This window comes from Chitinophaga sp. ARDCPP14, from assembly GCF_051362515.1.
Classification (GTDB): Bacteria; Bacteroidota; Bacteroidia; order Chitinophagales; family Chitinophagaceae; genus Chitinophaga.
In genome coordinates, this window is the sequence record NZ_JBKIXB010000011.1 from 115,344 (window position 1) to 288,237 (window position 172,894).

Here is a 172,894-nt window from a genome sequence, read left to right on the forward strand (position 1 = left end):
TGTCGGTGCGGTAGTTTTCTTCAATGGTAAACCGCACCGGTTGTTCAGGTGTCCCCATGGAATACAGGTTTCCTTTTACAATTACTTCGGGTTTCACGAGGGTATCCATAATTACCAGCACGCCTTCTTCAATCACCAGCGTTTTGCCTTCAGGAACGGTGATATCGCCGGAAACACGTTGAATACTGCCTTTGGGCCAGATGCCCCATACATCGCCGTGAACAGTGCCGGAGCCAATGATGCCTTCGCTGAGGTCTACATCGCTGTTTGCTTTTTTACAGCCGGCGACAATAGTCAGTATCAATGCAGCGTAAAAGAGAATATTTTTATATTTCATGAGATGAATATTTTAGAATGAGTTTATAACTTGTAACGTACGCCGAGCAGGTAGGTTTGTTTATAATATTCTTTCCTGATCAGGGTTTCATTGGCCTTTCCCTGTCCGGGCATACTGGTATTGGCAGGATCTGTTCCTTTGATAAATATTTCTGTTGGAGTGTTCAGCAGGTTACCTGCTTTAACGAAGATGCTGAAGTTGTTTCTGAACCTTTTTTCTACAGAAAGATCCATTTGTATAAATCCTTTCTGCCACAGATCATTATCGATGTACTGGGAAACAGTGTTGATACGCGGACCGGTGTAAGCGCCGGCCAGCTGTGCATCCCATCCATGCTGAATGTCTTTGTACAGCACGGAAAGGTTACCGATGTGTTCCGACTGTCCGTATAAAGGGCGGGTCTGATCCACAGCGATGGTCTCAACATCGCCTTTGTCATCCCGGATCCTCAGGCTTTTAGAAGTGGTGATAGAAGAATGTGTATAAGTGTAGTTCGCTTTGAATCCTATCTTACTGAAAAATTTGATATAATCTATTTCCAGGCCGTAGTTACGGGCGGTACCAAAATTACCGGCAGAATAATACTGATCCTGCGGGCGGGTGGCATCTGCGCGGATGGTATTTTCAATCGGGTCCTGGATCCTTTTGTAGAATACACCTACCAGCAATTGGTCGGAGCGTTTCGGGAACAGTTCATAACGCAGGTCGAAGTTGTCCGCGATAGCGCGCTTCAGGTCCGGATTACCGCGTTCCTGGTAGTCTTCCAGTATAATTTTGGAAGGAACAATTTCAAAGAAGCCGGGACGGTTCAGTGAGCGGAAGTAGGAACCGCGTAAGTTCTGGTGTTTAGATAACTCGTACTTCAGGTTCAGGCTCGGCAATACATCGGTATATACCTGGCTGCCCGTGGGGCGGTCTTCTCCCTGTGGAAAGAACATATGATAACCCTGGTCGGTATGTTCTATGCGTGCGCCACCGGTTATTTCCAGTTCAGCTACTTCGAATTTAAACATGCCATATCCGGACGTCGTTTTTTCGGATGCGTCGTAAGTAAGCGGGTTGCCTACTGCGCCTCCGGGATTCTGGATCTCCCATACAATGTCTGTATAGCTGGTAAAATCTTTGCCATATACTGCATTGATATTCGCAGGTCGGAAGGTATAGTTGTTAAAGAAACTGCTGCGTTGTTTGTCGCGGTACAGGCCACCTGCGGAGAAATCTACTTTGGTCCCGGCTATCCTGGCAGTGTACGTAAGATCGAGGTAGCCCGCGAGATCATTGTCTGTATTACGTTCCCAGCGACGGGAGGTACCGTTGTTTTCAATAGTGGTGCGTGTGTCCTGGAAGTTGTTCCTTACCCCGTTTAATGCGATGGTAGTATTGTCCGGCACTTCATTTTTGGCAGAAGAAAACACGGCAGACCACTGCAGCTTTAATTTACCCGGAATAATATGGTGATCGCCATGCAGGGTGGAATTGTAGATCTGCTGCGTGGTTTTCCTGGAACGGTTTTCAAACGTCAGCTGTGCATTTCCGGCTGCAGGATCAAACACGCCATCAGAAAAGTTGGTGGTAATACCTTCCCTTGTCTGGAAACTTTGCAGGTTCATGTAGGCGTTGTAAAGCGACAGCTTATTATTTTCATTAAACACATAGTCGATTTTCCCGTGAACACCACTGCGCTGCTGTTGTTCGCTGTACTGCCTGTTTTGCATACTGGTAAGTACAGAGTAATGCCCCGTATCCATATCATTCTTATAGAATGTGCTGGTAGTACCGCGATAGGTGTTCTGGAAACTGCCGGCGAGGATCACACCCAGTTTATTGTGCAGGAAACGCTGGCCAACAGATAATCCTGCTACCAGGTTGGGAGCGAAGCTTTTGTTTTTATAATCAAGTGTACCAGTGGCAAAATCTGCGGGAGTGGCATTATAGCTTTTACCGTGCGCTTCGTAAGGTGATTTGGATTGTATGTTGCCGGCGTCAAAGGAAGTAAAGCCTTTATCCAGCACCATCTGGCTGTAGCCGGTGGCTACGTTGGCGTTGAGCGACAGTTTCCCGGGGGCGTCTTTCATTACCATGTTCACTACGCCGCCTACGGCGTCAGCCTCCATGTTGGGGGTTAAGGATTTATATACCTCGAGGCGGTCCAGCAATTCCGACGGGAAGATGTCCAGCGGCACGTAGCGGTATTTATTATCCGGGCTGGGTATTTTCACCCCGTTGATAAGTGTGTAGTTATATCTTTTGTCCATACCACGGAGAATGGCGTATTGCCCGTCGCCATTGCTGCTGCGTTCTATGGAGATACCGGAAACGCGCTGGATCACGTTGGCCACAGTGAGGTCGGGCGATACTTCTATTGCCTGACCGGATACAACGTTCATCACCTGGACGGATTTCTGTTCCAGTTTGCGGGCGGTGTTTTCAGAGGAGGCTTTGGTGCCGCCGGCAATTACTACTTCACTCAGGTTTTTGCTGCTGCGTTCACTGAGGTAGATGTTGAGCGCGGGGTTGTCACTTTCCTGTACGGTAACTTCTTTTGTTAATGTTTTGTAGGTAAGATGGGAAATGTGCAGGGTGAATGTTCCTGCGGTGATTTTTTTAAATTCAAAGGAACCATCAAGACCCGTGAGGGCTACCAGTTTGGTTTGGTCCATTACAACGGTGACGCCTACCAGCGGTTCGCCCGTTTTCTGATCGTACACATGTCCTTTCAGACTGCCGGCGCTGGCAAATGTGACGCTCAGCAGCAGACATAAAAGCGTTGTTAAAAGTGTCTTCATCTTTTGGTGAATTTGATGCCGTTCGTGTTAGTGGCGAATGGCATCGCAAATGTGGGCTGCTCCAAAAAAAAATGCAAGAAAGCAGCGTAAGCAAAACGTAAACAGCGTTAACAACACCGTAAACAAAGCGTGATCAGCGTATACAAACAGGATGTAAGTTGTTGGTAGTTAGGTGTTTATTTGTAACAGGAATCGCCATTACCATTATGTTACCGCAACGTTACCGGAAGGTTATGCATCACAGGCTTTGCACAAAAGTGTTGAGCGTATCGCCTTCCGGAATGTTTAATTTTTTCCGGAGACGGTATCTTGCCACCCGTAAACTGTCGGGTGAAATACCAAGAATGGTAGCCATATCTTTTGAGTCCATATTCATTTTATGGAGCGCCAGTAATTTGATATCGTTGTTGGTAAGATCGCTGTGCAACGCATTGAGTTTATCAAAAAATACCTGGTGTACCTGTTCAAAGATGCCGGTGAATTCTTTCCATTGTTTCTCGTGATTGACGGTCTGGTTAATTTTCAGCACCAGTTGCTGCAGTTGTTTTTTCTGGTCGCGTTTATCTTCCTGTACCATCTCTGAGAGGGTATTCCGCAGTTCATCCAGGAACTGGTTCCGTTGGATCACGTCCAGCGTATGAGTGGCCAGCTGCCTGCTTTTCAGTTCCAGCTGGTCTTTCTGCACGCGGTTTATTTCGGCATTCCGTTCAGATACGGTCTGGGCCTGGCTGATCTTCAGCTTCTGGCGGGAAATGGTGAGCAGGCAAAGGAGGATGAGTAACACTACTACAATGACTACCGCCGTGTAAATGATGCGGTTTATTTTATGGCTGTTTTCCAGCTGGAGGATTTCGTCATTCTTTTTATTGGTATCGTACAGGATCTGGAGGAAATTCATCTGCTGGTTGTTTTGGGCAGAGTAAATGTCGAGCAGGCATTTGCGGCTGTACTCCATATAATAAAAGGCGCTGTCGTTCCGTCCGAGGAGATTAAACGCTTTGGCAATGTCTTTACAGGCCGCGGCTTCCTGGTACTTGTTATTGGTTTGCTGTGCCAGAGCGAGTGCTGCCTTGGAATAGGGCAGGCTGTTTTTTACATCGCCGGTTTTCCGGAGCACATCACCTATATTATTTAATACTTCTATGCCGGCTATCCGTTCGTGGCTTGCCTCAAAGAGTTGCAGGGCCATGCGGAAGGAGGAGAGGGCGGTATCGTATTTTTCGAGGTCTTCATAAATGGTGCCCAGGTTTTCGTAGATGCCGGCCATGCCGAACGTGTCGCGTGCGCGCTGGTATTGTGTCAGCGCCAGTTCCTGGAAATACCGGGCGCTGTCGTATTGTTGCTGTTTTTCGTAGTAGTGACCAATGTGGCCATAGGTGGCGGCAATGCCGGCGGGATCATTTACCTGCCGGTATAGCTGAAGGGCTTTATCGTACTGCATTTTGGCGCCCGGCTTATTAATATTGCGATAATAGAGCTGGCCCATATCATTGAGTACAGCCGCTTCGGCGGCTTTATGGCCGGTGGCGGTAAAAAGAGTGGCCGCCTGCTGGTAGTATTCCAGTGATTTGGCGTAGTGCCCCAGGGTAAAGCAGATTTTTCCCATCTGGCGGAGGCATTTGCCGGCAGTGGCTTCATCTTTGTTACTGATAGCTGCATCGTGCATTTTGCGCAGGGCAAGAAAGGCGGCATCCGGTGATTCCTGGCTCAGCTTTCCTGCGGCTGCCAGCTGCATTTGCAGGGTGTCCTGTGCAGCGGTGGCAGTTACCGGGAAGACAGATAAGCATACTACGATAAACTGAAGAAAACGTTTCATTTGTAATGACAGCACGTATTAATTAAGTGTAATCAATCCGCAAAGAATGTTTTTTAGTGTTAACTGTATGTTACCAAACGGGCTGCCGCTGACATAAAAATGCTTGCTTACCGATACTATTTTATATATTATTGTGCCGCCGGTTACATTTTTTGACCCATAAATTAGTTCCAGTTAAATATTGATTATGAAAAAGAGAATCTTAGTTACCATGCTGCTGGCGGGAGGAATTGGCGCCGCCAATGCCCAGGAGAAAGCAAAACCTGAAGATACAGAAGTATATACCCCGGTGCCGCCGGAGGTAAAACCCGGAAAAAAATGTGGTGAAGCGCCTTCGGATGCGATCATCCTGTTCGATGGCAGCAACCTGGATCAGTGGGTAATGACCGACGACCGGGAGAAACCTGCAGAATGGCTGGTGAACAAAGGCATTCTGACGGTGAACAAAAAGTCAGGAAATATTGAAACAAAGAAGTCCTTTAAGAACTACCAGTTACATATCGAGTGGCGCGTTCCCGCCAATATCACCGGTACTGGTCAGGGCAGGGGCAACAGCGGCGTTTTCCTCGCCTCCATTGGTAAAGGGGATGCCGGTTATGAATTGCAGGTGCTGGACTCCTATAACAATAAAACGTATACCAATGGCCAGGCCGGCAGCATTTACAAGCAGTCCGTGCCACTGGCTAACCCTACCCTGAAGCCAGGGGAGTGGAATACGTATGATGTAATCTGGACAGCGCCCGTATTTGGTGCAGATGGCGCGTTGGTATCTCCCGCAAAAGTAACCGTAACTTTTAACGGCGTAGTGGTACAGAATGGCTATGAGCTGAAAGGCCCTACCCAATACATTGGTCAGGCATCTTACCGCCAGGCGCATGGCGCCAGCCCAATCAAGCTGCAGGCCCATGGCGATAAGAGTGAGCCGCTCAGCTTCCGGAATATCTGGGTAAGAGAATTACAGTAACAAAAACGAATTTACAGGAGAGGGCTGCCGGAAACGACAGCCCTTTTTTATTTTTTTCTCCCCGTTCCATCATTTTCTTTACTTTTAATACAACGACGTTATGTAAAACTATTCCACTTTATCCGGTTCCATGGAGCACGTAAACATTGAAAAGAAATTGTTGCAAAGGGCTGCCGAAGGCCATGAGGAGGCGTTTACCCAACTCTTTTTCCTGTACAGGCATAAGTTGTACAGCTTCCTGCTGCGCTTAACGGAATCTCCCGAAATGACGGAAGACGTAATACAGGACGTATTCCTGAAATTGTGGAAGGACCGTGAAAACCTGGTGAACATTGAACAGTTTGGCGGGTATGTTTACCGGATGGCCCAACACCAGGCACTGAATGCGTTCCGCCGGATGGCGAAAGAAACACTGATCCTGGCTGAACTCACCAGGACGATCAACGATGCCGCCCCCGCCGATGCCGCGGATAACCTGAGTGTCCGCGAGGTGAGGGAAAAGTTACAATACGCGCTGGATCATCTTCCCCCAAAACAAAAACTGGTGTATACCCTCAGCCGGGAACAGGGACTGAAACATGAAGAAATTGCCCGTCAGCTTAATATTTCCCCGTCTACCGTTAATAATCATATGATTGCCGCCCTGCGCACCATCCGCCAGCAGCTGGGCCCGCACCTGCATTCCATTACCGGCGCTTCCTGCCTCCTGATGATCATCGATGGCTTCTGCTGAAAAAATATTTTCAGGGACACTAGTTATATCCTTCCGCCCGGGTGTCTATAATACGACAGATTCCGCATTAATGTAAAAACACCGCATGACTTCAGCAAGGATCAGCTACCTGGCAGCACGCTATTTTGATAATACCTGTACACCGGCAGAAAAGCTGGAGCTGGCGGCATGGATCGACCGGCAAACGGATGATACCGTGCTGGAAGCCGTATTGGGAGAAGCCTGGGCATCGCATGTGCCGCTGATCATGATGCCGGATGAAATGTCGGACCGCATTGTGTCAGCCATGTTTGGCCGTGCGCCGGAGGTACCCGTGATGCAGGCGCGTACCCGCTATTATAAAATATGGTGGGCAGCTGCCAGTATCCTTGTACTGGGTGGCATAGGCGTATGGGCATGGCAGCATCAGCGGTCGCCATCGCCGGTAGCAGAAAGCAAACAACAACGATATAAAAATGAAGTGATGCCGGGCAGCAACCGCGCCATGCTCACCCTGGCCGATGGGAGCGTGATTGCGCTGGACAGCGCCGGCAACGGACTATTGGGCCGGCAGGGCGCCGTAAAGATCATCAAACAGGCCAACGGTGAACTGGCTTATGTGGGCAACGGCAACGGCGAGGCCATGTATAATACCATGACCACCCCGCGGGGCGGTCAGTACCACCTTACCTTGCCGGATGGCACACAGGTTTGGTTGAACGCCGCTTCTGCGATTACTTATCCCGCCGCATTTACCGGTAAGGAAAGAAAAGTAACAGTAAAAGGGGAAGCCTATTTCGAGGTAACCGCCAATGCCAATATGCCTTTCCGGGTAGCCGCCGGCAACACCGCTATAACGGTACTGGGCACACGATTTAACGTAAATGCCTATACGGAGGAACCGGCTGTCCGCACCACGCTGGTAGATGGTGCCGTAAGCGTAACAGCCGGCAGCAACAGCACCGTACTCCGCCCGCGCATGCAGGCGAGGGTAGGCAAAGATGAAGTATTACACGTTACTGAAAATATAGATACCGATGAAATCATCGCCTGGAAAAACGGGTTCTTCCAGTTTACCGACGCAGATATGCCTGCCGTAATGCGGCAAATAGAGAAGTGGTACGATGTTAAAGTAACTTATGAAGGAGCTGTTCCTGAAAAGAGCTTTGGCGGTGGTATGCAACGCTCTTTGCCCTTAACGGAAGTGTTGGGAATACTGGAAGAAAATGGGGTGAAATTTAAGATAGAGGGGAAAAATATTATTGTATTGAAATAAAAAACCACGTTACTGATTCACTATTAAACTTAGAAACACAAATTCCACTGCATAAGCTCCTGTAGTTTATGTATCCTCACCTGTTATGCATAATAAAGCCGGAAACGCTGATAACATTTCCGGCGGCGTCTGGATAACAGAAACAAAAAAGTCGGCGAAGACTCCTTATTCATTCAACCAAACAATGCAAATGTATGCAAATTAATTGTATCGCTCTTTGCAGCCGGACAGCTGTTGCTATTACCCGGAGCGTTATTTCCCGGACAGGCAGCAGGGTTTCCCGGCATCGCACGCTATGCTCAACCAAAATGCTGTTAGCTATGAAGTTAACGATTGTGTTCACATTACTGCTCCTGAACGTAAGTGCCACGGGCCTTTCGCAAACGGTCAGTTTTTCCGGTAAGTCGGTATCACTCAAAGCAGTTTTTGCCGCCATCAAAAAACAAACGGGATACGTGGTGTTCTACGACAACCAGCTGCTGCAAAACAGCAAGCCGGTGACCCTCTCCGTGGAAGACGCGCCGCTGGCGGTATTGCTGAATGCTGCCCTGAAAGACCAGGGGATGACTTTTACCATCCTGGACAGAACTATTTCAGTAAGGAAGCAGCGGCCGCCGCTCACACTTCCGCCCCTCCTGAAATTGATGATCCCGCAAATGACCATCACCGGCCGGGTTACCGACGATTCCAATACACCGCTGCCCGGCGTTACGGTATTGCAGAAAGGAACCAGCAACGCCGTTGTGACCAGCGAAACGGGCGAATACCGGCTTTCCAATATCAGCGATGGCGCCGTGATCGTTTTTTCCTACATCGGGTTTAATAAAGAAGAGATCACCGTGAATGGACAGTATAAGCTGGACGTTCGCCTTACCAAAGCCGCCAACACCGCACTCGACGAACTGGTGGTAATCGGCTATGGCACCATGAAGAAAAGTGACCTCACCGGCGCTGTGTCTACCGTGAAAGGCGATGCCATCGCTTCCCGCAAAACCACGCAGGTATCGCAGGCACTCCAGGGCGCTGTGCCGGGCGTAATGGTTACCCGCACCAACAACGCACCAGGCGCCGTGGCGCAGATCCGCGTAAGAGGGATCACCACCATTTCTGATGCCGGCGCCACACCGCTCATCATCCTCGATGGCGTACCCATAGATGATATCAACTCCATCAACCCAAATGATATCGATAATATTTCGGTATTGAAAGACGCCGCCTCTGCTTCTATTTATGGCTCCAGGGCCGCCGCCGGCGTGATCCTGGTCACCACCAAACGCGCAAAGAGCGGGCAGCTGGACCTGAACTACAGCTATGAATACGGGGTGGAAAAGCCTACCAAATTGCCGGATTATGCCAATGCCGTACGCTATATGCAACTTACCAATGAGCTGCGGTGGAACGATAATGGTAATAACGCCAACGAATATCCTACCTATACCAAAGATATTGTAGATAACTACGCCACATTGCATGCACAAAATCCGGATCAATACCCGGATACTGATTTTAGAGGCATGATCCTCAACAACAGCGCACCCCGCGAAACCCATGCACTCAGCATTGCCGGCGCCGGGAAGGCACTGCGCTCCAGGGTTTCACTGGTATATGATAAAATCGGCGCACTGTACGACGACCGCTCGTACGACCGCCTCACCACACGTATCAATAACGACATCGTCATCAATAAATACCTCACCGCCAGCGTGGATGTGAATTACAAACGCACCATCGTTAAACAGCCCATCGTTGACCCGATGTACAAGATGGGTATCATGCCGCCTATTTACGCGGCCATGTGGTCCGACGGCCGCATTGGCGCTGGAAAAGACGGCGCGAACATATACGTGCAAACAAAATACGGCGGCTTTAACAACAACTGGTTTAATCAACTTGGCGGAAAGGTAGGTATCGATTTTACGCCCATAGAAGGATTGAAAATTTCCGGTGTCGTATCTCCTTTTATTAACTTCGATAAAGGAAAGAAATTTACCCGGAAAGTGCCGTATACGTCTTTCAACAATCCCAACATCATTTCGGGATATATTGAAGGCGCTACGGAAACCAAACTGGAAGAAGTCCGCAACGATAACTACCGCTATACCACCCAGTTTATTGCCAATTATAGTAAACAGATCAAAGACCACAGCTTCAGCCTGATGGGCGGATATGAATTTTATAAGGCATTCAATGAAGATCTGGGCGCTTCCCGCGGCCAATATATCCTCAGCAACTATCCCTACCTCAACCTGGGACCACTGGAGTTCCGCGACAACAGCGGCGGCGCATATGAAAATGCTTACCGCTCCTGGTTTGGAAGGGTTACTTATAGCTATAAAGACAAATACCTGTTCCAGGGAAATATCCGCTATGATGCGTCTTCCCGTTTTGCTGCAGGCTACCGCTGGGGTTCTTTCCCCTCTTTTTCTGCCGGCTGGGTAATATCAGAAGAGAAATTTATGAAATCCACCGCGCCCTGGTTATCCTTTGCAAAGCTCCGTGCTTCCTGGGGTTCGCTGGGTAACGAACGTATCGGTAACTACCCTTACCAGGCATTGCTGCGCTTTGAAAATAACTCCCTGTTCTATAAAGGCAACAACGCCGTATCCGCGCAATCTGCCGCACAGTGGCAATATGCGATCCGTGATATTTCCTGGGAAACCACCCACTCATGGGATCTCGGCGCTGATGTAAATTTCCTCAATAACAGGTTACGTTTCACCGGTGATTATTTTAAGAAGACAACAGACGATATCCTGCTGGAGCTGGAAATCCCTGATTACATTGGCTTCGACAATCCTTACCAGAATACCGGTAAAATGTTTACAACCGGCTGGGAAGCGCAACTGGGCTGGAGCGATCGCATCGGTGATTTCACTTATAGTGTATCCGTGAACGTAGCAGACTTTGTATCAAAAATGGGCGACCTGGGTGGTACACAGTTCGTGGGAGATTCTATCAAAAAACAAGGCAGTGAATTTAACGAATGGTATGGCTATTTATCTGATGGGATTTACCAGACACAAGACGAAGTGGATAAATCGGCGAAGCTCAACGCCAATGTGAGGCCCGGCGATATCCGCTACCGCGATGTGAGCGGTCCGAATGGCGTACCCGATGGCAAAATATCCCCTGAATACGACCGCGTATTACTGGGTGGTTCGTTGCCCCGCTACCAATATGGCATCAATTTGCAAGGTGGGTTCCGCAACTGGGATCTGGGTATCGTATTCCAGGGCGTAGGCAAACAAAACTCCAGGCTTACTGTGGATATGGTACGGCCCCTCATGGAAAATTTCGGCAATTTCCCGGCTATCCTCGATGGCAATTCCTGGAGCAAATACAATACGCCGGAACAGAACAAAGCAGTCCGGTATCCGCGTTACAGCAATACTTCCGCAGGCAATAACTACGCCATGTCCGATTTCTGGCTGATCAACGGCGCCTATTTCCGCCTGAAAAATATCAGTGTGGGGTATTCCATGCCTAACGACTGGGTAAAGAAGATCCGCATACAAGGTGTTCGTATATACGGCAGCGTTAGCGATCTTTTATCGGTGCATAATTTCCCGAAAGGCTGGGATCCTGAACAACCTTCGCTGGGCTATCCTATTACCACCAGTTATGTTATTGGCGCATCTGTTAAATTCTAAATTCCACGAACATGAAGCAACTTATTCTCATAGCCGGCATCACTTGTTTTTTCTTCAGCGCCTGCGGCAGCCTGGATCTGAACCCGCTGTCCGACGGCTCCAGTGAAACCTGGAATTCCAATGCGGAAGAAATTGAAATGTCGCTCAACGGATTGTATAAAATCAATTTCTGGATGAAGGACGACGATGAGTGGACCGACGACTGGATCTACCGCGACGTTACTACCGCTATTACCGGCGCTACCATCAATGGGCAAACTGATTTTGTAAAGAAGTGGTGGACAGATACCTACAAAGCCGTTGCCCGCGCCAACAACATCCTGCAAAGCATTTCCCGCGCCGATAAGGTGTTGTCGGCCGACCAGATCAACAACTACACCGCAGAGGCCCGCTTTGTAAGAGCGTGTATGTATTCCCGTTTGTTATCGCATTACGGCAATATTATTTACACCGATTCCATGCTCGATATCGACCAGGCATTGCAGCTGAAGCAAACGGACAAAGCCACGGTGCTGAAAAAGATCTATGAAGATTTTGATGCCGCTGCCGCTACCTTGAAAACCACTTACGGTACATCGGAATTGAAACGTGCCACCAAAGGCGCTGCCCTGGCCATGAAAGCGCGTATTGCCCTGTATATGGGCGACTGGGCGGTTGCACGTGACGCCGCTAAAGCATGTATCGATCTCGATGTATATAAATTGCACGATAATTTTGGTAACTTGTTCCTGTCGAAGACAAAAAACTCCACCGAAACAGTTTTTGGCCTGCCAAGATCCGTGACCTTAAAAGTTACTTTCGACGATTGCCAGAATTATGTATCGCGTAACGCCGGTGGCTGGGCTGCCAAAGATCCGTCATGGGATCTCTTTTGCAGTTTTTTATGTAAAGATGGATTACCGGTAGATGAATCCCCTTTATTTAATCCCCGCCGCCCGTTTGATAATCGTGATCCGCGCTGTGCCGCCACCATCGTGGAGTTTCAGACACCGCACCTGGGATATATTTTTCAGCCGCACCCGGACTCCGTGAAAGTAAGATCCGTATCAGACAATAAATACGTAGAAAATAAAGACACCCGCACCATTGCACAGTACGCATCGTTCAACGGGTTGTTATGGAAAAAGGGAATTGACGGCGACTGGCTCCTCAACTCCTGGAAATCAGAACCGGATAATATCGTGATCCGTTTTGCAGATGTATTGCTGATATATGCAGAAGCCAAAACAGAGCTGGGAGAAACAGATCAGCTGGTGCGCGATGCTATTAACAAAGTAAGGGCGCGCGCCTATGGTACCGTGTACACCAATACCAGCGAGTATCCTGCGGTGACTACGGCAGATCAGTCTGCCCTGCGTAAAATTATCCGTACGGAAAGAAGAATGGAGTTTGCGCTGGAAGGCATCCGCTATATGGATATCATCCGCTGGAAGCTGGCAGAAAAAGTGCTGAACAAAGCAAACTATGGTTTGCTGGAACCCGCGGACCTGCGCACAAAAATAGTGCAGCCTGGATTATGGTTCTTCCCGCAAACGCCGGCTATCGATGAAGATGGTATAGCAGATTTTACCGCGATGTATAATGCCGGTCTGGTAAAACAGATCACCGTGCGAAAGTTTGATGCCACGCGCCAGTACCTGTGGCCTATTCCATCTACAGAAGTATTGACCAGTCACCTCACCCAGAACCCAAATTATTAAGCCAGCACATGACACAAAGAAATAGATTGGCAGCAGTATTAATGACCATCGGTATATTGGGAGCTGCCTGTAAAAGTGAAAAAGCCGCGGCGCCGCGATCGTTCAGCGGTATTTACCCGCAACTGGCGATGTATAACAAGGAAGGAGAATGCGGTACCGGTGCAGTAGTGCCCTGGGCGGGGAAACTGTGGGTAATTACTTACGGCCCGCACCTGCCTTTTGGTTCATCTGATAAACTGTATGAAATAACCCCCGACCTGAAACAGGTGGTACGCAGCGAAAGCATTGGCGGCACACCAGCCAACCGCATGATCCACCCGGAAAGCCACCAGTTGTTCATAGGGCCATATGCGATTGGAGAAAACGGCCAGGTGCGCGTCATCCCTTACACGGCAATGCCCGGGCGGCATACCGGTAACGCCAGGCATCTTACAGATCCCGCCGGCAAAATTTACTATGGCACTATGGAAGAAGGTTTTTATGAAGTAGATGTAAAAACCCTTCAGCCTACTTTATTATATGAAGATGGAAATGTAAAAAACGAAAAAGGCGCAGACACTACCGCCAACTCACCTTCCGCCTTGTTGCCGGGAGCGCATGGTAAAGGCCTGTATTCGGGGCAGGGCGTAATGATCTATTCCAACAACGGGGAACCCGGACCCAAAGCATTGACCCAGTTTGATATTGAAGCCGGGTCGTTATCGGAATGGAACGGGAAGGACTGGAAAGTGGTGCGCCGGAACCAGTTCACGGAAATCACCGGCCCGGGCGGTATCTCCGGAAATAAAAATCCGGCCACAGATCCCATATGGGCAACGGGCTGGGATCATAAATCGGTGTTACTCGGATTGCGCGACCAGGGCAAATGGAGCTTTTTCCGGTTGCCAAAGGCCAGTCACAGCTACGACGGCGCACATGGCTGGAACACCGAATGGCCGCGTATCCGCGATATCGGCGCCAACAATAAACCGGATTACCTCATGACCATGCACGGCCTGTTCTGGCATTTCCCCGGACAGTTTTCTACCGGGCATACTGCGGGTATCCGTCCCCGTAGTGCCTACCTGAAAGTGATCGGCGACTTCACCCGCTGGCAGGATCAACTGGTGTTTGGTTGTGACGACGCCGCACAAAAAGAATTTCTCAACAAGCGTACCGCCAAAGGAAGTATTGAAGGACCCGGACAATCAAATTCCAATCTCTGGTTTACCTCCCTGCAACAACCCGATGCGCTGGGACCTAATACCGCCGAAGGCGCCGTATGGCTGAATGAAGCCGTAACACCCTCTCAGCCTTCCGAGCCTTTCCTTTTTGCCGGCTGGCCTCACCGCAGCGCGCGCATCACCCACAACAGCAAACGTGCCGTGGAGTTCACGCTGGAAACAGATAAAGGCGACGGCAACTGGAGCGTTGCGCAAAAAGTAACCGTAGCACCCGGGCAAACCGGTGACATTATTTTCCCGGAAAATATGCCGGGAGAATGGATCCGCATCACTGCCGCACAACCGGTAGTTGCCACCGCGCATTTCTTTTATGCTGCCAATGATGCCCGCAAAACAGCCCCGGCGGCTATTTTCAGCGGACTAAGCAAAGTAACCGATGCCGTTTCCAACGGCGGATTATTATATGGTTTAGGTAACGATCGCCGCGCACTTGGCATACTGGCACAGTCGTATAAAAATGGCGACGCTACAGTGGAAGGCTATTACGAGCTGGATGCTAATATGGACCTGGTAAAAAAAGACGATCCTAAAACGGCGGACTTTATCCGGCAGAAATTCGCCATCCCGCAACAGGCGGTGACGGTGGAAGCCGGCGCTGTATTGATTGTAGACGACAAAGGCCGCAGATGGCGGTTGCCATTAGGCAACGAAGCCTTCGCCGGGCTTACCGGGAAAGCCGCCCTGCGCATTTGCCGCGAGGTGTCAACAGAAAGGGACCTGTTTAATTGTATGGGCACCTTCTATGAATTGCCTGCGGAAAACGCCGACGGCTACGCGAAAATACGACCGGTAGCATCGCATCCTTTCCGGATCAACGACTACGCCGCTTACCGTGGTATGCTGGTAATGACAGGCATTGCTCCCGGTACCAAAGCCGGCGAACATATCGTTGTATCGGAAGATAAAAAAGCGATGGTATGGGCAGGCGCTATCGATGATCTCTGGCAGCTGGGCCGGCCGGTGGGCCGCGGCGGTCCGTGGAAAGATGAGGCGGTGGAAGCAGGCAAGGCATCAGATCCTTACCTGATTGGTTTTTATTCACAGCGGCAGCTGCAGTTATCGCATGATGCTGCCGCGCCGGTTGAATTTACCCTGGACATCGACCCGGTGGGCAATGGCGCCTGGATGAAGTATAAAACCGTTACCGTTGCCCCGGGAGAAACGCTGAACTGGCAGTTCCCCGATGGCTTCGAAGCAAGATGGATCCGTTTTACCAGCAATAAAAACTGCCACGCTACTGCATGGCTGGAATATAAATAAGGAGCGGCATGAAATATACAGTGGTCTGTTTACTGATGTGGTGTTGCCAGGTAGCCAACGGGAAAAATCCCGTAGATACCGGCGCCGTGAAAGACGTGCTGGGTAACCGCTCGCTGTTACCGGTGGCGGCTTTCTATAAAACATATCGTATCAGTGACACTGCAGCTTATGAGCTGCAGCTGGCGCTGGACCGGGATAACAGGCCACTGTACTATTATCGGCATATTTTTACGCCGGTTTGTTATACGGGAGAATGTAAACCGGTATACATCAACCTTTACTGGGACCTGCTGGGCAATTATATCCGTTATGATCTGCCCGGAAAGGAAGTATTAACAAAGCTGGATCACAAAGAATTTAAACGCGACGATTATGAAAAGCTGCAGGACATACTGGCCCGGCCCAATTCGTTGCTGGCTGATCTGGCTATCACCGACCTCATTGTACCGGGAACGGAAAGTCTCAGCGATTCGGTGGATGCCCGCACCGGCGCTACGCTGAAAACCATTAAAAATGAAGTGATTTCCGGCGCCGTGTACACCTGTTATACCTTGTGGCATATCGCACACGGTACCGTGACAGATGAAATCGCCCGTATTACAGATACCTATATCAATCCCGCACTGCTGCATCGTTTTCTGTCTTCCTCCAATCACGCTTATCAGTATAAAGCACTTGAAAAGGTGATGGATAAAAACGGGAGGATAATGCCGGGTTTTGAAAATGATATCCGTACTTTGATTAATGGCAAAAATATTTTTATTGCCAGGTATACTTTGCAACAGGTACATCCCGGTTTTATCAGCGGCGTCAAGGCACAGTCGTGGTTGTGGGATACTTACACTAAAAGCGTGTACCCGTTACAGTTAACCATGCTGCGTAAACTGGCCACCGTGCCGCTGAGCGATGCAATGGCAAAGCAACTCGCGAATGCGGGCAGCAGCGCCAATGAGGAACAGTTCCATTTAATACTGGCCGCATTACAGGCCACGCCCCATTTGCCGGATGCAGCGATACAGCTGCTGGCAAACCAGTTAAAAAACACCGATGCCACACGGGCAGCCGCTATCCATGCGTTGCTGCTACAACAGCAGCCGGTGAATCATTCCGTAAAAATTAAGATGCATGAATATGAACAAACGCTTCATCCAACTGAAAAATAGCTGGCTCACCATCCTGTTGTTGTGTATATGTACACCCTGGCTGCAGGCGCAACAGCGGGTATTTGTAGAAACAGAATCCTTTACAGAAAAAGGCGGCTGGGTAATCGACCAGCAGTCGTTTCCCGTAATGGGCTCCTCCTACCTGATGGCGCACGGCATGGGCCGCCCGGTAAAAGATGCGGTGACTACCGTTAATTTCCCGGAGAAAGGTACTTATCATTTATGGGTGCGCACAAAAGACTGGGCGCCCTTCCCGAAGGGACCAGGAAAATTCCAGGTGGTAGTGAATGATGCACCGGTGAAAACGGTGTTTGGGGAAAGCGGCAACGACAAATGGAAATGGTACGACGGCGGCGAGATCACCGTGGCTGCCGGCGCCACAAAAATAGCCTTGCGCGACCTCACCGGTTTTAATGGCCGTTGTGATGCCCTGATGTTTACCACCGGGAAATTTACCCCGCCGGATGACGCGGCCGCACTGAGTGCATTACGGCGTAACCTTTTGCATTTAACAGCGGCGCCAAAAGAAGCAGGCCCGTTTGATCTCGTGGTAGTAGGTGGCGGCATTGCCGGCACCTGTGCCGCTATATCCGCTTCCCGCATGGGTTTGAAAGTAGCGTTGATACAAGACAGACCCGTACTTGGCGGTAACAACAGCTCGGAAATACGGGTGCACCTGATGGGCGATATCGACAAAAATTACTATCCCAAGCTGGGTCGCATTGTAAGGGAAATGGATAACGGCGATCCCGGTAACGGTAACCCCGATGCAAAAGAATATGGCGATGCCCGTAAAATAGCCATCGTTAAAGCAGAAAAAAATCTTACCCTGTTCCTCAATACCTATGTATTCAAAGTAGAAAAAGAGAAAGATCATATTGTAGCGGTTACCGGCCGTGATATTGCGAGCAACCAGGAAACACGTTTTACCGGCACTTATTTCTCTGATTGTACCGGCGATGGCACGATAGGTTATCTTGCCGGCGCCGCCTTCAGGATGGGCCGGGAAAGCAAAGAAGAAACAGGCGAATCGCTCGCCGCAGAGAAGCCAGATAGCTTTACACTTGGCACTTCTAACTTGTGGGCCTCCCTGCCAACAGACAGCGTTACTGCTTTCCCTGCCACCCCCTGGGCATTGCAGTTTTCAGACGAATATCATATTGATGCGTCTAAGGCGGACTGGGAATGGGAAACCGGTTTTGGTAATTTCAATACCATCACGGAAGCCGAACAAATCCGCGATCATAACCTGCGCGCAATTTATGGTAACTGGTCCTATCTTAAAAACAGCAAGCCCGAAAAATATGGCAAACAGCAACTGGCCTGGGTAGCCTATATCGGCGGTAAGCGTGAATCCCGGAGGATCATCGGCGATCATGTGCTCACCCAGATGGATATCCAGGAAGGCAAAATGTACCCGGATGGCGCTGTCACCGCCACCTGGACCATCGACCTGCATTTCCCGGATCCTGTCAACAAAAAATATTTTGAAGGACAGGAATTTTTTGCCGGCACCAAACATATCAGGGTGGCCCCGTATACCATTCCGTACCGTTGTTTATATTCTAAAAATATCAGCAACCTGTTTATGGCAGGACGGAATATCAGCACCACGCATGTAGCCTTTGGCAGTACCCGCGTAATGCGCACCTGTGGTATGATGGGAGAAGTAGTAGGCTTTGCCGCCTATGTGGCCAATAAATACCACGGCAGCCCGAGAAGTGTATACACCGATCATCTCCCCGAACTGATGGACCTGCTTAAAAATTAAACATGTACGCCGTTTATATCCTGCTGCTGTTGCATACCGCCGTTGCCCCTTCCATGATACACCTGGAAGGCAGCGCGCAGGGCACTACCTGGCATATTCAATATGCGGATGCGCAGCAGCGGGATTTCACGCCGCAGATAACACAAATCTTAGCAGACATCGACCAGTGCCTGTCTGTTTACCGGAAAGACTCCGAGATCTCTTTATTTAACCGCGCTACCTCCCTTGAATTCCAGCTGCCTTATTTTTACCCGGTATTAAAAAAATCCGCCGAGATATACGCCGCTACCGGCGGCGCTTTCGACCCTACTGTCATGCCGCTCACAGCCGCTTACCGGCAGGGCAAAAGAACACATACCCCGTGGTGGGAAAAGGCCGATTCCCTGTTGCAATATGTAGGCTTTTCCAATATCCGTTTTGATGAAACCGGCGTGCGCAAATTAAAGGAAGGCGTAAGCCTCGATTTCGACGGCATTGCGCAAGGCTATAGTGTGGATGTTTTAGCCGCATTACTGGATCGCAACAGCATCAGCGACTACATGGTAGAGATAGGCGGGGAAGTGCGCTGTAAAGGGCTTAAAAACGGCAATTCGTGGACCGTTGGCATCGATAACCCATTGCATCCCGATCAGCAACTGGCTACCATACGGCTGCATAACAGGTCCGCTACCACGGCAGGCAATTACCGCGATCACTATGAGCAAAACGGTACTGTATCCGGGCATATCATTCATCCCAAAACCGGCTACTCCACACCCGATTCGCTGTTGAGCGTTACGGTGTTTTCTGAAGATGCTATTACCGCAGACGGATATGATACCGCTTTTATGGTAATGGGAGTAGAGGCAACGAAACAGTTCCTGGCGCAACGGAAAGATCTGGATGCATACCTGGTGTATGTGGATGCGCAGGGCGGGGTAAAGGTGTGGATGACGGAAGGGGTGGGGAGAATGGTGGAGTGAGAGAGAGACTGTTCCGAAGATTAACCCAAAAAGCTGTCGTTATTGATGGCTTTTTGTTTTGAATTTAATTAATTGCATAGTACTGATTTGCGATATCTGTGTATATTTAATTAAACTAAATATTCAGCTGTTTTATACTTTGTATAACCCCCGGGGAATTTCCTCTTATCAGTTAATTAACTACGCATATTGCTTCCCATTTTGTAATAATTAATGATGCTTCAGCCGCAATACAGTTGCTTTTAAGTCGGGTCATTTATTCTTTTAATTGATGATTTTTATCAATTAATTGACAAATAAAATAAATTTACATAACTTTATGAGAGTTCTACATACTGCATCGGGCAAATATAAAGAGGCTCGTATAACTTTACTACGAAAAGTGGAGTTAACAGGCGCCACAAAGAAGAGATTTGATTTTGATTGGGAAAGGGAAGTAGAATTTGAAACCTATAAAATCACATTTATCAATGATGATTATATTCTTGGACTGATGTCTGTTTAAATTAATTCTTCAGAGCGTAGATGTGAAATAAGATTTGTTGGAATTGTCACGGGAGAATAGAGGTGATTTTAAGGTGTATGATAGGCTGGCAGGTTGTTTGATTGCTTTTGCATGCAAACTGTCATTTAAAGAAGGGTTTAATGGTTTTGTTTCTTTGATACCTAAGACGGTATTAATTTCTCATTATATGAGGAAATATTTTTTTTCTCCAATGGGAGCACAGCTCTATGTAGACGGTGAAATTTCTATTACTCTCATTACAGATTATTTGGAAAACGATTAATTATGAAGAAGAATAAGAAAATAGGTGAAGAACTATCTGTGGATAACATTTATCCTCACGGCCTTTCCAAAGAAGAAAAAACTGCTGCAGATAGAGAAATGGCAGCGTTTCGTATGCAGCAGTGGAATAAAATGACCCCAGCCGATCACCTCAGAGCAGACTTATTGCAAGTTAAGTACCAGATGGAAAGCGTAATTGAATCACTGGAATACCAGGGCTCATTGCACTTCGGCTATTTCCTTTCTGCCTATATCCGGGCCGTGCAAAAGAAGCAAAAGGAATTCGCCGCGGAGATCAGTATCGATGAAACCCGTTTAAGCCGTATTATTCATAATAAAGAATTTCCTAATGATGAGTTGTTTATCAGGCTGGAGCTGCACTCAAACAATACAATACCCGCACTCAGCTGGTTTTTGCTGGCGGAGAAAGGCAAGGCGTATAATATCAGTACAAATAAAGAATTAAGGAAAAAAGAGAAGAAAAATGTGCATAAGACGATTGCAAAAATATAAGTTACAAATACTTCCTAATTACCTCATTCTTACACACCAGCCATATAAAATAAAAAAGTTGCAGGACCTGCCTGCAACTTTTTTTAATAGATATCTCTTAATATCCTGGGTTCTGCACAATCTTCGGGTTACGGTCTATCACATCCTGCGGTACCGGGTTCAGGTACATTTTTGAGGTAAACACATGCGGGTGGTTCAACGGCACAATTTCGTATTTCCATACCCCTGAGTTGTTATTGGGCACCGTATTCGTGATCTTCATGGCGTGTTTATCCACATTCATCACCGTGCTCACGGTTTTCCAGCGAATGATGTCATAAAAGCGTTTGTTCTCAAAACAGAGCTCCACGCGTCTTTCATGATAAATAGCAGCTCGCATCTCTGCCTGAGATAATCCTGGCGCCAGGTTGGGCAACCCAGCTCTTTTGCGGATCTGGTTAATGGCATTGTATACAGTGGCATCGGGGCCTGCGGATTCATTTTGCGCTTCGGCATATCCCAGTAATACTTCTGCATAGCGGTAGTAGATAAAGTTGGCGCCGCTTACTGCGCCACCGCCGGGCCGCACCAGTGGATTGAGCCGCTTTTTAAAATAATAGCCGGTATTGCTTACGTCATCGGTACCAAAATCAATCTGGTTTTTGGAAGGACGTACTTTATCAATGCGGGTGTATATGGTGTCGCCTTTATCCATCCAGTTCATTTTATAGGGCGCGCCGTCATATACGATCCAGTCGTAAAAACGCTTCTCGCGGCCTATGTAAGGGTGTTGCGGATCATAGCCGGAAGTGGGATCAGTAATGGGTTTGCCATTGGCCATATTGAACTGGTCTACCAGTTCCTGGGTAGGGTTGTAGTTGCCCCAGGTATAATAAGCGCCATTGATCCACACCGGGCCGCCATATTGTTCAAAGGAAGATCCCATAGTGTTGGCTACTACCTGGCGATCCCACACTACTTCCGAATGATACTCATTGGCTTCGTACCAGATAGCGGAAGGTTCGGGAAACAGTTCGTATGATTTACCGTTGCCATAAAGGTCGATGAACTGTTTGAAAGTAGCGGCGGCCTTACTCCAGCGCTGCGCATCGAAGTTATTGTAACCGGCTACTTTGTGCGGGTCGTTGCCTGCGGCAGGTTGTGCGGCGTTGAAAGCAGGACTGGCGGCATATAATTCCACCCATCCTTTTAAGGCCAGCGCAGCGCCCAGTGTAGCACGGCCAGCATCTGCGTCGCCCTTGTTGTATTTAGCCGGCAGGTAACCATCTTTGGCAATGGAATCCAGTTGCGTGGTGATGAAGTCCGTTGTTTCCGCAAAAGTACTCCTGGGCGTGTAAATGGCGGCGCTGTCCATGGTGCGCCTGTCGGCGGGCACGGTAATAATAGGCAATCCGCCGATGTGCATCCACAATTCGCTATAAAAAAAGGCGCGGATAAAACGGGCTTCATCGAGCCGTTTGTTCAGCCACTCGGGCGAGAAGTTAGCAGCGTTATTACGCACCTCCGTAATGAAGGTGTTGCATTTGCGGATATTAGTGAAGATGGTTGTCCAGTTGGTGAGATCGCCGGAACCCGTGATGCCTCCCCAAATAGTATAGTCGTTGGAGGAAGGTTCCACAATGCCCTGTTTCCAGTTGTAGGAAGTGTAATAAAAGCCGGCGTCGTTGTCGTCGGTGAAGTTATCCAGGTTTTCCGGCTGGTTCCAGTAGTTCGGTAATGCGCTGTAAATATCGTTCAGGAAAAGATCGGCATTCCCTTCTGTACTCCATTGGGTTTCATCGGTGAGCTTCGACTTGTCGGTATTTTCCAGGAATTCTTTTTTGCACGACAGGATACTGAGCAGCAGTATAACGGCGGGCAACAGATGTATGAAGCGGATCATAATATTTTTATTTAACAGGATGAATCTAAAAGGTGACATTGAGTCCAAACACAAATACCTTCTGGTTAGGATACGCTGTTTCCAGGTCGGTGTAGCCTACTTCCGGATCCATGAATTTCATTTTGCTGAAGGTGAGCAGGTTCTGCCCGGAGAAATAACAACGGACACTCTGCATCTTCATAGCTTTTGAAATATTGAGAGGAAGGGTGTATCCCAGCACGGCAGTTTTTAAGCGGAGATAACCCGTTTTCATCATCCAGAAATCGGAGTTCTGTGTATTATTAGCGTAGGGCGACTGGTTCGCACGCGGATACTTTGCATTGGGCGTGGCCGGTGTCCAGTGGTCGTTGTAGTATTCATAAGCTGAATTACTGTTGTTGTTGTTAAACGGCACCGTCTGGAAACCACGGATGTTAAGGCTGGCCAGCGCAGATCCCTGGAAAAACAGGCTGAGGTCAAATCCTTTCCAGGAAGCGCTGGGCGTGAAACCGTAGGTGATGAAAGGATACACGGGGTTGCCGATTACTGTTTCATCATAGGAATCTATTTTACCATCGGGTTTACCACCGGGACCGCCTATATCTGCATAGCGGATGTCGCCGGGATGTAGCACGCCAAACTGGGTAACGTTGTAGCCATCGTCACTGTTGATGATACCATCGCTGTTTTTATCATCTCCCTGGGAGAACAATCCCAGCGCATGATAGCCGAACTGCGTGCCGGTGGGCCGGCCTGTTCTGCTGCGATTGGGATTATCATGTGTGGCAGCAGTTTCAAACACCTGGATCATTTTATTCTTCGCATAGCTGAAATTGCCGTTCAGGTTTACTTGCAGGCCATTGTTGAAACGGTGGCTGGTACCCGCGGAAATATCGATACCACGGTTTTCCATAATACCCTGGTTTTCGTCGGAGAGGCCCAGGCCATATTCAACCGGCACCGTTACTGCCGGCGGCAGCAGCATACCCGTTCTTCTTTCATGAAAATAATCTACTTCCAGTGTAAGTAAACCTTTCCATAAAGTAGCGTCTATACCGATATCTGTTTTAGTAGATATTTCCCAGGTGATATTGGGATTGGCTTCCCTGCTGATGTTGGAACCCTGTACCATATTGCCGTTGCCATAAGCATAGGCGTTACCGTATAAATTATAACCGTTCAGGTACTGGAACGCAGATCCGGCCAGGTTACCCGATTTTCCCCAGGAGCCCCTGAGTTTAAGATAGTTCAGCACAGAGGGACGATCCTTCATAAATTTTTCTTCGGAGATAATCCATCCTGCGGAGAAAGCAGGGAAATAACCCCAGCGTTTGCCAGGCGCAAAATAATAGTGACCATCGTACCGGCCGGCTGCTTCAAAAAGATATTTTTGATCGTAGATGTAACCTACGCGGTATACAAAACCAAGTTGACTACCGGTAATAGTAGAGCCATTGTTATCAAAATCATTTTTGTTGGAACTGCCCATTCCCAGCTCGTCGATGTTTACCGCAAAATTATTCCGCCGGGCAGAGAAGCCGGTAGAGTCATTCTTGCGGGCTTCGGCTACCAGCAGTCCTGTGAAGTCGTGCTTGCCAAAGCTGTTATGATAGTTCAGGAATCCCTGGTAAGTATAGAACTGGTTCTTTGAATACTCCTGGTTCAGCCAGGTGTAAGGTGCAGCGCTACCTTCCGAAGTGGATATCTGTTTCGTATATGAGTAGGGGTTAGTGGAGGTATTCTGCGAATAAAAGTAAAACGGCGTATGCCATCCTTTCACGGTGAAGTCGTTAGGATCATAGCTGAAAGTACCTTTAATACTAAGCCCTTTAATGAAAGGCAGTTGCTGTTCCACGGCGAGGGTGGTCAGCAGGGAAGTAGCATTGCGGTGGGAATAACCTGCTTTCAGGATACCTACCGGCGTATTGCCTGCAAACTCGCCCCACAGGCCATTACTGTAATACATGTTGGTGATGGGGATCAGTTTATATGCACTACGGAACAGTTGCCCGGGTGTAGTGGCAGCATCTACACTGTTGGTATTTTCAATGGCGCCAATAAGCGACAGTGATACCGTGGTGGTGGACGTGGCGCTCACTTCCATGTTTACATTATAATCGTAACGTTTGTAGTTGATCGGGTCAAACATACCATCCTGTTTAAGGAAACCAATACCGGCATAGTACCGCACCACTTTGGTGCCGCCACTGAGTTGCAGGTTATAGTTTTGAATCGGCGCACGCATGCGCACGAGGTCTTTGGTATTGCTGATGGGATATTTGTCGGGATCTTTGGCGTTCAGGTCTGCATACGTGTTGATCAGCTCTTCGGAGAATGGCTGCTGTGCGCCACCCGGGTTTTCATTCATATAGGCTTCATTACGCAGGCGCATATAGTCCTGCGCATTCAGCATTTTAGGATAATAAGTGGGCGTTTGCCAACCGTAATAAGCGTTGAGCGATAACGACGGCATACCTGTTTGTCCGCGTTTGGTGGTGATGAGGATTACTCCATTAGCGCCACCCAATCCGTAAGGGGCTACTGCGGCGGCATCTTTCAATACCGTCACGGAGGCGATGGAGCTGGGCGCAATCTCGTTGATGTTGTTGCGGATGATACCATCCACTACTATCAACGGTGAGTTGTTACCAGTGGTGGCAATACCCCTGATGTGAATATCAGGATTATCCCTGCCAGGCTGGCCGCCATTGGGACGCATGCTGATACCGGAAACATTTCCCGCCAGCGAATTGGAGATATTGGTTACCGGCGATTTTGCCAGCTCCTTACCCTGTACTGCTGCCACGGCGGCGGTGGAGGAAGTTTTCTTCTGTGTGCCGTAACCCACCACCACTACTTCATTTAATCCGCTGGCACTTTCTTTCAGGATGATGTTGATAGGATCGGCGGTGCTTACCACTTCGGTTTGTTCATAACCTACGTAGCTGAATACCAGCGTAACGCCGGCGGCAGCCTGCAGTTCAAAACGACCGTGTTCATTGGTCATGGTACCAATATTGGTACCTTTTACTTTTACGGAAACACCAATCAGCGGATCGCCGTGTTCATTTTTTACAATGCCGCTTAATTTGGCGGCGATGATATTTCCGGATGCAATTACAATAGCGTTGTCGTTCAGTACAGTGTAACGAAGCGTAGTACCGGAAAGGGTTTCAGTGAGCAGCTGCTCTACGGTGGCATTTTCTGCGTGAATGGATACCGGCGGTTTCTCCGGTAAAATATCGTCGTTGTAGATCAGCCGGTAGCGGCTTTTTTGTTGAATAGCTTTCAGCACTGTTTTAATGCTGACTTTCTCCAGGGAGATACTGATCTTTTCCTGGGTGGCGGAGGTGGCGTATACCGGCGTGATACCGGTTAGCAGCAAGGCCAGGATGAGTATACCAGGCAGCCTGCCATGCAGACTTTTAATAAAAGTCCATAGGAACATTATCTTCATAACATGGAATGTAAAGAGGGTGAACGAAAGTTAAAAGAACGGGTTTGTAATGTTTTTATGTCATAGCATTTATTTTTGAAGATGATAAATACGGTATCAATTACTGATGCGGACGTCCTTCCCGTTGATCCGGAAATTAAAGGGCCGCGATAGCTGCAGCATTTTCAGTGTCTCGTCTATTGATTCTGTATCGATGATGCCGGAAAACCGGAGTTGTTGCAGTTGGGCAGATTCAAAGTGTATAGTAACCCCGTACCACTGGTGCATTTTCACCGCCAGTTCACCAAAGGTTTCGTTGTCAAATACCAGTTTATTATTCAGCCAGGATATTTCGCGGAGCTGTCCGCTGCTATCTTTCTCCAGGTGTTTTTGCTGCAAGACAGGCGCCAGCCGGGTTGCAGGGACCATTAGTTTTTCTTCAGGTTGCATCACCACAGTTTTTCCGCCAAACGATACCGCAATTTTTCCGCGGACCAGCGTAGTGGACACGGCGCTGTCGCCCGTATAGGCTTTCACGTTAAACGCGGTGCCGAGTACACGGATGTTTACTTTCCCCGCATGAATAATAAAAGGAACGCCTTCGCTTTTGGCGATATCAAAAAAGGCTTCACCGGTAAGTGTAATTTCCCGCTGTTGCTGGCCAAAGCTGTTTTTTTCGTAAGAAAGCTGCGTGTTGCTGTTGAGCCATACGATGGAGCCATCGGGAAGTATCACCTTCGATTTTCCGCCGGGAGCGGAGCTGAGTTGTTGCACCGCAGGGGCCGTGGTGCGCGTAAAATGCCACAGCGTCCAGGCTGCTGTCAGCACTGCTGCTGCCGCTGCCATCGCTACCAGTTTGCGTATATTGTTGCGGGGAAGTTGCGGGTTCACGGTTTCCCATATACGTTCTTTACTGTGCTGCATATCAGTCACTTCCTGCATGGGCGACTGCCAGATGGTGGCAGCAAGTTCCTGCGAAGCGGCAGCCTCCGGATCATCTTTCAGCAATGTTTCCAGTTCTGACAGTTCTTCACGTGAAATATCGCCGCTGAACTGTTTACCGAGTAATATCCATATACGGTCGTTGCTCATAGTACTATTGAAAATGGTTGACGAAGGGCACTTCGGGGTATAAGACAACCGGAAGGAGATAATACCCCCAAGAGGGCAGGAATTTTTTTTGAGAAAGATTACTGGTCGCCCGGAAGCGGCGTAGTGAGGAAGGACTTTATTTTAGTGAGTTTTTTCAGCGCGATGCCTACCTGGTTTTCTACCGTTTTTATGGAGATGTTGAGCAGCATGGCTACTTCCCTGTATTTGAGCTCATCTTCTTTTACTAGTTTAAAGATGAGGCGGCACTGCGGGGGAAGTTCGCTGATGGCCGTATTAATATGCCGCATCATTTCATTGCTGATCAGTTGCGCTTCGGGATTTATTTCATATTCCAGTAAATAGGCTTCATCGAGATGCAGCGTTTTTTTATGGGCATATTTACGGAGATAGTTAAGCGCGATGTTACGGGTGGCTGCATAGAGATACCACTTCAGGTTGCTTACCTGGTGAAGGCTTTTCCTTTTTTTCCATACGGCAATAAACACATCTGCAACTATTTCTTCCGCCATTTCCCTGGAATGAACAATCGCCAGGGCTAATTGAAGTAATGGCGCGCAAAAGTCATCGTACAATTCTTTAAATGCCTGTGTATCACCGGTGTATATTTTGTTTTGCAATTCGGGGATATCTTCGCGCATGATAGTAAAAATACCCAAATTATGTAAAAATGCAAGTGTATAATATTAAGTGTCCGGATGACATATAGCTTACCCTTGAAGGGTTTTTCACCGGGAATAATCAATATATATAACAGACAGGATAATATACTATAAGAAATATCTTCTTTAATCCTGTTTCTTTGAATATCATGCTGTTATCCACCGGTGAAAATAAAACGTCCGGGTACGGATTTTTTTTTCTAAATTAATTATGGTGAAAACACTCATTTGTACTACTCCCGGTAATTTTGAATATGGTTTGCAGGCAATGCCCCAGGTGCAGGCTGGGCATGCTATTATCCGCATCCGCAAAATAGGGATCTGCGGCACCGATCTGCACGCTTTTGAAGGTACCCAGCCTTATTTTAATTATCCCCGCATCCTCGGGCATGAGCTGGCTGGTGAAATTGTAGACCTGGACGGCATAACATCTACCAGCTTTCACATAGGGGAACTGGTAACCGTTATTCCATATGAAAACTGCGGCGTTTGTATTGCCTGCCGCAACGGCAAACCCAATTGCTGCGAAAATATCGCGGTATTAGGGGTGCATAAAGACGGCGGCATGGCAGAGTACCTGTCGGTGCCGGAACGCCTGCTGGTACATGGCAATGGCCTCACCGCCGAACAGCTGGCACTGGTGGAACCGTTGTCGGTAAGCGCACATGGCATCCGCCGCGCAGCCGTCCAACCCGGTGAGTTCGTACTGGTAATGGGTGCAGGTCCCATCGGCCTGGCCGCCATGGAATTTGCCCGCATTGCCGGCGCACAGGTAATTGCCACCGACATCCAGGATAAACGGCTGCAGTTTGCACAGCAAGCGCTGGGCATTCCTTTTACGATTAATGCCGCTGCAGACGTAGCCACGCAGCTGCGCAATATTACCGGCGGCGATATGCCGGTAGTAGTAATAGACGCCACCGGTAACCAGAAAGCCATTAACAACGGCATTTATTACCTGGCACATGGCGGCCGGTATGTACTCATCGGGTTGCAGAAAGACCTGCTCCAGTTTTCCCATCCGGAATTTCATAAAAGGGAAACCACCCTGATGAGCAGCCGCAACGCTACCCGCGAAGATTTTGAACAGGTGATCCGCTGTATCAGAGAAGGACAGGTGCATCCGGATAAATACATTACCCACCGGGTGAAATTCGGCGACGTAAAAACCGCCTTTCCCACCTGGCTGGATCCCCGTAACGGAGTGATAAAGGCGATCATAGATATCTGATCCCTTAACCGATATCAAAAACAGTTGACGATGATGAAATCATGGCTCTTGTTGCTGCTCCTGGGTACTACCCATACCATTGTTGCGCAATCTGTTTCATTGCAACACCTGCTATGTGAATACCAGGATAATCCCATGGGCATAGATGCCCCGCACCCCGCGCTCAGCTGGCAACTGCGAAGTAAAGGCACCAACATCCGGCAAACCGCCTACCGCGTACTGGTAGCGGATAATCCCGCTGCACTGGATAAAAACCGCGGACGCATCTGGGATTCAAAAAAGGTGCCGTCGGATCAGTCGGTGCAGGTACTTTACAACGGCAAACCACTGCTGCCCGCTACTACCTACTACTGGAAAGTAATGGTATGGGATCAGCAGGGAAAGCCGTCGGCATGGAGTGAAACGGCGCAGTGGCATACGGGCCTGTTTTCGCCGCACGACTGGCAGCAGGCGCAATGGATCGGTTATGAGAAAATGCCGGATACTGCACGCATCGTTCCCGCTATTACCAACGACAACGCCCCAAAATACCGGTACCGGAAAGACATACTACCCCTGCTGAGAAAGGAATTCAATATCGCCAAACCACTGCAAAAGGCCACTGTTTATATCAGCGGACTGGGTCAGTTTGATCTTCATCTCAACGGAAAAAAAACAGGCGATCATTTCCTCGATCCCGGCTGGACAAAATATGATCAACATGCCCTCTATGTTACCTTTGATGTAACGGAACAACTACACACCGGTACCAATGCACTCGGTGTAATGCTTGGCAACGGCTTCTTTTATGTGCCCGGTGAAAGATACCGTAAACTCACCGGCGCGTTCGGCTACCCGCAACTCATTTGCAGGCTGCATCTGCAATACAATGATGGCACCACGGAAAATATTATCAGCGATACTACCTGGAAAGCAACACCCGGCCCTGTAACTTTTTCCAGCATCTACGGCGGAGAAGATTATAACGCCACATTGGAACAACCAGGATGGGACACCCCTTCCTTCGACGATGCGTCCTGGCGGCCTGCCGTAACGGTAACCGGCCCGCCGCAGCTGGAAGCGCAAACCGCCGCTCCCCTGAAAATATTCGACCGCTTTACGCCGCTTAAAATAACACAAACCGGTACTAACACCTGGGTGTACGATATGGGGCAAAATGCGTCTGCTATTCCTGCCATCTCCCTGAAAGGGAAAAAAGGAATGGTGGTACGTATCACGCCGGCAGAACTGATCACGGAAAAGGGCCTGGCAGATCAATCTGCCGTAGGCAGCCCGGTATTTTTTAATTATACTTTAAAGGGAACGGGTGCAGAATCCTGGCAGCCGCAGTTTATGTACTATGGTTTCCGCTATATCCAAATCGACGGCGCCGTGCCTGCCGGCAAAAGCAATCCTGCAGGATTGCCGGAAATACAAACACTGTATAGCCTGCATACCCGCAACGCAGCGCCCACCATCGGGCAATTCAGCTGCTCCAATGAATTGTTTAATAAAACCTTTAAGCTGATCGACTGGGCCATCCGCAGTAACACAGCAAGCGTGTTTACCGATTGCCCGCACCGCGAAAAACTGGGATGGCTGGAAGAAGCACACCTGGTAGGCAGTTCTATCCGTTATAATTACGACATTGCCACACTTTGCCGCAAAGTAGTGCGCGATATGATCCATGCACAAACCGCAGATGGCCTGATCCCCGACATCGCACCGGAGTATGTGCAATTTGATGACGGCTTCCGCGACTCACCGGAATGGGGCAGCAACGGCATCATCCTGCCCTGGTACATGTATCAATGGTACGGCGATAAATCGGTACTGGAAGAAAGTTACCCGATGATGACCCGCTACGTAAACTATCTCTCGCAAAAATCAAATCATCATATTCTGTCACACGGCCTGGGCGACTGGTACGACATCGGCCCGAAATTCCCCGGCGAATCCCAGCTCACGCCAAAGGGTATAACGGCTACGGCTATATACTATTATGATCTCAGCATCCTGTCGAAAGTAGCCACCGTACTAGGAAAAACGGCAGACGCACAAAAGTACGAAGCGCAAAGCGAAGCCGTAAAGCAGGCTTATAACCGCGCCTTCTTCAACGACAGCACCAAACAATATGCTACGGGCAGTCAAACCGCCAACGCTATGTCGGTATACATGCAGCTAACAGATCCCCGTTATAAAGCCGGCGTAGTGGAAAACATCGTGGCGGATATCCGTCAGCATAACAACAGTATCACTGCCGGCGATATCGGTTACCGCTACCTGCTCCGCGTGCTCGACGACGAAGGCCGCTCAGATGTAATCTTTGATATGAACAGTCGCAGCGATGTTCCCGGTTACGGGCTGCAACTCGCCAAAGGCGCCACTGCGCTCACCGAATCGTGGCAGGCCTACCGCGATGCTTCCAACAATCATTTTATGCTGGGCCACCTGATGGAATGGTTTTACAGCGGCCTTGCCGGTATCCGCCCGGTGCCCGGCAGTGTTGCCTTCCACGATATTGTGATCCGCCCGGAACCTGTGGGGGATGTTACCTTCGCCAAAGCCAGCTACCTTTCTCCCTATGGGGAAATTGTGAGCGACTGGAAGAAGGAAGACAACACGTTTACCCTGCGGGTGCGGATACCTGCCAATTGCCGCGCTACTATTTATGCACCCGCAGAATCCACTTCAGATGTTACCGTAAACGGAGTAGCCGTAGCGATAGAGAAGGGGTATAAAGAAGGGCGATACATCATGGAAACCGGTTCCGGGGAGTATTTGCTGCATGTGGTGAACCGGCGGCCGGTGACGTCGTCGGCGGGGAGTTATGCGGGGAGGTAATTTATGTGATGGTACCTTCTGCCTGATGGGAGTGTATTATTATTTGCACGTGTGGCACGCGGCAAGGATACTAACCCCAATCGTTATGAATGAAGCATCACTCCAGGTAATCCTCAGGAATTTACCGGCATTTCTGCAGCGGCTGAATAAAAAGCATAAGGCTCCCCGGCCAGCGGGCATACTGGGAAAAACGGATATTGCCTACCTTGAAGCCGTGCAGGGAAACCAGCGGCAACAGCAGGAACAAATTTCCTTTTACCTGATACTGGCATACAGCCATTATGCGCTGGGCGAACCACAGATGGCTGTTCATTATTTTGAGCGGGCTTTTATCTTATCTGATGACTATTTCCCCCAGGGCGATATATTGGCAAAAGTTTACCTGGATGCATTGCACGCCGTGGCAGCGCAAACGGGCGATCTTTCTTTGTTGAATAATGGTTTGGAGTGGGCGGGAAAATTTGAGTTCATTACGTTTAATGTGCATAAGGAGCTGGCAGCAATTTACTACCAGGCAAAAGACTATCACACTGCCGCCGCTCTCTGGAGCCAACACCTGCAAAATGTCCCCGACTGTGTAACTACCTGTCACCACCTGGTCAAAGTGTTATCGGACCAGCGTCGCTATGAAGCGGCGATAGCGGTGTTTAAGCATGCACCGGCGTCTGTGCAGCAGGTATCTTTCTTACAGCTCCTGGTGGGGCATTGTTATAAAGAAACCGGGGAATACGCCGAGGCGGAAAAGCTGTATAAAGCCGCCATGTCCACTCCCGGCAGCGACCAATGCCAGCCTATGTGCGCACTGGCGGAGTTGTATGCGGAAAGTCTTACGGATTACCAGCTGGCGCATACCTGGTACCAGCAGGCAGTAGATCAGAAGGGGAGCAGCTATGATTTGTTGCATGCAAAAATTTCTTACCTGCGTTTCCTGGTAGACCAGGGAGAAACGTCCATTGCGGTTTCCCTGTTGTTGTTTATGGAGCAACAGCTCAATTACAATTATCTCCGCCTGCCGGCCCGCGATTTGAACCGGGTAGCCTGGTGCCTGTATATACTGAATACCCGGATGGATCTGGCTGCGAAGTTCGCCCGCCGGGCTGTTGACCTGGATCCGCATGTAATGGATCATGTACACAGCCTGGTAGCTATATTAATCCGTTTAAGGGAGTGGGAAAAAGTGACGCCGCATGTGCGTCACTGGCTGAAGTTCTCCGATGATGAAGCCGTGAAAGCCTCCTGGAGGGATTACAGCCTGGTGTTCCAGGATACCATTATGCAGGATCAACAGGCCACTATGGAAGCGCTGTTATATGATAAAACATCTCATTGCTGGCGTGCTATCCGGTGCGCATTGTATAAAACGTCGGAGTATGGGGAAACGGTGGCTATTCCCGATGATATTTATCCTGTTGCAGATCAGTTATACAAACAATTTATTTTCAGGGATATGCCGCGCATATTCCCGGAGTAGGGAGGGGGAAAAGCCCGGTAAAATTGTTTTACCGGGCCATTTTTTTTAAGACAGGAACAAATCCCGCTGCAGCTTGCCGCCCGGCACTACCGCATATTTATCGAAGTTGGTGATCCCCATCGCTTTCAGCACATCTTCATCAATCAATGTATTTCCTGTGTACGACGAGGGCTGTTGCAATATATATTCTACGGCGTCGGCAATAATTTCCGGGGTACGGCTTTTGTTGATCAGCGAGTCGCCTCCCAGCAGGTTTTTTACTGCCGCGGTAGCAATGGTGGTGGCAGGCCATAGTGCGTTGGAGGCAATGTTGTATTTCTCCAGTTCATTGGCCCAGCCTAAGGCCAGCATGCTCATATTGTATTTGCTGATGGTATAGGCTACGTGTGGTCCAAACCATCTTGGGTCGAGGTTCACCGGTGGCGACAGCGTAAGGATATGCGGGTTATTTCCTTTTTTCAGGTAGGGGAGGCAGTGTTGTGTTACGAGGAAGGTGCCGCGTACGTTGATATTGTACATAAGGTCGAAACGTTTGGCGGGTGTTTCTTCTGTATTGGTGAGCTGGATGGCCGATGCGTTGTTGATCACTACATCAATTCCACCGAATTTTTCTACACCCTGTTGCACGGCGGCGGCTATCTGTGCTTCTTCCCTAATATCTACCTGTACGGCGAGTGCTTTACCGCCGGCAGCTTCTACTTCAGCAGCTGCGGAGTAGATGGTTCCTCCCAGTCTTGGATCTTCTTCCACGCTTTTAGCTGCAATGATAATATTGGCTCCCCGGCTGGCGAGGCGCAGCGCAATGGCTTTGCCTATGCCGCGGCTTGCGCCGGTAATAAAGATGGTACGTTGCTGAAATGACATAACCCTTGCTTTTAGCGGTGAGAAAGAAAAAGGAATTTAAGGAATCTTTCTCTGACGGCAAAAAGCAAGGGTTATTTTGAGGGACAAGTGATTGCCGGATCAGGATTGATCCGGCATACTAATGGGGATATTCAATCTCTTCATTGACTACTTCGAATGATAGCGATGGAACAGTTAAAATAGGATTCAAACAGGGTAGTGAATTCGTCTGCATTGTTCATTGCTATGGAAGTACAAATTTTTTCAGGGGGATCGGGAGACGTGATGACAGTGCCATATGCCTGGATCATCTGGCGTTGGAAGTGGAAGTGTTCCGGCGTCATAAAAAAGCTATTAACGAAGGCTTCTCTCAATTCCTGTGTGCCGAGGTCCAGCAGTACTGCCATTTTAGCCATGGAAAACTTTTCGTTGGTGACATTCACCAGGTATTTAATGGATGCCTCTAATTTTTCAGATACATATAACGGGAACACCCGCATGGGCTCATCCTCCAGTTTATCCTGCGCCGCAAAATTGAAATACAGCTCCAGGCAGCACCGGTGCATGAATATTTCCGCCTGTTTGCCTACAAACTTACAGTTGCAGATGGCATCAATAAGGTCTGTACATGCCAGGTTGATATGATACGGCTCTGCGTTGATAGGCGCACTGCCTTTTTTGGATGTTTTCTTAACTATTGCCGCCAGTTCCGGGTATTCCAGTGCCAGCTCCTTCAAATCTTCTGGTGTGATATTAATATGGAAGCTGAACATATTATCCCAAGGATTCATGGGTGCTTTATGCGCGCTGGGTTCCAGCTTGAATAAGGTCATTTCCCTTTTGGCCATCATATACGGCCCCTGGTCGGTGAGCTCTGCTACTATTTCGCCACCAGCCATAAAGTGCAGGGCCAGCAGCTCAATTTTTGTATAAGGAACCAGCATAATGGGATGTTCCTTATTGAATACTTCATGCGTACGGAGTGTGAACCGGCCAAACTTTATCGTTTGGCTGATGATATCCACATAGTCATCACTTCTGAAATAGATTTTAGCAGCCGGCATGGCCAGGTGCTGATATTCCGGGGGTAAACTTTCAATAGAGATGAAATCCTGGTCATCTTCATCGATTCTTAAAGGTATACGCGGGAGATTACTGGGCGCTTTCATAACATTATTTTTTTTGTGAAAGTGGTGTAAAAATGTCTGTTATTGTTTTGCCTGCTGACCGGGCTGATTGAAGTGTTTTATAGGATAGCAACAAACTATTTCAATCTGGCCTATTCAGTTTTGTATCTTAATATTTTTCTTTCGTCTTTTTTAAGGTTAATCATATATAGTACACATGCGAGGTTCCCTACGTACTATGAATATGAAAAAATAATTTATTTGACATTTTGAGTGTGATTTTGAGAAAAAATGGGTCACTAATAAGAATATTAGCGACCGACACATGAGTGCGTAAGGGGTGTAAACCATCCACCCACTTACACCGCGTAGAGTTTAATTACTTTGTGGCCAGGTAGGGAGACCGGCTTTCATTTTTTGAAGGGTTTCGGCGTAGACTTTTTCGTCTGGCGTACCTTTCTTTAATTTTAGTGCTTTTTCTTCCCACGGTATAGCTTCATTGGATCTATTTGTTTTATGAAGAAGATGAGCATATGTATCGAATGCCTCAGGTGATTGGTCCCATTTTTCAATTGCATATTTCATGACATCAATTGCAAAATCCAAAGTCTTTGGGTCGTTGCAATGTTCGAAAATGAGCCATGAAAAGTTATTAATATCATATTCTGGTCGTTCCAATGCTAACTTAAAATATAGCGTGTAGTATTTTGCATAAATATTCCAATCTTTATGGCTTGACTCCACGCCGTAGTATAACATTCGTTTGCCAAGTACTAATTCTTCACCAACTTTACCATATCTACTTGTCACTCGTTGCTCTATGGTCTCCCAATCAGGGTTTGTTTTATAAGGAGCTATTTCCTCTGCGTCGATTATTGATTTTACTTTACTTATTGCCGCAGTTTCCCAGAGGAACGAATCTACTTTCCTGGGTTGCTCTATGAAAAGTTGAAAACCTCTATCTTTACTGGTCTTTGTTATTCTTCTAATAAAAGTTAAGTTATCCTTGGAAAAAGGATTCGTCAAAATGCTGATATAATTGTTCCCTATTATGGTAGTTGTTGATTGATCTTTTTTGCGTATGGATATTAGTATAAGTCTTCTTAGAAAAGCAGAATCTCTTCCCCCTTTTTTATAATCATCAATTAGTGACTCATAGCGACTATCATTGTCGTTTATATTCATATTCGTTGCAATAACGAAACTTGGATCTATTGCAAATCCTTTGGTTTGTTTTACCAGTTCTTGGTTGATGGCTCTCAATTCTGTAACAGGAATCTTAATTATCTCTCTGTCATAGGTAAGTAGGCCATTCTCCTCTCCCTCAACATCAAAAGGTTGGGTATAAATGGAAGCGCTTAGACCAGCGACCTCCAATTTCTTAAGCTCACTTGTCATATGGATATACTTAGTTTTTAGTTCTTCCGGAGTGACTTGTATATAGCCCCAGCCCTGCATATCGTCCCATTCATGACCAGGAACAGGTACACCCACACCACCAAATTCACCAATTACACGAGCCTTATTGGGCAAGGGAGGAGCATTTATTGGATCTGGATATGAATGCACATCCGTCATATCACTACCAATCCACGGATCATCAGCAGGTGCACGAAGTTGATTGTTTACATAAAGCAATTCGCCAGAATGTCCGTTGATTATCCTGCTTGGATCATATTTTTTTACCCATTCTGTTAGCCTTTTTTGATCATATGCCCCCCATCGCTCATTAAATAGAACCCATGTAATAATGCTGGGATGGTCATGTAATTGATCTATTGTTTCCTGTGTTTCTTTTTCAAAAATAGAATCATAGCCTTTGGGGTATCCATGAGGTGGATTTACAAAGTCTTGCCAAACTAGCATACCAATTTTATCTGCGTGGTAGTACCATCTCTCTGGTTCAACTTTTATATGTTTTCGTATGGTGTTAAAACCTAACGATTTTATGGTTTTAATATCAAATGCTAATGCCTCATCCGTTGGGGCGGTATATAATCCTTCAGGCCAGAATCCTTGGTCGAGAATCCCAAGGTTATACGTATACTTATTATTTAAAAAAATACGATCTGCACCTTTTTCATCCTTTTGAATGTTTATTTTTCTCATTCCGAAATAGCTCTCTACCTCATCAATTATTTTATTTTTCTTTATGAGTTTTACAGTAAGATCATACAGGAATGGATCGTCGGGAGACCATAATTTAGCCTTAGGTATTGTAAGTGTATAATTTCCCTGATTATTGGTTATTGGAAATTTTTGGATGCTTACTACTTTGTCATTTGCTGATGTAGTAATTTCAAGCCCTGTATTTTCTATTTTCCCTTTTGTTGTGATGCTTAGAGCTAAAGTACTTTTGTCTATATCTGGAGTAGTTTTTATATTTGCTATATACATAGCTGGAACAGTTTCCAACCATACCGTTTGCCAGATACCACTTGATGAAGTATAATATATATTCGTCGGATTAAGAACTTGTTTTCCATGAGGATTGGGCCCCTTGTCACTGGGATCGAATACTTTTACTAAAATTTCGTTGTTGTCTGGTTTTAGTAAATCGGTAATGTCAAACGAGAAACTTTGATAGCCTCCTGTATGCGTTCCGATTTGTTTTTTGTTTATAAAGATTGTTGCTTGCCAGTCTACGGCGCCAAAATTTAATATAATACGGTCGTTACCTTTTATGGCCGGTTTTTGGATTATTTTCCTGTACCATAAACGCATCTCAGGAAATAGTTTTTTTTGTACACCTGAAAGGGCAGATTCGACAGGATAGGGTACCAATATTCTTCCTTCAAAATTGGCAGGCAAAGTTGTTGTTGAGTCTGTAATGGAGTATTCCCAAAGTCCATTTAAGTTCTGCCATTTTCGACGTTTAAGTAAAGGCCTAGGATATTCTTTCAATACATTATTCGGGTTCACTTCTTTTGCCCACCTAGTTTGCATGTGGATAGGAGACATTTGATAGCTAGTAGATATGGGTGTTTTATCCTGAGTATAGCAGGGTGAAGAGATTAAAATCAGGAGTCCGGCTATAAAATTTTTTTTTCTCATCAGTCAATAATTTATCCAGAAATTGTAAGTATGTGAATACAATCTATTTTTAAATTTTAAGTATACTACACGGGTGGCATATTAATATCCTGTATTTTGAGATAGATTTCCATTTGTAAGTATATCGTTTGATGGAATAGGGAACAATTCCCAGTTTAGATTCCATGATCCTCCTTTCAATGGAGTCACATTCCTCATTACGGTATCCACAATATGAATCCTCTTCATATCTAGCCACCTATGTCCCCATTCTGTAAATAGCTCTACCTGCCTCTCATGATAAATGCTGGAGAGTAATGCAGATTTTTGATTTAATTTTGATTCATCTAGCCAAGCTCTTATACGAATGATATTTAAGTCAGCACGTGAACCGGCGATCTTGTTTTGTTGTGCTCGTGCTTCTGCTCTTATAAGATATTGTTCTCCTAGACGGAATATTGTATTGTACTCTGTTAACGGAGCATTAAGAGCGCCAGATTTGTACTTGAATACAAAGTGATAGGGTATGCCAGTAATTAATACAGAATCAATCCATAACGTTTTTCTTCGGTCATTGGCTTCAAAGCTATTTAATAGTTGTGGGCTGAGATATACTGGCCTAGATGAAGATGGTCCACTACGTGGAAGTATATAAACTTTAGCATCCTCCGTGTTTGAAGCAAAATTGACTGGTTGTAATTGCCAAATTGCTTCGCGACTATTCATTAGGAATGTATTGTTCAAAGAGTCTAAATTGTATAATGTTGTATTGTTTATGATTTCAGTGGATTCTATTTCCGCATTTACCCAGTCGTTTGTATATAAATAACTTCTCGCTAATAGTGCGGTAGCGGCCCATTTATTTGGTCTAATACGTTCAATACTTTTTTTTAGTAGAGTACCATCGACATAATCATTAGAAAGCAAAATTTTGGCATCTTTAAGATCTGATATAATTTGCATCCATACTTGCGATATTGGGGCACGCGGTAAGGTACTATTTACAGCATAATTGGAAGTTGTCACTAATGGAATATCGCCGTATAGATTTACTAAATAAAAATTGCAAAATGCTCTTATGAATTTTGCTTCTCCTAATAGTTGCTGTCTAACCCCAGGTGTTAGCGAAAAGGAGTTATTTAGCCTCTCAATTGATAAATTTGCAATATATATTTCGTTATAGATATTGGCCCAAAAATCTATTCGTGAGGTAATGGTAGCCAGATTGTTTTGATAGTATGCTCTCAATCGTACATCTTTGGCACCAGCATATAGAGTTAGCTCATCTCCAGCTAGTCCTGTTATTAATCCAATTGCTGATAGATCATTTCCCGTTATGCTATTCATACTAATTCTAGAATAAATGCCTGTTAAAACGGCTGACGCTGTGAGATTATTAGTGTATACGTTATCTGCAGTTATGCTGGTGGTTGGCGCATTGACTTCGATCAATTTTTGACAACTCGTTTGAGTTATAATGATCATTATATGGGCTGAAAGGAGAAATAAAAATGTCGTTTTGTTAATGGGATTTAGCATTGAATACATCTTCTTGTATTTTATGGTGAGGATAGATTAGAGTGTTATTTGTGCTCCTATAGTAACTGTTCTTAATGGTGGGAGCGATAATCCGCTTTCAGGATTGAATCCTTTATAGTTTGTGACCGTAAGGATATTTTGAGCATTTAGAAACACTTTTGCATTAATAATATGTAGAATTCTGTTCAAATGGTCAGGGAATTGCCATGAAATAGAGATGTTTCTGAGGCTAATAAAGGATGCGTCTGTTAGAATAGCACTGCTATACTTTATGTAATCTAAGTTCTCGTAATGCTCCGCGCTATAAGGCTGTATTTGGGCTTTGTCACCAGTCTTTTGCCAACGATTTAGAACGGTAGTTGATTGGTTACCGGCGCCTCCATTGAATGTACCTGGATAAGCGATGTTTCTTAAACCATAAGTAACATCGTCTATAGTTGTTCTTTTCGCAAACATTAAGAAGATATCCATGGTAAATCCTTTATAATTAAAGCTATTTTGCAAGCCACCATATAATTTTGGATCCGTATTTAGTGCAACAGTTTTATCAATTGGATCTGAAGGGCTTATCGTTATATTTCCCTTTGTATCTATGAATTGATAGACGCCTGTGGTGTCATTTAATCCTGCATAATTATAATATGCGATAGTCGATAGGGGCTTTCCAATATATATCGAATTGTTTTTGTCTCTTCCGTAGTATGAACGCAACTGATTCTTTGGAATCGTTATGTTAAAATTTGAAGTCCAATAGAAATGATCCTTTTTTATATTGGTTGTGGTGAGTGATAATTCCCAACCGGTGTTTTGTATTACAGCTGGAAAATTGCGGGTTATTCCGGTAAAGCCAGTAATGCTTGGTAGACGTGCTTGTGTTAACTGATTATTGGAGCGATTTTGATTGTAATTTACAGTAAGTAGAATCCTATCTTTTGAAAGACCAAGTTCCATCCCAATTTGAAGTTTCCTAGTTTTCTCCCATTGCAGGTATGGATTCGTTATTCTGCTAGGAGAAAGTCCAATTATATTTTGATACGCATTTCCTGTCACATAAAGTGGCTGATATATGTCCATGAATCTATAATCACCTATTTGATCATTTCCAGTGCTACCAAAGCTACCTCTTAGTTTTCCAAAGCTTAAAAATGGGATTTTAGATTGTATGAAAGGTTCTTGGGAGAAGATCCAGGCTGCACCCACAGCCCCGAAATTATGAAATTGATTTTCTGGTCCAAATCGAGAACTACCGTCACGTCTTGATGTAAGATTAAGTATGTATTTATCGAGCCAATTATAAGTGACTCTACTATATATGGCGTTATATTTGTATACGGCGTTGATGCTACTTCCTGTTAAGCTTGTGGCGGAACTTAAATCCTCCATTACAAGTTCATTGCTGAACCCAAGTGCTAAGACATTTTGTTGGTCGCTATTTTGTTGTGTTAGTGAGCTGCCAATTAGAATGTTTAAGATGCCTTTATTTATCTTCGTTTTGTATTCTATTTGTGGCTCTACGATCCAGGAACTAATTTTATTCTTTATAAAAACTGATGCATTTGAAATATCTGGTTGATACTCCGGCTGGTAAATTGAATTCGGGCTTTTGGTTATTTCATCAGTTAATAGATTGTTAAAACCAAAACTACTTTTAATTATCAAACCAGGAAGCAATTCATAACTAAGAACAGCGTTCCCAATTAGATTTGATGTTTTGTTGGTACTGTTTAGTGCTGTCGAAGCAAATGGATTTGCTGAAAAAGAACTGGCTCCAGTCGCAGTTGGCATCCAGTTGATAGTTCCGTCTGAATTATATGGCTTAGGGGCATTGGGAGCTAATGTGATCGCGCTTGTAGTCAAGTCATTTAAAGGCAATTTATTGTCATCGAAAATAAAGGAACCAGTGAACTGAATTTTGAATTTTTGATTGAGAGAATTACCGCTTAAATTTAAGTGAAGCGACGCTTTTGTGTCAGAGAAAGAGCCTGGATAGACAGTTGTCTCTCTATGGTATCCTCCTCCCAATAGAAATTGAGTTAAAGCATTACCTCCGGATATATTTAATTGCGCGTCAGTATATTGCGCGGATTTTCCAATGAGTTCTTTTTGCCAATTTACATTGCGCATTGTATCCCAAGTCCCATTTAGATCGTAGTCAAATGGAGAAATGGTGTTACCGTCATTTTTTATTGCTTCTCGTCTCATCGCAAGATAATCTTCAGTATCTAAGAGGTCTATTCTTTTTGACACTTTTGCCCATCCACTTTGAAACATAATATTTATTCTTGTAGGACCAGATTTTCCTTTTTTGGTTGTTATCAACACTGCTCCGTTTGCAGCTCTGGATCCATATATTGCTGTGGCGTCTGCGTCTTTTAGTATTTCAATACTTTCAATATCGGCGGAGTTTAAGTAACTTAAAGGATTGCCCGAAACACCGTTTACACCTGATCCACCAGTTATAGTATTATAAATAGGAAGCAATTGGGATACATATGGCACCCCATCAACAACATAGAAAGGATCATTGCCGCTTGAGATGCTATTTACTCCCTGGATACGAACAGTTACTCCTGATCCAGGTAATCCATTTGATTGTTGTATATAAATGCCGGGGACACGTCCTTGGAGGGCATTTAATGGGTTGCCAACTGGTTGTCTTTCTATGTCAGTTGCTTTCAAACTACTTATGTTTCCTGTATTTAATCTCTTAGTTGTACTCCCATAAGCAATGACAACCTTTTCATCAAGTAGATTTGTGTATGTATTGAGTTGAACTAAGATATTATTCTTAATAATTACGATTTCTTTTGATTCAAATCCAATAGAAGTTATTACAATAACACTTCCTTTGTCAACTTTAGGTAGCCGGAATGTTCCATCAGAGTTTGAAATCGTACCTTGATTATTACTCTTTAGCTTTATCGACACCCCAGGTATTGGATTACCATCCTTGTCTAGTATTTTACCAATCAATTGAAATGTGTTTGGTATTGTATCAAATTTATTTATCGATAAATTTGATCTTTCTCTAAGAATATGAATTTCGTTATTGTTTAGAGTGAAGAAGAGATTTTCTTTATCAATTAACAAAAAGGTCATTACTTCTCTTATGTCCGCCTGCTTGAAGTTAACTGTAACTTTTTTTTGTTCATTTAGGAATGTCTCGTGAACATTATTATATATCTTAATTCCAGTTTGTTTTTGAATTTTCTTAAATGCCTTTTCAAGAGGGATATTATTGGCTGATAACGTCACTTTAGATATTTGACGTTCTCCTTCGCCCATTGTCGAGGTTGAATAACAAATACCGGTTAGTATTGCGATTATCAAGGGAAGTTTTGATGTCAACACTCCTAAATGCATTTTAGTCATACAGTATAGTTTGATACCAGGTTTGGAATTTGCTCTTGTATTAAATATTACACGCAAATTGTTATAGTCGTACTATTCAGGCCAGTCATATTTGTATTGAAAGTATATTTTTTAATATAATATATTCTAAAGGCAGATAGTACTTTAGATATTAACTCGTGTATAGAGTATGCTATATTGTTTGGAGTTCACTTTAGACAAACAGGTCATTTTAATCCAATATCATATATGCCGTATGCGGGCTGCAATTATATCACATTGTCAAGTGCTAATTTAACTAGGTTTATTCCATTAATTCATTTAGTGTGAAACCCGCTTATTATATATTATTAATCAGTAAATAGAAAAATGTTTATATGAGAGGAATTTTCTTAGCTATAGTTTTTGTTTTTTCTTCACTAATTAATTATGGACAGACTGTTCCGTTAGAAAAGAAGGATCATCCTTCCTCTAATGATAAACTTGTCATAGATTCTATGGCCTATAATAAGTGGACTTTTGTCGATGGCGCAAAGATCACTGATGATGGTAAGTTTATGTCCTATTTTATTAGAAACGATATCAAGTTTAACGACATTACAATTTTGAAAGAATGCAAAGGTAGTTGGGAAATTAGAATTCAAGGTATTAGAAGCATTCAATTTACAGGAGATAGTAGGATGGCTTTCTTTGTTTTTAATGACACCTTATGCATGATAAAATTGGGGCATTCTTACTTTGAGAAGATACCTTTTGTCAAATCTGTTAAGGTACCTTCCGTAAAGAATGGGGAATGGATCGCGTACGGAAATGCTTCACAGAAATCGGTAGTGCTGCGTAATCTTAAAAGTGGCGATACAAGACCTTTTGATTCGGTAAGGAACTATTTCTTTAGTGAGGACGGGAAAGTATTGATCCTAGAGAGTATTGAAAGGGATAGTAGTGGTTTTTCAGAAGCATTGCGGGTGGTACAGGTAATGGATGGTGGTATTATGAGGATATGGAAAGGAAAAGGGCTATCTAAGTTAGTATTAAATTCATCTGCTACTCAATTAGCGTTTATGCTCTCAGATGAAAATGGGAAAGGTAAGTCTATAATGTATTATAAGAAGGGCGCCTTGTCACCAACGTTCGTGGTTGATGTCGACTCGATTGGAGGTGACAGGTCGTTTGTTATAAATAGTTTGTCAGGTTTAAGTAAGGATGGTAAATACGTTTTCTTTACGGTAAAAAAAATCGAGAATATAGATGTAAGTAGAATGACAAACTCGACAGTGCATGTTTGGAGTTATTTGGATGAGAAGCTACAGTCGGCTCAAATTGTGGATGGCAAAGAAACTGCTGAATTTTTGTTTGCAGTGAGCTTGGTGGATAAGAGTATTATTCAGATCGGTCATGAGAATGAATGGATTTTAAACAAGAGTTTAGATGATAATACGTTTTTAGTGCAGCATATGTCAGGAGATGCTGATAGTTACGAATGGAAATGGAATACCGCTGCTCAGATTTCTTATTACGTGAGGTCTATTCAGAGAAATACTAACACTCTTCTGAGGCCTAAAGGCGTGGTAACTATTAATTTGTCGGATGAGGGCCGATTTGTGGTTTACTATGATAGTGATTCGGCAAGCTATTTTAGTTATGAAATGTCGACTGGAATATATCGTAATATAACTGCAGGTTTGGATGTCTCCTGGATTAATTCGTTCAAGGAAGATTTAATTAAGACTCCGAGAGGTATTTTAGGTTGGTTGGAGAGAGATTCTGCGATATTAATTTATGATAAGTATGATATTTGGATGATTGATCCACTGGGAAAGAATCCTTCTGTAAATCTAACTAACGGTTATGGGTTGAAGCATGGTATTATTTATTATATGGGACTCTCTACCTTTCCAGGAGCTGCTTATACAGCCAAGGATACATTAATTCTGAATGCACTGGATATATATAGTAAGAAGAACGGGTTTTTCAAAAAAATAATAGGCAGTAAGGGGGATCCGGAAAAATTAACAATGGGGGACTGTATTTACCAATTAATTGATAATCCCTATGTTGAGAATAATGGTGTTGCTCCTATTAAAGCAAGAAATGCAAATAAATACATTGTCATGCGAATGAGGGCTGCGGAGTCCCCCAATTATTTCTTCACTTCAGATTTTAGATCCTTTATTTCTCAAAGTGCAATTCGTCCTGAGAAGTCGTATAATTGGTACACGACAGAATTACATAGTTGGAAAAAAGCGGATGGTTCTTCAATTCAAGGGGTATTATATAAACCTGATAATTTTAACCCCAGTTTGAAATATCCAGTTATATTTTATTACTATGAAAAAAAATCTTTTGGACTAAATGCGTATTTAATTCCTGAGAATATATCCGGTTGCTGTAATATGAATATACCCACTTTCGTTAGTAATGGCTATTTGGTTTTCACTCCAGATATTGACTATACTATTGGCGATCCGATGCAAGGCACATATGATGCAGTTGTTTCCGCGGCGAACTATTTGTCAACTTTGCCTTTTGTTGACGCCCAGAAAATGGGAATTGGAGGTTGTAGTTTTGGTGGTATACAAACTAATTATTTAGTTACACATACTAGTCTGTTTGCAGCGGCCTATTCTTCCTCCTCGATGTCGGATATGATTAGTGCCTATGGGGATGTTCCAGGTAGATATATTAGTTTACAGAATTATTTTGAGGCTGGCCAGGGTAGAATGGGGGGGACTCTATGGCAAAAACCTGAGCAGTATATTAAAAACTCTTCAATTTTCAACGCTGATAAGGTAACTACTCCATTATTACTGATGCACACTAGTGATGACGGCATTAGCTCATTTTCTCAGGCGATTGAATTGTTTACTGCCTTACGTCGTCTAGGAAAGAAGGTGTGGCTACTAGAGTATACCGATGCTAATCACGGGATACTGGGAGAGGCTGCTCAGGACTTTAGTATACGCTTATCCCAATTTTTCGATCACTATTTAAAGGGCAAAGCTGCCCCGAAATGGATGACAAAGGGTGTGCCTGCAAAAAACAGGGAGAAAGAAGATCCATATAAATTGGATCTAAATATAAAGACTCCTGGAAATGGGTTGTTAATTGATTTGCATAGATAAAATTTGAAACTATAATCAAGATGTATCGACATAAACTTTTCAACTTTCGGCCGATGATATTAGGCTTTGAGATCTTGATTGTGAAGCTTTAAAAGGAGTAGACGCCAATTTTTTTGAATGTTGTGCGTTTATATGAGGGGGCCCTAATAGTGATGTTATTAAGTTGGCTTGCTAAAAAAAAAGTTTGTGAGGACTTAGAAGTCAGTATTGAAGACGAAGTATGAATTGATTTTAATTTTAATTATTGGAACGAAGTCTATTTATTTGTGAATACTAGGACTACGGTTGACAGAGCAAATAAACATTTTGAACTGGATTTTAAATCTGTTTTAAGGGGAAGGCGCTGCTGCCGCGCCATTCCCCTTACCCCATCCCGGCACGGGTTTCAAACAATGGCTACGTTTTAGATTGTAGTCGTTCTCTAAGTATTTCGTAGGGTGTTTTGCCCTTCAGTGCAGCATTAGGTCTATGGCAGTTATAGAAATTCTCCCACTCCTGTAATTTCTTATTGATGTCGATGTCATCTGTGTAGTCAAGCAGTTGGTAAAACTCTTGTTGATCGGTCAAATGGGACCGTTCTACTTTTCCGTTTAAATGTGGACTAGCTTTCCTTATATACACATGTTGAATGCCTAAATCTTCGCAATGCCAATGAAATTGCGCCTGAAATTCATGCCCGTTATCGGTTTGAATAGTATGAATCCGGAATGGAAATTTGTTCCGTATGTAGTCTACAAATTGAATTGCGCAACTCTGATTATGTTTACTATATATTTTCAGAGCCCGAGCTCTTGTTGCGTCATCAATCGCCGTATATTGGAAGCGCTTAACTTCCTTCCCAGAGGACTTATCAGTAAAAGATAAAAATTTAACATCGACCTGGATTCTATGTCCCGGCACCTGTTTTTCGTATCTTTTAAATTGTTCCATGGATCTTTTCCGCTGATTTTGCGGCAATTTATTAAGCCCATTTCTTTTAAGAACATTATATACTCCTGCAGGAGAAACAGCAATATCATGGTAACGTTTCATATACCATGATATTCGTAATTGTCCCAAATGATAGGTGGTTCTTAAGTGTATAATCTGAGCTTCAATATCAGCTGCAATACCTAGCTTCGGATTTTCAGGACAGGGTTTACTATTAACTAAGGCGCTTTCTCCTTCACTTTCATAGTCTTTCTTCCATTTATAGTAGGTTTCCCTGGATATACCAAAGTATCGACAGGTTTTTGATACATTCCCTGACGCTTGGCCATGTTGAATTATTCTAAGCTTTCTACGAATATCTGATAGTTCTTTTGGACTCATATATAGACATTTGATTGACAAGATAAAAACTGTCAAACAAAGTCATGATTTCCATTATTTATTTATTCTTGCCTAAGAAATAGGAAAATCCAATAGTGAAGAAGCGCTCCAATACATTAGTGCTAATATCTTCAATATAGTTGTCTTGAATGATGCGATTATAACTTATATTTTGTTTTAGTACATCAAACCCTTGGATTTTTATAAGTCCTTGTCTGTTATTAAATATTGATTTGCTAATCGAGGCATTTAACATTAGTGGACTCCCATTGTACCCCTCCATTCGTCCAGTTGTCCATGCAACTATAAGATTAGAGTTCAAATTTATTCCGTATGGGAGATTTAGACGGTTCGCAAATGATAGGCCACCACTAACATAATTTTCCTTAAGCTCCTTATTGTTATTATAGCTTAGATTGTTATAGTTTATGCTTCCTGTTATTGCGCATTCGTAAGTTTTCCGAGTATAGCGGAAACTTATCACTTGAGTTAGGGATGTTTGATTACTTATAGATTCCTTTCCATTTACAACACTTAGAGATCTTTTTAGGCTGCCTTTTGTGTTTAGATTAACGCCAAAGTGTTGCTTCTTGAATGGTAGGTAGTTATTAATGTTTAGTTCAAGAAGATAGTTGCCATTTAAATTGACTGGTTTAGTAGCTTGACGGCCAATGGAATCAAAGAATGAGAGATTGACTATCTGATTGATTATGAATTTTCCACTTGTAGCAATGGTGAGTGTTCTCAATGTGGAAATGTTAATAGAGTTATAGTTGAATTGCAAATCGTGGAAAGTGATGGGTTTTAACATTGGATTTCCACGTTTTATATTTAAAGGGTCGCTATAATCTGGAGTTTGCTGTAACTGAGATGCTTGCGGGAATTCGATACTTTTTCTATATAAAAACTTTAATTTTCGATTATTCCTCGGTATGAAGTTGATGGTTGCTTCTGGTAGTAAGGCAAGAACATTAGTCGAATAAATGTTACTTACACTATTGTCTTTATTCTCCATACTGAAGTATAGTGCAGCTAGGGATACAGAGTAGTCAAATTTTTCTTTTTTAACCAGCCAATTTAACTTGGCGTAATGGTGAATTGGAACAGTGACGAATATATTGCTTAGACTGTCATTTGCTTTATCATATAGTTTTGTCATATTATTGTAGTCTAATATTGTTTTATTTAATGAACCTTTTACCCGATCTTCACCAATCATAAAACTTATGGCTCCATAGTTGTGTATGGGTTCAGTATAAGTAGCCATGACAAATAGTTGTTCGTTTTGGGTGTTGATAATAGAACGTTGATCAAGTGTGTCTGATATAGTTTCTCGGCTATTTGGATAGTAGAGGGTGTTTGATATGTTGTATCCAATCTGCTTTGATACGCTTTTACTATAACTTATACTAATATTAAGGAGACGTCTGTTTTTATTAAATTTCTTTTCATAGTTTAGACCTGTAAACGCTGTTATGGTATTATTTTCGTCCATAGTCTTAAAAGTTCCGTTGCCTAGTACTTGAGCATAATTCCCTAGTGAATTAAATCTATTAGCGAAGTTATTATCTGTTTTAAAAAGTGTGAGTTGATTTGAGATAGTTATATTTTGTAGACTGTCAATTTGGTATTCTATTTGTGTTGTTAGTGCTTGATTTCTATCTTTATTATTGCTGCTTGATTTCTGTTGAATTAGCAAACTTGTATCGCTTATTATATTTTTTCTTGCACTGTTCCGTTGAGTTTCGCTTATATTGTTATTCGCTATATAGTTTGCACTTATAGTCGTATTCTTGTTGATTCTGTTACTATAGTTCCCAGCCCCATTCCAATTCTCTTGAATGCCCCCAACACTAGTCGTTTTGGTCTCTATAGCACCGTTAGTGTTGTCGCCGTTACCTAGCAATAGAAGCTGCTCTTCACCTTTGAATCGACTAAGACTTAGCTTGGTGGAGAATCGGTTGGCCGTTCCGTAAGCGCCTGAAATCTCTCCAGAGATTAAATTTTGTTTGCTTTTCTTAATTGTAAGATTAATTACTTTATCTGGTTGATTGGAACTCGAACCATTAAAATCTTGTCTGTTTGTTTTCCTATCTATTAGTTGGACCCTATCGATTAAGTCTGCTTGCAAATTCTTACTAATAATTCTATTGTCACCACCACTGAAAATGGGTCGGCCGTTTATCATAATGCTTTTCACAGGCTCTCCATTCACACTAATTGTACCGTCTTTGTCGATCTGTACACCAGGTAATAATCTAAATAGATCCTCGACCAATGCATTGTCTCGGGTTTCAAAATAATTTGCATTATATTCCATTGTATCCCTTGCAATTCGTAGAGGTATTCTAGTTTCTACAATCTTAACTTCTGTTAATGTTAGCCCTGTTCGTTTTATTCCAATTGTCCCTATGTTTATAAGAGTGTCAGTGGATGAGGCATGCAATGGATATAATAATTTTTCGTATCCAATAAATGATACGAGCAGTATAAAGTTCGTAGGTGTAAGGCTGTCAATTATAAAAAATCCCTCTTTATTAGTGAATGATAGGCCTGCTTTGGAGGAATCCTTAGCGTACAGAAATGTTATTGTTGCAGACGACAGGTTGTCTTGTGTCTCCTTGTCAGTTATGCGACCTTTAATTACTAATTGATGAGATTTTTGCGCCGAAGAATGTGAGGTTGACACAACTATTAATAATAGCATTATTAACTGCTTCATAATGGGGATTTCCAATATCATGTAAGATGAATATTTTGAACGCATCTGTATTGCAGTATTTATATGGATCTTTGTTTGTCGTTTAGAGGAGACGAATTTTTTAAGAAAAATGTTTCGCTGTATGGAGATGGCAGTGGTTGGATTTAATTTTGATTTGACTAATGATAGGTAGGTAGCTCTATCGTAATTCAATTTAGTTGCACTATTGTTAGTTATGAGTAATTGAATTGAACCCTCAAATAAATCATACCATGTCAGTAATAACTTCTTTTTTTACAATCCGGATGGAGAAAATGAAATGCCAATTCCCTGCTAGAATTTATCTTGAATTGTAGTGCTTTGCCCTGTTGTCTAGCCCTCTTTTTTTTTCTATGAACTCCGTTGTATTATATGTATACAGGTGAATACGGAATTAGCTCAAACTATATTTGTGCCGGCACTCTATTAATTATCTTTTTAATCATTGTACCTCCGTTTGCCTTTTAGGTCTACTTAAATTGAAAATTGATGTTGGTTTTGCAATAAGGTCTAGTTTCTATGTAACTAAAGTGGTTATCTTTCACTTATATTTAAGTGAAAGAACTGCGAATTATAAGTGAAGATTTACAATACATTTATGTGTCCTCCGCATTAAAATGGTTTAGGACATGATTTAGAAATTATGTGGAGGTAACATTCTAGCCGATGTTAAATGTTTTTGTATCGCCTGATGATATTTGTAGGGAATTGTTGTAATAAATTATATCGAAAATGTTAGTTAATAGTGTAAGCACAAGGGAAAGACAAATGAATGGCAATGTCGATGCTAGGTTTCAACTTAGTTTGTTTGAGTATATTTTCAAACATCCCACAAATAGGTGGTTTGCTAGAATTGCTATCCCTATTGTTATTGTCCAGTTCATTGTTTTCAAGTTCTTTTATCCATTTGCGGGATTTATAAATGGAGACTCTTATATATATATTGAGACAGCATACCATAATTTTACTGTAAATACTTACCCCATTGGGTATTCTAAATTTCTTAGGTTAATAAGCGTTTTTACTCATTCAGATTTAGCGGTTGTTGGGCTGCAATATCTACTTTTGCAATGTGCGAGCCTCGGACTTGTATTTACCATGTTTTATTTTTATGAACCATCTAGATTTGCAAAGATTTCTTTGTTCGTATTCATGTTGGTTAATCCTGTCTACCTTTATCTTGCGAATTACATTTCAAGTGATGCTTTCTTTCTTTCATTAAGTCTAATTTGGTTTACTTTGTTAATTTGGATAATGAATAGACCTACTAATAGGTTAATCATTATAAATTCACTTGTTCTTTTTGTGGCATTCACCGTACGGTATAATGCACTGTTTTATCCTGCTGTTGGAGTGATATCGCTACTATTAACTAGGAGAAGAATGATAATGAATATTGTTGGATTCTGTATAAGTCTTCTCCTTATAGGATTTTTTATACAAGTCACAAGCGTAAAGTATAAAACAATTAGCGGATTTAGACAATTTACGCCATTTACCGGATGGCAGATGGCAAATAATGCGTTATATGCATACAGATATGTCGACAGCGCGGATCGGAGAGATGTACCTGTATCTCTCCGTATGTTGGATAATATGGTTCGACACTATTTTGATTCCAGTAGAGATATACGGACGCATCCATCAGAAGCATTGATTGCGAGCACTGTTTACATGTGGGATCCTAATTCACCACTTTCCAAGTATATGGAAAGTCAGTTTAAGAATGATTCCGCGGCATCTGCGTTAAAGAAGTGGGCAACTCTTGCACCAATAATGAAAGAGTACGGTTCGTTTTTGATTAAATCTTATCCTTATGAGTTTGCCAAGTATTATTTAGTCCCAAATGCTATAAAATACTATGCGCCACCAGTTGAATTTCTTGATCATTATAGTACTGGCGTAGATAGCGTTAATCAAACTGCAAAGGTTTGGTTTGACTATAAAAGCACTAAACTGAAATGTCATTTTAAGGATTTTAAGGTAAATACATTGGATTTCTATCCCGTTTTAGTAGGTACTATGAATGTTGTTCTTGTAATGAGTACAATAAGTTTTATATTATTAGGAGGTTATAAGCAACATTTTCAATTGAAAAGAGGGCTAATACTTGTGGTGACTTTATGGACAATTAATTTTGGTTTTAGTGTTTTTGCATCGCCCATAGCTCTTAGGTTTCAGTTGTTCCCTATTCTGGTCTCATTGTCGTATACTTTTTTGTTGGTTGACTATTTAGTGAAAGCAGCTAAGAGTATATCTGTCGTACAGGAAGAATATTTGACAGAGACTGCAAAGCCGGAAAGTCTTACTATATAGCACTATATCGATTTGAGTAATTTAAGTAATTATTATGAAACGAATGTATGTTATTGTTGCAGCGATGCTTCTGGTAGGGCTATCTTTATATATGGGTCTCTTTAGAATGGGGGGATATTCACTGATAGATATTCGGAAAAGAGGTTATGCGAAATCAGTTATAACTGGACGAGAGGGCGAGTTATTGCCAAGTATAAGTATACTACTTTCTGACAGTATAACTAAGATCAATCTTTCGTCAATTCCCAAGGGAAGGCCTACAGTGCTGTTCTATTTCAGCCCCTATTGCCCTTATTGTCAGTCTGAAATGGATACTATTATAAATAATGTAAAGAAGCTTAAACATATTCAATTTTATTTAGTAACTCCTTACAGCCATAGAGAAATGAAATTGTTTTATAATAAGAATCATCTCGAAAGATATGAGAACATTATAGTTGGGTTGGACTATGATATTCGGTTTTCTGAATACTTTAGAATAGCACAGGTACCCTTTATTGCCATTTATGATAAGGGTAAAAGATTGAATGCCGGTTTTTTCGGCGGAGTGGCGTCTGATCAGCTAAGACAAGTTAGTCAAGAATAAATTTTTGCGCAAAATAGGCCGATTGAATACTTGCAAGAGAAATCGACCAAAGAATGGCGAAGCCGAAAACCATTATAAACGAGTAGGCATTTTTCATAAAAAGCAAAGTTTAGCTTTTTGATTTTAAAAAGCATCTATCATTATGAAACAAGCAAAATTCGCGTTAACAGCTGTTGCTCTTCTCGCAGTTATAGGTGGTGCATTAGCATTCAAAGCTAATAGGCAATTGAAGACTTTCTATTCACTTGGTACCACTGTGATTCAGGGTGAAGAAGTTGCAGGTTGCGTTATTCCTGTACAATTGTTACGTACTCCGGCAGCTGCAGGAGCAATCACTCCATACTCATCAACATTTAACTCTGCTACCACAACTTGTACAGTTAGAGTTAATGTTAATGATTAATTGAGAAATGATCTATGAAGATTATTTGCATTAATGATTTGATTAGATCTCTTAGTTATGTTTATTAACTAATAATTTACAAGAGCCGTCTTATTGTTTGCGAAAACAATGAGATGGCTCTTCTGCGGTAATAGTGTTCGGATTTTAGTAAGCAATGATAAGGCAGATGTAATAATCTCTATGAGGGTTTAAATTCGGGGTTGAGTTGCGCGGACTGATTAAAGCATACTAAGTGTTAACCCGTGCATTTTTCGTCTTACTAGGGAATTGTTTGCAATGAAAGCTTTATACGAGTTAGGTGTACCCGTATAAAGATCGACAGCGTCGAGCCCTTTTATTTAATTAGCTTAACTCGATCAACCATTGATTAGTACCACAGCCGTACAAAGTGTCGTTGGATAGTTGACCGTACTTGAATAAGAGGTGTAGAATCCTCCTGGATTTGGTGTTAGATATAATAGTTGAGTTACGACGCATCCATTAATTTGTTCTCCTCCGATAGTCGTAGTTCCTAGTGAGTAAAAGGCTCTTAGTTGCCTATTGGCTTTGAACGCGAGAGTTCCTCCGATTATGGAGAATGTAATCAAAACGGTTAATGCAAATTTGGCTTTTTTCATGGCAATATATTTTTATTATCTTGATAGATTTTACTTTATTGAAACTCTGTTAAAATATAATTTGTTGCTGATTTTTAGCGTATGTTGTTGTGTATTATACGTAGTGTGTTTCGCTATTTTTGTTATCCTCTTACCACTAAAGAAAATAGTAGGAAATTTTTAGTGAAAAGATTGAATGATGACGATTAATATTTTCTTTTGTTTCGTTATCCTTTTTATTGAATAGTTGATACCTTTTTTTGTTTTTCCACGTGGAGTCCGGGTGAATAGATATACTTATAGTTGAAAGGATTTGGAATCGGTGTTACGATTCCAGTTTTGTGAGGCCTGGTGAGATGATCCCTTCAATATTGCTAAGTTCATCCAAGGTTTAAAGACTTTTGTTATGTGCTAATTGTTGTAATTTCATATCGATTGCAATTTCTAGGTTATTATTGGTAGGGGCTGTATTTACATATTTAAAGACGAGATGGGCCATAAATGATAAAGTTTCGGGGATAATTGTGAGGGTTATCATTGTGGCTGACATTATTTTTTTTCATAAATAATAAAATTTATAAGGAGAGGAGAATATTTTCTTGCTATTGTATCTTTACCGGGCTTGTTAAATGAATGTAGTCACATAAATATATGTTTTTTGCCTGCGATTGTTTCTCCGTAGTTGATGCTAAATTCCATCTCCCCGTTTACCTGCTGGTAAAAGGCGATACCCAGAGCCAGGAAAACGGCTTGGTACTGTTACCTGTTACAGTAGTCTGTAAGTGGAGTTCCGGGGTGGCAGAACCACCTATCGGAATTTCTTCGCTGGTAGAGACACTATTTACAAATGTTTCCGCTTCGAAGTCCACTTCTGCGCCGCCTACCAGGATTTTAAAATGCGTGGCGCCGGCAGGGCTTGCCATTAGGTCAATCGGATTGAATACAGGCAGGTCTACTTTGAGCGTACCTGCAACACGATCTATTGCGGCAGTATAAGGAGCGAACAGTGTTACGCCTAAACGTGAATTGCTGTTGAATTCAAAGCTTTTCAGTAACTCTGCTTCGCCGTCAATTACGTTGCGTTGTCCTCTCACATTCACGGTGTCCGCCTGGATCACTTTCATCATTTCCCGGCATAACTGTGAGGATGTATAGCTGTCTTTAATATTCATTACCAGTGTACGGAATGCAGTGAGAAGCATCTTGTAGGCTTTACCTGCTCTGCCAAATTCCGCCGGGTTTTCTCGCGTTCTGGCAAACGCGGGATCTGTTGCGATCCGGTTGGCGCTAATACCGCCTTTCTCTCTGGCTAGATATCCTTCTTTTGATTTGTAGAAGGTAATGTTGCCAATCGTGCCTTGAAGTGGGATAATCCTATTTTGTTTGGCCATTTTTATAGATTTAAAAATAAAGAATAGGGCTTTTGGTAGCCAGCCCTTTTAAGCTTACACCTGCGCAGGATGTAGTAAATGGCATTCACTTATGCTAAACTAATGTCGTATTTTTACTCAAAAAAATTTCCATTCACATTGATATGAATTGTATCACATTGATATGTGTTTTATTGGAAGAGAGTGGAAATTGAGAGCAAAGAAAGAAGAGAAAGAAAAAAATAGATAAGCAGTTGCTTAGGAGCTACTCCCCGTTTTACTCCCCATTTACTTCCCGGGGAATAAAATGTAAATCAGTCACCAATAGCTTATCTTTATAAAGTGGTATATGGTAATTCACTGCCAGCTTTAGGGGTTTTTGACTATATTATCATCATTAATTCATATTCTGAATTTGCAAACTTGCTTCTGCAAATTGAATGTAGTTCTAAGGTTTTAAGAGAGTTTTTTATCTGTGAACTAGAGTATGAATGTGTCGATTATGAATCAAGTATGTCCTAGGGTATTTGAATAGCACCACTGTATAGGGGATTTTATCGATGTTTTGGAGTAAAGTATCTGTGTTTCAATGATGAGTTATTAGCTATTTATGACTCTGCAAGTGCAGGTAGTTGTAGGAGCATTAAAAGTACTTGAATATGGAGTGACAAAGCCACCAGGGTTGGGTGTTAGGTTTAGATCGACTGGTACAACACATCCTTTGGTTCCTTGTCCATTTATTGTAGTGGATCCAAGTGAGTAAAATGTTCTGAGGAGCTTATTGGCTTTGAATGCCAATATTCCGCAAAATGTAGAAATGACTATAACTAAAGTTAATAGGAATTTTGCTTTTTTCATAGGGATATAATTTTATTGATGTAGTAATAATATTCTAGCATTAAGGAGAGTATTGTGCTTATTTTTCTAATCGATGAATTGATTTGCTGTAAATATAGGTTTCTTAGCTGCATTAATTTCTCAGCGATTGACACTTTTTCCCGCCACACTCAGAAAACATAACAATACCTTAAACCACCTCCCCAACAAAATCCCCTATTTTCGCCCCGTTGCTCAAACCTCTGCCATGCTGCATGCTCATGATGATATAGCGCTTATCCGTACCGGTGATCCAAAAGCATTCGAAAGGTGTTTCAATCAGCACTGGCCCGCCCTTTATGCCTTCGCGCTGAAAATCCTCGGCAATAAAGACGATGCTAAGGACGTAGTGCAGGGCGTATACATCTCCCTGTGGTCACGGAAAGAGAAGCTGAACCTGAACGGTCCGCTGGAAAACTATCTCCACCAGGCCGTCCGCTTTCAGTCTATTAAAAAACTAAAGGAAATCATGAACCGGCCGGAGGAGCTGGACCGCGTGCAGGAATATATCATGCCGGTGTTAAACGATATCTGGGAAAAGATGGAAACGGCCGATGTATTTAAAGAAATAGATAACCAGCTAACCACCTTACCCGAAAAAACGCGGGAAATATTCCTGCTGAGTCGCCGGCATCATCTATCCATCACGGAAATCGCCGGGAAATTAAATCTCTCCGAAAAAACAGTAAGAAACCAGCTGCACATAGCATTGAAGGCTTTAAGACACCATATCGCAGCTGCCCTGATCCTCGCGGAAATAATGAGTTAATAATTCCTTAACGTACTTCTTCGGGACAAGCACCTCCTTTGAAGGAACATATCTATAGAAGAATGTTCCGGATGAATATCACACAGTTTAAAAAATTGGTCAGCAACTACCTGTCGGGCAATGCCACCCGCAGCGAAGCTGCATTGCTGAACACTTACCTCGATAAGGCCTGGGAGGAAAAACAGGTGCCGGACGATGTGGAGCTGCAGCGCCTGGAAGTATGGAATAACCTGGAAAGGGAAATTGCGCCGCCACGGATAAAGGTATGGCGGTACGCAGCTACGGTACTAATTCTCATAGCCGCCGGGGCCACTTACACCTACCGCCTCGCCTTGCAGGACTGGCTGGATCCGGTTCCCATGCAAAGCATCACCGCATTGAAATACCAGATAAAAAAGGTAATCCTGCCGGATAGCTCCGTAGCCATCCTCAATGGAGGTACCACGCTCACCTATCCCCAATACTTCCGTGGTAAACAAAGAAATATTACGGTGAACGGGGAAGCATTCTTCGACGTCACCCCGCAAACCGCGCCCTTCATCATCACCGGCCCGCATGTAAGCGTAAAGGTATTGGGCACCAGCTTCGTAGTGGCAGACAGTACCAGTATCGAAAAACCAAAGGTAAGCGTGAAAACGGGCAGGGTAGCGGTTACCGCCGGTACGGCGGTACAGCAGCTCACGGAAAACGAGGAACTGGTTTATGACAAGGAAACCATCTATATCTATAAACAAACGGAAGTAAACACCGGGTGGACCAGCAAAAAGCTGTTGTTCAATGAATCAGCGCTGAACGATGTTTTCAGGGAGATAGAAATGCTGTACGGCGTAAAAATAAAAACTACTCCAGGTATCAGCGACCTGAAATTCACCGGCGCATTCGAGGAAACCGACAGCATGAACGATATCCTGAAAGTGATATCCCTGTCGTACCGGCTAACTATTCATAAAAACAAAAACGGCGTCATCGTAATCAGGTAGCAGCTCGCACAGCGGAAATGCTAACAACCATCAGCGTACAGCTGCTGGTAACGGATCTTCTTTTTTTAAATCACAAACGAATGAAGGAAAAAATTTTACACGGATGTATGTGGATCCTGCTCTGCTTTACCTTGCCGGCAACGGCGCAGGAAAGCTTCCTGCAGAAAAAGATCAGCATCAGTTTCAGGAATGAGCCCATCGCAAAATGTTTCATGACTGTGCAGCAGAAGGGCGGCGTTACCTTCTTCTACAATCCTGCCGATATGAAAGCGGTGGATAAAAAATATACGGCCGATCTCAATAATAAAACCGTAGCAGAAGTGATCACCTGGTTATTGCAGAATACCGGGCTGGAATTTGAAGCAGTAGATGGCAGGAAGGTAGTGGTACGCAAAATCATCGTCAAACAATCAACAGCCCCCCGCAAACGCACCATCAGCGGCATCATCACGGATGCTGCCAAAAACACGCCCATCGCCCGCGCGGAAATCATGGCCCAAAGCACCGGCAGCGTGGTAATGGCCGATGAATCCGGCCGCTTCTCCGTGGAAGTGAAAGATACCTCGGATGTGCTGGTGATCTATTATGTAGGCTATGCTACCAAAATGATCAAAGCCGGCAGCGCACCGGTGTTATCAGTACAACTGAAAGCCGACAGCAAAACACTGAGCGGCGTAACAGTAGATGCCCGTCGGCGCTCCAATACGGAAGTAATGCTGCTGAACGACCGTAAAAACTCGGCCATGATCTCCGATGGGATCTCTGCCCAGAACATCGAAAAAACAGCCAGCATTACCACCACCCAGGCCCTGCAACGGGTATCGGGCGTAACAGTTACAGACGATAAATATGTAGCCATCCGCGGCCTGGGCGACCGCTCCGTGATCGGCCAGCTCAATGGCATCCGCCTGGCTTCTTCCGATCCCGACAGGAGCGCGATTCCGCTGGACCTGGTACCCGCCGGCCTGCTGGATAATATCACTATCTACAAAACCACCACCTCCGATAAACCTGCTGATGCCGCTGCCGGTATCGTGGAACTCAAAACAAAGTCGGTACCCGACCGGGAAATGCTCACCATCACCGTGCAAACCGGCATGAACTCACAAACCGGCAGCAAAGTGAACAGCTTCTATAACAGCGACATGGGCTTCCTCGGGCAAAAGGTAAAGTCAAAAGGATTATCCCCGGAATTCCGGGAGCTGTCCAAACAGTACCCAAACGGCTTAGGCGATATCCAGCGTAAAATCGCCAACAGCCGCAACGATCCGGCCCTGCTGGCAGAAGCCAACCGCGTCAGCGGTATCATGCACGGCTTCGATCCCGTGCTCACCACAAAGTATAAATCGGCCCCGCTGAACCAGATCTATGCGGTTACTTACGGTAACAGCTATACGGTATTTAAGAAACACCAGGTAGGATTAATAGCCGGCGCCAATTATTATAACCGCACCAACGATATCTACGACGGCCAGCTCACCCAGTACAGCGTATACCAGGGCGTGTTAACAGGCAACAGCGCATTGTACAGTCCCCGCGTAATTCCTAACTACATTACTCCCAACAATATCAATCTGGGGAAGTATTTAAATTATAAGGAAAACACCGGCACACAAACACTCAACTATGGATTTTTGGGTGGACTCACTTATCGCTTCAGCCCGCAGCACGAAATAAGTATGCAGTACCTGGGCAGCCGGGGTGCGGAAACACGCGCCAGCAACCTGCACGGCGCCTACGAGTACACCGGCCTGCCAGGCAAGGTGTATAACCTCGTGTATTCCTTACGTCAAAGCTATCGTACACTCAATACCTTTAACTTACAGGGCGAGCATAAGCTCACAATGAAAGAATACTCTCCGAAGCTGAGTTATAACCTCGCTACCTCTTCGTCTTCACAGGATGATCCGGATTACCGCTTTGTAAACCTGGCCGACTATCGCGTAAACGGTGGCAGCAGCCATCCGGGTGCAGTGGATGTGCCGGGCGGTACACCGCCTATTGTGGCTTCCCCCAGTTTGTATTCCCTGGTATCAGGATATGTAAACGGATATGGCCCCTATGGTATCATCCAGGCCGATCCCAATGGACGCCGTTTCCGCCAGCTCCGGGAAAATAATTACAACTATAAAGCGGATCTCACCCTGCCTTTTAAAGTATTTAATAAAAAACAGGAATTTAAAACCGGGGTAAACTACCTGCATCGGAGAAGAAGCTTTTCAGAGAATGTACTCTATCTCCCGGGTTCCAATTATGCTGTCAATGGCGCACTACCGCTGTATGAAGTAAATGGTCAGCTGGATCAGCTGGTAGGATATGATCGTATCGGTATCCGCCCGCCTTCTTCCTATAACGAAGAAGGTGCCCCCCGCAATGGCGGCTTCCTGTATAATATCCAGAAATCCCCCAATAACTATAAAGGCTACTATGAAACCCGCGCGTTTTATGGTATGCTGGACCTGCATCTCACGGAACAGTTGCGCTTCACGGGCGGCGTACGTTTTGAAATGACGGATATCCAGGCTGCAGTAGATACATCCAATGTATTCCTGGATCCCTCTATTACTGCTACAGATGCCGGCGGTAACAAAATAAACCTGGTATATACCGAACCAAATTCTATCTATAAAACAGATTATGAACCTTTCTACTCTGCTAACCTTACCTATACACTGAATAAGAACATGAACTTCCGGTTGGGCTACAACACTACTTTGGCCCGGCCGGAGCTGAGGGAACTCACCAACGTATTTGATTTTGATCCTTTCCAGTTTGCACTGGTGGTGGGTAATCCCAACCTGAAAAACCAGCAAACCACCAACTACGATTTTCGCTGGGAATGGTTCCCCGCACCGGGTGAGGTATTGTCTGCTTCGGTTTTTTATAAGGAGATAGATAACCAGTTAACAAAGGTGTTTAAACAAAATTCATCCGGACTGGAAGCACGGTTCCCCGAATTTCCTGCCATCGAATTTCAGAATGATCCTAACAAAGGTCGTGTGTATGGAATAGAACTGGAAGTAGTAAAGAACCTGGGTATCCTGACGGCAGCCATGAAGAATTTGTCATTGGGATCAAACCTGCTGCTGGCACAAAGTGAAATTAAGAAAACTAAGGAGAGACTGGAATCCTCCCGTGCCATCGATCGCCGCGCACCGGCCAACAGCCCGCTGTTTGAACAGGCGCCGTATTCAGTGAATATATTCCTGAACTACAACAACACAAAATCAGGTACTGATTTCACAGCCACTTTTAACATGGTAGGAGAGCGGCTCATCCAGGTAAACCTCGATGGTACGCCGGATCTGTATTCCAGACCCAACCCGGTACTGGATTTCGTGTTTTCCCAGCGGCTGCTGAAACGTCTGCAGTTAAAAGGGTATGCAAAAAATATACTCGACAGGCCAGTGGAAGAAGTATATGCCAATCCTGGCACAGGAGGTAATTTTTACGGAAAGAAATATGTACGCAGAAGTTTTTACCGCGGAACAGAATTTATGCTGGGCCTGACTTTTAACCTGTAAAAATTTGAATGATGAAAATGAAAATTACTTACATACTCATAGCAGTGGTATTGATGATGAGCGCCTGCAGCAAAAAACTCGACTACAGCTACGATAACCGCATGGTGCAATACCCGATGGCTGCCTCCGGCATCCGCCTGGTCAATTTGTTAGGCGCTACAGAATTGTCGGTGAACGGACAACGCCTCACCAGCTACCTGCAGCCCGATAACGAAGGATACTATGGTGCCAATGAAACACGCGGTACAGCATACTTTCCGGAAACAGGCCGTTTAGGGCTAACCTATAGCATTCCCCGGGAGCAGGTGAAAGCCAGCGGCTGGGTAGATAGTATCCTGTTCAGCAGCTTGTCTGTCAGGAACTTGGTGCCGCAGCCCAGACCCTTCCGCGCAAAAAATGATGAGGCACATCCGAACGATTATTACTTTGTACGTTTCAGACCCAATCCGGATGGTTTCCAGGACTCTTTGTTCGTGATCCCACGGGGTATATCACCGGCGGCAGATCCGGTTGCATTTAAGGTGCGTTTGCTGAATCTCAGCTCCTCCATTACGGGTAGCATTCCTCCGGGTATTTTCCGCACCGGGCCTATGTCGCTCACGCTGGCCGATGGTACCGGCGTGCCGGGGCTTAGCAACGTAGCTCCCGGCCAATATTCTGATTATGTGGAAATACCCTATGGCACCTACCAGTTCAAAGTATTGAATAACGAAGGAAAAGAAGTACCAGCCAGTGGAAGCATGTATAATCTCCTGAACCCGGTTACCGGCACCCTGATGGATATAAACGGTACGCCCGGCATCGGAGGTGGTAAAGATACCTGGCTCACCTACGCACCACTGAAAACGTTTCAGCCCGGAGGCATTTATACCATCGTGGTATCCAGTACCTACGACGCCAACATCCCAACCGGTAATCCTAACGGGGAAACTTACAAATCAGAAAATAACACCTTCCGCATTATTGCAGATATTCCTGAACCGGTGAACATTACCTATGCCCGTTTACAGGGCGTAAATGTAGCCGCAGGTAAAAACATTAACTGGCAGGTAGACGGACAGCCCCTGGGAGGCACATTGGCCTTTGCCAAACAAACCAGCTACAGCCGCTATATAACGGGTACGCATATGGTAAAAGCACTGGATGAAAAAGGACAGGTATTGGCCGAAAGTAATCTCGCCATGCAACCCGCCGATAATTTTACTGCCTGGCTGTATACCCGTAAAGATGGTAGCACCGCAATTACTTTTTCTGCCAATAACCTCAGTGGAAAATACTATGGTGGTACTGCTACAGATGATGGTACCTACGGTATGTTGAAAAATGTATATCCTTTTGGGATCCGCTTCATGAATTTTTGCCCGGACCTGGAAGAAGTCACTTTTACACAGAGCAACGGACAACCGTTTATTGCAATCTCCACATTGGCGTTTCAACATATTTATTTTGGAAAAGCAGTAACCGATCTTCCCTATGTGATGCAAATGGTCAATTTCTCGCAACCGGTAATGGCCTATGCCTCGATGCCCGGTATTGCCCCCGGCGATTGGCTGCGCAATATTGCGCCGCTGAAAAGCCGTGATTTTATTGCCCGCCCGGAATTATATAAAACACCGGAAATACCACAGAGCGAACCAGGTATTTATACCGTAGTACTACTGGGCAGCACCGCTCCCAATGCCACGGAAAAAGCCCGGATGATTATTGTGAAACATAACAATTGAGTAGTCTTATGAATAATAAATACTTTTTACTGACACTACTACTGGCCGCGCTGTTTTTCAGCAGCTGCCGCAAAACGGACTATGTGGTATTGGATAATCCCGCCTACCTGCGGGTATTCAACTGCCTTGAATTTACCACCAGTCTTGATAACAAAGATGCGCCACAACCATTCCTCGCCTTCCTGGTAGACCCCGTGATGGATGATAACGGGGTACCTGTCAGCGCAGCCATCACAGGCGATTTTCTGGGGCTGCGCGCCGACTGGGCAAGACCTTATCCCGACGCCGCCAGCAATGTATTGTGGCAAAAAGAATATCCCGGTACTAAAAGAGTACTGGCCGCTCCTATTGTGAATGGATATGACCTTTCGAGCTGGGCGCAGGTGCCTTCAGGTAAGCATCATATTGTTTTCCGTACCCGGCCGCTGAACAACGTGCCATACTTTGAACTGGATAAAATGGAACGGGGCGTTACGCTGATTGATACCACCATAGACCTGAGCGCGGGGGAAGTATATACGATGCATGCACTGATAAAAGAATATACCAGCCAGCAGCCATTTATGTACCTGCGTAAGGAAATATTTCCGAAACAACCCTTCGCTGATTCCACAGTATATGTGAACTTCTATAACCTCAGCGCAGTCAATTTCTATGAGAAAGCGCCCAGTACTTTGCCAAATGAAGACCTGTCCAACACCAAGCTGAGTGACACCATGAACGTTTATTACTCGCTTAATAAACTGGCGCCAAATGGAGCTCCCGTGGCCCTGCCGGGTTACAAAGGCATACCTATGGGACGGATCATCCATTCCCTGGAACCTAAGGTAATGCCTTATTACAGCTTCCCTTTATTTGCAGACACCAGCAGCAATAAAATCTTTACAGGCAATATGAGTCAGCTGTTCGGATTTTACGCTGCCGGTTTTACCCCGGAAAACCTGGGCTACCCGGGCTTCATACCGGTAGGCGTTTACTCCGCCATTATTATGGGCGACTATGGCGAATCAAACAGAAGTGCCTATCTGCCCTTCAAGGTAAAATGCGATCTGCGTACAGGCCTGGTGGTGAGTATCCATTCCGGTACCAATAATCCCCGTTCATTTGCTACAGTGAATACGGTGGAGTATATCAACCGGAAGATGTATGTAACTACCATCCAGCGCAAGTTTGCACCACCCGTTTATTAACGTCTTTATCATTTCGATATGCTGAATATTTCTATCATAAAACAGTTCATGGCAGTATCGCTGCTGCTGGCGTTCGTAACGGGCTGCCGGAAAGATGACCTCATTCCGCCCATTGACAGAACTACTACACCACGCGCAATGGGCGCATTTATTGAAAACAATTATGACCTGAGCATTTTAACTGCTGCCCTGAAAAAAGCAGGTCTGCTGGATACATTGAATCAGGGTGGACCCTTTACCTTTTTTGCACCGGATAACGCAGCATTTAATAGAATGGGTGTTACAGGTCCTGGAGATGTTGCTAAAATGGATGCAGATAGTCTGCGGTCTATGCTCCGTTATCACATCATCCGTAACCGTTACTTTACCACCACTATCCCACAGCAAATGGATAACAGGTATCTTACGCTTTCCGGAGAAGAAATATATATATCCACCTTGAAGACAGTTACTATGTTACCAGACAACGACATGTTTGTAAATGGTGCGCTGATCCTCAAGGAAAGTAAAAGGAATATCGCCCTGGCGAACGGTGTGCTACATATTCTCGCCAAGCCGCTGAAGCGCACCCAGGGCACCGTACAGGACTATATCGCCGCAGATACCAGCTTAACTTTATTTGCTGCCGCCATGAAGCAATTCAATTTATGGGACGGTCTCAAAACAAATAAACCATTAACGGTTTTCGCACCGGCCAATAGCGCCTTCCTGAAATACGGACTTACGGCAGAAAGGATTGCCAGCATGAAACCAGCCGATTATAAGGCCATCACCTTTGCTATTTACCCGATAGAGATGAGACCTATGCATATCTTTTGTACCGATGGTTATCTGCTTTCAGGTACTTCTACAGTAGGCGACGGCGGCATCAAAGCCGGCGGATATTCCATCGCACCCGGGTATTCGTATAATAGTTACTACGGCACAGAAACTTCTTCCATAAGTATTTTGAAAAAGAAAGCAGCCGACTGGTACCCGAGCGAAGACGGCCCCTCCAATGTAAACTACCTGAATGGACTCACAAATGCAGATCATACATGCAGCAACGGCATTGTTCACGTAATAGATGACCTTTTCCTGAACCCGGATTTAATGAAGCAATAAAAATGAAACAGATGACATCAAAAATATCTTTGCTCTTATTACTGCTCCTGGCTTTTGCTGCCTGCCGCAAACAGGACATTGAACCGGAACCGGTCGGTGAACCCGTGCCGCATGAATCAGGACCCGATAAAACATGGCAGCAGCAACTGGCCGCTTCTTCGTACACCCGTTTCCGTGAAGCATGGCAGCGCTCCGGTATGGATCAGAAAATAAAAGAGGATGGCGCAGGTTTTCATACCCTCATTGTACCCACCGATAAAGCTTTCGATGAAGCCGGCTGGACATTGGAAAAAATAAAGGCAACAGATGCAGCTGTACTGGATGAGTTGTTGTCCTATTATATAATGTCTGTCCGCCTGTTGCCGGAAAATATTACCGCCGTCAAAGGCAGCACGCCGGCAGCAACGCTGTCATCCCGCTCTTTCGCCGACAGGGAAAACTGGTACAAGGATTACGTGGATTTCCAGTTCCTGGCTAAATCCGGCGATAGCCTGATCGTCAATGGGATGGCCCTCGGCAAATGGGGACAACAACTGGAAGGCACTAATGGAGTAATATATCCCATTGATCACCTGATCAGCAAACCACAACAATCCATGTGGGAATACCTGCAAAGCCAGCCGCGTTTCAGCCTGTATGTGGCTGCATTACTTGTCAACGATAGCCTGTACCAGTCCGTCTGGATGAATAGTTCACTGCCGCTGCTGAAATCGTCCACCTCACTGGTACAGTTTACCCTGTTCGCACCCAACAACGATGCATTTATAAAAAATGGTTTTCATAATGCAGATGATATTCTGCAATACTGTCTCCGTTCCTGGCCACTGCCGCCTGCCGACTATGATGAAAATATGTATTGGCAGCAACCGGTAACTACTATGGATTCTATACTGCTGGCATGCGGACCTGAAATATCCAACGCCGCCCAGCTAAATGGAATAGAGGCCCGTGTAGGACCGGTTTTTTTTAGCAACGACCTCACGCTGAATGCTACCAATCTCAGCGGACTAACACTATACAAAGGAGAGCCTTATAATAACCCGCCAACACGGATCAGTTTGTCATTTATTAACAACAACGGTCAGCCCGGCGTCAGAAGAATAGGTACCAGCTATCCTTACACCAGTTTAAAGAGCAGGGATATAAGAGTGATCAATGGTGTTGTTCACGAAGTAGGAGATCTGTTTAAACAATAATTTTAAAAAGCAGCCAAATGAAAAAATTCACTTATACAGGTTTGCTGATACTCTTATTGTCAGCCTGTACAAAGGATAAAGATAACACAGCAGGTTCGGATGAAATCAATCGCCTGACCTACATCATCGACGATAATAGATTTAACTTCTCTTCTTTTAATACGGCATTGGGCAGAACCGGTTACCGTAAAGTGCTGGCGCAAGCCGGGCCTTATACGGTCATGGTACCGGATAACAACGCATTTGTAAAAGCCGGATATGCAACTAACCAACAGGTACTGACCCAAAGTGCGGCCATTCTCAATAACCTGGTGTCCTATCACATTGTAAACGGTACCTGGGAGTTGAATAAACTGCCTTATCAGTTTAATCAGGAAATATCGGCGATTACCGGCGCAAAAATGTTTGTTACACACTGGATCAAAGGCGAAGATACCGTGTTGACGATTAATGGCAGCCCCGTCCTCGCGTACAACCTGCCCGCCAGTAACGGTATGATACAGGTACTTGATAATGTGTTGCAACCATTGGTATACCAAACACTGTCAGATGCAATTGCGACAGATACCAGTCTTACTTTTCTAAATGTAGCGTTGCAACAGGCGGGTATGAAAACACTGATCTCCGGTAGCGCCACCTATACTTTTTTTGCGCCTTCCAATTCGGCATTCCGCAGCGCAGGCTTTCCTTCTATAGATAGTATCAATAAAACAGATGCAAGAATATTACGCGATCTGTTGGAATACCACCTGTTTGCAGGCCGGAAGTTTATCTACGATTATATCCTTACCACCGGCAGCTCTGATCAAACGGAACAAGCGATGAAGAACGGTAATAACGTAGGTATTTCACTCGTAAAAGACGAGACAGATGTGAAATACATAGGCATCACCATAAAGGGAGCCGGCAACAAAGTACCGGCAGTGGTGACCAGAGAAAATCTCATGGCCGGCAACGGCGTACTCCACATCATAGACCAGGTACTAAAAGAAAATCAGTAGTGATGAAGAAAATTTTATACATAGCTTACTTGTTCACCGTACTGCTGGCTACCAGCCCCTTGGCATACGCACAGGAAACAAACGGCACACTAAGCGGAAAGATCACCAGCGATAAAAACGAACCGCTCATCGGCGTTACGGTACTGGCTATCCACGAGCCTTCGGGTACAAAGTATGGTGCAATCACCACCGCCGATGGCCGCTATTATTTACCCGGCCTGCGTATCGGCGGTCCTTACTCGGTGAGCATCACCATGATGGGCATGCAACCGCAGAAAAGGGAACAGCTGAATATCCGTCTTGGGGAGCCCGTACAACTCAACATCATAATGGCCGTTGCTGGTAAAGATCTTTCTGCAGTAACCATCAAAGGCACAAAGAAAGGCGCCTCCGCCAACACCACCGGCGCAGGGCAAAACATCAGCCGCACACAGCTGGCAAACATGCCTACCATTTCCCGCAGCCTCCAGGATATGACTAAAATGGTTCCGCAGGGTAGCCGCGACAACTCCTTTGCAGGTACCAACTTCCGCTATAACAACGTAACCATCGATGGCGCCATCAACAACGATGCCATTGGCTTCAGCCCCTCTGCAGGCGGCATTACCGGCAGCTCCGGTATGCCCGGCTCCAGTACCCGCACCAACGCAGTATCGCTGGATGCGATCGAAGACATGCAGGTATACCTGGCGCCCTTCGATGTGAAGATCGGGAACTTCACCGGCGGCAGCATCAACGCTGTTACACGCAGCGGTACCAATACCGTAACAGGATCGGTTTACGGCTTTGGCCGCAATGCAGCCCTCACCGGTAAAGGCCCCAACGGCAAAATGAACAGCGACTTCTATGATTACCAGGCAGGCGTCCGGCTCGGATTTCCGCTCATAAAAAATAAACTGTTCTTTTTTACCAACGAAGAAATTACTTCCCGCCAGGACCCCGCCCAGTTGCTTGCAGGGCAACCGGAAACGGCGCAGATCCTCAGCGTCAAAGATGCGGACGATATCCGCAACGCAACGCTGAGCCGCTATGGCCAGGACTTTGATCCGGGTACTGCCGGTAATTACACGGCCTACTCCCGCTCGCAGAAGTTCTTTAACCGCATCGACTGGAACATCAACGATAAACACCAACTCTCCTTCCGCAATAATACCATTCTATCTAAAGCCATGAACATGGACCGGGATCAACAGGATTTCCGGTTCAGCAGCATGGCCTATCAACAGGTGAATAACCAGAGCTCCACCGTGATGGAAGTGAAGTCACGGTTCAATAACCGCTGGTCCAACAGTTTCATCGCAGGATTCAGCGTAGTACACGATAAGCGCAACCCCGGTTCAGATCCGTCACTGCCACAGGTGCAGATCACCGGCCGCACACCCGGCACTACTATCTATCTCGGTACAGACCGGGAGGCGAGCATCTTCGATATGAAACAACGTACCATCGAAATCTCCGATAACCTTACCTTCAGAAAAGGAAAACATACCATATTACTCGGCACCCACAATGAACTGTATCATATCGATTATGGCTTTGTGAATAGCTGGAATGGGAGAGTGGATTACCTGAGTATTGAAGATTATCTTAACAACAATCCTTACCGTGTTCGTGGCAGTTACAACTATACCAATAACAGCCGCGAATACATCCTCGCGCACCCGGAAGCGCAGTTTAATATAAACATGCACAGCGTATACGCACAGGATGAAATACAGGTAACAGACAAGTTGAAGGTGATCCCCGGTATACGTGCCGATTATACCTGGCTGCCAGAGAAACCCGCCCTGAGTGATAAAACACAGAACGCCTATACCGATGGTTCTTTTGGTAACACCTACGCCTATACGCCGCTGAACCGCATCAATAATGGCTACCTGGGCAAAGTACAGTTGTCGCCCCGCCTTGGCTTCCGCTACGATTGGAAAAACGATCAAAGCCTTATCCTCCGCGGTGGTACTGGCCTGTTCACCGGCCGCATCCCTTTTGCCTGGATCGCCTATGCCTATTATAACAACGGCATCAACTACGGCTCCTTTGATCAGAAAGCAGATACAAAAGTATTTGTGCCCGGCAGCGATCCGCTGCAACCCAATCCTAACGGTATCGCGCAGTTTATTGAGCAAAATGGCGCACAGATGAACAACCGGAATGCAGGTAAAACACAGGTAGATGTAATTGATAATAACTTCGTGATGCCGCAGGTATGGCGCAGCAGCCTGGGACTGGATTATGTGAGCCCGGCAGGATTTAAATACACCGTGGAAGCGATGTACACCAAAACCCTGAAAGATGTGCTGTTTCAGCAGGTGAACATCAAGGATGATCCAAAGTATTATCCCTATGATAAAGACCGGCAGCAACCCATTTACAGCGGCACTACAGACCCGCATTTCTCTAACGCTTATTTGCTGAGCAATACAAAGAAAGGCTACCGCTACAGTTTCACCGGCAGCGTCAACCGCAGCTTCCCTTCAGGTCTCCAGGCGTCGCTGGCATATACCTACGGCGGTTCCAAAGATATCTCCAACGGTATCCGTAATTCTATGGAAAGCAACTGGCAGCTGAACCAGGCGCTCAGTCCCAATAATCCCGGACTGGCATGGTCCAACTTTGACGTGCGTCACCGTATAGTCGGTAACGTTACTTACCACAAAGCCTGGAGCAATAGCTGGGTAAGTACCATTACTATATTTGCCACCGCGCAATCCGGCAGTCCTTTTACCTACGGTGTGGTTAACAACAGCATCCAGGGATTACCGCAACAGGTAAGCTTGTTATATATTCCTTATGCAGATGAAGCCATTAATTACTTCCGCGGGAAAGGCATTTCTGCGGAACAGCAGGCAGCTGCTTTTAACGCTTATATAGATGGCGATAAATACCTGCGCGGCCGTCGCGGGCAGTTCACAGAGCGTAATGCCGGTCGCACGCCATGGAATGTGCAGGCAGATCTGCACTTTGCACAGGAGTATCATTTTGGCGGAAAGCAGTTCATCACTTTTACTGCGGATGTAGTGAATCTGACGCACCTGATCAACAGCAACTGGGGCACGGTATATTTCTCTCCCAATACATTTAACTCCACTGCCAGCACCGGCTTAACACCGGTATTCCCGGCAGGGCAAAACCCCGGCGGATACCCGGTGTATACTTTCGAAAATCCGGGTAAGCCTTACTCCGTTGATTTCCTCAACTCCAGGGCGCAGGTGCAGCTGGGATTAAGATATTCTTTTTAATCAATGTTAATCATCCAACAATGAAATATGCTTTATACCTGCTGCCGGTAATTTTGTTACTGGTGGCAGGCTGCAAAAAAGACCGGGATAATAGCACGGTGGCAATGAATGTAAAAACGTTCTGGCCTAATAGTGGAAATGCGGGTACCATTGTTACCCTGCAGGGACAGGGACTCACCAAAGATGTACAGGTAAGCTTTAACGGTACGGAAGCCAGGGTACTGGATGCACGCGATTCCGTGCTGATAGTGCTGGCGCCGGATAATGGCAGCACCGGTTCACTTGCTGTAAAGTCCGGCGACCGTAAAATGGAACTTGGCACCTACACTTACCAGGCACTGAGCCTGCATGGTATCAGTCCGGCTAACGGTCCCGCAGGTACGAATATTTCTATCCGTGGCGCGGGCTTCAGCAGCATGGAAGCGCCGGCAAAGGTAACCATCAATGGAAAGGACGCACTGATCACCGGTGCATCCGATACGTTACTGGTAGCGGCTGTGCCGGAAGGTGCAGGCAGCGGCAAGGTAGTGGTAATGGTAGATGGAAAAGAAGTAAGCGGACCTGATTTCTCTTTCCAGGTCATCAGCAGCATTAAACCGCTGAAGGGTGGTAGCGGTACGGCGGTAACCATTAACGGGGAAGGGTTTAATACCCTGGCCGCCGGCAACAGCGTTACGTTTAATGGTAAAGCGGCGGCGGTTATAAGCGCTGCTGCCGGCAAACTGGTGGTGACAGCGCCGGAAGGCGTAGCTACAGGACCGGTAGTCGTAAGCATCAACGGGCAGAAAACTATTGGCCAGGTATTTACCGTGGTTCCCAAACCGGTAATCAGAACGGTTACGCCCCTGAGCGCGCCGGCGGGTGCTGCTGTGGATATTGCAGGCGATTACTTCAGCACGTTCCCCGATGAAGTAACGGTGTCCTTTAACGGGCATGCCGCTATTGTTACTGCTACAACTGATAGGAGCATAAGCGTAAAGGTACCTGCCGGAGCAGGCGCCGGGAAAATACAACTCATCGTGAACGGGCAGCAATCGGAAGGACCGCTGTTTAAAGAACAGTCGCTGGGCATTTTACAATTATTACCGGATAACGGTCTCGCAGGTACGGAAGTAACCATAAAAGGGATTGGCTTCAGTGCCAACGCGGCAGAGAACATCGTTACCTTCAATGGGGTAGTGGTGCCGGTAACTGCAGCCACCGACAGTACGCTGCGTGTAGTCGCTCCCGTTGGCGTTAGCACCGGCGCGCTGAAAGTAAAAGTAGGCACGCTGGATGCCACAGGCCCGGTATTCCGCAGGGCAGGAGTGATCACGGTTGCAGGCGGCCCGTCGCAAACCCTTTTCGATGATCCGAAAGGCATAGCAGTGGATTCCCGCGGGAATATATTCGTGCTGGATCTGAACGTGATAAAGAAAGTAACGGCCAGCGGGGCGGTGAGCATTTTTGCAGGGAAAGCAGATGGCTCCGCAGGGAATGTGGATGGCAACGGAACAGCCGCGGCATTCAATTACCCGGTGGCTTGCGTAATAGATGCGCAGGATAATCTCTATGTATGTGATCAGAATAACAGATGCATCCGTAAAATTACGCCGGCCGGCAATGTAACTACGTTTGCCCGTGTGGCATTTACGCCTATTGGTGTGGGTATTGATAAAAACGGAACAGTGTACATAGGCGCACAATACGCAGGTGTATACCGCCTTGATGGCGCCGGCAATGCCAGCCCGCTGGCGCCGAATGTATATCAGAGCGCACCGGGTACACTGGTAATAGATAATAGCGGAACCCTGTTTTTTGGCGGCGATTCGGATAACCCGTTTGTTTCAAAAATTACAGGTGGCGTTAAAACGCTGTATGCCGGCGGCCAGTATGGCTACGGCGATGGATCGCTTACCGGCGCACAATTCAGCATTATCTCCGGCATGGCCCGCAACGCGGTAACCGGCGAAATGTACGTGGCAGATAATAATGCCATCCGGTTAATCGCCAACGACCAGGTAACACGCATCACCGGCTGGAAAGGCGGTAGTAACCCGGTATCAGGAAACGACGACGGAACATTGAACCAGGCCACCTTTAACAGCATTAATGGTATTTGTACAGATAAGGAAGGGAATATTTATGTAGTAGAGCGGTTTGGAAAGGCAGTAAGAAAAATTATCCTGCAGTAATTTTTTTAGAAAAAAAAAAAAGGGGCTGACCAGTTAACCTGGCCAGCCCCTTCGTTATGAATAAGTGTTACGGCTTTAGTAGCCAGGATTCTGTTTCATGTTTGGATTACGTTCTACTTCCGCGTTTGGCAGCGGGAATACCACTGCATCATCATTCCACTCCTGTGCATCTACACCGCCGTGGGCAGGAATTGCACGGTGTGTTCTCAGGAAGTCGAATTCGCCATGTCCTTCGAAAGCCAGTTCTATTCTGCGTTCGGTGAGGATATCGTTGATCAGTGCCGCCTGTGTTAACGGGGCCAGTACCTTAGCCTTGGCCCTTGTCCTGATGGCATTCAGCAGGGTGATAGCTTCGGGATTAGCTACGCCGGGAGTTAACCTGGCCAATGCTTCTGCTTTGGTGAGCATCACTTCTGCCAGGCGTACAACGGGCACCCAGGCATCTACGGTGCTGGCGCCAAAAAACTTCTTGGTATAAAATGCGGTGGTATCGCCACCACTGATGGTATAAGTAAACAGTGGTTTCGCCCGCAGATCGGTGAAACGATCGAAATTGGGGAGCGTCAGGTAGGTCTGGCTGATGGTGATATCACCCCTGCCTGAACTGCCATAATGCTGGCCGATGGCGTTATTGGTATTCGGGTTATCACCGGAGCTCATGGCTACAGAGAAAATGCGTTCCAGGGAAGTCTGGTAGTTTCCGGAAGACCATACATCAGCAGGCGTGGCGTCGAGGTCGTAACCAAAGGACGACAGCAGTACGCTGTCTGCATAGTCACGGGCTTTGGCCCAGTTGCCTTCATACAGGTAGATGCGGGAAAGCAGTGCATGGGCGGCGCCTTTGGTGGCACGGCTGCGGTCATTGTAATCATCACCGGTGGTAACAGGAAGTACGGCTGCTGCTTCAGTGAGATCTTTGATCATCTGGTCATAAACTTCCTTCACCGTGTTGCGGGGAACTTTATTCTTCGGATCAATGGCTTCGCCACCATCCTTTGCAGCGGTGAGTATCAACGGCACGCCCATATGTCCGGCATCAGCCTGGTAAGTATAGGTTTGTGCATAGGTATTTACCAGGAAGAAGTACGTGAGGGCACGGATAAATTTTGCCTCTGCGTAATAGCCTGCTGCTACCTCTGCGCCAACTACACTTTCATGATCTTTCAGGTTCTGCGAAAAATAATTGCTTTCAAAAATGGTTCTATATCCGCCCGACCAGCAGTTGAACGCATACACATTGTTGGAAAGCATATTAAAAGTAGGTACGTTACCAAAATAAGAGGAGATATTTACATCCACTGATCTCACGTCCGAGTAGATCAGTACGCGGCCCCCCAGGAATTCTCCGTTCTGCAGGGCATCGTACATACCGATGGCGGACTTTTCAATTCTTTCCGGTGTGCTGAAGGCTTCCTCCGGCGTCAGTTTGGAAAAGGGGATCTGGTCATTTACTTTGGAGCAGGAAAACAGCATCGAAGATGCTATCGCTACTGCGCCAATGGCCAAACCTATGCTTGTTTTTTTCCGGGAGTTCGGTTTATATTTTAATTCCATAATTCAGTTTTTTTAATCGCTAACAATTAGAATCCAACATTTAAGCCCAGCATGAATATTCTTGGTAAAGGCATACCCCTGTTATCTGTTCCGTAGTTGATATTGCTATCACGGTTGGTATTGATTTCAGGATCGGCGCCTGTATATTTGGTAATGATAAAGGCATTTTGAACGAGGGCGTAAACGCGCAGGCTGTTCAAACCGATTTTATCTTTGATGCCAGGGAAAGTATAACCGAGGCTGATTTCACGACCTCTCAGGAAATCGCCTTTTTCCATCCAGCGGGTGGATGCCTGGTTGGTTGGCGCGTCAGAGAGTACCAGCTTGGGAACATCCGTGTTTTTATTTTCGGGAGTCCATCTGTTTTTGATTTCCTGCAGGTTGTTCTGGAAATAGTTGCTCATCAGGGCAGCCCTGGTGGAATTGTATACATAGTTACCGCCACTGTACTGAAGCAGGATACTCAGGTCAATGCCTTTGTAGTTGAAAGTGTTATTGAAACCACCATACCAGGTTGGGTAACCGGATTTATCCTGGTACTGCGCGTCAGAGCCTGTAACAGCGCTCATTGGCTTGGTACCGTCCGGAGAAGTCCATTTCCTGGCAGTAGGTACGTTAGGATCTAAGTTGTACATCACCAGTTCGCCTTTGGCGTTGTAGTACATTGGATTACCATTGTCCGGGTTTACGCCGCCCCATTCGATCAGCTTGAACACGCCGAGGGTTTTGCCAACGCTGACACGGTTGTTTCCTTTGATGATATCAGATCCATCAGCAGTGGCCGTCACCCTGTTTTTAATAATGGTGAAGTTAATGCTGGAATTCCAGCTAAAGTCCCTGGTAGTAATGTTCTGGGTATTTAATGTCAATTCCAGTCCCTTATTCCACATGGTACCGATGTTGGTAGTGAGGATAGAACCCACCGTACCGGTAACAGGGTCCCACGGAGTACCCACGGTAGCCAGGATAGGTGCATCCAGGATCAGGTGGTCGATATTACTGTGGAAGTAGTCGGCCACAAAAGTGATCTTATTTTTCAGCAGGGTAACGTCTACGCCTATATCCAGTTTCTTTGATTTTTCCCACTGCAGGTTGGGATCACCAATCTGTGAAACGCCAAATCCGTTGATATCGCCATATTGTCCGCCGCCATACAGGGAACGGAATGCGTATGCACGGATGTTGGAGTTACCCACCATGCCATAGCTGGCCCTGAGTTTCAGGTCGCTGATCAGGGAAATATTATCTTTGAAGAAGCCTTCTTCAGAAATTCTCCATCCCACAGATACACCAGGGAAATAACCACGGCGGTTGTTGGAGCCAAAGTCGGAATAAGCATCTGCTCTCAGGGTTGCATCAAAGTAGTATTTCGATCCGTAGTTATAACCTACCTTACCGAAGTAAGACTCAAACGAGTTGGCAACGCGGCCACCACCGGTATAACTGTTTTCAGAACCGGCAAATAAACCGTCATAGATTTCTTTAAAATAAGAATCTGCCAGGTTACCCTGTCCGGTGTATAACTGTTTCTGTTCAGTATGTTGGGATTCCTGACCTATGGTAGCACTGATGAAATGCAGGTTGTTGATAGATTTCGTATAGGTGGCGAAGTTAGACCAGTTCCACAGGTTCTGGCGGAAGAGGTTTTCCTGCACCAGGCCATTGTTGCCTAATCCCAAACCTGCCTGTAATGGTCCGCTGTACTGGTCTTCAAAGTTCTGCACCAGGTCAACGCCAAACCGGGAAGTTATTTTCAAACCGGCGATAGGCTCAATTTCTATATAAGCGCTGGATAATACGCGGGTGGCGGTATTATCATTTCTTCCAAACTGTAAGTTGGACAGCGGGTGGAAGAAACGGTTCAGTTTATTGGTCGTAATGTTATTACCATCTGCCAGATCCCCGTTGCTGGATTTGATATACAGGTTGCCGTTTTTGTCATACACCGGTACGTTCGGCATCGCATTGTATGCAGAGAAGGTGGAACCTGCGAGGTATCCGTCGGACAATACGCCGTTATTCAAAGACTTGGAGCTGTATAAAGAGATACCTGATTTCAACCATTTTTTAGGGGTTACATCCAGGTTCATACGGATGCTACCTCTGCGTAAACGGTTAACAAGCACCATACCCTGCTGATCGGCATATTCACCGGATGCATAAAATTTCGCTTTCTCCGTGCCGCCGGCGAGTGATAACTGGTGATTCTGGATAACGCCCGTGCGGAACACTTCATCCAGCCAATCCGTTCTGTCTGGTTTGCCATCGCCGTTTATGTCAACGTCTTTTGCCAGGATGGGAGTAACGCCGCCTGTTTTAGTAGCGTTCTTTGCTTTTTCATTCTGGATAATAGTGAAGTCATCGCCGTTCAGCAGTTTTGGTAATCTCACGGCTTTGCTCATACCCACGTATCCGTTGTAATTTACATTGATAGTACCGTTTTTTCCTCTTTTGGTGGTAATGATAATTACACCGGCAGCAGCGCGGGAACCATACAATGCACTGGCAGCGGCATCTTTCAGCACATCCACCGATTCAATGTCGTTGGGATTGATGTCTGCAAGCGGATTGTAACGGGTACCGTTACCACTGTTGAAAACGTTCAGGTTAGTGAGGGAGTTTACCGGGATACCATCCACTATTACCAGTGGCTGCGAGCTGTTGGTAATGGAGTTAATACCCCTGATGCGGATGTTTACGTTATCGCCCAGTACACCGGAGTTGGTACTGATGTTCACACCGGCAGCGCGGCCAGTTAACGCCTGGTCAAAGCTGGTGGCAGGGCGGTTATTGACAAGTCCGGCTGATACATGACTCACAGAAGAAGTCACATCTTTTCTTTTGAGCTCTCCATAACCGGTTACAAGTATTTCATTCAGTACTTTATTGCTGCCGGATAAGGCAACACTAATGTTTTGGCGGTTGCCGGGTTTCTCTTCTTTCGTTTCATAGCCAACAAAAGAAAACAGTAAGATGGTATTGGCATCTGCCTGGATGGTAAATTTACCGTCGGCGCCTGATACAACGCCTGTTTTGGTACCCTTGATGATTACAGATACGCCAGGCAGGTCCTGTCCATCCTGTGCGTCTGTTACCTTACCAGTAATCGTTCGGGTCTGGGCATAGGAATGCACCACACCGATGGCTAGTAAAAGCCATAGTAGTAAACCTTTTTTCATACGGTTTCAATTTGGTTTAGATATATAAGAAAATGTTGCGGGCGGGCGGCCTTGTGTCAGATTTTGGTTTAATTCATCGGGTTATTGCCAATCGCAGTCGCCTGCCTTGTTCATAGTTATACAGATTTTGGTTTAAAGATGAAGTCAATTTATTCTGATGGATCAACTATTATTTTCTATAGGAATCTAAAGCCTGGTAAGGCTTATAGCATTGTGCTAATTTTGTTGTTTACAGATCATGCTTCCCCGGACGGACTAAATCCGGGGCACAAATTTGCTATATAAAAGGCTAAATGCAGGATCCGCTTGTAGTTGGCAACACTACAACCAATGATACCTATGCTTCCAGAACTAGTTGGAATTAAAATACGTCCTCAATAAGCAAATAGTAATAACAAAAAACAATCAGTACAGCATGTTCAAATTTTGGTTATAGGGTCCATGTCAGGTTACAGCGGGTCAAGGCTGAAAACACAACAGGATGATTCTCATTAGCGGCATAAAAATATACTGTTTTTCGCACAAAAACAATATTCCCCGGGATGTTTATTTTGAAATATAATTACTTACCTCCAGCAGGTTGCCGTCGGGGTCCCTGAAATAGATAGATCGGATCCTGCCGGTAGCGCCGGTCCTTTCTACGATTCCGCCTTCCAGGATGTTTATTTTCAGCGTCGTTAATTCCACCAGGATTTCTTCCACCGGCGTATCTGCAACAAAGCATAGATCCGCCGATCCCACAGTGGGTGCAAGCGCTTTGGGATCTATTTCCCTGCCTTTTTCATGCAGGTTGATCTTCTGGTGCCCGAAACGCAGCGCCTTGCGGTCATCACCAAAGGTGATCACTTCCATGCCCAGCACCGTTTCATAAAAACGACAGGTCCCTGATATATCTTTTACTGTCAGCACCAAATGATCTAACCGGTTAATGACCATATGAATGTGTTTTATTAATAGCGGGAAGAAATCGGTAAAAACGATGGATCAATAATAAGAAAAAAAATACTATCACATACCTTACCCGGATGAAGGGTTGCAAAGGTAACCCGATATATCCCGGATTTCCACTAACTTACCATATACCCATTAATGATCAGGTTCATGGATAAGCAACGCTCTCCCAATAAACTCGCCACGTTTTTTAAGAAACTGGGCCCGGGATTAATTACCGGCGCCAGCGATGATGATCCATCCGGTATTGCTACGTATTCGCAGGCCGGCGCACAATTCGGGTTGGCAACGTTATGGACGTCGTTACTCACCTTCCCGCTGATGGCGGCTATCCAGGGCATGTGTGCCCGCATTGGGCTGGTCACCAGCCAGGGCCTGACGGTTACTTTAAAGAAGAACTATCCCAGGCCGGTGCTTTACCTCATGTTATTATTTAGTTTTCCGGCCATCACACTGAACATAGGTGCAGATATCCAGGGCATGGGAGCGGTGTGCCATATGATCTTCCCCGCAGTACCGGTATCCGTTTTTTGTGTAGGCGTCACCGCGATAATGATGTTCGTGATCATCCGCTTCTCTTATGAAAAAATTGCCATGATCCTGAAGTGGCTCTGCATGTCGCTGCTGCTGTATATTTTAGTGCCCTTTATGATAAAGCAAAACTGGGGCGATATCGCAAGGCATACTTTTATTCCCACCATTCAGTACAATAAAGATTTCTTCTCTATCATTGTCGCCATACTGGGTACCACTATTTCACCTTACCTTTTTTTCTGGCAAACCACGATGGAGGCGGAAGACCAGGCACATAACGGCAAAGGAATTGTGGTAGATAAAAGAGTGTTGAGTGAAATGAAAACAGATGTAAACACGGGAATGTTGTTCTCAAATATTGTGATGTTCTTTATTATCCTCACGGCGGGCAGCGTGCTGTTTCCCGCCGGCGTGAAACAGATAGATACCGTAGACCAGGCAGCCAAAGCGCTGGAGCCGCTGGCCGGAAAACTGACCTACCTGATTTTTGCTACGGGCGTATTGGGAACGGGGCTGCTGGCCATCCCGGTACTGGCAGGTTCCCAGTCGTACATGCTTGCAGAAACGCTCGGGTGGGAGGCGGGGCTGGATAAGAAGTTCTCCCAGGCTAAACCGTTTTATATCTCTATCATCATTTCGCTGATCGTTGGCTTATCGCTCGACTTCCTCGGCGTGAGTCCTATTAAAGCGCTGCTGTACACGGCCATTGCCTACGGCCTTACCGCCCCGGTAATGATTGTGATGATCATACATATCGGTAACAATAAGAAGATCATGAAAGAGCACACGAATTCGAAGTTATCCAATATTCTCGGCGGACTCACACTATTACTGATGACTGCCGCCGCAGTGGCTATGATCTGGTTCCTGTTCTGAGTTTATCATTTTTCCACGTAAAGAATTTTTAAGCATCCTCAACAAATGAATATTTTCAGGAAGATACTTACCGGCGCCGGCATCGTTTTTTCTTTCACTGTTGCCGCACAGGAACGCATACACGTAAATAGTTTCGGACTTAAACCTAATACCTTCACAGATGCCACTACCAGGGTACAGCAGGCCATTGCCGCCTGTAAGGATAAGCCCGGCGCGGTATTGGAATTTGCTCCCGGCCGTTATGACTTTTACCCGGATAGCGCCGTGAAGAAAGTATATTTTATTTCCAACACCTCCAGTGAAACAGAAGTGCCGGACAAAACAAAAACCATCGGATTGTTTTTTGAAAACTTTAAAGACCTTGTTATCGAAGGTAATGGAGCAGAATTTGTTTTTCATGGAAAGATGACCACCTGGGTTTTTGACCGGTGCGAGAACATTACCATGCGTCATGTGACCATAGATACGGAACGACCTTCCATGTCGGAAATGACGCTGAAAACGGTGACGCCGGAAATGGTGGTCGCGGCCATACATCCCGATTCCAAATATACCATCATTGATGGACGCCTCGAATGGCATGGTCCCAGGTGGGGCATGAACATATTCCATGCAGTGCTGGCGGATACCGCCAAGGGTATATACACTTATTCCTCCTGGACGCCGTTCCTGAAAAGCAGGGCCGCCACCATTGCGCCTAACACGGTACAGTTTACCGGCGATTTTTCCGGCTTCAAAGGTGAGCCGGGAAACGTGTTTACCGTGAGGGATGGCATCCGCGACCAGGCGGGCGCCTTTATCCGGCATTGCCGCAATGTGCAGCTGGATCATATCAACATGCGTTACATGCACGGCCTCGGCATCGTATCGCAGTTCTCTGAAGAGCTTCACTACAGCCATATACAGATCATGCCGGATGAAAAAAGCGGCCGCGTAATGGCCACTTTTGCAGATGGCATGCATTTCTCCGGCTGCAAAGGAAACATCACTATTACGGATTCGCATTTTAAAGGCCTGCACGACGATCCGGTGAATGTACACGGCACGCACCTGGTGATCACGGAAAAAGTGGCGCCACGGGTACTGAAATTGCGGTTCATGCATCATCAAACGTATGGGTTCCAGGCTTTCTTTGCCGGGGACAGTATCACTTTCGTACATGCGGCTACGTTACAGGGGTATGCAAACGGCCGCATCACCGCTGCCCGTATGATCAGTGAAAGAGAGATGGAAGTAACGCTCAGCGGCGATGTACCCGAAGGGATCATTGCCGGCGACTGCCTCGAAAACATCACGTGGGTACCGTCGCTCACCGTACGTAACTGCGTGTTTGAAGCTGTGAATACAAGAGGGCTGCTGGTAACCACCCGTAAGAAAGTGGTGATAGAACATAACCGGTTCTACAGAACAGGTATGCATGCCATCCTCATTGCCGATGATGCCGCCAGCTGGTTTGAATCCGAGCCGGTACAGGATGTGCTGATCAGCGGTAACACCTTTGAAGGTTGCGGGTATAACCTGGCGCCTGATAACAATTATGTGATTGCGATAGCGCCGGAAAATCATCAGCTGCTGAAAGGTTTTATGGTGCATCGTAACATCCGGATAACCGATAATGAATTTCGTATCTACGACTACCCGGTGTTAACAGCCCGCAGCACGGGCAACTTATCGTTTATTCGTAACCGTATTTCCTGGATGAAGGACTATTTGCCACAGGGCGCAGAACGGCCAGCTTTCCGGCTTACTGGTTGCGAGGGCGTAAAGGTAACTGGAAATGAATGGCAGGTGCCTTTTAAGCCGCTTGTGTTGCTGCAAAGCATGACGGCCAAAGCCATCAAAACAGATCTGCCGGTAACAGTAAAGCCATAGTTATTTTACGGTCCGGAAACCCTGGTTGCTGAAGGAAGCACGCTGGTGAACGCGGCCAATATCTACCGAGTTAAAGAAGGAGCAGGATCGTTGGCTGCACCACCACGATCCGCCGCGGGCATGTGCCAGGGTAGGGCTTTCGCCGGGCTTTATGTGGCCGGAACAGAATTCAAAAACGTTGCCATACATATCATATAGGCCCCAGGCATTGGGTTGGAAGCTGCCAACAGGCGCCGTATACACGTATCCGTCTGAACTATCGGCCTGCAGGTGATCCTTTCCGTGCCAGATATTGGCATAGCGGCCAATGAGCGCTTTTTTATCTCCAAAAAAATAAGTGGTGCGGGCGCCTGCACGGGAAGCAATTTCCCATTCTTCCAGCGTAGGAAGCCTTACACCTGCCCAGCTGCAGTATGCCTGCGCATCCTTATAACTGATACAGGTAACCGGGTGCTCCATCTTGTTTTCAATACCGCCGGCACGTACGCCGTTGGGGAAGCGCCAGCAGGCAGTGGAATCGTTGCTCCATTCAAACTCGCGTAACCCTGGTGCAAATACCAGCGCATCGTGCCGTTGTTCTGCATCAGTTATATAACCGGTGGCTGCTACAAATGCAGCAAACTGCCGGTTAGTAGTTTCATATATTGCAATGTTAAAACTATCGACGCTTACTTGTCTTTCGGGGTTAAGTGTATGTAGATGCCCACCTATATGGTAGCTGCCGGCGGGTACCAATACGTACCCACCGGGCGTTTGTGCAGAGCCGGCATAGCCACTCAGCAACAGCAACGCGGTACTAACCTTTTTTAGGAAGCCCATTGTAAAATGCAGTAGCCCGTTCAATGATCAATGCTTCGTTGGCACTATTGAAATTCAGGTATGCCTGGTAACTGGTTGGTTCATCGGCATACAACTTTTTGTAGGAAGCAGAAGATAAGAAAGGTGCGTATTCGTTATTCTTCATCAATATCATCAGCAGGGTAAGTATATCATGATCTTTATGATCGCGGTTATAAGTGCTGATCAGCAAAGGGATCATTTCCCGGCCATTGATGTCGATGATCGCTTTTTTATAGTTAACACCGATGCGGTTACTGCGCTGTATGGAAGCGCTCATTAACGCGATAGCCGAGTCGCGGTTAGCGGTCATGAAATTCGACTGCCGCTGGCTCCAGCTGTATTCGCCGAATGCATCCGGCAATTGCGCAAAGATCTTTTTATGTTCATCTGGCACCGGCGGCATGGCATCACAGTTCTGGCTATACGATTCCGCATGAATGAGGTGATAAGTAAGCTTTTCGCGCATGGATAACGCCATGTATTCCTTTTGGGGCAACGGGGTGTTCTCGTCTTCATCATGACCGGCTTTCGCAATCAGCGCCAGCACTTTCTCCAAACCATCCGGCGGCCGGCTTATTTTCAGGCGGTACTCGTGATAAGCCTGGCTTTCTTTGCTGGGCTCCACCCATGTTTCATCTTCCTGGGCAAAACAAACGCTGTAAGCAAATACAGATAAAAGAACTGCTACCATCTTTTTCATGCAAACTCAAAATTTATGGGAAGATAAAGCAGGCGGGGGTATTTGCCAAATGCGGATTTTGTCTTTCTCAGGATTACGCTGATTTTACGGATTAGCTGGATTTTTACTTTTGGATTTTTTTGATTTTATTAAGATATAATTAAGGGAGATAAAGCGAGTATATCCGCTTATATCTCCCCAAATCCTTTATAAAATCCAAAAGTAAAAATCCAGCTAATCCGTAAAATCAGCGTAATCCTGAGAAAGACAAAATCCGCGTACATGAAAAAAATATGAATACCCTATAGGATTTGTAGACTATAACATATATTTTTGCCCCTGTCAATGAAAAAGTACAAGACCAACATCACTTCCGGCTGATAAGAGCTAACACACTAATATAAATAACTGAATGAAAAAGCGATCACTTTTCATGTATGGCATCGCCATGCTGTTAACGTTTGCTGCGGCAGCGCAGCAAGTACTGAAAACAGCCGGCCAGGTAAGATCCGGTAAAGGCGAAAAATTGCCGGGCATCAATATCCAGGTAAAACATTCCGGTAAAGGAACCGTAACGGATGCAGAGGGGCGTTTCGCGCTCACCGTGGCGCCCGGGGATACGCTGCTGGTTTCCGGCATCGGGTATAAGAAACTGGAGGTGCCGGTGAATGGAAAATCACAGCTGGATCTGGGGCTCACCGACGATGAAACCGCTCTCGGCGAAGTAGTGGTGGTGGGCTATGGCACCCAAAAGAAAAGTGACCTTACCAATTCCGTGGCGCAAATTAAAGGCGCCGATATTACCCGTCGCCCGGTATCCAATATCCAGCAGGCATTACAAGGATTGGCGCCCGGCGTTACGGTGCTCGACAGGGGCGGCGCTCCCGGCGTATCCAACGCTACCATCCGTGTAAGAGGAATTACCACTTTCAATATCAACAGCAGCAGTACCAGCGGGTACGACCTGGGCAAAAATGATGCGCTGGTAATTATAGACGGAATAGAACAACGGATGCAGGATATCAACCCCGAAGATATTGAATCCCTCTCTGTGCTGAAAGACGCCGCTTCCACTGCCATCTATGGATCCCGCGCTACCAACGGCGTAATCCTCATCACCACGAAAAGAGGCAAATCAGGGAAATTAACCGTGAACTACAACGGGTACTACGCCTGGCAGAAAAGTGTAAACAAACCGCAAATGATGGACATCGAATCCTATATGCGGGAACAGGTAGTAGCCTACACCAACGCCGGAGTGGCGGTGCCGGCGCGGTTCTCAGAGGAATCCATCCAGCAGTATGTAAATGCAACGGATCGCTATAAATACCCCATGCCCAACACCTGGTTCAACACCATGCTCAAAACATCACCACAGCAAAGTCATGTGCTGTCGCTGTCCGGAGGCAACGAAGTGGTGAAAACCCGGATGAGCGTACGTTACCAGGACCAGCAGGGGATCGTGGAAAATTACAGCGACAAGCTCAGTGAAGTACGCATGAATGCCGACTACAGCCCGCTCAATAGCCGCGTGCATGTTGCCGGCGATATCAATTACCGCAATAATTCCAATACCAAACCAACTGTAGAACCCTTCAACAATATGTTCCACGGCTCGCTGTGGGCGGTACCCAAATATCCCGACGGTACCTATGGCCTCAGCACACAGGGCAACAACCCCCTGATGTTTGATGAAATCGGTGGCTTGTCGAAACAGGGGATCGATTATTTTCTTGGTAATGTCAGGGGAGATGTGGACCTGCTGCCGGGACTCCGTTTCTCCTCACAATTCGGTACCCGGGTGATGTATACACAACAGAAGAACTTTACCAATTCTTACACCAACACCGATAAAAATACCAACATCACCAAAACGGTGGCCAACAACAGTTTAACAGAAGTGCGTAATACCTTGCGGGAATATACCTGGAATAACCTCCTTACCTACGAACACTCGTTTGGTAAACATGATCTGAAAGCGTTGGCCGGTTATTCACAGATAGATAATAAACAAACCTTCCTCAGCGCCTACCGCGAAAGGTTTTATAATAACGATATCACCTCCATAGGTCAGGGTGCAAATGATGGCACTAAAAGCAATAGTGGCAGCGATGCGGAATACGGACTGCGTTCTTATTTTGGCAGGATCAACTACGCCTATGCCGGCAAATACCTCCTGGAGGTAAATGGCCGCTACGATGGATCTTCCCGCTTCGCAGATGGCAAACGTTACAGCTTCTTCCCATCCTTTTCTGCGGGATGGCGTATCTCCAAAGAACAGTTCTTTGCGCCGCTGCTGCCCATTGTAAACGATCTGAAACTGAGAGGTTCCTATGGGAAAACGGGTAACCAGTCGGTGGACCTGTACAGTTATTACGACGCACTCACTGCCACCAGTTACACCTTCAACGGTGTGCCGGTACCAGGCTACCGCCAAACCACACTGGCTAATACCGACCTCGGCTGGGAAAGTACCACGCAGCTGGATCTCGGTCTGGATGCGGCCTTCCTCGACAGGCGACTGAACATAACTGCTGATTACTACCGTAAACTTACTTCCGATATCCTGCTGAACCTGGATATTCCTGCAACCGTAGGCTTGAACGCACCGCCGCAGAATGCCGGGGCTGTAGAAAATAAAGGGGTGGAAATAGCGGTGAACTACAACAGCAAACAAAACGGCCATCTCCGGTATACCATCGGCGCCAATTTCAGCTATAATGAAAATAAGGTAACAGACCTGAAAGGCACCGGCCCGTATATTACCGGTTCGGATATTGATCCCCGTTATATTATCAAAAAAGGATTGCCGATCAACACGCTTTGGGGATACCAGACAGATGGCCTGTTCCAGACCGCGGAAGAAATCAGTAAGTATCCCACGCTGGCATCCAATACTCAACCCGGTGATGTGAAATATGTAGACCGTAACAACGATGGTAAAATAGATGCCAACGATATGACGAACATCGGCCTGTCATTTCCGAAATACACTTTCGGACTGAACGCAGGGCTTCAGTACAAGGAATTTGAACTGAATATCCTGATCCAGGGCGCGGCAAAAGTGGATACCCGCTTATCCGGCGCATTGGCCGAAATGGGGAACCAGGAAGGATTTACGCACGAGATCTATGCGAACAATTACTGGACGCCGCAGCACACCGATGCCCGTTTTCCACGTCCCATTAAGTACGATCTGCGTAACGTAGCTACATCCGACAGACTGGTAATCGACGGCTCATATATCCGCCTGAAAAATATCCAGCTGTCGTATCACCTACCTGAATATATTACCAAAAAAGCGCTGATCAGCAGGTCCACGGTATATGTATCTGCTACTAACCTGTTCACAATTTCCAAACTGAATGAATGGAACCTCGATCCGGAAGCAGAATCAGGCAGAGCGGTATACTATCCGCAAACATCCCTGTTCACCGTTGGACTTAATCTGCAGTTTTAATGTTGCAAAAACGAATTGTTATGAACTCAATCCATAAAAGTATTTATCTTTTCCTGATCGTCCTGCTGGCCTCCTGCAATAAAGACCTGCTGGATACCGCGCCTACAGACCGCCTCGCAGTGGATGTATTCTGGAATACAGAAGCTGACGCCAAACTCGCAGTAAACGCGCTGTATCTCGATCTCGACAGTACCAACATCCTGTCACTGGATGCGCTCACCGATATCGGGCACACCAACCAGAACTTTGATGTGCAGGCCTATATTGAACTGGGTACCTACGATCAATCCAGCGCCAAAGTATACGGTGAATGGAAGAATGCGTATAAAGGCATTCATGCTGCCAACTATTTCCTGGAAAATGTAGATAAGGTAACTTCCTCCACGCCAGCGCTGATCAACCAGTTCAAGGGAGAAGCAAAAACACTCCGCGCTTACCAGTATATTAAACTGGCGGGTTTATATGGAGATGTGCCGCTGGTTACCACCTCTATTACCCTGGAACAGGCGCGGACCCTGCAAAGAACACCGGTCGCCCAGATCTACGATTTCATCGATAAGGAACTAACGGAATCGGCGGCACTGTTACCTGCTGCTTACGCCAATGCAGCCGATAAAGGACGTATTGCCCGCGGCGCAGCCTGGGCGCTGAAAGCCCGCGCCGACTTGTTCGCTGGCCGCTATCAGCTCGCTGCCGATGCAGCAACGGAAGTAAACGGTCTTGGCTACACGCTGTATGACTCCTACCAGAAATTATTCAGCTATGCGGCAGAAAATAACAAAGAAGTGATCCTCGATAAACAGTTTATCAAAGATAACTACCCCAATAACGTGTTCAGCATGATGGCGCCCTACAGCCAAAAGAACGGGAACAGCTCCTATGTGCCCACCAAAGTATTGGCGGATACCTACCAGATGTCCGACGGAAAAGATATCCACGCGCCGGGCAGTACTTTTGATGAAGATCATCCCTACGATAACAGGGACCCGCGCCTCAGATACAGCCTGTTTGTAGATGGCGATGTGCTGCCCTCCGGTACCGTATTTCATCCCGCGCCTAACAGTGGTACAGCAGATGCCATTGGCAGCACTTACATCGCATCCACCACCGGGTACAACCTGAAAAAATACATCAACCCGGAAGACTATGCCAATCCGGCAAACAGTGGTATTAACATGATCCTGCTGCGTTATGCGGAAGTATTGCTTACTTATGCAGAAGCCAAAATAGAACTGAATCAGCTGGACCAGAGCGTGTACAACGCCATTAATACCGTTCGCCGGCGGGCAGATGTAAATATGCCCGCTTTGCCTGCAGGTCTTACCCAAAGCCAGCTGCGCGATGCGGTGCGGTATGAACGTACGGTGGAACTGGCCTTTGAAGGACTGCGTCTCTACGATATCCGCCGCTGGAAAACAGCGGAGAAAGTAATGACAGGCCCCGTGTATGGTATTACATGGAATAACAATGGTCAGCGTACGGTCGTGCAGGTAGTGTCATTTAACCGTGCATTTGATAAATCGAGACACTACCTTTGGCCGGTGCCGCAGAAAGAGCGCGACCTGGACCCTGCACTGTCACAAAATCCAAACTGGTAATTATTATTTATGAAGCGATATATCTATTGTTTACTGGCAGGACTTTCCTTTGGCACCGTGCCTGCCGTGTATGCACAGCAGCGGCCTAATATCATTTTTGTATTAACTGATGACATGGGATACAGCGATCTCGGTTGTTACGGCAACCCGCAGATCCGTACGCCTTTCCTGGATCATGTGGCGGAGCAGGGCGTAAAGTCAACCGGTTATATGGTTACCTCTCCTTCCTGTACACCCTCCAGGGTAAGCCTGTTAACAGGTCGCTATCCAACCCGCTCACAGCTTAACTTCCCGATCCCTCCGGGCTATAAGATCGGTCTGCCGGATGAAGATGTGACCATTGCTGAAATGCTGAAAGGAGTAGGATATAATACCTGCATGATAGGCAAGTGGCACCTGGGTGATATCCAGCCTTACAATTTCCCCGTAGCACAGGGCTTTGATCATTACTTTGGTTTATTGTATAGCCACGACTACCGCTTCCCCTACGTAAAAACGGATACAGTGCTGAAGATTTACCGCGACAGAACACCTGAAATCTTCCGTCCGGCAGATACTTCCCTTACGGAGTTATATACAAAAGAGGCGATTAAATACGTGAAGCAACAGCGAAAAAACAAACCTTTCTTCCTGTACCTGGCGCATAACATGCCACATCTGCCGGTGGCCGCCTCTAAGAAGTTCAGGGGACAGTCGCCCGGTGGTTTGTATGGCGATGTGATTGAAGAGATAGACGCCAACCTCGCAGACCTCTGGAAAGCAGTAGAGCAACAGGGGCTCGCGGATAATACTATTTTTATTTTCAGCAGTGATAACGGTCCCTGGATAGATTTCCCGGCGCGCATGTCGGCAGATAATGTGATCAAGCCCTGGGACGTTGGCAGCACCGGTATTTTCCGTGGAAAGAAAGGAGAAACTTATGAAGGTGGTCACCGCGTTCCGTTCATTGTGTACTGGAAAAACCATGTACCGGTTCACAAAACTATTACAGATGCATTTACCAGTATGGACGTACTGCCTACGCTGGCAGCCTGGGTAAATGCACCGCTTCCTGCCGGCAGGAAGCTAGATGGCGAATCCGTACTGGATCTGCTCACCGGTAAAAAAGAGCACATCGCTCATTCACCTATTTATTACGTAAACAATGGTACACCGGAAGCGATCCGTGTGGGCGACTGGAAACTGCGCAGAATCACCGATCCTAAGACAGGCACTAAAAACATAGAGCTGTTTAACCTTGGGTCCGATGTACGGGAACGTACCAACGTAGCACAGGAGTATCCTGATAAAGTGAGCGCATTGGCGCAGTTGTTGGACCAGTACAATGGTAATACAGCGAATTGATCTTGCTATAATAAAAAAGCAGCGAAGGCTTTCTTCGCTGCTTTAATTCCTTGCAAATTACAGGTCACGGCGCCATCATCAGCTGCATGGCCTTTTTGTGCTCCAGTTCCCGGTGATGACGGAAAACGCTTTTTGTTACAAAATGCCCAAGCGCCAGGCCCACCCATACATCGCTGCTCCAGTGCCGGTTTTCATACAGGCGGGTGGCGCCGGTGAGGCCGGCAATGCCATAGGATACCCAGGGTACCCATGGATGATCTTTTCCATACAGCTCCGCAAAAGCGGTGGCTACTGTCATCACGGTGAGGCTATGTCCGGAGGGGAATGAGGTATGCTTTTTATCCTTACTGAAAGGAGGGTCAAAGTTAAACGGGGAATCGTAGTAGGTGGGACGTCCGCGTCTTATCACACTTTTAAGCGTGGCATAAATGGCGGTGGAAATGATCAGGGATTTGGCGGCCATCAGCCCGCCGTGTTCCAGGTTGCGGTCCTTTGCAATCACTCCCACTACATACATACCGGCTACAATGTACGGGGAATAGGCATTGCCAAAGGGTTCTATCTGGTCGGTTACGCTGGTAACAAAATTCGACTGGTGACGTACAAAAAACTGTTTTACGCCGTAATCCCCTCCCAGCAGGATGCCGGTCACACCGGTAATTACGCCCAGCCGGATGTAATCCTTTTTCTCCCAATGGGCGGGCCGCGCTACCGTATATTTCAGGTCCTGCCAGATACTTCCCAGGTAGGCGCCGTTTATGCGGTACCGTATTAAGGTATCGCTGGCGTTGATCACCGGGCGGATGCTGTCAGCCACCACGGGCAGGCTGCTGTCCGATTGCGCCTGTATATGGGGAGAAAAAATAACCAGTAAAAGAAATGTAAGCCTGAATCCCATCTGTTTAAATACTTTGGAGCGAGCACGAAAGTAGTATTTTTAGGGAGAAGCAGCGCGGGAATTGTTAACTTTACGATCACATTAATCAACAATTATGAGAAACTGTTTCCTCGCACTTTTCCTGCTTTTTGCCACCCGCAGTGCCATTGCACAACGGGTTGCACCAGATGAGATTTCTACCTCCAAGGGAAATCTTACTATCCAGCCCATTAACCATGCCGACCTGCTATTGTCGGTGGCAGGCAAAACCATGTATGTGGACCCTGCTGGTGGTGCCGAACCGCATAAAGGATTGGCAGCGCCGGATATCATTTTGGTAACGGATATTCATGGTGACCATTTTGACCCAGCTACCATCAACGCGGTTAAAACGGCGCATACTATCATTGTTGCCCCGGAAGTAGTAACAGCTAAACTGGAAGGGATACCAGCCGCGCAGATCGTGACCCTGAAAAACGGGGAGTCCAAAACAGTAGCCGGAATTTCCATCCATGCCATCCCCATGTACAACCTGCCCGAAAGCGCCACCGCTATGCACACCAAAGGCAGGGGCAACGGTTATGTGTTGAAGGTAGGAGGCAAGTCGGTTTATATCTCCGGCGACACCCAGGGTATTCCGGAAATGAGGGCGCTGAAAAATATTGATGTGGCTTTCGTTTGCATGAACCTGCCATATACGATGGATGTAACTGAAGCCGCAGATGCAGTGCTGGCCTTTGCGCCAAAAATTGTGTACCCTTATCACTACCGTGGTAAAGGCGGACTGGCGGATGTGAATAAGTTCAAAAGCCTGGTAGATGCAGGTAACAAAGGAATTGAAGTAAGGTTGCGCGACTGGTACGCGAAATAACAACGCAATTTATTGCTGGAAGAATAGCCCGAATGCTGGTGTAAAATCCTTAAATTTAGTATTTACACCAGCATTTAATTTCAGCAGCACATGACAGAAAACAATATCATTTGCCCGGGCTGTAAACTACATCTTGCGTACCAGCAATTTGCCCCTTCAGAAAGATATAATGCATCCGGTGAATGCCTGGATCTCTTCAATCAGCTCGCCGACCGCACCTTTGCTTTTCAGCACCCGGATTTTCATCATCAGTTGTCTGTAGATGCCTACGGCGCCCAACATGCCGGTGGCGTGAGCCGGAACATCATCACCGCCTACGCGTTGATAGGGCTGTATCTGGCGCTGGAAAAAAATTACACCGGGCGGCAGGTACAACATGTGCACAGCATTATCCCGCAGCAATCATGGGAGAAGCTGGAACCTCCCGCTACCACCGGCGCCCTCACCGTTAAGGATGTACTCAAAGCAACCACTGAGGAGGAACTATATGCCGCCATGAAAAAATGGGCACAGGCAGTATGGGATAGCTGGAGCGCACACCATTCCTTTATTAAAGAAAAGACCGCCCATTACATTTAAAAGACCAGGAACGGGATATTTGTATAGTTTTGCGGCTTGTTATGCAACTATCTTCTTTTCCCGAACTGATTATTGTACCGGTGGCGGTCATCGCCATTGCGGTGCTATGTGTAATAAAACGTAAGCTTACCCCGGGCGGTGGCGTAATGGCAGCGGCAGTGGCGCTGCTGGTAGCAGCAGGCGCCGGCTACGGCGGACTATTATTGCTCGGTGCATTTTTTATCATGGGCGTAATCGCCACCTCACATAAAAAGGATCTGAAAATTTTTCCCGGAGAAAATCATCCCGGGCAACGCACGGCCGGCCAGGTATTTGCCAATGGCGGAGTAGCTGCTTTCATGGCATTGCTGGCACTCATGCATCCCGACATCGACGATATGTACCAGATGATGCTGGCCGCCAGCCTGGCTGCTGCCACTGCCGATACACTGTCGTCCGAACTGGGAATGGTATACGGCCGCAACTTTTATAATATCCTCACCTTTAAAAAAGATACCCGGGGACTGGATGGCGTAATCAGCCTGGAAGGTACCCTGCTGGGCGCCGCAGGCGCAGGTATCCTCGCTTTGCTGTACGGTATCAGCTTTGGTATGGACGAAACCGTATGGTTTGTAGCCATCGCGGGTATCGCCGGTAACCTGGCAGACTCCCTGCTGGGCGCCACCCTGGAGCGAAAACATATTATTGGTAATGATGCGGTGAACTTCAGCAATACGTTGTTTGGTGCAATTACGGCGATGGTGCTGTACCTGTTGTAACGTTATCCCCCTGTACCCCGGACGGCGCACCGGTAAACTGCGGTCCGGGTATTAATACGATAGAAGAAGAACAATTCCCGACCATTGCTCCCGATGGCAGCCTGTACTTTTCCAGTAAAGGATGGAAAGGTATGGGAGGATTCGATATTTTCCATACTTCCGGGAGTAAAGCCCAATGGAGTATACCGGAAAACCTCCGCTATCCGACCAATTCTGCAGGAGACGATTTTTATTTTGTAGCCGCAGCTAACGGAAACACCTATTTCGCCTCCAACCGCACCGGCGGCAAAGGAAGTGATGATATTTATTCCATTACTCCACCTCCCATATATACGCTCACCCAATTACCGCCGGCACTCGTGATCCCATTCACCGGTACGGTATGCCCAGGCGCCTGTATTGATATCTACAACAAACAACGGCAAGTCGGCTGGTGCTTTACCGGGGAGGCCGGCAGGGAAATTAACCTGACACTGGAAAAAGATACCGACTATGAAATCCGTCTCTATTATCCGGGGGGCAGACGCGTGGAAACCATTGAGTTTAATACACGCGGTATGAAAGACGCAGAAGTGCGGAGAAAAGATATCTGTAAATAAAAAGAAGCACGAATGACAGCTTTTTTTCTATTTTTACGACATCAATCAAAATACCGATCTCTCCGCGCCTAGATTTTTATGGAATGCACCAGTTAGAAGATGAGAAGGAATTGCTCCGGAAGGTAGCCGACGCCGATCAGGAGGCATTCAGTATACTTTATGAACATTATGCCAGGCATGTGTATGGACTCGCCCTGCGCCTGATGAAATCACCGGAGATCGCACAGGATCTTACCCAGGAAGTTTTTGTAAGAATATGGGTAAAAAGGTCACAACTGTTCACTGTACAGCAATTCAGACCCTGGCTCAATACCATCACCCGCAACATGGCGATGGATTACCTGCGAAAAAAAGTAGCGGCTCCGGAGCAGGAAGAATACCTGACCAGTTTTTTTACCGATACAACACCTTCTATAGAAGAACAACTGGCGCTGAAACAGCTGGAAGGAGCCATTTTACAGGCCGTAGACCAACTTTCCCCTCAACTAAAAACCGCTTTTATGCTAAGCCGTTTTCAGGGTTTAACCCATACGGAAATCGCACAACGCATGAATATTTCACCCATTACCTCTAAAAGTCACCTGGTAAGGGCACTGGCCATTATTCGCAAATACCTGGAGGAAAACTTCCCGGAAATAGCACTGGTAGCCCTTTTATACCTGACGCCATTATTTTCTGCTTTTTTTTAAGAAAGTATGCATTACCCCCGGGATGTATTTACGTCTATAGTAGCAAGGGGTAATAACAACATCAACCATTATTATTTTAATGCATGCAACCTGCCGATAACGAATTTGATGAACTGTTCCGCAAGTACACGGAAGATACCATGACACCGGAAGAGTTCCGGCGATGGCGGGTGATGCTGCTGGATGAACGTAACACCGTCAGGCTGGAAAGTTTGCTGGCAGCACTGGCCGAAACCGATCATTCGGCATTCGGGCAGGATGCCCCCCTGAAGGAAATGTATGCCAATATTATACGGGTCACTCCACTAAAAGCAACCGGTAAAACACCACGCCGCTTAAATTACCGGCAGTATGCATGGTGGGCAGCGGCGGCATCGCTGCTGTTACTCGTGGCTACCGGTATTTTGCGCTGGCAGCAACCATCCGGTAAACAACAGCTGGCAACGAAATACGATGTGGCGCCTGGTGGCAGTAAAGCCGTATTAAAACTGGCCGATGGCTCCGTGATAACACTCGACAGCGTAGCCAAACGGCAAATACAGCTGGGCAATGCCACTGCCCAGCAGGTAAACGGCCAGCTGAATTATGCGCCTTCCTCCGGTGGAGAAGCGGCCGGCATAAATGTACTCACAACGCCCCGTGGAGGCCAGTTCCAGGTAGTACTGCCCGATGGCACCAGAGTATGGCTGAACGCCGCCTCTTCACTTAGTTATCCCACTGCCTTTACTGGCAAAGAACGGCTGGTGGAAGTGAGCGGGGAAGCCTACTTTGAAGTGGCAAAGGACGCACACAAACCCTTCCGGGTAAAGATCAGCAACCAGAAAAACTATATTGATGTACTGGGAACCCACTTTAATGTAAATGCCTACCCCGATGAAGCAGCCATCCGTTCCACCTTGCTGGAAGGGCGTATCCGCTTCAGCGCTGCGCAGGCGGTGGTATTATCGCCGGGCCAGCAGGCTGTTTTAACGGCCGGCACACAAACGCCGCAAGTGGTGAATGGAGTAGATACCAGCGCTGTAATGGCGTGGCGCAGCGGCCTGTTTAATTTTGAAGGACAACACCTCCGCGAGGTAATGCGGCAACTGGCCAGATGGTATAACATCGAGGTGGTGTACGACCAGGAAGTGCCGGATGTGGTGTTCGGCGGCAAAATAGTGCGGAATGTAAGCCTCACACAATTACTGAAAATATTGACCGATGCCGGCATTCACTTCAGACTGGAGCCGGGAGGAAAATTGATCATACAACCTAAATAAACCAATCATTAAAAAACGAAAACCGAAAGTGCTTGGACCCACTTCCGGTTAGTAGTTCAGTCGTTTTAAATTTTCCGTAAGAGAATCTATTATCAACCAAACCAAATGCAATTTATGCAAAAAAATGCTTATTGTGGCCACCTGTCATGGTGGAGGCATCGTTACATTACCAAAATCTTGTTCGTAATGAGGCTTACCTTTTTACTGCTGACTATTACTTTTCTAAGTGTGCATGCGTCAACTTTTTCACAAAGTGTTACACTTTCAGGGAAAGATCTTTCCCTGAAGAAAATTTTTACTGCTATTGAACAGCAAACAGGCTATGTAGTTTTCTACAACAGTGAATTGCTGAAAACAGCGAAACCAGTCACGGTGACAGCGGAAGATATGCCATTGACGGCCTTCCTGGAAGCGGCTTTTAAAGATCAGCTGTTGAATTATACGATCACCGGAAAAGTGATTACGTTCGCGGAAAAGCCACCACCACTGGAAGGAAAGCTGCCTTTCATCACAAGCACTTTTATTGAAGTGAACGGTAAAGTACTGAATGCTGCCACGAAAGAACCAATCATATCGGCATCTGTAAAAATAAAAGGAAAGAACAGGGGAGCGATTACCGATGGAGAAGGCAACTTCCGCCTGAACGCCGAGCCCGGCAATGTGCTGATCATCACCTCCCTGCAATATGAAACACAGGAAGTGAAGATCATTCCCAACCAACCCTTCCTCACGGTAATGATGAACCCCGGTGTATCTAAACTGGATGAAACGGTAGTAACGGCTTTTGGTATAGAAAAAAGTTCGAAAGAAGTAGGCTATAGCGTAGCCAAAGTGAGCGGGGCAGATATCAACCGCGCCAATTCCGGCAACCTGCTACAGGGGCTGGCTGGTAAAGTATCCGGTTTAAATATCGCTATACAAAGCGCCGACATGAACCCGCAGATGCGGGTGCTGATCCGTGGTATCCGCTCTTTCAGTACCACCAGCAACAACCAGCCGTTGTTCATCCTCAATGGCACGCCGTTATCTTTTGGGTCGGACATTAACTCCGCCGCCATGATCATGGACTTTATCAATAACATCAACCCTGCGGATATTGAAAATGTAACCGTGCTGAAAGGCGCCAACGGTACGGCTTTATACGGACCGGAAGGTGTGAATGGCGTGATCATCATCACCACAAAAAAAGGACAAAAAGGCAAACCTACTATCAATTTCCGCAACAGCGTAAATTTTTCCCGCCTCGATTTCCGGAATGACAACAGTAAGCAAAGACGCTTCGGTACCGGTAGCGGCCTGGTAGACGACAAAGGAAACGGTATTTACAGCAGCCTGGATAAAAGCGGCTGGGGCCCCGCCTACGACGGCCGGCTGGTACCCATCGGAAGAGCCGATGAAAACGGCGACTACCAGATGGTAACCTACTCCGATAAAAAGGATGCAAGGCGCTTCTTCAACGTAGGTCGCACCATCCAGAATAATTTATCCATCTCCCAGTCAGATGCTATCTCCGATTTCTATCTCGGCCTCAACGCTGTCAATCAAACAGGCATGATACCGGGCGATAAACAGGACGGCGTAAACCTCTTCTTCAGCGCGGGGCGTAAACTGGGCAAACTGAATGTGCAACTGAACCTCAATTACTCCCGTACCACCGCTGATAAAGGTCCTACGTTCGACGATATGCTGAGCACACCTACTTATATCCCTATCCTCAGTTACAAAAATTATGAGAACAATAAGTGGGCAGATATAAACCACTACTGGAATGATAACGACGTAATGAGTCCGTATCAGCAAGCGGCAGACCGTAGAAAGAAAAGTACCGATAACGCATTGGTGACGGGTTTGATACTAACCGCAAAGGTGCTGCCGTGGCTAACGGTAACAGACAAACCCAGCGTGGTGTATGATGGCTTCTACGAAAAAACCGTTTCACAGCCAATGAACTTTTCTGATTTTGCCAAACAATATGGCGGCTATAACCGCTTCCGCGACCGGCTTACGCAGTTGGGAGAGGAATCCCGATCCAATACCACGCTTAACAACGACCTGCTGATCACGGCATTAAACCACGCAGGCAATTTTAATTTCCGCACTACGTTAGGGAGCTCTGTAAAAGAAAATTATTATAAGAAAGTTTCCGGTAGTGGTAATCCCATCATCCCGGTATTCAACCTCGCGTTTTCCCGCGATCTGCCATATGGCGCCGAGGAATCATTGCTCACCCGCAACTATTCCTTTTTTGGTACGTCAGGCATTGGCTACAAAGATAAAGTGTTTGTGGAACTGATGGCACGCAACGACTGGGATTCCAAGCGCGCAAAAGCCGGCAGGGGAAAAGATCTCTACGTGGGCGGTAATACTTCCGTGATCCTGAATGAAGTTATTTCTTCCCTGAAAAATTATACCTGGTTATCCCGTCTGCAGTTACGAGCCGCGGTAAACACCACGGCCAATATGAACATTGAACCTTACCAGTCTGAACGGACCCTTTCAATGGCCTATTCTAACGGCTTCCCTTATCCCGGCACATCCGATGAAGGCGTAATTGCTTATAACTATATGCAGGGTAATCCCAATCCTTTTCTGAAACCGGAAAAGATCCTCAGCCAGGAATACGGCGTCAGCGCAGGCTTTTGGAAGAACAGAGTCGCGTTGGACTTCACCTGGTATACCCAACGGAATAATGGTGTGATCATGAAAGTAAAGATCCCGTGGCTGAGCGGTGGCAGCACCATCGATAACCTGGGCATCATGCGCAACTATGGCTGGGAAGCCGATCTGAAACTGGACCCCATCATTAAAACCAGGAGCGGATTTACTTTCAGTGCAGATATACGTGTAGCCATGAACGATAATAAAGTGATCTCTATCAGCGATGCCTATGATGGATTGTTCCCGCTGAGAACTCCTTATTACGGAAGCATGTACGGAGTGGTGGCCCGTACCGGGCAGCGTGCATTTGAATACCAGGTGTATGATTTGAAAAAAGATGCAGAAGGCAGGGTGATAGTAAATAAAGAAACCGGTATGCCGGACGCGGACATTAATAACCCCATCTACGGTGGACGCACCTTACCCAAATATTCCGGGGGAATGAACCTGAACTTTGCCTTTAAAGGATTTACGCTGGCCGTACTGGGAGAATTCAATACCGGCGCTATGCACTACTCTGACCTTATGCAATACGATGTGCAGTATGGGTTCAGCGTGCTCACTGTGTACAACGACCGTAAACCATTTATCTATCCGAATTCCGTGTACGACGATGGTACCGGGAAACTGGTCCCTAACACAGATGTATATACGAAAAGTGCTAACCAGGAATTATACAGTCACTTCCAGAACGCTTCTGCCAGCTACCTGACCAAAGCCGACTTCTTCAAAATACGCGAAGTGGTGATAGGATACGAAAGGTTCTTCAAAACAAAAACAATTAAAAAACTCAATTTAAGTGTATACGGTAGAAACGTGTTTAACTTCTACACAAAGAAAAACAAAACGGGGGATCCGCAATTGATCAAAGGTCCTGGCGACAGAGGGTACCGTACCATTCCCGACAACCTTTCCGGATCTGCGTCCGGTGTTTCTACCGTTCCGGGTGTGGCACAATACGGCGTAATCACTACCGTGAGTTTTTAACAACAAAAAATTAAACTGATGCGCAAAAGATATCACATTTTAGCGGGAGCCTTACTAACTGCCGCCACCTTTATGGCAGGTTGTAAAAAAGGCTGGATAGACATTAACTACAATCCGCTGCAGCTTACAGAAAACAATGCCACACCGGACCTCATGTTACCCGATATGTTGTTCAACAGTATTTCCGGCGTGGAGAATCAGCTGGAAGCACAATGGATGGGCTATTGGACATATGCGGAGTATGCCACCGGCGTCACTGAACTTACCTATTACCAGTTAAATGACGGTTCTTTCGGAACCAGTTCCCCCGATCCGACCATTCTCCTTTGGGAAGCCAATGCCAGGTTGCATGACCAGCCCTATTACATAGGAATTGCGAAAGCGATCCGGGCGCTGCAATGGAGCCGCGCGGTAGATAACAATAACAATATGCCCTATAGCGAGGCCAATAATACCAGTATCCGGAAACCTAAGTATGATACCGGGGAGTTCATTTATGAAGACCTGATGACGCAGCTGGATTCGGCTATCATCCTCATCCGCGATGCTCCGCAGGACAAAGCGCTCCGTATCTCCATTGCAGATATTATGTTCCATGGCGAAAAACAAAAGTGGTTCCGGTTTATCAATACCCTCAAACTGCGCATGCTGATACATCAGGCGAATAAGCCCGGCAGGGAAAATTATATCAAAGGTGAAATAGCAAAGATTACCGCACAAGGCTCCGGTTTCCTGAACAGTGGAGAAGATGCCAGTGTAAATCCAGGCTTTACCGATGTGAAACCTTCCAAGTACTACGCTAAATATTCGCAGTATGATGTGTATGTCCGCTATTATGGGTTAGCGGGTAATAAATCTATTCCCAACTGGCAGATTGCATCCGCAAATGTAACCGCCATGAATATGCTGAAAGAGAACCGCGATCCCCGTCTTGGTTTCTTTTACTCGCCTGCCCGTGTTCCGCTGCCTGCCAATGCACCGGAACCATTCGCACAACCCGGTCCGCAGGAATACAGGGGCAATAAATTTGGCCTGCCGGTAGATGAACAGCAGTTTCCTTATAACCGCACGGAGTATGTATCGCAGGTGGGCGGTGTACGCACTTTCCGTACGGCCGTATCGCCTTTGTCAACCGGCATTATAAAAGGCTATGACATGCCCTGCTGGATTATCACCAGTATAGAAAGTGCGTTCCTCCAGGCAGAAGCCATTCAGCGGGGCTGGTTGCCCGGTGATCCCGAAACAGCCTATAAGAATGCGGTAAAGGAATCCTTCCGGTGGCTTAATGTAGGTGGCAACACCACGGTGCCTTCCCTGTCGGACGATGCTTTCAATACCTGGTACAATGCGGAAACAGCTGCCGCCAATCCAAAGGTGAGCTGGGCCGCCGCGCCGGATAAATACAAACTGCTGATGTTCCAGAAATACATGGCCTTTAATGGTATTGAACCTTTTGAAGCATGGGTGGACTATCGCCGCAACGGCGCCTTCCCGGACATTCCATTGTCTTACGATCCGGCCAGGATAGGTAATACCATGCCGATCCGGTGCCCTTACCCGCTATCAGAAATGGTGCAGAATAAGGAAAACCTCCTGGCGCAGGGACCTATCGACATCTTCACCAGCAAAATCTGGTGGATGCCATAATCATCTTTTTAAAAAAATAACAGTTATCATGATAAAATTTTGTTGCAGCATTGCAGCATGGGGGATGCTATTGTCTGTATTTACCGGCAGCATAGCTCATGCACAACAAACCGGTGAGTCAGTGCCGATGGACCCGGAAGTAACAATAGGTAAACTCCCTAACGGGTTTACCTATTATATCCGGAAAAATACCACACCGGAAAAAAGAGCGGTAATGTACCTGGTAAACAAAGCCGGGTCTATCCTGGAAACAGACGAACAACGCGGGCTGGCGCATTTCCTGGAGCACATGGCGTTTAACGGCACTACCCATTATCCCAAAAATGAACTGGTAAATTATCTTCAGAAGTCGGGTGTGCGCTTTGGCGCTGACCTCAACGCTTACACGGGTTTCGATGAGACAGTATACCAATTGCCCGTATCTACGGAAGATAAAACCGTTTTCCGTAATGCCATGCAGATCATGCGCGACTGGGCACAGGAACTCACGCTCAGCGATGAAGAAATAGATAATGAAAGAGGCGTGATCCTGGAAGAAAAAAGACAACATCTGGGCTCCGCACAACGCATACAGGATAAAGTGATGCCACTGTCGGTGAATCAATCGCTGTACGCCTCCCGTCTCCCGATAGGCACGGAAGAAGTACTGAAAAATTTCGGACATGAACAAATCCGTGCTTTTTATAAAGACTGGTACCGGCCCGACCTGCAGGCGCTGATAATAGTGGGAGATGTAAATGTGGCGCAGATAGAGAAGTCGATCCGCGCTATGTTCTCCGATTTGCGCTCACCCGCGCAGCCGAAGGAACGTAAGTACACCACCATCCCGCTCACCGGGAAAAACCAGTTCCTGGTGGTAACAGATCCGGAAGTGGCTACCACGCGGCTGGAACTCTCCATCAAACAACAGGGTAACGTCATTAAAACAAAAACAGATTTCAGCAATACCCTCATCCAATCGTTGTTCAATAGCATGGTCAGCGATCGTTTAAATGAGGTGGCACGGCAAAAAAATGCGCCATTCCTCAGTGGCAGCGCAGGATTCAGCAAAATGATGGCCAATATCAGCGGACTTAGCGGCAGGGTAGTACTCAAACCCGGTGAAACGGAAAAAGGCGTCAAAGCATGGTGGACAGAATTGCAACGGATAAAGCAATATGGCTTCACCGCGGGTGAATTGCAACGGGCGAAAACATCGTTCCTCAGCAGTATTTCCCTGAGCTACAAGGAACGGGACAAAACCCCGTCGGAATCATATGTAAAAGAATATGTAAGGCACTTCCTGGAAGGCGAAGCAAGTCCGGGTAACGCATATGAAACAGCCCTGTATAAAGCCAGCGCCGATACACTTACGCTGCCGGGCTTTAATGCTGCTATACAATCTTACTTTAAGGATACCGACCGCGATCTTATCCTCGTTGCCAACGATAAACAGAAAGACTCCCTTCCTTCGGAAACCATGGTACTGCAATGGATGAACGAAGCCGCCTCAGCGCCCATCGCGGCTTATGAGGATAAAAAAGTATTGCGCACCACGTTGCTGGACAACGCGCCGCAACCCGGCGTGATTACCAGCGAGGAAGTGATCAAAGACCTGGGCATTACTTCACTGGAATTCAGTAACGGGATAAAAGTATTGCTGAAACCAACCACCTTTAAAAAAGATGAAATCTTATTTAATGGTTTCAACCCTGGAGGCTTATCACAGGTAAGCGACGCTGATTTTTATAACGCCAGCATCGCCGCTTCACTCGTAAGCGCCAGCGGCGTATCGGATATGACCCAGGCGGAATTACGCAAATTGCTCACCGGGAAAAATGTATCAGTGGCGCCATTCATCAGCGAAACATCAGAAGGCATTTCCGGCGGTTCCGCGGATGAAGACCTGGAAACTGCGCTGCAACTGGTATACCTGTATTTTACCAGTCCGCGTAAAGACCCCGTGATGTTCAGCAATATGACAGAACAGGCGCGGTTGTCGTACGCCAATGCAAACAAAGCGCCGCGGCAACTTTACAGCGATACCCTCAGCGCTGTAATGGCCAATTACCACTTCCGTAAGATGCAGATGCCGGAGCAACAACTGAACCTGCTTGATGCAGATCAGGCACTGGCTATCTATAAAAACCGTTTTGCAGATGCCGCCGGCTTTACCTTCACCTTCGTGGGGAATTTTAATACGGATAGCATCAAACCGTTGCTGGCCAGGTACCTGGGATCGTTGCCTGCTTTACATCGCCGGGAGGAAGTGAAGGATCTTCAGCTGAATTATCCGCAGGGCAGGGTAGTGAAAAAAGTGATAGCCGGTAAAGAACCGCAGGCAATTGTTACCCTTGCTTTCAGTGGTTCATTTCCGTATGATGTTAGCACCAGCGACCAGATGAAAGCACTGGCAGGCGTACTCAATATTCGTCTTACAGAACGGCTCCGCGAACAGGAAGCCGGCGTATACAGCGTTAACGTAAATGCCAATACCCGCAAGGTCCCTTCCGGGGAATATATGTTTGGCATTAATTTTATTTGCGATCCACGCAACGTGGAATCCCTGATCCTCAGCGTTAACAGTGAAATCATGAAACTGAAAACAACGGGGGTGGCAGACGACGATGTGATAAAATATAAGGCAGGCTATAAAAGCAGTGTGGAGAGAGCGTTTAAAGAAAACGGCTTCTGGCTGAATTATATTACTTCCGCCCTGTTTAACGGGGATCCTTTACAACAACCGGATATAAAAGCCCGGCTCCAGAAAATCACCCCGGAAACTTTACAGCAAACGGCTGTAAAATATTTTAACAATGCTAACTATATCCGCGCCATACTGGTGCCGGAAAGTAATTAAATAAACGTGAAAGCACTATACGCCGGGATCGCATTTTTCCTTGCCGGATATTTCGTAACCGTCTCCTGCGCCACGGCGCAGGGGCGGACTACGGACAGCCTGCCGGCAACCAAAACCGATACAGCCCATCCCAAAATCATTGGACTTAAAGCGGTGGAGATAACCGTTGCCAAACCGCCTTTTACACTTCGTAACGATACCCTGGAATTTGATGCTTCGGCCATCAGGCTGGCTGCAAATGCCAGCGTATTGCAGCTGCTGAAAAAGCTGCCCGGTGTGGTGATAGGCAGTGATGGCAGTATTACTGTAAACGGAAAACCCGTGACAAAGATCAAAGTAGATGGCAGGGAATTTTTTGGAGATAATAAAGAGGCCGCTACCAAATACCTGCCTGCAGACATCATTGATAAGATAGAAGTAACCGACACCAAAGACGTTGCCGCCCAACGTTCCCTTGCAGTGAAAGCCCCGGCGGAAGATGTTACCGTTAACCTCGTCCTTAAAAAAGATAAAAATACCGGCATCATGGGAAACATCACTGCCGGTGCGGGTAGCCATCGCCGTTATCTTGCAGATGGAATGATCAGCTCCATGCGCAATCCTACGCGCATCAGTGTGATGGCGGCGGCAAAGAATGTTACAGATGAAACGGGCGGCGCTATAATGATGTCGCCATCCGGTATGGTCGGTGGCGGAGGAGGATTACCGGAATACAACAACGGCAGTATCAACATCAACACAAAACCAGGTAAAAAGCTCACACTGGATGTGAACTATAATTATAACAATACCAAAAATAACCAGACCACCATCACCGACCGGCTCAATTTATTACCGGATAACAGCTTCCATAATCAAACCAATAGTGATGCTGTAGCCGGGAACAGTCAGCATCAGCTGTATACGAATCTTGTTTATGAAAAAGATTCACTCACCACCTGGACCTTCAGGAGTAACGCGGGTATAGGGAAAAGCAGCAATAATTTACAAATGTATTCCCTGTCGGAAACCTCCGGCGGAACTTTACTGAACACACTCTCTTCCCGGAGTAACGGGGAAGCACATACGGGTAATGGCGGCAGCGAAATCAATTTCAATAAAACCAGCCGAAACCGCAGGCTCAACCTTAATACCACCTGGAAGTTTGACGCCGGCAGTAAAAAGGAAAACGAATACAATAATTCAGTTAATAACTTTTATACAGATAATAGTGTTAGTCACCGTGATTCTGTAAATCAGTATATCAGCTCTGCTGAAACCAGTTTTAATAATAATTTTACATTTAATTTATCGGCGTCCTTAGGACATGGTTTTGTGGCGGCGTTGGACTATACGCTGGGTACCATGTACAACAGGCAGCTCCGGGAAGTATTTAAAGAAGATCCCGTGTCCGGCAAATACGGCATGCGGGACAGCGCTTTGTCCGGCAGTAGTAGAAATACCAGTTTTACCCATACACCATCTGTGCAGCTGGCCTGGAAAAATGATCGCCTGAGCATAGCGCTGAACACCGGTATGCGGATCCTGCAACAGGAAAACCGCCTGTTGTGGCTGGATTCCGTGATTAAGATCCATCAGCAGCAATTTGCGCCTAACCTGCAACTGAATTATTCCCTCAGCAAATACGGGCGATTGTTCACCAACTATTCCATTTCTTCTTCCGCTCCTTCGGCAGAGCAGTTGTCGCCCGTAGTAGATAACACCAACCCGTTGTTCATGAAGGTCGGCAACCCTTTGCTGAAAGGCGTCTTTACCCAAAACGTTGCGCTGATGTTTTACATTTATCAGCCGGTGAAAGGGTTTAGTTTCAATCTCGGCGCCAACGGGACAGTGGTCCGTAATGAAATTGTGGCGGATCAGCGGTATGATTCCCTGGGCCGACAAATCAGTACCTTTCAGAACGTGAATGGTACGTGGAGAATGATGGTACATGGAAATATCAATCTTCAGAAAAAAAAGAACAGCTGGACATTTAACAATGGCCTTAACGTGAGTATGAACCGGAACAGGAGTATTGGCCTGGTGGCGGGTGAGGAAAATATCTCCAACGGGTGGACCGCCGGCGCCGGTGTTTATTTTTCCGTTATTTACAAAGAGTGGCTGACAATATCGCCCGCTGTAAACGTAGATGTGAATAATACCGTTTATTCGCTGCCTGGTATTGACAATGTTAACTATACCACACAACGTTTTAACCTGCAATGGCAGCTGATTCCTGTTAAGCGCCTGGAGTTGTCGGGCGATATGGCGTACAATTATAATTCGCAGGTAACGGCGCCGGATCAACGCCGTTATTTTATTTGTAACAGTGCCGTAGCTTACAGTTTTGGAAAGAAGGAGCAGCTGAAACTAAAATGCAGGATAAATGATCTTTTTAATAACAACACCAATATTTCTAACATAACAACAGCTACCTATACCGAAACAAAGCAGGTAAATGCTTTACAACGTTATGTCATGATCACTTTCCAGTATTTTTTTGGCAAGATGGGGCCGCAGTAAGAATATTCTTTGAAGGGTTCCTGCACAGGGCTATCTTTGAAAAATAACTATTATTTTCAGGAGCATGAAATTGCTGACAGATAGTATCCTTCAACATGTACCGCTGCGCGATGCCGATATTAAACGTATTCCCGGCTATTTTGAACCGGTGCGAACCCGCCGCCGGCAGTTCCTGTTGCGGGAAGGCGACGTTTGCCGCTACGAATTTTTTGTGCTGAAAGGTTGTTGCCGCCAGTATGAAAAAGATGCCACCGGCAAAGAAAATGTGTTGCAGTTCAGCGTGGAAGGCTGGTGGATCACGGACCTCGACAGCATGCTATCCGGTCAGCCATCCCGGTTTAACATTGATGTGCTGGAAGGAGGCGAGGTGCTGCGCATCACCCGGCAGCAACTGGAACAACTATTTAACGATATCCCGGCAGTGGAGCGGTATTACCGCATTATTTCCCAGCGAGGCTACATCGCGTTGCAACGTCGTATCTTGTCGCTGCAGAAGCCTGCCATAGAGCGGTACCGTGGGTTTGTAAGCTGCTACCCTTTCCTCGAAACACGGCTGCCCCAGCACCAGGTAGCGGCTTACCTGGGCATTACGCCCGAATCGTTGAGCCGTTTACGTCGAAAAATAGCAAAGGAGCCGTTTTAAATTTCTTATCATTTGTCATTGTTTTGGCGCAGCGAAGTGTACAACTTTGTGCTAAAGTTTTATATATGACCACACACCCGGTATTGGCGCCTGTTACACTGGCGCAGCAATTTGTTAAGAACAGGGTGGTGCTGGCGCCTATGAGTCGCGCCAGCGCTACATTGCAGGGCATTCCCACAGCAGCCATGCACGCTTACTACGAACGTTTTGCCCTCGGCGGTTTTGGGATCATTATCACCGAGGGATTATATACCGATGCAGTAGCCAGCCAGGCATATCCGCATCAGCCAGGACTGGTCACATCACAGCAGGTGGCCGGTTGGCAGGAGCTGGCGGTCAAAGTAAAAACACCTGGCAGCTTATTTATTGCACAGCTGATGCATGCCGGCGCTTTATCGCAGCATTTGCCGAACACGCTGGCGCCTTCCGTGGTAACGCCGCTGGGCCGCAAGCTGCGCTCCTATGGTGGCGGCGACGGTCCCTTCCCGGTTCCGGCTGCCATGACGCGCAATGATATTGCCATCGCAGTGGCAGGATATGCCGCCGCGGCGGTTAATGCCGTAGCCGCCGGTTTCGATGGAATAGAAGTGCATGCCGCCAATGGTTACCTGCCGGATCAGTTTTTAACGGAGTATACCAATCTGCGGAATGATGAGTATGGCGGGTCTGTTGAGAACCGCTTCCGTATTATCGCGGAAATCATTACCGCTATCAGGCAGGCAGTGCCCCCGCATTTTATTATCGGGTTGCGCCTGTCGGAAGGAAAAGTGAACAACTTCACCTATCGCTGGCCCGATGGCGCTATTACAGCAGCAGCACTACTTGAAGAAGTAAGAAAGGTATCTCCGGATTATATCCATATTTCAGGGGAAGGCAGCACCTGGGAAAAACTGGGCGCTTATGAACATGGGGAAACGCTCACGGGTATGGCTAAACGCATTGTGCAGCGGCCGGTAATTGCCAACGGCGGTATGGAAGAACTGGCCGTGGCTGGAAGGGCCTTAACGGAAGGACATGCGGATCTTATTTCGCTGGGAAAGGCGGCACTCGCCAATCCAAACTGGCCGGCACGTGTGGCCGCAGGAGAGCCGTTCACTCCTTTTGAGCGGGGAATGGCGGAGCCTTTTCCGCCGGTACAGTAAAATCCGGGAGCAGCGGGTTATTCACCTCTCCATAAAAATTTATTTAGGAAGCGGCCCGTTATTCGCCATTATTCAGCATCTCCATTTCGAGGAGCTTACTGCCGCCTGCAAAATCTGCAGCAGCATCCGGGCATAATACCATTCCCAGGGAGTTCATCATCCTTTGGGCAACCAGGTCGATATCTTCGGTAGTGGTGGCGAGAAACGGCGCCTGGCTTTTCAGCCGCTGGATTAACGCATTTTTCTGGGTAACAGAAATGTCTACCAGCTTGTTAATTCTTTCTACAGCCGCTTTATATAGTTCGTCGTAATAAAAAAGCATGTTCATGTCAACAGGTTATTTTGTATGGCTCAAATGTAGCCCATCGCCTATAATCCTGGCTATATGAAAATATTATGACCTATAATTAATAATTATAAATGGATCTGGCCATTTTGATGAAACGTTTGTTGAGGTCGCTGGTTTCGCCTTTACGTTGAATGAAGTAAAAACTGCGTTCTATCCGCAGGCCTTCAAAGGAAAGGATCGTTAATTCGCCGTGTTGCAGCTCTTTAGCAATGGAGCGGGTAGAGAGGAATCCTACGCAACCGGATTCCAGGAGGAAATTCTTCAGCGCCTCGGTGCCTCCCAGCCTGACCTTTATTTTCAGGTCGTTGAGCCGGATCCTGCTTTTCTGTAGCCCCTTCTTGAGCGCTTCCAGGGTGCCGCTGCCACGTTCGCGGATAGCTACAGGCATCTGCAGGATATCTTTCAGCGCGTAGTTCTTTTTACGGGCAAGAGGATTGTCGCGGCTGCATACCGCTACGATCTGGTCTTTCAGAAATGACTGGTAGGTAATATTGCTGAGTTGTCCTTTTTCTTCGGTAACGCCTATATTAATTTCTTTGTCGAGCAGTGCCTGCAATACAATTTCACTGTTCCGGTTGAGCAGGGAAATATCCACCAGGGGGTATTCGCGGTGAAAGGCCGACATTACTTTGGGTAGTATATACAGCGCAGCAGTGGTACTGGCGCCCAGGTTAAGCATGCCGGTGGCCTGCTGCTGGTCGTGGATCACGGAAATGTCGAACTCAGTTTCCTGTTGTATATGACGTACGGTAAGCAGGCGGTTGTACAGCAGCTGACCAGCTTCTGTCAACTCTATCTGCAAACCTTTTCTTTCAAATAATTTGGTTTTATACTGTTCTTCCAACCCTTTGATATGTGTGCTTACTGCCGGCTGGGAAATAAACAATGCCTGGCTGGCCTTTGAAAAGCTTTTCTGATGGGCCACTTCCATAAAGATCTGGTGTCGGTTAGATAGCATGTGCGCAAATTTATGGAGCGTATAAAATTTCTCTCCGGCGGATAAAACGGACCTTGTCTTTATAATCCGTTATCCTGTTATTCATGATTTCCACTTTTTCTATCCAGTTATGATGAAGGTCGTAGGTAAATTCATACCGGTACACGGTTCTTTCCACAGCATCGGTGGTGGTAACCCTGTCGGATATTTTCGCGGTAAGATGTCCCTGCTCATTATACTGGCAAATAATGGTTTCCACTGCCTGGTTGCTGTCAAAACCATCAGCGTCCTCGAATTTGTATTCTTCCAGTAGCTGCTGCCGGCTGTTGTACTTACTTTTGGTGATTTCCTGCAAGGCACCAAAAGAGTAGTAGCGGGTAATTTCTATCCGGCAGCCGTCGTCATCAGTGCTGGTGTTGGTTTCCCATTGCTCGTTGTACGGATCTTCTTCTACAGGCAGTGGGTCGTTGTTTTCCAGTTGTTCAAGCACGTTGCCTGCTTCATCGTACCGGGTGTAAAAGGTATCTTCCCCATAGTATTCGGTACATTCTTTCAGCGCCCCGTTTTCAAAGTAGCGGTTTTTGTAGATGGGCCCCTTTGCTGCGGAGGTCAGCGCTTTTTCCAGCAGGTTCCCCTGTTCATCGAAAGTATAGGTAAGGGTTTTATCCAGTTGGTGGGTGGAGGTATAATCCTCCCATCTGAGCAATAATCCTTTTTCATCGAAAAAAGAGAGTTCATACCCGTAATATTTGCCATCGGGGTCTGTGGTAGCATATTTCATTTGCTGTACCGGCCCGGTCAGCTCAGTATCTGCCAATGTTTGTTTCATGGTACCTAAAGTTATTGGAAACAAAATAAACTTCCACTATTTAAGTACTTATTTCTGCATGATATTTTTTGGAGTGGTGTTTTCCAGGTATTTTTTTCCGGGAGAGATGGAAGTGCGGTAATCCCCGTAAAGCCAGGCAGCCCTCACGGGAGCTGCCTGGCGGAAGGAGGGGTTATTTGTCGAACGTCATGTTTTCAAACTTATCCAGTTTTGCCATGATTCCCCATCCATAAAAGTCGTTGGCCAGGGCGATCAGTATTTCATTGTCGCCAGCTACCAGCGGAAGGGAGAAAGACGCATTATCCACGGTGCAGCGGCCATCCGGTTGTTTCATCAGCGGGTAGGAGTAGAGGTTTTTGTCTACGTACACAAATTTATCGTTCACAAATACCCATACTTCGTCGCTGAAGCCGAGGTGCAGTTGTCGTGTTTGCGCTACAGCAGAACGGATATTTGTTTTCAGCCACACGATGCGCCGGGCGCGGTTTTCAGCGCCGCCAAATTTGCGGGTTACGTTGATCAGTCCCCGCCTTTCGGCGCGGATGGTTTCCCATGGTGTTTCTTTTCCGGGTATCCATGCTTTGCTGAAATCAATTTGATCAGGGGTAGCCATTGGCTGGGTGATTTGCCAGGTGCGGAGGTAGGCGGCGTCATTGTTGGTAATGTCGATGCCTTCACCGGGAGGCAGTCCTTCCGTTTGATCCGGTTTCACCACCAGGTTGGCAATGACCGCCTGCCCGTCGAATGCAAGGCCGCCATGCCAGGTATTGCTTTCCAGTCGCGGCACTTCCAGCACCGGCCGGGAGGTATCGTTCACGTACACCCGCATTTGCCTGCCGGAAATAACCAGCTTCACATGGTTCCAGTCGTCTTTGGAAATCCAGGCGGCAGCCTGGTACTGGTCCAGCATATCCCAGAGGTTAACGCCATCGATATGCGGTGCATACTGCACCGCATCGCCTTTACCGGAAGAAGGCGTACGGAAATAAAAGCATTCGTTCTCTTTCCGGCTGGCGCGCCTGAAATAAAACGATGTGAAAGTAGAAACAGGTTGCACGTCGTATTCGATGGTGCCGTTTGTAAAGTCAAGGTTTTTCAGCACTACGGTGTCGTTCCGGTTCAACAGCTTCATCGCCGGTACCGATTTATACGTGATAAACTCTACCGTGCCGGGTTGAAACGACCAGTGTCCGGCTTCCAGGGGGACCTTGATAATATCCTGACTGCCGGGGTGGCCGGTTTTCTTTTTTTGTGCTGCTGCGCATAATGGAAGCAATAGGAATAAGCACGCGGTGCGGATTTTTGTCATGACCAGTGTTTTAAATTTAAATGCTGCAGCAAATCTGAATAATAACTAATTTCAGGGCGAATCATTGGCGCATCAAGTGTGTGCAAATCCGTGCAAGCTTGTAATAGACTACCAGGAAATGAATAATAGTTTTGAGATTAATTACATACGAAAGTGCCTTGAGCTGGCAGAAGCCCGGTTGAACCGTGGTGACGCCAGCGAGTGGACAAGCTATGATTTTGAAAAACTAAGTGCCGCCATAGAAGAAGCTACGGGGGTGATATTGAGCGTTACTACCCTGAAACGGCTGTGGGGAAAACTGAAGTACACCAATATGCCCGCCACCACTACGCTGAATACCCTGGCACAATTTGCCGGGTATGCCGACTGGCGGGAGTTTAAACGTCTTGCCACCTTGCTGCCTGGGGATATTACGACTGCGGCAACCAGCCCTGAAGCGATGGTTGAGTCGTTGCCAGTTGATGATGCCACATCTTTAAATATGGCCACGGGGGAAACTCCTGTCAGTCAGACAGTATCCGGTTATACAACAGGCCATGGCATGACCACTGCCAGCACTCATTCACCCGCAGCAACGCCACCAAAACGCAGTAAATGGACTTACTGGCTGCTCGCCCTGGTACCAATAGGAATTCTCGTATATGCCTTACTGTTATCCAATACCAAACCAGGCAAACTAATTGATACAACTGCATTTTCGTTCAGCTCCAATAAAGTAGTTATGGATGGAGTGCCTAATTCTGTTATTTTCAGCTATAATGCTGCCGCAGCAGGGAAGGATTCTGTGTTCATTGCGCAAACCTGGGATATCAGGCGGAAAATGCCGGTATCTGCCAAAGAAAAAACATACACTGCTATTTATTATGAGCCGGGTTATTTCAAGGCGAAACTGATGGTGGGTAAACAGATCGTAAAAGAACACGAACTGATGATCAGCTCCGGTGGCTGGCTGGCTATGGTAGAACAAGAGCCCGGCACACCACTGTATTTCCGGAAGAATGAAGTCATAAAAGGAAACGGCCTGGAAGTGAATGAAGCATTGTTGTCGGCATATCACGTTCCGCTGCAACCTGTTCCTCCCGCCATACGCTTTTATAATGTACAGCCCCTTGGCGACCTGCAAACGGATCACTTTACTTTTGAAACCACGCTGAAGAGCGGTTTTCAACTGGGCACCGCTGCCTGTCAGCGGGTGGAGGTGTTGCTCCTGTGTAAAAATGATTTGATCTCCATCCCGTTGTGCGCGCCAGGATGCGTGGGAGACCTGTCGCTGTTTGCCGCCGGCGTTGCCCTCAACAGCCGGAACACCGACCTCTCGAAATTTGGCGCCGACCTGGCAAAATGGGTAAAACTCCGTGTAGTGGCGAAAGACCAGCACCTGCAGTTTTTTGTGAACGACAGCGCTGCTGCGGAGCTCACGTTTTCCAATCCGCCTTCCGGCATCGTCGGTGTGCAATACCGGTTCAATGGCACTGGCGCAGTAAAGGATACCCGCTTTACGAAAGATAGCACCGTGATTGAATTACAATAATAGCTGCTGCCTATCCATCTCTCTGAAAACAATTACTGCTGCTTTATTCCTAAAAAGCTTTATTTTTCTCTGGAACATATTCCCGTTATGAAAAGTAAGTTATGGTTTCTCAGCAGCCTCCTTTACTGTTTATGCACCAAGGCGCAGTTGCCGGAGCGTTTACAGGTTACCCCGGATGGTCATTATCTTCAATATGCCAACGGGCAACCCTTTTTCTGGTTGGGCGATACCGGCTGGGAATTGTTTCACCGGCTGGATACCGCGGAAATTAAATACTACCTCGATAACCGTGCCCGCAAAGGCTTTACCGTAATCCAGGCAGTAGTGCTGGCGGAATTTGATGGTCTTCGCAAACCCAACCGCTATGGACAACTGCCGTTGCTGAATGAAAACCCTGCCACTCCCAACAACGCTTATTTCACGTTAATAGACAGCACCATCAGCTGGGCAATGCAGCGAGGAATGTACATAGGGCTGCTGCCTGCCTGGGGCGATAAGGTGACAAAGTTATGGGGCGAAGGCCCTGTGGTGTTTGATACCACTAACGCTTACGTATATGGGAAATGGATAGGCAACAGGTATCGTAATCATAAAAACATCATCTGGATACTTGGTGGTGATCGCCCGGCGGTTAACGACAGCGGCGACTGGCGACCCATCTGGCGGGCAATGGCAAGAGGTATAAAGGAAGGCACTGCCGGGCAATGCATCATTGCTTATCATCCTTCCGGAGGAGCTAACTCCACGTCGCAATGGCTGCAGCAGGAAAACTGGCTGGATATCAACATGTTCCAGAGCGGTCATGGCAGCGGCCATGATGTAGCATGCTGGGAGCTGGTACAGAGGGACCGGCAATCTTTACCGGCCAAACCTACCCTTGACGCCGAACCTAATTATGAAGACCATCCCGTGAATCCCTGGCCTAAATGGAATCCCGACAATGGTTATTTCAGGGACTACGATGTGCGTAAGCAATTGTACCGTTCTGTATTTGCCGGCGCATGCGGCGTCACCTACGGTCATCATGCGGTGTGGCAATTTATGAGTGCGCGGGAGGAAGCCGTTAACTATCCTGATCGGGGCTGGATGAATGCACTGGACCGGCCCGGTGCTTTCCAGGCGGGTTATCTTCGCAGGCTCATAGCCATACATGGCGCACTAAACCGCGTACCGGACCGCTTCCTGATCTTGTCGGGTCAGGGGGAAGGAGGAGGTCATATGGAAGCTTTCCGGGATGCGGCGGGTACTTACCTGATGGTATATCTGCCCATAGGAAAATCGCTGCAGGTGAACACTGCTGTGATAAAATCCGCGCGGTTAAATTGTTGGTGGTTTAATCCGCGGAATGCGGAAAGAACAAGCATCGGAGTTGTGAAACAAAGCTCCGCTGTTACATTTGTGCCCCCGGCTACCGGCGTGGGCGATGATTGGGTGTTGGTGGTAGAGGCGCACCCGTAACAAAAAGCCGGTTGGCAAAAGCATGCTCCAACCGGTGGTGTTATTACTTTTCATTGGCTTTCAGCACTTCCACATAATGAGGATTGTACATAATGCCCAGTACGTTGCCGAAAGGATCAATTACGGAGGCGGTAACAAATCCATTTCCCCGTTCTGTAACGGGTTCTAAAACAGTAGCCCCCAGTTGCAGCAATTTTTCCAACCCCGCCTGTATATCGTCTACATGCCAGTAAATAATAGCACCGCCGGGTCCGCTGCCCAGCGATTTTGGCGCATACTTACTGTCGATAATACCCAGTTCATGCTGGTAGTCGCCCAGGCGGAACTCTGCATAGCCGGGCCTTTCAAAGTAAGGAGGAATACCGGTTAACTCCGTATACCATTTTTTTGCCGCCTCGTGATCTGCTGCATAAAAGCTCAGCGTGGCAAATCCTCTTAAAATGTTTGTGTTGCTCATTTGGTTTGTTTTAGGATGAAATTTTTATTGTCTGATGTAAAAGTAGCAGGCGGGTATGACAACCCTATGTCAACAGCAAAAAAGAAAGGCAGAATATTTCTGAATATAGTTATAAATTTTAAATATCTATTTTTATGTCCTAATCTGTATATTATGAAAAAGGTGGCCTATGACCCTAATGGTGGAAAACTGTGGATAAGGATAGATATGACCGGCATTTACTTTATTACTTACATCTACCAGATGTGGGCGGCTACCGCCGATGAACATCCTATACTAACAAAGCCCCTCCGGCAAAACAGCAATGAGCTGCCCCAACCGGATTACTATCTTATTCAAAACGATTATAAACCCGGTGAACCATTAATCAATTTCGACAAAAGAGTACTGGATATTTCTTTCAGGGTAAGAAAGTACGAGGACGACAATGGTTATAAATTAAGGGTAAGCGTATTGCAGGGCGATGATTTTAATACAGCCAAAGTAATAGGCAGCAGCCAGATTGGCTATGGCACTACTGCTACTTTAGGTACCGATGTTACCGGCAAACAGGAAGATATTTTACTGCAGTTGATCGTAAAACAGGATTGATTACCCCTATTTAAAATACATGTATGTCAGCACGGAAAATAATTTTCATTCTGTTATCTCTTATTTCTTTCCGGACATCTGCGCAGTTTAAAACAGACAGTACCGAGCATTACCTGTTAAACTTTTCTGTGCCGGATATGCCGGCGTTTAAAGCGCTGGGAGCAGATCCTTCCAACCTGCTGCGTCCTTCGGATATTCAAAAGTTTGCGCTCAGCTTATCGCCATTTTATTCAAACGGCCAGGGCGTTATCCCGCGTAATTTCGCCGTGGAATTTTCCCCGGGGAAACTGGCCAGCAAAAACTGGACGCTGGAAGATTATGGCAAAAGGAAGTTCTGGTATAACTCCTCCTTCAGCATCGGGGCAATCGTTGATTCAGGAAATGTATCCTCCAAACTGGCTGTAGGCTACCGGTTTTCTATTGTGAGAAAGAAAGATGACCTGTTACTGAATGCCGCAAAAAGAAGGGCGGTTTTTCTGGCACAACAGCAGGCGCAGCTGGCGCTCCGGGAATTTAAAAATAACTGGATCATTATTGTGCATAAAGAAGTGCCACCTGCAGAGCGCGCGCAATATGGAGCCGAGCATGACAAAGAATTCTGGGATTTCGCGGAAAACAAAGCAGAAGAATATCTCAGGGAAAACCCAGATACAACCTTGCAGGCCAGCTACGACGCCTTTAAAAAAGGATACGACACCGATAAAAAGAAATATTATGCGGCAGTAGATGACCTGATAGAGCAATTTAAAAGCGAAAATTGGAACGCTACCCGCCTGGATGGCGCCATTGCGTGGGTAGGGCAATCCCGCGATTCATTGATTAAAAACGCCGGCTTCACCTCCTTCAATACCTGGGTCACCTGGGCACTGGGCATCGGGAAAAGCAGCCAGCTGCTGCTGGGTGGTAGTTTCAGCTTACCCCGCTCTGAATTTAAAGACAGTACATTCGTCAACGCAACAGTGAATGTCCGCTATTACCTGGGGACCTCCGGTTTCAGGGGATTTGCGGAAACACAGTTTAAATATCAGAACTATGATAACCTGGACAAATCCCTGCTGTTCAATTTTGGAACTGAATTCAGGGTTGCTAAAAGTATATGGATTGTGGCCGAAGCAGGCATTGATAACTACCTGAAAGAGAAAGACCCTTTCAGTGCTTTTATAGCGAGCATTAATTTGCGGTATGGATTTAACCAGGTGATGAAGTAGGAGGGGAAATCAACTAACTCCTTCGGGGTGGGATTAAGAGAAGGCTTTTATCCCTTTACTGTGCTTGAATACACTAGACGCAAAAAAACCACCACAATCATTTTTCATCGAACATTGATTACATTCTTCGTGAAAGATATTTTTCCAGTCGGAAATAGATTTTTTTGAGAACTGCCAGATCTCACGGGGTGTAGTGCAAAGTTGTGAGTTATAAAGGGAGGTGGTCATACCAAAATCCGATAAATAAGTCATCGCTTCCGTAAGTTCTTTTCCATATTCAATCGGATCAATCCAAAGTTTATCCAGGTTATACGGCGTGTATCCCTGATGCTCCAATCCCATAAAGGCCACATGTTCTGCGAACGGTAGATTTTTATAAATAAACTTCGCCAATTTAAGAAGCCGGGGTAACGTCTGTTTATGTAGAACAATTCTTAATTCTATTCTGACATTTCTTCTGGCAAGGTTATATAACCCTTGAACGGTCTGATCAAATGCACCTTTGGCTTGTACAATATAATCATGTTGCGCATGGTAATCCGAGTATATTGGTATGCCAAGCATGAGTCTCTTAAAAGACATATCTCCAAGTTTGTCGGCCATGTTAGGCCATGCAAATGATCTCCCATTGGTTAAGCAGTGTACTTCGGTATCCGGCAGCTGCGTTTGTATTTGTGCCAGGAGCTTAAAAAACTTATCACCGGAGAGGGTTGGTTCACCTCCCGTAATGCCTAATTCCATGCAATCTTTCGGGATTAATGGAATTGTTTGAGTATGGATATTGTATAAGTAATCTGTATCGTCCTTATCCCGGGGAGGCTGAGAACACATTAAACAGTTGCTGTTGCATCTTTCCGTAAACAATAGGAAATTGTGTGGGGAATTTATTCTATATAAAGTAGAAATCACGCCATCCGTATTGACGACGACGATATCTCCTTCGCATAAGTGAGAAACATCAGGGATTGAATATACACTTGGTTTATCAAATAAACTGACTTTTTGATTGCTTGAGAGGATTACTTTATAATGTTGGAGATGCATTGGGATGTTCTCATTTGCAATCAAAACTTCCCCCTTTGTGTCAGAGCCAAAAGTTACTCTGCCCACTATTGGCGCATTAATTTCAGATGGAATACCTTTTGTTTTTAATAGCATTAGCTTCTACCTGTTATCCAGTTTCTGAATATTTTTTCTATTTCCTTATTATCATCCATTAACTCAATCAAATACCGCATTATTTCCATATTTCTCTGGCAAAAAGAACTTGTTGGTCTGTGGCCGTATAAATCGCCCTGTGTAGTGTGATTGAAAACAGGATCAGCTCCACAATAGGTCTGGAAGGCGCACTCAGAACAACCTGGCAGTGATTCATTGGTCATTACATCACTAAGTGCCAGGGCTTTTTCTCCGTAAAAGATTTCTTCGTATGTATTTTCTCCTAACTGCCCAAGTTGGAATGTAAAATCATTCATTTCCGCGAGCATTCTGGACTCGTCCGAGGCATACACTGCCCCATCATAATTAAACACAATAACGCTATTAATAAGTCCGGCGGGAGATTGAAGATCGACATATCCGACGGGAAATGGAGTTAGCATTTTCTTTAAAATGATACTTGCATAGTCTTCTCTGATAAAATAGCCGTCTATATTATATTGAATAATTCTGGTCAGCGCTTTTTTGTAAAATTCCAGGAATTTTCCTGTCTCATATTTATTCTTGTCCTTGCTTCTGGTCGCAAAACCATATGGGCTTATAGGCCTCAGGAAAATGTTTTTAAATCCTAATCTGACATATTCATCCACTATTTCATGCGGATATTCCAACGACAGCTTAGTAGTGGTAACTAATGCTGAAATATGTTCTGCCCCTATAATCTGCCTGCATTTTTCAATGCCATCAACTGCAAGCTGATGGCTGTTGGCATTTGGCTTGTGTCTGTTTTTGTTGTGTATAAATGCAGGGCCATCAAGCGAAGTCGATATTAAAATTCCGTTTTCATGGCAGTATTGAAGCATTTCATCTGTCAGTGGAGCAAGATTAGTGCAGATTACATAAGTAACCTCTTTATGATGCTTCTCTGCCTCGACTTTTGTTTTTTCAACAGCATATATTATGCTTTCAAAGGCTAATAATGCCTCACCACCTTGAAACTCCATTGTCACGTGTGGGTTAGGTGATTTCATCATCATAGCTATACCAGCGTCAATATGAGGGATACTCATATCATATTTGCTTTTATCGGAAGTAACTCTTGATACCTGGCAGTAGTGACAGGTATGTTCGCATCTCAGGCTGATTACAAAAATATGTAGTGATGTAAAAAAATCAAGAAATGACTTTTTTGTACGGTAGCGGGTCGCAAGAACATCAATGAGATTTGGAACGGAATTCCCCGAAATAAAGAAATTGGCTGTTAAATCGGCGTATAGCTCCTGGTCCTCACTATTTCCGGCTTTTATTTCCCGCGCCACGATCCTGGCTGTTGTACCTGCGGGTACTACCAGAAAGTCCCCAATTTCATTTACAATCACTTCTTTTTTATTGGAAATACGGTGGAATCTGAATGGAAGTAAAGTATATTCTGGTATTGACGTGGTATAAGCTTCAAATTCTTTAAATTTCCTGCTTACCCTTGTTGTTACCGGTGTTGATTTCATGGTTGTATGGATTGGGGGCTGAAGCCTACGGGGTCACTTATCTCCGACATGGGTATTGTCTCATTTTCATAATATGCGAAAGCTTTAGCGATAATAAGCTCCCTGATCGTTTTTGTTTCATCTGTTATACACTGCCGTAGCTTGAAATCTATGAGATCCTGCTTTAGTTTTACTATTATGGTTTTCCAGTCAACAGGTTCCGCGTTATAGAGAGGAGTTAGTATTATTTTATACTGGAGAGGATCTGTCTTTATAATATCTACTTCAAAGGCATTAGTATACCAGTAGAGACATTTAAACAAAACAACTTCAGGGTATAGCTCGGTAGCAACCGTAAAAGAGAGCGTGTTATTATCTTGTAGAAATTTCATTCGCTTTATTTCTTAGTACATTAAGTGTTTTAGCGTCTACTTTACCATCAGGCCTTAATTCATTTTCTTGCTGAAAATGAATAATAATTGCTTCTGTTTGTAGTCCAAAATATCCGGTTATAAACATGTCTTTTTTTAAGGTCATTAATATCCTTTGCAGCACTTCTACATCCTTTCCTTCGCATCCTTTGAATAGTACCCGATCTCCCAATTTTAGACTGGAGGAATCTGCTACATGTACAGCATCTGTAGTTCTGTTTGAAGGTGAAATACGTGCCGCACCCGGGTTATAGAAAGGAGTCGCACCAGAACTTTTTCCGGTAGAGTTTGTTCCGGGAGTACTTTTCACAGTACCTCCTGAGGTTGAATGCCCTGAAGAGGAGGACGACGCAGGAACATATACAGGTGTAGGGGATGGCGTATAGCTACTGCCAGAGCTATAAGACGAGGAATAATGCGAACTGTGAGAGCTATGCGAGGAATGAGAACGGTGTGAGCTATGCGAACTATGCATGGAAACAAGGCTATTCGATGGATCCATTATATTGAGTTTCAGCACTAGTTTAGGTTTCAATACATTTTTATGCGTGTTCTCAACAGGGATGTTTTTATCATTTTCAATTTCGTGGTTAGTGTTATTGGGAACCTCGGCTTTGGTGTGGGAAAATACACTTAACGCGGCTGTTACCACAGCAAGGCTTTTCTTAGCCAGATTTTGGAAGCCAAATTTATTGTTGATCATTAGGATGTTTTTTGTGGTCTAATTATCTGGAATTATAGGGATGTTAGATATAGGTTCAAACACGCAGAATGGTCAAATTTTTTGAGGATAAGCTTTAAAGCAGAATACTAAGGTATATAAATTTGTTCAAATTGGCTAATTGGATTATTTATTGTGTTTTAATATATGATTGCTTGGCTCACTATTTACTTCTCCGCTTATTCCTCTTCACCAGTAAAAAGCATCCATACAAAAACACCACCCATGCTGGGATCAGTTCTACCGGCAGTTTCATCCCTGTTATCCACATCAGGATCAGGATGCCCACCAGGAACACCAGGCAAATGTAATTGGACACCGGGTAAATAAAGGAAGGAAATTTTGTCAGGATCTGCGCTTCCCGTTTGCTCTTTTTGAATTTAAGATGCACTACGGTGATCATCAGCCAGTTAATGATCAATGAAGATACCACCAGCGACATCAGTACTTCCAGCGCTTTTTCAGGGATCACCTTATTTACCACAATACAAATAGCAGCAAATAAACCGGATACCAGGATTGCTTTTACAGGTACATGGTTTTTATTTAGCTGAGATAAGAAAGCGGGTGCATTGCCTTGCTTCGACAAGCCATACAACATTCTGCTGTTACTGTATACGCAACTGTTGTAAACGGAAAGTGCCGCTGTTAAAACAATCAGATTTAACACATTTGCAATCAGGCTGGTGAAATAGATGGTTTTACCCAAAAAGGAAAACCGGAATCCTTTTAAGCTTTGAAATACCATTACAAACGGGCTGCTGTCTGTAGTAATACTTTTCCATGGCGATAAAGAAAACAGGATCACAAGTGCGCCAACATAAAAGATCAGGATACGGTAAATCACCTGGTTGGTAGCCTTGGGGATTGTTTTTTCCGGCTGGTCTGCTTCTGCAGCAGTGATACCAATCAGTTCAAGCCCACCAAAGGAAAACATGATCAGGGCAATGGCTGCAAACAATCCCTGGAAACCACCTTTACCATCGGCATGCAATAATCCACGCGGGAAAAATCCGCCATCGTTCCAGAGATTCCGGATGCTGGCCTGTGAGCCGCCACTTCCGCTTATCAGCAAATAAATTCCAAAAACGATCATGGCAATGATAGCCACTACTTTTATGATGGAAAACCAAAACTCTGCTTCTCCGTATACTTTTACAGAGCTCAGGTTTAACGCATTAATAGCAATGAAGAAAAAAAGACTGGAAGACCATAACGGGATCTCCGGCCACCAGAAATGTACATACACGCCAATAGCAGTCAGCTCCGACATGCTCACCAGGATATAAAGGATCCAGTAATTCCACCCGGAAGAAAAGCCGGCAAATGAGCCCCAGTATTTATAGGCAAAATGACTAAAACTACCTGATACCGGTTCTTCCACTACCATTTCGCCCAGCTGGCGCATAATAAAGAAAGCAATAATACCGGCCAGGGCATAGCCCAAAATAACAGAAGGCCCCGCCAGCACCGCCGCCGGGCCTATGCCCAGGAATAAACCTGTTCCGATGGCGCCGCCCAACGCAATCAGCTGGATATGCCTGTTCTGTAATCCCCTTTTAAGGTTTTTTTCGTTTGCTGAGTCCAATGTTTATAGTGCTGGATAAGGCTGCAAGTTGAGGTAATTTCGGCAAAATTGAAACTTTGATTTATTTGCTCCGCAGATGCCTGTTTCAGCAGTACGGATCATACTTTGAGTGTTCTGTCTGATATAACAGGTACAATGGGGTAGATGTACTCCATGGGTTTTACGTCAGGCTTTTCCGGCGACGAACTTTGTGTTCGAGTAAGATTCCCCATGGCACAGTTATCGATACCAAATCTGCTGAAAAACAAACCCGCAGATCATGCTACCTCATCAAAACCCAATAATCCGGCATAAATTCACTGCCGATCCCACCGCACTGGTCCACAATGATACTATATACCTGTACACCGGCCACGACGAAGCGCCGGTAGGCACGGAAGCCTATGTAATGAATGAGTGGCTCTGCTTCTCATCCAACAACCTCACGGAATGGACGGAACATCCTGTACCATTAAAAGCAACCGATTTTTCATGGGGCAGCGGCAACGCTTACGCCTCAAAAGTAATAGCGCACAATAATAAATTTTATTGGTATGTAGCCACCGCCCACGCTACTATTAAGGGATCAGCCATTGGTGTGGCAGAGGCCACACATCCGGAGGGTCCGTTTAAAGATGCCCGCGGATCAGCGCTGGTTACCCTTGATATGCTGCCAGCGGGTGTGCACGAAAAAGCCAATCTCGATCCAACGGTGATGATAGACGACAACGGGCAGGCATATATTTTCTGGGGTAATGGGAAATGCTTTTATGCAAAGCTGAAATCCAATCTCACGGAACTGGATGGACCGATTAAAACACTGGACCTGCCAGGATTTGAGGAAGGCGCGCACCTGCATAAACGCAATGGCTGGTACTACCTGTCCTATGGTTACGGGATGCCGGAAAGAGTGGCTTATGCCATGAGCCGCAGCATGGAAGGGCCGTGGGAATTTAAGGGGATATTAAATGAGCTGGCAGGAAATTGCGAAACTAACAGACCTGCGATATTGGATTTTAACGGCAGGTCTTATTTTATTTATCACAACGGGGGACTGAAAAACGGGGGCAGCCACCGGCGCTCAGTGTGCATCGACTACCTCTACTACAATCCGGATGATACCATGAAGCGGGTGGTGATGACCTCCGAAGGCGTACAGATGGCATATTAAATGCAATGCCTGTTATTATGAAAACAATATGCACCTTACTCATCATCAACTTATTCGTCATGGCTACAGCTACTGCGCAGGATACCGCCCGCTATATCAAAACCAGTACCGGCTACCTCATGGTATTAAGGCAGGGAGATGATATTTTTAAGCAACTGGAGGCCTTTGCAGAAAAGGAAAAGATTCCCTCCGCCAGTTTCACCGGCTTCGGATTTGTGAACGCCACCTTTGGGTATTTTAACAGGGAAACGAAAAAGTACGAGCCCAAAGAATTCAGTAATATGGAACTGTCCGGCCTGAACGGGTCTATTGCGTGGCAGAAAGGGAAAGTGTCACTGCATACGCATGGCACGGTTACGGATAAAGATTTTAACGCCTTCGGCGGACATATGTTAGGTGGCACCGTTGGCACCGGATCGCTGGAGATCACTGTTATAGTGCATCCGCAGCAACTGGAACGCGTGTTTGAAGAACCACTGGGCGCCAACGTGCTGAGCCTGGAAAAGAAATAATCAACTATAGTGAAATGCTGCTTTTACCAGAGCTTCATTGCTTTCTGCAATAGCGCCGGATGGGTCGAGTAAGGTATCTTCAAATCCTATTCTCAGGTCGTAACCTTTATACTTGGCTACTTTCAGGAGTTCCCAGCAGGTACTGTCGAAACCATGCAATACCACCGTTTGATGTGGCTGCCTGCCGGTCAGGTTGTCTTCAATGGCCTTCACCGTTGCCAGCGCTGCGTTGAGGTCCTGCTCCTGTGGTTCAATTAACAGGCGGAAACATTCGTTCAATAATCCGCTGCCGCTGAAATCCGCTGCTGCCTGCGCGGAATTAAGTCCCGCTTCCACCCCGATCTTCTTGTCCAGTATGGCCTGTACAATACGTTCAAAACCGGCTTCATGCCCATTCACAGATACAAAGTTGGGTAGTTCTTCCCACTCACTGATATAGGCGAGCCGCTGATCGATATCCGGTACCATCCAGGCGCCGGTACTGATGCCCACAGGAATTTCGGGCACGGCGGCCTTTACTGCTTTTACCTGTTCATTTACAAAGAGTGGCTCCAGGGTTTCTTTACCGTTGCGGTCACGTACATGGAAATGGATGGCATCAGCGCCGGCGAGAACGGCGCTTTTAGCGGCTTCCACCAATTCATCTGTCGTAACCGGAACATTCGGATGGTCTGCTTTGGACCTGGAACCATTTAATGCTGCTTTTATAAACATACTTCCTGGCTTTTTTCAGGTCACTGCATAAATGATACCTGTATCGTAATCATCAGCTTTTCCGGCATTAACGGCCAAAAGCATGGGATGCTGTGTTGTGGAACAGGTTGAGCAGATTGCAGGATTTTTTCCCTGAAGTGGGTATTGGGCTGTGGCAGGGTTCGTCCTCTTTCGTCATTATTTTTAACCTGCCGGTTGCGTTTTTTTATTATAGCTTTAGCCGGAAAAAAGCCTCCAATGACCGGGAATATTCTGATACAATCGCTGAAAGATATTACAGACCAGGAGATTAGCATTAACAAGTTTATCGGAACGCAGAATAAGGAGGATTTTTACAAGAAAGCCCCACACCGCCGGGATGACCATTACCTGTTTATCTTTCAAAAAAAAGGCAGAAGTACGGTCATGATAGATTTTAAGGAAGTAGCGTTAATCGAAAGCGCGGTATTATGTGTACTGCCAGGACAAATTCATTATGGCGTTACGGCAAACAGTGACACCGAAGCCTGGCTGATTACGTTGGATACTAATTTTGTAGAAGAAGATTACCGGAGAATTTTTGATGATTACTATTTTCAGAATGCACCCATCACCATATCCGCTTTAGAAAGTATTCCGCTGGATGATAGCATTGAATTGCTGGCATCCATAGTGCGCAACCGCCATCCGTTGGATTTTATGCCACAGGTAATACATTCGTTGATCAGCGCTTGTGTTGGGATGTTCGCTTCTGCCTATCGCCGGCAGGAAAATAGGGAGGTCCCTTTATCACGCACACATCTTTTAACACAGCAATTTAAACGGTTGCTTTTGCAACAGTTTAAAACACATAAAACTACTTCCGCTTACGCTACCTCATTAAATATAACCCCTGCATACCTGAATGATGCCGTAAAACAAACAACAGGACTTACCGTAAGTTTCTGGATACAACAAACTATCATCATGGAAGCAAAAAGACTATTGTACGCTACCAATGCATCCGTTAAAGAAATAGCCAGCCAGTTGGGGTTTACTGACCATGCTTACTTTACCCGCTATTTTTCCCATGCAGAAGGGCAGTCGCCATTGCAATTCCGGCGCAATTGCCGCAAATAATCCAATGGTTCCCTTTATCTATCCATTTTACCCGGGTGCAGCTGTCGCTAACTTTGCAGGAAAATAACAGATGGGTAATCATATCATTTTTACGGTTGGAATAATATGCCTCTTATGGCTTTTATATAGGACGATAAAATTCATTTATCCTTATATCCGTCGCTCGGATCTTGAAAAATACAGGAAGCCGGGCGCCTTTGCGCTGGTCACCGGCGCAACCGACGGGATCGGGAAAGCCATTGCCGTGGCACTGGCAGGGAAAGGCTTTAATATCGTTTTACATGGCCGGAACGAAGCAAAATTACAGGCGGTGAAAATGGACATCGAAAGGGATCACCCGCAGTGCAAGGTAGTGTTGCTGTTACATGATGGTAGCAGGGAAAGCCGGGTAAATGTGGAAGAAATTGAGCATTTGCCCATAACAGTACTGGTGAATAATGTAGGAATAGGACCGATGAATGCACTGGCTGATTTTTCCGCCGGGGAAATTGATGAAACAATTACGCTCAACATGGCCTTCCCTTCACAGCTAACCCGTAGCTTGCTGCCACAACTGGGAAAACCCGGGCTTATATTAAATGTTTCTTCGTATGCGGGCTTGTTTCCACCACCTTATTTAGCGGTTTATGCAGGCTCAAAGGCATATAACAATGCCTTTTCCATTTCGCTGGCGCGTGAATTAGAAAATGTGGAAGTGATTTCATTGATAACCGGTAGTGTAAACACCGGGACAAATAAAAAGCCCGTCACCTTTATGCGGCCGGCCGCGGCCACCTATGCAAAGCACGTGCTGGCCATTGTGGGTTGTGGCAGAAAAAGTATTATGCCTTATTGGCCTCATGCCATACAAACTTTTCTGATATCGCTGCTGCCTGAAAAGCTCATCGACAGCGCAACTAAGAACGCCATGCAGCGGGAACTGCAACATCCTGAACGTTAATATAGCCGGAAGGGATTCACTAAATCCCCTCCGGCTATATCTTCTTAAAAAATAATTACTTCGCTGCTACAACAGGTTTTTCAAATCCGTCTTTCTTCGCTTTCTCCGCCATCGTATTCATTCTTTTTTCTGTATCAGGGTGGGAAGAGAATAATTGTGAGCCTTTCTTTTTATCACCGCTGCTTTCCTGTGATGCCTTCCACAATTTTTCGAAAGCCATAGACATGCCCCAGGGATTGAGCTTGGCCGCTTTCAGAAATTCGTAACCGTAGTTATCAGCCTGGCTTTCCTGGTTGCGGGAATAGGCAGAATTAGCAACCGCTTCTCCCAACTCGCCGAGCTGTGAATCGCTCAGGGTGCCGGCAGCGCCGCCCTGTGAAGAAACACCGTCTTTCAGCGCGGAGGTCATCAGCGCTGTTTTGAACGCATCTTTGGAATCCTTGTTTTTTACATGCCCGATTTCATGGCCTATTACGCCCATTACTTCGTCGTCTGTCATGGTTTGTAATAACCCGGCGCATACACGCACACTGCCATCTGCACAGGCAAAGGCGTTGATATCCCTTACCAGGTACACTTTGAAGTTAAGATTCATGCCTTCGTAGCCGGTAACATGGTCGGTTAGCTTTTTCAGGCGCTGGGCCATCGGATCATCTGAGGGTGCAACGGGGTTGTGCTCATCCATCCACTGGATATACTCTTTGGTATACCTGATCACATCGTCATCTGTGAGGGTGGCTGCTTTCACTGCTTTGGCGCCGGCGCCCAGTGTTTTTGTGTTTAATTTCAATTGAGCATTTGAGGCTAACGCAAATGACATCGTCAAAGCGCATACGAAACCGAATCGTGCGTAAACAGACATAATAAAGGTTTTTATTGTTGAAAAGGGTTAAATACTAATGATTGCATTCAAGGCTACGGCGCGAAGATAAATATTGTTATGATCTCTTACAAACAATTTTAGCCCCGTAAAAGGAGTGTTTTTAAAATATATTAATATCAGGGAGACGAGGTAAGTGTATGGTGAGTGCATGAGGAGTCCATGAGAAGTGCATGAAGAGTGCATGGATAGTCCATGACATACGCAGGGCTGAGGCATTGATGAAGCATCAGGGAAATAACCGGGATATTGGACCCCAATACATCCGAATCGATAATAACATTAACCGGATCTGATCTTCACTTATCTTTGCCCTCACTTAATTGATCTTTTGAAATTTTTAAGATGATAAACATATATCGTAAAACAGCGTTAATCGAAGCAGTATCTTACCTGATATTATTGTTTGTGGCCATGCCCATGAAATACATTTTCTCTGTTCCTGAACCGGTAAAGTACTTCGGGTGGCTGCATGGCGTATTATTTATCCTGTTTATTGTACTCCTGCTTTCCTGCTGGATTAAGTACAGGTGGAGTATCATGAGGGTGGCCGGCTTCTTCGTGGGATCGCTCCTGCCGTTTGTGCCGTTTATATTTGAAAAGAAGCTGAAGGAAGAATACGGCGCCTGAGGAGGCCCGGTTCCAGTGGCTCCAAACCGGCATAATCATCTTTACCCGGTAAAATTTAAAAATAATGGGTAAGAAAGTAAAGTCAATTCCTGTAAATCCATTTGCTCCTGCATTGGACCCCGGAGTTGTCGTGGGAAAGATATCGTCCGGCAGTTTGCTGTCCTACCAGGCGGCCCACAGGCCGCACAGGCATGATGGCCATTTTTTCCTGTTGGTGGAAAAAGGAACGGCGCATATCGAAATTGACCTGGAAAAGTATCATATCAAGACATCTCATGTGTTGTATGTCCATCCTAACCAGGTGCACCGGGTTGTAAAATCCGGGAAAACAGACCTTTACCTGCTGGGGATCACTAACGAAAACCTGACTTCCCAGAACCTGGAGTTGCTGGAGCAAATTGTTCCTGCACAACCTTTGCCACTAACCAAAAGTAGCTTTTCAATTGTAAGCCAGGCAATAAGGCTATGTATAAATATTTTTGAAAGAAAACAGGATAAGTTATACCCATCTTTGCTTAAAGGCGCCTGCAATACACTGGTAGCCCTGATTATTTCGCAATACCTGGAGCAATCGGCTTCAACCGGCAAACTTTCACGCTTCGATACTATTACAAAAGCATTTAAGTTATTACTGGAGCGCGATTTCGCCGGGGTCAAACGGCCTTCCGATTATGCGACCGCATTAAATATTTCCACCCCTTACCTGAATGAATGTGTCCGGAATGCCACCGGCTTTCCCGTTTCATACCATATCCAGCAACGCGTTATACTGGAGGCAAAACGCCTGATTTGCCATTCCGGCAAGTCTGTTAAAGAAATTGCCACCGAACTGGGGTACAACGACTATGCCTACTTTTCACGATTTTTTACAAAAGTAACGGGAATGACGGCGATAGCTTTCCGGAAAAAAAACCTCGAATAGTCCAACAACTACGCTTGTATTGCCATTGTTGCCGGCAGAAATATAGCCTTGCTTTGCAGGTTATAATAAACTGTGTAAAATGCCAAGAACAGCAAAATGGTTAGGCGACGCAATGGAAGGCTTGCTGGGATCCAGGTTTCCATTAATGAAAGTGATGGAAACAAATTATATCAATCCGAACATAAAAAAGATACGGTTTAAAGGGAATCTTTCAGGGATGAATTTCCAGTTAGGCTATGCCGTTATAATCAGGGTAAGTGATACGGAATACAGAAATTACTCGGTATCATTCAGCGATGTTGAAAATGGTATCCTGGAAATCATTTTTCACCTGCACGGTGCTGCACCAGGATGTCTTTTTATGGATCGCCTAACCGCTGGTGACCAGGTAAGGGTCAGCATGCCAAGAGGGCAAAAGCAATATGATCCGGCAGTGGAAAAGCAGTTGTTGTTTGGCGATGAAACATCGTTGGGCCTGGCGGTGTCTTTTCAACCTTACCTGAAAAAGAACAATCACGAGTTTCAGTTTTATTTTGAACTGGATGAAGCAAACGAACAGGTACCCCGGCTGTTGGGGTTGGAGAACTACACAGTATTTCCTAAAAACAATCACTTCAGGAATGAGCAGTGGATAAACGACCTGGCGGTTTTTAACGCTGGCGATTGGCTCACGGCTAACTACATTCTTACCGGAAATGTAAAATCAGTTCAAACCTTTAGAAGAGTGTTGAAAAATAACAATATCAGCGGCAGAATATTTACGGCTGGTTTCTGGCTGGAAGGGAAAACGGGTTTGTAATGCCAGTACATTTACTACCGGGAGGCTGTTTCCCGCTGCTACATTAAAAATGTTTTCTTAAAAAAATAAGTACTAAATGGCGGTAACTGTTCCATTGCGTGTCTACTCTAAAAGCCGTTACCACGCAATGCAGCTACCACGTATAAAAAACACACGCCGGTTTTTCACCGGTTTACTTTGCAGTTTCTCCCTCGCCACCACAGCGCAGCAAAAAGAATTGGTGGCCTACGCCAATACTTTACAGGGCACCAATTCGGAGTTCTCGCTCAGTAATGGCAACACCCATCCTTCCACGGCGCTGCCTTTTGGTATGCATGCCTGGTCTGCCCAAACAGGCAAAAACGGCGACGGCTGGAAGTACCAGTACAAAGCCACTACCATCCGCGGCTTCCAGCAAACGCACCAGTGCAGCCCCTGGGTGGGCGATTACGCCGTATTCAGCCTGATGCCGGTAACAGGTAAACTGGCAGTAGGAGAAGAGGAGCGCGCTACAGCTTTCAGTCATGTGGATGAAGTAGCCCGCCCCGACTACTACAAGGTAACTTTCGCCAATAACATCACCACGGAATTATCACCTACTGAAAGAGGCGCACACCTGCGTTTTTCTTTCCCCGCGAAGAAACCCGCCTATATTGTACTGGATGGCTATAATGCCCTGAGTGGCGTGCAAATATTTCCGGCAGAAAGAAAAATTACGGGATACGTCACCAACGGGCGCTTTATCCCCAAAGGCTTCCGTAACTATTTTGTGATCGTGTTCGACCAGCCTTTCGAAGCCAGCGGCACCTGGGAAAATACCAACAACCGGATCTTTGCCGATACGTTGTCGGCCGAAGGGAAAGGCGTAGGCGCATTTGTTCGCTTTAAGAATGGTGCGGTGGTACAGGCCAGGGTCGCTTCTTCCTATATCAGCGCCGCACAGGCGGAACTCACCTGGCAACAGGAACTCAAACCCTTCACCAGGCTGGAACAAACAAAAGCGGCGGCCGCCAAAATATGGAACACGCTCTTTGCCAGGGTACGGGTGGAAGGCGGAACGGAAAAAGACAAAGCCACTTTTTATTCCTGCCTTTTCCGCGCCAATCTTTTTTCACATACCTTTTTTGAATACAACAGCAAAGGAGCACCTTATTATTTCAGTCCGTACGATGGAAAGATACATAACGGGTATATGTACACCGACAACGGCTTCTGGGATACCTTTCGCGCGCAGTTCCCGCTAAACACCATCCTGCACCCCACCATGGAAGGCCGCTACATGCAGGCGCTGCTGGATGCGCAGCAACAATGCGGCTGGCTCCCTGCCTGGTCGTTCCCCGGCGAAACAGGCGGCATGCTCGGCAATCACGCCATCTCTCTGCTGGCAGACGCATGGGTGAAAGGGATCCGCACCTTCGATCCCAAACAAGCGCTGGACGCCTATTATCATGAAGCCATGAACAAAGGCCCCTGGGGCGGCGCCAACGGCCGCGCCGGTTGGAAAGAATACTATCAGCTGGGATATGTCAGCTTCCCCGAATCACAGGGCAGCACCTCGCAAACATTGGAATATGCATACGACGATTTCTGCGGCTATCAACTAGCCAAGCTGACTGGCAACAATTTTTATCAGTACGTTTTTGGCCGCACCATGTATAATTATAAAAATCAGTACGACAGCCTCTCCGGGTTTATGCGCGGCCGTAAACTGGATGGCAACTGGCAGGAAAACTTTGATCCGTATGAATGGGGTGGTCCCTACACAGAAGGGAATGCCTGGCACTGGCAATGGTCCGTATTTCATGATGTACAAGGCCTGATTAACCTGATGGGAGGAAATACGCCCTTCATCACAAAACTGGACTCCGTTTTCAGCGCCCCCAATAAAGTGAACGTGGGCGCTTACAAACAAACGATCCACGAAATGACGGAAATGGTAAACGCCAACATGGGCCAGTATGCACACGGTAATCAGCCGGTGCAACATATGATCTATCTCTATAACTATGCCGGCCAGCCCTGGAAAACACAGGCGCATGTGCGGAAAGTAATGGACCAACTTTACAATGCAGGAGAAAACGGGTATCCCGGGGATGAAGACCAGGGGCAGATGTCCTCCTGGTACGTAATGAGCGCTATGGGCTTTTACAGCGTGTGCCCAGGCACGGATCAATACGTGATCGGAAGTCCGCTGTTCCCGAAAGTGACAATAACACTTGAAAACGGGAAGCAGTTTGTGGTGCAAGCCCATAACAACAGCCCGGAGAATGTATATATCCAGTCGGCGGTTCTCAACGGTAAACCGTGGCCGCACAACTGGCTCCGGCATGCAGATATCGTTAATGGCGGTGTGCTGCTGCTGGAAATGGGTAATAAACCGGCTGTCAACCGGGGCATTGCCGATGCCGACAAACCTTTCTCGCTGAGCAGCCGGTGAAAATACGGCTGCCGATATTTTCGTACCGACATGAAGAATTTCGTACTGAAACGATTAAATTAGCCCGTAGTTCGAATTCATGTCGATGCGAAAAGATTTTTCCACGTATACAGATGAAGAGTTGTTCCTGTTTGTAAAACAGGGACACAAGGAAGCGTTTGAGGATGTGTACAGGCGCTTCTGGCAGGAGTTACTGGATGCCGCCTACCGGCGTGTAAAAGTACAGGAAGCGGCCATGGAGCTGGTGCAAAGCCTGCTGGTAGACCTCTACCTGAAAAGGGAAACCATTTCTCTTAACACATCGCTCCGCAATTACCTGCATACATCACTGAAAAACCGGATACTGAATACCATCCGTTCACAATTGGTGCGCAACACCTATCAGCAGCATGTACTGAATGATAGCGGTCTTTATCAGTCAGACGCCGCCAGCACGCTGCAATTAAAAGAACTGCAGCGGCATATAGATGAATCCTGCGCCAGCATGCCCGAAAAATGCAGGGAAGTATTTTACCTGAGCAGGAGAGAGCAGTTGTCGTACCAGCACATCGCCCGGCAAATGAATATTTCGGTGAACACCGTAGAGAAACATATGGTGAAAGCCCTGAAAATATTACGCGCTCACCTGAAACAATATCATTACATCCTGTTCTGGTGCCTGGTATCGCTGTTGCTGCTGTGGAGTGCAAATGTCAAACTATTTTGAATCGTGATGGCGGTAAGCCATTTTTCAGGTGTCTAATGTTAGAGAGACTATGGATATGAACAACACCCGGTTAAAAGAATTATTGGATAAATACCTGGACGGTACAGCCACTGATGTTGAAATCAGTGAGGTGGACAATTGGTACAGGTCTTTCGAAAATGATCCGGCCTTCACTGCGCAATTCAGCCCGGAGCAACGCACCGCGCTGGAGCAGCTGATCTTCCTGCGCATCAGCCGCCAGGTGGAAGCTGCGGAGCCACGGGTTAGCTACCGGTCTGTTCGTTGGTGGGCCGCAGCCGCCGCGGTGGCTTTGCTCATTACCGCAGGCGCCTTCTTCCTGACCCGGAAACAACCGGTTCAGCAGGGAATGCCCATTGCAAGTGTGACAGCACAAACCGGTAAAAAAGGCATCAAGAAGGTCAGCCTGCCGGATAGCAGCATTGTATGGCTGAATATAGATAGTAAACTCCGGTATGAAGAAACAAAAGGCCGGGAGATCTGGCTGGAAGGGGAAGGCTACTTTGAAGTAGCGCCCAAACAAGGCGCTCCCTTCCTGGTGCATGCGGGCACGCTTCATATCAATGTACTTGGTACCAGCTTTAACATCGACGCCTACACGCCGGATGCAAAAGTAACGGTAACAGTAGCCAGCGGAAAGGTCGCCATTGGAAACAGTCAGCGCAACCATGCCACGCTGGGGGCCAATCAGCAGGTCATATACCATGCTGCGGAAGATCAGCTGGAAACAAGCAACATCGCTGCGGCAGACGTCAGCGCCTGGACACAGGGTCAGCTGATATTTAAGAAAGCGCTGTTCCGCGATATTGCACAAAAACTGGAACGCCGTTACGACGTACGTATCCGGTTTGCCAGCGAACAAATTGCCAGCTCATTGCTCACCGCCCGGTTCGATGCCAACGTACCGTTTAAAAACGTACTGGGCATGTTGTGTGATATTTATGGGTTTAGCTACCGGCAAACGCCGGGCAAAAACGAATACCTGGTTTACAAAAAAAGTCAACCAACTAAATAATCCGGAAGGATCAGCCATGTGGCGTGATAATTTCAAGTTATGAAAGTGAAAACAGCGGAGTGCGTGCACATGACGCCCAGGTGGCTTGCCTGCCTGGTGCTGGCATTGTGTTGCCTGTACCCGCCGCGGATGATGGCCCAATCCGGAACAACAACAGAGCTGAAACAAACCACGGTAGATATACATGTTGTGAATGAAACACTCGATAAAGTGTTTGAACAGGTGGAAGCCTCCACCACATTCCGGTTTGTATATAACCCGTCGGAAATTGCAAAAAGTGGAAAAGTAACGATCAATAAAAAGAATATTCCGGTGGAACAGGTGCTGAAATTATTGCCATCCGTATTGCAATATGAACTGCGTGGAAGGAACCTCCTCATCACCCGGAAGGAAGCGCCGCCACTGAACCAGGCTTCGGTATTAACAGGAAAGGTGACGGATACCAACGGCAACCCCTTGCCGGGTGTATATGTCATAAAGAAAGGTTCGCCGCCACGTATCGTAACAGAGCCGGATGGCTCCTTCAGCATACATGCCGATCCGGGGGATACCCTGCGCTTCAGCCTTCCCGGCTTCGGCGAACAGGAAGTTCCCGTGGAACGCGCCAATATGCTCTATGTTTCCATGCTGGCGAAATATTCATCACTCAAAGAAGTAGTGGTGATCGGTTACGGCACTTCCAGCAAGGAGAAACTTACCACAGCGGTAGGCACCGTGAGCGGCGATGTATTAAAGGAACGTGCTACCACCATGAACCTCATGCAGGGACTGGCAGGGAAAGTAGCCGGTGTCAGCGTGATGATGAACTCCGGGAAACCCGGCGGTAATCCTATCGTAAAAATCAGGGGCACCGGTTCCATCAACGCGTACAACGGTCCGCTGTATGTGGTAGACGGCATTGTGGGCGCAGATCCCCTGATCCTTGATCCGAATATTGTGGCTTCGGTGGATGTGCTCAAAGATGCGGCTGCCTCCGCCATTTACGGTGCAAGAGGATCTAACGGCGTGATCGTGATCACCACCCGGAAAGGCACAAAAAGCAGCCCGGCTATTTCATTCCGCAACACCCTCAGCTTTGGCTCACTGGCCCGCAAAGTACAGCTGATGAATGCAGAAGAAGCACTGGAGATGTTTAAGCGGGAGTATGAATACCTGCCTGGCCGCACCGCGCCGCATCTCGATCCTACCCGCCAGTTTCCGCGGAAGGATGAACTTTTTAATGCAGACGGTTCGCCTAAATATCATACAGACTGGCAGGAGGAAGCAAGCCGCCTGGCAGTGTCCCACGAACATTCATTGTCACTGTCTGCCGGAAAGGATGGCTTCTCCGCCCTGGTCAACCTGTCTTACAACGACCAGCAGGGAATCCTGATCAACAGCTACTCCCGGCAGATCAATGGCTTTATCAACCTCGGCTGGGACGTCACAAAATGGTTGCACGTACAGGCGGTCATCAACAGCGGGGCAGCCAAACAGAATAATGTCGACATCAATACATTCGGATTAAATGCCGTACGCCAGATATATGAATTTCTGCCCTTCCTGCCGGTACGCTATGCAGATGGCACGTATTCGCGCAAAGGAGATTATCCTGGTGCAGAGGATTCTGAAAACCCGGTGAGACTTATGCAGGAAGTAAAGTCGGTGGCCGGCCGCACGTATACGATGGGCAACCTGATTACCACCATTCGGCTGAACAGCAAACTGCATATCACAGCGGGTTTGAGCGGACAAACAGGCGCCACCTACAACCTGTATTATTCCGGCCGGGATATCCGCGGATATTCGGATACGCAACAGGGAGTAGCCACACGGGCAAATGGTAATTCCGGCTCCTGGACTTCGGAAGATTACCTGACCTGGAACAACCAGTTTGGCAAACATAAAGTTACTGCCGTGGCAGGCGCCAGCTGGTACTATTTCGGGAACATGAACACGCAGGCAGGAAGCGAAGGCTTCTTCGATGATTTCTTTTCGTATAACAGCCTGCAAACAGGACTGGTACCGCAACGGCCGCAGTCGGGAACAAGCAATACAGCAATGAACTCGTATTATATGCGGTTCAACTACGACTACGACAGCCGTTACCTGCTGGGATTTTCTTTCCGTGCAGATGGATCTTCGCGCTTCGGAGCCAATAATGTGTATGGATACTTCCCAAGTTTCTCGGGCGCGTGGCGGTTGTCGTCGGAACCTTTCCTCCGGGATGTGCGCAGCATTAACGACCTGAAGATACGTGGCAGCTACGGCATCGTAGGCAATGCGGATATCGGCGATTATGTAACGCAGGACAGGCTGCGGAGCGGCCAGGTGGCATTCAATGGCCAGGCGGCGCCCGCAGTTATGCTGGAAGCATTGGGTAACAAAAATCTTAAATGGGAAAAAGCCCATCAGCTGAATATCGGGGTCGATGTTTCACTGCTGGACAACAGGATACAATTTACCGGCGACGTTTATAACCGCGTAACAAAAGATCTGCTGTATTACCGGCTGATGCCGGCTACCACCGGCTATGAGGGCGTGTTTGACAATATCGGTTCTATCCGCAACAGGGGTGTTGAACTGTCGCTTGTTACCAACAACATCCGGCGCAAACAATTCTCCTGGAACACTTCCCTGATCTATTCCATGAACCGCTCCCTCGTACTGGAACTGAATGGCGATATCATGTATCCCTGGGGTGGCCGCATCATGGAAGGACGGCCGTTGAATGAATTTTATGGCTACCGCCGCCTGGGTACCTGGGGTACAGAGGAAGCAACGGAAGCTGCTGCCTATGGCAAAAAGCCTGGCGATCTGAAATACGCAGACGGGAATAATAATAAAGTGAAAGATGCCAACGACCGGACGGTACTTGGTAACGGTATGCCCGATTTTGAAGCAAGCCTGAGTAACACGTTTACCTATAAAAATTTTTCGCTGTTGGTAGATGTGCAAACGATCTATGGCCACAGCCTGGCAAACTTTACCAGGATGCTCATGGAAAACGCAGCACCCACCATCAACAGCTACCGCAGCCTGCTCAATGCCTGGACGCCGGAACAACAGGGCGGCATGAACCCGGCGCTGCGGCTGCCGCAGGATGGACTCGATAATGAGATGGATAGTTATTACATAGAAAAAGGAACATTCCTGCGCATTCGTAATATCGCACTGGCCTATAGGCTAAAGGAAGACTGGCTCGCACGGTATCATATAAAGTCAGCTGCCATCAGCGTCAGCGCAGAAAACTATTTCCTGTTCACAAAGTATAAAGGATATGATCCGGAAGCATCTTCATTCGATGGCGACTTTAACCAGGGAGTGGATATGTATCAATACCCGAAAGCAAAAACGCTGGCGTTCACATTAAATGTTACATTCTGAATAAAGGAATTGAAATATGAAACAACTGGTGCTGTTGGGGATGATCATATTGATTACTTCCTGCAACAAATTCCTGGAAGAGGAACCCTCGGGTTCTCTCAGCCTCACACACTACTACAAAACACCTGAACAGGTGAGCGCTGCGGTAAACGGTACCTACGACGGCCTCGCTACTCCCTTCGTGGCTAATATAGGCGTAGCCGTTAGCCCGGTGTATTCACTGGAATATATCACAGGGTATAGCCGCCGGCCACGGCCATCAGGTTTTGAAGATGACCAGTTCCTGCGGTTAGACCGGCTCGATAATGCAAACTCAAAATTACAGGGATGGTGGAACGCTACTTATTACCCGGTGGAAAACTGCAACAGCGTGATTGAAAACGTAAGCGTAACACTGGTGGTAGATGAATTAACCAAGCAGCGTTACCTCGGTGAAGCGCATTTCCTGCGGGCATGGTATTACTTCCAGGCAGTACGGCTTTTTGGCGACATTCCCCTGAAACTCACCACCACAAAAGATATTAATGATGTAAGAATCCGCCGCTCGCCGAAAGCAGCCGTGTATGAACAGATTGTGAAGGACCTTACCGTAGCAGAAAATGCCGGTCTACCCTGGACGGATCAGAGCGGGCATGTAAGCCTGGGCGCCGTAAAATCTTTGCTGGCAAAAGTATACATCACCATGGCCGGTTATCCGTTGCAGAAAGGAATGCCTTATTACCAGAAGGCCTATGACAAGGCGATGGAAGTAATCGACAGCCACCAGTTTTCCCTGTTTGAGCAATACAGCGATCTGCGTAACCCCGCGGTGCAAAATACCCGGGAGCATATTTTTATGCTGCAGCGCCATCCTACGGTGGCGGTGAGCAACATTCACTGGGCCTATCTTCCATATCCCGGTCAGCCGGTTTCTATACAACCCGCCTATGGTGGGGCCATGGCGCCAGCGCCCGCGTTTTATGATTCGTATGCAGCAGACGACGGACGTAAACAGGAAAAGGCTTTCTTCTATACGAAATACCCGCGTTATGGCAACCCGGCCGAAACCATCTTTTTCTCCGAACCTTATATCTTCAAATTCTGGGATGAGGAAGCAGAAAAAACCGGCCGCTCAGGGGCTAACTTTCCCCTGATACGTTACGCGGATATTTTGCTTTTATGTGCAGAAGCAAAAAGTGTAATCGACGGTGGCACTACATCCGATGCAGCGGCTATCGACGCCTGGTATTCGGTACGCCACCGGGCATTCCCGGCAGCGCCTAAGCCTGCTGCTTTAACAACAGATGATATTCTCAGGGAAAGATATTGGGAACTGTGTTTTGAATTCCAGACCTGGTACGATATGTTGCGCACCCGCAAAGCCTTTGATGTGGCGCGCGGCCGTATGACCAACCTCGTCGGATACAAAGCACCCAACCACCTGCGGAGCTTCGAAGAAACTGATTTTCAATTTCCATTACCATTAGCTGAAGTTCAGAAAAACCCGGACTTGGCCCTTTAACAACAGCATGAAACGAATGACTATTTGCCTGGCGGTTTTACTCACCGCTGCGGCACAGGAATCTTTTGCCCAGCAGCCTTATTTTATTGATGGCTATCATGGCGGCGTTTACGGGCACTATCCCGTAGGATACACCCGGTTTATAAACAGCCAGCTGCAGGCAAACCCTAACTGGAAAATTAACCTGGAAATAGAACCGGAAACCTGGGATATGGTGAAGACCCGTGAACCGGAAGCATATACGGTTTTCCAACAATTATTTGCCGATCAATCCAACAACGGCCGCATAGAATATGTGAACCCGGCATATGGTCAGAGTTATCTCTACACCAGCTCCGGTGAAAGTATGATCCGCCAGTTCAGCTATGGCATACAAAAAGTAAGGGAACATTTTCCCGGCGCCCGGTTCACTACTTATTCAAGTGAAGAACCCTGCTTTACCAGCGCCCTGCCACAGGTACTCCGCTCGTTCGGATTTAAATATGCATCCCTGAAAAATCCGAATACCTGCTGGGGAGGCTACACCCGCGCATTTGGCGGAGAGTTGGTTAACTGGCAGGGCCCCGATGGCAGCCGGCTGCTAACCGTGCCGCGATATAGTTCGGAAGCCTTATTACCCAATTCTACCTGGCAAACTACTGCCTGGAACAACAGCAAAGAATATTTAGCATCCGCACGGGCCGCCGGCATCGCCAATCCCGTGGGCATGTGCCTGCAGGATGCCGGCTGGCGCAACGGCCCCTGGCTGAAAGATAATGCACAGTATGAAACGTGGCGGAATTATATCGGCAGCGTGGCCGGCAAAACAAATGTGCCCTCATGGCGCTTTAGCCAGGAAGACATCCAGGTAAGCCTGGTATGGGGTGCGCAGGTATTACAGCGTATTGCACAGCAGGTGAGAGCAGCAGAAAATAAACTGATAACAGCAGAAAAATATGCCGCCATTGCCACGCTATATGATCATGTTGCATGGCCGCAGCAACAACTGGATACCGCCTGGAAATCACTGCTGCTGGCCCAGCATCACGACTGCTGGATCGTGCCTTACAATGGCAGCAAAGGTGATACCTGGATCGATAAGGTACAACACTGGACAGATAACACCATCGCCGTAAGTGACAGTATCTTGCAACAAAATAATAACGGCGCTGCTTTTATACGCGTGTTGAATACCACGGCACGCCGCCGCGAAGAATGGATTGATTTACCGGGTGGCAATTGGAAAGTAACAGACAGTAAAGGAAGACAGGTGCAAACAGCGCAGGGAGCTGTTAAAGTTTCCGTGCCGCCAATGGGATTCAGCGTTTACAGGTTGCAGCAAATAACAGGTACAGAAAAAGATACCCGTCCGGAAACAGGACGCTATCTGCTGGAAACAGACTTATACCGCGTAGAAATAGACCCCGCCAAAGGCGGCGTTATCACCAGCCTGGTAGTTAAAGCCACCGGCAAAGAAATGGTAGACACAAAAAGCAATCGCGGGTTCAATGAACTCAGGGGATACTTTTACCAGGAAGGCGCCTGGCGCTCCAGCATGGATACGGCAGCGGTTATCCGCATTACTGAAAATAACAAAGCCCGCATGTCGGCGGAAATCAACGGTTTTATTGCCGGTCACCCATTTACACAACAGCTTACACTTACCAACGGTCAGCGAAGAATAGATATGAAAGTAACCATAAACTGGAAGGGCAATCCCGGCATAGGCGCTTATTCTCAGGCTAACAACTATAGTACGGAAGCATATCACAAAGCATTTTATAACGATAGCTGCAAACTGCAGGTACTGTTCCCGCTTGCGCTCTCTTCACAAAAACTCAGTAAAGATGCACCGTTTGATGTAACGGACAGCCGGCTGGAAAATACTTTCTTCAGCAGCTGGGATAGCATTAAAAATAATGTCATCCTCCACTGGGCGGATGTAACCGATGGCAACGCAGGACTGGCCCTGTTTACCGATCATACTACCAGTTATGTGCATGGAAAGGATTATCCGCTGGGTCTTACGTTGCAATATGCGGGCAGGGCGCTCTGGGGACGTAATTATGATATTACCGGCCCTACAGAAGTGAATTATGCCATCGTTCCGCATAAAGGCAATTGGGAAACGGGCGCCATCCCCAATGAGGAAGCACGCTGGTGCGAACCATTGCAGGTATTGCCTGCCACCGGTGGAAAAGATTTTTCCCTGCTGGCAGTAGCGGATGATCATTGGCAGGTATCCGCCCTGCAGATTGATGGAAAAGATTTGCTTATCAGGTTGTACAATGCGGGTGGAAATAACGGTCAGCAGCAACTGTCTTTCAACGGTAAAGCGGCGCAGGCTGTTATAGAACAACTGGATGGACAGGCAGTGGAAACCCTGCAACAACGGCAGGCTGCGGGCAAAACAATCATCCGCCTGGCGATACCACGTTTCGGTATCCGCACCATCCGGCTGAAAAATGTAATTGTAAATAACTAAACCACAATATGAAAAAGTTCGTGTATTCCATCGGGTTATGCCTCGCCACCTTGTTCACGCAGGCACAGGTAAAACCCTTTCAACAAAATGACCGCGTGATTTTTGTAGGCAACAGTATCACCGAAGCAGGAGCCTATGTCTCGTATATTTATCTCTACTACATGACCCATTTCCCCGGCAAAAAACTGGTGATCCTCAACGGTGGCATTGGCGGCGACAAAGCATCGGATATATACCGCCGCCTGGATTATGATATCCTGGCTAAAAAGCCCACGGTACTGGTGCTCACATTCGGTATGAACGACACCGGCTACTTTGAATTTAACAGCAGCGATGCTGCTAAAACCGCCGCTGAACGGATTGACGCGTCCCGCAGCAGTTATCAGCAAATAGAACAACGGCTGCTCAAACTGCCGGCTATACAAAAAGTAATGATGTCGTCGCCGCCATACGATGAAACCGCGAAGATACCAGGGAATTATTTTCCCGGTAAACAACAGGCCATGCTGGAAATAATAAAGTTCCAGGAGCAAGCGGCACAGAAAAATAACTGGCCTTTTACAGACCTGTTCCGGCCTATGAAAGCGCTGAATGAACAACTGCAGCAAAAGGATTCCACTTTTACCATGATTGGCCCCGACAGGATCCATCCCGGTAATGCAGGACACCTGGTAATGGCTTCCCTCTTCCTGAAAAGCCAGGGACTGAACGGCAAACCTGTGGCAGCAGTAAGGATTAACGCGAGCGCTGGTAAATTGCAACAGGCGGTGAATTGTAATATCAGCCAGCTGACAGCTTCCGGTAATAAAGTAAGTTTCGGCTACCTGGCCGCATCACTGCCCTTTCCCATAGATACGGTGTCCCGCATATGGGGCAATAACCAGAAACAATCTGATGCATTGAACTGGATTCCTTTTACAGAAGATTTTAACCGGGAAATGTTACAGGTAGATGGATTGTCGTCAGGAGATTATACACTGCTGATAGACGGTTACGCTATGGGCAAATGGTCCGCTACCGCATTCGCCGAAGGCATCAACCTTGCCACGCTGCCGGAAACGCCGCAACACAAACAGGCGTATTCCATTATGCAGCTCAATCTCCGCCGTGCAGAGCTGGAAGGCCATTTGCGCAGTTACTACTGGGTACAGGGTAACTTTTTTGATAAAAAGCATTTATTATTGCACGATAACGCCGCAGCACTGGACAGTGTGCGCACCGCCGCAAAAACAGATGGTATGCTGCGCTTCCACGAAGGAAATTATGAAACAGCCATGTACAAAGAACTGCGTACGGCCTGGCTGAATGAGATCGATACCATCGTTAAACTGATTTATACCATCAACAAACCGGTGCTTCATAAAATTGAGATCGTTAAAATTTAAAGATGAAAATCACTGCTTCTATATTCGTTTCCGCACTCTTTCTGGTTGCAACGGTTGGTAAGGCCCAGGGGCCCGCTGCTTACGTAAATCCTTTCATCGGCGCCAGTACCAGTGAAGATGCCGCCGGCAGTTACCACGGCCTCGGCAAAACTTTTCCCGGTGCAGCCACGCCTTTCGGCATGGTGCAGCTCAGCCCCAATACCATTACCGGTGGCGACAACGGCTCAGGATACAGTTATGAACATACCACCATAGAAGGCTTTGCCTTTACGCAAATGAGCGGCATCGGCTGGTATGGAGATCTTGGCAACTTCCTCGTGATGCCCGCCACCGGCCCCCTGCAAACTGCCGCCGGCAGCCGGCAACATCCGGAAGAAGGGTATCGTTCTACCTACTCAAAAAAAGAAGAAAAGGCTACCGCAGGGTACTACTCCGTTCTGCTCACAGAAAATAATATCAAAGCGGAAATGACCGCCGCTCCGCACAGCGGCATCATGCGCTTTACATTTCCCGCCAATCAGCAATCACGCCTACAAATCGACCTGGCCCGCCGGGTAGGCGGTACCTCCACCTGGCAGGAAGTGAAAGTGATCAACGACAGCACCATCGCAGGGTACATGCAGTGCACACCGGAAGGCGGCGGCTGGGGAAACGGCGATGGTAAAGGTAATTACACAGTATACTTTTACGCACAATTCAGTAAACCACTTTCAAAATACGGCGTCTGGAGTGCAGACATCCCCGACGGATGGTCGCGTAAACGGGAAGACATTGAAAGCGCCCGCTACCAGCAACAGATCGCAAAAGCAACGGTGATACCCGGCACTAAAGAGAAAGCAGGTAAACATCTCGGCTTCTATACAGAATTTGCTACAACAGAAAAGGAAGCTGTATTGATGAAAGCAGGCATTTCCTTCGTTAGCATCGATGGCGCCAGGAATAACCTGGAAACAGAGATCAAAGACTGGAATTTTGATGGTATCAGGCAGCAAACCTTCAACTCCTGGAACAAAGCGCTGGGAAAAATAACGGTAGCAGGAGGCTCGGAAGAGGAGAAGAAAATATTCTATACAGCCCTGTATCATACCATGATAGACCCGCGCAATTTTTCTGATGCGGATGGAAAATATATCGGGGGAGATGGAAAAGTTCACGCCGTGAAAAACTTTACCAAACGCACCATCTTCAGCGGATGGGACGTATTCCGCAGCCAGATGCCCCTCCAAAGCATCATCAATCCCCGCGTAGTAAACGACATGGTGAATTCACTGGTCACCCTGGCAGATGAAAGCGGCAACCAATACCTGGAACGCTGGGAATTCCTGAACGCCTACAGCGGTTGCATGATCGGCAATCCCGCCGTATCGGTGATGGCAGATGCTTGGGCAAAAGGAATACGTGGCTTTGATATCAGTAAAGGCTATGCCTTCGCCAAAAACTCCGTAGAGAAATTCGGGAACGGCAGCAAAGGATATTCCACCGGCGGACTAAGTGTGTCGCTCACGCTGGAATACGCGTACTTCGACTGGTGCCTCGGCAAACTGGCCGGCGCACTCGGCAAAAAGGACGATGCGAAAAAATACCTGGCCCGTGGCGCCAATTATAAAAATGTATTTGACACCGCCAAAGCATGGTTCCGCCCGCGCAACGACGATGGCAGCTGGCAACCCTGGCCGGAACAGGGCCGCATGCAACAGGGATATGGCACTATTGAAAGCAGTCCTTATCAGCAGGGCTGGTTTGTTCCGCACGATGTGCCCGGCATGGTAGCTCTTATGGGTGGAAAAGAAAAGGTATTGGAAGATCTGACCGTATTCTTTGATAAAGTTCCGCAAAACATGATGTGGAACGATTATTACAACCATGCCAACGAACCGGTTCATCACGTTCCGTTTTTATTCAACCGCCTGGGCGCCCCCTGGCTTACCCAGAAATGGACCCGCGAAATCTGCGCCCGCGCTTATCATAATTCTGTGGAAGGACTGGTAGGTAATGAAGATGTAGGGCAGATGTCTGCCTGGTATGTACTGGCCGCCAGCGGACTGCATCCGGTATGCCCCGGAAGTACCCGGTATGAGATCACCAGCCCGGTGTTTGATAACATTAGCATCGCCCTGGATCCGGCTTACGCCAAAGGCAAACAGTTTACTATCAGCGCCCGCAATAATTCGCCTGCCAACCGCTACATCCAGCGCGCCTGGTTAAACGGCAAACCATACGCCCACTGTTATATCAACCACGCCGATATCACCGCCGGCGGCACACTGGTACTGGAAATGGGTAACCAGCCGGCAAAAAACTGGGGAATTAAATAAAAATTAATGGAAGAATGGCGGTAGGGTCTTTTTAAGGTGTCATACCATAGGGACAAACCGTAACCAATCAAAAAAGATCCCGCATCATAGGCCACTGTAGAAGACTGCTTTTACAGAACAGGCGATGTCATGCCACGTATGTAAATTTTTATCACCAAAAGCTGGATGCTAACACGTATTAACGTTATGAAAATGAAATTTGCGTTCACTGCTCCTGTATGCCTGTGCATAGGAATTTTTACCCTCGCTTCCTGCGGTAAAAAGAACTTCCTGGATCAGACGGAAACGACTAACCTGAACGAGCAAACGGTATTTGCCGACAGCGCCCGCACCGTCGCTTTCCTCACCAACATTTATGTCGACATTGGCTTTGCGGAAAACGCTACCCGCTTTGGCAACGGCGGCCTCGATGCCTCCTGCGATGAAGCGGAACCACAGAAATCTGCCACGGTGACCACCTCCATTCAATTTGCCACCGGTACCGTCAATCCTTCTATCATCAGCGCCGACGCCTGGAACCTGCCCTATACCAATATCCGCAGGGTAAACCAGCTGCTGAAGCACCTGCCCGGCTCACCCATTCCGTCGTTTATCCGCAACGTGATGGCCGCGGAAGCACGCTTCCTGAGAGCATGGTATTATGCCGATCTGCTGAAACATTATGGAGGTGTTCCGCTGCTGGGCGACTCTGTGTATAAGGTGGAAGATAAGATCCCCGCGGTGCGCAACTCCTATAAAGAGTGCGTGGACTACATCATATCTGAATGCGATGCAGCCGCCGCCGTATTACCACTCGTGCGGATTCGCGAAGATTACGGCCGCGCCAGCGGAGGCGCTGCTATGGCGCTGAAAGCAAGAGTGCTGCTGTATGCCGCCAGCCCGCTCTTCAATGGTGGCGGTATCAATCCGCAGGAGGCGCCTACAGGGTACCCCGACAATGTTCCGGGACGCTGGAAGCTCGCCGCCGATGCCGCTGCTGCCGTAATGAACACCGCTGCTTATTCTTTGAATGAAGATAATACCACTGCTCCCGGTTATGGCTTTTATAAATTATTTACCCTTCGGGTGAACCCGGAATATATCTTCGCCAGGATGCAGGGCGGCAACCGTGAACTCGAAAGCGCCTGGCAACCACCATCGCGGAACGGCGCCCAGGGAGGCTTCCCCTACCAGGGATTTGTGGATGCTTTTGGTATGGCAAACGGTAAACCTATTACCGATCCTTCATCAGGCTACAACGCAGCCGATCCATACAGCAATCGTGATCCACGACTGGCCTATTCCGTCATCCGCGACCAAACGCCACTGATACAAAACACCGGCCTGAAAGAACCGGTCAATATCTTTCTCGGCCCCGATGGCAAAGGCGTAAGCCAGGATGCGGTACATGCCGGAACACCCACCGGTTACTACACCAATAAAATGCTCGATGAAAATATTGCCGCCAACTTTATACACGGCTCGCAACGCTGTTTCCCGCTGATGCGCTATGCAGAAATCCTGCTAAACTTCGCGGAAGCACAAAACGAATATGCAGGCCCGGTGCAGGAAGTATACAATGCGGTGGAACTGGTACGTAAACGCGCAGGACTATCGCCGTATGAATTGCCGGCAGCACTTACAAAAGAACAAATGAGAGAGGCCATTCACGCGGAAAGGAGAGTGGAACTGGCATTTGAAGGCCACCGCTTCTGGGATGTAAGAAGATGGAAGATCGCCCCGCAAACAGAAAATAAACAAATGACCGGCATGGAAGTGAAACGCAACGGCGCGAACGTTACCTATACCATCTTCCCCGTACGCAAACACAATTTCCGCGAAGCCATGTACCTGTGGGCCATCCCGCAGGGAGAAACCGCGAAATCGCCTGAGTTAAAACAAAATCCATCCTGGTAAAAAGCAACATTATGAAATCAAGATTCCAGATATGTTTACTGATGCCAATACTGGTACTCATCATCAACTCCTGTCACCGCAGTGAAATACTGGTGCCCGAGCCGGTGAAAGATATTGCAGGCGAATGGCGCATCGTTAAAGCAGTGCGCAATGGCGTGGATATCACTACACTAACGGACTTTACAAAGTTCAGGATACGCTTCACCGCCGATCTTCAATATACCATTGAAAATCCATTGCCTTTCGTGGTCAGTAAAAACGGCAGCTACGCACTGGATGATCCCAAATATCCTTTCCGGATCAGCTTCAGTCAAACGGGCGTCAGCAGCCCGGTCAGCACCACCTTCACTTACCCGGTGGTAAACGGAAAACGGAACATCAACTTTTCGTTCAGTCCCGGCTGTACCGCTAACACATACGACTACACACTCGAAAGATTGCATCCCTGATCCAACACAACATAACACGTTATGAAAAAATATACATACGGTATCATCCTGTTCCTCTTACTGCTGGCTGGTTGCGTATTCCTCGACGGCGTGGACGAGCCCTCTGCTGCTAAAGCAGGAGAGAACATCACCATCACCATGCATAACCGGATCGATGTAGCCGACGGCGGCCGCACCGGCGTAAGACTGATCATTGGTTTCCTGGCGCCTAAAAACTGGGCGGCAGCAGCCAATTCAACGATTACCTATACCACCACTTCCTATGGCAACGGTAAAATGGTGCCGGTGCCTTCGTCTGTTCTCGTCGGCGGCCTGTCATGGCCGGCGGCACTGAAAAACAGGTTCGGCATGGGCGGCAACTATATGACAGACAATCTCGAATGGGTAGTGTTCTGGACAGATCAGGCCTATAATGTACCACAAGGCGTAAAAGATAAGATCGATGTTACCATGGTGATCAAACCAGGTCCGGAAAATGTACAGTTTAAAACCGGCTATTTCCTTGGCACCAGCAGCGATGGACTCAGCGATGTATTCGGTTCCAACAATGTATACAAAAGCATGTTCAAAGATTGCTTCTCCATCACGGATGGTCAGGGCGATCTCATCGACTTCTGCAATCCGCAGATAGCGGCAGTAAGCCCCGGTGTTGCCACCGACAATGACTTCCTCACCCTGAGCTTCGACCCGGATGTAGTGTCTACAGCGCTCAATGGCGTAAGCAACATTTATCTCTGCGCAAAAGGATATACCAGCGATGGACATATCCTCGAAGCCTGCACGCAAACGGAAAGCTCAAAACTGAAAAGCTATACCGGTAATAAATCTGCTATCACCATCTGGCCCCGCGCATATTTTAACATGCAGGAAGGACAAACGCTGGAGAAGATCGAATACTTTTTTACAGATGCTACCGGCACGGTGAAAGTAGGATTTAGCAATACCACTGCCCCTTTTGTGTACACCTTCAAATGTCAATAACAATGGCTCACAGCTACATCAATAAATATATTTCAGCCCTTGCCTGTTGTGTACTTGCGGTTTGCGCGAATGCACAGGCACAGCAAACCGGTATCATCTCCGGCCGGCTGATAGATAACTATGGCCAGCCACTTGCAGGGGCGGCCATCTCTGTAAAAAATACCGGCGACACTGCCAGCAGCAATACCAACGGCGCATTCAGTATCCATGCGGCCCTGAACAGCACGCTGGTTATCCAATATCCCGGTTACAAGGCAATAGAACAAAAAATACACGATACCACCGCGCTCACACTGCGCATGGACGAACTATTTATCCCTTTACCCCAACGTATTCCCGTACTCTATGGAGAAGCCTCCCCGAAAAGTTCGGTAGGCGCCATCGGTACGGTATACACCAATCAATTGTCTACCACACCGGCTACCTTGTTTGCCTACGCATTACCAGGCCGTTTGGCAGGATTGTATACCCAGCAGGTAAGCGGCTTCCGGAACCCGGGCACGGGTAACAACTTCGATGTAGATATCTTTATCGGGAACATTCCCCGGCCAGGCGCATCGGAACCCAATGATAATACAGAAATGAATCTGTCGTTGCGCGGGCAGGTACCGGTAACAATAGTAGACGGAATACAGCGGGATGTGTTTTCCATCGATCCTGAAAATATAGAATCGATTTCAGTGCTGAAAGATGGATTGTCTACCATCATGCTCGGTCAGCGCAGCTCCCGCGGGGTATTACTGGTCACCACCAAACGCGCCCGCGCCGGCAAACCACGCGTATCCTTTACTGCACAAACAGGCATCCAGCAATCTCTCAGCCAGCCAAAGCCTTTGCCGGCATGGCAGTATGCTTACCTGCTGAATGAAGCCCTGCAGAACGATGGCAAAGCGCCGCTGTACAAGGAATCCGACTTTATCGCCTTCCGCGATCATACAAAACCTTACACCAACCCGGACGTAAATTGGTATAACACCATCCTGCGCGATAACGCTCCTATGTCCCGCTACAACCTCAACATCAACGGCGGCGGTAATGTAGCCCGGTATTCCGTGTCACTGAATTATACCGGTCAACAGGGTATATTCAAAACTTCTTCTGATAATAACTATAACACCAACGCAGGATTAAAGCGTTACCTGATCAATACCGACGTAGACATTGACGTTACACGAAACTTCAATGTAGGCATGCAACTCTTTGGCCGCCTGCAGGAAGGAACGCAACCGGGCGCCGGAACTAACAACATATTGGGAAACCTCCTCGGAACACCGAACGGCGCTTATCCCGTTTACAATCCCAACGGCAGCTGGGGCGGTACCAGTAACCTCACCAGCAACCTCCTGTCGCAAACCATTAACAGCGGCTATATACAGGATAACAGCAAAGATGTGATGGCAAATGTAAATTTGCAGTATAATCTTGGCGACTGGCTGCCCGGCCTGTCCTTAAAAGGAAAAGGTAACCTGTCTATACAATCAGCCAATGCAATAGACCGCAGTAAAAGTGACCTGGTATACCGCGTATCGATAACAGATGAAGACACGCTGTATACCAAAGCAGGCAACGCAGTGGCGCAGCAGAATAATTTCATTTCCGTTTTTAATGCGCAGTATTTCTTTGGACAGGCATCACTGAACTACGACCGGCAGTTTGGTCCGCATGGCGTGAATGCCGTAGTGCTGGCCGATACGAGGCAAACCATCTTTAACTATGATCTGCCCGGTAAATCTACCAACATATCAGGTAAAGTAGCTTACAACTACGCAGGTAAATATTTCATAGAGGGCGCCCTCAACAGGAGCGGCTATAACCGCTATCTGCCGGGTAAACAATATGGCACTTTCTTCGCCGGCGGCATCGGCTGGGACCTCGCACAGGAAAACTTTCTCAAAGAAAACAACGATTGGTTAAACCAGCTGAAACTAAGAGGTACCTATGCACATACCGGCAACGGTATCGATAATTCCGGCTATTATATCTGGCGCCAGGACTTTAGCGAAGATAATGGCATTGGCGGCGGCATATACTCCCAGGGGACAGCGAGATCCGCAGGTTCCGGCTTTAAGGAGAATGGCCTGGCCAATGTGAATATCTCCTGGGAAACCGCGCGGAAAATGGATGTAGGAATGGACCTGTCACTCTTCAATAACAGGTTGCAGGTAACCGCCGATTATTATCACGACCGCTACGAAAATCTCCTGCAGATACGCGGAAAAAGTATCGCCCTCTCCGGCGCCGCCTATCCCCCGGAAAACATCGGTATTAACCTCTACCAGGGCGGAGAACTTACGGTAACCTACCAGGGCAGGATAAAGGATTTTAACTATTTCGTTACTGCCAATGGAAGTATCGAAGGCACCAAAGTGGTGTTTATGGATGAACAGCGCCGCGACTACGACTGGAACAAAAGAACAGGACAGCCGGTAGGCATGCGCTTCGGTTATATAGCAGATGGCTTTTTTGCATCAGCAGAAGAAGCGGCCGGCAGCGCTACCATCGCCGGTTATAAACCACTGGCAGGCGACATACGCTACAAAGACCTGAACGGCGACGGCGTCATTAACCAGTTTGATGAAGCGCCTATCGGTACGCATAAGCCTCGTATTTATTATGGCGTTAACATCGGTTTTTCCTGGAAAGGAATAGAAGCCAGCGCATTGTTACAGGGTGTGGGTAACAGAATTAACTATGTAGATAATTTTGCCACCGAAGCAGGTTTCCAGTTTCAGAACTTCACCTACGGTCAGGCTTATGAACAGATCACCGGCCGTTGGACACCGGAAACAGCGGGTACCGCTACCTATCCGCGTTTGACTGCCGACGCGAACAACAACTACAATAAATTCAGCTCTTCTTTTTGGGTACGTAATGGTAATTACTTCCGGCTGAAAAATATAAATGTTGCTTACAATCTCCCTTACCGCTGGACAAGCCGCGTGAGGCTGGGCAGCGTAAAGGTATTTGCCAATGCACAGAATCTGTTTACACATGCTGCATACGATTTCGTTGACCCCGAAGTAGGAGTGGGAGCCTATCCCATCCAGCGGGTACTGAACACCGGTATCAACATAAAATTCTAGTCAGCCATCTAAACAACGCACCATGAAACATTTCCGCATATTGATCTTCCTGGCCGGCTGTATGACAGTCATCATCAGCTGCAGAAAAGATTACGAAGTTATTCCACTCGAAAAAGTAACCATCGAGTATGTATTTGACCAGGATGATTCACTGGGTACCTATGCCAACAAATTTCTCAACAGCATCTATTCCAAACTTCCCGGTGGCTACAACCGTGTAGGCGGCGATTTGCTCGATGCAGCCTCAGATGATGCCATCTCCGGCCTGGTAGGTACCTCCGCGGTATCACAACTTGCCACAGGTGCATTCACCTCTTATGCACCCATCACAGACGAATCGCCCTGGAACAATTGCTACGCCGCTATCCGCGCTGCCAGTCTTTTTGTTTCCAATATCGACGTGTCGCCCGTAAAGGAAAAATTACCCAACGGCGCCTCTATCCGTTACGCATGGAAAGCAGAAGCCCGTTTTATCAGGGCGCTGTTTTATTTTGAACTGCTGAAACGCTATGGCGGTATACCGCTTATGGGAGATAAAGTAAGAGAGCTGGGAGATGATGTGCAGATACCGCGCAGTTCTTTCGCAGATTGCGTAAACTATATTGTAAACGAATGCAACGCCATCAAAGACAGCCTGCGTCCTAATCCCATTGTAGCGCCGGAGTTGAACAGCCACCGTGCCACCAGGGGCGCTGCACTGGCTTTAAAAGCAAGGGTGTTGCTGTATGCAGCCAGTCCCTTGTTCAACGGGCAAAATATCGAGGCCGGTAATCCGCTGACAGGTTACAGCAGTTATGATAAAGCACGCTGGAAGCTGGCAGCAGATGCCGCCCGGGAACTGATCAATGAAAAGACTTTCGCGCTGGTACCCAATTTCAAAGATGTATTCATCACCCAAAACAACAGTGAGGTTATCTTCTTCCGCCAGGGGGGAAACACTACGGAAATTGAAAGTACCAACGGACCGGTAGGTTTTGCCGCGGTAGCAAGAGGGCGCACCAATCCCACCCAGGAACTGGTGGATGCCTTCCCTACCAATGCCGGGCTGGCGATCACCGATCCTGCATCAGGCTACAACTCCAATGAACCCTATGCCCGCCGCGATCCACGCCTGGCCATGAGTATCCTGTACAATGGCGCCCGCTGGCTGAATACCGAACTGCAAACATTTCAGGGCGGTCAGCACCGGCCCGGCGGCGCAGAACCCGGTACGAAAACATCTTACTATATGCGCAAGTTCATGGGCAACTTTGAAAATGCCACACAGTACAGCAATACAAGCCACGACTGGATCATCCTGCGCTACACGGAAGTATTGCTCAATTTTGCCGAAGCAGAAAATGAATCCAACGGCCCCACTGCGGAAGTATACCAGGTGCTGAAAGACCTGCGCGCCCGTGCTGGGATTGCAGCCGGCGATAACGGCATGTATGGTCTGAAGGAAAATATGACAGCAGATGAAATGCGCAATGTAGTGCGTAACGAAAGAAGGATAGAACTGGCCTTTGAAGAACACCGCTTCTGGGATATCCGCCGCTGGAAAATTGCGCAGCAGGTATATGGAAAGGCACTGCATGGTATGAACATCATCAAGGAAGGACCTGCCTTTAGCTATAACCTGGCGGAAGTATTTAAACCGGTGTTTATTGCGCCCAAAATGTATTTGTATCCCATTCCATACGATGAAGTGGTGAAGAACGATAACATGCGCCAAAATCCGGGCTGGTAAAGTCATATTCCTTACAAGAAATTTAACTGACTGAAGATGAAAAATATTATACTGTTTCTCCTGCTGCTGGTTGCTGCACCATTTGTGGCAACAGCCCAGCAAAAAAATATAAGTGGTACGGTAAAAGACGTAAATGGGGTACTGCCCGGCGCTTCCATTTCGGAAAAAGGCGTGCCCACCAACGGCGTGATAGCTGATGCCAACGGCCGGTTCAAACTCGCCCTGAAAGGCAGTTCCCACACCCTGATCGTAAAACTGATCGGGTTTTCCGCGCAGGAAGTTGACATAGCCGGTCGCGATGCGATTGACGTAGTGCTGCAATCTTCCACCCAGGGCATTGATGAAGTAGTGGTGGTAGGCTTTAACACCGCCAAACGTATCACCAGCACCGGCGCTGTAAGTGCCATTACCGGCGCTGAAATCAGGAACGTACCTACCGCTAATGTGCAGAATGCCTTGATGGGGAAACTGCCGGGATTCGTTTCTCAGCAACGCTCCGGACAGCCGGGAAAGGATGCTTCCGATTTCTTTATCCGTGGCGTTAGCTCGCTGAACAGCGATGGAAATAAACCGCTGATCATTGTAGATGACATCGAATATTCCTATGATCAGCTGCAACAGATCAACGTGAATGAAATCGAAAGTATCTCTATCCTGAAAGATGCGTCCACCACGGCAATATATGGTATCAAAGGCGCCAACGGCGTACTGGTGGTGGCCACCCGCCGCGGTAAGGTGGGACTTCCGCAGGTAAACCTCCGCGTGGAATCAGGCCAGCAGTCGCCGGTGAAAACACCAAAGTTTTTGAACTCCTATGATGCGGCCACCCTTGTAAATGAAGCGTACAAAAACGATGGACTGGCGCCGAAATTTACCTCCCAGGACCTGGAACTTTTCCGCAGCGGCGCCGATCCTTACGGACACCCGGATATCAACTGGTATGATGCGGTATTCAAAAAACACGCTTACCAGGCCAATACCAACGTGGATATTTCCGGCGGTACAGAAGCTGTGAAATATTTTATCTCCGGCGGATTCCTCACCCAGAACGGCCTGGTAAAAGACTTCTCTGATCCCAGGAATGAAGTGAATACCAACTACTTCTTCCGCAGGTATAATTTCCGCTCCAACCTCGATATGCGCGCTACCAAAACGTTAACCATGCGGCTCAATCTTACCACCCGTTTCGGTGATATTAACCAGCCCCGGTCGGCCAACGTGGTATCAGAAGTATACAACTTTGAAAAAATACATCCCTACTCCGCGCCTTTAATGAACCCCAACGGGAGCTACGCCTATGCCGTGGATACAAAGGACGCATTGCCTACGCTCAATGCACGGCTGGCTAACGGTGGCTACAGCCGCACTAAAAGAACGGACTTTGATGTGCTGTACGACATCACGCAACAGCTGGACTTCCTGACGAAGGGGCTGTCGCTCACAGGCCGTATTGCATACGGTGGCATCGAACAGTATGCAAGAAATTTATTCCGCGAAGCAGAACCGCCATCATATTATTATAACCCGGCGGATCAGTCGTACACCCTCGATCCCCGCGGCAACTACCGCCTGCAGAAATACCGGGTAACAGGTAACACAGACCTCTACAGCCGGAATGTGAATACACAGGCTTTCCTCAGCTATAACCGTATTTTCGGTGATCATACACTCAATGGGTTGGCGCTGTATAACAGGCAAAGCTATACGTCGAAGGCAGATATTCCTGCCAACTTCAGGGGCTTTTCCTTCAAGGCAGGCTACAACTATAAACAGAAATACCTGCTCGATTTCAACGGCGCCTACAATGGCTCCGACAGGTTCCAGGCAAAGAAACGCAACGGCTTCTTTCCTGCCGTGGGCGTAGGTTGGAGTATTTCGGAAGAACCATTCTTCAAACGTAACAACAGCTTTGTAAGCCTTCTGAAAGTGCGTGGATCATACGGTGTAGTAGGTTCTGATGTTACGTCAGGTAACCGTTACCTGTACCGCCAGGAATATCTCAATGGCGGCGGTTATTCTTTTGGGGAGAATGATACGCAATCCGGCTCCATCTACGAAGGCGATCTTGGCAACATGGACGTAAGCTGGGAAAAAGCAAAAAAAGCAGACGTAGGGGTCGATGTAAATCTCTTTAAAGACAAACTATCTTTTACGGTAGATTATTTCCACGATATCCGCTTCGATCAGCTGGTACGGAAAGGCTCTGTGCCCAACATGATTGGAATTGGCTACAGTCCTACCAACGTGGCCAGAACCAGTAACCAGGGCTTCGACGGGCAGATCAACTACCGGGGGAATATCCGCCAGGTAAATTTTAATACCAGCCTTGTATTCCAGTATTTCAAAAATAAAGTACTGTTTAAAGACGAAGCGCAACCCGCCTATCCCTGGCTGCGGGAAACGGGACTGCCAATCGATCAGCCATTCGGATACACCTTTATCGGTTTCTACACACCGGAAGATATCCAGAAGATCCAGGCCAATACACACGATAAACCCGCTGCACCACTCAGTGAATATCCTATACAGGCAGGCGATCTCAAATACAAAGATATCAACGGCGATGGCGTGATCGATAACAACGACCAGGGGCCCATTGGAAAACCCAACCTGGCCAGCACTGTATTGGGACTTACCCTCGGCGCCAATTACAAAGGCTTCAGTATTAACCTGCTGTTCCAGGGCTCCTTCGGATACAGCTTCAGCGTAGTAGGCACCGGTATTGAAACTTTCCAGAGCCAGTTCCAGCCTATTCACCAGCAGAGATGGACGCTGGAAAATGCTGATAAGGCGCAGTTCCCGCGGCTCACGAGCAACCCTACCACGGTAAACAGTGCGCGTACGTATATGTCGGATTTCTGGTTGATAGATGCGCGCTATGTGCGGCTGAAAACAGTGGACCTGGGCTATCAGCTGCCCAGCCGCTGGCTGCCGGGCCGGTTGAATAATACACGTGTGTACCTGAGCGCGTATAACCTGCTTACGTGGACCAACTACGATAAGTACCAGCAGGATCCCGAAGTAGCCAGCAACTCCGCCGGGGATGCCTACATCAATCAGCGCGTGATCAACCTGGGTCTCCAAATCAGCTTTAAATAATATCTTATGAACAAAATGCTATTGCTATTGATTACCGGCGGCATTTTTACTTCCTGTGTGAAGAACCCGCTGAGTGATTATCAAAGCCAGGAACGCGCCATCATTTCCTTCCGGTTACCCGAAGGCCAGGTGGGTACTTCAGAGATCATAAACGGAACAGATTCCGCCACCGTTACGGTATGGGTAGAAGATGATGTGGACCTGAGTGCCGTGAGCCCTTTGGTGATGGTATCCAAAAACGCGACTGTGCTGCCCGCGCCGGGAGTGAAGGTGGATTTTGCTGCCAATAACAATCGTTATGCTTACCGCGTCACTTCCGAATCCGGGGAGCAGAAGTACTGGTACGTACGCATCATGAAAAAGACAACAGCTGCCGGTCCGCGTTTGCAACTGCTGCCAAACAATGGCCAGTGGAACCCGGCAGTAAGAGTATACAGCGATCTTGATTACAACGATTATCTTACCCGCTACCAGGGCTGGAACGGTGGCGACGGCTGCTATTCGGTGTTACTGCCGGATGGCCGCCTGCTATGGTCATTCCAGGATAGTTTCTTCGGGCAGGTAAGTGCGGACCGTAACCGCACCAATAACGTAATGCTGCGCAACGCAGCACACCTGCAACTGGATACTTCTTTGCAAAGCTTTGTGCAACTTAACCCTGGTTCAGGGAGTGCCAGTCAAACCTGGATCAAATACGGCAATGCACCTGAAGACCAGGACTGGTACTGGCCCGGCGCCGGACAGGTATATAATAACAAAGTACAGATGCTGTTAAGTCATGTGAAGAAAACCGGCAGCGGCACCTGGGATTTTGCACACGTAAGCACAGACCTCGCCATCTTCGATTTGCCCTCCATGCAGCTGAACCAGTTGATCCAGGATAAGGATACACTCAGTAACTACAGCGCTGGCAGCATGAAAGCACCCGATGGCTATACGTATATGTACAGTACGGAAAATGGTTTTCTCACCTCTTCTATGTACGTGGCCCGCGCAGCAAATCATGATCTTAACGGCGCCTGGGAATATTACAACGGAACCGGATGGAGTACTACACCGGTGAAATACAATGTTTGTAATGACATCAGCCAGCCGAACGTTTTTTATAAAAATGGTAAATATTACCTCGTATCGCAGCAAATTATTTTCGGACTGGATATCTATATTCTTGAATCAACTACGCCGGTAGGGCCGTGGACGAATAAACGCACACTGTACCATATCCCGGATCAATACAGCGTAGGTTTCATCAGTTATAATTCATTTGTGCACCATGCACTAAGCAGGGAAGGGGAGCTGGTGATTTCTTACAATATCAATCCCACTGATTTTTCCACCAACTTCAACAGTCCCGGTAGTGCCGACAGGTACAGGCCGTATTTTGTACGGGTATTCAATTGGCAATAGCAAATAATCATGTTCAACAAAGGAAAAAAATTGCTGGCCCTGCTGATGATCTCAGGGCTGGCAATGAAAGCACAGGAAAAGACGTTCAGCTTAAACAGCAGTAATAAAGCCGTACACTGGAAAGTAAAAGCAGCGGAAGCAGGCCAGGAGCCTGGTCTCCATGCCCCGGACTATAACGACCATAATTGGGTGAACGGCGTGGTGCCGGGTACAGTATTTGGCGCATTTGTAGCAGCTGGATTGGAGAAAGATCCCAACTTCGGAGATAATATTTACCAGGTAGATAAAACAAAATATGACCGCGATTTCTGGTACCGGGCCACGTTTACGCCTGCACGTAATACTGCTGAAAAGCAGTGGCTGAATTTCGAAGGCGTGAACCGTAAAGCGGAAGTATACCTGAATGGTCAGCGTATTGGCGCGCTGGATGGTTTTATGGACCGCGGCAAATTTGATGTAACGGATATATTGAGATATGACCGGCCAAATGTACTCCTGTTATTAGTGCATTGGCCAGGTACGCCTATTGTGAATTATTCCAGTCCTACCTACATTTCAAGCGCCAGCTGGGATTGGATGCCTTATGTGCCCGGCCTTAACATGGGCGTTACGGACGATGTATATCTTGGCAGCTCCGGCCAGGTGACGATTGCAGATCCCTGGATCCGCACTGCTTTACCGGATTCATCGCGCGCAAAGCTCAGCATCAGTATGGACCTGGATAATCATTCGGCCGGCATACAGGAAGGAGAAGTATCCGGTATTATCCAGCCAGGCAATATCCGTTTCTCTAAAAAAATAAAACTACCCGCAGGACAATCGGAGCAGGTAATGTTTCATCCGGAGATAGCACATCCGCAGTTGTGGTGGCCCAATGGCTATGGCAGTCAGCCGCTGTACACCTGTCAGCTGCAGTTTGTATCCGGTGGAAAATCATCCGACAGCAAACAGGTTACTTTCGGCGTAAAGCAATACAGCTACGATACGCTTGGCGGCGTGCTGCACATCAGCGTAAATGGCAAACGCATATTTATAAAAGGCGGGAACTGGGGCATGTCTGAATACATGCTGCGCTGCCGCGGCGAAGCATACAATACGAGGGTGCGGTTGCATAAGGAAATGAACTTTAACATGATCCGCAACTGGATAGGCAGTGTAACCGATGAAGAGTTTTATGATGCCTGCGATAAGTATGGCATGCTTGTATGGGACGATTTCTGGCTGAACTCACATCCTAATCTGCCAAAAGATGTTTTCGCCTTTAACAGGAACGCCGTGGAGAAAATCAAACGCCTTCGTAATCATCCCAGCATCGCGGTTTGGTGCGGCGACAACGAAGGGTATCCTTTACCGCCACTGAATGGCTGGTTAAAGGAAGATGTGAGCGCCTACGATGGCAACGACCGCCTTTACCAGGCTAATTCCCACTCGGACGGGTTAACCGGCAGCGGCCCCTGGGCCAATTTCATGCCCGCCTGGTACTTCACAAAATACCCCGGTGGCTTTGGAGGAACACCCGGATGGGGAATGCGCACAGAAATAGGCACCGCCGTTTTCACCTCTTTCGAAAGCTTTAAAAAATTTATGCCGGACAGCAGTTGGTGGCCGCGTAACAAAATGTGGGATCTGCACTTCTTCGGTCCCTCTGCCGCAAACGCAGGCCCCGACCGGTACGACGACGCCATTAATAAAAGTTATGGCAAAGCCACCGGCATCGAAGATTATTGCCGCAAAGCGCAGCTGTTAAATATAGAAACCAACAAGGCATTATACGAAGGCTGGTTGCACCATATGTGGAACGATGCCTCCGGTGTAATGACCTGGATGAGCCAAAGCGCCTATCCAAGCCTGGTGTGGCAAACCTACGACTATTACTACGACCTCACCGGTGCATACTGGGGCGTTAAAAAAGCCTGTGAGCCATTGCATATTCAATGGAGTGCGGCAGATAATTCCGTAAAAGTGATCAACACTACATTGGAACAATACAATGGTTTACAGGCGGAAGCCATCGTTTACAATATGGATGGAACGCCGGCGCCAACCTTCGGCCGGAAAGCAACCGTAGATGCAGCTTCCAATACAGCCACACCCTGTTTCGATCTTAACTTCAATATCGATAACCTTGCTTTTAAAAAATCAGCAGTAGCATCTTCGTCATCACCGGAAAGCGCCGGCGCCGGGGCCGTAGCGGATGGCAGCACCGGTTCAAGATGGAGCAGCAACTACACCGACAATGAATGGGTATATGTGGACCTGGATGCCGTACAGGAAATCAGCAGCGTGATGCTGCATTGGGAAAGCGCTCATGCCCGTGCCTATAGCCTCCAGGTGTCCGCCGATGCAAAATCCTGGCAGGATGTGTACGCCACAGATACTGGCAGCGGGGGAATTGAAACCATCCCTATTAAACCCGTAAAAGCGCGTTACGTACGTATGCTTGGCCGTAAACGCGCCACAGAATGGGGCTATTCGCTGTATGACATGGAGGTGTACGGCAAACGCAGCAAAGCGTTGACGGATGTACAGTTCATCCGCTTGTTGCTGAAAGATGGACAGGGCAGATTACAGTCTGAAAATTTCTACTGGAGAAGCAGTCGAATGGCAGATTATACCGCGCTGGATCAACTGCCCCGGGTGCAATTGAAAACTTCCTCCAAACTGGAACAGCATGGCGACAGTACCCGCGTTATTGCTACCATCACAAATCCCTCATCTGCCCCCGCCTTTGCAGTACATGTGCAGCTGTTAAGGGCAGACAACAACGAACGCGTGTTGCCCGCCATCATGAATGATAACTATTTTACGTTGTTAAAAGGAGAGCAGAAGCGGGTGGAGATAATGTTTAAAAAAGAATTATTGAAAGATGGAAAATATAAACTCCTGGTGACTCCCTATAATCATTAATACGCTGGTATTATTGGATAGAAAAGCCTTTGCCTGGTCAGGTAAAGGCTTTTTTTATGGGGGTATTTATATATCGATTATAACATATGTATGCTGAATCTACGGTGCTTTCTTTAATTTAGTGGCAGAAAATGAGCGAATTTGATAAGGGATAACTCCTATAGTGACCTGGAACTGATAACTATGCTGAAGAGAGGGGATGTGACAGCGTTCGATCTGCTTTATGCCCGTCATTGGTCCGGTATGTACCAGGCGGCATATTACCTGTTGCGCGACCAGGGCGCCTGTATGGACATCATACAGGACATTTTTGCATGGTTGTGGGAGAAGCGGGAGCAACTGGATATACAGGCGGTGCCATCCTATCTGCGAAGCGCTGTCAGGTTTAAGGTGGCTAATTATATCCGCTCCGGTAAGGTGAGAGAGGAGTTCTATACGGAACTGGCGGGGTTGTCTTTACCGGAAACACCGGGTCCGCAGGACTTTATGGAGCTGAGCGACCTGAAGTCGATTATCGGGCAGGTGATCCGCAGTTTGCCGGAAAAGTGCCGCGAGATATTTCTCCTGAGCAGGGACGGGCAACTGACGAATCAACAGATTGCAGACTTATTGAATATTTCCATAAAAACAGTCGAGGCACAGAAAACAATAGCACTGAAACGTATCCGCGCAGCAGTAGATCCTCACCTGCTCGCCTTGTTATTACTCCCGGTGATGACCCATTACCATTAAGATACCCGGCTCAAAAAAAAAATTTGAGACTCTTTTAAGGGTATGTCCTTTTACAATTGCCTATGTATATGACAGGTTACGCATGACACGAGAAGAGGCAATATTATTAACAGAAAAAGTTATATCCGGCACAGCTACGGATGAAGAGCTGCTGCAATACAACCAGCTGTTCAATGCTTTTCAGCAACAGGAAGGCTGGGATGAACACCTGCTGGGCAATAAACAGCTGCTGGAGGATGCGATCCGCCTGCGTTTACAGCCTGTACTCGACCGCAGGCCCAAAGGGAAAGTGGTCCGGTGGTACAGGTGGGCCGCAGCAGCAACAGTAACGCTGGTACTGGGTACCGGCTATTATTTCTATCAGCAACAGCGGCAACAACCGCTGGCGCCCCAGGCGGTCCGTTTTAAGAATGATATTTTGGCGCCGGCCGGTAATCATGCCGTACTTACATTGGGTAATGGTCAACAGATCCTGCTGGATACAGCGAGCAATGGCACGCTTGCCATGCAGGGACAAACCAGCGTTTCCAAAAACGCGAATGGCCAGATCGTTTATAACAGCGCTGGTAACGACGTTAGTTTTAATACTATCCAGGTTCCAAATGGAAGCAAGGCGCTCGCGATTGTACTGGGCGACGGCACCAAAGTCTGGATAGATGCAGGTTCTACACTTACCTATCCGGCTGCATTCAGTGGCGGTAAACGCGAAGTATCCGCAACGGGACAGGTTTATTTTGAAGTTGCGCAAAACAGCAACCAGCCTTTCATTGTAAAATCCAGCACCAATAAAACCACCATTGAAGTATTGGGAACCGCTTTCAATCTCCGTTCCTTCCGGGATGAAGAAAAAATGAAGGTCACCCTTGTCAGCGGTACCGTAAAAGTAAATACCGCCGCCGCTTCACAGTTGCTGCATCCGGGCGAACAGGCGGCAACAGCAGGGAGTGCTATACAACTGGTCACCAACGCCGATCTGCAGCAGGTAACTGCCTGGAAGGAAGGATTATTTGTTTTTAATGGCGCTGACATCGCCACCATAATGTCAGAGCTGCAACGATATTATAATGTAGACGTCGACTTTCAGACCGATGTTAAAGATGCTTTTGTCGCGAGAATTCCGAGGGATGTCCCCGTATCTCAGTTGCTGAACTTGTTGGAGATGACCGATCTCGTTCATTTCAAAATTGAAGGACGGAAAATTACTGTGATAAAATAGTACATACACCAGCTCAATCGTCCGATCGGGTAAGGCAGGCCACCTTACCGGCGGGAGAAATGTTGCCAGATTTTAGTTTATCCGCACAGCGGTATTGTTCATCAAAAATCAACCAGAAGCTATGCTTGTAAAAAAGCTGATGAGCGCTTTATGCCTTTCGAAATCAGGAGAGAAAAAGCCAGGTGCCAACTACCTCAGGACTTATTTACTCATGGGATGCCTGCTATTGGCCACCCAGACTTTCGCGCAGAAAGTATCTATGAACATGAAATCAGGTTCCCTGGAAAAAGCGTTCCGGGAAATTGAAAAACAAACGGGATACAGCTTTATTTATGGGAAGAACCAACTCAGCCAGGCAGCGCCCGTAAACATTGATGTAAAAGATCAGGAGCTGGCAGATGTGCTGAAATTACTTTTCAATAACCAACCATTCGCTTATTCCCTGTCGGGAAAATTCATTGCTATCAGGGTGAAAAAAGCCCCGGGCACTGAAATAAAACCGGCAGATGACGGCATTACTATCCGCGGGAAAATAACAGATGAGAAAGGAAATCCCATTCCTGCGGTATCTGTGGTGATTCCCGGCACTCCTTTCGGCGCAATGACGAATGAAAACGGAGAGTATGTCATCAACAGGGCTCCGGCGGAAGCACAGCTGGTAGTATCCTATCTTTCCTTTGAAACACAACGTATCGCCGTTAAAGGCCGTACAGCCATCAACGTTGTTTTAAAGGAGCAGGTAAATGCATTAACTGAAACAGTAGTGATCGGGTATGGAACTACTACTAAAAGATTGAATACCGGTTCGGTGAGCAGCATTACGGCAAAGGATATCGAAACGCAACCTATCTCCAATCCACTGGCCGCTCTACCCGGACGTATCCCGGGTGTACAGATCACCCAGCAGAATGGCTTGCCGGGTAGCGCTGCCGTGGTACAGATCAGGGGCCAGGGCTCTTTGAACTCAGGCACCCTTCCTTTATATGTGATTGATGGCGTTCCTTTCACCAATTACAACGGCTCTTTTCCTCCTACGGATAACCTCAACTCCTTTGGTGCCAGTGGCGCCAACGGTGGTATCAGCCCTTTCAGTATGATCAACCCGGATGATATTGAACGGATGGATATCCTGAAAGATGCTGATGCAACGGCCATCTACGGCGCCAGGGGCGCTAACGGCGTGATCCTCATCACCACGAAGAAAGGCAAATCCGGCAAAACAAGGGTGAACCTCAATGCCTATACAGGATCGGGAAAAGTAAACCACTTCATCCCTATGATGAACACACAGCAATACCTGGACCTGAGAAAAGAGGCCTTTAAAAATGATGGCCTCACACCAAATACAGCGAATGCGCCGGAATTAACCGTATGGGACCAGCATGCTTACACCGACTGGCAGAAACTCCTGGTAGGAGGAACGGCCAGATCCACCGATGCACAGGCGTCTGTTTCAGGAGGGGATACCAAAACGCATTTTATGTTCAGCGGCGGATATCATAAGGAAACTACTGTGTACCCCGGTAACTTCAACAGCCAGCGCCTCACTGGCCGTTTATCTGTTGACCATACCTCTGCCAACAATAAATTTTATGCGGCTTTCACAACCAACTATTCCAACGATAAAACCGTTCTGCCGGCATCAGATGTTATTTCCCTGTACAACCTGCCACCTAACATGCCTTTGTACGACAGCACCGGCAAACTTGCATGGACTGGTCGTTACGATAACCCGCTTGCGCTCCTGCAACGCCGCTATACCAATACAACAACTAACCTGATGACAAACGCCAACCTGCGTTATACCATCATTAAAAATCTCAACTTCAAAGTAAATCTTGGTTATACCAATACCACCCTGGATCAGGTGAATCCACTGCCGGCATCTACGCAGAATCCGGTCAACAATCCGCAGTCGTCCGCCACTTTTGCGAACACACGGTCGCAGAATTACATCGTGGAGCCAACCCTTGATTACAGTATAGATATGAAGCAGGGCAGACTGAACCTGTTGGTAGGAAGTTCGTATCAGCGGACCCTCACTTCCGGTCAGAGTGTAGACGGCCGGAATTACAGCAACGAAGCCTTGTTGGGGTCCCTGGTTGGTGCAGGTACTATTGTGCTGAACTCCAGCAACTACTTCGATTACCGTTACGCATCTTTGTTTGGCCGTATCAATTACGATTACCAACAAAAATATTTGTTGAATGTAACCTTCCGCCGTGACGCTTCCTCCAGGTTTGGACCGGATAATATCCTGGCTAATTTCGGCGCAGTGGGCGCTGCCTGGTTGTTCTCTGAAGAAGATTTTATTAAAGACGCACTTCCCTGGCTTAGTCTCGGTAAGCTGAGAGCCAGCTACGGTACCACTGGTAATGACCAGATCAATAACTACATCTACCTGCCTTTGTTGTCATCCGCAGGTACTTACCAGGGGGCTTCCGCACTGCTCCGGGGAACGCTGCCGAACCCGGGTGTGAAATGGGAAACCACCCGCAAGCTGGAGTTTGGCCTGGAGCTGGGCGCCCTGAACGACAGGATCGCATTTACCGGTAGTTACTACCGTAACCGCTCCGCCGATCAACTCCTGTCAGCCGCACTGGCTACACAGTCGGGATACAACAGCTATACTGTAAATGTACCAGCCCTGGTACAAAACAGTGGGGTGGAACTGGAGCTGAATACCCTCAATCTTAAAACATGGAATTTCGGCTGGAGGTCATCTGTCAACGTAACCTTCTACCAAAATAAACTGGTGGAATTTCCAGGGATTGAGAAATCCTTTTATGCCAGCAGCTATCTTGTAGGGCAGCCTATTGACCTTGTCAGAAAATATATTTACACCGGGTATGATCCTAATACAGGAATCCCGCAGTATGTGGATGTGAACAAAGATGGAAGTGTTGATTTTAACAATGACCGTCAGATCATCAAACCAGGTACGCCTTTCTTCGGAGGATTGAACAATAGTTTCAGCTATAAGAACTGGGACCTGAGCTTTTTCCTGCAATATAACCACAGGAAGGGAGCTACCAATACTTTCGATATACCCATTGGCAGCAGCACAAATAACCAGAACACATCTTTGCTCGACAGGTGGCGTCAACCAGGCGATAAAGCCGCCTACCCGGCAGCTACTTCTACTTCCGGCACGCCTATCTATCTCGGCTATACGCCGTATTACAGTTCTACCGCATGGTGGGGAGATGCAAGCTATCTGAAACTGAGATCTGCTTCTCTTTCCTATTCATTCCCGAGGGCATGGATTACAAAAGCAAAGATCAGTAACCTGAAAGTATATGCAGAAGGACAGAACCTGTTTACCTGGGCGAAGAATAAATACATCTACGATCCCGAAACGAGTGTTTCAGGAGGTCCTCCGGGATTGGGTACCGGTATGATTGCCATGCCGCCGTTGAGGACCATTGTATTTGGTATTAACTGTTCATTCTAAAATCTGAATTCGATGTCTTGCTTCAAAATAAATAAAAAGGTAACCGCAGCAATATTACTGACAGGAATTGCTTTTTCTTCCTGCAAAAAACTGGTGGAAATTGGTCCGCCTACAACGCAGGTGGGCCTTGACCAGGCCTTTGCATCCGATGCAACTGCCACCAGCGCAGTGCTGGGGGTTTATAATGCCAGCTTTACACGGGATGTACTTTTCCCTTTGAGTGAAATGCCGGGACTTTCTGCCAATGAACTGCAGAACAATATTTCCAGTCCCGCTTTCGATGAGTTTAAAACAAACAGCATCACCATCACCAACAGCGTGATTAACTTCGTACTCTGGGGATATTCTTACTCCACCATTGCACAGGCCAATGCCATGATGGATGGTATTTCCCGCAGCACTACCTTGTCTGCTCCCGTGAAGAACCAGTTACTGGGAGAAACCAAAGTATGGAGAGCCTTCATCAATATGTACCAGGTAAATATGTTTGGCGACGTGCCAATGCCGGTTACAGACGATCCGCTGGCAAATGCCACACTGGCGCGTACTCCGGCAGCGCAGGTATGGGAGCAGATCATAAAGGATCTTACAGAGGCACAAAGTATACTCACAGATGCATACCCCGCCACACTGAGAACCAGGATTAACCGGCAAACGGCGAACGCCCTGCTGGCAAGGGCTTACCTGTACCAGAAGCAATGGGCCAATGCAGAATCTGCCGCCAGCACCGTGATCAACTCCGGTATTTACAGTCTGAATAAAGACCTGAACACTACCTTCAGTAATACCAGCAATGAAGTGATATGGCAACTGGCTACGCTTACCGGCTTATCCACCTATACTACCAACAGGAGTGCCAATGGAGGCAGCTATGCAGCAGCAACAGGTTCCGTTCCGGCAGTAACGCTAACGGATACACTTTATAATTCACTGGAAGCAGGCGATAAACGGAAAACCAGCTGGGTAGCAGCAACCGATATCGGGGGCACCAATTATAAAGTGATCACAAAATATAAATTGCGGGTGCTCGCCGCTGGTACCACCACCGGCAATGAGTTTAACGTGATGCTGCGCCTGGCTGAACAGTACCTGATAAGAGCAGAAGCGCGCGCCCAACAGGGCAACCTCACCGGCGCCATTGCCGACGTGGATACCATCCGCGCTAAAGCAGGGCTCCCAATGCTGGATAATAACATCACCCAGCCCAGCCTGCTGCTGGCCATCGAAAATGAAAGAAAAGCGGAATTATTCGGAGAATGGGGACACCGGTGGTTTGACCTTAAACGCACACCTGGAATTTCCAGCGGAGGTAAAACCCGTGCAGATGAGGTGATAGGCGGCATGCGCCCTGCCACCTGGACAAGCACCGACATACTCTATCCAATTCCCGATGCACAGCGTGTTGCTAACCCGGCATTAACTCAAAACCCGGGATATACAAACTAATCATAAACCAACCATGCACAATATGAAAAAAGTACTCCCGATTTTGCTGAGTGGTAGTCTCCTTACCGCCGCCCTGCAATCAAACGGACAGGCAAAAGTTAGCCAGGACTCCCTGATGAGATATTATACGCAGCTCGCTAAAGGCAGTGATGCCGATAAAGCACTGCTGGCGACTAAACTATATGCGCTCACCAAAAGTAAAAAGGAATCCGACTGGCTTACGGCATCCGGTTTCTTTTACCAGCTGAAGCAGGTAAATGTCTCTGACTCTATCCGGCAGGCAGCTGAAAAAAAATTCCCTGCTGGTATCACCGTCCGCGATAAGCAGGTACAACCTATCTACGACGAAAATGACCCGGTGAAAAAAGAAGCGCTCTATAAAGCATGGATGAAGAAATTCCCGCAGGGCAAACTGGACAACGATCTGATCGTTTATGACTATGCCCGCAATAGTGTGGGCATTGCCTATGCGAACGCCGATAATTTGCCAAAAGCACTGGAATATGCCAACAGTATAGAATCCCCTTTCTGGAAAGGGCAGGGGTGGGCAGGAACTGCTGAACGCATTATTAAAAAAGGACACACCGCGGAAGCAAAAGTGTTGCTGAAAAAAGCCGTTGATGATGCCTGGGAATTCAGAACGACCCGTAAGAATGAAATGGCAGCCGGCTTTGCAGCGATGGGCTATCCAGGCTATCTGAGTACCTATGCACAGCTGCTTTACAACGATAAAGAATATGACTCCGCACTGGTGTACCTTAAACGCGCAGAAGAGGCAGAAACACCTGTGAGACCACAGGTAAACGAGATGTATGCAAAAGTGTTCCTGGCAAAAGGAGAATATAAAGAAGTACTCAAACGCATGACTGAAATTGCGGCACAGGGCAAACTGAACGACAACAATAAAGAACTGTTGGCTACCGCCTATGCCAAAGTACGTGGTGATAACAACCTGCAGGGATATATAGACTCACTGAAAAGCGGGCTGGATAAAAAAATGCAGGAAGAATTCGCCAAACAGATCATCACAGAACCGGCTCCTGGCTTCACCCTGAAAGATGTAGATGGGAATACCGTGTCACTGGCAGATTACAAAGGAAAAACCATTGTACTGGACTTCTGGGCCACCTGGTGCGGCCCCTGTAAGGCCTCATTTCCTGCAATGAAAAAGGCAATGGACAAGTACAAAAGCGATCCGAATGTGAAATTCCTGTTCGTGCATACCTGGGAAAAAGAAGCAGATGCAACCGCGAACGCGAAGAAATATGTTACCGGCAATAACTTTCCTTTTGAAGTATTGATGGACCTCAAAGATCCTGCAACCGGTGTAAACAAAGTAGTAGAGAGCTATAAAGTGAATGGCATTCCTACCAAGTTTGTTATCGATGGCAAAGGTAACATCCGTTTCCGTTTCACGGGCTTCAGCGGCGGCGACGATGCCGCGGTGGCAGAAGTATCAGCCATGATCACCCTGGCGAATCAACAATAACAGAACAGTTACTTTAAATAAAATAAAACAGCGGAGTGGCATCACTTCGCTGTTTTTATTTTATTACTGAAATGAGTATTGATGAAAACACATAATATCCTTGTGTAAAATTTGTTAACAAAAGGTTACGGAAAATTGATATATTCATAGTCAACCAAAATCAACTGCTGCTATGAGAAATCCAGTTCTTACCGGATGCCTTATCCTGTTATGCCTGTTCACCAGTCTAATAACCTATGCACAGGTAACCACTGCCACCCTGAGCGGCACCATCCAAAGTAAGGAAGGCAAACCATTAGCCGGTGCCACCGTGAAAATCGAATACCGGGAAGCCGGTATCAGTAAAGTAATCATCACCCAGAATAATGGCTCCTTCCAGGTGCCTAATCTGAGGGTAGGGGGGCCCTACAAAGTGACGGCTACTTTCGTGGGCTATTCAGAAAAATCGGAAGAGAACATCTTCCTGGAACTGGGACAAAACACTGCCCTGGACTTACAGCTGGAACTCAGCTCTGCTAACCTGTCGGGCATCACGGTTACCGGCCGCTCCAAAATTTTCGATAACCAGCGTACCGGCGCCTCTTCTAATATCAGTTCGCGTCAGTTGCGTCAATTGCCAACCATCTCCCGCTCTGCGGATGATTTTACCCGGCTGACGCCCTCCGCGTCCGCAACGATCAACGGTACCTCTTTCGCCGGCCGCAATGGGCAATACAATAACTATTCGCTCGATGGCGCCGTATTCAATAACCCATTTGGCCTGGATGCACCTACACCCGGCGGACAAACAGGCGCTCAACCCATTTCCCTGGATGCCATCGACCAGATCCAGGTGAACCTGGCGCCCTACGATGTAACCCAGGCGGGCTTCACCGGCGCCGGCGTTAATACTGTTACCAAATCAGGTACCAATACTTTCGGCGGCACCGTGTACGGTTTTTACCGCAACCAGGGCATGACCGGCAAAAAAGTGGACGGCAACAAAATCGCCGTACCGGATCTCACACAGCTGCAGGCCGGCTTTGCAGTAGGAGGCGCCATTGTTAAAAACAAACTTTTCTATTTCGCCAACTTTGAAACAGAACAAAGAGACGACGCTGCCAGCAGCTACGTGGCCCGAACCGCCAGCAACGGCGACAACAATAACACTTCCCGCGTGCTGGAATCGGACCTGATAGCTGTAAGCGATATCCTGCGGGACAAGTTCAACTATGAAACCGGTCCCTGGCAAGGTTTTAATCTCAAGCAAAAAAATTATAAATGGTTAGCAAAACTCGATTGGGTGATCAACGAAAATCATAGCCTGTCTTTTACCTACAATGGCCTGCAGGCAACTAAAGAAAAACCTGCGCACCCCAACGCCATCCGCGACCGTGGTCCCGATTACCAGACTTTACAATTCAGAAATTCCGGCTATGAGATCGAAAACAGATTGCAATCTTTCGGCGCGGAGTTGAAATCCAGTTTCGGCAACCGCTACGCCAATAAGCTGAGGGCCGTGTATACCACCTTCAAGGACAAACGGACGCCTTTCTCGGAACCCTTTCCTGTACTGAATATCACCAAGTACGGTACCATGTACATCGTGGCCGGGCATGAGCCATTTTCTATCAACAACCGGTTGAACCAGGATGCCTTCCAGGTAACAGACAATTTCAACATCATCCTTCCCAGACATACCATTACCGTTGGAGGGTCTTATGAGTCCTTTAAATTCGGGAATTCGTTTAACCTCACCGGTTATGGCGCTACCCTTTTCAGCGACGCGGATATCCAGGTTTTCAAAGACAGTGTTCCGGCCAGCGGCAAATATGTTTTTGGTGCATACCCGCTGGATGTGGATGTAGCGGCAGCAAGAGCCGCAGGCGCCGCTGATAAATGGAACTGGTATTATATCACTGTTGCACAGTTATCAACGTATCTGCAGGATGAGTGGAAAGCCACCGAAAACCTGCGCGTTACCTTCGGCCTCCGGATGGATATTCCGCTTTATATGAATTCCTCCTTTCAATCGCCGGATGGCAAAAAAACTTCTCCCACCATTCCCAATAACGATGACCTCACCCTCTTCGATGAACATGGAGAACGGGTTACGAACGGCCAGGGAAAACAACTGGACAATACCCGGCTTCCTTCCTCCAAACCCCTGTTCTCCCCGAGGATCGGTTTCAACTGGGATGTGAAAGCCGACAAGAGCCTGCAGCTGAGAGGCGGTTCCGGTCTCTTTACCGGCCGTTTCCCGTTTGTATGGATTGGTAACCAGATCGGCAACCCCACCTCCGGTTTTTATTGCGCCACCGACCGCGATTTTAAATGGCCGCAGATCTGGCGCACCAATATCGGTGCCGATATCAGGGCCGGACTGGGAACTATTTTCAGCGTAGATGTAGCCTATTCTAAAGATGTAAATGCCATGATGGTAAGGAACTATAAGCTGGGTACGCCCACAGGCTCCTTGAACAGCGGCATCGGTGATACGCGAAGTGTATACAAAGACACCGACAAAGGAGCCGTGAATGCGTATATTTTCACCAATACAAAAACAGGCGATCAGTTCAACACCAGCTTCACCGTTCAAAAAACGTTCGCCAATAACCTGTTTTTATACGGCGCCTATAATTACCTCGTGTCGCGCGATGCAAGCTCCATTTCCGCAGAAATCAGCGGCGACGCATTCGACCGGAATCCCATTCTCAATAATGCCAACGAAGCCAGGAATACACCTTCCCTTTATGGAAATACCCACCGCTTCGTAGTGGCCGCCAGCAAAAAGTTCAACTACGGAAAAGGTAAATATGCAACAACCGTTTCCCTCTTCGGTAACTGGAGCAGTGGTAACCGCTTTGCCTATATTTATGGAGGAGACATCAACAACGACGGCACTACCAGCAACGACCTGCTTTACGTTCCCAAGAACAGCGAAATCGACTTAATGCAGTTCGCACCGCTTACTGACGTAAACGGGGTAGTACAGAATGCCGCAGCCCAGAAAGCGGCGTATAAAGCATTCATCGAACAAGATCATTACCTCCGGAGCCGGAGAGGTATGTACACAGAAAAATATGCAGGAGTAAGCCCCTGGTTCAGCCAGGTGGATATGCGCGTATTACAGGATTTTTATTTTAAGAGCGGAGAAAAAATCCGGACTGTTCAAATCAGCCTGGATGTAGTTAACCTCGGTAACCTGATCAGCAGCAAATGGGGCGTCCGGAAGTATGCCAGCAACTCAGGTTATTTCCAGCCAATATCTGTAACCGGCGTAACCAATGGCGTGCCTACTTACCAGTTCGATCCTTCTTTGAAAGAAACGTTTATTGCCAGTCCGGATTTGTTAAGCCGCTGGCAAACCCAGCTGGGATTGCGGTTTATATTTTAGCGAAGTAAAATTGGCGTGAATCATCAAATAGCATTTTCAAGTATTTAAGCAAAAAGAAGAAGCTGTCTCATAATTAATTGAGACAGCTTCTTTGTTTTAGCCAAAAGATGGCCTAATAATCATTATGATGATCAGGTGTTTTTTAAGAGAATAAATAGTTAATGTCAGCTTGCTTTAGCAAGC

111 protein-coding genes (1 of these 111 running past the window's edge) are annotated in these 172,894 nt (G+C 47.0%); 78 read left to right on the plus strand and 33 right to left on the minus strand.

Annotated features, from left to right (window positions below):
• From ACLHR0_RS25660 to ACLHR0_RS25670, 3 genes are all read right to left on the minus strand, one after another.
• A protein-coding gene (locus ACLHR0_RS25660) for a hypothetical protein (RefSeq protein WP_436490493.1) crosses the window boundary here: on the minus strand, positions 1-337 show its beginning. The gene continues 929 nt to the left of window position 1, outside the view; only the first 337 of its 1,266 coding nucleotides appear in the window; its start codon is at positions 335-337; its stop codon lies off the left edge, out of view.
• A 23-nt stretch (positions 338-360) separates the two neighbouring features.
• Positions 361-3,123 (minus strand): TonB-dependent receptor domain-containing protein, encoded by a 2,763-nt coding sequence (locus tag ACLHR0_RS25665; RefSeq protein ID WP_436490495.1) that lies wholly within the window; start codon positions 3,121-3,123, stop codon positions 361-363.
• A gap of 238 nt (positions 3,124-3,361) precedes the next feature.
• Complete coding sequence (locus tag ACLHR0_RS25670; RefSeq protein ID WP_436490497.1) at positions 3,362-4,939, minus strand: tetratricopeptide repeat protein; 1,578 nt, start codon at positions 4,937-4,939, stop codon at positions 3,362-3,364.
• Positions 4,940-5,126: 187 nt separating this feature from the next.
• On the opposite strand from ACLHR0_RS25670, the gene ACLHR0_RS25675 reads away from it, so the two are divergent.
• From ACLHR0_RS25675 to ACLHR0_RS25725, 11 genes are all read left to right on the plus strand, one after another.
• Positions 5,127-5,903: a 3-keto-disaccharide hydrolase gene (locus ACLHR0_RS25675; RefSeq protein ID WP_370908123.1), complete on the plus strand. Its 777-nt coding sequence runs from the start codon at positions 5,127-5,129 to the stop codon at positions 5,901-5,903.
• A gap of 130 nt (positions 5,904-6,033) precedes the next feature.
• Positions 6,034-6,636 (plus strand): RNA polymerase sigma factor, encoded by a 603-nt coding sequence (locus ACLHR0_RS25680; protein ID WP_370908122.1) that lies wholly within the window; start codon positions 6,034-6,036, stop codon positions 6,634-6,636.
• 85 nt (positions 6,637-6,721) lie between these two features.
• Positions 6,722-7,891: a FecR family protein gene (locus ACLHR0_RS25685; RefSeq protein WP_436490498.1), complete on the plus strand. Its 1,170-nt coding sequence runs from the start codon at positions 6,722-6,724 to the stop codon at positions 7,889-7,891.
• 320 nt (positions 7,892-8,211) lie between these two features.
• Positions 8,212-11,541 carry a TonB-dependent receptor gene (locus tag ACLHR0_RS25690; RefSeq protein WP_436490499.1) on the plus strand — a complete coding sequence of 1,110 codons (3,330 nt, stop codon included), beginning with the start codon at positions 8,212-8,214 and terminating at the stop codon, positions 11,539-11,541.
• An 11-nt stretch (positions 11,542-11,552) separates the two neighbouring features.
• Positions 11,553-13,241, plus strand: a complete 1,689-nt coding sequence (locus tag ACLHR0_RS25695) for a RagB/SusD family nutrient uptake outer membrane protein (RefSeq protein ID WP_436490501.1) — start codon at positions 11,553-11,555, stop codon at positions 13,239-13,241.
• An 8-nt stretch (positions 13,242-13,249) separates the two neighbouring features.
• Positions 13,250-15,724 carry a hypothetical protein gene (locus tag ACLHR0_RS25700; protein ID WP_436490503.1) on the plus strand — a complete coding sequence of 825 codons (2,475 nt, stop codon included), beginning with the start codon at positions 13,250-13,252 and terminating at the stop codon, positions 15,722-15,724.
• Between the two features lie 8 nt (positions 15,725-15,732).
• Positions 15,733-16,887, plus strand: a complete 1,155-nt coding sequence (locus ACLHR0_RS25705; protein WP_436490505.1) for a hypothetical protein — start codon at positions 15,733-15,735, stop codon at positions 16,885-16,887.
• On the plus strand, positions 16,850-18,658 hold the full coding sequence (locus ACLHR0_RS25710) for an FAD-dependent oxidoreductase (RefSeq protein WP_436490507.1): 1,809 nt from the start codon (positions 16,850-16,852) through the stop codon (positions 18,656-18,658). The genes ACLHR0_RS25705 and ACLHR0_RS25710 overlap by 38 nt, the downstream gene beginning before the upstream one ends.
• Before the next feature lie 2 nt (positions 18,659-18,660).
• Positions 18,661-19,620, plus strand: coding sequence for an FAD:protein FMN transferase (locus ACLHR0_RS25715; protein WP_436490508.1), 960 nt, complete (start codon positions 18,661-18,663; stop codon positions 19,618-19,620).
• 319 nt (positions 19,621-19,939) lie between these two features.
• A complete protein-coding gene (locus tag ACLHR0_RS25720; protein ID WP_436490510.1) occupies positions 19,940-20,125 on the plus strand; it encodes a hypothetical protein in 186 nt (61 codons plus the stop codon).
• A gap of 285 nt (positions 20,126-20,410) precedes the next feature.
• Positions 20,411-20,920, plus strand: coding sequence for a hypothetical protein (locus ACLHR0_RS25725; protein ID WP_436490512.1), 510 nt, complete (start codon positions 20,411-20,413; stop codon positions 20,918-20,920).
• A gap of 97 nt (positions 20,921-21,017) precedes the next feature.
• Here the strand turns inward: ACLHR0_RS25725 and ACLHR0_RS25730 are convergent, their stop codons facing one another.
• From ACLHR0_RS25730 to ACLHR0_RS25745, 4 genes are all read right to left on the minus strand, one after another.
• Positions 21,018-22,802 carry a RagB/SusD family nutrient uptake outer membrane protein gene (locus ACLHR0_RS25730; protein WP_436490514.1) on the minus strand — a complete coding sequence of 595 codons (1,785 nt, stop codon included), beginning with the start codon at positions 22,800-22,802 and terminating at the stop codon, positions 21,018-21,020.
• 25 nt (positions 22,803-22,827) lie between these two features.
• Entirely contained in the window at positions 22,828-26,238 is a 3,411-nt protein-coding gene (locus tag ACLHR0_RS25735) for a SusC/RagA family TonB-linked outer membrane protein (protein WP_436490515.1), read from the minus strand.
• A gap of 96 nt (positions 26,239-26,334) precedes the next feature.
• Positions 26,335-27,309, minus strand: coding sequence for a FecR family protein (locus ACLHR0_RS25740; protein WP_436490517.1), 975 nt, complete (start codon positions 27,307-27,309; stop codon positions 26,335-26,337).
• Between the two features lie 98 nt (positions 27,310-27,407).
• Positions 27,408-27,968, minus strand: coding sequence for an RNA polymerase sigma-70 factor (locus ACLHR0_RS25745; protein ID WP_370908109.1), 561 nt, complete (start codon positions 27,966-27,968; stop codon positions 27,408-27,410).
• A 232-nt stretch (positions 27,969-28,200) separates the two neighbouring features.
• Here ACLHR0_RS25745 and ACLHR0_RS25750 point away from each other — a divergent pair, with 232 nt between their 5' ends.
• From ACLHR0_RS25750 to ACLHR0_RS25760, 3 genes are all read left to right on the plus strand, one after another.
• Positions 28,201-29,220 (plus strand): zinc-binding alcohol dehydrogenase family protein, encoded by a 1,020-nt coding sequence (locus tag ACLHR0_RS25750; RefSeq protein WP_436490519.1) that lies wholly within the window; start codon positions 28,201-28,203, stop codon positions 29,218-29,220.
• A 30-nt stretch (positions 29,221-29,250) separates the two neighbouring features.
• Positions 29,251-32,043 carry a family 78 glycoside hydrolase catalytic domain gene (locus tag ACLHR0_RS25755; protein WP_436490521.1) on the plus strand — a complete coding sequence of 931 codons (2,793 nt, stop codon included), beginning with the start codon at positions 29,251-29,253 and terminating at the stop codon, positions 32,041-32,043.
• Between the two features lie 85 nt (positions 32,044-32,128).
• Complete coding sequence (locus ACLHR0_RS25760) at positions 32,129-33,514, plus strand: hypothetical protein (protein ID WP_436490523.1); 1,386 nt, start codon at positions 32,129-32,131, stop codon at positions 33,512-33,514.
• A gap of 45 nt (positions 33,515-33,559) precedes the next feature.
• Here the strand turns inward: ACLHR0_RS25760 and ACLHR0_RS25765 are convergent, their stop codons facing one another.
• The 5 genes from ACLHR0_RS25765 to ACLHR0_RS25785 all read right to left on the minus strand — a co-directional run bounded on the left by ACLHR0_RS25765 (position 33,560) and on the right by ACLHR0_RS25785 (position 43,428).
• Positions 33,560-34,378, minus strand: a complete 819-nt coding sequence (locus ACLHR0_RS25765) for an SDR family oxidoreductase (RefSeq protein WP_436490525.1) — start codon at positions 34,376-34,378, stop codon at positions 33,560-33,562.
• Between the two features lie 140 nt (positions 34,379-34,518).
• Positions 34,519-35,526, minus strand: a complete 1,008-nt coding sequence (locus ACLHR0_RS25770; protein ID WP_436490527.1) for a hypothetical protein — start codon at positions 35,524-35,526, stop codon at positions 34,519-34,521.
• Between the two features lie 333 nt (positions 35,527-35,859).
• Positions 35,860-38,538, minus strand: coding sequence for a sugar-binding domain-containing protein (locus ACLHR0_RS25775; RefSeq protein ID WP_436490529.1), 2,679 nt, complete (start codon positions 38,536-38,538; stop codon positions 35,860-35,862).
• An 81-nt stretch (positions 38,539-38,619) separates the two neighbouring features.
• Complete coding sequence (locus tag ACLHR0_RS25780; RefSeq protein ID WP_436490530.1) at positions 38,620-40,065, minus strand: RagB/SusD family nutrient uptake outer membrane protein; 1,446 nt, start codon at positions 40,063-40,065, stop codon at positions 38,620-38,622.
• Between the two features lie 27 nt (positions 40,066-40,092).
• On the minus strand, positions 40,093-43,428 hold the full coding sequence (locus ACLHR0_RS25785) for a SusC/RagA family TonB-linked outer membrane protein (RefSeq protein ID WP_436490532.1): 3,336 nt from the start codon (positions 43,426-43,428) through the stop codon (positions 40,093-40,095).
• A 356-nt stretch (positions 43,429-43,784) separates the two neighbouring features.
• Between ACLHR0_RS25785 and ACLHR0_RS25790 the strand changes: the two genes are divergently transcribed.
• Positions 43,785-46,529 carry an alpha/beta hydrolase family protein gene (locus ACLHR0_RS25790; protein WP_436490533.1) on the plus strand — a complete coding sequence of 915 codons (2,745 nt, stop codon included), beginning with the start codon at positions 43,785-43,787 and terminating at the stop codon, positions 46,527-46,529.
• A 396-nt stretch (positions 46,530-46,925) separates the two neighbouring features.
• On the opposite strand, the gene ACLHR0_RS25795 is transcribed toward ACLHR0_RS25790, so the two are convergent.
• Positions 46,926-47,840 (minus strand): IS481 family transposase, encoded by a 915-nt coding sequence (locus ACLHR0_RS25795; protein ID WP_436490535.1) that lies wholly within the window; start codon positions 47,838-47,840, stop codon positions 46,926-46,928.
• Between the two features lie 58 nt (positions 47,841-47,898).
• Positions 47,899-50,562 (minus strand): outer membrane beta-barrel protein, encoded by a 2,664-nt coding sequence (locus ACLHR0_RS25800; protein ID WP_436490536.1) that lies wholly within the window; start codon positions 50,560-50,562, stop codon positions 47,899-47,901.
• A 750-nt stretch (positions 50,563-51,312) separates the two neighbouring features.
• Between ACLHR0_RS25800 and ACLHR0_RS25805 the strand changes: the two genes are divergently transcribed.
• From ACLHR0_RS25805 to ACLHR0_RS25815, 3 genes are all read left to right on the plus strand, one after another.
• On the plus strand, positions 51,313-52,896 hold the full coding sequence (locus tag ACLHR0_RS25805) for a hypothetical protein (RefSeq protein WP_436490538.1): 1,584 nt from the start codon (positions 51,313-51,315) through the stop codon (positions 52,894-52,896).
• Positions 52,897-52,930: 34 nt separating this feature from the next.
• On the plus strand, positions 52,931-53,482 hold the full coding sequence (locus ACLHR0_RS25810; protein WP_436490540.1) for a TlpA family protein disulfide reductase: 552 nt from the start codon (positions 52,931-52,933) through the stop codon (positions 53,480-53,482).
• 142 nt (positions 53,483-53,624) lie between these two features.
• Positions 53,625-53,885 (plus strand): hypothetical protein, encoded by a 261-nt coding sequence (locus tag ACLHR0_RS25815; protein ID WP_370908097.1) that lies wholly within the window; start codon positions 53,625-53,627, stop codon positions 53,883-53,885.
• 1,303 nt (positions 53,886-55,188) lie between these two features.
• Here ACLHR0_RS25815 and ACLHR0_RS25820 read toward each other — a convergent pair.
• On the minus strand, positions 55,189-55,872 hold the full coding sequence (locus tag ACLHR0_RS25820; RefSeq protein WP_436490542.1) for a hypothetical protein: 684 nt from the start codon (positions 55,870-55,872) through the stop codon (positions 55,189-55,191).
• A gap of 1,063 nt (positions 55,873-56,935) precedes the next feature.
• Between ACLHR0_RS25820 and ACLHR0_RS25825 the strand changes: the two genes are divergently transcribed.
• The 10 genes from ACLHR0_RS25825 to ACLHR0_RS25870 all read left to right on the plus strand — a co-directional run bounded on the left by ACLHR0_RS25825 (position 56,936) and on the right by ACLHR0_RS25870 (position 73,628).
• Positions 56,936-57,496, plus strand: coding sequence for an RNA polymerase sigma factor (locus ACLHR0_RS25825; protein ID WP_436490544.1), 561 nt, complete (start codon positions 56,936-56,938; stop codon positions 57,494-57,496).
• Between the two features lie 38 nt (positions 57,497-57,534).
• Complete coding sequence (locus ACLHR0_RS25830) at positions 57,535-58,476, plus strand: FecR family protein (protein WP_436490546.1); 942 nt, start codon at positions 57,535-57,537, stop codon at positions 58,474-58,476.
• 80 nt (positions 58,477-58,556) lie between these two features.
• The gene (locus ACLHR0_RS25835; protein WP_436490547.1) at positions 58,557-62,000 is read left to right on the plus strand and encodes a TonB-dependent receptor domain-containing protein; all 3,444 of its coding nucleotides are present in this window, start codon (positions 58,557-58,559) and stop codon (positions 61,998-62,000) included.
• Between the two features lie 17 nt (positions 62,001-62,017).
• Positions 62,018-63,724 (plus strand): hypothetical protein, encoded by a 1,707-nt coding sequence (locus ACLHR0_RS25840; RefSeq protein WP_436490549.1) that lies wholly within the window; start codon positions 62,018-62,020, stop codon positions 63,722-63,724.
• Between the two features lie 8 nt (positions 63,725-63,732).
• Positions 63,733-64,914 (plus strand): hypothetical protein, encoded by a 1,182-nt coding sequence (locus ACLHR0_RS25845; protein ID WP_436490551.1) that lies wholly within the window; start codon positions 63,733-63,735, stop codon positions 64,912-64,914.
• A gap of 18 nt (positions 64,915-64,932) precedes the next feature.
• Positions 64,933-66,018, plus strand: coding sequence for a fasciclin domain-containing protein (locus tag ACLHR0_RS25850; RefSeq protein WP_436490552.1), 1,086 nt, complete (start codon positions 64,933-64,935; stop codon positions 66,016-66,018).
• An 11-nt stretch (positions 66,019-66,029) separates the two neighbouring features.
• Entirely contained in the window at positions 66,030-67,214 is a 1,185-nt protein-coding gene (locus ACLHR0_RS25855) for a fasciclin domain-containing protein (RefSeq protein WP_436490554.1), read from the plus strand.
• Positions 67,215-67,231: 17 nt separating this feature from the next.
• The gene (locus ACLHR0_RS25860) at positions 67,232-68,215 is read left to right on the plus strand and encodes a fasciclin domain-containing protein (RefSeq protein WP_436490556.1); all 984 of its coding nucleotides are present in this window, start codon (positions 67,232-67,234) and stop codon (positions 68,213-68,215) included.
• 2 nt (positions 68,216-68,217) lie between these two features.
• Positions 68,218-71,454, plus strand: coding sequence for a TonB-dependent receptor (locus tag ACLHR0_RS25865; RefSeq protein ID WP_436490558.1), 3,237 nt, complete (start codon positions 68,218-68,220; stop codon positions 71,452-71,454).
• A 20-nt stretch (positions 71,455-71,474) separates the two neighbouring features.
• Positions 71,475-73,628 (plus strand): IPT/TIG domain-containing protein, encoded by a 2,154-nt coding sequence (locus ACLHR0_RS25870; protein WP_436490560.1) that lies wholly within the window; start codon positions 71,475-71,477, stop codon positions 73,626-73,628.
• A 75-nt stretch (positions 73,629-73,703) separates the two neighbouring features.
• Here the strand turns inward: ACLHR0_RS25870 and ACLHR0_RS25875 are convergent, their stop codons facing one another.
• The 3 genes from ACLHR0_RS25875 to ACLHR0_RS25885 all read right to left on the minus strand — a co-directional run bounded on the left by ACLHR0_RS25875 (position 73,704) and on the right by ACLHR0_RS25885 (position 79,297).
• Positions 73,704-75,182 carry a RagB/SusD family nutrient uptake outer membrane protein gene (locus tag ACLHR0_RS25875; protein WP_436490561.1) on the minus strand — a complete coding sequence of 493 codons (1,479 nt, stop codon included), beginning with the start codon at positions 75,180-75,182 and terminating at the stop codon, positions 73,704-73,706.
• A gap of 26 nt (positions 75,183-75,208) precedes the next feature.
• Positions 75,209-78,361 (minus strand): SusC/RagA family TonB-linked outer membrane protein, encoded by a 3,153-nt coding sequence (locus tag ACLHR0_RS25880; RefSeq protein WP_436490563.1) that lies wholly within the window; start codon positions 78,359-78,361, stop codon positions 75,209-75,211.
• A gap of 546 nt (positions 78,362-78,907) precedes the next feature.
• A complete protein-coding gene (locus ACLHR0_RS25885; RefSeq protein ID WP_436490565.1) occupies positions 78,908-79,297 on the minus strand; it encodes a VOC family protein in 390 nt (129 codons plus the stop codon).
• A gap of 165 nt (positions 79,298-79,462) precedes the next feature.
• Here ACLHR0_RS25885 and ACLHR0_RS25890 point away from each other — a divergent pair, with 165 nt between their 5' ends.
• Positions 79,463-80,722, plus strand: coding sequence for an NRAMP family divalent metal transporter (locus tag ACLHR0_RS25890; protein WP_370908079.1), 1,260 nt, complete (start codon positions 79,463-79,465; stop codon positions 80,720-80,722).
• 45 nt (positions 80,723-80,767) lie between these two features.
• Entirely contained in the window at positions 80,768-82,594 is a 1,827-nt protein-coding gene (locus ACLHR0_RS25895) for an alpha-1,3-galactosidase-related protein (protein ID WP_436490568.1), read from the plus strand.
• Here the strand turns inward: ACLHR0_RS25895 and ACLHR0_RS25900 are convergent, their stop codons facing one another.
• Both ACLHR0_RS25900 and ACLHR0_RS25905 read right to left on the minus strand, forming a co-directional pair.
• Positions 82,595-83,413 carry an SUMF1/EgtB/PvdO family nonheme iron enzyme gene (locus tag ACLHR0_RS25900; protein ID WP_436490570.1) on the minus strand — a complete coding sequence of 273 codons (819 nt, stop codon included), beginning with the start codon at positions 83,411-83,413 and terminating at the stop codon, positions 82,595-82,597.
• The gene (locus tag ACLHR0_RS25905; RefSeq protein WP_436490572.1) at positions 83,391-84,134 is read right to left on the minus strand and encodes a hypothetical protein; all 744 of its coding nucleotides are present in this window, start codon (positions 84,132-84,134) and stop codon (positions 83,391-83,393) included. Before ACLHR0_RS25905 ends, ACLHR0_RS25900 begins: the two co-directional genes overlap by 23 nt.
• Before the next feature lie 391 nt (positions 84,135-84,525).
• On the opposite strand from ACLHR0_RS25905, the gene ACLHR0_RS25910 reads away from it, so the two are divergent.
• The 3 genes from ACLHR0_RS25910 to ACLHR0_RS25920 are packed head-to-tail and all read left to right on the plus strand — an operon-like array spanning position 84,526 to position 90,515.
• The gene (locus ACLHR0_RS25910; protein ID WP_436490573.1) at positions 84,526-87,573 is read left to right on the plus strand and encodes a SusC/RagA family TonB-linked outer membrane protein; all 3,048 of its coding nucleotides are present in this window, start codon (positions 84,526-84,528) and stop codon (positions 87,571-87,573) included.
• Between the two features lie 20 nt (positions 87,574-87,593).
• Positions 87,594-89,171, plus strand: a complete 1,578-nt coding sequence (locus ACLHR0_RS25915; protein WP_436490575.1) for a RagB/SusD family nutrient uptake outer membrane protein — start codon at positions 87,594-87,596, stop codon at positions 89,169-89,171.
• A gap of 9 nt (positions 89,172-89,180) precedes the next feature.
• Complete coding sequence (locus tag ACLHR0_RS25920) at positions 89,181-90,515, plus strand: sulfatase-like hydrolase/transferase (RefSeq protein WP_436490577.1); 1,335 nt, start codon at positions 89,181-89,183, stop codon at positions 90,513-90,515.
• A 64-nt stretch (positions 90,516-90,579) separates the two neighbouring features.
• On the opposite strand, the gene ACLHR0_RS25925 is transcribed toward ACLHR0_RS25920, so the two are convergent.
• On the minus strand, positions 90,580-91,413 hold the full coding sequence (locus tag ACLHR0_RS25925; RefSeq protein WP_436490579.1) for a phosphatase PAP2 family protein: 834 nt from the start codon (positions 91,411-91,413) through the stop codon (positions 90,580-90,582).
• 94 nt (positions 91,414-91,507) lie between these two features.
• On the opposite strand from ACLHR0_RS25925, the gene ACLHR0_RS25930 reads away from it, so the two are divergent.
• The 12 genes from ACLHR0_RS25930 (at position 91,508) to ACLHR0_RS25985 (ending at position 108,565) form a co-directional block, all read left to right on the plus strand.
• Positions 91,508-92,263 (plus strand): MBL fold metallo-hydrolase, encoded by a 756-nt coding sequence (locus ACLHR0_RS25930; protein ID WP_436490581.1) that lies wholly within the window; start codon positions 91,508-91,510, stop codon positions 92,261-92,263.
• A gap of 90 nt (positions 92,264-92,353) precedes the next feature.
• Complete coding sequence (locus tag ACLHR0_RS25935) at positions 92,354-92,842, plus strand: DUF5946 family protein (RefSeq protein ID WP_370908070.1); 489 nt, start codon at positions 92,354-92,356, stop codon at positions 92,840-92,842.
• 41 nt (positions 92,843-92,883) lie between these two features.
• A complete protein-coding gene (locus ACLHR0_RS25940; protein ID WP_436490583.1) occupies positions 92,884-93,600 on the plus strand; it encodes a DUF92 domain-containing protein in 717 nt (238 codons plus the stop codon).
• 131 nt (positions 93,601-93,731) lie between these two features.
• Entirely contained in the window at positions 93,732-94,199 is a 468-nt protein-coding gene (locus ACLHR0_RS25945; protein WP_436490585.1) for a hypothetical protein, read from the plus strand.
• 83 nt (positions 94,200-94,282) lie between these two features.
• On the plus strand, positions 94,283-94,888 hold the full coding sequence (locus ACLHR0_RS25950) for an RNA polymerase sigma factor (RefSeq protein WP_436490586.1): 606 nt from the start codon (positions 94,283-94,285) through the stop codon (positions 94,886-94,888).
• Positions 94,889-94,971: 83 nt separating this feature from the next.
• Positions 94,972-96,147, plus strand: a complete 1,176-nt coding sequence (locus ACLHR0_RS25955) for a FecR family protein (protein ID WP_436490588.1) — start codon at positions 94,972-94,974, stop codon at positions 96,145-96,147.
• Between the two features lie 186 nt (positions 96,148-96,333).
• The gene (locus ACLHR0_RS25960) at positions 96,334-99,792 is read left to right on the plus strand and encodes a SusC/RagA family TonB-linked outer membrane protein (protein ID WP_436490590.1); all 3,459 of its coding nucleotides are present in this window, start codon (positions 96,334-96,336) and stop codon (positions 99,790-99,792) included.
• 18 nt (positions 99,793-99,810) lie between these two features.
• Positions 99,811-101,439: a SusD/RagB family nutrient-binding outer membrane lipoprotein gene (locus tag ACLHR0_RS25965; RefSeq protein WP_436490592.1), complete on the plus strand. Its 1,629-nt coding sequence runs from the start codon at positions 99,811-99,813 to the stop codon at positions 101,437-101,439.
• Between the two features lie 28 nt (positions 101,440-101,467).
• Positions 101,468-104,278, plus strand: a complete 2,811-nt coding sequence (locus tag ACLHR0_RS25970) for a M16 family metallopeptidase (RefSeq protein WP_436490594.1) — start codon at positions 101,468-101,470, stop codon at positions 104,276-104,278.
• Positions 104,279-104,284: 6 nt separating this feature from the next.
• Entirely contained in the window at positions 104,285-106,780 is a 2,496-nt protein-coding gene (locus ACLHR0_RS25975; RefSeq protein WP_436490596.1) for an outer membrane beta-barrel protein, read from the plus strand.
• Between the two features lie 64 nt (positions 106,781-106,844).
• Positions 106,845-107,423, plus strand: coding sequence for a Crp/Fnr family transcriptional regulator (locus ACLHR0_RS25980; protein ID WP_436490598.1), 579 nt, complete (start codon positions 106,845-106,847; stop codon positions 107,421-107,423).
• Positions 107,424-107,488: 65 nt separating this feature from the next.
• Positions 107,489-108,565: an NADH:flavin oxidoreductase gene (locus tag ACLHR0_RS25985; RefSeq protein WP_436490600.1), complete on the plus strand. Its 1,077-nt coding sequence runs from the start codon at positions 107,489-107,491 to the stop codon at positions 108,563-108,565.
• Between the two features lie 58 nt (positions 108,566-108,623).
• Here the strand turns inward: ACLHR0_RS25985 and ACLHR0_RS25990 are convergent, their stop codons facing one another.
• The 4 genes from ACLHR0_RS25990 to ACLHR0_RS26005 form a co-directional block, all read right to left on the minus strand.
• Complete coding sequence (locus ACLHR0_RS25990) at positions 108,624-108,893, minus strand: hypothetical protein (protein WP_079470098.1); 270 nt, start codon at positions 108,891-108,893, stop codon at positions 108,624-108,626.
• A gap of 79 nt (positions 108,894-108,972) precedes the next feature.
• Complete coding sequence (locus tag ACLHR0_RS25995; protein WP_370908057.1) at positions 108,973-109,872, minus strand: LysR substrate-binding domain-containing protein; 900 nt, start codon at positions 109,870-109,872, stop codon at positions 108,973-108,975.
• A gap of 10 nt (positions 109,873-109,882) precedes the next feature.
• Positions 109,883-110,680, minus strand: a complete 798-nt coding sequence (locus tag ACLHR0_RS26000; protein WP_436490601.1) for a hypothetical protein — start codon at positions 110,678-110,680, stop codon at positions 109,883-109,885.
• 172 nt (positions 110,681-110,852) lie between these two features.
• A complete protein-coding gene (locus ACLHR0_RS26005) occupies positions 110,853-111,989 on the minus strand; it encodes a hypothetical protein (protein WP_436490602.1) in 1,137 nt (378 codons plus the stop codon).
• Between the two features lie 118 nt (positions 111,990-112,107).
• On the opposite strand from ACLHR0_RS26005, the gene ACLHR0_RS26010 reads away from it, so the two are divergent.
• Entirely contained in the window at positions 112,108-113,520 is a 1,413-nt protein-coding gene (locus ACLHR0_RS26010) for a hypothetical protein (RefSeq protein WP_436490604.1), read from the plus strand.
• An 87-nt stretch (positions 113,521-113,607) separates the two neighbouring features.
• Positions 113,608-114,978, plus strand: a complete 1,371-nt coding sequence (locus ACLHR0_RS26015) for a glycoside hydrolase family 140 protein (protein ID WP_436490606.1) — start codon at positions 113,608-113,610, stop codon at positions 114,976-114,978.
• 43 nt (positions 114,979-115,021) lie between these two features.
• Here the strand turns inward: ACLHR0_RS26015 and ACLHR0_RS26020 are convergent, their stop codons facing one another.
• The gene (locus ACLHR0_RS26020) at positions 115,022-115,435 is read right to left on the minus strand and encodes a VOC family protein (protein WP_436490607.1); all 414 of its coding nucleotides are present in this window, start codon (positions 115,433-115,435) and stop codon (positions 115,022-115,024) included.
• 153 nt (positions 115,436-115,588) lie between these two features.
• Here ACLHR0_RS26020 and ACLHR0_RS26025 point away from each other — a divergent pair, with 153 nt between their 5' ends.
• Positions 115,589-116,026: a hypothetical protein gene (locus tag ACLHR0_RS26025; RefSeq protein WP_429050489.1), complete on the plus strand. Its 438-nt coding sequence runs from the start codon at positions 115,589-115,591 to the stop codon at positions 116,024-116,026.
• A 23-nt stretch (positions 116,027-116,049) separates the two neighbouring features.
• On the plus strand, positions 116,050-117,234 hold the full coding sequence (locus ACLHR0_RS26030) for a hypothetical protein (RefSeq protein ID WP_436490609.1): 1,185 nt from the start codon (positions 116,050-116,052) through the stop codon (positions 117,232-117,234).
• A 33-nt stretch (positions 117,235-117,267) separates the two neighbouring features.
• Here the strand turns inward: ACLHR0_RS26030 and hxsC are convergent, their stop codons facing one another.
• The 5 genes from hxsC to ACLHR0_RS26055 form a co-directional block, all read right to left on the minus strand.
• Positions 117,268-118,392: a His-Xaa-Ser system radical SAM maturase HxsC gene (gene hxsC, locus ACLHR0_RS26035; RefSeq protein WP_436490611.1), complete on the minus strand. Its 1,125-nt coding sequence runs from the start codon at positions 118,390-118,392 to the stop codon at positions 117,268-117,270.
• Entirely contained in the window at positions 118,392-119,897 is a 1,506-nt protein-coding gene (gene hxsB / locus ACLHR0_RS26040) for a His-Xaa-Ser system radical SAM maturase HxsB (RefSeq protein WP_429063267.1), read from the minus strand. The genes hxsC and hxsB overlap by 1 nt, the downstream gene beginning before the upstream one ends.
• Positions 119,894-120,268, minus strand: coding sequence for a His-Xaa-Ser system protein HxsD (gene hxsD, locus ACLHR0_RS26045; RefSeq protein WP_436490613.1), 375 nt, complete (start codon positions 120,266-120,268; stop codon positions 119,894-119,896). The genes hxsB and hxsD overlap by 4 nt, the downstream gene beginning before the upstream one ends.
• Entirely contained in the window at positions 120,249-121,010 is a 762-nt protein-coding gene (locus tag ACLHR0_RS26050; protein ID WP_429050484.1) for a peptidoglycan-binding domain-containing protein, read from the minus strand. Before ACLHR0_RS26050 ends, hxsD begins: the two co-directional genes overlap by 20 nt.
• Before the next feature lie 181 nt (positions 121,011-121,191).
• Entirely contained in the window at positions 121,192-122,616 is a 1,425-nt protein-coding gene (locus ACLHR0_RS26055; RefSeq protein ID WP_436490615.1) for an amino acid permease, read from the minus strand.
• Between the two features lie 259 nt (positions 122,617-122,875).
• Between ACLHR0_RS26055 and ACLHR0_RS26060 the strand changes: the two genes are divergently transcribed.
• Together ACLHR0_RS26060 and ACLHR0_RS26065 are read left to right on the plus strand one after the other, a co-directional pair.
• On the plus strand, positions 122,876-123,766 hold the full coding sequence (locus ACLHR0_RS26060) for a glycoside hydrolase family 43 protein (RefSeq protein ID WP_429050482.1): 891 nt from the start codon (positions 122,876-122,878) through the stop codon (positions 123,764-123,766).
• A gap of 17 nt (positions 123,767-123,783) precedes the next feature.
• Positions 123,784-124,278 (plus strand): PPC domain-containing DNA-binding protein, encoded by a 495-nt coding sequence (locus tag ACLHR0_RS26065; RefSeq protein ID WP_436490617.1) that lies wholly within the window; start codon positions 123,784-123,786, stop codon positions 124,276-124,278.
• Here the strand turns inward: ACLHR0_RS26065 and ACLHR0_RS26070 are convergent, their stop codons facing one another.
• The gene (locus tag ACLHR0_RS26070; protein ID WP_436490619.1) at positions 124,279-124,992 is read right to left on the minus strand and encodes a 3-keto-5-aminohexanoate cleavage protein; all 714 of its coding nucleotides are present in this window, start codon (positions 124,990-124,992) and stop codon (positions 124,279-124,281) included.
• Between the two features lie 237 nt (positions 124,993-125,229).
• On the opposite strand from ACLHR0_RS26070, the gene ACLHR0_RS26075 reads away from it, so the two are divergent.
• Both ACLHR0_RS26075 and ACLHR0_RS26080 read left to right on the plus strand, forming a co-directional pair.
• Positions 125,230-126,090 (plus strand): helix-turn-helix domain-containing protein, encoded by an 861-nt coding sequence (locus tag ACLHR0_RS26075; RefSeq protein WP_436490621.1) that lies wholly within the window; start codon positions 125,230-125,232, stop codon positions 126,088-126,090.
• A 70-nt stretch (positions 126,091-126,160) separates the two neighbouring features.
• Positions 126,161-127,030 (plus strand): SDR family oxidoreductase, encoded by an 870-nt coding sequence (locus ACLHR0_RS26080; protein ID WP_436490623.1) that lies wholly within the window; start codon positions 126,161-126,163, stop codon positions 127,028-127,030.
• Between the two features lie 55 nt (positions 127,031-127,085).
• Here the strand turns inward: ACLHR0_RS26080 and ACLHR0_RS26085 are convergent, their stop codons facing one another.
• Positions 127,086-127,820 (minus strand): M48 family metallopeptidase, encoded by a 735-nt coding sequence (locus tag ACLHR0_RS26085; protein ID WP_370908042.1) that lies wholly within the window; start codon positions 127,818-127,820, stop codon positions 127,086-127,088.
• Positions 127,821-128,255: 435 nt separating this feature from the next.
• Between ACLHR0_RS26085 and ACLHR0_RS26090 the strand changes: the two genes are divergently transcribed.
• The 25 genes from ACLHR0_RS26090 (at position 128,256) to ACLHR0_RS26210 (ending at position 172,711) form a co-directional block, all read left to right on the plus strand.
• Positions 128,256-128,540, plus strand: coding sequence for a DUF3817 domain-containing protein (locus ACLHR0_RS26090; protein WP_436490625.1), 285 nt, complete (start codon positions 128,256-128,258; stop codon positions 128,538-128,540).
• A 64-nt stretch (positions 128,541-128,604) separates the two neighbouring features.
• A complete protein-coding gene (locus ACLHR0_RS26095; protein ID WP_436490627.1) occupies positions 128,605-129,462 on the plus strand; it encodes a helix-turn-helix domain-containing protein in 858 nt (285 codons plus the stop codon).
• A 79-nt stretch (positions 129,463-129,541) separates the two neighbouring features.
• Positions 129,542-130,261 carry a hypothetical protein gene (locus tag ACLHR0_RS26100; protein ID WP_436490629.1) on the plus strand — a complete coding sequence of 240 codons (720 nt, stop codon included), beginning with the start codon at positions 129,542-129,544 and terminating at the stop codon, positions 130,259-130,261.
• Between the two features lie 76 nt (positions 130,262-130,337).
• Entirely contained in the window at positions 130,338-132,677 is a 2,340-nt protein-coding gene (locus ACLHR0_RS26105; RefSeq protein WP_436490631.1) for a GH92 family glycosyl hydrolase, read from the plus strand.
• Positions 132,678-132,762: 85 nt separating this feature from the next.
• Positions 132,763-133,383, plus strand: coding sequence for an RNA polymerase sigma-70 factor (locus tag ACLHR0_RS26110; protein ID WP_370908037.1), 621 nt, complete (start codon positions 132,763-132,765; stop codon positions 133,381-133,383).
• Positions 133,384-133,432: 49 nt separating this feature from the next.
• Positions 133,433-134,416 carry a FecR family protein gene (locus ACLHR0_RS26115; protein WP_429050472.1) on the plus strand — a complete coding sequence of 328 codons (984 nt, stop codon included), beginning with the start codon at positions 133,433-133,435 and terminating at the stop codon, positions 134,414-134,416.
• Positions 134,417-134,455: 39 nt separating this feature from the next.
• Positions 134,456-137,782 carry a TonB-dependent receptor gene (locus ACLHR0_RS26120; protein ID WP_436490633.1) on the plus strand — a complete coding sequence of 1,109 codons (3,327 nt, stop codon included), beginning with the start codon at positions 134,456-134,458 and terminating at the stop codon, positions 137,780-137,782.
• A 16-nt stretch (positions 137,783-137,798) separates the two neighbouring features.
• Positions 137,799-139,283 (plus strand): RagB/SusD family nutrient uptake outer membrane protein, encoded by a 1,485-nt coding sequence (locus ACLHR0_RS26125; RefSeq protein WP_429050470.1) that lies wholly within the window; start codon positions 137,799-137,801, stop codon positions 139,281-139,283.
• Between the two features lie 7 nt (positions 139,284-139,290).
• Positions 139,291-141,747 carry a glycoside hydrolase family 38 C-terminal domain-containing protein gene (locus tag ACLHR0_RS26130; protein ID WP_436490636.1) on the plus strand — a complete coding sequence of 819 codons (2,457 nt, stop codon included), beginning with the start codon at positions 139,291-139,293 and terminating at the stop codon, positions 141,745-141,747.
• Between the two features lie 8 nt (positions 141,748-141,755).
• Positions 141,756-143,132: an SGNH/GDSL hydrolase family protein gene (locus tag ACLHR0_RS26135; protein WP_436490638.1), complete on the plus strand. Its 1,377-nt coding sequence runs from the start codon at positions 141,756-141,758 to the stop codon at positions 143,130-143,132.
• Positions 143,133-143,134: 2 nt separating this feature from the next.
• Positions 143,135-145,447 (plus strand): GH92 family glycosyl hydrolase, encoded by a 2,313-nt coding sequence (locus ACLHR0_RS26140; protein WP_436490640.1) that lies wholly within the window; start codon positions 143,135-143,137, stop codon positions 145,445-145,447.
• A 192-nt stretch (positions 145,448-145,639) separates the two neighbouring features.
• Positions 145,640-147,343 (plus strand): RagB/SusD family nutrient uptake outer membrane protein, encoded by a 1,704-nt coding sequence (locus ACLHR0_RS26145; RefSeq protein ID WP_436490642.1) that lies wholly within the window; start codon positions 145,640-145,642, stop codon positions 147,341-147,343.
• Between the two features lie 11 nt (positions 147,344-147,354).
• Entirely contained in the window at positions 147,355-147,792 is a 438-nt protein-coding gene (locus ACLHR0_RS26150) for a DUF5004 domain-containing protein (RefSeq protein ID WP_429063281.1), read from the plus strand.
• Positions 147,793-147,813: 21 nt separating this feature from the next.
• Positions 147,814-148,773: a DUF4961 domain-containing protein gene (locus ACLHR0_RS26155; protein WP_429050464.1), complete on the plus strand. Its 960-nt coding sequence runs from the start codon at positions 147,814-147,816 to the stop codon at positions 148,771-148,773.
• 2 nt (positions 148,774-148,775) lie between these two features.
• A complete protein-coding gene (locus tag ACLHR0_RS26160) occupies positions 148,776-151,856 on the plus strand; it encodes a SusC/RagA family TonB-linked outer membrane protein (protein WP_436490644.1) in 3,081 nt (1,026 codons plus the stop codon).
• 22 nt (positions 151,857-151,878) lie between these two features.
• The gene (locus tag ACLHR0_RS26165) at positions 151,879-153,585 is read left to right on the plus strand and encodes a RagB/SusD family nutrient uptake outer membrane protein (protein WP_436490646.1); all 1,707 of its coding nucleotides are present in this window, start codon (positions 151,879-151,881) and stop codon (positions 153,583-153,585) included.
• A 36-nt stretch (positions 153,586-153,621) separates the two neighbouring features.
• Positions 153,622-156,684: a SusC/RagA family TonB-linked outer membrane protein gene (locus ACLHR0_RS26170; RefSeq protein ID WP_370908025.1), complete on the plus strand. Its 3,063-nt coding sequence runs from the start codon at positions 153,622-153,624 to the stop codon at positions 156,682-156,684.
• A gap of 6 nt (positions 156,685-156,690) precedes the next feature.
• Positions 156,691-158,091, plus strand: coding sequence for a DUF5005 domain-containing protein (locus ACLHR0_RS26175; RefSeq protein WP_436490648.1), 1,401 nt, complete (start codon positions 156,691-156,693; stop codon positions 158,089-158,091).
• 9 nt (positions 158,092-158,100) lie between these two features.
• Positions 158,101-160,998, plus strand: a complete 2,898-nt coding sequence (locus ACLHR0_RS26180; protein WP_436490650.1) for a galactose-binding domain-containing protein — start codon at positions 158,101-158,103, stop codon at positions 160,996-160,998.
• 141 nt (positions 160,999-161,139) lie between these two features.
• The gene (locus tag ACLHR0_RS26185) at positions 161,140-161,730 is read left to right on the plus strand and encodes an RNA polymerase sigma-70 factor (protein WP_436490652.1); all 591 of its coding nucleotides are present in this window, start codon (positions 161,140-161,142) and stop codon (positions 161,728-161,730) included.
• A gap of 82 nt (positions 161,731-161,812) precedes the next feature.
• The gene (locus ACLHR0_RS26190) at positions 161,813-162,946 is read left to right on the plus strand and encodes a FecR family protein (RefSeq protein WP_436490654.1); all 1,134 of its coding nucleotides are present in this window, start codon (positions 161,813-161,815) and stop codon (positions 162,944-162,946) included.
• A gap of 121 nt (positions 162,947-163,067) precedes the next feature.
• Positions 163,068-166,400, plus strand: a complete 3,333-nt coding sequence (locus tag ACLHR0_RS26195; protein WP_436490656.1) for a TonB-dependent receptor — start codon at positions 163,068-163,070, stop codon at positions 166,398-166,400.
• Between the two features lie 12 nt (positions 166,401-166,412).
• Positions 166,413-167,846: a RagB/SusD family nutrient uptake outer membrane protein gene (locus tag ACLHR0_RS26200; protein ID WP_436490658.1), complete on the plus strand. Its 1,434-nt coding sequence runs from the start codon at positions 166,413-166,415 to the stop codon at positions 167,844-167,846.
• A gap of 22 nt (positions 167,847-167,868) precedes the next feature.
• The gene (locus ACLHR0_RS26205; RefSeq protein ID WP_436490660.1) at positions 167,869-169,335 is read left to right on the plus strand and encodes a redoxin domain-containing protein; all 1,467 of its coding nucleotides are present in this window, start codon (positions 167,869-167,871) and stop codon (positions 169,333-169,335) included.
• Between the two features lie 172 nt (positions 169,336-169,507).
• Positions 169,508-172,711, plus strand: a complete 3,204-nt coding sequence (locus tag ACLHR0_RS26210; RefSeq protein ID WP_436490662.1) for a TonB-dependent receptor — start codon at positions 169,508-169,510, stop codon at positions 172,709-172,711.
• Positions 172,712-172,894 lie beyond the last annotated feature (183 nt).

What these genes read in the sequence shown, in the direction of transcription:
- ACLHR0_RS25665 (WP_436490495.1), bottom strand. Translation starts at nt 3,123, where the DNA reads ATGAAGACACTTTTAACAACGCTTTTATGTCTGCTGCTGAGCGTCACA.
- ACLHR0_RS25670 (WP_436490497.1), bottom strand. Translation starts at nt 4,939, where the DNA reads ATGAAACGTTTTCTTCAGTTTATCGTAGTATGCTTATCTGTCTTCCCG.
- ACLHR0_RS25675 (WP_370908123.1), top strand. Translation starts at nt 5,127, where the DNA reads ATGAAAAAGAGAATCTTAGTTACCATGCTGCTGGCGGGAGGAATTGGC.
- ACLHR0_RS25680 (WP_370908122.1), top strand. Translation starts at nt 6,034, where the DNA reads ATGGAGCACGTAAACATTGAAAAGAAATTGTTGCAAAGGGCTGCCGAA.
- ACLHR0_RS25685 (WP_436490498.1), top strand. Translation starts at nt 6,722, where the DNA reads ATGACTTCAGCAAGGATCAGCTACCTGGCAGCACGCTATTTTGATAAT.
- ACLHR0_RS25690 (WP_436490499.1), top strand. Translation starts at nt 8,212, where the DNA reads ATGAAGTTAACGATTGTGTTCACATTACTGCTCCTGAACGTAAGTGCC.
- ACLHR0_RS25695 (WP_436490501.1), top strand. Translation starts at nt 11,553, where the DNA reads ATGAAGCAACTTATTCTCATAGCCGGCATCACTTGTTTTTTCTTCAGC.
- ACLHR0_RS25700 (WP_436490503.1), top strand. Translation starts at nt 13,250, where the DNA reads ATGACACAAAGAAATAGATTGGCAGCAGTATTAATGACCATCGGTATA.
- ACLHR0_RS25705 (WP_436490505.1), top strand. Translation starts at nt 15,733, where the DNA reads ATGAAATATACAGTGGTCTGTTTACTGATGTGGTGTTGCCAGGTAGCC.
- ACLHR0_RS25710 (WP_436490507.1), top strand. Translation starts at nt 16,850, where the DNA reads ATGAATATGAACAAACGCTTCATCCAACTGAAAAATAGCTGGCTCACC.
- ACLHR0_RS25715 (WP_436490508.1), top strand. Translation starts at nt 18,661, where the DNA reads ATGTACGCCGTTTATATCCTGCTGCTGTTGCATACCGCCGTTGCCCCT.
- ACLHR0_RS25720 (WP_436490510.1), top strand. Translation starts at nt 19,940, where the DNA reads ATGAGAGTTCTACATACTGCATCGGGCAAATATAAAGAGGCTCGTATA.
- ACLHR0_RS25725 (WP_436490512.1), top strand. Translation starts at nt 20,411, where the DNA reads ATGAAGAAGAATAAGAAAATAGGTGAAGAACTATCTGTGGATAACATT.
- ACLHR0_RS25730 (WP_436490514.1), bottom strand. Translation starts at nt 22,802, where the DNA reads ATGATCCGCTTCATACATCTGTTGCCCGCCGTTATACTGCTGCTCAGT.
- ACLHR0_RS25735 (WP_436490515.1), bottom strand. Translation starts at nt 26,238, where the DNA reads ATGAAGATAATGTTCCTATGGACTTTTATTAAAAGTCTGCATGGCAGG.
- ACLHR0_RS25740 (WP_436490517.1), bottom strand. Translation starts at nt 27,309, where the DNA reads ATGAGCAACGACCGTATATGGATATTACTCGGTAAACAGTTCAGCGGC.
- ACLHR0_RS25745 (WP_370908109.1), bottom strand. Translation starts at nt 27,968, where the DNA reads ATGCGCGAAGATATCCCCGAATTGCAAAACAAAATATACACCGGTGAT.
- ACLHR0_RS25750 (WP_436490519.1), top strand. Translation starts at nt 28,201, where the DNA reads ATGGTGAAAACACTCATTTGTACTACTCCCGGTAATTTTGAATATGGT.
- ACLHR0_RS25755 (WP_436490521.1), top strand. Translation starts at nt 29,251, where the DNA reads ATGATGAAATCATGGCTCTTGTTGCTGCTCCTGGGTACTACCCATACC.
- ACLHR0_RS25760 (WP_436490523.1), top strand. Translation starts at nt 32,129, where the DNA reads ATGAATGAAGCATCACTCCAGGTAATCCTCAGGAATTTACCGGCATTT.
- ACLHR0_RS25765 (WP_436490525.1), bottom strand. Translation starts at nt 34,378, where the DNA reads ATGTCATTTCAGCAACGTACCATCTTTATTACCGGCGCAAGCCGCGGC.
- ACLHR0_RS25770 (WP_436490527.1), bottom strand. Translation starts at nt 35,526, where the DNA reads ATGAAAGCGCCCAGTAATCTCCCGCGTATACCTTTAAGAATCGATGAA.
- ACLHR0_RS25775 (WP_436490529.1), bottom strand. Translation starts at nt 38,538, where the DNA reads ATGAGAAAAAAAAATTTTATAGCCGGACTCCTGATTTTAATCTCTTCA.
- ACLHR0_RS25780 (WP_436490530.1), bottom strand. Translation starts at nt 40,065, where the DNA reads ATGTATTCAATGCTAAATCCCATTAACAAAACGACATTTTTATTTCTC.
- ACLHR0_RS25785 (WP_436490532.1), bottom strand. Translation starts at nt 43,428, where the DNA reads ATGACTAAAATGCATTTAGGAGTGTTGACATCAAAACTTCCCTTGATA.
- ACLHR0_RS25790 (WP_436490533.1), top strand. Translation starts at nt 43,785, where the DNA reads ATGAGAGGAATTTTCTTAGCTATAGTTTTTGTTTTTTCTTCACTAATT.
- ACLHR0_RS25795 (WP_436490535.1), bottom strand. Translation starts at nt 47,840, where the DNA reads ATGAGTCCAAAAGAACTATCAGATATTCGTAGAAAGCTTAGAATAATT.
- ACLHR0_RS25800 (WP_436490536.1), bottom strand. Translation starts at nt 50,562, where the DNA reads ATGAAGCAGTTAATAATGCTATTATTAATAGTTGTGTCAACCTCACAT.
- ACLHR0_RS25805 (WP_436490538.1), top strand. Translation starts at nt 51,313, where the DNA reads ATGTTAGTTAATAGTGTAAGCACAAGGGAAAGACAAATGAATGGCAAT.
- ACLHR0_RS25810 (WP_436490540.1), top strand. Translation starts at nt 52,931, where the DNA reads ATGAAACGAATGTATGTTATTGTTGCAGCGATGCTTCTGGTAGGGCTA.
- ACLHR0_RS25815 (WP_370908097.1), top strand. Translation starts at nt 53,625, where the DNA reads ATGAAACAAGCAAAATTCGCGTTAACAGCTGTTGCTCTTCTCGCAGTT.
- ACLHR0_RS25820 (WP_436490542.1), bottom strand. Translation starts at nt 55,872, where the DNA reads ATGGCCAAACAAAATAGGATTATCCCACTTCAAGGCACGATTGGCAAC.
- ACLHR0_RS25825 (WP_436490544.1), top strand. Translation starts at nt 56,936, where the DNA reads ATGCTGCATGCTCATGATGATATAGCGCTTATCCGTACCGGTGATCCA.
- ACLHR0_RS25835 (WP_436490547.1), top strand. Translation starts at nt 58,557, where the DNA reads ATGAAGGAAAAAATTTTACACGGATGTATGTGGATCCTGCTCTGCTTT.
- ACLHR0_RS25840 (WP_436490549.1), top strand. Translation starts at nt 62,018, where the DNA reads ATGAAAATTACTTACATACTCATAGCAGTGGTATTGATGATGAGCGCC.
- ACLHR0_RS25845 (WP_436490551.1), top strand. Translation starts at nt 63,733, where the DNA reads ATGAATAATAAATACTTTTTACTGACACTACTACTGGCCGCGCTGTTT.
- ACLHR0_RS25850 (WP_436490552.1), top strand. Translation starts at nt 64,933, where the DNA reads ATGCTGAATATTTCTATCATAAAACAGTTCATGGCAGTATCGCTGCTG.
- ACLHR0_RS25855 (WP_436490554.1), top strand. Translation starts at nt 66,030, where the DNA reads ATGACATCAAAAATATCTTTGCTCTTATTACTGCTCCTGGCTTTTGCT.
- ACLHR0_RS25860 (WP_436490556.1), top strand. Translation starts at nt 67,232, where the DNA reads ATGAAAAAATTCACTTATACAGGTTTGCTGATACTCTTATTGTCAGCC.
- ACLHR0_RS25865 (WP_436490558.1), top strand. Translation starts at nt 68,218, where the DNA reads ATGAAGAAAATTTTATACATAGCTTACTTGTTCACCGTACTGCTGGCT.
- ACLHR0_RS25870 (WP_436490560.1), top strand. Translation starts at nt 71,475, where the DNA reads ATGAAATATGCTTTATACCTGCTGCCGGTAATTTTGTTACTGGTGGCA.
- ACLHR0_RS25875 (WP_436490561.1), bottom strand. Translation starts at nt 75,182, where the DNA reads ATGGAATTAAAATATAAACCGAACTCCCGGAAAAAAACAAGCATAGGT.
- ACLHR0_RS25880 (WP_436490563.1), bottom strand. Translation starts at nt 78,361, where the DNA reads ATGAAAAAAGGTTTACTACTATGGCTTTTACTAGCCATCGGTGTGGTG.
- ACLHR0_RS25885 (WP_436490565.1), bottom strand. Translation starts at nt 79,297, where the DNA reads ATGGTCATTAACCGGTTAGATCATTTGGTGCTGACAGTAAAAGATATA.
- ACLHR0_RS25890 (WP_370908079.1), top strand. Translation starts at nt 79,463, where the DNA reads ATGGATAAGCAACGCTCTCCCAATAAACTCGCCACGTTTTTTAAGAAA.
- ACLHR0_RS25895 (WP_436490568.1), top strand. Translation starts at nt 80,768, where the DNA reads ATGAATATTTTCAGGAAGATACTTACCGGCGCCGGCATCGTTTTTTCT.
- ACLHR0_RS25900 (WP_436490570.1), bottom strand. Translation starts at nt 83,413, where the DNA reads ATGGGCTTCCTAAAAAAGGTTAGTACCGCGTTGCTGTTGCTGAGTGGC.
- ACLHR0_RS25905 (WP_436490572.1), bottom strand. Translation starts at nt 84,134, where the DNA reads ATGAAAAAGATGGTAGCAGTTCTTTTATCTGTATTTGCTTACAGCGTT.
- ACLHR0_RS25910 (WP_436490573.1), top strand. Translation starts at nt 84,526, where the DNA reads ATGAAAAAGCGATCACTTTTCATGTATGGCATCGCCATGCTGTTAACG.
- ACLHR0_RS25915 (WP_436490575.1), top strand. Translation starts at nt 87,594, where the DNA reads ATGAACTCAATCCATAAAAGTATTTATCTTTTCCTGATCGTCCTGCTG.
- ACLHR0_RS25920 (WP_436490577.1), top strand. Translation starts at nt 89,181, where the DNA reads ATGAAGCGATATATCTATTGTTTACTGGCAGGACTTTCCTTTGGCACC.
- ACLHR0_RS25925 (WP_436490579.1), bottom strand. Translation starts at nt 91,413, where the DNA reads ATGGGATTCAGGCTTACATTTCTTTTACTGGTTATTTTTTCTCCCCAT.
- ACLHR0_RS25930 (WP_436490581.1), top strand. Translation starts at nt 91,508, where the DNA reads ATGAGAAACTGTTTCCTCGCACTTTTCCTGCTTTTTGCCACCCGCAGT.
- ACLHR0_RS25935 (WP_370908070.1), top strand. Translation starts at nt 92,354, where the DNA reads ATGACAGAAAACAATATCATTTGCCCGGGCTGTAAACTACATCTTGCG.
- ACLHR0_RS25940 (WP_436490583.1), top strand. Translation starts at nt 92,884, where the DNA reads ATGCAACTATCTTCTTTTCCCGAACTGATTATTGTACCGGTGGCGGTC.
- ACLHR0_RS25945 (WP_436490585.1), top strand. Translation starts at nt 93,732, where the DNA reads ATGGGAGGATTCGATATTTTCCATACTTCCGGGAGTAAAGCCCAATGG.
- ACLHR0_RS25950 (WP_436490586.1), top strand. Translation starts at nt 94,283, where the DNA reads ATGCACCAGTTAGAAGATGAGAAGGAATTGCTCCGGAAGGTAGCCGAC.
- ACLHR0_RS25955 (WP_436490588.1), top strand. Translation starts at nt 94,972, where the DNA reads ATGCAACCTGCCGATAACGAATTTGATGAACTGTTCCGCAAGTACACG.
- ACLHR0_RS25960 (WP_436490590.1), top strand. Translation starts at nt 96,334, where the DNA reads ATGAGGCTTACCTTTTTACTGCTGACTATTACTTTTCTAAGTGTGCAT.
- ACLHR0_RS25965 (WP_436490592.1), top strand. Translation starts at nt 99,811, where the DNA reads ATGCGCAAAAGATATCACATTTTAGCGGGAGCCTTACTAACTGCCGCC.
- ACLHR0_RS25970 (WP_436490594.1), top strand. Translation starts at nt 101,468, where the DNA reads ATGATAAAATTTTGTTGCAGCATTGCAGCATGGGGGATGCTATTGTCT.
- ACLHR0_RS25980 (WP_436490598.1), top strand. Translation starts at nt 106,845, where the DNA reads ATGAAATTGCTGACAGATAGTATCCTTCAACATGTACCGCTGCGCGAT.
- ACLHR0_RS25985 (WP_436490600.1), top strand. Translation starts at nt 107,489, where the DNA reads ATGACCACACACCCGGTATTGGCGCCTGTTACACTGGCGCAGCAATTT.
- ACLHR0_RS25990 (WP_079470098.1), bottom strand. Translation starts at nt 108,893, where the DNA reads ATGAACATGCTTTTTTATTACGACGAACTATATAAAGCGGCTGTAGAA.
- ACLHR0_RS25995 (WP_370908057.1), bottom strand. Translation starts at nt 109,872, where the DNA reads ATGCTATCTAACCGACACCAGATCTTTATGGAAGTGGCCCATCAGAAA.
- ACLHR0_RS26000 (WP_436490601.1), bottom strand. Translation starts at nt 110,680, where the DNA reads ATGAAACAAACATTGGCAGATACTGAGCTGACCGGGCCGGTACAGCAA.
- ACLHR0_RS26005 (WP_436490602.1), bottom strand. Translation starts at nt 111,989, where the DNA reads ATGACAAAAATCCGCACCGCGTGCTTATTCCTATTGCTTCCATTATGC.
- ACLHR0_RS26010 (WP_436490604.1), top strand. Translation starts at nt 112,108, where the DNA reads ATGAATAATAGTTTTGAGATTAATTACATACGAAAGTGCCTTGAGCTG.
- ACLHR0_RS26015 (WP_436490606.1), top strand. Translation starts at nt 113,608, where the DNA reads ATGAAAAGTAAGTTATGGTTTCTCAGCAGCCTCCTTTACTGTTTATGC.
- ACLHR0_RS26020 (WP_436490607.1), bottom strand. Translation starts at nt 115,435, where the DNA reads ATGAGCAACACAAACATTTTAAGAGGATTTGCCACGCTGAGCTTTTAT.
- ACLHR0_RS26025 (WP_429050489.1), top strand. Translation starts at nt 115,589, where the DNA reads ATGAAAAAGGTGGCCTATGACCCTAATGGTGGAAAACTGTGGATAAGG.
- ACLHR0_RS26030 (WP_436490609.1), top strand. Translation starts at nt 116,050, where the DNA reads ATGTCAGCACGGAAAATAATTTTCATTCTGTTATCTCTTATTTCTTTC.
- hxsC (WP_436490611.1), bottom strand. Translation starts at nt 118,392, where the DNA reads ATGCTATTAAAAACAAAAGGTATTCCATCTGAAATTAATGCGCCAATA.
- hxsB (WP_429063267.1), bottom strand. Translation starts at nt 119,897, where the DNA reads ATGAAATCAACACCGGTAACAACAAGGGTAAGCAGGAAATTTAAAGAA.
- hxsD (WP_436490613.1), bottom strand. Translation starts at nt 120,268, where the DNA reads ATGAAATTTCTACAAGATAATAACACGCTCTCTTTTACGGTTGCTACC.
- ACLHR0_RS26050 (WP_429050484.1), bottom strand. Translation starts at nt 121,010, where the DNA reads ATGATCAACAATAAATTTGGCTTCCAAAATCTGGCTAAGAAAAGCCTT.
- ACLHR0_RS26060 (WP_429050482.1), top strand. Translation starts at nt 122,876, where the DNA reads ATGCTACCTCATCAAAACCCAATAATCCGGCATAAATTCACTGCCGAT.
- ACLHR0_RS26065 (WP_436490617.1), top strand. Translation starts at nt 123,784, where the DNA reads ATGAAAACAATATGCACCTTACTCATCATCAACTTATTCGTCATGGCT.
- ACLHR0_RS26070 (WP_436490619.1), bottom strand. Translation starts at nt 124,992, where the DNA reads ATGTTTATAAAAGCAGCATTAAATGGTTCCAGGTCCAAAGCAGACCAT.
- ACLHR0_RS26075 (WP_436490621.1), top strand. Translation starts at nt 125,230, where the DNA reads ATGACCGGGAATATTCTGATACAATCGCTGAAAGATATTACAGACCAG.
- ACLHR0_RS26080 (WP_436490623.1), top strand. Translation starts at nt 126,161, where the DNA reads ATGGGTAATCATATCATTTTTACGGTTGGAATAATATGCCTCTTATGG.
- ACLHR0_RS26090 (WP_436490625.1), top strand. Translation starts at nt 128,256, where the DNA reads ATGATAAACATATATCGTAAAACAGCGTTAATCGAAGCAGTATCTTAC.
- ACLHR0_RS26095 (WP_436490627.1), top strand. Translation starts at nt 128,605, where the DNA reads ATGGGTAAGAAAGTAAAGTCAATTCCTGTAAATCCATTTGCTCCTGCA.
- ACLHR0_RS26100 (WP_436490629.1), top strand. Translation starts at nt 129,542, where the DNA reads ATGCCAAGAACAGCAAAATGGTTAGGCGACGCAATGGAAGGCTTGCTG.
- ACLHR0_RS26105 (WP_436490631.1), top strand. Translation starts at nt 130,338, where the DNA reads ATGGCGGTAACTGTTCCATTGCGTGTCTACTCTAAAAGCCGTTACCAC.
- ACLHR0_RS26110 (WP_370908037.1), top strand. Translation starts at nt 132,763, where the DNA reads ATGCGAAAAGATTTTTCCACGTATACAGATGAAGAGTTGTTCCTGTTT.
- ACLHR0_RS26115 (WP_429050472.1), top strand. Translation starts at nt 133,433, where the DNA reads ATGGATATGAACAACACCCGGTTAAAAGAATTATTGGATAAATACCTG.
- ACLHR0_RS26120 (WP_436490633.1), top strand. Translation starts at nt 134,456, where the DNA reads ATGAAAGTGAAAACAGCGGAGTGCGTGCACATGACGCCCAGGTGGCTT.
- ACLHR0_RS26125 (WP_429050470.1), top strand. Translation starts at nt 137,799, where the DNA reads ATGAAACAACTGGTGCTGTTGGGGATGATCATATTGATTACTTCCTGC.
- ACLHR0_RS26130 (WP_436490636.1), top strand. Translation starts at nt 139,291, where the DNA reads ATGAAACGAATGACTATTTGCCTGGCGGTTTTACTCACCGCTGCGGCA.
- ACLHR0_RS26135 (WP_436490638.1), top strand. Translation starts at nt 141,756, where the DNA reads ATGAAAAAGTTCGTGTATTCCATCGGGTTATGCCTCGCCACCTTGTTC.
- ACLHR0_RS26140 (WP_436490640.1), top strand. Translation starts at nt 143,135, where the DNA reads ATGAAAATCACTGCTTCTATATTCGTTTCCGCACTCTTTCTGGTTGCA.
- ACLHR0_RS26145 (WP_436490642.1), top strand. Translation starts at nt 145,640, where the DNA reads ATGAAATTTGCGTTCACTGCTCCTGTATGCCTGTGCATAGGAATTTTT.
- ACLHR0_RS26150 (WP_429063281.1), top strand. Translation starts at nt 147,355, where the DNA reads ATGAAATCAAGATTCCAGATATGTTTACTGATGCCAATACTGGTACTC.
- ACLHR0_RS26155 (WP_429050464.1), top strand. Translation starts at nt 147,814, where the DNA reads ATGAAAAAATATACATACGGTATCATCCTGTTCCTCTTACTGCTGGCT.
- ACLHR0_RS26160 (WP_436490644.1), top strand. Translation starts at nt 148,776, where the DNA reads ATGGCTCACAGCTACATCAATAAATATATTTCAGCCCTTGCCTGTTGT.
- ACLHR0_RS26165 (WP_436490646.1), top strand. Translation starts at nt 151,879, where the DNA reads ATGAAACATTTCCGCATATTGATCTTCCTGGCCGGCTGTATGACAGTC.
- ACLHR0_RS26170 (WP_370908025.1), top strand. Translation starts at nt 153,622, where the DNA reads ATGAAAAATATTATACTGTTTCTCCTGCTGCTGGTTGCTGCACCATTT.
- ACLHR0_RS26175 (WP_436490648.1), top strand. Translation starts at nt 156,691, where the DNA reads ATGAACAAAATGCTATTGCTATTGATTACCGGCGGCATTTTTACTTCC.
- ACLHR0_RS26180 (WP_436490650.1), top strand. Translation starts at nt 158,101, where the DNA reads ATGTTCAACAAAGGAAAAAAATTGCTGGCCCTGCTGATGATCTCAGGG.
- ACLHR0_RS26190 (WP_436490654.1), top strand. Translation starts at nt 161,813, where the DNA reads ATGACACGAGAAGAGGCAATATTATTAACAGAAAAAGTTATATCCGGC.
- ACLHR0_RS26195 (WP_436490656.1), top strand. Translation starts at nt 163,068, where the DNA reads ATGCTTGTAAAAAAGCTGATGAGCGCTTTATGCCTTTCGAAATCAGGA.
- ACLHR0_RS26200 (WP_436490658.1), top strand. Translation starts at nt 166,413, where the DNA reads ATGTCTTGCTTCAAAATAAATAAAAAGGTAACCGCAGCAATATTACTG.
- ACLHR0_RS26205 (WP_436490660.1), top strand. Translation starts at nt 167,869, where the DNA reads ATGAAAAAAGTACTCCCGATTTTGCTGAGTGGTAGTCTCCTTACCGCC.
- ACLHR0_RS26210 (WP_436490662.1), top strand. Translation starts at nt 169,508, where the DNA reads ATGAGAAATCCAGTTCTTACCGGATGCCTTATCCTGTTATGCCTGTTC.